This window comes from Helicobacter sp. 13S00482-2, from assembly GCF_002272795.1.
Taxonomy (GTDB): domain Bacteria; phylum Campylobacterota; class Campylobacteria; order Campylobacterales; family Helicobacteraceae; genus Helicobacter_J.
In genome coordinates this window covers 1-164,499 of record NZ_MLAT01000002.1, presented here as the reverse complement: position 1 = coordinate 164,499, position 164,499 = coordinate 1, and the positions used below count along the sequence as shown (strand labels likewise).

General features: G+C 33.5%; 165 protein-coding genes, 7 tRNA genes, 3 pseudogenes and 1 CRISPR repeat array. Of the genes and pseudogenes, 116 read left to right on the top strand and 59 right to left on the bottom strand.

What is annotated here, in order from left to right; all coding sequences use genetic code 11:
• Positions 1-163 precede the first annotated feature (163 nt).
• The 4 genes and pseudogenes from BKH42_RS02160 (at position 164) to BKH42_RS09295 (ending at position 2,962) form a co-directional block, all read left to right on the top strand.
• Positions 164-499, top strand: coding sequence for a DNA cytosine methyltransferase (locus BKH42_RS02160; RefSeq protein WP_095294402.1), 336 nt, complete (start codon positions 164-166; stop codon positions 497-499).
• Positions 500-1,024: 525 nt separating this feature from the next.
• Positions 1,025-1,855 carry a hypothetical protein gene (locus BKH42_RS02155; protein ID WP_095294401.1) on the top strand — a complete coding sequence of 277 codons (831 nt, stop codon included), beginning with the start codon at positions 1,025-1,027 and terminating at the stop codon, positions 1,853-1,855.
• Between the two features lie 17 nt (positions 1,856-1,872).
• Positions 1,873-2,214, top strand: a pseudogene (locus tag BKH42_RS02150) (DUF805 domain-containing protein); the annotation flags it as partial.
• A 274-nt stretch (positions 2,215-2,488) separates the two neighbouring features.
• Positions 2,489-2,962, top strand: coding sequence for a hypothetical protein (locus tag BKH42_RS09295; protein ID WP_219349823.1), 474 nt, complete (start codon positions 2,489-2,491; stop codon positions 2,960-2,962).
• Here the strand turns inward: BKH42_RS09295 and BKH42_RS02145 are convergent.
• Both BKH42_RS02145 and BKH42_RS02140 read right to left on the bottom strand, forming a co-directional pair.
• Positions 2,843-3,787, bottom strand: coding sequence for a hypothetical protein (locus tag BKH42_RS02145; RefSeq protein ID WP_095294399.1), 945 nt, complete (start codon positions 3,785-3,787; stop codon positions 2,843-2,845). The genes BKH42_RS09295 and BKH42_RS02145 overlap by 120 nt on opposite strands.
• Positions 3,788-3,986: 199 nt before the next feature.
• Positions 3,987-4,155: a CRISPR direct-repeat array (repeat unit 36 nt; unit sequence ATTTTAGCATAAGAAGATTTAAGAACTGCCTAAAAC).
• Between the two features lie 12 nt (positions 4,156-4,167).
• On the bottom strand, positions 4,168-4,668 hold the full coding sequence (locus BKH42_RS02140) for a restriction endonuclease subunit S (protein ID WP_095294398.1): 501 nt from the start codon (positions 4,666-4,668) through the stop codon (positions 4,168-4,170).
• A gap of 383 nt (positions 4,669-5,051) precedes the next feature.
• Here BKH42_RS02140 and BKH42_RS02135 point away from each other — a divergent pair, with 383 nt between their 5' ends.
• The 4 genes from BKH42_RS02135 to BKH42_RS02120 all read left to right on the top strand — a co-directional run bounded on the left by BKH42_RS02135 (position 5,052) and on the right by BKH42_RS02120 (position 11,210).
• The gene (locus BKH42_RS02135) at positions 5,052-5,450 is read left to right on the top strand and encodes a DUF805 domain-containing protein (protein ID WP_095294397.1); all 399 of its coding nucleotides are present in this window, start codon (positions 5,052-5,054) and stop codon (positions 5,448-5,450) included.
• Between the two features lie 396 nt (positions 5,451-5,846).
• Complete coding sequence (locus tag BKH42_RS02130) at positions 5,847-8,648, top strand: autotransporter outer membrane beta-barrel domain-containing protein (protein ID WP_095294396.1); 2,802 nt, start codon at positions 5,847-5,849, stop codon at positions 8,646-8,648.
• Positions 8,649-8,899: 251 nt separating this feature from the next.
• Complete coding sequence (locus tag BKH42_RS02125; protein ID WP_095294417.1) at positions 8,900-10,249, top strand: amino acid permease; 1,350 nt, start codon at positions 8,900-8,902, stop codon at positions 10,247-10,249.
• A gap of 22 nt (positions 10,250-10,271) precedes the next feature.
• Positions 10,272-11,210, top strand: coding sequence for an arginase family protein (locus BKH42_RS02120; protein ID WP_095294395.1), 939 nt, complete (start codon positions 10,272-10,274; stop codon positions 11,208-11,210).
• A 2-nt stretch (positions 11,211-11,212) separates the two neighbouring features.
• On the opposite strand, the gene BKH42_RS02115 is transcribed toward BKH42_RS02120, so the two are convergent.
• Positions 11,213-14,722 (bottom strand): acyl-[ACP]--phospholipid O-acyltransferase, encoded by a 3,510-nt coding sequence (locus BKH42_RS02115; protein ID WP_095294394.1) that lies wholly within the window; start codon positions 14,720-14,722, stop codon positions 11,213-11,215.
• 183 nt (positions 14,723-14,905) lie between these two features.
• On the opposite strand from BKH42_RS02115, the gene fumC reads away from it, so the two are divergent.
• Both fumC and BKH42_RS02105 read left to right on the top strand, forming a co-directional pair.
• Positions 14,906-16,297 carry a class II fumarate hydratase gene (gene fumC, locus BKH42_RS02110; protein WP_095294393.1) on the top strand — a complete coding sequence of 464 codons (1,392 nt, stop codon included), beginning with the start codon at positions 14,906-14,908 and terminating at the stop codon, positions 16,295-16,297.
• Positions 16,298-16,309: 12 nt separating this feature from the next.
• Entirely contained in the window at positions 16,310-16,906 is a 597-nt protein-coding gene (locus tag BKH42_RS02105) for a ribonuclease HII (RefSeq protein ID WP_095294392.1), read from the top strand.
• Positions 16,907-16,911: 5 nt separating this feature from the next.
• On the opposite strand, the gene BKH42_RS02100 is transcribed toward BKH42_RS02105, so the two are convergent.
• Positions 16,912-17,952 (bottom strand): ATP-binding protein, encoded by a 1,041-nt coding sequence (locus BKH42_RS02100; protein WP_095294390.1) that lies wholly within the window; start codon positions 17,950-17,952, stop codon positions 16,912-16,914.
• 195 nt (positions 17,953-18,147) lie between these two features.
• On the opposite strand from BKH42_RS02100, the gene rpsJ reads away from it, so the two are divergent.
• From rpsJ to dxs, 48 genes are all read left to right on the top strand, one after another.
• A complete protein-coding gene (gene rpsJ, locus BKH42_RS02095; protein WP_095294389.1) occupies positions 18,148-18,459 on the top strand; it encodes a 30S ribosomal protein S10 in 312 nt (103 codons plus the stop codon).
• Between the two features lie 22 nt (positions 18,460-18,481).
• A complete protein-coding gene (gene rplC / locus BKH42_RS02090; RefSeq protein ID WP_095294387.1) occupies positions 18,482-19,060 on the top strand; it encodes a 50S ribosomal protein L3 in 579 nt (192 codons plus the stop codon).
• 13 nt (positions 19,061-19,073) lie between these two features.
• Positions 19,074-19,694 carry a 50S ribosomal protein L4 gene (rplD, locus tag BKH42_RS02085; protein ID WP_095294386.1) on the top strand — a complete coding sequence of 207 codons (621 nt, stop codon included), beginning with the start codon at positions 19,074-19,076 and terminating at the stop codon, positions 19,692-19,694.
• Positions 19,695-19,704: 10 nt separating this feature from the next.
• On the top strand, positions 19,705-19,986 hold the full coding sequence (locus tag BKH42_RS02080; RefSeq protein ID WP_095294384.1) for a 50S ribosomal protein L23: 282 nt from the start codon (positions 19,705-19,707) through the stop codon (positions 19,984-19,986).
• Positions 19,987-19,997: 11 nt separating this feature from the next.
• Entirely contained in the window at positions 19,998-20,825 is an 828-nt protein-coding gene (gene rplB, locus BKH42_RS02075) for a 50S ribosomal protein L2 (protein WP_095294382.1), read from the top strand.
• 10 nt (positions 20,826-20,835) lie between these two features.
• Positions 20,836-21,117 (top strand): 30S ribosomal protein S19, encoded by a 282-nt coding sequence (rpsS, locus tag BKH42_RS02070; RefSeq protein WP_095294380.1) that lies wholly within the window; start codon positions 20,836-20,838, stop codon positions 21,115-21,117.
• Between the two features lie 9 nt (positions 21,118-21,126).
• Positions 21,127-21,591: a 50S ribosomal protein L22 gene (gene rplV / locus BKH42_RS02065; RefSeq protein ID WP_095294378.1), complete on the top strand. Its 465-nt coding sequence runs from the start codon at positions 21,127-21,129 to the stop codon at positions 21,589-21,591.
• 2 nt (positions 21,592-21,593) lie between these two features.
• Complete coding sequence (gene rpsC, locus BKH42_RS02060; RefSeq protein ID WP_095294376.1) at positions 21,594-22,301, top strand: 30S ribosomal protein S3; 708 nt, start codon at positions 21,594-21,596, stop codon at positions 22,299-22,301.
• A 2-nt stretch (positions 22,302-22,303) separates the two neighbouring features.
• Positions 22,304-22,729: a 50S ribosomal protein L16 gene (gene rplP / locus BKH42_RS02055; RefSeq protein ID WP_095294374.1), complete on the top strand. Its 426-nt coding sequence runs from the start codon at positions 22,304-22,306 to the stop codon at positions 22,727-22,729.
• A complete protein-coding gene (gene rpmC, locus BKH42_RS02050; RefSeq protein ID WP_095294372.1) occupies positions 22,716-22,904 on the top strand; it encodes a 50S ribosomal protein L29 in 189 nt (62 codons plus the stop codon). Before rplP ends, rpmC begins: the two co-directional genes overlap by 14 nt.
• A gap of 2 nt (positions 22,905-22,906) precedes the next feature.
• Positions 22,907-23,167: a 30S ribosomal protein S17 gene (gene rpsQ, locus BKH42_RS02045; RefSeq protein ID WP_095294370.1), complete on the top strand. Its 261-nt coding sequence runs from the start codon at positions 22,907-22,909 to the stop codon at positions 23,165-23,167.
• A 1-nt stretch (position 23,168) separates the two neighbouring features.
• Positions 23,169-23,537, top strand: a complete 369-nt coding sequence (gene rplN, locus BKH42_RS02040) for a 50S ribosomal protein L14 (protein ID WP_095294368.1) — start codon at positions 23,169-23,171, stop codon at positions 23,535-23,537.
• Positions 23,537-23,770: a 50S ribosomal protein L24 gene (gene rplX, locus BKH42_RS02035; RefSeq protein ID WP_095294366.1), complete on the top strand. Its 234-nt coding sequence runs from the start codon at positions 23,537-23,539 to the stop codon at positions 23,768-23,770. The genes rplN and rplX overlap by 1 nt, the downstream gene beginning before the upstream one ends.
• 2 nt (positions 23,771-23,772) lie before the next feature.
• On the top strand, positions 23,773-24,318 hold the full coding sequence (rplE, locus tag BKH42_RS02030; RefSeq protein ID WP_095294364.1) for a 50S ribosomal protein L5: 546 nt from the start codon (positions 23,773-23,775) through the stop codon (positions 24,316-24,318).
• A gap of 1 nt (position 24,319) precedes the next feature.
• Complete coding sequence (locus BKH42_RS02025) at positions 24,320-24,505, top strand: type Z 30S ribosomal protein S14 (protein ID WP_095294362.1); 186 nt, start codon at positions 24,320-24,322, stop codon at positions 24,503-24,505.
• Positions 24,506-24,514: 9 nt separating this feature from the next.
• The gene (gene rpsH / locus BKH42_RS02020; RefSeq protein WP_095294360.1) at positions 24,515-24,910 is read left to right on the top strand and encodes a 30S ribosomal protein S8; all 396 of its coding nucleotides are present in this window, start codon (positions 24,515-24,517) and stop codon (positions 24,908-24,910) included.
• 9 nt (positions 24,911-24,919) lie between these two features.
• Positions 24,920-25,456, top strand: coding sequence for a 50S ribosomal protein L6 (rplF, locus tag BKH42_RS02015; protein WP_095294358.1), 537 nt, complete (start codon positions 24,920-24,922; stop codon positions 25,454-25,456).
• Between the two features lie 13 nt (positions 25,457-25,469).
• The gene (gene rplR / locus BKH42_RS02010) at positions 25,470-25,826 is read left to right on the top strand and encodes a 50S ribosomal protein L18 (RefSeq protein WP_095294356.1); all 357 of its coding nucleotides are present in this window, start codon (positions 25,470-25,472) and stop codon (positions 25,824-25,826) included.
• A gap of 10 nt (positions 25,827-25,836) precedes the next feature.
• A complete protein-coding gene (gene rpsE, locus BKH42_RS02005) occupies positions 25,837-26,277 on the top strand; it encodes a 30S ribosomal protein S5 (RefSeq protein WP_095294354.1) in 441 nt (146 codons plus the stop codon).
• Positions 26,278-26,286: 9 nt separating this feature from the next.
• Entirely contained in the window at positions 26,287-26,688 is a 402-nt protein-coding gene (rplO, locus tag BKH42_RS02000) for a 50S ribosomal protein L15 (protein WP_095294351.1), read from the top strand.
• Positions 26,688-27,947, top strand: a complete 1,260-nt coding sequence (gene secY, locus BKH42_RS01995) for a preprotein translocase subunit SecY (protein WP_095294348.1) — start codon at positions 26,688-26,690, stop codon at positions 27,945-27,947. The genes rplO and secY overlap by 1 nt, the downstream gene beginning before the upstream one ends.
• Positions 27,947-28,705, top strand: a complete 759-nt coding sequence (map, locus tag BKH42_RS01990) for a type I methionyl aminopeptidase (protein ID WP_095294345.1) — start codon at positions 27,947-27,949, stop codon at positions 28,703-28,705. Before secY ends, map begins: the two co-directional genes overlap by 1 nt.
• Before the next feature lie 2 nt (positions 28,706-28,707).
• On the top strand, positions 28,708-28,926 hold the full coding sequence (gene infA, locus BKH42_RS01985) for a translation initiation factor IF-1 (RefSeq protein ID WP_095294343.1): 219 nt from the start codon (positions 28,708-28,710) through the stop codon (positions 28,924-28,926).
• Between the two features lie 122 nt (positions 28,927-29,048).
• Positions 29,049-29,162: a 50S ribosomal protein L36 gene (gene rpmJ, locus BKH42_RS01980; protein ID WP_002956266.1), complete on the top strand. Its 114-nt coding sequence runs from the start codon at positions 29,049-29,051 to the stop codon at positions 29,160-29,162.
• 3 nt (positions 29,163-29,165) lie between these two features.
• Complete coding sequence (gene rpsM / locus BKH42_RS01975) at positions 29,166-29,528, top strand: 30S ribosomal protein S13 (protein WP_095294340.1); 363 nt, start codon at positions 29,166-29,168, stop codon at positions 29,526-29,528.
• Positions 29,529-29,540: 12 nt separating this feature from the next.
• Positions 29,541-29,936 (top strand): 30S ribosomal protein S11, encoded by a 396-nt coding sequence (gene rpsK / locus BKH42_RS01970; RefSeq protein ID WP_095294337.1) that lies wholly within the window; start codon positions 29,541-29,543, stop codon positions 29,934-29,936.
• 11 nt (positions 29,937-29,947) lie between these two features.
• Positions 29,948-30,574, top strand: a complete 627-nt coding sequence (gene rpsD / locus BKH42_RS01965) for a 30S ribosomal protein S4 (protein WP_095294334.1) — start codon at positions 29,948-29,950, stop codon at positions 30,572-30,574.
• 15 nt (positions 30,575-30,589) lie between these two features.
• A complete protein-coding gene (locus BKH42_RS01960; RefSeq protein WP_180673895.1) occupies positions 30,590-31,594 on the top strand; it encodes a DNA-directed RNA polymerase subunit alpha in 1,005 nt (334 codons plus the stop codon).
• A gap of 9 nt (positions 31,595-31,603) precedes the next feature.
• Positions 31,604-31,954 carry a 50S ribosomal protein L17 gene (rplQ, locus tag BKH42_RS09400; protein ID WP_180673893.1) on the top strand — a complete coding sequence of 117 codons (351 nt, stop codon included), beginning with the start codon at positions 31,604-31,606 and terminating at the stop codon, positions 31,952-31,954.
• Positions 31,955-32,074: 120 nt separating this feature from the next.
• On the top strand, positions 32,075-32,434 hold the full coding sequence (locus tag BKH42_RS01955; protein WP_095294331.1) for a methionine-R-sulfoxide reductase: 360 nt from the start codon (positions 32,075-32,077) through the stop codon (positions 32,432-32,434).
• Positions 32,435-32,443: 9 nt separating this feature from the next.
• Complete coding sequence (locus BKH42_RS01950) at positions 32,444-33,826, top strand: NAD(P)H-hydrate dehydratase (protein WP_095294328.1); 1,383 nt, start codon at positions 32,444-32,446, stop codon at positions 33,824-33,826.
• A 72-nt stretch (positions 33,827-33,898) separates the two neighbouring features.
• On the top strand, positions 33,899-35,365 hold the full coding sequence (locus BKH42_RS01945) for a replicative DNA helicase (RefSeq protein ID WP_095294325.1): 1,467 nt from the start codon (positions 33,899-33,901) through the stop codon (positions 35,363-35,365).
• A gap of 2 nt (positions 35,366-35,367) precedes the next feature.
• The gene (locus BKH42_RS01940) at positions 35,368-36,729 is read left to right on the top strand and encodes a ComEC/Rec2 family competence protein (protein ID WP_095294322.1); all 1,362 of its coding nucleotides are present in this window, start codon (positions 35,368-35,370) and stop codon (positions 36,727-36,729) included.
• Between the two features lie 43 nt (positions 36,730-36,772).
• Positions 36,773-37,315, top strand: a complete 543-nt coding sequence (locus BKH42_RS01935) for a DUF502 domain-containing protein (protein ID WP_095294320.1) — start codon at positions 36,773-36,775, stop codon at positions 37,313-37,315.
• Positions 37,316-37,332: 17 nt separating this feature from the next.
• A complete protein-coding gene (mqnP, locus tag BKH42_RS01930) occupies positions 37,333-38,214 on the top strand; it encodes a menaquinone biosynthesis prenyltransferase MqnP (protein WP_095294318.1) in 882 nt (293 codons plus the stop codon).
• Positions 38,204-38,758 (top strand): hypothetical protein, encoded by a 555-nt coding sequence (locus BKH42_RS01925; RefSeq protein WP_095294315.1) that lies wholly within the window; start codon positions 38,204-38,206, stop codon positions 38,756-38,758. Before mqnP ends, BKH42_RS01925 begins: the two co-directional genes overlap by 11 nt.
• Positions 38,758-39,276: a helix-turn-helix domain-containing protein gene (locus BKH42_RS01920; RefSeq protein WP_257874227.1), complete on the top strand. Its 519-nt coding sequence runs from the start codon at positions 38,758-38,760 to the stop codon at positions 39,274-39,276. Before BKH42_RS01925 ends, BKH42_RS01920 begins: the two co-directional genes overlap by 1 nt.
• A 15-nt stretch (positions 39,277-39,291) precedes the next feature.
• A complete protein-coding gene (locus tag BKH42_RS01915) occupies positions 39,292-40,035 on the top strand; it encodes an arginyltransferase (protein WP_095294310.1) in 744 nt (247 codons plus the stop codon).
• Positions 40,019-40,816: a phosphatidylserine decarboxylase gene (locus BKH42_RS01910; RefSeq protein ID WP_180673899.1), complete on the top strand. Its 798-nt coding sequence runs from the start codon at positions 40,019-40,021 to the stop codon at positions 40,814-40,816. Before BKH42_RS01915 ends, BKH42_RS01910 begins: the two co-directional genes overlap by 17 nt.
• Positions 40,817-40,850: 34 nt before the next feature.
• Positions 40,851-41,861, top strand: a complete 1,011-nt coding sequence (gene nadA / locus BKH42_RS01905; RefSeq protein ID WP_095294304.1) for a quinolinate synthase NadA — start codon at positions 40,851-40,853, stop codon at positions 41,859-41,861.
• Complete coding sequence (gene nadC, locus BKH42_RS01900) at positions 41,861-42,694, top strand: carboxylating nicotinate-nucleotide diphosphorylase (RefSeq protein ID WP_095294302.1); 834 nt, start codon at positions 41,861-41,863, stop codon at positions 42,692-42,694. The genes nadA and nadC overlap by 1 nt, the downstream gene beginning before the upstream one ends.
• Complete coding sequence (locus BKH42_RS01895) at positions 42,695-43,582, top strand: thiamine-phosphate kinase (protein ID WP_095294299.1); 888 nt, start codon at positions 42,695-42,697, stop codon at positions 43,580-43,582. It begins immediately after the preceding gene.
• A 100-nt stretch (positions 43,583-43,682) separates the two neighbouring features.
• Positions 43,683-45,230, top strand: a complete 1,548-nt coding sequence (guaA, locus tag BKH42_RS01890) for a glutamine-hydrolyzing GMP synthase (RefSeq protein ID WP_095294296.1) — start codon at positions 43,683-43,685, stop codon at positions 45,228-45,230.
• 324 nt (positions 45,231-45,554) lie between these two features.
• Positions 45,555-46,658: a histidinol-phosphate transaminase gene (hisC, locus tag BKH42_RS01885; RefSeq protein ID WP_095294293.1), complete on the top strand. Its 1,104-nt coding sequence runs from the start codon at positions 45,555-45,557 to the stop codon at positions 46,656-46,658.
• A gap of 30 nt (positions 46,659-46,688) precedes the next feature.
• Complete coding sequence (gene fliF / locus BKH42_RS01880) at positions 46,689-48,386, top strand: flagellar basal-body MS-ring/collar protein FliF (protein WP_095294290.1); 1,698 nt, start codon at positions 46,689-46,691, stop codon at positions 48,384-48,386.
• Between the two features lie 11 nt (positions 48,387-48,397).
• Positions 48,398-49,429, top strand: coding sequence for a flagellar motor switch protein FliG (gene fliG, locus BKH42_RS01875; RefSeq protein WP_095294288.1), 1,032 nt, complete (start codon positions 48,398-48,400; stop codon positions 49,427-49,429).
• Complete coding sequence (fliH, locus tag BKH42_RS01870) at positions 49,416-50,234, top strand: flagellar assembly protein FliH (protein WP_180673891.1); 819 nt, start codon at positions 49,416-49,418, stop codon at positions 50,232-50,234. The genes fliG and fliH overlap by 14 nt, the downstream gene beginning before the upstream one ends.
• A gap of 1 nt (position 50,235) precedes the next feature.
• Positions 50,236-52,110 carry a 1-deoxy-D-xylulose-5-phosphate synthase gene (gene dxs, locus BKH42_RS01865; RefSeq protein WP_095294286.1) on the top strand — a complete coding sequence of 625 codons (1,875 nt, stop codon included), beginning with the start codon at positions 50,236-50,238 and terminating at the stop codon, positions 52,108-52,110.
• Between the two features lie 4 nt (positions 52,111-52,114).
• On the opposite strand, the gene purU is transcribed toward dxs, so the two are convergent.
• The 6 genes from purU to abc-f form a co-directional block, all read right to left on the bottom strand.
• Positions 52,115-52,945, bottom strand: a complete 831-nt coding sequence (gene purU / locus BKH42_RS01860) for a formyltetrahydrofolate deformylase (RefSeq protein ID WP_095294283.1) — start codon at positions 52,943-52,945, stop codon at positions 52,115-52,117.
• An 8-nt stretch (positions 52,946-52,953) separates the two neighbouring features.
• A complete protein-coding gene (gene sppA / locus BKH42_RS01855; protein WP_095294280.1) occupies positions 52,954-53,820 on the bottom strand; it encodes a signal peptide peptidase SppA in 867 nt (288 codons plus the stop codon).
• 90 nt (positions 53,821-53,910) lie between these two features.
• Positions 53,911-55,281, bottom strand: coding sequence for a hypothetical protein (locus tag BKH42_RS01850; protein WP_095294278.1), 1,371 nt, complete (start codon positions 55,279-55,281; stop codon positions 53,911-53,913).
• An 8-nt stretch (positions 55,282-55,289) separates the two neighbouring features.
• Complete coding sequence (locus BKH42_RS01845; RefSeq protein WP_095294275.1) at positions 55,290-55,955, bottom strand: Crp/Fnr family transcriptional regulator; 666 nt, start codon at positions 55,953-55,955, stop codon at positions 55,290-55,292.
• 112 nt (positions 55,956-56,067) lie between these two features.
• Positions 56,068-58,629, bottom strand: coding sequence for a bifunctional aconitate hydratase 2/2-methylisocitrate dehydratase (gene acnB / locus BKH42_RS01840; RefSeq protein WP_095294274.1), 2,562 nt, complete (start codon positions 58,627-58,629; stop codon positions 56,068-56,070).
• Positions 58,630-58,731: 102 nt separating this feature from the next.
• Positions 58,732-60,660 (bottom strand): ribosomal protection-like ABC-F family protein, encoded by a 1,929-nt coding sequence (gene abc-f / locus BKH42_RS01835; protein WP_095294271.1) that lies wholly within the window; start codon positions 60,658-60,660, stop codon positions 58,732-58,734.
• Positions 60,661-60,784: 124 nt separating this feature from the next.
• Here abc-f and BKH42_RS01830 point away from each other — a divergent pair, with 124 nt between their 5' ends.
• Both BKH42_RS01830 and BKH42_RS01825 read left to right on the top strand, forming a co-directional pair.
• Positions 60,785-61,531, top strand: coding sequence for an amino acid ABC transporter ATP-binding protein (locus BKH42_RS01830; RefSeq protein WP_095294229.1), 747 nt, complete (start codon positions 60,785-60,787; stop codon positions 61,529-61,531).
• A gap of 46 nt (positions 61,532-61,577) precedes the next feature.
• Positions 61,578-62,423, top strand: coding sequence for a cysteine ABC transporter substrate-binding protein (locus BKH42_RS01825; protein WP_180673889.1), 846 nt, complete (start codon positions 61,578-61,580; stop codon positions 62,421-62,423).
• Here the strand turns inward: BKH42_RS01825 and prfA are convergent, their stop codons facing one another.
• Both prfA and rpsT read right to left on the bottom strand, forming a co-directional pair.
• On the bottom strand, positions 62,424-63,485 hold the full coding sequence (prfA, locus tag BKH42_RS01820) for a peptide chain release factor 1 (protein ID WP_095294225.1): 1,062 nt from the start codon (positions 63,483-63,485) through the stop codon (positions 62,424-62,426).
• A gap of 58 nt (positions 63,486-63,543) precedes the next feature.
• Positions 63,544-63,819: a 30S ribosomal protein S20 gene (rpsT, locus tag BKH42_RS01815; protein WP_095294224.1), complete on the bottom strand. Its 276-nt coding sequence runs from the start codon at positions 63,817-63,819 to the stop codon at positions 63,544-63,546.
• 112 nt (positions 63,820-63,931) lie between these two features.
• Here rpsT and glmM point away from each other — a divergent pair, with 112 nt between their 5' ends.
• From glmM to BKH42_RS01780, 7 genes are all read left to right on the top strand, one after another.
• On the top strand, positions 63,932-65,269 hold the full coding sequence (glmM, locus tag BKH42_RS01810) for a phosphoglucosamine mutase (RefSeq protein WP_095294221.1): 1,338 nt from the start codon (positions 63,932-63,934) through the stop codon (positions 65,267-65,269).
• A 7-nt stretch (positions 65,270-65,276) separates the two neighbouring features.
• Positions 65,277-65,726, top strand: a complete 450-nt coding sequence (lspA, locus tag BKH42_RS01805; protein ID WP_095294219.1) for a signal peptidase II — start codon at positions 65,277-65,279, stop codon at positions 65,724-65,726.
• Between the two features lie 29 nt (positions 65,727-65,755).
• Positions 65,756-65,831, top strand: a tRNA-Val gene (locus tag BKH42_RS01800).
• Positions 65,832-66,114: 283 nt separating this feature from the next.
• Positions 66,115-66,315, top strand: a complete 201-nt coding sequence (locus BKH42_RS01795) for an Arm DNA-binding domain-containing protein (RefSeq protein ID WP_095294216.1) — start codon at positions 66,115-66,117, stop codon at positions 66,313-66,315.
• A gap of 59 nt (positions 66,316-66,374) precedes the next feature.
• Positions 66,375-66,617: a hypothetical protein gene (locus BKH42_RS01790; protein ID WP_095294213.1), complete on the top strand. Its 243-nt coding sequence runs from the start codon at positions 66,375-66,377 to the stop codon at positions 66,615-66,617.
• A gap of 152 nt (positions 66,618-66,769) precedes the next feature.
• On the top strand, positions 66,770-68,110 hold the full coding sequence (locus tag BKH42_RS01785; RefSeq protein WP_095294211.1) for a sodium-dependent transporter: 1,341 nt from the start codon (positions 66,770-66,772) through the stop codon (positions 68,108-68,110).
• 9 nt (positions 68,111-68,119) lie between these two features.
• The gene (locus BKH42_RS01780) at positions 68,120-69,454 is read left to right on the top strand and encodes a sodium-dependent transporter (protein WP_095294208.1); all 1,335 of its coding nucleotides are present in this window, start codon (positions 68,120-68,122) and stop codon (positions 69,452-69,454) included.
• Here the strand turns inward: BKH42_RS01780 and BKH42_RS01775 are convergent.
• Positions 69,451-70,212: an SDR family oxidoreductase gene (locus BKH42_RS01775; protein ID WP_095294205.1), complete on the bottom strand. Its 762-nt coding sequence runs from the start codon at positions 70,210-70,212 to the stop codon at positions 69,451-69,453. The genes BKH42_RS01780 and BKH42_RS01775 overlap by 4 nt on opposite strands.
• Positions 70,213-70,273: 61 nt before the next feature.
• On the opposite strand from BKH42_RS01775, the gene BKH42_RS01770 reads away from it, so the two are divergent.
• Positions 70,274-71,617: an FAD-dependent oxidoreductase gene (locus tag BKH42_RS01770; protein ID WP_095294204.1), complete on the top strand. Its 1,344-nt coding sequence runs from the start codon at positions 70,274-70,276 to the stop codon at positions 71,615-71,617.
• Positions 71,618-71,619: 2 nt separating this feature from the next.
• Here the strand turns inward: BKH42_RS01770 and BKH42_RS01765 are convergent, their stop codons facing one another.
• Entirely contained in the window at positions 71,620-72,453 is an 834-nt protein-coding gene (locus tag BKH42_RS01765) for a S1-like domain-containing RNA-binding protein (protein ID WP_257874226.1), read from the bottom strand.
• A gap of 93 nt (positions 72,454-72,546) precedes the next feature.
• Between BKH42_RS01765 and BKH42_RS01760 the strand changes: the two genes are divergently transcribed.
• From BKH42_RS01760 to BKH42_RS01725, 8 genes are all read left to right on the top strand, one after another.
• Positions 72,547-73,746 (top strand): EpsG family protein, encoded by a 1,200-nt coding sequence (locus BKH42_RS01760; protein WP_095294201.1) that lies wholly within the window; start codon positions 72,547-72,549, stop codon positions 73,744-73,746.
• A 10-nt stretch (positions 73,747-73,756) separates the two neighbouring features.
• On the top strand, positions 73,757-74,512 hold the full coding sequence (locus BKH42_RS01755; protein WP_095294198.1) for a hypothetical protein: 756 nt from the start codon (positions 73,757-73,759) through the stop codon (positions 74,510-74,512).
• A gap of 74 nt (positions 74,513-74,586) precedes the next feature.
• Entirely contained in the window at positions 74,587-76,533 is a 1,947-nt protein-coding gene (locus tag BKH42_RS01750) for a 6-hydroxymethylpterin diphosphokinase MptE-like protein (protein ID WP_095294195.1), read from the top strand.
• Between the two features lie 83 nt (positions 76,534-76,616).
• A tRNA-Pro gene (locus tag BKH42_RS01745) sits at positions 76,617-76,694 on the top strand.
• Between the two features lie 21 nt (positions 76,695-76,715).
• A tRNA-His gene (locus BKH42_RS01740) sits at positions 76,716-76,792 on the top strand.
• Between the two features lie 39 nt (positions 76,793-76,831).
• Positions 76,832-76,908, top strand: a tRNA-Arg gene (locus BKH42_RS01735).
• Positions 76,909-76,920: 12 nt separating this feature from the next.
• Positions 76,921-76,997 (top strand) — tRNA-Arg (locus BKH42_RS01730).
• A gap of 667 nt (positions 76,998-77,664) precedes the next feature.
• Positions 77,665-78,054, top strand: a complete 390-nt coding sequence (locus BKH42_RS01725; protein ID WP_095294192.1) for a hypothetical protein — start codon at positions 77,665-77,667, stop codon at positions 78,052-78,054.
• A 10-nt stretch (positions 78,055-78,064) separates the two neighbouring features.
• Here the strand turns inward: BKH42_RS01725 and BKH42_RS01720 are convergent, their stop codons facing one another.
• Together BKH42_RS01720 and icd are read right to left on the bottom strand one after the other, a co-directional pair.
• Positions 78,065-78,937, bottom strand: coding sequence for a DMT family transporter (locus BKH42_RS01720; RefSeq protein WP_095294189.1), 873 nt, complete (start codon positions 78,935-78,937; stop codon positions 78,065-78,067).
• A gap of 99 nt (positions 78,938-79,036) precedes the next feature.
• Positions 79,037-80,329 (bottom strand): isocitrate dehydrogenase (NADP(+)), encoded by a 1,293-nt coding sequence (icd, locus tag BKH42_RS01715; RefSeq protein ID WP_095294187.1) that lies wholly within the window; start codon positions 80,327-80,329, stop codon positions 79,037-79,039.
• Between the two features lie 672 nt (positions 80,330-81,001).
• Here icd and BKH42_RS01710 point away from each other — a divergent pair.
• Positions 81,002-82,285, top strand: coding sequence for a citrate synthase (locus tag BKH42_RS01710; RefSeq protein WP_095294184.1), 1,284 nt, complete (start codon positions 81,002-81,004; stop codon positions 82,283-82,285).
• A 69-nt stretch (positions 82,286-82,354) separates the two neighbouring features.
• Complete coding sequence (locus BKH42_RS01705) at positions 82,355-83,290, top strand: bile acid:sodium symporter family protein (protein WP_095294182.1); 936 nt, start codon at positions 82,355-82,357, stop codon at positions 83,288-83,290.
• A 524-nt stretch (positions 83,291-83,814) separates the two neighbouring features.
• Here BKH42_RS01705 and BKH42_RS01700 read toward each other — a convergent pair.
• From BKH42_RS01700 to BKH42_RS01690, 3 genes are all read right to left on the bottom strand, one after another.
• Positions 83,815-85,704, bottom strand: coding sequence for a DUF1561 family protein (locus BKH42_RS01700; protein ID WP_095294179.1), 1,890 nt, complete (start codon positions 85,702-85,704; stop codon positions 83,815-83,817).
• A 262-nt stretch (positions 85,705-85,966) separates the two neighbouring features.
• The gene (locus BKH42_RS01695; protein ID WP_095294177.1) at positions 85,967-86,656 is read right to left on the bottom strand and encodes a di-trans,poly-cis-decaprenylcistransferase; all 690 of its coding nucleotides are present in this window, start codon (positions 86,654-86,656) and stop codon (positions 85,967-85,969) included.
• The gene (locus BKH42_RS01690) at positions 86,653-89,487 is read right to left on the bottom strand and encodes an FAD-binding and (Fe-S)-binding domain-containing protein (RefSeq protein WP_095294174.1); all 2,835 of its coding nucleotides are present in this window, start codon (positions 89,485-89,487) and stop codon (positions 86,653-86,655) included. The genes BKH42_RS01695 and BKH42_RS01690 overlap by 4 nt, the downstream gene beginning before the upstream one ends.
• A 115-nt stretch (positions 89,488-89,602) precedes the next feature.
• Here BKH42_RS01690 and BKH42_RS01685 point away from each other — a divergent pair, with 115 nt between their 5' ends.
• From BKH42_RS01685 to BKH42_RS01655, 7 genes are all read left to right on the top strand, one after another.
• Positions 89,603-89,956 (top strand): rhodanese-like domain-containing protein, encoded by a 354-nt coding sequence (locus tag BKH42_RS01685; RefSeq protein ID WP_095294171.1) that lies wholly within the window; start codon positions 89,603-89,605, stop codon positions 89,954-89,956.
• A gap of 86 nt (positions 89,957-90,042) precedes the next feature.
• Positions 90,043-91,470, top strand: coding sequence for a TolC family protein (locus tag BKH42_RS01680; RefSeq protein WP_095294168.1), 1,428 nt, complete (start codon positions 90,043-90,045; stop codon positions 91,468-91,470).
• Positions 91,471-91,480: 10 nt separating this feature from the next.
• The gene (locus BKH42_RS01675) at positions 91,481-92,470 is read left to right on the top strand and encodes an efflux RND transporter periplasmic adaptor subunit (protein WP_095294409.1); all 990 of its coding nucleotides are present in this window, start codon (positions 91,481-91,483) and stop codon (positions 92,468-92,470) included.
• Between the two features lie 41 nt (positions 92,471-92,511).
• Complete coding sequence (locus BKH42_RS01670; RefSeq protein WP_257874224.1) at positions 92,512-93,552, top strand: ABC transporter permease; 1,041 nt, start codon at positions 92,512-92,514, stop codon at positions 93,550-93,552.
• Complete coding sequence (locus BKH42_RS01665; protein ID WP_095294163.1) at positions 93,549-94,691, top strand: ABC transporter permease; 1,143 nt, start codon at positions 93,549-93,551, stop codon at positions 94,689-94,691. Before BKH42_RS01670 ends, BKH42_RS01665 begins: the two co-directional genes overlap by 4 nt.
• The gene (locus tag BKH42_RS01660) at positions 94,682-95,377 is read left to right on the top strand and encodes an AzlC family ABC transporter permease (RefSeq protein ID WP_095294160.1); all 696 of its coding nucleotides are present in this window, start codon (positions 94,682-94,684) and stop codon (positions 95,375-95,377) included. Before BKH42_RS01665 ends, BKH42_RS01660 begins: the two co-directional genes overlap by 10 nt.
• Positions 95,377-95,718, top strand: a complete 342-nt coding sequence (locus BKH42_RS01655; protein ID WP_095294157.1) for an AzlD domain-containing protein — start codon at positions 95,377-95,379, stop codon at positions 95,716-95,718. The genes BKH42_RS01660 and BKH42_RS01655 overlap by 1 nt, the downstream gene beginning before the upstream one ends.
• Here BKH42_RS01655 and acpS read toward each other — a convergent pair.
• The 6 genes from acpS to BKH42_RS01625 form a co-directional block, all read right to left on the bottom strand.
• The gene (gene acpS / locus BKH42_RS01650; protein WP_095294155.1) at positions 95,696-96,076 is read right to left on the bottom strand and encodes a holo-ACP synthase; all 381 of its coding nucleotides are present in this window, start codon (positions 96,074-96,076) and stop codon (positions 95,696-95,698) included. The genes BKH42_RS01655 and acpS overlap by 23 nt on opposite strands.
• A complete protein-coding gene (gene fliL, locus BKH42_RS01645) occupies positions 96,073-96,612 on the bottom strand; it encodes a flagellar basal body-associated protein FliL (protein ID WP_095294152.1) in 540 nt (179 codons plus the stop codon). Before fliL ends, acpS begins: the two co-directional genes overlap by 4 nt.
• 23 nt (positions 96,613-96,635) lie before the next feature.
• Positions 96,636-97,226 (bottom strand): 16S rRNA (guanine(966)-N(2))-methyltransferase RsmD, encoded by a 591-nt coding sequence (gene rsmD / locus BKH42_RS01640; protein ID WP_095294150.1) that lies wholly within the window; start codon positions 97,224-97,226, stop codon positions 96,636-96,638.
• The gene (locus tag BKH42_RS01635) at positions 97,219-97,587 is read right to left on the bottom strand and encodes a hypothetical protein (protein WP_095294147.1); all 369 of its coding nucleotides are present in this window, start codon (positions 97,585-97,587) and stop codon (positions 97,219-97,221) included. Before BKH42_RS01635 ends, rsmD begins: the two co-directional genes overlap by 8 nt.
• 76 nt (positions 97,588-97,663) lie before the next feature.
• The gene (locus BKH42_RS01630; protein ID WP_095294146.1) at positions 97,664-98,977 is read right to left on the bottom strand and encodes a hemolysin family protein; all 1,314 of its coding nucleotides are present in this window, start codon (positions 98,975-98,977) and stop codon (positions 97,664-97,666) included.
• 95 nt (positions 98,978-99,072) lie between these two features.
• Positions 99,073-100,653, bottom strand: coding sequence for an inorganic phosphate transporter (locus BKH42_RS01625; protein ID WP_095294142.1), 1,581 nt, complete (start codon positions 100,651-100,653; stop codon positions 99,073-99,075).
• 324 nt (positions 100,654-100,977) lie between these two features.
• On the opposite strand from BKH42_RS01625, the gene BKH42_RS09395 reads away from it, so the two are divergent.
• The 7 genes from BKH42_RS09395 (at position 100,978) to cmoA (ending at position 106,313) form a co-directional block, all read left to right on the top strand.
• Entirely contained in the window at positions 100,978-101,631 is a 654-nt protein-coding gene (locus tag BKH42_RS09395) for a trimeric intracellular cation channel family protein (protein ID WP_257874223.1), read from the top strand.
• Between the two features lie 3 nt (positions 101,632-101,634).
• A complete protein-coding gene (locus BKH42_RS09390) occupies positions 101,635-102,462 on the top strand; it encodes a 3'-5' exonuclease (protein ID WP_180673885.1) in 828 nt (275 codons plus the stop codon).
• The gene (locus BKH42_RS01615; protein ID WP_180673883.1) at positions 102,455-102,700 is read left to right on the top strand and encodes a hypothetical protein; all 246 of its coding nucleotides are present in this window, start codon (positions 102,455-102,457) and stop codon (positions 102,698-102,700) included. Before BKH42_RS09390 ends, BKH42_RS01615 begins: the two co-directional genes overlap by 8 nt.
• 96 nt (positions 102,701-102,796) lie before the next feature.
• On the top strand, positions 102,797-103,435 hold the full coding sequence (locus BKH42_RS01610) for a superoxide dismutase (RefSeq protein WP_095294139.1): 639 nt from the start codon (positions 102,797-102,799) through the stop codon (positions 103,433-103,435).
• A gap of 102 nt (positions 103,436-103,537) precedes the next feature.
• Complete coding sequence (locus BKH42_RS01605; protein ID WP_095294137.1) at positions 103,538-104,731, top strand: MFS transporter; 1,194 nt, start codon at positions 103,538-103,540, stop codon at positions 104,729-104,731.
• A gap of 70 nt (positions 104,732-104,801) precedes the next feature.
• Entirely contained in the window at positions 104,802-105,584 is a 783-nt protein-coding gene (locus BKH42_RS01600; protein ID WP_095294134.1) for a thiazole synthase, read from the top strand.
• Positions 105,585-106,313, top strand: a complete 729-nt coding sequence (gene cmoA / locus BKH42_RS01595; protein WP_095294132.1) for a carboxy-S-adenosyl-L-methionine synthase CmoA — start codon at positions 105,585-105,587, stop codon at positions 106,311-106,313.
• Here the strand turns inward: cmoA and BKH42_RS01590 are convergent.
• Positions 106,310-107,335, bottom strand: coding sequence for a bifunctional 3,4-dihydroxy-2-butanone 4-phosphate synthase/GTP cyclohydrolase II (locus BKH42_RS01590; protein WP_095294130.1), 1,026 nt, complete (start codon positions 107,333-107,335; stop codon positions 106,310-106,312). The two genes, cmoA and BKH42_RS01590, sit on opposite strands and share 4 nt — an antisense overlap.
• A gap of 114 nt (positions 107,336-107,449) precedes the next feature.
• Between BKH42_RS01590 and BKH42_RS01585 the strand changes: the two genes are divergently transcribed.
• Positions 107,450-107,524: transfer RNA gene (locus BKH42_RS01585), tRNA-Gln, on the top strand.
• Positions 107,525-107,559: 35 nt separating this feature from the next.
• Positions 107,560-107,636, top strand: a tRNA-Met gene (locus tag BKH42_RS01580).
• Between the two features lie 1,150 nt (positions 107,637-108,786).
• Here BKH42_RS01580 and msrA read toward each other — a convergent pair.
• Positions 108,787-109,278, bottom strand: a complete 492-nt coding sequence (gene msrA / locus BKH42_RS01575) for a peptide-methionine (S)-S-oxide reductase MsrA (protein WP_095294127.1) — start codon at positions 109,276-109,278, stop codon at positions 108,787-108,789.
• 64 nt (positions 109,279-109,342) lie between these two features.
• On the opposite strand from msrA, the gene BKH42_RS01570 reads away from it, so the two are divergent.
• On the top strand, positions 109,343-110,203 hold the full coding sequence (locus tag BKH42_RS01570; protein ID WP_095294125.1) for an MqnA/MqnD/SBP family protein: 861 nt from the start codon (positions 109,343-109,345) through the stop codon (positions 110,201-110,203).
• A 2-nt stretch (positions 110,204-110,205) separates the two neighbouring features.
• Here BKH42_RS01570 and BKH42_RS01565 read toward each other — a convergent pair whose 3' ends face one another.
• From BKH42_RS01565 to secG, 7 genes and pseudogenes are all read right to left on the bottom strand, one after another.
• Complete coding sequence (locus BKH42_RS01565) at positions 110,206-110,724, bottom strand: NAD(P)H-dependent oxidoreductase (protein ID WP_095294123.1); 519 nt, start codon at positions 110,722-110,724, stop codon at positions 110,206-110,208.
• Positions 110,725-110,751: 27 nt separating this feature from the next.
• Positions 110,752-111,363 carry a thiamine phosphate synthase gene (locus BKH42_RS01560; protein WP_095294121.1) on the bottom strand — a complete coding sequence of 204 codons (612 nt, stop codon included), beginning with the start codon at positions 111,361-111,363 and terminating at the stop codon, positions 110,752-110,754.
• Between the two features lie 209 nt (positions 111,364-111,572).
• A complete protein-coding gene (locus BKH42_RS01550) occupies positions 111,573-112,259 on the bottom strand; it encodes a F0F1 ATP synthase subunit A (protein WP_095294116.1) in 687 nt (228 codons plus the stop codon).
• Between the two features lie 87 nt (positions 112,260-112,346).
• A complete protein-coding gene (locus tag BKH42_RS01545; protein ID WP_257874222.1) occupies positions 112,347-112,850 on the bottom strand; it encodes an RDD family protein in 504 nt (167 codons plus the stop codon).
• An 8-nt stretch (positions 112,851-112,858) separates the two neighbouring features.
• Positions 112,859-113,473 carry an orotate phosphoribosyltransferase gene (pyrE, locus tag BKH42_RS01540; RefSeq protein WP_095294113.1) on the bottom strand — a complete coding sequence of 205 codons (615 nt, stop codon included), beginning with the start codon at positions 113,471-113,473 and terminating at the stop codon, positions 112,859-112,861.
• A 48-nt stretch (positions 113,474-113,521) separates the two neighbouring features.
• Positions 113,522-114,079 (bottom strand): ribosome recycling factor, encoded by a 558-nt coding sequence (frr, locus tag BKH42_RS01535; RefSeq protein ID WP_095294110.1) that lies wholly within the window; start codon positions 114,077-114,079, stop codon positions 113,522-113,524.
• A 23-nt stretch (positions 114,080-114,102) separates the two neighbouring features.
• Positions 114,103-114,444 (bottom strand): annotated as a pseudogene (secG, locus tag BKH42_RS01530) (preprotein translocase subunit SecG); the annotation flags it as partial.
• Positions 114,445-114,516: 72 nt separating this feature from the next.
• On the opposite strand from secG, the gene BKH42_RS01525 reads away from it, so the two are divergent.
• On the top strand, positions 114,517-115,239 hold the full coding sequence (locus BKH42_RS01525; RefSeq protein ID WP_095294105.1) for a class I SAM-dependent methyltransferase: 723 nt from the start codon (positions 114,517-114,519) through the stop codon (positions 115,237-115,239).
• Positions 115,240-115,256: 17 nt separating this feature from the next.
• Here BKH42_RS01525 and BKH42_RS01520 read toward each other — a convergent pair whose 3' ends face one another.
• Positions 115,257-115,796 (bottom strand): LPP20 family lipoprotein, encoded by a 540-nt coding sequence (locus BKH42_RS01520; RefSeq protein ID WP_095294103.1) that lies wholly within the window; start codon positions 115,794-115,796, stop codon positions 115,257-115,259.
• 192 nt (positions 115,797-115,988) lie between these two features.
• Between BKH42_RS01520 and trpS the strand changes: the two genes are divergently transcribed.
• Positions 115,989-116,975 carry a tryptophan--tRNA ligase gene (trpS, locus tag BKH42_RS01515; protein WP_095294101.1) on the top strand — a complete coding sequence of 329 codons (987 nt, stop codon included), beginning with the start codon at positions 115,989-115,991 and terminating at the stop codon, positions 116,973-116,975.
• A gap of 1 nt (position 116,976) precedes the next feature.
• On the opposite strand, the gene BKH42_RS01510 is transcribed toward trpS, so the two are convergent.
• Positions 116,977-117,204: a sulfurtransferase TusA family protein gene (locus BKH42_RS01510; RefSeq protein ID WP_095294098.1), complete on the bottom strand. Its 228-nt coding sequence runs from the start codon at positions 117,202-117,204 to the stop codon at positions 116,977-116,979.
• Positions 117,205-117,224: 20 nt separating this feature from the next.
• Positions 117,225-118,256, bottom strand: a complete 1,032-nt coding sequence (locus tag BKH42_RS01505) for a YeeE/YedE family protein (protein ID WP_095294095.1) — start codon at positions 118,254-118,256, stop codon at positions 117,225-117,227.
• Between the two features lie 197 nt (positions 118,257-118,453).
• On the opposite strand from BKH42_RS01505, the gene BKH42_RS01500 reads away from it, so the two are divergent.
• Both BKH42_RS01500 and yejB read left to right on the top strand, forming a co-directional pair.
• Positions 118,454-120,253 carry an extracellular solute-binding protein gene (locus BKH42_RS01500; protein WP_095294093.1) on the top strand — a complete coding sequence of 600 codons (1,800 nt, stop codon included), beginning with the start codon at positions 118,454-118,456 and terminating at the stop codon, positions 120,251-120,253.
• Entirely contained in the window at positions 120,253-121,302 is a 1,050-nt protein-coding gene (yejB, locus tag BKH42_RS01495) for a microcin C ABC transporter permease YejB (protein WP_095294091.1), read from the top strand. The genes BKH42_RS01500 and yejB overlap by 1 nt, the downstream gene beginning before the upstream one ends.
• A gap of 544 nt (positions 121,303-121,846) precedes the next feature.
• On the opposite strand, the gene BKH42_RS01490 is transcribed toward yejB, so the two are convergent.
• Positions 121,847-122,668, bottom strand: a complete 822-nt coding sequence (locus tag BKH42_RS01490) for a CPBP family intramembrane glutamic endopeptidase (RefSeq protein WP_095294088.1) — start codon at positions 122,666-122,668, stop codon at positions 121,847-121,849.
• 218 nt (positions 122,669-122,886) lie between these two features.
• Here BKH42_RS01490 and BKH42_RS01485 point away from each other — a divergent pair, with 218 nt between their 5' ends.
• The 9 genes from BKH42_RS01485 to BKH42_RS01445 all read left to right on the top strand — a co-directional run bounded on the left by BKH42_RS01485 (position 122,887) and on the right by BKH42_RS01445 (position 132,699).
• On the top strand, positions 122,887-125,154 hold the full coding sequence (locus BKH42_RS01485) for a TonB-dependent receptor (RefSeq protein ID WP_095294086.1): 2,268 nt from the start codon (positions 122,887-122,889) through the stop codon (positions 125,152-125,154).
• A gap of 90 nt (positions 125,155-125,244) precedes the next feature.
• A complete protein-coding gene (locus tag BKH42_RS01480; RefSeq protein ID WP_095294084.1) occupies positions 125,245-126,276 on the top strand; it encodes an ABC transporter permease in 1,032 nt (343 codons plus the stop codon).
• On the top strand, positions 126,251-127,825 hold the full coding sequence (locus tag BKH42_RS01475; RefSeq protein ID WP_095294082.1) for a dipeptide ABC transporter ATP-binding protein: 1,575 nt from the start codon (positions 126,251-126,253) through the stop codon (positions 127,823-127,825). The genes BKH42_RS01480 and BKH42_RS01475 overlap by 26 nt, the downstream gene beginning before the upstream one ends.
• A gap of 75 nt (positions 127,826-127,900) precedes the next feature.
• A complete protein-coding gene (gene rpmE / locus BKH42_RS01470; protein WP_095294080.1) occupies positions 127,901-128,104 on the top strand; it encodes a 50S ribosomal protein L31 in 204 nt (67 codons plus the stop codon).
• Between the two features lie 4 nt (positions 128,105-128,108).
• On the top strand, positions 128,109-128,969 hold the full coding sequence (gene rsmI, locus BKH42_RS01465; RefSeq protein WP_095294078.1) for a 16S rRNA (cytidine(1402)-2'-O)-methyltransferase: 861 nt from the start codon (positions 128,109-128,111) through the stop codon (positions 128,967-128,969).
• Complete coding sequence (gene rlmB / locus BKH42_RS01460; protein ID WP_095294076.1) at positions 128,966-129,643, top strand: 23S rRNA (guanosine(2251)-2'-O)-methyltransferase RlmB; 678 nt, start codon at positions 128,966-128,968, stop codon at positions 129,641-129,643. Before rsmI ends, rlmB begins: the two co-directional genes overlap by 4 nt.
• Position 129,644: 1 nt before the next feature.
• Positions 129,645-130,658 carry a hypothetical protein gene (locus tag BKH42_RS01455; protein WP_095294074.1) on the top strand — a complete coding sequence of 338 codons (1,014 nt, stop codon included), beginning with the start codon at positions 129,645-129,647 and terminating at the stop codon, positions 130,656-130,658.
• Positions 130,659-130,711: 53 nt separating this feature from the next.
• Positions 130,712-131,482 carry a hypothetical protein gene (locus BKH42_RS01450; protein WP_095294072.1) on the top strand — a complete coding sequence of 257 codons (771 nt, stop codon included), beginning with the start codon at positions 130,712-130,714 and terminating at the stop codon, positions 131,480-131,482.
• An 8-nt stretch (positions 131,483-131,490) separates the two neighbouring features.
• Positions 131,491-132,699, top strand: a complete 1,209-nt coding sequence (locus BKH42_RS01445; protein WP_095294070.1) for an LL-diaminopimelate aminotransferase — start codon at positions 131,491-131,493, stop codon at positions 132,697-132,699.
• Positions 132,700-132,714: 15 nt separating this feature from the next.
• Here the strand turns inward: BKH42_RS01445 and BKH42_RS01440 are convergent, their stop codons facing one another.
• From BKH42_RS01440 to BKH42_RS01425, 4 genes are all read right to left on the bottom strand, one after another.
• Positions 132,715-134,280: an amidohydrolase gene (locus BKH42_RS01440; RefSeq protein WP_095294068.1), complete on the bottom strand. Its 1,566-nt coding sequence runs from the start codon at positions 134,278-134,280 to the stop codon at positions 132,715-132,717.
• Positions 134,281-134,411: 131 nt separating this feature from the next.
• A complete protein-coding gene (trpA, locus tag BKH42_RS01435) occupies positions 134,412-135,164 on the bottom strand; it encodes a tryptophan synthase subunit alpha (RefSeq protein ID WP_095294066.1) in 753 nt (250 codons plus the stop codon).
• Positions 135,161-136,426, bottom strand: coding sequence for a tryptophan synthase subunit beta (gene trpB, locus BKH42_RS01430; protein WP_095294064.1), 1,266 nt, complete (start codon positions 136,424-136,426; stop codon positions 135,161-135,163). The genes trpA and trpB overlap by 4 nt, the downstream gene beginning before the upstream one ends.
• Positions 136,427-136,434: 8 nt before the next feature.
• Complete coding sequence (locus tag BKH42_RS01425; protein ID WP_095294062.1) at positions 136,435-137,919, bottom strand: bifunctional indole-3-glycerol phosphate synthase/phosphoribosylanthranilate isomerase; 1,485 nt, start codon at positions 137,917-137,919, stop codon at positions 136,435-136,437.
• Positions 137,920-138,047: 128 nt separating this feature from the next.
• Here BKH42_RS01425 and fliQ point away from each other — a divergent pair, with 128 nt between their 5' ends.
• From fliQ to BKH42_RS01405, 4 genes are read left to right on the top strand one after another with little or no spacing between them, the layout of a single operon-like run.
• Entirely contained in the window at positions 138,048-138,314 is a 267-nt protein-coding gene (gene fliQ / locus BKH42_RS01420) for a flagellar biosynthesis protein FliQ (RefSeq protein WP_095294060.1), read from the top strand.
• Positions 138,311-139,084, top strand: a complete 774-nt coding sequence (locus BKH42_RS01415; RefSeq protein WP_095294058.1) for a UDP-N-acetylmuramate dehydrogenase — start codon at positions 138,311-138,313, stop codon at positions 139,082-139,084. The genes fliQ and BKH42_RS01415 overlap by 4 nt, the downstream gene beginning before the upstream one ends.
• Before the next feature lie 11 nt (positions 139,085-139,095).
• Positions 139,096-140,784, top strand: a complete 1,689-nt coding sequence (traF, locus tag BKH42_RS01410; protein WP_095294056.1) for a conjugal transfer protein TraF — start codon at positions 139,096-139,098, stop codon at positions 140,782-140,784.
• 9 nt (positions 140,785-140,793) lie between these two features.
• Positions 140,794-141,000, top strand: a complete 207-nt coding sequence (locus BKH42_RS01405; protein WP_095294054.1) for a 4-oxalocrotonate tautomerase family protein — start codon at positions 140,794-140,796, stop codon at positions 140,998-141,000.
• Positions 141,001-141,235: 235 nt separating this feature from the next.
• Here the strand turns inward: BKH42_RS01405 and BKH42_RS01395 are convergent.
• The 8 genes and pseudogenes from BKH42_RS01395 to BKH42_RS01360 all read right to left on the bottom strand — a co-directional run.
• Positions 141,236-141,622, bottom strand: a pseudogene (locus tag BKH42_RS01395) (type I restriction-modification system subunit M N-terminal domain-containing protein); the annotation flags it as partial.
• A gap of 98 nt (positions 141,623-141,720) precedes the next feature.
• On the bottom strand, positions 141,721-142,482 hold the full coding sequence (dapB, locus tag BKH42_RS01390) for a 4-hydroxy-tetrahydrodipicolinate reductase (RefSeq protein ID WP_095294405.1): 762 nt from the start codon (positions 142,480-142,482) through the stop codon (positions 141,721-141,723).
• A 10-nt stretch (positions 142,483-142,492) separates the two neighbouring features.
• Positions 142,493-143,431, bottom strand: coding sequence for a thioredoxin-disulfide reductase (gene trxB, locus BKH42_RS01385; protein WP_095294048.1), 939 nt, complete (start codon positions 143,429-143,431; stop codon positions 142,493-142,495).
• Between the two features lie 97 nt (positions 143,432-143,528).
• Positions 143,529-143,846: a thioredoxin gene (gene trxA / locus BKH42_RS01380; RefSeq protein ID WP_095294046.1), complete on the bottom strand. Its 318-nt coding sequence runs from the start codon at positions 143,844-143,846 to the stop codon at positions 143,529-143,531.
• 76 nt (positions 143,847-143,922) lie between these two features.
• On the bottom strand, positions 143,923-144,249 hold the full coding sequence (locus tag BKH42_RS01375) for a YraN family protein (RefSeq protein ID WP_095294044.1): 327 nt from the start codon (positions 144,247-144,249) through the stop codon (positions 143,923-143,925).
• Positions 144,242-145,516 (bottom strand): homoserine dehydrogenase, encoded by a 1,275-nt coding sequence (locus BKH42_RS01370; RefSeq protein WP_095294042.1) that lies wholly within the window; start codon positions 145,514-145,516, stop codon positions 144,242-144,244. The genes BKH42_RS01375 and BKH42_RS01370 overlap by 8 nt, the downstream gene beginning before the upstream one ends.
• Positions 145,517-145,568: 52 nt before the next feature.
• A complete protein-coding gene (uvrC, locus tag BKH42_RS01365) occupies positions 145,569-147,371 on the bottom strand; it encodes an excinuclease ABC subunit UvrC (RefSeq protein ID WP_257874221.1) in 1,803 nt (600 codons plus the stop codon).
• Complete coding sequence (locus BKH42_RS01360; protein ID WP_143428546.1) at positions 147,368-147,820, bottom strand: hypothetical protein; 453 nt, start codon at positions 147,818-147,820, stop codon at positions 147,368-147,370. Before BKH42_RS01360 ends, uvrC begins: the two co-directional genes overlap by 4 nt.
• A gap of 180 nt (positions 147,821-148,000) precedes the next feature.
• Between BKH42_RS01360 and BKH42_RS01350 the strand changes: the two genes are divergently transcribed.
• Together BKH42_RS01350 and BKH42_RS01345 are read left to right on the top strand one after the other, a co-directional pair.
• Positions 148,001-150,025, top strand: a complete 2,025-nt coding sequence (locus BKH42_RS01350) for an FUSC family protein (RefSeq protein WP_095294037.1) — start codon at positions 148,001-148,003, stop codon at positions 150,023-150,025.
• Positions 150,026-150,052: 27 nt separating this feature from the next.
• Positions 150,053-150,775, top strand: coding sequence for an NYN domain-containing protein (locus tag BKH42_RS01345; protein WP_095294035.1), 723 nt, complete (start codon positions 150,053-150,055; stop codon positions 150,773-150,775).
• A gap of 199 nt (positions 150,776-150,974) precedes the next feature.
• On the opposite strand, the gene BKH42_RS09385 is transcribed toward BKH42_RS01345, so the two are convergent.
• The 8 genes from BKH42_RS09385 to pheS all read right to left on the bottom strand — a co-directional run bounded on the left by BKH42_RS09385 (position 150,975) and on the right by pheS (position 160,853).
• The gene (locus BKH42_RS09385; RefSeq protein WP_180673879.1) at positions 150,975-151,139 is read right to left on the bottom strand and encodes a hypothetical protein; all 165 of its coding nucleotides are present in this window, start codon (positions 151,137-151,139) and stop codon (positions 150,975-150,977) included.
• Between the two features lie 335 nt (positions 151,140-151,474).
• Positions 151,475-153,055 carry a phosphoglycerate dehydrogenase gene (serA, locus tag BKH42_RS01340; RefSeq protein ID WP_180673897.1) on the bottom strand — a complete coding sequence of 527 codons (1,581 nt, stop codon included), beginning with the start codon at positions 153,053-153,055 and terminating at the stop codon, positions 151,475-151,477.
• Between the two features lie 26 nt (positions 153,056-153,081).
• The gene (locus BKH42_RS01335) at positions 153,082-153,492 is read right to left on the bottom strand and encodes a hypothetical protein (RefSeq protein WP_219349822.1); all 411 of its coding nucleotides are present in this window, start codon (positions 153,490-153,492) and stop codon (positions 153,082-153,084) included.
• 70 nt (positions 153,493-153,562) lie between these two features.
• Complete coding sequence (locus BKH42_RS01330; protein WP_095294028.1) at positions 153,563-155,221, bottom strand: 30S ribosomal protein S1; 1,659 nt, start codon at positions 155,219-155,221, stop codon at positions 153,563-153,565.
• Positions 155,222-155,308: 87 nt separating this feature from the next.
• Positions 155,309-156,133 (bottom strand): 4-hydroxy-3-methylbut-2-enyl diphosphate reductase, encoded by an 825-nt coding sequence (locus tag BKH42_RS01325; RefSeq protein ID WP_095294026.1) that lies wholly within the window; start codon positions 156,131-156,133, stop codon positions 155,309-155,311.
• A gap of 3 nt (positions 156,134-156,136) precedes the next feature.
• Positions 156,137-157,432: a 3-phosphoshikimate 1-carboxyvinyltransferase gene (gene aroA / locus BKH42_RS01320; RefSeq protein ID WP_095294024.1), complete on the bottom strand. Its 1,296-nt coding sequence runs from the start codon at positions 157,430-157,432 to the stop codon at positions 156,137-156,139.
• A 68-nt stretch (positions 157,433-157,500) separates the two neighbouring features.
• Positions 157,501-159,864: a phenylalanine--tRNA ligase subunit beta gene (pheT, locus tag BKH42_RS01315; RefSeq protein ID WP_095294022.1), complete on the bottom strand. Its 2,364-nt coding sequence runs from the start codon at positions 159,862-159,864 to the stop codon at positions 157,501-157,503.
• Positions 159,864-160,853 carry a phenylalanine--tRNA ligase subunit alpha gene (gene pheS, locus BKH42_RS01310; RefSeq protein ID WP_095294020.1) on the bottom strand — a complete coding sequence of 330 codons (990 nt, stop codon included), beginning with the start codon at positions 160,851-160,853 and terminating at the stop codon, positions 159,864-159,866. The genes pheT and pheS overlap by 1 nt, the downstream gene beginning before the upstream one ends.
• 115 nt (positions 160,854-160,968) lie before the next feature.
• On the opposite strand from pheS, the gene BKH42_RS01305 reads away from it, so the two are divergent.
• Together BKH42_RS01305 and BKH42_RS01300 are read left to right on the top strand one after the other, a co-directional pair.
• Entirely contained in the window at positions 160,969-161,301 is a 333-nt protein-coding gene (locus tag BKH42_RS01305) for a histidine triad nucleotide-binding protein (RefSeq protein ID WP_095294018.1), read from the top strand.
• Between the two features lie 10 nt (positions 161,302-161,311).
• Positions 161,312-162,649, top strand: a complete 1,338-nt coding sequence (locus BKH42_RS01300; protein ID WP_095294016.1) for an aminotransferase class V-fold PLP-dependent enzyme — start codon at positions 161,312-161,314, stop codon at positions 162,647-162,649.
• Positions 162,650-162,651: 2 nt separating this feature from the next.
• On the opposite strand, the gene BKH42_RS01295 is transcribed toward BKH42_RS01300, so the two are convergent.
• A complete protein-coding gene (locus tag BKH42_RS01295) occupies positions 162,652-164,400 on the bottom strand; it encodes a ShlB/FhaC/HecB family hemolysin secretion/activation protein (protein WP_095294014.1) in 1,749 nt (582 codons plus the stop codon).
• Between the last annotated feature and the right edge of the window lie 99 nt (positions 164,401-164,499).

Sequence of the window (164,499 nt, the reverse complement as noted above, 5' to 3'; positions counted from 1 at the left end):
TAGGCCTATAGATTAGAATTTTGATATGTTCTTTGTTATTATTAAGTTTTAAAAAAGACCTCTTAAATTCGCATCTTAAAAAACATAAAAAAATACTTAGTTTTTTAAATATTTATGATTTTGCTTTTATTATAATGCACGCAACATAAATCAAGGATAGTAGATGAAAACGAGGTTTAACAATCCACTTCAAGACTCCAAAGTCATTGATCTTTTTTGTGGAATTGGCGGACTTACGCACGGTTTGATTCAAGAAGGATTTAAAGTGGTAGCTGGTTTTAATATTGATTCTTCTTGTAAATTCGCTTATGAAATAAACAATGGTTCAACATTTTATAATAAAGATGTAGAATTGATTCAAAAAGAAGAAATCAATAATCTTTTTGGCAATGCTAAAACTAAAATATTAGTTGGTTGTGCTCCTTGTCAGCCTTTTTCAAGATACACCTTAAAACAAAAAAGAGATGAAAGATGGGGTTTGATTTATAGCCTTAAATGACATTAAACTATATCGTATTTTGCTAGAGAGTATAGCTCTTTAGCAAACTTTAAATTATTTCTAAATTTCTGATTCCTCTAAAGTTTCTTAAGTTATATGATTTTATTTTGAATATTCAAAATATCCATCTTTATCTATGACAAGATAAAAATGTTACTTTTCTCTACTTACTTTATTTTTTAAAAATATGAATAAAATCTTCATTATTCCTTCGTTGAATATCCCAGTTCTTCGGATTTAAACAGGAAGCAAACAACCATTTAATCTAAAAAAAATTTATTTTCATAAAAAATACCATTTTAAATATTGACTACCCCCCCCCCATTAATATATAATCACACTTTTGGTTCCGTAATAGTTTATTTTGATAGCTATTTTTAACTATATAAAAATAAACAGAAAATAAGGAGGGAAGATGAGTATCTTTAAATTTATACTAGTATCTTAATGATTTATATAGTCAGTAATTGATGGTTTGATAAATGTATTTAAGGATTAGAAAACGATAAAAAACAAGGAGAAGAAATGAAAAAAATAATAGTATCTATTATAGCACTAGGAGTGTTAGAAAATATAGCCTTAGGAAATGAAGCCAATGAGCGTACTCAAAGATTAGAGAAAGAAAACAGAATTTTGGAGATCGATAAAAAGAATCAGGAATTTCAGGTGAGTGATAAAAATAATCTTGACAACGATAATGGTTTAGTTTCAAAAGTCAAAGAAACCGAAAAAAGAAGTAAAGATGGATATTTTGGAGGTATTGAAGGTGTTTTAGGGATATCAGAGGTTAAAGTTTCTACGGGTGATCCATATCCCTTTAAAGGCTCAACTACGATTTTTGACTTAGGTTTTGCCGGAGGAGGACAATATTATTTTGGTATTTCACAACGACATGGGTTTAAATGGTCTGTTCATGGCGATTATAGTTTTGGAAACAGCTATAATCTTGCCAGTGATGATGGCTATAAAACAACTATGTCTTATGATGCTTTTAAGATTGGTTTTGATTTGAAATATCTATGGGATTTTTTAGAAATAGATAAGCATACCTTAGGACTTAATGTCGGAGTAGGGTATGAGATCGGTTTGTATTTAAATGGCAAATCACCAAAAGATTATCCTTCAACAAATTTGAGCTCTTTTTCAACAGAAAATGTATACCCTGTGATAGGGCTACATTACTATCATGAAAATCATCAATTTGAATTGATGTATCGATTTATGTATAAGGTTAATGGAATATTTAATGGAGGAATACGTGAAGAAAAAAACGGAGTTGCTATTAATAGTGAAGCTAAGAATATAATTCTTACCAATCGGTCGTATCTAACGGTGAGCTATACATATAAAATTTAATATAATATGTAAATTTTGAAGGTTGTGCTAGTAGAGCAGAATATTGGTGGGTTGTGCTTTGTAATGTGATTGTTTATTTAGTTTGTTTGTTTGTAGGAGCGATGATGTTTTCCTCTGAAAATTATTTTTCAATCGGTATTGGTGCTTCATTGATGTGGCTTTATAGTTTAGCGACTTTTATTCCTAACATTTCACTTACTGTTCGCAGACTTCATGATATTAATTTGTCAGGTTGGTTGTGCCTACTTCTTTTGATTCCTCATATAGGAGGTTTGATACTGTTTATAACGACTTTGATTAAAGGCACAGAAGGGGAAAATATGGAGAGCCTTCTACTTTTGATGCAGAATCAAATATAGCAAACTAGAGGCTAGATACTCTTTAATCTGAGAGGGTTTGCAATCCTCTCAGATGGTTTTATCTTAATTTAACCTAGTCATTAGTAAAACTAATGCTATAATTACAATCAAGATATATCGGAATATCTTTTTCATAATCTACCTCCTTTTATAGACGTAGATTACTCCAAGTAGGTTGCCACCTCTTGGAGCAACCTCAATAAAATTATAACACACTCGCTAATTACTTTCTAGAAACCATTTTAATTATAAAATCGTGGTAGGTATCAATGCAATGATCAATGGCAGAAGAACAGCTAAATCAATGAGTGCATTTGGAGGAGGATTTGAAGGAGGAACCCATAAAGGCGAACATTACTCTATCAATACAAGAACATCACTCACAGGTGGTTATACTGCTGATATGGGTGAAGCCTATACAGCAATGATAGCCACAGCTGGAGAAAGTCTAGGAGGACTTGATGGACAAGAGAGTGCAATGAAGGGCTGGGGAACAACCAAGACCGTATATAATGGTGTGATGGATACAATTGATGTGGTTAGTGAATTTACACCCATAGGAAAAGCTGCTAAGACATATAAGGGGATAAAGGGAATGAAAAACCGTACCATTTCAGGAGAGAGTGCTTCAGGAGGAGAAGCTGGGGGTGCCCTTGCTTTTACCTGCAGGGGCACCCCACATCATCACTTCATACTTATTGTAGATATCTACGCAAATTGGCACAAAAGAAGCATAACGAGTCAGTAAATTTTTAAAATCTTCTGGCCTAATCATTTCTTCGTTCAGATGATCAAAGAGTACAAATCTATCTTCACCATTTTGAGCGATCCATTCTTTAACATAAAAATCAATCTGGATTTTAGCTCGATCCCTATCGTATTTGTCTTTTTTCCAATTGCTAAAACGTTGCCCCCCTAATCTAGCATCTGCAAGTTTATCTTCATAGTCTTTATCCATCTTATCTTCCATTTTAAGTCCAAAATACCTATCAGTAATAGAAAAGGTGTAACATTTCTCAGTGTAATTCTTCTCTGTCCCATCAAAACAAAGATTGATCCGCTTTAGGTACTCTGCATCTGCATTCAGTTCAAAAAATATCTTGGCTTTAGCATATTCAACTGCTTGTGTGCTGAGGGCATATTCTTCTTTGATGAATTTTTGTCTTAAAACGTCTTTCCCTTTAACTTCATCTCCATTTCCTAGCATGATGATGAATTCTTTATACATCGGGTGCAATCTATCAAGCAGGAGTTTTTGATAGAGATGATCATCTCTTAATCCTAAAAGCTTGTTGCCTTCTGTGGTTAGATAGGTATTGGGTTGTTCTAAGAATTCTATATTGCCTTTTTCATCTCTAATGGCGTTTAAATTTTCATCTCTTTTAAGACCAAAAAAGATTCTATCTCTATAAAGTTGTCTCCTACAATTAAAAAGCCAATGCCATAAAGCAAATTGATATTTTATGTTCGCCTCTAAAATATCTTTAGCCATATTTCGCTCAAAACCTTGAGTAAGAGTTCGTGACATATCCTTTTCTGCAAAATTTCCAAATATTGATGACGCAGATCTCATTTTTTACTCCTTTATTAAAATTATTGATTATATTAACAAAAGAGATGTGAAAAATCAACGAGAACGAAGGAAAAATGAATCAGAACAATGGGGTTTTTCTAATCAAAAAACGAGGTATAACAGGAAAATAATCATTTTGGGGTTTTTAAGGGATTGTAACCCTGCATGGAACCCAATAACCGTTTATTCTAGACAGTCTATTTTAGCATAAGAAGATTTAAGAACTGCCTAAAACATTAGAAGCGGCTAAAAAAATCTTGAGTGAATTTTAGCATAAGAAGATTTAAGAACTGCCTAAAACCGTTTGACTAAAAAAGATTACATTATTGAATTTTAGCATAAGAAGATTTAAGAACTGCCTAAAACATGCTGAATGGCTTCTAGGAATCAAAAACTTCAAAAGACTCGAGCTCTTTTTTTGCATCAATAAATCGTTTATATTTATTACGGGCATTGTGGCATATCCTATTTTGCTCACTTAAAGGAATTTTTGGAATAGTTATTTTTGTTAAGTCTTCAAATCTTAGTATTTGCCTAACAGCCCCAAAAGATCTTGTTCTGATTTCTTCAATACCTTCAGAACTTTTTAAAAACAAATATACGTATTCAGGTAAATATTCAGGATTGTAAATCTCAAAAGTGATATACATTTTACTAACAGAGTAGGAATTATTAGTCACATTAATCCCAATAGATCCTACATTGGCTCGAGATGGATTATAAGCGATTTGGTTTTTACTTATGATTTTATAATCAAAATTATTTTCAGAAGTGACAGAATCAAAATTAACCCCCCAGTACTCACTCCCTAAAACAATGCCATAAAACTCCTTATTTGATATTGTGATGGTAGAAACACCCTCATTATTCTTAACATTCACTTCTCTTATGATATTTGATAATAGCTCCCTGTTATTAGGGACAAAAGTATCATACTTAAAAAAATAACAAAGAATAGTTGAGGTCTGTTTTTATATCTTCATAAGATATCTTTTGTAATTCATTGCGATTATTAAAAAAATTGTCCAAATCATTCAAGCCATTTCTTTTCCTACGTCTTGAGGTTAGAGTGTATCCATCATTGAGTATTTTATAGAAAAAACAATGGCTTTTTTTCGGACCATTAAACCCTTGTAAAATTAAAATATAGGTGCTTATATCAGTATGGGATACAAATACTAGGTTAAAGTTTTGCGTTTTAGGAAAATTTATAAAAAACACACTTATAGAATTTGTGGTAAATAAAAATATAAAAGGAGTTTTTATGATAGAGGCTTATAAAAGATTTTTTAGGAATTATGTAAATTTTGAAGGTCGTGCTAGTAGAGCAGAATATTGGTGGGTTGTGCTTTGTAATGTGATTATTTGTTTAGTTTGTTTGTTTGTAGGATTAATGATGGTTGGTTTTCAGGGTGATGAAATAACTTTCAATAAAATTATGGCATTTTCGATGGGTATTGGTATTCCATTGGTATTGGTTTATGATATCGCAATTTTTATTCCTAACATTTCACTTACTGTTCGCAGACTTCATGATATTAATTTGTCAGGCTGGTTGTGCCTACTTTTTTTGATTCCTTATATAGGAAGTTTGATACTGTTTATAATGACTTTGATTAAAGGCACAGAAGGGGAAAATAAATATGGAGAGCCTTCTTTTTAGATAAGGTTATACATTGTTTTTAGCGATCAATTTATTCTTGGTGTTTTTATATTGGTAACACTAGGTCTGTTTTTTATATCAATAAGATTCATTTTTTATTGAATTAGTTAAATACCTACTCAAAATAGGGCTTTCTTCTTTGATAAAAAAATATAATTTATTTTTTTAATATTTTTAATACTATTAGATAAATTTAGTCATTATATCAGGGATTTTTTATTAATATATTTAAAAATTATTTAATTATTTAGTCATTTATGCTTGATACGCCATACGAGATCTCAAGAGACCATGAAGTATAAAATTAAAAATATTATTTAAGTTTTTATCATCAAGCTTATTTTTTTGAGAATACGATAGAATTTCGCTCCAAAATTTAGATATTAGAGAGTTATGATGATCAATTGTAGTAGGAATTTTGTTTTTTTACGGTTTTTATTTGTTAATGTGGCTATTTTTTCCACTCTTGTGTTTGGTGCAGAAGATGTAAGTGGCAGATCTGAGAACAAAGATACAGAAACTTCTCAAGGTGCTAAAATTTTGTATCAAATAATTGATACACAGAAGACAAATTTTCATGAATTTTCTTTTCAAAATGGATTTGGAATCAATTCCAATGGAAATGTTTTATTCTCAGATGGTGAAAAAATGTTTCTAGATGATGACAGTAATTCTGTGCAAAATTTTTCAGATTATATGATTCCTAAAATTTATTTTCAAGATGGTAGTTTGGAAGATATTGCAAAGCTTCGTAATAAGTATTTTTTTCTAGGAAATCTTGAAATAACTCCTGTTGTCAATGAAATAATTAAAGATGTTGTCGGGGAATGTAAAAATTCTACGTGTATATCACCTTTTGACAAAATTGAGAAAAAACATATGATAGGGATCGGAGGAAGTGGGCAAGAAGAAGTAGGCTTGATGATTGTTTCAGAGGTTGTAGGGTTGAATGGTGCTTTGCGCCCGATATTTAAATATAAAATTTTTAATGCGGATACAATTACCGCTATTGGCGGACTAGGAGAATATGCAGCAGGAGTTAGATCATCAGGAGTTGTGAATGCAAATAGGTTGATTGCAATTGGAGGCAACCAAAATGGAGCAGATGGTTTTTTAAATGAATATATTTTGAATGTAGGAAATTTGATTGCTATTGGTGGAGGAAAACTAGGAGTAAGTGGTCTTAGTAATTCCAATGGTCCTGATTATTCCATCATAAAAGCCAATAGCATTGTAGCTATTGGCGGAACTGAGGCATACGCACATGGACTTTATAATTCAGGAAAAATACGAACAAATTTTTTGACTACCATTGGAGGAAAAGATGTGAATGCTGTTGGGTTTTATAATAAGAAAGATATACAAGCAGACGTAGTTATTGCTTTGGCAACCCAAAATAGTGGTGTTGCAATTTTAAATGAAGGAACGATTGATGTTGAAACACTCATAATTTTAGGTAAGGATAAAGGATATCATTCCTTAGCAAATTATGGCGGTAAGATTAATGCTAAAAATATTTATTTGAGTGGGAATAATACAATTGATAATAGAGATGAGGGTTCTATATTGACAAATAATTTATTTGTCAATGGCTTTTCAAGTATTCAAGGAGACATTGGATTTGATGCGTCCAAAGATTCTTTATTGTCTTTTAATCTTACTAGGCCAAGTTCGGGTAATGTTTTACCTTATTTTGGGATAAAAAATGGCAATTTAATACTTAATCCAAATACAAAAATTGAAGTTAAATTCTCCAATGAGTGGGTATTGGGAAATAATTTATCCTATGATACGATCTATGATATTCTGTCTATAACAGGAAAGGGACAGCTTATTGATAATCGAGCCCAGAAAAATATAAACTTTTTAGGTCTAGCTATGATCCCTAATGTAAAAATTGATAAAACCAAAATTATGATTGCTTTTGTTAAGGAGAATAGCCCAGATCCTTTTGCACCTTCTAAACCACAAGTAAATGCAATTAAAGATAAGGTTTCTTCTTTGGGTATAAGTTCTTCTGAAGAAAAAATCATTGAAAAGTTAAGATCCATATCCGACCAAGCACCGCAAATTTTGAATTCTATTATCGAAAGCAATAATAATGGAAACAAATTTCAAGAAGTTGCAATTGATGAAGGATTGAAAAATTTTGATTCTAATCCAAAATTGCTTATTGATTTGATACAAAAAACTGATGAAACATTTAAAGACAACGCAATTGGTGTAGGTAACTCCTCTCAAAAAGCCATTCAATACATTAATCAAAAGGTAACAGATAGAATCAATACTGTCATGTTTAATAGAGGCTTTGAGACTCTGACCTTTTCAGAAATAATTCGTAAATGGGCTTTAGCTAGCAATGATGATGCAATTTATATACCAAAGTTTAGTCCTAAAAATTCTGCTTGGGTAAATATCGGAGGTTCTTATTATCAAAATGCTCCAACTTCTTCAAATTTCTTTTCTGTTACTTCTGTAAATTCAAGTTTAGGCTATGATGGCACTATTGACATCAGTAAAGATGTTGATTTTGTGTTGGGAGGCTTATTTAATTATAGCAAAAGTTTTTACTATCAAAACAATAAGCGACGCGATTTTGATATTTTTACACTCGGGATTTATTCTAATACAATTGTAAATAAACATGAGATTCAGCTCACTGTTTCTGGTACAGAGCTTTTAGGGGATGCTAAAATTCACAATGAAGAAATTGGAATTTCTGAAGAAAAATATACTGATAATAATTTTGCCTTCAATATAGAGGGGTTTTATAAATATAAATTTACACTTGCAGATAAACATTTCATTAAGCCTTTAGCTTTGGCGAATTATAGTTTTTTGTATACCCCATCAATTGGTTCAAAAACATTTTTCCTAAAAAGCAAAAAAGATCAAATTTTAGCATTGGGCGTTGGAGGAGAATACCATTTTCAAAACTCTTTTATGAAGCATATTGTTCAGCTTACAGGCAGATACCATATCAAAGATATAGCTAAGAGTAGGTCAGTTTCATTTAAAGGAGCACAGACATTTATAAATTATGATTTAAATCCATCTAGGATATGGATGAAGCTTTCGTATGGCACAAAATTTTCTCTTCCTCGCAGTTTTGATTTGGATATTTCTGTAAGCACAGATGTTAGCACTTCGGGTGATTTTTTAGGAATGGGAAATCTTGGAATGAGTTATATTTGGTAATATGAAATTAATTTTTTAGATAGTGTATCCTCTAGTTTGAGTTCAAATAATCTACCCAAAAGGATTCATAATCAAAACATGATTGTTGCAGATAAAAAAAATATCAGATTAAATTGATTATAATGCGACTATAAAATTGAAAAAGTGATATATTTTGGTTAGTCTTGAATTATATTAAGATTGAAAGGGGGTAATATATTTTGGATAACGATAAAAAATCCCTTGTTAGGGATATTAAATTAAGACATCTTATGATGATTGCTTTTGGGGGTGCTATAGGAACGGGGCTTTTTGTAGGAACGGGTGGCAATATTCATCAGGCTGGCCCCCTTGGTACTCTTATTGCATATGCCATAGGAGGGGTTATTATTTATAGTATTATGCTTTCTTTAGGCGAACTTGCAAGTTATTTTCCCCATACGGGTAGTTTTGGAGATTATGCTTACCGTTTTATTGGACCTGCGACTGGTTATACTATCTTTTGGCTTTATTGGATAGGTTGGGTCATCAGTGTGGGTGTAGAATATATTGCTATAGGTCTTTTGATGCAGTATTGGTTTCCTGGTGTGCCTGTTTATTGGTGGGTTATTGTTTGTGCTGGAATTGTTTTTTTACTCAATTGTTTTTCTGTGAAGGTTTTTGCAGAGGGAGAGTTTATTTTAAGTCTGATTAAAACCATCGCCGTTATTATGTTTTTAATAATAGGCCTTGTGGGTATTTGCTATCATTTTTATTTGAATGGATTGATGGCAGTTTTTCAGAATTTTTATTTTCAAGAGGGAGGATTTTTTCCAAATGGCATTGGAGCGGTTTTTGGCACCATATTGGTGGTTATTTTTGCTTTTGCAGGAACAGAAATCATAGGCGTAGCTGTAGGTGAAACAAAAAACCCTGCAGAGGTTATGCCTAAAGCTATCAAGGCAACATTAGTGAGGCTTATTACATTTTTTCTTGGTTCGGTATTTGTGATTTCTGTTTTTCTGCCTATGAATGATTCTACAATCTCTCAAAGCCCCTTTGTAAGCGTTCTAGAAAGAATCCAACTTCCATTTTTACACAATGGAATTCCTTATGCAAGTTCAATAATGAATTTTATCATTATAACCGCTTTGATATCCACAGCAAATTCGGGGCTTTATGGAGCCTCTAGAATGATTTATGGATTAGCAGAAAAGAAGATGTATTTTCCAGTATTTTCAAAACTTAATAAAAGAGGTACTCCGATTTATGCACTCTATCTTTCAATGATTTTCTCTTTGGTTGCTCTTTTTACCAGTGTATTTGCACCAGAGTCGGTTATTGAGGCATTGATATCTATTATTAGTTTTACACTTATTATCGTTTGGATGAGCGTATCGGTTTCACAGTATATTTTTCGTAGAAAATATCTTGCACAGGGAAATTCACTTAAGGATTTGCCCTATAAAACGCCTTTTACCCCCATTACCCAAATTATTGGCATTTTAGGATGTTGCATAGGAGCCATTGGGGCACTTTTTGATTCGCATCAACAGCTTGGAATTTTAGCAAGTATTATTTATATTATATTATGTTATTTGCTTTATTTTTTAACAAAAGATAAATTTAATCATTCAAAATGAACTTAATAAAGGGTGAATTTCTATGTTCTTGCAGGTAGTGGGAATATATTCTGATATTGGAGCTTCCAAAAAAGGTGCTGCAAAAGGTGTTGATGTATTGATAGGATTGCTTAAGGAAAACTATAGCGATATAACTCAAAAAGAAATTAAAATTATCAATAATTATTTTTCGCTTCCATGTGATCAAAGCCATGCAAAAAATATTCATCAGATTTATGAATTTTTTAAATGTGATCTTATTCCCAAAATGATAGATATATTTAAGACACAGAGTTTGCCTTTGATCTTTAGTGGAGATCATTTTAATGCTTTAGGTATTATTCAGGCTTTTAAAAAATCTTATCCTTCAAAATCTGTGGCAATTATTTGGATAGATGCACATTCAGATCTTCATACGCCCTATGATAGTTATTCTGGCAATATGCATGGAATGCCTTTAGGTGGGGTTGTGAATGTCATAAAATCTGGGGAAAATAATCTTGATAAAGCAACTCAAAATCAATGGGAACAATTGTGTCAATTAGGTGGAGAAAAAGCAATAAAACCACAGAATATTACCTATATTGGCACTAGGAGTATGGAAAAATCAGAAAGAGATATTATAAAAAAATTCAAAATTCCCTTATATGAGGTTTCACAAATTAGAAAAGATACAGATAATGCTATAGCATCTATTGTGACTTCTCTTAAGAATATTGATGCTGTATATTTGAGTGTAGATGTAGATGTCTTAGATGGGAAAATTTTTACCTCTACTGGTGTGAGAGAGAATAATGGTCTTTATCCAGAGGAGCTTGATAAATGTCTCAGGCTGATAATAGAGGGCTTGAATAAAAAACTCATTACGGTTGAATTCACTGAATTTAATCCTATACTGCAAGACTCTGATGAAAAAGATGATAGAGTATTGCTAAAAATTATTTCAAATACAATCGATAGTATCAGGAAACTATTTCCCTAAGATTATCTTTGCATTAATTCTTTTGCAAGATCTTTTGATCCCTTTAGATCTATTTTTCCCGATCCAAGTGTGGGGATTTTATCCACAGTTAAAAATCTACTTGGTTTAAACAAAGGAGGGATATTTGAAGCTTTTATAGCATCAATAAAATCTTCTAGGTTAGATTTTTCATTTTCGATCAATAAAACAGTGATTTCACCCTTTTTTTCATCCTCCAAGGAGGTTGCAACAAAAAGAACATTCTCAATCCCCATATTTTTCATTATTTTTGTTATCTCTAGTTCAATTGCTCCAAGACTTATCATCTCCCCACCAATTTTTGCGAATCTTGAATATCTATCTGTAATAAATAAAAACCCATCACTATTTAAATGTCCTTTATCGCCACTCTTATACCATTTTATACCATCAAGCTCTGCTATCACTTGAGTGGTTTTTTCAATATCCTTGAGATAACCCCTCATTATCTGATGTCCACCAATAAGAATCAGTCCATCTTCTCCTGTGGGCAGTTCTTTTAGCGTATCAGGATCAACAATCCTTATAGCTGTTCCAGGTAAGGGCATTCCAACACTTCCTGCTTCTGAAGCTTTGTGAATTTCCCAATTAATAGCATCAAATTCATTAGGTAAATTCACACTTATTACAGGAGTGGTTTCTGTAGCTCCATATCCTTCATAGATTGGTTTATTGAATTTTAATAAAAACGATTCGGCAATATCTTGCTTGAGTTTTTCTGCACCTGCAACAATAAATCTTAGGCTATCAAACATTATTTTGTCCAATTTAGGATTTCGTGTATAGATCCCAAACAGTGTGGATGTGGCACACATTATGGTAATGTTATTTTGTGCTATGGTTTTTGCAATTCCTAGTGCATCTGTGGGGTCTGGATGTGTCACACAGAGCATATTTTCCAATAATGGCATAAAGGTTGTTACCGTTAGTCCAAATGAGTGAAATGGTGGTAAAGAAGATAAAATACAATCATCATCTTTTGCATGAATAACATCAGTGATTTGAGAGATATTGCTTTTGATATTGATATGAGTTAGCATCACTCCTTTTGGCTTACTCTCGCTTCCGCTACTAAATATAATAGCTGCAATATTGTCAGTGTTATTGTGTGGGCAAAATAGAGCTTTTAAAACAAAAGATGGCAGGAATTTTGCTATCAAAATATAGCCTATAATAATATGTTTTTTACTCTTGAAATATTCTAAAATATCCTCCATATAAAATACTTGTATGTTATTAAAATCAAAGCTAATGTTTTTATTTTTTAATTTTTCCAAAAATTTTCTAGAAGTGTAAATTTGATTGACTTCTGCCATTTCAATAGCATTTAAGACAGCTTGTTCGCCAGCACTAAAGTTTAAATTCACAACCACTCTGTTTGCAACCATACATGCTAGATTGCACATTGAACTTGCAATTGAAGCTGGAAGCATGATTCCTATGCAGGGATTTTCAGGAGCAAAATCTTGCGAAGGTTTGTTTGTGATAGGAGTATTTTTTGCCATTATTTTTGAGAGCATCAATGTGAATGCGAGCATTTTGGTATAACTCATACTTCCGCTTAATGTGTCTATGATTGCAATATCACTCCCTCCTTTTTTTGCGCTATTAATCCAAGCTCTTCCGATGCATTCCATCTTTTTGCATTGATTTTCCCAAGCCTTGAATGACATTTCAAAAATTTTTTTCTTTAACGCATCTCTAGTGGTATGAATATCCAGACTTTTTCCAAATGCAATAGAAATATTCCGTCTAGAAAAACTATGATGGCGTTCCCTGAACTGTTCATTGCTGCGAGAAAAAATACTCCCCCAAAGTCCAGAGATGTAAAACGGCAAAATCACTGCTTGAGTACGATCAAGATGTTTGGTAGCAATTTCAAAACCACGCTTAAATTCGTTTAATTGTCCATGTCTTGAAATAGATCCTTCTGGAAATAAGCACACCACCTCCCCAGATCTTAAACGCGATGATATGGCTTCAAGAGCACTTTTGCTTTGAATATTTGAAACTGGTATCACCCCAAAGAAATCAATAAATAAGCGAATATACCATCGAGAATAAACGCTTCTTTCCATCACGAAGTGAATTTTTCTTGGCATAGCCATTTGCACAATTGCCCAGTCAATAAAGGAAATATGATTTCCTAATAGCAATACACCGCCACTTTGAGGAATGTTATCAAAACCTTCAACATCAAGCTTGTATCTTTGGAGTAAGGCCATGCTCGCGAGTAAGCGCACTAAAGAAAATGGCATCAGCATGATGATATACGCTGCCACACAAACACTTGTGATGATTGCAATCAAAAATAACCATTCCGCATCAAATTTAAAATATCCAAAAACGGTTGCTATAGCCAAAAATGTAAACATCCCGAGATTTTGAATAAAATTATTTCCTGCTAGAACACTCCCTAATTCCTCTTTTTTGGAATAGAATTGAATGAGTGTATTGAGTGGAATAATAAAAAGAGCTCCACCTAATCCAAAAATAAAAAAGGCTAGTCCGTATGAGATTAAAGAAGATAGGAATGGAGTGAAAATCAGCGGAATGGATAACAATAATGCACCTAGTGGTATTAATCCAGTTTCAATGTAGTTTTTTGAATAGCGTCCTGCAATGATTGAGCCAACGATGATACCTATTCCAGAGAGCGCAATACAAGCTTGAATAGAAAAGGTGTTATCAAGCCCTAATAGATTTTTGATATGTACGGGAAATGCCGCTAACATTAGTTGAGAAATAGACCAAAACATTGTGATTCCAAGAACAGACATCAAAATAATTTTATCTTGCTTGATGGTTTTTATATTTGCTCTTAGTAGGCCAAATTTGAGATATTTTAAAGTGGGGAATTTTATATTTAAAGTTTTTTTAAGACATGGGAGACGCCAAGTCAAGAATGCTTCAAGTAAAGACAAAACAATGAGCACTATTGAAAGTGGAGCGAGTGCCTGAAGAATTCCTTCAGGAGTTTTTATTGTTGCATTTGGATAGAGATATTCAAAAAATAACGAAAAAGTACCCATTCCAGCCAAAATAGCCACGATTGCACAAGCCTGAATAATACCATTTCCCCAAGCCAAAAATTCATTTCCCACTAGATCTTTAATGTATCCATATTTTGAAGGCGAATAAAAGGCAGCTTGAATTCCTAGAGCAAAAGTCGTCCAAAAAGCAACCCAATACCATCCTAAATAATAAAATACGCTCAATAGGGAAATTAAAATAACATTTGTTAATGTAGCAATTTTCATAACCTTATCTCTAGGAAATTTATCACTTAAAAATCCAGAAGGTGAGAAAACTAAAATAAATGGTAAAATCACAAGAGCATTGATAATACTTGAATAGATAAGTTCCTCTGATCCACTATAGACTTTTAAAATTGTATTTTGCATCAATATTTTATGACCAAGATCTAAAAAAGCATTTATGAATGTTGCAAGTATGAAAGGGGTGAATCCATAAATTTTCCATATTTTTTGCATTCCAGGTTCCCTTTCGCATTGGATTTTTTCTTATTGGAGCCTATTATATCAAATAGTTTTCGTATCGTTCTTGAATAGCAGATAAGAAACAGGTGCAGAACGAATTAAAGTGATGAAAAAGAATTTTAACAAATTGATTTTGTGGTAGAATGCAAGAAAATTTTCAATAAAAAAGGATCAAAAATGGCTTTTAGAATTGAACACGACACAATGGGTGATATCAAAGTAGAAGATTCAAAATACTGGGGTGCACAAACTCAAAGAAGTCTTGAGAATTTTAAGATCGGCATTGAAAAAATGCCTAAACAGCTCATTGAGGCTTTTGTAATACTCAAGCGTTCTTTGGCGGTAGTGAACCATTCTCTTGGTAAGCTTGATGATCAAAAAAATAAGGCAATCATCACTGCTTGCGATGAGATTTTGGAAGGTAAATTTGATGGGATGTTTCCTCTTGCTGTTTGGCAGACAGGGAGTGGAACTCAAACAAATATGAACCTCAATGAAGTGATAGCAAATCGTGCTACGGAGATCTTAGGTGGAGATTTCAGGAAAGAAAAGTTAGTTCATCCAAACGATCACGTTAATATGTCCCAAAGCTCTAATGATACTTTTCCTACAGCGATGCATATTGTATCTGTTTTGGAAATAACAAAAAGACTACTTCCCTCCCTTGAGAGGCTTCATGAAACCCTAAAGCAAAAGAGTGATGATTTTAAATCTATCATTAAGATAGGTAGAACTCATCTTCAAGATGCCACTCCTTTAACCTTGGGGCAAGAGTTTAGTGGATATGTGAGTATGCTAGAACATTCAAAAGTTCAAATTCAGGAATCATTAGAACATATTAGAGAGCTAGCAATTGGTGGAACAGCTGTTGGTACAGGTATCAATGCTCATCCAAAGTTGAGCGAAAAGGTAAGTGAAGAATTAACTCGTTTTACTGGATTGAAATTTGTTTCTTCACCCAATAAATTTCATGCACTCACAAGTCATGATGCACTTGTATTTGCACATGGAGCACTAAAAGGCTTAGCTGGGAATTTAATGAAAATAGGAAATGATATTAGATGGCTTGCTTCTGGACCAAGATGCGGTCTAGGAGAACTTAATATTCCTGAAAATGAGCCTGGTAGTTCCATAATGCCTGGTAAAGTCAATCCAACACAATCTGAAGCCCTGACAATGGTAGCAGTACAGGTTATGGGAAATGATGCAACTATAGGGATAGCAGCAAGTCAAGGGAATTTTGAGTTAAACGTGTTTAAGCCAGTGATTATTTATAATTTTTTACAGAGCGTGACTTTATTAACTGATGTAATGGATTCTTTTGATATTCATTGTGCTAAAGGAATTACTCCAAATTTAGAAAAAATTGATTATAACCTTCATCATTCTTTGATGCTTGTGACTGCATTAAATCCGCATATTGGATATGAGAATGCTGCAAAGGTTGCCAAAAATGCACATAAAAAAGGCATCAGTTTAAAAGAATCTTGCAGTGAATTAAAACTTTTAAGTCCCGAAGATTTTGATAAATTTGTTGTGCCTGAAAATATGATAAAGCCAAAAGAATAGTGAGAGAATCATTTGATTTGTGGTATTGATGAAGCGGGTAGGGGGTGTTTATGTGGAAGCATGTTTGTTGCAGGAGTTGTATGTGATGATATGACCTCTGAGTGGTTAAAGGTGATTGGGGTTAAAGATAGCAAGAAAATTTCTAGAAAAAAGAGATTTGAATTGGCGGGATTGGTTTTAGAAAAAAAAGAGATAAAAAGGCATCTTGTAAAAAAGACAGCTCAAGAGATCGATAACAAAGGTTTAAGTTTTTGCTTAAAGGAATCAATACAAGAGATTATTGCAAATCTACTTCCATTTGCGAAGAGATTTTATATGGATGGAAATACTTTGTTTGGAGTTTCTAGAGATCAAAAATACACCTTAGAAGCTATTGTTAAAGGAGATGATAAGATGTTGCAAATATCTGCAGCATCGATTTTGGCAAAGGTATCAAAAGATGCTGAAATGATAGAGCTTGATAAAAAATATCCCGAATATGGATTTAAAAGCAATTCTGGTTATGGTACCTTGAAGCACTTGCAGGCCATAGACAAATTTGGAGAAACCCCCTTTCATAGAAAAAGCTTTGTGATAAAAAAATTTCTTAATTCAAGACTAATTTTATAGTTGTATTAAAATCCCCCTAGTGCGAAGTTCATAAAACTTATAGCTTCCCATTTTATGCCATTTGTTCTACCCTCAAAATCATAATTAATGGTAATAATGTTGATTTTTGGATATTTTATTTTTGATTTGATTATTTTTTCTTCGATCAATTTGGCATTTGGAAAAGGAATGCAGAAGAATATCTGATTTTTTTCAGTAATAAAATCATAATTTTCACTGTAATGAATTGTTTTATGCTTAGATAGAAGTTCTAAGAAAACCATATTATCAAAGATTGCTTGAAAGGATTTATCGTTACAAAAAGCATAAGGAATGGAAAAATCATAAAAATAGATTTTTTTAGGTTTTTTACAATCCTCTATATGCGGTAGAAGATAAATCATTCCACTAGATTGAAACTCATTTATTAGATGGTAGATTTTATCTTTTGAGATTTTAAGTTGTTTTTTGATTTGCGTATAAAGTTGATTGGTTGTGATTTTGCGGGATTGATAAGGGATAAGATTTTTAAAGAGTTCAATATTATCCTTAAATGCTAAATAGTTGATTTCTTGTTTTCTGGAGATTTTTTGGTGTTCATTTAGATATTGAATTTCTGGGAGATTCCCATCTTTGAGAAAATGATTGAATAAAGTGTTAATGGATAGATTTTTTTTATCAAAACTAACATATTCTTCAAAGGTTAAAGGATAAATCTGTTTGTGTAAAAAATCTTCAGGAATGAAAATATCTCTTGAATGGGTTATTAAAATAATATTTTCTAGCTTAGGGAGGGCGAAATCTGAAATAAAATTATCTACGATTAAAATATCGATTTTTTTTTCCAAGTAATACTTGAGCAGCATGGATTTAACATTATCAATATCCAATCTAGGATCTTTGCAATCAATATAAATAGGATTTTTGAATTTTTTTGCAAAGTCCAGAGCAATAGATGTTTTACCGCATTTTAAGCATCCAAAGAGGTGGGTTTTGCCATTTTTAAGACCAAATCTACGAGGCAAAATAATAAAATTTTGTATTTTTTCTAAAAAATATTCTTCCAAGATCATGCTCCTTATTTCATAGATTGACATCATAGCACAGTAATTTCCTTTTTAAAAGGAAACTCTTTTATAACAAAATTACGAAATATAGGCTATTTTCTTGACTATTGAGTTATTTTTTCTTATAATCGCACTTCCAATATTTTGGTAATTACATCTTCAAAGCGATGAGTTCTTTGCAAAGGAAATGAATTTATGGAAAAAATTAGACTTAAGCTTAAGGCATACGATCATAGAGTTTTGGATAGATCTGTGGCTTCCATTGTAGAAGCAGTAAAAAGAACAGGTTCAGACATTAAAGGTCCAATTCCACTTCCTACTAGGAATAGACGATATACGGTTCTACGTTCCCCTCATATCAATAAGGATTCTAGGGAGCAGTTTGAAATTAGAGTTCATAGTAGGATTATAGACATAATGTCTGCTACTCCTGAGACCGTTGATAGCCTAATGAAGCTTGATTTGGCACCTGAGGTGGATGTTGAAGTCACTTCAATGGAAAAATAATTAGGACGCAAAGGAGATAGGAATGGAATTTTTAGTAGAAAAGATTGGTATGAGCAGAACAGTTGGAGCTCCAAGTGTGCCTGTAACTTTGCTGAAAATAGTTGGAGCTAAAGTTTGCCAAGTATTTGAAGATGGAAAAGCTTTGGTTGCATATTCCAAGGGTAAGCAATTCAACAAGGCGATAGAGGGACAGCAAAAAAAATATAATCTCAGCAAAGAATTTAATCATTTTGCTACGCTATTGGTCGCAAACAAAGAAGCTGGGGATATTGATTTGAGTGTATTGGAGGGTGCTAAAAAACTAAAAGTTACCTTTAATACCAAAGGTCGAGGCTTTACGGGTGCTATGAAGCGATGGAATTTTCAAGGTGGGCCAGCAGCACACGGAAGTAGATTTCATAGAAGATTGGGTTCAATTGGTAATAGAGAGTGGCCAGGAAGAGTTCAGCCAGGTAAAAAAATGGCAGGACACTATGGAAATGAAAAAGTTACAGGACAAAACGAGATACTCTCTTTTGATAAAGAGAGTGGAATTTTGGTTTTGAAGGGTTCTGTAGCGGGATTTTCTGGTGCCTATGGCAAGATATCAATTACAAAGTAATAAGGGTTGAATAATGAGTAAGGCAGTTGTATTAGATAACAAATTAAAAAAAGCTAGCGAGATTGAATTGCCACAAAGATATGACGAAATAAACGAACACAATTTGTATCTTTATGTGAAATCTTATCTTGCTTCTATCAGGGCAAATAGTGCTAACCCTAAAAATCGTGGTGAAGTCAGTGGGGGTGGAAAAAAACCATGGAGCCAAAAAGGTGGCGGTAGAGCAAGAGCAGGAAGTATTACTTCCCCTATATTTGTTGGAGGTGGTGTTTCTCATGGTCCTACCAATAATAAAAACTATAATCTCAAAATTAACAAAAAACAAAAAAGACTTGCCCTTGAGTACGCACTCAAGCAAAAAGCAGATGATGGTAAGCTTTATGTAGTCGATTCTGTTGCTGTTTCAAGTGGAAAAACGAAAGATGCCTACAATATGTTCAGAACTCTAAATGAAAGAACTGTTTTGTTTGTTTCTCAAATGAGCGATGAACCAACTTTTTTAGCTTTTAGAAATTTAAATGATTGTTATTTGGCGGATGCAAATGAGCTTAATGCTTATTTGGTTGCAGCTTTTCGTTCTGTAGTTATAGAGAAGGCTGTTTTTGATGAAATAATTCAGTCAAAGAACAAATAGGAAGGTCAAAATGGCAGATATAACTGATATTAAAACAATGCTTTATACGGAAAAATCCTTGTCACTTCAAGAAAGTGGCGTTATGGTTGTTCAAACCTCAAGCAAGGTAACCAAAAATCAATTAAAACAAGTTTTTAAAGATTATTTTGGTTTTACTCCCTTGAGAGTGAATTCATTAAAGCAAGATGGAAAAGTTAAAAAGTTCAAAAATAGAGTAGGACAAAGGAATTCTTTCAAGAAATTTTATGTAAAGATTCCAGAGGGTGCGAAAATTGATTCGCTTTCTGTGTAAGGAGTTAGAAAATGGCAGTAAAAACTTATAAACCATATACACCTAGCAGAAGGTTTATGTCTGGACTGAGTTCATCAGATATTACTTCAAAGCCTAGTGTAAAGAAATTGCTTATTAAGCTTCCTGTAACTGCAGGTAGAAATAATAATGGTAGAATCACAAGTAGACATAAAGAAGGCGGAGCTAAAAAGCTTTATAGAATCATTGATTTTAAAAGAAATAAATATAATATTGAAGGTAGGGTTGCAACCATAGAATATGATCCTTATAGAAATTGCAGGATTGCTCTAGTTGTTTATCCCGATGGAGATAAAAGATACATTTTACAACCAAGTGGTTTAAAAGTAGGCGATATTATCGTTTCTGCTGAGGTTGGACTTGATATTAAAACTGGTTTTGCTATGAAACTTAAGGGTATCCCCGTAGGAACTATTATCCACAATATTGAAATGCATCCAGGTGCTGGCGGTCAGTTAGCCAGGAGTGCTGGTACTAGTGCTCAGATTATGGGTAGAGAAGGAAAATATACAATCATTAGAATGCCTAGTGGCGAAATGAGGTATATTCTTGAAGAGTGCATGGCTACAATTGGTGTTGTGGGGAATGAAGATTTTATCAATACATCAATTGGAAAAGCTGGTAGAAGTCGACATCTTGGTATTCGTCCTCAAACAAGAGGTAGTGCAATGAACCCTGTTGATCACCCTCACGGTGGTGGTGAAGGAAAAACTGGTTCTAGTGGTCATCCTGTTTCTCCTTGGGGAACTCCTGCTAAGGGCTATAAAACTAGACGCAAAAAAGCTAGCGATCGACTGATTATCTCTAGAAAGAAAAAATAAGGATATATAAATGGCAAGATCAATTAAAAAAGGTCCCTTCATTGATGATTATTTGATGAAAAAGACGATAAAAGCTAAAGAGACTAAAGATAACAAGCCTATAAAGACTTGGTCAAGACGAAGCACAATTTCTCCTGAAATGATAGGGATTACTTATAATGTCCATAATGGTAGAGTTTTTGTTCCTGTGTATGTTACAGAAAATCACGTGGGCTATAAATTGGGTGAATTTGCTCCTACTAGAACTTTTAAGGGACACAAGGGCAGTGTCCAGAAAAAAATAGGTAAATAAGGAGAGCTGATGAGCAAGGCATTGTTGAGATATATAAGACTTTCTCCTACAAAAGCTAGATTGATAGCTAGAGAAATTCAAGGAATGAATGCGGAGTTAGCGATTGCGAGTTTGGAGTTTACACCCAATAAGGCTGCTAGAGTTATTTCTAAGGTAATTGCTTCAGCGGTTGCCAATGGTAGCTATGAAGCACAAAGTGTTTCTATTCTTTCTTGCAGGGTTGATGCAGGTCCTGTTTTGAGAAGATTTAGACCTAGGGCAAAAGGTAGGGCAACCCCTATTAGAAAACCTACTTCACATATTTTAGTAGAAGTTGGCACTCAAAAAATAGCAAAGCAGGATAAAACATCAAAAGAGGCGAAGATTTCTAAAAAGGATGATGTATCTTCAAAGGAATCTGTTAAAAAGACTGTGAAAACAACTCAAAAGAAAACTACCCAAACAAGCAAAAAAACAAAAGGTGAGGACAAGTAATTATGGGACAAAAAGTTAATCCAATAGGTTTAAGGTTAGGTATTAACAGAAATTGGACATCAAGATGGTTTCCGAGTACTCAGAACACGCCATTGAATATTGCTGAAGACTATAAGATTAGGAAGTTTTTAAAAAAAGAGCTTTATTATGCTGGAGTGAGTGAGATTATTATTGAGAGAGCTGCCAAAAAACTTCGTGTAACGGTTGTGGCCGCTCGACCTGGTTTAATTATAGGTAAAAAAGGTGCTGATATTGAGAAAGTGAAACAATCTTTGAGAAGCATTGTGCAAAAAGATATTTCTATCAATATTAAGGAAGTCAAGAGACCTCAAGCTAATGCACAGTTGGCAGCTGAAAATGTGGCTACACAGCTTGAAAAAAGAGTTGCTTTTAGAAGAGCCATGAAAAAAGTAATGCAAGCTGCTATTAAATCTGGTGCAAAGGGTATCAAAGTTAAAGTTTCTGGAAGATTAGCTGGTGCAGAGATGGCACGGACGGAGTGGTATATGGAAGGCAGGGTTCCTCTTCATACGCTCAGAGCCAAAATTGATTATGGGTTCGCAGAAGCAATGACGACTTATGGGATCATTGGTGTGAAAGTTTGGATTTTTAAAGGTGAGGTTTTACAAAAAGGTATTCAGCCTGAAAGAAAAGAAGAGCCTAGAGAGAATCGTGAGCCTAGACCTAAAACTAGAAGAGGGAGACAGTAACTATGTTGATGCCAAAACGAACAAAATATAGAAAGCAAATGAAAGGCAGAAATAGAGGAAAATCTTTTAGAGGATCTTCTTTAGCATTTGGAGATATTGCTATCAAAGCATTAGAGCACGGTAGAATCGATTCTAGACAGATTGAATCTGCGAGGATTGCTATGACTAGGCATATTAAAAGAGCTGGTAAGGTTTGGATAAGAGTATTTCCAGATAAGCCACTAACTGCAAAGCCATTAGAAACAAGGATGGGTAAAGGTAAAGGTTCTGTGGAAAAATGGGTAATGAATATTAAGCCTGGTAGAATCATCTATGAAATTACAGGTATAGATGAAGTTACTGCTAGAGAAGCTTTGGCTTTGGCACAAAGTAAATTGCCATTCAAGACAAAAATCATAACTAGCGAGAGTGAAAATGAAATTTATTGATCTAAAAGACAAAGAAATAAGTGAATTGAAAAAAATGTTAGTAGAAAAAAAGTCTGAGCTTTTTGAATTAAAATTAAAGCTCAAAACAATGCAATTGAACAATCCAAGTCAGATTGCAGTGATAAGGAAGGATATTGCTAGATTAAATACCGCAATATCTGCCAAGAAGGATTAAATATGAGTGAAAAACAACCCCATAAAAGAGTAATTCAGGGTAAAGTCGTGAGTATGGCTGGCGATAAAAGTGTTGTTATCTTGGTAGAGAGAAAAGTCGTGCATCCTAAGTATAGAAAAATCGTAAAAAGATTTAAAAAATATACAATACACGATGAAAAAAACGCTACCAAAGTCGGAGATGTTATTACTGCTATTGAGTGCAAACCAATTTCTAAATCCAAAGCGTTCAATCTGAAAGATATCGTTTTGGTGGGAGTGTGATATGATACAAAGTTTTACAAGGTTAAGTGTTGCTGATAATAGTGGTGCAAAAGAGATTATGTGTATAAAAGTCTTAGGTGGTAGCCATAGGCGATATGCTAGTGTTGGTGATGTGATTGTGGCTTCTGTTAAAAAAGCGATTCCAAATGGGAAAGTCAAAAAAGGTCAGGTCATTAAAGCAGTTGTTGTTAGAACGAAAAAAGAAATTCATAGAGAAAATGGATCGTTGATTCGTTTTGATGATAACGCGGCTGTTATTTTGGATGCAAAAAAAGAACCAATGGGAACGAGAATTTTTGGTCCTGTTAGTAGAGAAGTGCGATATGCAAATTTTATGAAGATAGTATCGTTAGCTCCGGAGGTATTGTAGTGACAAAGTTTAAGATAAAAAAAGGTGATATGATAAAGGTTATAGCAGGTGATGATAAAGGCAAGACTGGAAAAGTTATTGCCGTGTTGCCAAAAACTTCACAAGTCATTGTAGAAGGCTGTAAAATTGCGAAGAAGACTCTCAAGCCTACAGAAAATGAACCTAAAGGTGGCTTTATTAGCAAGGAGATGCCAATGAGTATCTCTAATGTCAAAAAAGCAGAGGAGAAATAACTATGTTCGGTTTGAAAAAGATTTATAAAGAAGAAGTAAAAGCAAAGCTTTCCCAAGAGCTTGGTATCAAAAATCCTATGTTGTTGCCAAAACTAGAAAAAATTGTCATCAGTGTGGGTGCTGGCGATCATGCAAAAGATACCAAAATAATGCAAAATATTGCAGATACCATTTCTTTGATAGCAGGTCAAAAAGCTATTATCACATTGGCAAAAAAATCCGTCGCTGGATTTAAGATGAGAGAAGGCATGCCAATGGGCGTTAAAGTCACTTTGCGCGGGAATCAGATGTATAACTTTTTGGAAAAGCTCATAGTTATTTCACTACCTAGAGTTAAAGACTTTAGAGGAGTTTCAAGAAGTGGTTTTGATGGCAGAGGAAATTATAGCTTTGGACTCAATGAGCAGCTTATGTTTCCTGAGGTCGTGTATGATGATATTATGGTTACACATGGTATGAACATAACTATAGTTACTTCTACCAATAATGATAAGGAGGCATTCAAGTTATTAGAACTGCTTGGTATGCCATTTGCAAAAGGAAAATAAAATGGCAAAAAAATCTATGATAGCTAAGACAAAAAGAAAAGCTAAATTCAGTGCTAGAGCATACAGCAGATGCCAGGTTTGTGGTAGACCACATTCTGTTTATAGAGACTTTGGACTTTGTAGAGTGTGTTTGAGGAAAATGGGTAATGAGGGTCTTATACCCGGACTTAGAAAAGCTAGTTGGTAAGGAAAGAATATGGTAAATGATATAATAGCAGATTCATTGACTCGACTTAGAAATGCTTCAATGAGACGATTAGAGGTGACAACACTTTATTATGCGAAGATTGTTGTATCCGTTCTTGAGGTATTTAAGGCAAAAGGTTTTGTAAAAGATTACAATGTTAATAATAAAGATGGCAAACAGTCTATTTCTGTTCAGTTGGCTTATGATGATAGAGGATTCCCTCTTATTAATGAGATTAAACGAATCAGTAAACCTGGAAGAAGGGTTTATAAAGGCAGAAATGAATTAAAAAAGTTTAAAAATGGTTACGGTACAATTGTAGTTAGCACAAGCAAGGGTGTGATCGCTAATGAAGAAGCTTACATAAAAAATGTAGGTGGCGAAGCACTTTGCAGCATATGGTAGGAGAAAAATATGTCAAGAGTTGGAAAAAGACCTATTAGCATTCCAAACACGGTTGAGACTAGTGTGCAAGGAAGCAAAATTGTGTTTAAAAGTGGTAAAAATATTAAAGAGCTTGAAACATACGGAAGAGTTCATATTGAATTCAATCAAAATGAGCTTATCTTTAAATCCGTAGATAACGAGCCTCAATCTCGTGCATATTGGGGAACTTATCGTTCTTTGGCAAATAATATAGTTTTGGGTATGACAACTGGCTTTACGAAAATTTTAGAGATCAATGGGGTTGGTTATAAGGCTGCTGTTGTAGGTAAAACATTAGAATTGGCATTGGGTTTTAGTCATCCTGTTAAATATCCTATTCCAGAGGGTGTTGAAATGAATGTTGAAAAAAATACTATTACCATTAAGGGTAGTGATAAACAACAGATTGGACAGATTGCTGCTGAAATTAGAGAATTCAGACCTCCTGAACCATATAAAGGCAAGGGTATCAAGTATAGCGATGAAGTCATTATTCGCAAAGCTGGTAAAACTGCTAAGAAATAATTAAGGGTAAAATATGACAAGCAGAACGTTAGAAAGAAAAAAAAGATTAAGAAACAAGAGAAAGCTTAGGGTTAGAGGTGTTTTGTTTGGAACACAGATGAGACCAAGGGTGAGCATTTTTAGATCCAATAAATATCTATATGCTCAAGCTATTGACGATGAAGTGCATAAAACTCTTGCCTGTGTAGATGGCAAGAAGATGTCATTAGGCAATAATAAAGAAGATGCAAAAAATATTGCAAAAGTTTTTGCAGATAGCTTGAAGCAATTGGGAATTAAAGAAGTCGTTTATGACAGAAATGGCTACTTGTATCACGGAGTCATCGCAGCCTTTGCAGAATCTTTGAGAGAAAATGGCATAGCCCTTTAAAAGGAAGAATATGGAAATAAATAGAGAAGAATTTAATGAAGTTGTTGTAAATATTGGAAGAGTTACAAAGGTTGTCAAAGGCGGTAGGAGATTTAGGTTCAATGCACTTGTTGTTGTTGGAAACAAAAATGGTCTTGTAGGCTTTGGATTGGGTAAGGCAAAAGAAGTCCCTGATGCTATTAAAAAGGCAGTTGATGATGCTTTTAAAAATATCATTCAGGTTAGCATTAAAGGTACGACCATTGCACATGATATTGAGCATAAATACAATGCGAGTAAGATATTATTAAAACCTGCAAGTGAGGGAACTGGTGTTATTGCTGGAGGATCTGCTAGACCGGTTATTGAATTAGCTGGAATTAAAGATATTTTGACTAAATCTTTAGGTTCAAATAACCCTTACAATGTTGTTAGAGCGACTATTGACGCACTTGCTAGAATTAAGGCATAAGGAGTTTTTATGGCATTGGAAAAAATAAAACCAGCTCACGGTAGCGTAAAAGATATAAAAAGAGTGGGAAGAGGACAAGGAAGCGGTATGGGAAAAACTTCCACTAGAGGTGGAAAGGGTCAAACTGCTAGAAGTGGTTATAAGGCAAAAAGAGGTTTTGAAGGCGGACAGCAGCCTCTTCAGAGAAGACTACCAAAGGTCGGATTTAGAACAAAAATTCAAAAGCCTTATGTTATTAATATAGATAAATTCAAAAGCATTGCCGAGTTATCCGAAATTACTTTTGACAGTATTAGAGAAATTCATAAATTTCCTAGCTATATCGAAAAAATAAAAATTATTGGAACTGATGCAAACAAATTAGCCACTAAAATTAAAGATGAGAAGATCAAGACTAGTGGGCAGAAATAATGAGCAAAGCAATTGTTGGTAAAATTTTAATCACTCTTGGATTCTTGTTTTTATATAGAATCTTGGCGTACATTCCGATACCTGGAGTTGATTTGGCTCAAATAAAAGCTTTTTTTGACAGCAATTCTGGCAATGCACTTGGTTTGTTTAATATGTTTAGTGGTAATGCTGTGTCTAGGTTAAGTATTATTTCTTTAGGAATAATGCCCTATATAACCGCTTCTATAGTTATGGAGCTTTTGGCAGCTACATTTCCAAATTTGGCGAAGATGAAAAAAGAACGTGATGGTATGCAAAAATATATGCAGATTGTTCGTTACGCTACTATTTTTATTACTGTTATTCAAGCCGTGAGTGTTTCTTTTGGTCTTAGAAGCATAGGTGCTGGTCCAAATGGTGCGATCATGATAGATATGCAAACCTTTTTAATTATTGCTGTGTTTTCTATGTTGACAGGAACGATGCTTTTAATGTGGATAGGCGAACAAATCACTCAAAGAGGTGTTGGCAATGGTATTAGTTTGATTATTTTTGCTGGTATTGTTTCGGGTATACCCGCTGCTATTGGGGGAACTTTCAATCTTGCCAACACTGGAGAGATCAACTTTTTGGTTCTGATTGCTATATTTGCAATTATTTTGGCCACCGTATTTGTCATTATTTATGTGGAACTTGCCGAAAGAAGAGTCCCAGTATCTTATGCAAGAAAAGTTGTTATGCAAAACCAAAATAAGCGGATTATGAACTACATCCCGATCAAATTGAATTTAAGTGGAGTCATTCCTCCAATATTTGCTTCAGCTCTTTTGGTTTTCCCTTCCACTATTTTACAAGCATCTTCAAATCCAACTATTCAGGCTATAGCTGATTTTTTGAGCCCTAATGGTTATGCTTATAATATATTGATGTTTTTGCTAGTGATATTTTTTGCATATTTTTATTCTTCAATTGTTTTCAATTCAAAGGATATAGCAGATAACTTGAAACGTCAAGGTGGCTTTATACCTGGAATGAGACCAGGCGAAGGGACTTCTTCTTTTCTAAATTCAGTTGCTGGAAATTTGACGTTTTGGGGGTCTTTGTACTTAGCTATCATATCTACGCTACCTTGGATTCTTGTCAAGGGGATGGGTGTTCCTTTTTATTTTGGGGGAACCGCTGTTCTTATTGTTGTCCAAGTTGCGATTGATACGATGAGAAAAATAGAAGCTCAGGTATATATGAATAAGTATAAAACATTAAGTGCAGTAGGTTTTTAGTGTCTATCGGTATCAGAAATAAAAAAGAAATTGATTCTCTACGAAAACCTAACCAAATTGTCGCTCAAACATTAGAGCTTTTGAAAAATAACGCTCAGGAGGGCGTGACTCTTTTAGAACTTGATAAAATGGCCGAAGACTTCATTAGATCCTTTAGTGCTAGACCTGCATTTAAGGGTCTATATGGCTTTCCGAATGCAGTTTGTATTTCCGTTAATGACGTGATTATTCACGGAATTCCAACTGATTATTCACTCAAGGATGGCGATATTGTGGGTTTTGATGTAGGTGTGGAATTTGATGGTTGGTATGGTGATGCTGCAATTAGTGTGGGTGTTGGAAAGATTTCTTCAAAAGATTTCGAATTAATCGCGTGTGCAAAAGATAGCTTGTATCAGGCCATTGATAATATCAAGATTGGTTTAAGATTCAAGGAACTCAGCAAAATAATTGAAGAGTCTATATTGAAAAAAGGTTTTGTTCCATTGCGAGGTTTTTGTGGTCATGGGATTGGTAGAAGACCTCACGAAGAGCCACAGATTCCAAATTATTTAGAAAGCACAATGACTATTTCAGGACCAAAAATAAAAGAAGGTATGGTGTTTTGTCTTGAACCTATGATTTGTCAGAAAGATGGAGAACCTAAAATTTTAGATGATAAGTGGTCTGTGGTTTCTGTTGATGGTCTAAATGGTTCGCACTATGAACACACTATCGCTATTGTTGATGGAAAAGCTGAAATACTTACGGAGATATAAAGATGGCAAAAGATGATGTTATAGAGATTGATGGCAAGGTAATTGAAGCATTACCTAATGCAACCTTTAAGGTTGAACTTGACAATAAACACGTTGTATTGTGTCATATTGCTGGAAAGATGAGAATGCATTATATTAAAATATTGCCTGGAGATAAAGTCAAACTTGAACTCACTCCTTATAGTTTGGATAAAGGACGTATCACGTTCAGATACAAATAGTTATTTTGCTCTAGCTAAGAAGCTTTTAAACTTATTTTAGTTAGAATGACAGCTTTTAGTCTTTCGATAATTAGAATAGGCTTTGAAATAAAGTGCTTTTGTGATTAATTTAAGGAGATACAATGAAAGTTCGACCTTCGGTCAAGAAAATGTGTGATAAATGTAAAGTTATCAAGAGAAAAGGTGTAGTTCGAGTGATATGCTCAACTCCAAAACATAAACAAAGACAAGGATAAAATATGGCTAGGATTGCTGGTGTAGATTTGCCAAAAAAGAAAAGAGTTGAATATGCTCTGACATATATTTATGGAGTTGGACTCAAGAGTTCAAGAGACATTTTGAATGCTGTAAATATTTCTTTTGATAAGCGAGTTAATGATCTCAGCGAAGATGAAGTCTCTGCAATTGCTAAGAAGATTCAAGAGAGTTACATAGTCGAGGGTGATTTAAGAAAAAAAGTTCAAATGGATATTAAGGCACTGATGGATTTAGGTAATTATCGTGGTCTTCGACATCGAAAAGGCTTACCAGTACGAGGTCAGACAACTAAAAATAATGCTCGTACAAGAAAAGGTAAGAAAAAAACAGTAGGTAGCAAATAAGGAGACTGAATTATGGCTAAAAGAAGTACGTCAACTAAAAAGAGAATTGTCAAAAAAAATATAGCTAGAGGCGTTGTTTGTATAGCTGCTTCATTTAATAATACTAATGTTACCGTTACTGATGAAATGGGTAATGTTATATGTTGGGCCACAGCTGGGGGATTGGGATTTAAAGGATCGAAAAAATCTACTCCTTATGCCGCACAACAAGCAGTTGAGAGTGCAATAGCAAAAGCAAAAGAGCACGGCATTAAAGAAGTCGGTATTAAGGTTCAAGGGCCTGGTAGCGGTAGAGAGACGGCTGTAAAAAGTGTTGGAGCGATAGAAGGCATTAAAGTGCTTTGGATAAAGGATGTAACCCCATTGCCCCACAATGGTTGCAGACCTCCTAAAAGAAGAAGAGTGTAAGGGAGATAATAATGGCTAGATATAGAGGACCAGTTGAAAAATTAGAAAGAAGATTCGGTGTTTCTTTAGCTCTAAAGGGCGAGAGAAGATTGGCAGGTAAGAGTGCTTTAGATAAAAGACCATATGGACCAGGTCAACACGGACAAAGAAGAGGTAAAATTTCTGAATACGGCTTACAGCTTCGAGAAAAGCAAAAAGCTAAGGCTATGTATGGTATCTCAGAAAAGCAGTTTAGATCTATCTTTGTAGAGGCTAATAGACTTGATGGAAATACAGGTGAAAATCTCATACGTTTGATAGAAAGAAGACTTGATAATGTTGTTTATAGAATGGGGTTTGCCACTACAAGAAGATTTGCACGCCAATTGGTTACGCACGGACATATTTTAGTGGATGGAAAAAAGGTTGATATTCCTTCTTATTTTGTAAAATCAGGTCAAAAGATTGAAGTGATGGAGAGAACAAAGAATAATGCTCAGGTAGTTCGAGCGATAGAGCTAACGTCCCAGACAGGCATATCTCCTTGGGTAGATGTGGATAAAGATAAGAAATTTGGTATTTTTACACGTTATCCTGAACGAGAAGAAGTTGTGATTCCTATAGAGGAAAGGCTCATTGTCGAGTTGTATTCTAAATAATTAGGCGGTGAAAGAATGAAAACTATTAAAACAGCTCCCTATATTCCTACAGATATTAATATAGAAGAGATCGGTAAAAACAGAGTAAAAATATCAGTATATCCTTTTGAGTCTGGTTATGCAATTACATTGGCACATCCTATTAGGAGATTGTTGCTATCAAGCTCTGTAGGCTGTGCTCCCATAGCATTAAAAATTGAGGGTGTGGCTCACGAATTTGATTCTGTGAGGGGCATTTCTGAAGATGTTTCGCCTTTTATTGTGAATTTAAAAAATATTCGATTCCTTAGTAAGGTTTCAGGAAGTGATGATCAAATTGTTGTTGATTACTCTTTTAAAGGACCTATGAGTTTGACTGGAGCAGATCTTGAAAATGGTATTTTAGATATCACAAATAAAGACTCTTATTTGGCCACAATCAATGAAGATGCAGTTCTTAATTTTTCTATTATTGTTCAAAAAGGTATTGGATATGTTCCAAGTGAGGATATTAGAGGAATTATTCCCGAGAATTATATTCCGCTAGATGCATATTTTACTCCTGTCAAAAGAGCGGTTTATGAGATTGAAAATGTATTGGTTGAGGATAATCCAACTTATGAAAAAATTGTTTTTGATATTGAAACAGATGGTCAGGTTGAGCCTTATGTCGCCTTTAAAGAAGCTATTACTATTATGCATTCTCAAATGAGCATATTTGGTGCTGATATGACTTCAGTTCCCCTAACATCAAAGAACTCTTTAGAAGAAGTACTTGAGCTCAAGGATTTAATGGTGAAAATTGATACACTTAATTTAAGTGCTAGATGTTTTAACTGCTTAGATAGGACTGGTATTAGATATATTGGAGAGTTAGTTTTAATGACCGAGAATGAACTTAAAAATGTTAAAAATATGGGTAAAAAATCTTATGATGAGATCGCTGAAAAACTTCAAGATTTAGGTTATCCTGTTGGAAGTGAACTTTCTGAGGAAGTGAGATCATCTTTAAGTAAGAAAATTATAAAAATCAAAGGCTAAGGAGAAATAATGAGACATAATCACGGGTATAGAAAACTTGGTAGAACTTCTTCTCATAGAAAAGCTTTGTTAAAGAATTTGGCTATAGCACTTATTGAAAATAACAAAATAGAGACAGGAATTTTTAAAGCAAAGGAACTTCAATCTTATGTAGAAAAATTGGTTAGTGTTGCCAGAGTTGGTGATTTTAACTCTCATCGCTTTGTGTTTGCGTATTTGCAGCATAAAGTAGCAACTAAAAAGCTCATCACTGAAATTGCACCTAAATATGTAGATAGAAAAGGTGGCTATACTAGAATTCAACGAACTCGTATTAGAAGAGGTGATGCTTCAACAATGGCAATTATAGAATTTGTTTGATTCAGGGCTTCCTGAATCTTTTTTGTGTTTATTTGATTTCTTCTCTTTTTTTCATTTTTATCAATTTGATTTGGTTTTTGTTTTTATGGTATATTTATCCAAAACCAAAAGGCAATAGTGATGAATAAATTAACTCCCCAAGAATATTCTATTATAGTTCAGAAAGCTACTGAAGCTCCATTTACTGGAGAATACAATGATTTTTATAAAGAGGGAGTTTATGTTTGTAAGCAGTGCAATGCAGAGCTCTATACTTCAGAAGCAAAATTTAAATCAGGATGTGGTTGGCCAAGTTTTGATGATGAAATTCCCAATGCTGTCACACGACATGCTGATGCGGATGGACACAGAACAGAAATTGTGTGTTCAAAATGTGGAGGTCATTTAGGCCACGTTTTCATAGGAGAGGGTTATACAAATAAGAATACTAGACATTGTGTGAATTCTCTTTCTATTTCTTTTGTTCCAAAAAAACAATAAGTCCAAACGATGAAGAATGTTTATAAAAACTTAGAAGTTTTAGATAAAAGGATTATTGACAAATATATTTTGAATGAAGAAATATTGATAGAGAATGCAGCCAATGTGCTCTGTGAATTTATTTCAAAAATAACACACAAAATGAGTGTTGTTACGATTATTTGTGGTGGTGGGAACAATGGTGCAGATGGCTATGCTCTTGCTAGGAAACTTGTGGGCAATTATTTTGTCAGAGTATATATCGCCAAAGAACCAAAGACGGCTATGTGTCAGATTCAATACGATAGGGCAATGGAAGCAGGAGTTGAGAAAGTCAAAAAAATATTGCCCTGTGATATTTTGGTGGATTGTTTATTTGGAAGCGGTTTTGCAGGAGATATATCTATAGAGATACAAAAGTTAATTTCTGAAATGAACAAGAATGCTCAAACGAGGATTGCTTGTGATATTCCAAGTGGCATTGATGCACAAGGAAATATAAATCATGTCGCTTTTATGGCTGATTATACTGTTAGCATGGGTGCTTTAAAGAGTTGTTTTTTTAGCGATAGTGCAAAAGAATATATTGGAGAAATTCTAGTAGCTGACTTGGGGGTGAGTAGAAAATTATACGAGATTGATTCTCATATTCAATTATTAGAAAAAAGTGATATGGATCTTCCTCATCGTGAAAAAAGGAATGTTCATAAGGGAGATTTTGGTCATTTGTGCGTGTATGTAGGTGATAAAAGCGGTGCGGGGCTTTTGAGTGCCTTAGCAGGGTTTGCTTTTGGTGCGGGACTTGTGAGCGTGATGGGGAAGGGGTTTGAAAAACCTATTGAGCTAATGAGTGTCACAGAGATACCAGAGAACGCAAAGGCATTTGTTATAGGAATGGGAATGGGAACATTACCATCAGATCTTAATAAAATATTACATAAAGTTCCCTGTGTTTTTGATGCTGATATGTTTTATCAAGAATGCATAGTCGATATTTTAAAAAATCATGAGAATTTAGTTTTAACTCCCCATCCAAAAGAATTTGTTTCCTTATTAAAGATCTGCAAAATCGCTGATATTACCGTAGAAGAATTATCCAAAAACAAAATGGAAATTCTCACAGAATTTGCTTCAAGATTTCCAAAAGTTGTAATTTTACTCAAAGGCACTAATACTTTGATTGTGGAAGGTGATAAAATTTATATCAATACTTTTGGGATCCCTGCTTTGGCTAAGGGTGGGACTGGAGATGTCCTTAGCGGAATGGTTGGCGCACTAATCGCACAAGGTTATGATAGATTAAAAGCAGCTATAGTTGCTAGTTTGGCACATTCTTTTGGTGCTAGAAAAGAAAAAAGCACTTATGGTCTTACACCCTTAAAACTCATCGAAAATATTAAAGATTTCACGTAGCTTTTGTTGGATTTAATCTTTTTTTGATTGAAAATGCAATAGAATTCTATAAAAGTCTCAAACAGGTGAAAAATGGCAGAAATACCAAATAGTCCTAGTATTAATATTGAGAGAGTTGTTATATCTTCGATTATTTTTGATCCTAGTAGATTTGATGAAATCAAGGATTTGCTTGAGCCAAAAGATTTTTTTCATAAGCCACACAGAAATATTTTTGAGGCTTGTTTAGAACTTTTTGAACAAGATCTTCCATTAGATGAGGATTTGATACGATCTAAACTTTTTGATGGAAAAAAAATAAGCGATGAAGAGTTTTTGTATATCATTGCTACAAATCCAATTGCCAATATTGAGGCTTATATCAGAGAGCTCAAAAATGCCTCTATTAAAAGAGAAGTTCATTCGTTGGCAAACTTTTTACGAGAAAAATCTCTTGATATTAGCTCTAATAGTGAAGAGATTTTAGATGATGTAGAGAGGCAAATTTATAATATCTCAACAAAAAATATACAGAGTGATTTTAGAGAAAGTGAAGAAATTGTTAAAAGCACTGTTGGGATGATTGAAATGCTGAAGGCTAGGGGAAATAATCTTTTAAGAGGCCTAGATACAGGTTTTAGGGAACTCAATCGTCTAACCACTGGTTTTAATAAAGGTGAACTCATTATTATTGGTGCTAGGCCATCTATGGGGAAGACGGCCTTATTTTTAAGTATCGCTGAGGCGATTTTGCTCAAACAAGGAAAAGGAGTAGCGGCTTTTAGCTTAGAAATGCCCGCTGAGCAATTAATGCTTAGATTACTTTCCTCAATGGGATCTATTCCTCTTCAGGATCTCAAAGTTGGTAATTTAAGCGATTCTCAATGGAGTGAATTAACTCGTTGCTCTGAATTAATGAGTTCAAAAGATTTTTATATTGATGATGGAAGCTCTCTTACGGTCAATCAACTTCGTTCCAAACTTCGCAAACTTAAGAGTAAGAATCAAAATGTAGAGATAGCCATCATAGATTATTTGCAATTGATGCGGGGGAGTAGTAGCAGAAATGAAATCCCAAGACACGAGGAAATATCTGATATCAGCCGTGGGCTCAAAACTTTGGCTAGAGAGTTAGATATTCCTATAATAGCACTCTCTCAGTTAAATCGATCTCTTGAGTCTCGAGATGATAAAAGACCTATGCTCTCAGATCTAAGAGAATCTGGCTCAATAGAACAAGATGCAGATGTGATTTTGTTTTTATATCGTGATGGAGTCTATAGAAGAAAAGATGAAGAGCACAGACTTGCGAAGCTAAAAAGAGAAGGAGATGATAAGAAATATCAAGATGAACTTCAAAAGATTAGAAGAATAAGAGAAGAAGAAAACAAAAATAATGGCTTTGGCGAACCCGCAGAGTTAATATTAGCAAAGAATAGAAATGGAGAAGTTAGGAGCATAAAAATTCAATATCGTGGCATTTATACTCGTTTTGAAGACATCGCACAAGAAAGCGAGAGTTCTTATACTCCTACTAAAATTGATATTAGCCATATTTAAGTGTGAAAAAGTCCAAAATATCGCCTTATGCTATTGAGCTTATTGATGGTAAAAAAGAATGGTTTTATGCTATTAGTATTTTGATATTTATTTTTATATTTAATTTAGGTATTAAATATTACCATTTTTTACAGCTTAATTTTACTTCCCCACAAGAATTTTTTGGTCAAATCACTCTTCAGTATCCAAAAACAAAAGAAAAAGAACTCAAAGATGGTTCTAAAAAAATCACTCATTATTTTGTGCTTAAAATATCTGATTTTGATGGAAATACATTTTACACCACCACAAGAGAAGATATCAAAAATATTACAAATCGCTATGCTCGATTTTATGGACAATTGAGCCAATGTGATTTTATTAAATTTCTTAAAAGTTGCTATTTGAATGTCTATAGCATATCGCTTTTGTATCAAAGAGATTATAGGGATAAGATAAGAGATTTTATTGACTCACAACACCCCATTGAATCTAAAGATTTTTCTGATAGTGTAGGACAAAAACATCAAGTTAATTTAGTTGGCAACCTTTATCGTGCGTTGTTTATCGCAGATCCTTTACATAAAGATTGGCGTGATCTTTCAAATACCTTAGGTCTTTCGCATATTATTGCTATTAGTGGGTTTCATTTAGGGATTTTGAGTGCATTTTTATATGCTCTTTTTTGTCCATTTTATAGATACTTTCAAAGACGATATTTTTCTTATCGAAATGAGGCCTACGATCTTGGAATGATTGTATTGAGTTTTATGTTTGCTTATTTGGTGCTCTTAGATTATCAGCCATCTTTTTTTCGATCTTTTGTGATGGCCACAGTTGGTTTTTTGGTTTATTTTAGTGGATTAAGATTGGTGAGTTTCCCACTTTTATTTTTTGTTTGCTTATTTTGCCTCGCATTTTTTCCCAATCTTATTTTTAACATAGGTTTCATTCTTTCTGTTGCAGGAGTTTTTTATATTTTTTTATTTATGCGACATTTTCCCAAGATTTCAAAAATCCCTTATTGGATATGTTTTAATTTTACTATATTTTGGAATATTGATCCTATTGTGCATTACTTTTTTCCTTATTTTTCGCCTTATCAACTTATCTGTATTCCTGTAGGAATTATTTTTATCGTATTTTTTCCCTTGAGTTTAGTATTGCATTTTTTTCATTATGGTTCTTTTTTGGATGCTTTTTTCTGGAGTATTTTGCCCATAAAACCACCTTTTATTGAGTTTTATGCACCTTGGTGGCTAAGTCTTAGCTATATTGGACTGTCTCTTTGGTCAATAAAATCTCAAAAAGCATACTGGATTTTAAATCTATCAAGTATGGCTTTTTTTGCATTCTTAGTCTTAAAATATTTATATTTTTTGTAGTTAAAAGATTGTACAATAACACCATCAAAGATTAAGGAAACAAATGAATATAATTTTCAGGTTATTAGGCAAGGGCGTCATAATGTTATTGCCCATTATTATTCTATTGTGGTTTTTATCTTTTATTTTTGGTTTTATAAAAGGTTTCGTAGAGATACTTTTTGATACAACTGCAAATAGCGTGGGTGCTACGATTGGAATTCTTTTAGCGATGATACTTTTGCTTATTTATGCAGGATATTTATTTGAGAAAAATAGAGAATTTTTACTAGTGAGGGTCTCTGAATTTTTTATAAGCAAGATCCCTGGTATTGCTACGATTTATATGGTACTAAAAGATATTGTAAAGATGTTTTCTGGAAAAGGTGGAGATAATTACTTAGGGGTTGCCTATGTTGATTTAGCTGGTAATAGCGTGATAGGATTCATCACTAAAGAGGAAGATGGGTTTTATTGGATTTTTGTCCCCACTACTCCAAATCCCACTTCAGGTATTTTGCTTCGTGCAGAATATTCAAAGGTGCAAAAAATAGATATGAGTGTCTCAGAGGGTTTGAAAAAAGTCGTTTCATTGGGGATAAAGTGATTTCAAGGAAGTTTGAAGTGTTGAAAAAACTTAAAAATTTTAGCGAATTAGTTGCTTTTGAGCACACTGTATTTTCAGGTGCATTTATTTTGATTGCGATGGTTGTGGCATCTATGGAGATTAATAAAAGCGTTTGGTTTGGCTTTGATACTTTATTTTTATGTGCTTTAGCATTGGTGAGTGCTAGGAATTTTGCAATGGGATTTAACCGATATTGCGATCGCGATATTGATATTAAAAATTCTCGCACAAACACAAGACCAAGTGTAGATGGAAGGATTTCGCCAACATCGGTTTTATTGTTTTGTATTTTGAATGCAGTGATTTTTGTTTTAACAAGTTATTTTATCAATCAACTCGCTTTTTATCTTTCCCTTCCATTTTTGATGGTCCTTGGGGGATATTCTTATATGAAGAGATTTAGCTATTTGGCACATTTAATTTTAGGCATTTCCTTGGGACTTGCTCCTATTGCTGGAGTGATAGCAGTTCAAGGGGAGATTCCTTTATGGGGGTTATTTTTATCTATTGGAGTTGTTTTTTGGGTTGCTGGGTTTGATTTATTATATTCACTCCAAGATATTGATTTTGATAAAAAGGAGGGCTTGTACTCGATTCCTTCTATTTTTGGAGAACAAAAAACCTTACTTATCTCTCGTTTTTTTCATCTCTTTGCAGTGATTTTTTGGGGCTTTTTTGTTTATTTTTCACAAGGGTGGTTTTTTGCTTATGCTGGGCTTTTGGTTTCCATATGTATGCTCATTTATGAACAATATTTGGTGAGTTTGGATTTTAAAAATATCCCAAAGGCTTTTTTTGTGACTAATGGATATTTGGGCTTTGTATTTTTTATTTTTATATTACTTGATAGCAGTGTTAGGATGTTTTATGAAATCTGATTTTATGGAGATTTGTAAAGCTAATGGTATTTTTACACGCATTATTGCTTGTGGCTTTGAGCTTTTTTATGATAAGGCTTCAGATATCTATGAAAAAGAATATATGAAAATTGCAGATATGAATGCGGATGATTTTGAAAATTGGATTGAACGTTTAAAATCTAAAAATAAATTTGACAGAGACAATGAAGTAATGCTAGAGGTTTTGACTCAAATCTATTATAAACTCATCTCCATAGAAAATTTTATTAATAAACGTGAAGCCAATTTACATATATTAGGAAAAAAATCCAGTGTTTGTGCTTTAGGGCACGGGATAATCTGTATAGATTCCGCAGAGCTTGAAGTTGGAGCAGATTATTATATGCGTTTTGAATTACCCATTTTTCCAAAGCGAATCATTGCTAGTTTTGGACAAGCTATTTCTGAGCAGGTCATTAAGATTACAAAAATGCATCAAAAAGACACAGAGGATTTTGATATGTATATCGCAAATAAAGAAATGGAAAATCTCAGATTAAAACATAATACAAAGGATAAATAATGGTTTTTGACTCAGAGTTTTTGTTGATGGTATCTGGAGCATTGTTATTGATATTGATGTTTTTGATTTTATATATTTATATCAAAGATAAAGATGTCACAAAAAAGACTCAACGTTTGGAGAAAGTCATTGAGGCTTTAACAAAGGAGATTTATAAAACAAAAAAATGGATTCAAGAAAACGAAACTCAGACTGAGTTTGCTAATTCTACATTGGGCGTGAATATTAAAAATGAAGTCAAAAGCAATCTGAATTCAGGCCTTAAAAATCTTTCTTCTCAAATTCAAGAAATTCAGGAAGTTCTAACAAAAGATAGGGATTATTTTGAAGAAAAAATGATCGCACTTGAAAACAAAATCAGAGAGTTTGGGTATTTTTCTCCTAGTAGCACTGATGTTGATGAAAATCGTATCATTAAAATGTTTCAAGATGGTTGGAGTATTGATTCTATTGCCAAAGACCTCAGGGTAGGTAGAGGCGAAGTGGAATTTATTTTAAAACTTGCTGATATTAAGTAACAAGATTCTTGATATATGCGTATTGTTGAGTTTTACCCAGATCAAAAAATTTGCAGTTATATACAAACCAAGAAAAGCAAATTCAGGTATATGTATATTGAACAATGTCGTTCTCATTTTTATAAAGGACTTCTTCAAAGAGGTTGGAGGAGGTTTGGAAAGTATTTTTTTGTTCCAATGTGTGAAGTTTGCAGGGATTGCATTTCTATTCGCCAACTTGTGGGCGAGTTTAAATTCAGCAAAAACCATAAACGCATTTTAAAAAAAAATGAATTTTTAAAAATTATATTTTCACGCCCAAGTGTTGATTTGCAGCGACTCGCTTTATATGACAAATATCATAAAAAGATGGTAGAAAAAAAAGGTTGGGACTATAAAGGGATTGATCTAGATAGTTATGCAGATATGTTCACAGAAGGCGAAATGGATTTTGGTTTTGAGCTTTCCTATTATTTTGATGAAAAACTTATAGGCTTAGGATTGGTGGATGTGCTTTCAGATAGTATGTCGGCAATTTATTTTTTTTATGATCACGATTTTGCAGACTTAAGTCTTGGAACATTGAATATTTTAACTCAAATCAAAATAGCTCAACACAAAGGACTAAAATATTTTTATCCAGGCTATTGGATTAAAGACCACTATTGTATGGGGTATAAGGAACGTTTTAAGCCCTTTGAGATTTTAGAAAATACACCAGATTTATTTGATCAGCCTATTTGGCAAATTTATCAAAAGGAGAATAATGAAAATCAGTAATAAAGTTTCAAGACTGTTTGGGAAGTTTGCTAATTTTAGATTTCCTAGCGGGATTCAAAGATTTATTAATTGGGTGTATGTCAGGATTTTTGATATTAATATGAGTGAGTTTGGAGATATTTCATCTTATCCTAGCTTAAATGCACTCTTTACTCGTTCTTTACTTCAGCATAGAGATTTTGATGCTTCAATAGATGCTTTGATTTCTCCTTGTGATGCACTTATCACAGAATGTGGAAAAATTCAAAATAACACGGCATTGCAAATTAAAGGAATGTCCTATCAGGTAAATGAATTATTGGGAGAAAAAGATGGCCTAGATCAGGAATATTCTTATATAAATTTTTATCTCTCTCCAAAAGATTATCACAGGTATCATGCACCTTGCGAAATGGAGGTGTTTGAAGTGCGTTATTTTGCTGGGGAACTTTTACCTGTTAATAAACCTTCACTCAAAAAAAATACTGATTTATTCATAAAAAATGAGCGTCTTGTGGTGGTATGCAAAGATGTTAAAGGAAAAATAATGTATTTTGTTGCAGTAGGGGCACTTAATGTAGGGCAAATGGTGCTTCATTTTGAAAATAGGGTGCAGACCAATACTATAGCAAATCAAAATGCTATTTATACCTATGAGGTTCCAAAAATAATCAAAAAAGGAGATGAGTTGGGGATGTTTAAGATGGGATCAACGGTTGTGATATTTATTAAAGATGTAAAAAACCTTCCTTTGATTGACAATAAGGTCAAATTTGGGGATGTTATAGGTCAATTTGTTTGAATTAATATGCCAAAATCCCAAACAAGGATTAAAGATGCAAGAAATTAAAAAAAATATTAAACAGCTTTTAGATGAATTAGATGGATTATTGGTTGCTCATTTTTATCAAAAAGATGATATTGTGCAGATAGCTGATATCACTGGGGATAGTTTGGAATTAGCCAAAAAAGCAAGTCAGAGTGAAAAAAAATTGGTTGTCTTTTGTGGGGTTGGGTTTATGGGGCAGAGTGTTAAGATTTTGGCACCACAAAAAGATGTGATTATGCCTAAGCTTGCTTGTTGTTCTATGGCGAGAATGGTGAGCAGTGAATATTATGATAAAAGTATAGAGCTTTTTGAGAGCTATGGTATTAAAAAAGAAGATCTTTTACCAATTACTTACATCAATTCAAATGCTGAAGTAAAATCAAAGGTCGGCAAGATGGATGGACTCGTTTGCACAAGTAGTAATGCAGGTAAGATTTTTGATTTTGCTAGGACAAAAGGCAAAAAAATATTCTTTTTACCTGATAAATGTTTGGGTGAAAATCTTGCCAGAACAAATGGGCTTGAGTCAGCTATTTTGGGCATTGATGATAAAGAAAAAATATTGAGTGCAGATATTGTTTGTTATAATGGATTTTGTTCTGTTCATCAGCTTTTTACGCCTTCTGATGTGGATTTTTTTAGAGAAAAATATCCAGATATACTTATTGTTGTGCATCCTGAATGTGCTTCAGATGTTGTGCAAAAAGCTGATTTTGTGGGTTCTACAAGTCAGATTATCAATTATGTGAACTCCTTGCCAGTAGAACAAAAAGTCGCCGTTGGCACAGAATTTAACCTAGTCAATCGTCTTCGTCCTCCTATCAATGGTAAAAAAAATACTTTTGTCCTCTCTAGTACTATTCCTGAATGCCCTACGATGAATGAGACAACCTTGAAAGATGTTTTAGATGTTTTACAAGCATATAAAAATCATTCTCCCTATAATGAAATTTCTATTGATCCTGAAGTTTCTAAATTTGCAAAAAAAGCCTTAGATAAAATGTTGGAGCTATCATAATGATTGGAAATATTGAGAATTTTGTAAAAGATGTCTTGCTTGAAGATTTAGGCAGAGGGGATTTATTTGAACGCTTATTGGAAGAGAATTTTTTAGCTAGGGGTAAAATCATTGCCAAAGGAAATGGAATTCTTTCAGGAGAGATTTATATTCGTGAAATATGTAAAATCTATAATATTAATGCTACTTGGAATGTTGTAGATAAAGGAGAGTTTTATTCAGGACAGGTTTTATTAGAGCTTGAAGGTTATTACAAAACATTACTGAAACTTGAACGCACCATCTTAAATATATTACAGCATTCTAGTGGCATCGCTAGTAATACTTTTGAATATATCAAAAAGCTTGATGGGATTGATATAGCGATTTTAGATACAAGAAAAACACGCCCACTTTTACGGGAATTTGAAAAATATTCTGTGCGAAATGGTGGGGCAAAAAATCATCGAATGGGATTAGATGATACATTGATGCTAAAGGACACGCATTTGAAATACATCAAAGATGGAGATCTCAAGTCCTTTATAGAAAATGCGAGGAAACAAATCCCCTGGACAGCAAAAATTGAAATAGAGAGTGAAGATATAGAATTTGCTGAAATCGCTATGCAATCAGGGGTGGATATTGTGATGTGTGATAATATGCAACCTGAAGAAATCAAACAAGTTGTGAATTATAGAAATGCTCATTATCCTTATGTCTTGCTTGAAGGAAGTGGAAGGATTACAAAAGATACTATTGTTGAATATGCAAAAACAGGAGTAGATGCTATTAGTATCGGTTCTCTTATCCATCAAGCAGTTTGGATTGATATGAGTATGAAAATGGCATAAATGGATAAAGAATCTTATTTTATTAGAAAATTAGTTGAATCTAAAATCACACAAGGCATCGGAGATGATGCGGTGGTATTTTCAAATCGTCCATTGAATTTACATAGAGGCAAGGGATTTTGTCTCCCTAGTGATATTTCATCGCCTGTTTATGCTATGGATATGTTTTGGGAAGGAGTGCATTTTAAAAAGGGTTGGTTCTCTAATTATGAAATCTCAAAAAAAGCATTTTTGATAAACATATCAGATATTTTAGCAATGAATGCAATTCCTAAATACGCCCTTTTGGGAATATCAATTCCAAAAGATGCCTCTAAAACACTCCTAGATGATCTCCTTGCTGGAATCAAAAAAGTTTGCACAGAGTTCAATATCAAGATTATCGGTGGGGACACCATCTGTGGAAAAGAACTTGGAATGGCCATAAGTATGATTGGCGAAGCCCGGTTAAGACCTCTTTTTAGGATAGGAGCAAAGATAGGAGATCTGATCATTCATACTGGTAAGGTTGGAGGGAGTCACGCCGAACTCAAGACATTGCTAAAAACAGGCATGAAAATAAATAAAAAATCCCGATTTTATGAACCAATTTTAAGGACAAATTTTATTTATGCTATCAGTAGATTTGCACATTTAGGAATAGACATTTCAGATGGCATCAATGCCGAACTCAACAGACTTTCTAAAATACATCAACTTTATTTTAAGCTAAAAAATTCCTATGATAAAAATTTTCAAAGCGGAGAAGAATACGAAATGCTTTTTTGTATCTCCCCAAAAGATTATTTGCGTGTTAAAAAATTAGCATCTATTCATAGAGTAAATGTGAGTTGCATCGGAAAAGTGAGTAGGGGAAAGAATGCTTATCGATGTATGTGTTGGCATTGATTTTTTTAAACCTTATAAAAAACACTTTTTTACTTTGGAGTTAATTTCTCCTTCACAACAAAAACTATATAATCACATAATTTTTCTTAAGGAGTGAGATTTGAGCACTGTAGATATTTTGGTTTTAGATTTTGGGAGTCAATTCACCCAACTCATTGCAAGGAGATTGCGAGAATTTGGTATTTATGCAGAGATTGTCCCTTATTTTGAAACATTGCAAGAGATCAGGGCAAAAGCACCAAAGGGGATTATTTTAAGCGGTGGTCCTGCGAGTGTGTATGAAAAAGATGCCTATAAGCCTGATGCTGAAATCTTTAATCTTGGTTTGCCAATACTTGGAATTTGCTATGGGATGCAGTATATAATGGATTATTTTGGAGGAAAGGTACAAAAGGCATCTGCACATGAATATGGCAAGGCTAATTTAGATCTTGTCAATGAATGTCAATTATTTCAAGACTGCACAAATGGTGAAATTGTATGGATGAGCCACGGTGATAGGGTTGAGGTGCTCGGCAAAGAGTTTGAAGTGATTGCAAAAAGCTCTAATTCTCCTTATGCCGCCGTTCAAAATGAAAAGAAAAAAATTTATGCAGTGCAGTTTCATCCAGAAGTAGCCCATTCTAAAGAAGGTGGAAAATATCTATTTAATTTTGCACATAAAATCTGTGGTGCCAAAGCAGAATGGAATATGAAAAACTTTGCTCAAAATGAAATTCATAAACTCACACAAAAAATTCAAGGTGGCAAGGTACTTTGTGGTGTGAGTGGGGGCGTGGATTCAAGTGTGGTTGCTACACTTCTTTATCGTGCTATTAAAGAAAGGCTTGTTCCTGTGTTTGTAGATCACGGACTTTTAAGAGCGGGGGAGCGTGAAAGTGTGGAGCGTATGTTTTCAGAAAATTTAAGCGTACCTCTTGTGGTAGTTGATGCGAGTGAAATATTTTTAAATAGACTAGCAGGGGTTTGTGATCCTGAGAAAAAACGTAAGATTATTGGTGAGACTTTTATTGAAGTTTTTGAACAAGAAGCCAAAAAACACAACACAAATGGCGAGATAAAATACCTTGCACAAGGCACCTTATATCCCGATGTGATTGAATCTGTGAGCGTGAAAGGACCTAGCAAAACCATCAAATCTCATCATAATGTAGGAGGGTTGCCCGAGTGGATGAAGTTTGAACTCATTGAGCCTTTGAGAGAGCTTTTTAAAGATGAGGTGAGGGCGTTAGGAAAAGAACTAGGGATGCCCGAAGAAATGTTAATGAGACACCCCTTTCCTGGTCCAGGTCTTGCGATACGAATAATGGGAGAAGTCAATAAATCAGATTTGGAACTTTTGCGTAAGGCGGATATGATTTTTCTAGATGAGTTGCACAAGAGTGGCTATTATGATAAGGTTTGGCAAGCTTTTTGTGTCTTGCTCAATGTCAGATCTGTTGGCGTGATGGGGGATAATCGAACTTATGATAATACCATCTGTGTCAGAGCTGTGGAGGCTATCGATGGAATGAGTGCGACCTTTGCACATTTGCCACATAGTTTGTTAGAAAATATATCCAATCGCATCATCAATGAAGTTGAGGGAATCAATCGCGTCGTCTATGACATCACTAGCAAACCACCTGGTACGATTGAGTGGGAATAAGATTAAGAAGCTATTATTATGTATAAAACAATAGAATTATTTGCTAATTTTTTTTGCAAGTTAGATGAATTTTCATTTCATTATTATTTTTGTTGTTTAGATTTAAATAATTCAATAAAAAATACTATTTTTAAAATTTATATTATATAATTTTTGCAAGTGAGTCAAGAGGAGAGGGATTATAGAAAAGCTATCAGAGATAAATTAGGTACGCCAACTAGATTTGATGATAATTTAGCCTTTTATTTATTGCCTTTAAATATTCTAATTTTTATGTTATTTTTAGATACAATCCACAAATAACAATCCATCAAGAAGGTCTAAATGAAATTTAACAAAGAGTTAGATGATATTGTGCTCTATGAGCCTGGAAAGCCTGTTGAGTTGCTTATAAGGGAGTTTGATATCAAGCTTGAAGACATTATCAAATTAGGTAGCAATGAAAATCCATTTGGCTCTTCTTCTAAGGTTAGTTCTATTATTGAGATGGGATCAAAAAAAGCTAGTTTGTATCCTGATGATTCAATGTTTGAACTCAAGGATTCTATAGCTTGTAAATACAATATCAAGCCAAACAATATCATTATTGGTGCAGGAAGTGATCAGATCATAGAATTTTGTATTCGTGCTAAGTGTAATATCAATACAAAAGTCTTGATGGCAAGAATTACTTTTGCGATGTATGAGGTTTATACCAAGCAAGTAGGTGCAAAAATCATCAAAACATCTAGCATTCATCATGATATTAATGAGTTTAAAGCCCTTTATGATGAGCATAAACCTGGTGTAGTGTTTTTGTGCGTACCAAATAATCCACTTGGAGAGTGTTTGGATAAGGATGCTGTATTTGATTTTATTTCACATACATCTCCTGAAACTTTAGTGGTCATAGATGGTGCATATCAAGAGTTTGCTAGATATAAAGATAAGCGTAAGGGAATTGAACCCAAAGAGCTTCTAGAAAGATTTGAAAATGTTATTTATTTAGGAACATTTTCAAAGGCCTATGGTTTAGCTGGTATGCGTGTGGGATATGGATTAGCACATAACAATATTATTAATGCTCTGTGCAAACTCCGCCCACCTTTTAATGTCAGTATTTTGAGTTTAGATTGTGCAAAAGAGGCGCTTAAAGATGAAGAATTTGTTCAATCCACTATTGTATCGACATTTAAAGAGATGTCTAGATATGAGACTTTTGCAAATGAAAATGGAATAAAATTTATTCCTTCTTGGGGAAATTTCATCACTTTTGTTTTGGAAGAAAAGCATTCTAGCTCAGAGATTTGCGATTGGCTTTTGAAAAAAGGAATTATCATTAGAGGTCTGAAATCTTATGGTATGAATGCCATCAGGATAACCATTGGAACAGCCCATCAAAATGATAGAGTGCTTGAATCATTAAGAGAATTCTTTTCATCAAAATAGAAATAAATTAAAAACATCAGAGGATAGAATTTGGATATTAAAGCTTTATTTCAACAGATAACTAAATTTTTTACTAAACTCAATAAAAAACAAAAGATAGTCATTCTAGCTACTGTTGTTTTGATTGTTGCATTTTTGGTATTTTTACTCATTTTTCCTATTGGAGAGAAAAGAAAAGATGGGGGTTATTCTGTTTTATTTGAGGGCATGAATCCTAGCGATAATGCTTTGATCTTGCAGTATTTGCAACAAAATCAGATCCCATATAAAATCCCAAAAGAAGATACTATTCTTGTTCCTAGGGATAAGGTTTATGAAGAAAGAATAGCTTTGGCCACACAAGGCATTCCTAAGAGTAGCAAAGTTGGATTTGAAATTTTTGATGTCAAGGATTTTGGTGCCACGGATTTTGACCAGAAAATCAAGTTTGTACGTGCTACTGAGGGGGAACTTTCTCGCACTATAGAGAGTCTTAATCCAATACAAAAAGCCAATGTTCATATTGCTATTCCTAAAGACTCGGTTTTTGTAAGCAAGGAAGTCCCTCCAACTGCCTCAGTGATGTTAAAATTAAAACCCAATATGCGTTTAACCATACCCCAGATTATGGGAATTAAAAATCTTGTAGCCGCTTCAGTTGCAAAATTGATGCCAGAAAATGTAAAACTTGTAGATGAAGATGGTGAACCCTTAGGTGAAGGTGATGATTTTTCCACTTCCAAAGAACTTGCAGCCACACAGTTAAAATATAAACAAAATTTTGAAAATATTTTGGAAAATAAAATCCTCAATATCCTTTCTCCTGTAGTAGGAGGAAAAGATAAGGTTGTTGCTAGAGTGAATGCTGATTTTGATTTTAGTCAGAAAAAGAGCACAAAAGAAACTTATGATCCCAATAACGTGGTGCGTAGCGAACAGAACTTGGAGGAAAAAAGAGAAGGAACAGAACCAAAACAAATAGGAGGAGTTCCAGGAGCTGTAAGCAATATAGGACCTGTTCAAGGGCTTGAGGATACTAATACTAAAGAAAAGTATGAAAAATCCCAAAATACTACCAACTACGAAGTGGGTAAGACTATCAGTGAGATCAAGGGTGAATTTGGAGTTTTATCACGACTGAGTGCTGCGGTGGTGGTCGATGGTAGATACAAAAAAGTTACCAAAGATGGGGTGGAGAGCATAGAATATGTGCCTTTAAGTGCAGAGGAAATGCAAAAAATTGACTCTTTGGTTAAACAGGCCATTGGCTATTCTCAGCAACGTGGAGATGATGTAGCGGTAAGTAATTTTGAGTTTGATGCAAAAACAGAAAATTATATCCCCCTCACTGGTTTTGAAAAATTCTCTGCAGATGTTGAAAAATATCTTGGCCCATTTATGCCACTTCTTAAATACGTTCTTGTAGCAGTGGTAATATTTATTTTCTACAAAAAGATTATTTCTCCATTTGCTGAAAGAATGCTAGAAGTTCAAGAAAATGAAGAGGACAAAATTGAATCTTTATTTGAAATCAATGATGAAGATGATGGGGATATTAATAAGTTCAGCGAGATGAGAAAAAGGGTTGAAGATCAGCTTGGACTGAGTGGTGATTTTAGCGAGGATGAAGTAAAATATGACGTTTTACTTGAAAAAATCAAAAGTAGCATTGAAGAAAAACCCGAGGAAATTGCCGCCTTGTTCAGGACGTTGATAAAAGATGAAATCAACCCTGAAAACAGGTCATAGGAGTAAATAAAATGGCTTCAAAACTGAGTCCCAAACAAAGAGCACAATATGATGAGCTTTCAATGGCTGAAAAAATTGCTATTTTGCTTATTCAGGTTGGTGAAGATGCCACCAGTGAGGTTTTTAGGCATTTAGACATTGATAGTATCACAGAAATTAGTAAGCAGATTATGCAACTTAACGGAACTGATAAGAGTATCGGTGGGGCAGTTTTAGAAGAGTTTTATGCTATATTTCAATCCAATCAATATATCAATAGTGGTGGATTGGATTATGCTAGGGAGCTTTTAAATAAAACACTCGGACCAGAAGAAGCGAAAAAAGTCTTAGATAAACTCGCTAAAAGTATGCAATCTACTAAGAATTTTTCTTATCTTATGAAAGTCAGACCACAACAGCTTGCAGATTTTATTGTCAATGAACACCCTCAGACTATTGCCCTTATTCTTGCACATATGGATTCTTCAAGTGCAGCTGAGACTTTGGGTTATTTTCAAGATGATATGCGGGCGGAGATTTCTATCAGAATGGCAAATTTAGGGGATATTTCCCCCAATGTCGTTAAAAGGGTTTCCACAGTGCTAGAAAACAAACTCGAATCCCTCACTAGCTATAAGGTCGAAGTTGGAGGTCCTAGGGCTGTTGCAGAGATGTTTAATAGACTCGGTCAAAAGGCAGCAAAAGCCACAATTTCTTATATTGAACAAATTGATGAGCAGCTTGCTAGCGAGATAAAAGAAATGATGTTTACCTTTGAAGATATTTCTAAACTTGATAAGAATGCTATCAGAGAGATTCTTAAAATTGCAGATAAAAAAGATTTGATTTTAGCACTGAAGTCTTCACCTGATGAGCTTAAACAGAAATTTTTGGATAATATGAGTACACGTGCAAGTGAGCAATTTGTAGAAGAAATGCAATTCTTAGGTGCTGTGAAAGTAAAAGATGTGGAAGTCGCACAGCGTAAAATTGTAGAAGTTGTGCAGACTTTGTCTGAACAAGGACTTATTCAGATAGGAGAGGAAGAAGATGTTGTTGAGTAATTTTGAGGAAGAGAACCTGATCGCTAAAAATGAATTGACAAAGCATAATATTCAAAGATATGAATTTAAGTCTATTGTCAAAAATGCAAACGATGAAACTCAAGAAGAAATAAAATTTTTTGAACCTTCTCGTCCAGAAACAGTCTCTAATAATTCTCAAGATATACAAGAAGTCAAGAAAAATTTACCATCATTAGAAAAAGATCTGATTGAAAGACTTTTGCAGAAAACTGATGAGCTCTCTGGATCTCTTGCTAAGCTTCAAATTCAGTTTGAAAAACAACAGCTTGAAATTGAAGAAAGGGTTGTTGGTGCTCGTAGCGATGGCTATAAAGATGGGCTTAAAGAAGGAGAAGAGAAAGCAAAAAAAGAAATGCTAGATGCTATTGAGAAAGAAAAGACTACTCTGATTCATTCTGCCATTACGCTAGATAAGGAAATGAAAAAATCTCAAGCTCATCTTGAAGAATTGGAAAAAGAACTCAGTGCTATTGCTGTAGATATTGCCAAAGAAGTCATCATTAAAGAGGTTGATTCAAGCAGTCAAAAAGTAGCTCTAGCATTAGCAAGAGAACTTTTATCTAGCATTGTAGATGCTACTGATATACATATCAAGGTCAATACAAATGATTACCCCTATCTAAATGAGAATCTCAAAGATTCTGAGAAAATAAAACTTGAACCTAGTGATGCTATCTCAAAAGGTGGAGTTGTTATCACTTGTAGTAATGGCAATATTGATGGCAATATCATGACTCGTTATAAGACACTTAAACAGAGCGTATTGGACAATCTAAAGGCATGAGATGAATCCTGTACTTGCACAAGATATTTTAGATCTTTCGGTAATGGATATTGTGTCGTTATCAGATCTTTGTCAGAAAATTCGCCATAGAATTTTAGAGGTTGTAAGCACTAATGGGGGACATTTGAGTTCCACTTTGGGTGCTGTAGAGCTTATTGTAGCTATGCATAAAGTTTTTGATTGCAAAGAGAATCCTTTTATTTATGATGTGAGTCATCAAGCTTATGCACATAAACTACTTACAAATAGATGGAAAAGTTTTGATACTCTTAGGCAATTTGAAGGAATGAGTGGATTTATAAAGCCTTCAGAATCAGAGTTTGATTATTTTGTTGCTGGACACAGTTCGACTTCTATATCCATTGGCGTGGGGGTTGCCAAAGCTTTTGCATTGCAGGGGAAAAGTGGTATTCCTATAGCACTCATAGGAGATGGAAGCATGAGTGCGGGTTTGGTTTATGAAGCTCTTAATGAACTTGGTGATAGAAAATACCCAATGATTATTATTTTAAATGATAATGAGATGAGTATCGCTAAACCTATTGGAGCTATTAGCAAGTATCTTTCGCATTTAATAGCTGGACCTATGTATCAGTCTGTAAAAGATAGAATCAAAAAACTTTTGGACAAGATGCCAGATAGCGCTACTTACATCGCCAAACGCTTTGAAGAGTCTTTTAAGCTTATCACACCAGGTATTTTGTTTGAGGAGATGGGTATTAATTATATCGGACCTATCAATGGGCATCATTTAGAAGAGATTATTCACGCATTGAATTTGGCAAAAGATATGAGATGTCCTGTGATTATTCACGCTCAAACAATAAAAGGCAAAGGCTATGAGATAGCAGAGGGAAAATATGAAAAATGGCATGGAGTAGGGCCGTTTCATATTGACACGGGAAAATCTAAAAAATTTGCTAGTACTCAAAGTCCAACAGATATTTATTCTCAAACACTCCTTGAGTTAGCCGATGAGGATGAAAAAATCGTGGGTGTCACTGCTGCAATGCCTGGTGGAACGGGATTGGGTGTGTTGATTGATAAATATCCAAATCGTTTCTGGGATGTGGCTATTGCCGAACAACACGCTGTGACTTCTATGGCCGCATTAGCAAAAGAGGGGTTCAAGCCATTTGTGAGTATTTATTCGACATTTTTACAACGTGCTTATGATCAGATCGTGCACGATGTAGGGATTATGTCCTTACCTGTGAAATTTGCAATTGATAGAGCTGGTATTGTGGGAGAAGATGGTGAAACCCATCAAGGCCTGTTGGATATTTCTTTTCTCCGATCTATTCCCAATATGGTTCTTTTTGCTCCTTATGATAATCCTTCTTTAAAAAAAGCAATTCTTTTTGCTTCAAATTATTCTTCTTCTCCTTGTGCTTTTAGGTATCCACGTGGAAAATTTGTAATGAATGATGGGATCTTTGAAGATAAAGATTTTATTATTGGAAAATCAGAGCTTTTGATAAAAGATGGAAGTATCTTGCTTATAGGCTATGGAAATGGAGTTGGAAGAGCATATGAGGTTTATTTATTACTCAAGGAAAAGGGCATAAAGGCTAGTTTATTGGATCTTAGATTCCTTAAACCTTTAGATAAGGATTTGAAAAATATTATGAGTTCTTACAGTCATGGGTTTGTTTTTAGTGATAGTTATAGAATGGGCGGAGTGGGCTCGGCACTACTTGAATATATTGCAGAAAATGACATGCAGATAAAATTACACAGTTTTGAAGTGATGGACTCTTATATTCCACAGGGCAACACCCCTATAGTTGAAAAATCCATAGGATTAGACTCTCAGGGTTGTGCCATTAGGATTATGAAAATGTTTGATGAGTGTTGTAAAAATTCTCAATCATAGCGATTTAAAAAACCACCGTTTTATTTCCGTGTATAAAAACCCTATCACTTAATACAAGCTCAATCGCTCTAGCAAAAACGACTTTCTCTACATCTCTACCAGCTTTTTGCATATCCTGCCAACTGTAGGTATGATCAATTTTGGTAATATCTTGGGTGATGATAGGTCCTTCATCAAGATGATCATTCACAAAATGAGCTGTAGCCCCAATAATCTTAACTCCTCGTTCATATGCCTGTTTGTATGGATTTGCACCAATAAATGCAGGTAAAAAACTATGATGGATATTGATGATTTTATTTTTATATTTTTCTACAAAATTTGGAGATAATATTCTCATATATTTAGCTAGTGCCAAAAAATCCACTTCAAATTCATTGCATTTATTTAGTACAAGTTTCTCGTGCTCTTCGCGAGAAATATTTTCAGAGCTTATGTGAAAAAAATCAATCCCAAATCTTTTCACAAGTTCTTCAAGATTGGAATGATTACTGATGATGGCCTTAATATTGACATTAAGTTCTCCGCTATCATAACGCAGTAATAGATCACCCAAGCAATGATTTTCCTTTGTGCATAAAATAATAATGGATTTTTTCTTTTCTTCCACTACATTGATTTGTGCTTCAGGAGGCAAAAAGGCGTGAATATCTTTTTTGAGATTTTTGGCATCTGTATGACCATTCACCACAGTTCGCATAAAAAATTGATTGCTGAGCTTATCTACAAATTCATCATTGCGTTCAATGTTTAAACCGTGCTTGAGCAACACTGAAGAGATGTTAAAAACGAGTCCTTGTCTATCTGGACAAGTTATCAGTACAATATGCCTCATTGAATTCCTTATTTAAGAGTGTAGGCAAAAGTATTTATCATTATTTGCGTACTTGTTTTGATGATCTTATCTAGATATGCTTCAAACTTATCTTTTTTTAACCAAACAGGATTTTGCACTTCAGAGAGATTTTTAAGCATTTCTATTGCTTGATTTTGGGTGCCAATAGTATCAATAAGTCCTAGTTTGAGAGCTTTTTTTGCACTAAATACCTTCCCTTGTGCGTATTCTTTGGATGATTTAATGTCAAGCCCTCTAGTATCGGCTACATCAGATACAAACATATTGTATTCTTCTTGAATAAGATCTTCAATAAAACCCCTTTCTTGAGGAGTCCATTTTCTCATAAAAGTACCGACTTGTTTGTATTCTCCAGCGGCTATGACTTGTTCTTGAATACCTAATTTTTTAGCAAGTTCTGAAATATTTACTCCATTAAAGATTACTCCGATTGAACCTATCAAAGCCCCTCTGTTTGCATAGATTTTATCTGCATACATTCCTGCATAGTAACTCCCACTTGCCATAACCCCCTCTACATATGCTATAACAGGCATTTTTTGCTTGAGTTCTGCTATCATATCACCAATTTCTACACTCGCACTCACACCACCACCAGGTGAATTGATGATAAGTAGAACTCCTTTGATGCTAGGAGTATCTAAAATTTTATTAATCTGAGTTCTAATTCCTTCACTATCAATGATGGGGCCTTGTAAATAAATTTTCGCAAGATTTGGGGTATTGATACTTGAAGAACTTGGAGTTACCGATATTATCAAAATAATAACGATAAGTAAAAATACCATTGCTTTAAAATATTTTGTAATAAAATCTAATGGCATCACGATGAAACTAAGAAGTTTTTTTATCATTGTTGTTCCTATGTTTTTGGGGTGTTCAAATGCGGGATTATATTAGAAAATCCCTTGGATTTTGCTTTTTATAGAGTTTAAAATGATTTCTTATTTATTTTTTTCTTTGCATGTAAGGCAATTTGTGTAAATATCTATGGATTTATCGATGGAATCACTTAATTTTTCAAGTTTCTTGGTGATGTTGATAAGTTCATCACTAGACTCAATGGCGATATACTCGCTCATACCCATTTCTTTTTGGATTTTTTCTTTATCTTCTTTACTAAAGCTTTTTTCATCTAGGTGCTCTTTAATGTCTGAATTGATCTCCATTATTTCATTGTGAATTTGTTCGCCAATTTTTTTTGCTAGGATTGAGTTTTGTTTGGTTTTTTGAATGCGTTTGATAAAATCATTAATATTTCTACTTGCTTGAGCGAGTTCGGTATCTTCTTGGAGCTGAATATTTGATAGATTATTTTCATTAAGATCTTTTGAATATTTCAGGAAATTTGCAATTTGTTTTTTTGTCCAAATTGTTGTAAATATCAAACCAAAAATAACAACCAAAACGATTGCTATAGCAATGTATTGGAAAATATTAAAGACATATTCGGTTTGCTTAGCTGCTCTATCGTAAATTTCATAAAGTTTTTTTAGGTTTTGTGCTAGTAGGCTACCATTGTGGTTTATTCCACTTAGAGAATCAGACAATATCTCTTGATTGGCTATAATTTCGTGAATATTAAAAGCATATTTTTGCCAAAAATTATAGTTCATTTTGATAGTTTCATAAAGTTCCTTATTGCTTTTATAAGTAGAGTTGGTATAAAAACTCAAAATGGTTGAGTTGTATTCTTCAAAAGCGTTCAAAAATTCATCATAAGCACTTTTTTCTTTTTTTATTGTGTATAGAGTCAGCTGATAAGATATTTTTTGGGTGAGCATTCTTTGTTTCCCTGCTTGGTTTATCTCTTCTTGAGTTACTTTTCTCTGGAGCATTTTTTTAACAATTTCATCACTCATATCTAGTAGTTTTTGATTGTTTAAATATAAGAAATTTCTATTTTTATATAGGTTCTTTCTTGAAATTTCGTAAGATCTGATGTTGTCGTTGAATATTTTTAACTCATCTTGCATTTGGGTGAGTAGTTTTTTGATATAGACTCTATCTAGCCAAAAAATTTTATAAGTTTTATCTTGATAAAAAAGTGTGTCAAATTTTTTCAGCAAACTGCTAGATTTTTCGTTGAGGATTTCAAAATCATTAGTATTGCGATAGTTGTCTAAAAAAACTTCCTTGATGATTGACTGAGATAAATTTACTTGAATATTCAGATTATTCAGCACTCTTGTGAGTGAAATATTGGCTCTATTGAGATAAATATTAAATATCATCACAAAAAACACCACAACAAAAGTGATCCCAACAATCGTAGATAACCTTGAAGAGATGGGATTTTTAAAAGCAAATTTCATTTATATTCCTATATTTTATAAATTTCTTGTAAGCTATTTTTATTTACTATTTTAATTTCGCCACTTTCGGTAGGCTCTATAATACCATCTTGTTTTAATTTTTTTAGAATTCTTGAGAGTGTTTCGGGTTGAATATTGAGTCTATAGGCAATTTCTTGGCGTTGCATAAGGTTAAAACGATATAGATCTTTATCTAATGTGTATGCTAGTTTGGCAATAGCATCAAAAACAATATCACGATTGATTGTTTCATATAGTTTTTGATTTTTTAGAATCATCTGTTTAGAGAGATTTGAAAATAAATTTATATTTTGTTGTACAAGTTGGAATAATTTTTTGGAATCAATACTTAAAATTTCACTTTTTTCCCAAACACAGGCATTGCCAAAAGTCTTGATTTGATTGAAATTAATATCATTGATAAGTAAAAGATTATCTTCATCTTCTTGCATAGAGTCAATAGCATAGAGATATTTTTTATTTCCAAATCGATCGAATTTGTGAATATCTATAGAGCCACTGAGCAAAAACAAAACACTCTCAATGATTTGTCCCTCATAAAACAAGATAAAATCTTTTTCATAAGATCTTATCTTACTAAAATCACAAATTTTTGTAAGTGTGTTTTCATCTATGCCATTAAAGAAAGATAGGGATCTTAGTTTTTCAATCAAATTTTTCCCTTCATTTTCAGAACTTGTATTGCTTGCAAGTAAGGAATTTTAGTAAAATCATACTTGCTAAAAAGAGTATTCTGTGTAGCTTTTATACTCAAAACTACACAGATTATAGACTAAAATTTTCCATTAAATTAAAATTCAAATATTTATAAATACTATCTTTTTTATTATCAAGTTTTTCAGGTACCAATTTGATATACTCTTCTTTAGTAGGGAGTCTTCCTATTAGGGCACATACAGCACCAAGTTCTGCACTTCCTAAATACACTTGAGCACCCTTACCCATACGATTATCAAAATTTCTTGTGGAGGTAGAGAAGACCACAGCATTATCTTTTACTCTTGCTTGATTCCCCATACATAAACTACATCCCGGTATTTCTATCCTGGCTCCTGCAGCTCCAAATACAGAAAGATAACCTTCTTTGGCGAGTTGTTTTTCATCCATCTTTGTAGGAGGTGCCATCCAAACTCGTGTTGGAGATTGTCCTGCACCTTTTATGATCTCCCCAAAGGCTCTGAAATGACCGATATTGGTCATACAGCTACCGATAAAGACCTCATCAATATGATGAGGTCTTTTGGAATCACTTAAAATTTCACTTAGTGTGGCCACATCATCAGGATCATTTGGACAAGCCAATATAGGTTCTTTTATATCATTCAGATTGATTTCAATAATGGCTGCATATTCAGCATCCTTATCAGGTTGAAGTAAAACGGGATTTTTTATCCATTCACGCATTTTATTAGCACGACGTTTTAAAGTAGTCGCATTTTCATATCCATTTTGAATCATTTTTTCAATCAATTCAATATTGGATTGAAGATACTCAATGATAGGCTCTTTGTTGAGCAAAATACTACAAGCAGCCGCACTTCTTTCAGCACTCGCATCACTAAGTTCAAAAGCTTGTTCGACCTTGATATTTTCTAAACCTTCAATTTCAAGTATCCTGCCATTGAAAATATTTTTTTTACCTTTTTTCTCTACTGTCATTAAGCCTTGTTTGATAGCATAATAAGGGATTGCATTGACTAAATCTCTAAGAGTAATACCTGGATTTAGTTCTCCTTTGAAGCGCACCAATACGGATTCTGGCATATTCAATGGCATAGATCCTGTTACAGCTGCGAATGCGACCAATCCACTTCCTGCTGGAAAACTAATGCCTATAGGAAACCTTGTATGACTATCGCCTCCTGTGCCCAATGTATCAGGTAGGCACATGCGATTAAGCCAAGAGTGTATAACACCATCTTTGGGGCGCAACGCTACTCCACCTCTAGTGGTCATAAAATCAGGTAAGGTTGCTTGTAAGCTAATATCAGCAGGTTTTGGATAAGCAGCTGTATGGCAAAAGCTTTGAAGTACAAAATCAGCACTAAAGTTCAGACTTGCTAATTCTTTGACTTCATCTCGAGTCATAGCACCTGTAGTATCTTGACTTCCTACAGTTGTTGCGATTGGTTCACAATAAGTTCCCGCTCTAATGCCATTAACTCCACAAGCTAATCCGACAATTTTTTGAGCTAATGTAAAGCCTTTTCCAGTATCTTTTGGAATTTCAGGTTTTGCAAAAATATCAGATTCGCTAAGTCCTAGAAATTTTCGGGCTTTATTGGTTAAACCTCTTCCAATAATAAGGGAAATTCGCCCACCAGCTCTAATTTCATCTACAATTGTATTTGGAGTGAGTGTAAATTTACTTATAGGGGCACCATTTTTCTCTATTACTCCCTTATAGGGATGGATTTTTATGATATCGCCTTCTTTTATATCTTTTACATCTGCTATTATAGGTAGAGAGCCGCTATCCTCGCAAGTATTAAAAAATATTGGGGCGATAACTCCACCTATAACGATTCCTCCAGTTTTTTTATTTGGCACATAGGGGATTTCATTCCCAAAATGCCACATAATAGAGTTGCAAGCTGATTTTCTTGAGCTTCCTGTTCCAACCACATCTCCAACATACGCAACAGGCAGACCTTTGGATTTGATGTCTGTAAGACGTTTTTCATAGTTATCAACTCGATTTTTTAACATCGCTTTAGCGTGTAAGGGAATGTCGCTTCTAGTGAATGCATCACTTGCTGGACTTAAATCATCAGTGTTTGTTTCGCCATCAATTTTTAATACACACATTTCTATTACTTCGTTCAATGCGGGTTTGCTTAAAAACCACTCTGCATTTGCCCAAGATTGAATAACTTCTTTTGCTAGGATATTGTTTTGACTTAATTTTGCTATTTCATCAAAACTATCATACACAAGCAATGTGTGTTTGAGTGCATTTGCAGATTCTTGAGCAATGTCCTTATTTGTATGAGAAATACCCTCTATTAGATATTTGACATTATAACCACCTAACATTGTGCCTAAGTATCTAATAGCTTCAAGGCTTGAAAACTCATCACATACAAGTTCGCCATTTGAAATTTTTCCCAAAAACTCTGCTTTTACTTTTGCACCCTCATCTACACCTGGACTCACTCTATGAATCAATAATTCCTTAGCAAAAAGCTTTTCTTCTTTAGTTGAGGCTGTGCTTGTGAGGATTTCAATCGCCTCTTGTACTTCTTTTGCATTCAAAGGAAGCGGAGGAATTCCATCTTGTTCTCTCTTTTGTTGTGCTTGTCTGTAATCGCCGATAAATTTTTGCATTTTGTCTCCTTTAAAAATGATTTTTCAACCTGATTGAGATATCATAATGAATTTTACCTTAACAACAAAACAAACATAATAAACATTTATGATTTTGTTTTTTTATGAGTTATTCTGAGTTAGGTTATGATGCTTTTCTTCTAAAAAAAAATATCTTTGTAATTTGTTTTCTAAATCCTCTTTGGCATCTTGTATTTCTCTAGCAATGTTCGCAATACCTTTTTGTTGATAGATTCTTTCATCGCTTAATTCTAGCTCTAAAGACTTAATAATATTCTCTAGTTTTTCTATTTGATTTGGCAAAAGATCTAATTCCATTGCGTCTTTGTAGCTTAGTTTGTTATTTTTCTTGATTTTTTCATCTTTTTGATTGTCTTTTAGATCTGATTCTAAGACATCATATTCTGCAAGTTCTTTTTGGATATCTAGATATTCTGTATAGCTCATATAACTTTCTTCACATATTCCATCGCCTTTAAATACTAAAAGCTTATGGGCTATTTTATCCACAAAATATCTGTCGTGACTTACAAAAATGAGTGCTCCATCAAAATTCTGTAAATATTCCTCAAGGATATTGATAGTCGCAATATCTAAATCATTGGTGGGTTCATCTAAAATCAGGCAATCATATTTTCTTGCAAACAATAATGCAAGTGCAACTCGATTTTTCTCCCCTCCGCTCAAATATGATATTTTTTTGTCCAAAAACTCCTTAGGAAATAAGAAGTTTTTTAGATAGCCAAAAACATGCATATTTTTGCCTTTGATTTCGATATGATCTCCACCATTAGGACAAAAAGTCTCTAACAAATTTTTATCTTCATCTAGCATTTTTCTTTGTTGATCAAAATAGCCAATGCTAATATCTCCTCGCTTGATAATGCCACTATCTTGGGGAATTTGATTTAAAAAAATTTTTAAAAGTGTTGATTTTCCGCTTCCATTTTTTCCTACAATAGCGATTTTATCTTTCTGCAAGATTCTTAGACTTAGATTAGAAATAAGAACCTTCTCTTCAATTTTTTTACTGATTTTTTCACATTCAAAAAGCATTTTTTTGGCATTTTTGCTTTCATCTCGGTTGAAATGCTTTTGTTCTCTTTGGAGTTCTAGACGCATTTTTTTGATAATAGAGGGATTTGCTTTGGCATTTTTTCTCATTTCCAATACCCTTGCCTTACGACCTTCATTGCGTTTTCTTCTGCCTTGAACTCCTTTATTTAGCCATTCTTCTTCTGATTTTAAGAGTTTAAGCAAATGTTCGTGTTCTTTTGAGAGATTCTTTAATATCTCCTCTTTTTTTTGCAAATAATTACTATAACCTCCTTCAAAGCTTAAAAGTTTTCCTTCGTCAATTTCTACCACCCTATGAGCTAGGCTTTCTATAAAGTATCTATCATGGCTTATGAACACTACAGAACAACTAAGAGAAGAAATCATTTCTTCAAGGAATTCAACCATTTGGACATCAAGATGATTGGTGGGTTCATCTAAAATCAAAATATCTGCTTTTTTTAAAAGCATTACAGATAAAGCAAGGCGTTTTTGTTCTCCTCCACTCAAAGTATTTGCCAATCTGTTTGCTATATTTTCCAAATCAAATCTTTGTAAAATTTCATCCACTTTGCTATTTATATCCCATCCGCGATGTTCTTCTATAAAACTTATAAGCATTCCTTGCTCTTGTAGCCCTTCTTCTGTGCTATCTTGAGTATTTAGAAATTCAAGACGCTTGTGCGCATCTCTAAGTTCTGCTAGACTGTCTTCGCAAACATCCCTGACACTCATTAGTGGTTCAAAGATTGGATTTTGTGGCAAACTCAGGATTTTTAAGTTATTTTGAAAGATACATTCACCTTCATCAGTTTCAATTTCTTTAGTGATGATTTTTAAAAGTGTTGATTTCCCACTCCCGTTTTTTCCTACGATAGCGATCTTTTCTCCCTTTGGGATGGAAAAATTTATATCCTTTAAAATCACTTTATAATCGTATTGTTTGCAAACTCCTAATAAACTTACTAACGCCATTGGTACCCCTATTTAAAAGATATAAAATGATACCAAAGTTTTAACGATGGATTTTTGAATTATTGTATCAAGGTGGTTTATTATTTTAAAAGACTAAAAACAAATTTAAAGCCAAAGGAATTTAATGGAGGCATTGTTGCAAACCAAAAACCTTGTGAAATTTTATGATAATCATCAAATTTTAAAAGGCATTGATTTTAGCATACAAAAAAGTCAAGTGGTTGTTATTTTAGGGCCTAGTGGATGCGGAAAAAGCACTTTTTTGAGATGTCTGAATGGACTAGAAGAGATACAGGCAGGTCAAATAATTTTAGATGGTAAAATCATCAACACTCCTAAGACCAATTGGAATCTTATCAGGCAAAAAATTGGTATGGTTTTTCAAAGCTATGAATTATTCCCCCATATGAGTGTGCTTCAAAATATTCTTTTAGGCCCCTTAAAAGCTCAGAATCGAAAAAAAGAAGAAGTCAGTTCTCAGGCTTTAAAATTACTCAAAAGAGTTGGACTTGAAAATAAACAGAATGCTTACCCCAAAGAACTTTCAGGAGGTCAAAAGCAACGGGTGGCTATTGTTAGGGCACTGTGTATGAATCCCGAAATAATGCTTTTTGATGAGGTAACAGCTTCTTTGGATCCTGAAATGGTTAAAGAAGTCTTAGATGTTATTTTAGAACTTGCAAAAGAAGGAATGAGTATGATTATTGTAACTCATGAAATAAAATTTGCTCAAGCAGTTGCAGATAAAATTGTATTTTTTGATGAAGGGATTATTCTGGAAGAGGGCAATCCAAAGGATTTTTTTACTTCTCCAAAAACAGAACGTGCAAAGAAATTTCTTGATATGTTTAATTTTTTGGGTAGTTTTTAACCTGCTTGTGTTAATGTATCAGATGCAAAAAAATCAAAGGAATCAAATGATAAACTTAAAAATAAAAAAAATGTTCAGAATACTTTTTATGGTATCTATAGGTGCTTTTCTTGTGGCTTGTTCAAATGGTGGTGACAAAAATCAAGATAGTATTTCTTCCATTAAACAAAGAGATATTTTAAAAGTGGGAGTTTTTAGTGATAAGCCACCATTTGGTTTTATCAACCCACAAGGCCAATATGATGGTTTTGATGTATATATTGCTAAAAAAATTGCAAAAGATTTATTAGGCGATGAATCAAAAATTGAATTTGTGCCAGTTGAAGCACTCTCTAGGGTTGAATTTCTTAAATCTGGGAAGGTCGATATTATTATGGCAAATTTTACAAAAACCAAAGAAAGACAGGAGGTTGTCGATTTTGCTTTGCCTTATATGAAGGTCGCACTTGGAGTTGTTTCTAAAAATGGAGAAATAAAAAGCATTGATAATCTCAGGGATAAGCCTTTGATAGTCAATAAAGGAACCACAGCAGATTTTTACTTCAGCAAAAACTATCCTGACATAAAACTACTCAAATACGATCAAAATACTGAGGCGTTTCAAGCTCTAAAAGATGATAGAGCAGATGCTTTGGCACACGATAATACTTTGTTGTTTGCCTGGGTTAAAGAAAATCCTGGTTTTGTCGTTAGTATCTCTTCTTTGGGAGATGAGCAGAGTATTGCTCCAGCTGTTAAAAAAGGAGACAAAGAGCTTTTAGAGTGGCTAAATAATGAAATCAAAATTCTAACTCAAGATGGTTTTATTAAACAGGCCTATGAAGCTACACTTGCACCAATCTATGGGAATGATGTGGATCCAATTTCTGTAATTTTTGAACCTAAGAATTGATTATTCTCCGCCCATTGCTTCGCTTTGGGCGCTTGCAGTGAGTGGATCAATGATTGTATCAAGGTTTCCAGATAACATGACTTCTTCAAGGCTGTATAGCGTTAGACCTATTCTATGATCGGTGAGACGGTTTTGAGGATAGTTATAAGTTCTGATTCGTTCACTCCTATCTCCACTCCCAACTTGAGATTTTCTAGCTTCTGAATTTTGTATTTTTTGCTCATCAATTTGTGCTTCATAGATACGAGCTTTTAGAATTTTCATTGCCTTGTCTTTATTCTTGTGTTGAGATTTTTCATCTTGCATAGATACACTGATTCCAGTAGGGATGTGAGTGATTCTCACGGCTGAATCAGTGGTATTTACAGATTGACCTCCGTGTCCTCCTGCACGGAATACATCCACTTTTAGATCATTTGGATTGATATTCACTTCTACATCATCAACTTCAGGCATAATCGCTACAGTGATAGCTGAGGTATGAATTCTTCCTTGAGATTCGGTTTCAGGAACTCTTTGAACTCTATGTGTGCCAGCTTCGTATTTAAGCCTAGAGTACGCTCCTTTTCCCTTTATAAGTGCGATGATCTCTTTATATCCACCAAAATTATTTTCACTAGAGCTAATGATTTCAACTTTCCATTTTTTTATATCTGCATATCGACAATACGCACGAAAAAGATCTCCAACAAAAATACCTGCTTCATCTCCTCCTGTTCCAGCTCGTAATTCTAAATAAATATTTTTATTGTCGTTTGGATCTTTGGGTGTGAGAAGAGTTTTTATCTCCGACTCTAAGATGATTTTTTTACTCTCTAAAGCTTTGAGTTCTTCTTTGGCAAGTTCTCCCAACTCTTTATCTTCTAGTAAAATTCTATTTTCTTTGATAGATTCTAAAACTTGGATATATTCTTTAGCACTCTGGGTTATTTCCTCAATATCGCTTTGTTCTTTACTTAAGGAAGTGAGTTTTTTTACATCCCCAATGACATCTGAATTAGCCAATAATGAAGAAATTTCATCATAGCGTTGAATAATTGGGAGAAGTTTTTGCACAAGCATATTAAGGTTCCTAAGGTTGAGAAAGTCAAGAGGAAGGATTTACAAAGCTACCAAAAAGTTAGGCAGCTTTGGTAGCAATTTTTTTAACAGAAGCGTTTAACCTAGAAACTCTCCTAGAAGCTGTATTTTTCTTAATAATACCTTTACTGACAAATTTATGCAATTCCTTATTTGCTATTTTTAAACTTTCTTGGGCTTTTGAAACATCGTTTGCACTGACTGCTTCACGAACTGCCTTGATAATATTCTTGATTCTAGTTCTGTAGTACCTATTTCTCTCAGTTCTCTTTTCAGTCTGTCTAATTCTCTTTTCTGCAGATTTATGATTCGCCATCTTTTTGGTTAATCCTTTTGTAATTTTTTCTAAGGCACAATTATGCCCTAGATTTGATTAAAAATAGTTTAAAATTGCACTTTGAAATTCACCCTATTTTTGGAGATTAATAATGAGAATTTTTGGAACTGATGGCGTTAGGGGAAAAGCGGGTATAGATATCACTCCTATTCTTGCGATAAAATTAGGAATTGTGGCTGGATTGTATTTTCGTAAGCATTCTATCACTAATAAAATTTTGGTAGGTAAAGATACTCGAAAAAGTGGTTATATGATAGAGAATGCACTTGTAAGTGCCCTGACTTCTGTTGGGTATGATGTAATACAAGTAGGCCCTATGCCTACTCCAGCGATTGCTTTTTTGACTGAAGATATGCGATGTGATGCAGGGATTATGATCAGTGCATCACACAATCCTTATGAGGATAACGGAATAAAGTTTTTCAATCGTTTTGGTTATAAAATAGATGAAAAAGCTGAAGCTGAGATCGAAAAACTGTTTGATGATCAAGATCTTATTGAGAGTAGCTATAAAACAGGCTTAGAAATAGGGAATTCTAAACGGATTGATGATGTAATAGGACGTTATATCGTGCATATAAAAAACTCTTTCCCAAAAAATCTTACCTTGCAGGGGATTCGTGTGGTTGTGGATACAGCAAATGGTGCTGGTTATAAAGTAGCTCCCACTATATTTAGCGAGTTAGGTGCAGATGTGGTGGTTATCAACAACAAACCAAACGGTCAGAATATTAATGAACAATGTGGTGCGATGCATCCTTTATCGCTTAGCAATGAAGTTAGGCGTTATCGTGCTGATATTGGATTTGCACTTGATGGAGATGCTGATAGATTGGTGGTAGTTGATAATAAAGGGAATGTGGTAGATGGAGATAAGCTTATTGGCGTATTAGGGGTATATCAAAAAAAAATAGGAAGTCTCAAAAATAATAAACTTGTAAGTACTGTTATGAGTAATCTAGCTCTTGAGGAATATCTTCAAACTAATGACATTGAACTGATTAGAACCAATGTTGGAGATAAGTATGTGTGTGATGAAATGCAAAAAAACGGTGCAAGTTTAGGTGGAGAACAAAGTGGGCATATTATTTTTGGTGATTATGCAAAAACTGGAGATGGTCTTGTGAGTGCCCTTCAAGTGATGGCAGCTTTAAATGAGAGTGGAAAAAAAAGCTCAGATTTATTCAATGCATTTGAACTGTATCCCCAAAAGCTTATCAATTTGAATGTTGAACAAAAAATTCCATTAGAATCAATTGTTGGTTATGCTGAAAAGATTCAAGAAGTTTCTTCATTGGGTATGCGTCATCTTATAAGATATTCAGGCACAGAGAATAAGTTACGCATTCTTTTGGAGGGAAAAAATAAGTCTGTGCTTGAATCGAGCATTAAAGATTTAAGCGAATTTTTAAAAAATAAACTTTCTTGAGGTTCAAATGAAAAAAAGTTTTTTGATTTTTTTGGTTATTTTTTTGGTTGTTTTTGCATTAGATCAATTCATCAAACACCTTATAGTTCATGGTTTTGATTATGAAAGTGAGGCTGTTTCCATTGCACTTATTTATAATAAGGGCGTTGCTTTTTCTATGTTTAGTTTTTTGGGCTCTACTTTGAAATATATCCAGATAGTGCTTGTATTTGTTGTACTAACTGCACTAGTGCGTCAAAAAGAATTTTTTATTCACAATCATTATGTTTTTGGGATTATTTTTGGGGCAGGTTGTTCTAATATACTAGATAGATTTACTTATGTTGGGGTCGTGGATTATATTCATTGGCATTATGTTATTGATTTTCCTGCGGTGTTTAATTTTGCTGATGTGATGATTGATATTGGAGTTGGAATTTTGATTATGAAGATGTTGTTTTTAAGTAAAACTAAATAATGCTTTGTATATAATGTCCCGCTAGTTTTGATCGCGTAGCTCAGTTGGTAGAGCACTACCTTGACATGGTAGTGGTCGTTGGTTCAAGTCCAATCGTGATCACCATCGCAACTTTCCTTTTCTATTCAATCATAGTGTATTATCTCCTATTAATTACCCCAAATCTCATAAACAACAACCCTGATTAACTATTTTCTAATATTTTCATTGCATTTCATAGTATATTGCAACCCATTCATAGTATATTGTAGTCAATAAAAAATGGTTACAAAAACGGAGACAAAAATGGCTATAATTTTATAACCTCTTGTTTTGTAACCACTTTATTACATCTAGTTCAAACTAAAGCCATTTGTGAGTTGTCTTGATTTTATAAAAAAGGCTATCAATGACAGAACTTGAAATTAAAAATGCTAAACCAAAAGAAAAAGACTATTTCTTATCAGATATAAAAGGATTGCGATTATTGGTTCATCATTTAGGTTATAAGTATTGGCAATACAGATACACCCATCAAAAACGAAGAAAATTAATCAATCTGGGTTCTTATCCTCAAATTTCATTGTTACAAGCAAGAAAAAAGCTTTAGAATATCAAGAACTTGTTTTTAACAATCAAGACCCACAATTTATCAAAAAACAAGAAGAAATGCTTTTAACATTTGATACACAAGCTCAAATTCATAGAATTTATGAGGAATGGTTTTTAAGGAAAAATGAAAAACTACAAAAAGGTGCAATACAAAGAATTAAAAGATTCTTTGAGGGGCATTTCCTTCCTTATTTTTCAAAATATGATAAAGATAGAAGCATTATTTCTTCTTTGAATATCAATGATGTTACTCATCGAGATGTCATTGATATTGTTATTAAATTTGAAAAAACGAGTTAGCAAACTTAGCAAATTTCTCTATAGTATTTTGATTTCTTTAAATGTGTCGTTTTTAAAGAACCTGATTTTTTACCCTAAAATAATGCGAAATTAAAAGAAATTTGAGTATATTTTTGTCTTTCATATCTATCAATTTTATTAAGGGCACAAGAATGGGCAATTTTTCAAAACTTGGGTTTATTTTAGCGACTTTAGGGAGTTCAATCGGATTAGGTCATATATGGAGATTTCCTTATATGGCAGGAGTGAGTGGAGGAGGCGGGTTTGTTCTTTTGTTTTTGTTCTTGTCCTTAAGCATAGGAATTTCTATGTTGGTAGCTGAAATGCTTATTGGCCATACTACAAACAAGAATACCACAGAAGCTTTCAAGGAACTTGATCCAACCCCCAAAAAAAAGTGGGGATATGCTGGTATTACTCTTGTTGGTGGTCCTTTTATCTTAACTTTTTATTCTATTGTACTTGGATGGGTGGCATATTATCTATTCGTTGTGAGTTTTGATCTTCCTGTAGATGTAGTAGCTTCAGAAGCAGAATTTAAAAACTTACTTACCAATTCGATTTTGCCCCAAATTTTAGGCTTTACTGCAGTATTGGGTATAACTGGATGGGTAGTTTCTAGAGGCATCAAAAATGGTATCGAAAAGTTAAATTTTGTCTTGATGCCCCTTTTGTTCATTATTTTTATTGGTCTTTTGATCTATGCAATGACTATGCCATCTTTTTCCGAAGCATTTAAGTTTATGTTTGCCTTCAAGTTTGAGGAAATCACTCCAAATGTTCTTGTTGCATCACTTGGCCAAGTTTTTTTCTCACTTAGTTTGGGTGTGGGTATCATCATTACCTATTCAGCTTCCACTAATGAGAAACAAAATCTTCTTAAGAGTGCATTTTGGGTTGTGATACCTGGAATATTGATTTCTTTAATTGCAGGATTGATGATATTCACTTTTGTTTTTGAATATGGTGCAAAGGTTTCTGAGGGTCCAGGACTTGTTTTTGTTTCTTTGCCTTTGATTTTTGGTCAAATGGGCTTAGCTGGTAATATCATCTCTGTTTTATTTTTAGTCGCTCTTGGATTTGCTGGTATTACTTCTACCATATCACTCTTAGAACCATCAGTGAAATACATTATAGATAGATTTGCCCTAAATCGATTTGTTTCAACTTGGCTTATTGCTTTAGGAATCTATGTAGTGGGTATTGTGATGATATTTTCTTTGAATGTGGATTATAAAAATGACCTGACATTTTTTGATAAAAGCCTTTTTGATTGGGCGGATTTTTCTTCTTCAGCTATCGTGATGCCTCTAGGGGGATTTTTATCAGTTATCTTTGTAGGTTGGGTTGTTGGCAAGGAGAGAGTTTATGAGTTCAGTAAGCATTTTTTATCCAGGAAAATATTTGAAGTATGGTTTTTTATATTGCGTTACATTGCTCCATTGGTCGTTATTGTGATATGGATAGCCAAATTTGTAGAATTATTTTCATAAGGATTAACTTTGGCTAATTTTTCAAAATTTGGATTTATCTTAGCGACTTTAGGAAGCTCTATTGGGTTAGGTCACATATGGAGATTTCCATACATGACAGGCAACAATGGAGGGAGTGCTTTTGTTGTGCTTTATTTGTTTTTGACTCTTACGATTGGTATCTCTATGTTGCTATCTGATATGATCATAGGCAACAGAGGCAGGAAAAATATTGTTTCTTGTTTTGGAGATTTATATAAAAATAATTTTATCACAAAGCTTAGTGGTATATTTCTTTTGGGTGGTCCTATCATTTTATCTTTTTATTCAGTAGTTCTTGGTTGGGTGCTGTACTATCTATTTGTAGTGAGCTTTCAACTTCCTACCACTCTTTTGGAGTCTCAGCAAATATTTACAGAACTAAAGGACTATAGTATTTATTGGCAGATTGTGGGCTTTAGTTTTTGTTTGATTTTGACTTCTTGGATTGTTTGCTTTGGCATCAAAAAAGGTATTGAAAAGTTAAATTTTGTCTTAATGCCACTTTTATTCATCATTTTTATTGGTCTTTTGGTCTATGCGATGACAATTCCATCTTTTATGGAGGCATTTAAATTTATGTTTGACTTTGCTCCTGAGAAAATCACTTTAAAGGTAATTGTAGAATCTTTAGGTCAAGTGTTTTTTTCGCTTAGTCTAGGGGTAGGCACCATCATTACTTATGCAGCCTTTACTCATAAAAATGAAAATTTACTCAAGAGCTCTCTTTGGGTAGTATTGCCTGGAATTTTAATTTCACTAGTTGCTGGATTGATGATATTCACTTTTATTTTTGAATACGGCGGGAGTCCGCAGCAAGGGGATGGTTTGGTATTTATTTCCCTTCCTTTAGTGTTTGGACAAATGGGTATTACTGGAGAGATTATTTCAATTTTGTTTTTGGTGGCATTGATGTTTGCTGGAGTCACTTCAACTGTATCGCTTTTAGAACCTTCTGTGGTTTATTTGATTGAAAAATTTAAAATCAAACGCTCTTTTGCTACTTTGATTGTAAGTGGTTGCGTTTTTATCGTTGGAATTTTAATCATCTTTTCATTGAATGTGGATTACGCAAAGACACTCACCTTTTTAAATAAAAACATGTTTGCGTGGGCAGATTTTCTCACTTCCTCAATTCTTATGCCCTTAGGAGGATTATTTTCAACCGTATTTGTCGGTTATGTCATAGGTAGAAAGAAAGCCCATGAATATACTGAACATTTCCTGTCTGTGAGATTGTTTAAAATATGGTATTTCTTGATACGTTATATCATACCAGTTGTTATCATTGTGATTTTGATCTCACAAATTTTGCATTCTTTTTAGTCTTCTTTGTGATTTGATTTTGCAACATTTAGGGCTGCAGGTGCTTGAGTGGTTGGCATTAACTCAATACGATTTATATTTATATGTTCAGGAAGGTTTGCACACCAAAATATTGTTTCAGCTATATCATCAGGCAATAGGGGTTTGGTATTTTCATAAACTTGACTTGCTTTTAGCTTATCTCCGCTAAATCGCACTATTGAAAATTCACTTCCCCCAGAGAGTCCAGGTTCTATATTGCTGATACGGATATTTTTATCATATAGATCTGCACGAAGATTAAGGCTGAATTGTTTTACAAATGCTTTTGTTGCCCCATATACATTTGCACCAGGATAAGGATAACTTCCAGCGATTGAACCCAGATTGATAATGTGACCTTTTTTGTGTTTTACCATTTCTGGTAATAATAGGTGAGTCAATTTTACAAGTGCCATAATGTTTGTATTTATCATCACTTCCCAATCTTCTAGCTTTGTTTTATCCGCACTTTCTAGCCCAAGTGCTAAACCAGCATTATTTACTAATACATCAATATTTTCAAAATTTTTAGGGAGATTTTTTAAGCCATTTTTGATCGTTTGTATATCGTTCACATCAGAAACAATAAATTGAAAATTTTCTCCCAATTCTTTTTGGAGTTTTTGAAGTTTTTCCTCTCTTCTTGCTAGTGCGATGACCTTGTGTCCTTCCTTAATGAATCTTTTGCAAATAGCTTCTCCAAATCCCGCAGAAGCACCTGTAACAAAAATTATCATTACATTATCCTTTAAATGGTTTTATTGTTTTAGTATATAACAAAATTTAAAGGAATCACAAATGCAAGAATTTGATATTGTCATCATCGGATTTGGAAAAGCGGGCAAAACTTTAGCACTCAAAAGTGCTGCAAAAGGTAAAAAAGTTGCTTTGATAGAAAAGTCAAAAAAAATGTACGGTGGTACTTGCATTAATATTGGGTGTATTCCTACAAAAAAACTTGTTTATCAATCCCATCTCTCAAAGATGACCCCCACTTATTCTTATGCTCAAAGTATTGAAAATAAGAATAAATTGATTCTCGCACTTAGAGAAAAAAATTATCAAAATTTAATACAGCAACCAAATATCACGATTTTTGATGGCAAGGCTTCATTTTTAGATTCCAAAACTATTTGTATTGAGGGGGAGGAAAAATTACAGATAAAGGGTGAAAAGATTTTTATCAATACAGGTTCAAAGAGCTTCATCCCTGATATGCCTATAAAATCTAAAAAAGTTTACACTAGCACAGAACTATTAGATTTGGATGTTTTACCTACTAAACTTTTGATTATTGGAGGGGGTTATATTGGGCTTGAGTTTGCTAGCATGTATGCAAATTTTGGATCAAAAGTGAGTGTTTTAATCCGTAAAAATCAACTAATGCCCAAAGAAGACGAAGATATTGCGGCCTCTGTTGAGGCTTGTCTTGAAAAAATGGGCATTGAAATTATCTACGAGGCTGTGCCAATATCCATTGAAGATGAGGATGAAAAAGTAAAAATTTCATTTGATAAAGAAGGTAGAACCAATCATATTTTAGGTGATGCCGTATTGTTTGCTACAGGGAGAAAAGCGTATACGGAAGGTTTGAATCTACAAAAAGCAGGGGTTGCTATAAACAATCAAGGAGAAATTATTACAAATGAATTTTTGCGTACCAATATTGAAAATATTTATGCCTTGGGTGATGTGAAGGGCGGACCACTTTTTACTTATATTTCTTTAGATGATTTCAGGATTGTTTTTGATTTGATTTTTGGCAATGGCAAGCGAAGTGTAAAAAATCGTCCTGCTGTTCCTGAAGTGATATTTTTAGATACGCCGCTTGCTTGTGTGGGGCTAAAGGAAAAAGAGGCCTTGGCAAAAGGTTATGAAATCAAGATAGCAAAGCTATCTGCTGAGGCTATTCCTGCAGCTAGGGTTTTAAATAATACGCAAGGAATGTTAAAAGTTATCATAGATGCAAAAACAGATTTGATATTAGGTGCATCATTGCATTGCCAAAATTCTCCTGAAATAATAAATATTTTTTCATTGGCAATCAATGCGAAGCAAAGCTATGTTGTGTTAAAAGATATGATATTCACACATCCTAGTATGTCTGAGGCGATAAATGATTTATTTGGAAATATTAAATAGATCTATTGCATAAAATGGATGGCTTTTTTGCCATCGCGTTTCAAACTATCTATGATTTTGATTTTTGATTCCTTCACTAATGTGCTAATGAGTGTTTTAAAGCTTTTTTTGCTCATTTGGCATATTTCTTGTATCTCCTCAGGAGATGAATCAAAATCAAGCTCTAAAACTTTATATTTCCTAATAATTTCTAGTAAATATTTTTTATCTTCACTTCTGTCTCCAATGGGTTTTAAACAGAGATCTAGTTTTCCATCAGGACGTATTTTTGAAATATAGGCAGTACTTTTTTCCCCGATTCGTATGGGTGAAAATATTTGATTTTTATACAAAAGTCCATAATACTGACTATTTACAACACATCCTATGCCAAGGGGAGTTTTTTCAAAAGGCAAGATTTCAACTTTTACATAAGGAGTATTGAATAAATAGGGTTTTAGATACTCTTTGATACCAAGTCTTGCGATCAGCCTTCCTTGTTTATCAAGCGTGATTCTAACAGCTACAAAATCACCCACCTTAAAACGTTTTGGAGCTTTTGTGGGCATAAAAATATCTTTATCAATACCGATATCCAAAAAACAACCCTTCTCTTCTATAGAAACAATCTTTAAGGCGAGGATTTCATCAACCACTCCATATGGTTTTTGCGTTGTAGCCACAGGTCTATCTAGCGAATCAGTATACAGAAAGACCTCAATAAAATCTCCAACTTTAAATTCTTCTAAGACAAATTTATTAGGGAGCAATACCTCTTCTTCAAAAGAGTCTTTGAGATAAGCTCCATTTTCACTAAAACGAGATATTTGAAGTTTTTGAATTTTGCCAGGATGCATCGGATTCCTTGTGAAGTTTAAAGTGCTATTGTAGCAGACATACGTGGATTTAAGTTTATAAATATAGATTAAAATTACTCTTTTGGAGAATAAATGAAAAGTGTTCAAACTTATGACCATATGAGAGATACAAATAAAAGCGTACTCTATATTATTGCTTTTTTACCTTTTTTTATCTTGCCGTTCTCTCCGCTTTTATCTTATTTTTTTGGTATGTTTTTATTACTGATTTTTACACGTTTTAATGATTATGTTATCTTGTCTCTCTTGAGTCTTGATATTGTCATTTCAGGGAGCCTAATATGGGCATCAAGGGTTTATTTTGATAACAATGGGGATGATTTTTTACGTTATTATGATACCTATAAAGATATTTTCGTGGGACATTACAGTGCATTATTTTCTTATGGCGGGGGTTTTGAAGTTGGATTTCCCTTGTTTTATTTGCTCTTGGATATTATTTTTGGTCATTTAAATATCAATGAAATTTTATTTTTCAGTATTCTTGTTCCAAGTCTTTTAATGGCAATATGGGCACTTAAATATGGCATTTCTTCTTTAGGTATTTCACAAAGAGCGTTGTGTTTATTTTTTATTTTTTTATTTTTTAGTTTTTATGCTCCTAGTGAATGGAGCAGACAGAGTTTTGCGTGTATTTTCATACTATTTGCATTTTCTCAGCAGAAATATATTTGGAAATTTATTTTCTTGCTTACTGCTTGTCTTTTTCATCTTACCTCTCTTCCTGTATTTTTTATTTTAGAATTTTTAAAGTATCGTCCCAAATTAACTTTGAGTCTTGTTGCTATAGGTTCATTGAGTTTTGTTTTTTCCTTTGAATTTATTTTGATGGCATATAAAAGTGGTATTATCCCTCATATTAGCATACTTGATAAACTTAATTTTTATAGCATTTATCAAGAAAGAGGGATTTTTATGAATCTTGATCTTTCTTTTATGTTCTTACTATTATGCATGGGTTTATTGTTTTGCATTGGACTTAGGAGTGATAATCTTAAAAAATATTGGATATATTTTTATCTCGTTTTTTTATGGTGTTATGTTGTATTTCTTCCATTTTCCTATGCCTCCAATAGATTAACGTTGATATTTAATTCATTCTTGTTAGGGTATATGTTTTTTGTCTCTGTTAGGAACTTATCAATTCTAACCTACATCGTGGGATTTTTGTTACTTTTGGGAAAATTTGCTTATTGGATTTTTGATCCTGCTTCAAAGCTATGGTTTTCTTACCCTTCTTGGGGAAATTTTTTGTATTATTTTAGTTTTTGAAAGGAATTACATGAAATATAATGATGAATCTAGAGAAATACTCCATTTATTTATGAGAAATTATAAGACAATACTAGTAGTTTTTATTGTCGTGATGGGTTTAGGCACCGCTTTTATCAAGTATGAGGATATTCAAAATACAAAAAAATCTAATTTCAAGCAAACTAGCGATCATTATTTGTTTTCTATTGAATCTAAAAATCTTACTAATCCTATGAGCGATACCAAAGCATTGCTATCTAATCGTGCTATCACACAAAATTTAAATCTACTCAAACAAAATATTCAATCCACGAATTTAGATCTTAACGCCATCGAGTCTATTCAAAATATGGATGTTACTATACCTCCATCTCCGCAAAGTCCTGATATTTTTTGGATAAATATTCAAGCACCCAATAAGGCTACAGCTCAGAAATATGCAGATATGATTGTGTGGTATGTTCAAAATTCTCCACAGGCGCTTAGTGTAAAAAACTATCTTAAAGAGATATATGATAGTTATTCTAAAAACAATGCTAGAGCAAATAATTTTGGATTTTTACAATCACAGATTCAAGAAATCTTGAAAAATGGTGTTATTATTTCTAGTGAATTGAGTAAAAAGAATAATGGCGATATTGAAGATATGGTCGTATGGACAAATGTTTCTTCTCAATTTACGCAGACCAAAATATGGGTTTTTCTAGTTGTCTCAGCATTAATGATTTCAATATTTAGTGCCTTTATAGCAGACTTTTTTAGAAATTTTCGATATAAAAAGTAATTCATTTTGAGATATTTTGATTGCTCTGATGATGATAATAAAATAGCTAGAATATAAAATATAAGGGGAATAGAATGTCATTTTTAGGGCTTTTAAAAAGTGGAAATAGAGAGAAAATAGAACAAGAAATCTCACAAAGATTCATCAATAATATGGAATATTTTCGTCAAACTTCCCCTGATCTTTTTGATGTATTAAAGGCCGAACCTATCGAATATAACCTTCTTTTTGATGAAAAGGGTCTGAATATCATTAATCTAAAAACCGGAGAACTTTCTTATCCCACAGCCCAGCAAGGGCATCAAATGGTGAATATTTCTGAGGAACTTTCAAACTCACCTATTGCAAATGCTAAGTGGAAAATTTATACCAATCATATTTATTTGGACAAAATGGATACATCAAAACTCCCAATCACAGGCAGGGTTTGCAATGAATTCATTGATTTGTTGCACAAACACGGAGGCATTAAAGAATATTATTTGAGTCGATCGTTTTTGCCTTCGACAAACATTTTTGGATTATTGGGTGGAATGTTTTTAGAGTTTATTAGGGAGCGAGGTGTGTTTTTTCATTCTCTACTTATTTTTGAAGAAAATGTAGATATGTTTCGAGTGAGTTGTTATTTTGTGGATTATGAAAAATTATTTGATAACGTTTCTCCAAAGAGCTGTTATTTATTTGTCAAAGATTTGATTGATAAGTTTTTTGTGCGTAGTTTTTTCTCTCAAAAAAAGATCACTAATAATTTTTTAAGACTCGAGCTTAAACTTTATTCAAGTCCAAAGTTAGATGCTTCCAAGCAAGTTATTGATGAAGAATATGCGAGTAATTCAAGAGGGTGGGGGAGTTTTGAAGATGAGATGATTGGAGTGCAAAATACTCTAAAAAATATCTCTTTTGGTTCAAATGCTTATCCTATTTTGAATCTTCCTAAAAGGGTAAATGCTCCTATTTGTGTGGTAGGAAACGGTGCAAGTTTGGATGGACTACTTCCTTTTATTAAAGAAAATCAAGACAAGATGATTATTTTTAGTTGCGGAACAGCCCTAAAACCATTGAAGGCTTATGGTATAAAACCTGATTTTCAAATCGAAATAGAGCGTATTGATTATCTCAAGGATGTTTTAAAACAAGCACCATTAGGAGATACTCCATTGCTATGTGCAAATATGACTAATCCAGAGGTTTTAGATTTAGCCAAGGAAAGCTATATTTTTATGCGTGGGGGAAGTAGTAGTGGATATTTATATGGCTCTAAAAGTGTCATAGAATTTTCTGCTCCTTTTGTTGGCAATGCGGGATTTGCTTTGGCTTGTCAGCTTGGTTCTGAGGTATTGTTGTGTGGTTTGGATTGCGGCTATATAGAAGGTGCTTCTAAACATGCTTCAGATTCTTATTATGGGGAGGAAAGTTTTGCTCTGCCTGTTGATGCTTTTAGAGTAAGAGGAAATTTTGATAAAGTTGTTTATAGCGATTCAATATTTTTGCTTTCTGCTCAAAACATCACTCAGGCTATCAGGAATTTCAATCCCAAAATGGCACTCAATTTGGGTGAAGGGGCTTATATAGATGGAGCTAGATCTACACATCCAAATGAATTGAATTTCGCAAAAATCAAAAAAAAGAAACTTATAGCTCAGATAAAATCTTATTTTACTTCCAAAACAAAAACTGCATTTAATGATATTCGTACAGATTTCTATATCCAAGAAATCTCAGATTTTAGAGATGAACTCAAGGCTATTTTAACAACCAATGTCAAAAATAAACGCGAGCTTTTTGCTCTTATTGATATTATAAATGCTACCTCTGCAAAAAAAAGTTTTTCATCTCCTTTTGTGGGAATAATGTTTGAAGGAAGCTTAGCTCATATGTCTCAGAGTTTGATGATTGCTTCTTTGCATTTAGATAAAGACGAGATAGAAGCTTTTTATATAGACGCAAAAGAGATAATCAATGAGGCACTAGATAGGATGGTGTTTAAATATCGTTTGAGCATTCCATTGGTCGAAAAATAATCCTAAAACGCCTAAAACGTTCCTTCTTTCCTTGACAAAACCTCTTGAGTTGAGTATAATTCGGCCTTCTATAAGATGTTTTTCGGGGCGTAGCGCAGTCTGGTTAGCGCACTTGGTTTGGGACCAAGGGGTCGAAGGTTCGAATCCTTTCGCCCCGACCACGCATTTTTAGATTTTTTATGGTGGGTGTAGCTCAGTTGGTTAGAGCATCAGGTTGTGGCTCTGAGGGTCGTGGGTTCGATCCCCATCTCCCACCCCATATTTGTATATTTAAATGATTAATAAAATCTTGTTTCCTGCGTTCGTAGCTCAATTGGATAGAGCACCAGACTTCGGATCTGGGGGTTATGGGTTCGACTCCCTTCGAGCGTACCACCCAGATTTTATGCGCTCGTAGCTCAGTTGGATAGAGCAACAGCCTTCTAAGCCGTAGGTCGCAGGTTCGAATCCTGCCGGGCGTACCACTTTTATATCCTATCTATTCAATCCTTCCTCTACAAATAAGATAACTTAAATCGCCGTATTTATTGCTGATAAATTGATTATAAAATAGTTAAAAGAATCAAAAATATTTCAATAAAGGACAGTGGTTGAAAAATCGCAAAGTGTTTGGATTAAAAATCTTTATGTGACACATGGAATTTTATAATTAGAATCACTAGAAAAGACTCTTAAGTAGATGCCCAAGTTAATTACTCGGATTGCTCACTTTATATCAGAAATTAAGGCTGAAGCCATAGATTTAAAACCATTATTATGAAATGATTAAAAGTATTATGAGTTTCTATTTAATTATGCAAGTAATTGAATAGGGGACAAGAGACTTTTTATTGTCTTGTATTTAGTATTTTTAAAAAGAGTAATTATCTTGCTGAAGAGGATTTGTGCTTATTGGATGGAGATATTATGATTATTGGGCGGAGTAAATAAATTATAAATATTCTATTTTTTAAATTATGATTCTTTGATTCCCTATCTTCTTATTGAAATTTATGATTTTTGTTTTTAGTCTGTTTGGATTCTAAAAATTATTTTTATAAATATATAAATATTTAATTCATTAATTACAAATAAAGTTATATAATATTACTATCAAAAGATTTAAAATAATCTATTCATAAGGATATTAGTATGAAAAAAACTGCATTATCAAAAATTGATATATTAGAGCAGGTAACTATCAATTCAAAACCATCAACTGATGTTTTATTAGAGTTACCAAAAATCATTGAAGAATGCGAGAATGCATTACAATCCAAAAATGTAGAACTTGCACAAGAACTCAAAACAAGGATATTTTTAAATTATGAGAAATATTACTACAGAGCCATGAAGGAGAATCTAGGAAAAGATTTTATTTGTGAATATGATATTTATGGACAATATAGTCCTGAGATGTTGAATATTCATCGATCTTATCGTTTAAATCATAGCAAGTTATTTGAAAATCTATCTATATTGAAAACAAAACTCTTGTCTTTAAAAAAAGTATTCGATAAAAAACCAAGTATTTTTGTGTAGCAAATTTTTATTATGTTTTTTGAGATAAAAATAAGCCACACAACACTAAAATACTCCCTATGATAATATTGTATGTGATGGACTCGCCTAGTGCGATAGAGGCTATGATAATTGAGATGACAGGAATGGTATATAGATAAGCACTTGCTTTAAGTGTTCCTAAAAGTTTCATAGAAATACCCCAAGATAAATAGCATAACGCAGAAGCAAAAACACCCAAAAATAAAAGATTTAAAATATTTTGTAGATTCAAAAAAACATCAATACTAAGATTGACTCCTTCAATCAATAAGGTTATAGAGCTAAATATAATCCCATAAAAAAATATTTTTTTAGTAATAGCTAGTGTATGAATGTTGTGATACGTTTTAAAAAGCTTTTCAAGGAATATTGTATAAAAAGACCAGCATAACCCTGCTAAGATACATAAAATATCTCCTAAAGGGTTTATTTGAATTGAATCATCGCCCTGATGGACAATACAAATTACTCCGATGAATGAAAATAAAAATCCTATGACGAAAAAGCTATTCAATGGTTTTTTGAAAAATATAAATCTCAAAATAGCTGTATAGATAGGGCTTATGCACACCAATATTCCAGCATTTGAAGCAAAAGTATATTCAAGGGCAATATTTTCTAGCAAAAAGTACAAACATACCCCGCTAAGACCGCAGAGACCAAATAGTGTTTCTTCTTTAAATGAGGTTGGTTTTAGTATTTTTGGATAAAAGATAAATAAACATATGTATGCGATAATAAAGCGAAAAATCAAAATTTCATAAGCGGTAAAAGATTCTAGCAATACCTTTGTAGAGCTAAATGTGCTACCCCAAACAAAAATGGTAAAAATAGCAAAGAGATGACCTCTTGAATTTTTCATAAATTTTTTGTACTCTCATAAATTATAGAGTGATTTATGATAGCAAAAATGCCATATTTAAATTTAATAAATTTAAATATGAGGTTTTTGCTAAAACAGTTACATGCACGAAATCATTACATCTGCGAATTCAGAGCATTTTACTTCTTTTGCACCATCCATAAGTCTTGCAAAATCGTAAGTGACCTTTTTGGATTGGATAGCTTTTTTCATAGAATCCACAACAAGATCAGCTGCTTCTAGCCATCCCATATGACGAAGCATCATTTCTGCGCTTAAGATGATTGATCCAGGATTAACCTTGTCTTGACCAGCGTATTTTGGAGCTGTTCCGTGTGTGGCTTCAAACATTGCAACGCTATCATTCATATTCGCACCAGGTGCTATTCCGATTCCTCCAACCATTGCAGCGAGTGCATCTGAAATATAATCCCCATTAAGATTCATCGTGGCAATCACATCGTATTCTGCAGGACGTAAAAGAATTTGTTGTAAGAAAGCATCGGCAATAACATCTTTGATAATAATCTCTTTTCCTGTTTCTGGATTTTTGAATTTACACCAAGGGCCATTGTCAATAGGTGTTGCTCCAAATTCTTTTTGAGCTAGTTCATAACCCCATTTCATAAATGCACCTTCGGTAAATTTCATAATATTGCCTTTATGCACAAGTGTGACTGACTCCCTATCATTATCTATTGCATATTGGATAGCTTTTCTTACAAGACGATCTGTGCCTTCTTTGCTAGCAGGTTTGATACCTATACCACTGCTTTGAGGAAATCGAATTTTAGTAACCTTCATTTCATTCATCAAGAAATCAATAATTTTTTTTACCTCAGGAGTTCCTTGTGCAAATTCAATCCCCGCATAAATATCTTCGCTATTTTCTCGGAATATGACCATATCCACTTTATTAGGTTCTTTTACTGGACTTGGACTGCCATACCATCTAACAGGGCGTAAGCAAATATATAAATCCATCATTTGACGCAAGGCCACATTAAGTGATCTGAATCCTTCTCCTACAGGAGTTGTCAAGGGTCCCTTGATAGAGACTTTGAAATAATTAATTGCATCAATGGTGTCGGGCAATAACCACTGCTGCATTGGAGTGAGAGAGCTTTCATTTTTAAATTTATTGAAACATTTTTCACCTGTATAAACTTCATACCAAGAGATTTTTCTCTCTCCTTTGTAGGCTTTTTTTATAGCTGCATCAATCACCTTTTGCATCGCAGGAGTGATATCTATCCCAATACCGTCTCCTTGAATATAAGGTATGACTGGATTATTGGGAACTTTTAAATTTCCACTTGAATCTAAAGTGATTGCTTCGCCTTCTTTTGGAAGTTGTAAGAATTTTGGATTATAGCCATTGAACTTTGACATTTTATTTCTCCTTTAAGATTGTAAAAATAATATCGCTAGTTTAGCACTAAAAAACAAAATATTGAAATCAATCGTTATTTCTAGTTTCAATCAATGAAGTTTTTAATTTTTATGTGTGAATTATTTTTAAATTTTTACCAAGAGCTGAAGCATTAGAGTAGAGATAAAAATCTTAGAATCCCTTCGAGCAACTATAGTTAAGATAGCACCTATATAAAATATTCCATAGCCAAGTTCCTTTCTTGCATGATATCGATTTATAAAGTGATAGGAATATTTTTCACTCTCAAATTTGATATTGATAAATCTCTATATCTTAAATTTTTTATGCTAAAAATAGCACAAAGCAGGAAGAAAGGTTGTAGAAAAAACGCTTGAAATTGAAGATAGCATTGCTTATTGAATATTGAGTCATATTTAGTAAATAATCACAACAATAGATAAAAGTGTCATGCCGAATGATTTTAGACATTGTGTTTTTATGAGCGAATTATTCAAACATAATGCCCTCTATATAGGTAAAAATATTCCCCACTAACATAATTCCATACAATCTTCCGTCTATTAAATTCTCTCTATAATCCTTTGAATCACACTATTAGTTATTTATAAGTAAAATGATAATACGATACTGATTGGTCGAATCTAAAAATTTAAAAAGGATTTCAAGAAATGGGAACAGTGACCTTAACTAATAATGAAACAAATGAAAAGTTTGATTTCAACCTTATTGATTGTACTAGAGGCCCAAAAGCGGTAGATTTTTCTAAACTATTTGAAACGGCAGGAATTTTTTCATATGATCCTGGGTATGGATCTACTGCAGGATGTGAATCTACCATCAGCTATATTGATGGAAAAAAAGGAGAGTTGCTTTATAAGGGACATAGAGTTGAAGATTTGGTAGCTAAGTATAAATTCACTGATGTCTGCAAACTTCTTATCAATCAAGAGTTACCAAAAGATGAAAAAGAATCTAAAGAGTTTGATTTAGAGCTAAGGCATAGAAGTTTTTTACATGAAGGCTTGATGAATCTTTTTTCTGCCTTTCCTGATGGAGCACATCCTATGGCGACTTTATCTTCAGGTGTCTCAGTCCTCTCTACTTTGTATTTTGATCACAAGGATATGGAAGATGAAGATGATTATCAAACAATGGCTCGAAGAATTATCGCAAAAATACCTACAATGGTTGCATTTTGCTATAGAAATTCCGTAGGAGCTCCCTTTATTTATCCTGATATTGAACGATCTTATGTTGAAAATTTTCTTTATATGTTGCGTGCATATCCTCATGGAAAACTTAAACAAACCATAAAGGGGGTGGAAGAAATCACCCCTTTAGAAATTGAAGCACTAGATAAAATTTTTACTCTTCATGCAGATCATGGACAGAATGCTTCTACAACTACAGTTAGAAATGTTGCTTCAACTGGTGTGCATCCATATGCAGCCATCAGTGCTGGTATTTCAGCCCTTTGGGGACCAGCACATGGAGGAGCAAATGAGAAAGTTCTTAAACAACTCAACGAAATAGGTGATGTAAAAAATGTTGATAAATTCATCGCTAAGGCTAAGGATAAAAATGATCCTTTTCGATTGATGGGGTTTGGTCATAGGGTGTATAAAAACTATGATCCTCGTGCTAGAGTACTAAAAAATTTCAAAGATGATTTAGATAAAAAAGGCATTCGTATGGATGCACATTTGAGTGAAATAGCTCAAAAGGTTGAAGAGGTTGCATTGCATGACGAGTATTTTATAGAAAGAAATCTATATCCAAATGTAGATTTTTATTCAGGCATTATTTTAACGGCATTGAAAATTCCCACACAACTTTTTACTCCAATTTTTGTTATTGGTAGAATGCCAGGTTGGTGTGCTCAGTTACTTGAGCATATCAAAAATCCTCATGCTAGAATTACACGTCCTAGACAAGTGTATCTTGGTAAATAATTTTATTATTAGGCTTGTATGAGCCTAATTTTTAACTGAAGTTTTGTATCTTTAAATTAGGATTCTTGAATGAGTTTTCTTAGAGTCATAAGTCAATTTAGTGCTAAAAATTTAGCCCTTATTGTAGTTATTTTTAGCGGTTTGGCTTTATTTTTTCCTACTTACTTTTTATTTATAAAACCTATTTTGATTAATCCTTTGCTCGGTTTGATTATGTTTGGAATGGGACTTAGCATAAAGATGCAGGATTTTAAATTACTACTCAAAAAGCCAAAAGAGGTTATTATAGGAGTGATTGCTCAGTTTGTGGTAATGCCTTTTTTGGCTTTTGTACTTGTGAAGGTTTTTGTATTGCCTGTGGAAATTGCGATTGGAGTGATACTTGTTGGATCAAGTCCAGGTGGAACAAGTTCAAATGTTATTACTTATCTTTCCAAGGGCGATGTTGCATTGTCTGTTGCTATCACTAGTTGTACAACTTTTCTAGCTCCTATTATGACACCATTACTTATATATATTTTGGCTGGAGAGAGCATACAAATAGATATGTTTGGAATGTTTTATAGTATTGTTCAGGTGGTGATTGTCCCAATAGCTTTAGGGGCTATTGTGCATAAATTTTTTCCGAATTTTGCAGATTTGATGCAAGGAGTATTGCCTTTAATTTCAACTATAGGCATCGTTGCTATCATTGTTTCAATTGTGAGCAGAAATTCTGCAAGTCTTCTTTCAAGCAGTTTTATTATTGTTTTGATTGTGGCTTTACATAATCTTTTTGGTTATTTGTTAGGTTTTATCATAGGTAAAGTGACTAAACAGCCATTGGCAAAGATAAAGGCAATTTCAATAGAAGTTGGTATGCAAAACTCAGGATTGGCTGCTTCTTTAGCTGTTACACATTTTGCAATATATCCTCTTGCGAGTCTCCCAGCTGCAATTTTTAGCGTATGGCATAATATTTCAGGAGGGATTTTGGCAAGTATTTATTCAAAAATGAAAGATTGATGATGGTTTTTGAAAAATAAATCTTAAATTTAAAGGGTTTTATAGTGTATTTATCTCTATTCTTATAACTTGAACTTATCGGTCATATTATTTCTAAATATTCTTGCCTTTATAAATAACTCATAAATCGTTTTAATCACCTCGAAAAATCTATAAATACAGATGTGTGAAATTAATAAATTATTAAATTACTAGTAAGGGCTGAATTTTGTAGATACTTTATTTAAATCTTATAGGTGGATTTGGTTTTATTCTTAGATTTATTTCTAGAAAGATACTCTTTGATTTGTTGTCCAAAACACATTTTGATGGAAAATATTCTAGTAGGAAGATATAAACATTGCATTTTATTTTGATAATTTTTAAAACGGATAATATTAAGAGGTTTATTTTATTTGAGTGTATTGATGATTGTATGAATAAATGTGAAGAATACATCTTAGAGATGGTATGGAAAAACCAAAAAAGTCTATCATGAAAGACTTGAACGAGATATTATCAAAGGCCAAAAAGCCTTTGATAATTTAAAAGGAGCATCTACCACTAGCACATTGATTTACCAAAGCACTGCTAGGGGTTCTGGCACTTCCTCGTCTGTCATCTCCCTCTCCAGTACAATTGTTCTCAGAGAATGTCACGCTAACTGGATTTGATGCAGCTCCTGTAAGTTCTAGCAGACCAACGGATGTTATATTGGCAGTTCCGCGATTACTCAAACGAAGATAAACAAGATTTGGGTCAGTTGTATCTGAAACAAAGTCTGTAAAATCAAAAAAACTCATTGAGGTATTTGTTGGGATTAGCTTTAATCCAGCAGCAGATCTTATTATTGGTAAAGCGTGTCTACCAATAGATCCATCAGGTAAGGTGTGTGTAATGAGTGCTATCCATATTGTGCCAGGACGACCTTCTATCATATTTCTAATCAAACTCATTATCTCCAATCTATTTGTAGCCAAATTTGAAAGACTCCAATTAAAACCTGGTAATACCGATTGAGTAGTAGAGAATGCAACTCTAGCAGCAATGCTATCACTAGTATCTGAAGGCGTAAGAGCTACTCCATACCAAGTGGGAGCATTTTCCATCACACCATATACGGAAGGAAATCTTTGTTGGAGTGATACGAAAGGATCAGCACTAGGAGCTGTATTGAAAAAATATCCTCCACTAGAAAGGGGTGCTCGTGGGTAGTACTCTTGTAGTTCTGCTATAATTTGATAAGTATGTAAAAGACAAGTTCCACATACACCAGCTTTAGTAGTAGTGCTGTCTGTAGAGGTAGCTATATTGTAAAGTCTTTTTCTCCATTCTTCATTTAGTTTAAAATCTGGTGGTAATGAACGTTTAACCCTAGTATTTTGTGAGGATTTTTTCCCTGGGGCAGGGCAGTATTGAAGTGTTTCTGAAAGATTTGCATTGACATAGCGAACCCAATTTTCTATATCATGAGAAAAAGAAAATTTTGACAAAGGTTTATTTGTTGTGTCGCTTTTGATATAGCTAGGCTTTACAGTATATGGAACTCCCCAGTTGGTTCCATATTGCGTGAGTCTTAAAATATTTTTTTTGTAGTCTCTAATGCCTCCTTCGTTTTGAACCATAAATGAGATATCCCAATACATATTGTCCTTATTTTTTGGGATACTATCTGAACAATAATTCCAACTCACCCAGTTCCAATCCTGTTCGTCCGTTGTGTTTGAAGTCATGCAATATAGGCTTCCAGTATTTGGATAATATTGGGCAATATGACCATTCTCAGGGTTGTAATACAGGCTAGTAGCCCGATCAGCTGCCGAACGATTATTTTCTATGTAGTAAATACCCCATTCAGAAGAATTAAAAAATATCCAAGAAAGGAGAGTTTGTGAACTTATGTTGCCTGGAGTGGCTACGGTGTTTATCCAGGTATTCATAGAAGAATCTAAGGTATGATCATAGTAATCTGAAGGATTTTTTGAAATATAAGCATACCAACCATAATCTTTGAGTCTGAATCTTTCATCAGCAGTCCAAAAAGCATTATTTTTGACAATCCATCTTTGATTAGGATCATTGATGACACAAGGCCTTAGAACTACATAATCCCAATTTGTGCTGCTGAGACTTTCTGTCACAGATGCTGGAGCGGTTATGCATAGCCAGGTATCGTTGATTTTATAAGAAATTCTTTGAAATACATCATATCTCGCAAATTTGACATTTGAAGAAGAGCAATTATCTATATAAATATAACCTTCTCCACCCGTAAATACTGGAGCATAACAATAATTTCCCTTATCGTGTGTTTTGATTCTAATGGCCTTATCTATGGGTTTATCGGTAAGTTTCTGTGAAACATCTAGATTATTTGCATATACAGGGCTTAAAAAAAGAATCCCTAGAAAAATTTTTAAAAATATGGAGTTCATTTTGATCCTTATAATGATAATTTTTATCAATAATCACTCATTTTGCAATTTATTGATAAAGTGTATTATATAATATAAAATATTATTTTTGTACCAAAAGATGCATCAAATCTATGAAGAAATTTTCATAAAATCTTGTTCCACAACTAACTATTTCTTGCTATTTTTCTTAAATTAATAAAACTATATAGATTTGCTAAGTATTTCAATATAGAAGGAAAATATTAATAATCTAAAAAATTCTATTTAATGATCTTAGATCTCATAATGAACCAAATCTTCTTATGCGAGTTTGGTAAGATTGTATGATTTCACGAAGTTCATTGGTATTAAAATCAGGCCAAAGAGTGGGGGTGAAGAATAATTCTGCATAACTTATTTGCCAGAGTAAAAAATTTGATAATCGCATTTCTCCGCCTGTGCGAATAAGTAAGTCCACATCTGGAATTTCTGAAGTGTCTAGATTTGACTCTATGAGTTTTTGAATATCTGATTCTTTTTCATAAGTTTTTTCCAATAAAATTTTTTCAAAAGCTCTTTTAATCTCATCTTTTGATCCATAATTTAGAGCCAAAATTTGAGTGAGTGCGGTGTTTGAAGAGGTGCTTTGTTCCAGATCTTTTATGAGTGTTTTTAATGGATTGCTAAAGGTTTCAATATTTCCAATTGCCTTAAATCGTATATTGTTTTGATGGTAGGTGTGGGTTTCTTGTAATAAATATTTTTCCAAACTTTTCATCAGAAAATCAACCTCAGTTTTTGGGCGATTCCAGTTTTCTGTTGAGAAGGCATACAAGCTCAGGTAAGAAATATCATTTTTTGCACACCATTTTGTTATTTCTCTGACAGTCTGAATACCTTTTTTATGGCCTTGAGTTCGTATCTTTCCTTTTTGTTTTGCCCATCTTCCATTTCCATCCATAATGATGGCTAGATGTTTTAATTGATTCAAATTTCACCCCTTGAACATTCATCTACTAAATATGCTATATGTTGCCAACCAAAACCAGTTTTATCGCTCAATCCAATCTCGCAAGTACTTGAACTTCCAAAACCTCTTTTGATTTTTTTGTCTTTATAATATTTGCTAAAACCTTCTAATGCACTTTGATTTAGTTCGGGAGTAAAAAATCCTTTATCCCCTGCAAAACCACAACAACCAGTGTTTTTATGAATATAAATTTTTCCTTTCGTGCATTTTTTTGCCAAAGTGTGCATTTTATCTTCCTGAGACATTTTTTTCCCAGCACACATTGTATAAAGTCCTATGTTTTCGTTGATGGGAGTTATTTTTAATACTGGAAGCAAGAACTCATAAATATAAACATTTAGATCATAGATGATTAAATTTTTAGATTTTAGGTTTTCTATTAAATGGTTGCTGCAGGCGGTATGATCCATAACTATGGGTATTTTTCCACTCTTGGAGAGTTTATCTAGATAGAGATAATTTTTGTTAATATTTTCTTCAGATAGTTTTTTATAATCCATAAATGCCTTTCCACAACACATAGAATCGATTTTTTCAGGATAGATGATATTTGTTTTTGTTTTAGCGCATAAAGATTCAAAGACTTCTTGAATGCTTCTTTGGTCAGGCATATTTTTTGATGGTGCAAAAGTTCGATTGATGCAGGTAGTGAAATAGATCACATCGGTATTCCCAAAGAATTTATTTTTTAATTTGTATGTATTTTGTGTAGGTAGATTTTTGCTGATTTTAGGAATCATTGTGGAAAAATTTCTGATTGAAGAATTTAGCTTTATAAGGTTATTTTCTCCTAAAATATTGGAAGTAAATTCGCTTCCTTTAAGTCCAAATCCAAGTATAGAAGTGCTGACTTTCATATGATGAAGGATTTTGTGGGCGATTTTTTCTTTCATTCCTTCTGATTTTTTAGCCCTATTTTCTAGAGCAATTTTTTCTGTAGGTATTTCTATAGGGCATAGACTTGAACACATTTTACAGGCCGCACAGGTTTTATCAACAAAATAATCAAAATCTTTTTTAAGTTCTTTTAAAATAGGAATATCTTTAGTATTGCCTGATTGAACACTCAGTTCAAGTCTTTTTATTTCCCTATAAACACCAATACGTCCTCTTGGTGTTAGGGTAAGATTTTTACTTGGACAGATTTTTTCACAAAAACCACATTCCATACAAGCATCTAAATATTCTTCAATTTCTGTGCTAGGTTTGAGATTTTTGAGGTGGATATTGGGGTTGTTTGAAATAATCACATCGGGATTAATGAGATTATTTGGATCAAAAATGTGCTTGATTTTTTTATTTATCTCATAGGCCTTTTTTCCCCACTCTAATTCCACAAAAGGAGCAATCATTCTTCCTGTACCGTGTTCTGCTTTGATGCTTCCTTTAAGATCTACAATATTTTGACTCATTTCTTTGATGAGACTTTCAAAATTTTCAAACTCATCTTTATTGCTTAATATGGGTGTTATAATAAAATGAATATTTCCACTTAGGGCGTGTCCAAAAATAATACCATTATCTTTAAAGCCATATTTTTCAAACAGCTTCTCTATCATTTTTATACCTGTTCCTAGAAGATTAATCTGAAAGCAAATGTCCTCTGTAATAACACAACTTCCCTTTCTTCTAGAACTTGCAGCGATTGGCAAAAGAGCTTTTCTTGTCTTCCACCAACTAGAATAGATTTTCTCATCATCGCTAATTAAAGGGGGTAAAACAGTGGGAATATATGAGATTGCTTTAGAGATGCTATCAAGATTATTTTGTAAAATTTGTTTGTCACTAGCTTGTGTTTGAATCAAGATACAAGCATTGTGATTTTGTATTTGATGAATAATATCAGGAATCCCCTTGAAATTTTGAACACTTTTAAGTGAGGCATAGTCCATTATTTCTGCTGATTGAATGAGTGATTGTAGATCAGCGAAGATATTGACAGCCTTAGCAGCTATCTGTATATTTTCGTAAAATAATAATGCACAAGCTTTATAAGGATAATCCTCAACGCATTCATATTCACATCCACTGATAAAGCCTAATGTGCCTTCACTGCCTATAAATAGATGTTTAATAATCTCAATGACATCAGAAAAATCTACCAAAGAATTAATGCTATAACCAGTTGTATTTTTTATTTTATACTTTTTTAAAATTATTGCTTTTAATTCTTCATCTGCTAAAATTTCTTTTCTTAATTCTAGAATTTCTTCAATCATTTTTTGATGAGTTTGTTTGAAATTTTCTACACTTTTAGCATCTGAAGTATCTAGCAATGTCCCATCTGCTAGAATCACTCGAATAGATCTGATAGTGTTATAGCTATTTTGTTTTACCCCACAGCACATACCACTTGAATTATTTGATAGAATACCTCCTATCATAGCACTAGAGATGGTTGCAGGATCTGGACCTATCTTCTTACCATAAGGCTTGAGTGCTTCATTTGCCTGTGAGCCAATTACTCCGCAGGAGAGTTTGATAAGATTTCCATCTTCTTTTACTTCGATATTTTCCCAATTATGTGTGGTAATCACTAGCACTTCATTGCTACAAGCTTGACCTGATAAACTTGTTCCTGCGGCTCTAAAAGTGATGGGGATAGTATATTTTTGTGAAAGGGCATAGATTTTTATGATCTCATCTTCATTGTAAGCTTTGATGACGAGTTTAGGAATATAGCGATAACAAGATGCGTCAATTCCATAGGCAAATCTTCTTAGGTAGTCTTCATAGACCCTTGATTTTAGATTTTTTTTGATCTCTTGTTTGAATGATTCATAATCTTGCATTGCTTATCCCTTTTTTATCCTAAAGAAAACTTCTAATTCTAGCCAATCTATTAGGAACTTTATTATTAAAAACTTATTAAAATGTCGTGATAATTTAGAATATGAGGTTATTAGAATGCAAGAAGAAAATCTCAGGAATAAAAAGCTCTTGGGCAAACATAATAAAAGCTATGCAAATCCAGTATATTTAGAAGGTTTTGATCCTCAGGATTATATGGTCATAGATATTCGTCATCCTTATGATTTTAAAGAAGGACACATACAAGGAGCAATGAACATGACAGATTTGCGTTCTATTGCTAGTATAGCTCAAAACAATAAGGATAAAAAAATCCTTCTGCAGTGCTATAGTGGTCATACTGCTTCAGTTTATGGAAGCGAACTTATAATGGTGGGGTTTGAGAATATTTATTATTTGGATGAAAATATTGCCGATTTTGAAGAATATGGGATTTTATTGCAACCTTGATTCTGAGGTGTGTAAAAGCTTCATTTTTTTAAAAGTCTGCTATAATTGACCCCCTCTAATTTTTGAAATTAATCAGGTGTATCCATATGAAGAGAGTTTTTCTTATCTTGTTTGTTTTCTTCTTGGGGTTTGTTTTCGCACAAGATGATTTGTTGGAGGCTCCAACTAAGATCATTATGCCCTCTAGTAATATTGAAAAAATTGATATTAAAAAAGCTTGGGAAAGAGCTTTGAATAATCACTCAGGAATAAGATCTTTAGAGTTTGGTGTTCAGCGTGCATCAAAGCTTAGCACCGCTACAAAACTGTCTTTTTTGCCAAGCATTGATATCAATGCATTTTATTTACATCTAGATAAACCCATCAGTATGGATATTATCAAAGATAAAACTACCCTCAATCAAATTTCATCAATCTTACCTCCAGCTTTAAGTGGATTGTTTAACACCATAGGATCCCCTATAGATCTGACCAAGCAAGATGTTATATTGGGAGCATTAAATATTGTCTATCCACTTTATGTTGGAGGTGCTAGGCTTTATGCTAGTAAAATTGCTTCTTTGGAGGCAAAAGATGCTTCAGAAGCTTATAGGCTAAAAAAATTATCTACTTTTGAGGAATTGGTCAAAATTTATTATGGCGTTGTTTTGAATGAAGAGATTGTCGAAGTACTTAAAAGTATTGAAGAAGGGCATCATACCCACTATCAAAATGCTATCAAAATGCAAAATGCAGGACAAATTGCACGAATTGAGGTTTTGAGTGCACAGGTCGCATACGATCGAGCCAAAACCAAGACTCAACAAGCTGAGGATTCTTTGCAAATCGCACAGTTGTCTTTTGATACCATTTTGGGCGTGAAAGAAGAAGAAAAATTGTTACCATCTTCAACTCTAGATATTCACACACAGAAAATATTGTTAAATTCTAATTTTTTTGTGAATCAAGCACTTGCATCTTATCCTGCACTCAAAACTTTAACAAATAAAATTCAGATCACAAAAGAATATAAAAAAATACAAATGAGCAAATTCCTTCCTCAAGTGGGACTTTTTGGTTCCTATATCATGAAAGACAATGACTCGTTACTCAATAATATGATACCTAATTGGTATATTGGGATTGGGGCAAGAATGCCTCTTATAACACCAAATGGAAGAATTCATAAGTATGAGGCTGCAAGACTTGCAGAACTTCAGGTGAATGCACTGAATACTCAAGCTATTAAAGATATGAAGTTATTAACTGAAAAAACTTACCAAGAAACAATCTCTGCTCTAAATGAATATAAAAGTTTAGATTCTAGTATTGAACTTGCAAAAGAAAATCTTAAGCTTCAGGAAGAGGCATTTAAGCAAGGGATTGCTACAAGTGCTCAAGTAATAGATGCCAGAAATGCCCTCTCAAGTGTTTTGATTGAGCAAAAGGTCGCTAGTTATCGATATGTTACTTTTTTGGCAAGTTTGATGGCTTTGAGTGGTAATTTGGAAATGTTTTATGAATATCAAAATTAAGGATATAAAAATGAATAAAAAAGTTGAATTATCTTTGATAGGAGGTCTTCTTGCACTGATTGTAATTTGGCTTTGTGTTACATTTTATAAAGCATACAGTCCTAAACCTCAAATACTTCAAGGCCAAATCAGTGCCAAAGAGTATAGTGTGAGTTCAAAACTTGCTGGAAGGATTGATGAGGTTTTTGTTAAAAAAGGCGAAAAGGTTAAGAAGGGTGATTTAATATACACCATTAAAAGTCCTGAATTGCACGCAAAACTCACACAGGCACAGGCAGGTTATGAAGCAGCTAAGGCACTTAGCAATGAAACCCACAAGGGATCTAGGGAAGAAACTATTATTTCTGCAAAAGATATTTGGCAGAGTGCTAAAGCGATGGCAAGTTTGGCAGAAAAAACCTACAAGAGGATACAGAGTCTTTATGATAATGGAGTGGTGAGTTTGCAAAAAAGGGATGAGGCTTACACTGCTTATGAAAGTGCAAAATACAATGAGAATACAGCATATCAGCAATATAAAATCGCATTAGATGGGGCAAGTTCGGAAATTAAAAAGGCGGCTTTTGAAAAAGAGCGTGTTGCAAAAGGACAGGTGAGTGAAGTTCAAGCTTATATTAAAGATATTCAAGCTTATGCACCTGTTGATGGAGAAGTGAGTAATATTCTTTTACATAGCGGAGAACTCAGTCCTAGTGGGTTTCCTGTTGCCTTGATTGTTAATATGAAACAAGCCTGGCTCAAAATCGCTGTGCCTGAAAAATATCTCAAAAAATTTGAAGTAGGTCAAAACTTTGAGGCTTATATCCCCGCACTTGATAAAAAAGCAACTTTTAAAGTTGATTATGTTTCTGTTATGGGTGAATTTGCAACTTGGAAGGCAACTTCAGCTACCAAGGGTTATGATATGAAGAGCTTTGAAATAGAAGCAAAGCCCATAGAACAGATTGAGGGTTTGCGTGTGGGAATGAGCGTTCTTGTGAGATTAGAACCAAGCAAATGATTCATTGTAAAGGAGTATTTGAATATTTTCTTAAGAATAAAATGTTATTTGTGGTTTGTTTTGTTCTTCCCATACCTATAGCATTGCTTATTTATAGTGCATTTTATGTTCGATTGCCAACAGATCTCCCAATTGGTGTTATTGATGGGGATAAAAGTAGCATTTCAAGAGAGATTGAATTTGATCTTGATTCAACTTCAACATTGAGAGTCGTGAAAGAATATAATTCTATTCTTGAAGCAAAGGATGATCTTAATGATGGAAATATTTATGGGCTTGTGATTATTCCTGATGGATTACAAAAAAACATTAAGTTGGGCGTAGAGAGTAAAATTGGTTTTTATTATAATGCACAATTTGTGCTGATTGGAAAAGCACTTGATAGTTCTTTTTTAAAGGTTATCTCCACGGTTAATGCAAAAACTGATACCATCAGAAAACTGATTAAAAGCTCTAATTTTGGTGTTGCTTTTTCAAGTGCAATGCCTATTGTCTCAAAGATCCAAGCTCTATATAATCCTAGCAATGATTATGCACAATTTTTAATGACTTTGATTTTGCCCTGTACGTGGCAGATATTGACTGCACTAGGAATGTTAAACAGCATAGGGAGAATTTCTGGTGCAAAAAACTATCTACAAGCTTTTGGTGTGAATATAATCATTTTTACTTTTTGGGGAATGGCCATGATGGTTTTTTTTCAAACTATCGGGTATCCTATGAATGGAAGCTATCTGGTTTTGTTTTTAGGTATTGTGATGATGAGTTCTTCAATCAGTGCTATTGTAATTTTTTTTCAGGCACTCTTGCGTGATATGACTAAAACTGTGAGCGTCATTGCTGCTTATACAGCTCCTGGATTGGCGTTTGCTGGTATTACTTATCCACAAAACGCTATGGATGGATTCGCACTTTTTTGGAGTCATATCTTGCCTATTTCTTATTTTATGGAGATTTATTTACAACAAGCAAATTATGGACTTGCTTGGAACGATACTCTGAAAATTATTATTCAAATGTTCCCATTTTTGCTTTTTTTGCCATTAGGGGTTTTAATTGAAGACTTTAGGAGGGGGAAATGAGCTTTGGATGTGTGATTCTTCAAGAGTTTCGTGCGATTTTTAAAAATGTTCCAGTAATATTTACAGTGATAATAGGTTCGTTTCTTTATGCTTTTTTATATCCAGCTCCTTATAAAAACAATACCGTACAATCCCAAAAAATTATTGTTGTGGATAATGACAATACAACGCTTTCAAAAGAGTTGATTTTTTTAGCGGATTCGACAGCTCAGGTTGATGTGGATTTTGTCACCTCCTCAATGAAAAAAGCCCAGGAACTTTTAAATCAAGGTAAAATTTACGGCATTTTGGAAATTCCTAACGGCTTTGAAGCGGGTGTTTATAGACATACTCCAGTTGAGGTTTTTTATTTAGCGAATGCTTCTTATTTTTTGATATATGGAGCCGTTATAGATGGCATACATAAAGCAGTTGAAGAAATTTCTACTAATATCAAAATCAAACGTTTATTTTTTGAAGGAAAATCTCAGGACACAGATCTTATTGTACGTGATTCTATCCCCCTGTATAATCCCACTATGGGATATATTAATTATGCACTAGCAGCTATTCTTGTTTTTATTTTGCATCAAACTTTGATAATTGGAGCAGGAATTTTAGGTGCTTCTCAAAATGAGCAAAATCTAAATGGTATTGAGGGGTATTGGAATAAGACAGGGGCATTGAAGTTAGTTTTAGCTAGAATGTTTGCTTTTTTTTGTATCTATGTGGTTTTATTTTTGTTGTATTTTGGGTTTTTGTTTGAAATATATGGAGTTAATATTGGAGCAGACATCACATCATTTTGGTGTTTTGGTGCGATGTTTATTTTATGCTGTGCGAGTTTAGGGACTCTTTTAGGACTTTTGGTAAAAAATTCTGTTTTGCCAACTCAAATTATTCTTATTTCTTCGTTGCCTTTAATCTTTATGATGGGATTTATTTGGCCCATAGAGCTTTTACCAAAGCCCATTGTGTGGGCTATGCATTTTGTCCCCGCATTTCAAGGTATCAATGCTCTTGTTCGCATGAATCAAATGGGAGCAGATTTGAGTTTAGTGATGAGCGAGTTTTTCTGGCTTTTGGGGATTTGTATTGCTTGTGTTCTTGTAAGTGCGTTTATCATAAGATCCAAATCAAGGAAATATAAATGGCTTTGAAGCAAAATGAAATCTTTATCGCATTAAAGGATGCTTTTCCTCATACTATTCCAATTATGATGGGGTATTTATTGATGGGTTTTGCCTTTGGAGTACTCTTAGATAAAAGCGGATATGATTTTGTCTGGGCGTTTTTTATGTCAGTATTTATTTATGCTGGGGCAATGCAATTTGTGGCCATAGGGTTATTAGCTGGTGGAGTTAGTATCTGGGGTGCTGTTGTGTTATCTGCTATTGTGAATGCTAGGCAGATTTTCTATAGCATTAGTATGCTTGAAAAATTTTCAAAAATGGGTAAAAAACTTCTTTATATGATACATTCACTTACAGATGAAACCTTTGCTCTTTTTAATGTAAAAAAACCTAAGGAAGGTATAAATGAATCTTATTTTATGTTTTTTATTGCCTTGTTTAATCACATTTACTGGATTATTGGTTCTGTTAGTGGGGCTTTAATTGGTTCTAAATTTAATTTTGATTCTAGGGGTGTTGAATTTGTGATGACTGCCATTTTTGTGGTTATTTTTATGGAACAATGGAAACATACCTCAAATCATATTCCTGCTATTGTAGGTATCTGTACTAGTTTGATTTGCCTACTTTTATGCGGAGAGAATTTTTTATTGCCTTCGCTTATTTTTATGACTTTTATATTGATGTTATTTAGAAAAAAATTGGAGGAGTAATGCTAGATTCAGTCATCATTGTTTTGATAATTATTGTTATCACATTTCTCAGTCGTGCTCTACCTTTTATAATATTTAATTCCAAGAGACATACGCCTGTTTTTTTACACTATCTTGGAAAGGTTTTGCCCAATGCGATTATTGGAATGCTTATTGTATATTGTCTTAAAGGCACAGAAATGAGTGCGGCACCTTTTGGCTTGAATGAAATCTTAGCACTTATGTGCGTGGTAGTATGTCAAACCATATTAAAAATATATGTGGTTAGCATCTTGGCAGGAACAATTTTATATATGTATTTGATTCAAAGCGGTATTCTCAGTCACTTCTTTGGTTCTTAAGATTTACCATCACTGCAGCGATAGCAAATCCCCCATCGTGTGTGATGCTAAGAGATATAGAGTCTATGTTAAAAAAACTCATTTTATCTTTTTTCAGTGTTATAAATGGAGCATTTTTATTATTTTTGGATAACTCCATATCAAGAAACCCCAATTGCTCAGATATTCCCACTCCGAGTGCTTTTGAGCAAGCCTCTTTGGCTGCCCAAAATCCAGCTATCGTTGTGATTTTATAGCCCAAAGAGTTTGTTGCTAAAAGAATTTCTTCTTGAGAGAGAAATTTTTTTAAAAAAACTTCACCATATTTCGTAATATTTTTTTCAATACGAGAAATAGCGACGATATCAATTCCTATCATTGAATCACAAACTCAGTAAAAAAGACATTCTTAATATAACCATCAATCAAAAAATTATTGATTCTATTGACAATCTCATCTTTAAGGCGATCTTTGCCTTTTGTTGTCGCTATTTCTTCGATGGATTTTGAGGATAGAATTTCAATGATACTGTCTTGAATGATGGTTGATTTTGCTTCAACTTCTTTTTGTAACTTTTCATTGCTAAGTTCTAAGGTTATTGAAGTTTTGAGATAACGCCGACCGCTTTGAGTGACTAGGTTCACAATAAAAGGCTCAGGCATTTGATATAATGGTCCAACATTAAGGTAATTAGAAGCCCTAGTGTCACCACTAGGCTTTTTTTGCACTTGGATATTCATAGGACTTTCCAAACTTTTTGCCTCATCACTACCCTTGTTTCCACTTAAAAGCCAAAATCCAGCCACAACACCAATCATTAATAAAAGCACAATCACACCGATAATAACAAAAATTAAGGTTTTATTTTGTTTTGGAGTTTGTTGTTCTTCTGTTGTTTCTTTTTCTTCAGCCATTTGTTTCCTTTATATTATTGAGATTAGATTCTATTATAGTATGCTAACGAACTTTTACCGAATTTTCTTTGCTTTATTATACTAAAACACGCAATATTTTGAGGCATTTGGTATTCGCTCATATGCTCAAAAATGACCAAAAAAATACTCGGATTTAAAATCCTCTGGAGTAATTTAATGCATTTTTCATATACATCGGCATAATTCTCTCTTATATTAAATGGTGGATCAAAATAAATAATTTTTTTTATATTGTTCTTGTTGATTTGATGATGTAAAAGTTCAAATGTATCACCATAAAAAATAAAAGCATTTATATCAGGATCTTTTTTTTTCAAAAGCATTATGTTGGAATTTAAAACCCCAAAAGAACTTTTGTTATTTTCAAAAAACCAAACCTCTTTTGCTCTATGACTTAATGCTTCTAGTCCAATAGATCCAGTTCCTGCAAAAGCCTCAATAAAACAACTCCCGATTATATCTGAAGAAATAGTATTAAATAAAGATTCTTTTAAAATCGATTTGCTAGATCTTGTGAGAGTTGTTTTTGGCATTTGCAAGGAAGTGCCCTTAAACTTTCCACTGATAATTTTGATTGTAGATTTATTAGCCATTATTCTTTAGAGTTTGGTAGATTTTACTTGAGAATTCTGCTAGTATTGAGTCAATCTGCATTTTTAGTTCTGGATTTTTGATGTTTAAGAAATTTTCCGGAATGATGTTAGCACTAATTTTTGTAGATTTAAGTTTATGATGATAAAAATTTTGTAAATTTTCAAATAAGCTTATTTGTGTGAAAGGTTTTTTGATATCTGAATGAGATGAAGATCCGATAGTGCAAATAGGTTTGGAGATTTGCAATGGTCTATCAGAAATAACAAATTCACAATCTTCAAATTCTACCAGCATATCTTTGAGATAGTAAGTCAATGCATCTTGAAGAAGCAGTGACTCGCACATAACTGATATTTTCATTCAAACTCCATTTTTTGATTACTTTAATTATATAATTTTCTCTCTTAGCTCTACATAATAATTTTTTTAGTACGGGTTATGTTTCTTTTACTTCAGGGATTTGTTCTTTGAATATTTTTTTAACTTTCAATCTTTTTATTCTAGCACCATCCATGCTAGAAATCTCAAATTCACAATTCTCATCGCTTACACAATCTCCAACCACAGGCAGTCTTCCAAGCATCCCAAAGACATAACCCCCGATAGTTACTTGTTCGCATTCATCATCAAATTCTACATCCATAATTTCTTCGACGCTTTCTAAATCCATCATTCCATCAAATTCATAAGTGTTTTCATCAATCTGATGCATATCTTCTGTTTTCAGATCGTGTTCATCAGAAATATCACCCATAATCTCTTCAATGATGTCTTCCATTGTGAGAAGTCCTGCTGTTCCGCCATATTCATCAATAACAAGGGCTGTATGGATTTGTTCTTTATTCATCTTGATGAGTATTTGCGAAACTGAAGCACTCTCAGGAACGATTATGATTTCTCTCACTAAACTTTTGAGCTCTCTATTATGTGCTTCAAACACTGAACTTGTAAGCAAATCTCGAATATGAATCATTCCTACCACATTGTCTTTACTACCTTCGCAGTATGGATATCTAGTATGACGACTTTCCATTACTATTTGTATATTTTCCTCATATGTTTTCTCTGCATTTAGACAAATCATATCTTTTCTAGGAGTCATGATTTCTTTAGCGATAGTATCAGAGAAATCAACTGCATTTTTAATGATTTCCCCCTCAATTGAATCGATAAATCCACCCTTTAGACTCTCTCCAACGATAATCTTAAGTTCCTCTTCCGAATGTATATTGTCTTGTTCTTTGGCTGGTTGGATACCCAATCTCTTCAGAAAAAAAGCAGCCAAAATGTCAAAAAGTCTGATTACAGGATAAAATACGATCCAAAAAGAATACAAGGGTCTAGCCACAAATAAAGCAGCACTTTCAGATCTAGCAATGGCTATTGATTTTGGGACGATTTCTCCTAACACTACGTGCAAAAGTGTAATAAATGTAAAAGCTATAATAAAGCTAATGGTATGCATCAAAATGGAAGAAGCATCAAAAAAATTTCCAAGCAAGATACTCAGAAGTCTTGCAACTGCAGGTTCGCCTATCCAACCAAGCGCTAGGGAAGAGAGCGTGATTCCAAGTTGTGTTGCACTCAGATAAGTGTCAAGCTGATTGGAGATTTTTAAGGCCAACTTTGCGTTGAGTTTTTTGGATTTGCAAAGCTCTTCAAGTCGAGACTTTCTAACTTTTACTATAGCGAATTCAGAGAGGACAAAAAAGGCATTCAAAAGAACTAAAAAAATTGCAAAAATAAACATCAAAACCGACTGATACGGGTCCAAGCAATACTCCTTGATTTTAGGACAGTTCCTATAGTTGTCAAATATTTTATCATAAAAATGTATCTGAATTATTAAAGGTTTATACCTATAAAGTCAATCATAAAATAAGCAATAGCTCCCAATACTGCAGAAATAGGAACAGTGATAATCCAAGAAGCGATAATTTTATTAATAGCACTACGTTTCACCAATTCATTTTTATAAGCTTTTTTGAGTGATTTTTTTTCTTTTTTATTTAGGTTTGGGAGAGGTGATTTTTTACTCATTTTTTTCAAGCTCTCAAGCATTGCACCTTTTCTTTTTATGCTTGCTTTATGAAATCTTTCTAAAAAATTTGCGATGATGATTGAGTCTTTTCCTTTGTGGGCTTGAATGATTTTTTCTTCCATTTCATGGTATCTTTTTTTTAGATATTCCCTCAAAAATCCTACTCCAAAAACTGCTCCGATAGCAATGTGAGTAGAACTTACAGGTAATCCAAGTCCAGAAGCCACTAAAACTGTGAGGGCAGCTGATAGGGCAATACAAAATGCTCTTATTTTATTTAGTTCTGTGATTTCACTCCCTACTGTCTTGATGAGTTTAGGACCATATAGAGCAAGTCCTAGAGAGATTCCAAGCCCTCCAACAACCATAATCCACAAAGGTACATTAGCACTTTTGCCTACACTCTGAAGACTTCCAAGTGCTTGATTGATGGCTGCAAGTGGGCCAATAGCATTGGCAACATCGTTTGCCCCGTGTGCAAAACTTAAAAGTGCAGCGGAAAAAATGAGTGGGATGCTAAAGAGGGCATTGATTTCTTCTTTTGTGTTTTCAATGGAATCTGCCTTTTTATATACTAGTGGCTTGGTGATAAAATACACAATTAACGCAATTAAAAAGCTCAAAACTAATGCGAGTGGAAAATCAATGGGGATGATTTTCTTTAGACCTTTTATAATGAGATAGAGCACAAATGTCCAAGTCATTAAAAATATCAAAATAGGGACCACTTTTTTCGCGGCGAGTTTTTTGTTTTGTTTGTAAGTGATGGTTTTTTTGATAAACATTAAGAGTATCATTGCAAAAAACGCACCCATTACAGGTGAAATAATCCAGCTTCCAACAATACCTCCCAAAACCCCCCAATGTGCTACTCCTATTCCTCCTGCTGCTATTCCAGCTCCTAGTATCCCACCAACTATTGAGTGGGTTGTGGAAACAGGAGCACCCAAAACGGTTGCTAGATGCACCCATATTGCCCCAGAAACTAGAGCAGCCATCATAACACTTACAAAGATCTTGGGATCGGCAATACTTAAAGGATCAATAATGCCAGATTTGATAGTATCTACAACATCTCCACCAGCTATTATAGCTCCACCTGCTTCACAGATAGCGGCAATAGCTATTGCACCTGCTAAAGTGATTGCTTTAGATCCTACAGCAGGTCCTACATTGTTTGCAACATCATTTGCTCCAATGCTCATTGCCATATAGCCACCCACAATCGTAGCAAAAACCAAGAGTAAAGCATTTGAAGTATTTCCAAAAATAATAGCGATGACACTAATTGATATCGCAAACAACATAACAAGACCGATTTTTAGACTTTGTTTCTGAAATTTTTTATTTGCTTTTTGAAACTGAGCTAGATCTTTGAATTCCACGTTTGTAACCTCCTATGGATTATGGCTCAGGGACATCATACCAAAAAAAATTCTAAAGGAAACTTATAGACTTGGAGGTAAATTCATTTTGACTTATTTATGTTATTTTTTATTTTGATTGACTTACGGGTTTGTTTATTTTACAGTGGAGATAAATATTTAGAAAATCAAAATATCAAATAAACTTAAGATGATTTCAATGATAAAATATTTGATTTTAAAAGAAATCAAATCATTCACTTAATAATTTATATTTTTTTATGTTTGTATCAAAAGTTTGTTTTGAATTTAAATTTGTTTTGGATATATTACGGGCAATTTTTATTGGAAATTAGGGTTGTGATGTTATTGAGCATGCTTTATATTGTCGGGATTACAGCTGAAGGGATGAGCGGGGCACTTGCTGCAGGTCGTCATAAAATGGATCTTTTTGGTGTCATATTTATCGCTCTTGTGAGTGCTATTGGTGGTGGTTCAATTCGAGATGTTCTTTTTGGACATTACCCTCTTGCTTGGGTTCAAAATCCTTACTATATTGTTATTATCTGCATTGGAGCTATTTTGACCACTAGAATTCCATCAGTTATGGTGAAATTTGAAGCGTTATTTTTATTTCTAGATGCTTTGGGTTTGGTGTTTTTTAGCATCATTGGAGCAGAGATAGCTAGGAGTATGGGGTATGGATTTGTTATTATTGTCACTAGTGCTGTTATTACGGGGGTTTTTGGAGGAGTTTTGAGAGATATTTTTTGTAATCGCATTCCATTGGTATTGCAAAAAGAGCTTTATGCTGGAGTGGCCATGATTGTTGCAACACTGTATTATGTACTCATTGAATATCTGAGTATTCAAATCTATATTGCGACTTTTATTGCCTTAATTTGTGGAGTGATTTTGAGACTTTTGGCAATTTATTATAAAATGGGTTTGCCTGTTTTTGATTATGAAGATAAACGAAAAAAACAAGATAAAGGATGAGTAATGATTTGTGTATTTGATATTGAAACTGTTCCAGATATTGAAATGATTCAAAAAAATTTTCCAAACTCTCAGGAGATCTCTGAAATAGAAATTTGTGAAATGGCGATGGAGGAACAAAGAGAGAAAAGCGGGAGTGATTTTTTGCCAATTTATTCGCATAAAATTATTTCAATAGCTAGTGTGATTACAGATGAATATGGTCATTTCATAAAAGTTGGGAACTTTGGGAAAACGAACAACCCACTATCTAATGACACAGAAAAATCGATTATTGAAGATTTTTTGAAATTTATCAATAAATCTCAACCAAAGCTTGTGAGTTTTAATGGCAGGGGATTTGATTTACCAACGATAATGCTAAGAGCTATGAAATATAATTTATCCGCACATGGATATTACGAGCAAGATAATACTGCCTTCAATAAAACGAAATGGGAAAATTATCGCCAAAGATTTTCTGAACGTTTTCATACTGATTTGCTTGATAGTTTGGGTCATTTTGGAGTCATAAGAAATCTCAAGCTTGATAATGTTTGTTCAATGCTTAATATACCTGGAAAATACGATATGAGTGGAGATCAAGTATATAAAATTTTTTATGATAAGGAGATGGAAATATCTCAAAGAGTCGCCAAAATTGATGAATATTGTCAGAGTGATGTCTTGAATACCTATTGGTTATATTTAAAATATGAACTCTTGAAAGGAGAAATGATTTTAGGTGATTATTTTAGTATTTTAGATGAGTTCAGACGAAAGATGCCTCAAGGTAGGGGATATACAGATGTATTTGTAAAAGCTATAGAAAAAGAGCTTGAAAATGCTTGAAAGTCACATAAATAAGAATGGCGAAGTGATCAATAAGGAAGAGTTAATTGCAGAAATACAATCATTTTTAAATAGACTTGAGAGTTCTTTTACTCAAACCACTTTAGACGTCCATATGATGAAGTCTTTGGATATAGATTCGCTGACCTCTATTAGGGATAATCTTTTGCAAAAATGTGGCAACGAGATTGAATCAAATTTGCAATGGCTTCATTCGCTCAAAGAGATAAAGGATTGATAGGATAAATTTTATTCTCATTTATTGAGTATAAAGCTAAAATGATTATAATTCCAGGGCATTAAAACTAACCAACCACAATTAAAGGAGACAATTATGTTTGAATTAAGAAAATTACCTTATACTAAAGACAGCATGGGAGATTTTTTGAGTCCAGTTACGTTTGATTTTCATTACGGAAAACATCACCAGACTTATATAACTAATCTTAATAATCTTATTGAGGGCACAGAGTTTTCCAATAGCGAATTATTTGATATTGTAACTAAATCAAAAGCTGGGCTATTCAATAATGCCGCACAAGTATATAATCACGATTTTTATTGGGATTGTATTGCTCCAAAACAAACACAAATGAGCCTAGATTTTGAAGAAGCCATAAAGAGGGATTTTGGATCTCTAGAGAGCTTTAAAGAAATTTATTTAAAAACTGCTACAACATTATTTGGTTCTGGTTGGTGTTGGCTTGTTTATGACAAGGTTTCAGGTAAGCTTGAAATTGTTCAAACAAGCAATGCGGCCACTCCCATTACAGAAGGGAAAATACCTGTATTAGTGGTAGATGTTTGGGAACATGCTTATTATGTAGATCATAAAAATGCTAGAGCCACTTATTTGGAGAAGTTTTATAATCATATCAATTGGGATTTTGTTTCAAAAGCTTATGAATGGGCACAAAAAGAAGGTATCAATTCAGTAAGATTTTATATGAACGATCTTCACAAGAAATCTTAACTTCTAAATCTTTATTAACCCGCATTATTCATTGCGGGTTTTTTTATGTACTTAAAAAATGATTGCATATGCAACGATAATTATTCTATGAGGGACAAAATTATGCAAACACAAAATTTGCCATCAAATAAAAGAAATGTAGATACCTTTATTTTCAAGACAGCACTTTTTTCAATCGCAGCCACTACCGTTCTTGGAAGTACGCTTATAGCTCCTTCTTTGCCAGCTTTGGAAAAACATTTTTCCCATGTTGATAATATTGATTTTTTATCCAAACTTATTTTAACTTTACCTGCTCTTTTTATCATGATTTTTTCACCTATATCAGGTTTTATGTTAGAGAGATTTGGAAGACTGAAATTGATATATCCTGCATTAATCCTTTGGAGTGTGATGGGAACGAGCGGATTCTTTTTAGATAATATTTATTTATTACTTATTTCTAGGGCTATTTTTGGTATTTCTACAGCATTTTTAATGACAGGGGTGAGTGTTTTGCTCAGTGATTATTATGTGGGGATAAAAAGAGAAAAAGCATTGAGTTTGCAAGGTTTTTTTATGGCATTTGGAGGAGCGGTATTTTTAATTCTTGGAGGGTATTTGTCTAACCTTGATTGGCGTTATCCATTTTTAGCCTATCTTTTGGGGGTTGTAATATTGATTTTTGCAATTTTTATGTTATTTGAACCGATTCGTGAGGTAAATGCAAAAAAAGATACTGATTTGTTAAATGACTCAGATAGAAAGTTTAATTTTTTAAAGTTTGTTCCAGTTTATTTGCTAGGTATATTTTGTATGGCGATGTTTTATGTCGCCCCTACCCAGCTCCCTAGTTTTATTATCAATACACTTGGAATGGATGGATCTAAAGTGGGTATATCTATGGCCGTAGCTTCTGTATCGATGGCAATTTTTTCTTTATTTTACAATCGTTTGCGTATTTATTTGAGCATCTTTAAAATCCATTTTTTAGGATTGTTTCTAGTAGGTTCATCTTTTATGACGGTGGGAGTTTTTCATAATTATTTTGCCACACTTGTGGCATTTGTTTTGATGGGAGCAGGGCTAGGCTTTATGATGGTTAATAATAGCTCTTGGCTTTTTAGGTTGGCAAAGGATACCGAGAGAGCTAAGGCATATGGATTTTTGGCCGCCTCCCTTTTTATGGGACAATTTATATCCCCGATTATTACTCAACCTGTAGTGTACTATTTTGGACTCATAAAAATGTTTTGCATCTTTGGAGGATTGCTTTATGTTATTGCTTTTCTCTTTTTGATACTAAAATCGAAGTAATTATGGTGTCAAGCAATTTGTATGGTTTTGATATAATCACACAAAAAATCTTAAAAGGTATAGGGAAAAAATGACAACAGATACGTTAAAAATCGCCCATAAAACATTCAATTCAAGACTTATTGTCGGTAGTGGTAAATATACAGATTTTCAAATCACCAAAGAGGCAACTTTGGCCTCTTCTGCAGAGATGATTACAGTTGCTGTTAGAAGAGTAAATATAACAGATAAAAATCAGGAGAATTTATTAGAATATTTTAAAGATACAAATGTACAGTTTCTTCCAAATTCCGCAGGTTGCACAACATCACAGGAGAGTATTACGCTTTTTAGGCTTGTTAGAGAAGCTACAGGAATTGATTTTATTAAGCTTGAGATTATTGGAGATACAAAAAAAACTCTTTATCCTGATGTGATAGAAACGATTAAGGCTTGTGAAATATTGGCAAAAGAAGGTTTTTGTGTGCTTGCATATTCAAATGATGATCCCATTATTGCAAAAAGATTAGAGGATGCAGGGGCTGCTGCTGTGATGCCATTGGCCGCTCCTATTGGAAGTGGATTGGGAATTCAAAATAAGTATAATATTAGCTTTATTAAAGAAGCAGTGAAGGTTCCTGTGATTGTAGATGCTGGAGTGGGTTGTGCTTCAGATGCTGCAATTGCAATGGAGCTCGGGGCTGATGCAGTATTAACCAATAGTGCTATTGCAATGGCTAAAAACCCCGCAATGATGGCAGAAGCAATGAAATATGCAGTTATAGCTGGGAGAAAAAGTTTTTTAGCTGGGAGAATTGAGAAAAAATCCTATGCAGATCCGAGCTCACCTATTTTTGGGATGGCAAACCTTTAAATGAGAGATCAGATATTTTTAAAATCTCCTTTAAAACAATTTGAATTTGATGAAGGGGTGGCAAGTGTTTTTGATGATATGGCTACTCGTTCGATACCTTTTTATACTCAATCTCTTGGTCTTGGCGTAGATTTTGTAAAAAATTCTCTAGAAAAAATCGGAAAAAATAGAGGTGTTGTATATGATCTAGGTTGTTCAACGGGAAATTTTTTACTTGAACTTTCTGATAGATTAAAACAAGATAATCAAAATTCACTTATTGGTATCGATAATTCTAGTGCTATGATAGATAGAGCACAATTAAAGGCAAAGACTTATGGGAAACAAATAGATTTTATTTGTGAGGATTTTTTGAATTTCGATATTAATGGTGCCTGTTCGGTTGTCGCAAATTATACCATACAGTTTGTTCGGCCAATCAATAGGGATTCTCTCATTAAAAAAGTTTTTGATGCCATCATAGAGGGTGGAATTTTTATAATGAGTGAAAAAATGAGTAGCTTTGATAAGATCTTAGATAAAGAAATGATTGAAAGATATTATGCGTACAAAAAAGAACAGGGGTATACGCAAAACGAAATCACCACCAAACGCGAAGCTTTAGAAAATGTTCTTATTCCTTATACCTTAGAAGAAAATATAGAAATGCTCAAAAATGCAGGATTTAAGAGCATAGAAGTACTGTTCAAATGGGTGAATTTTGCTACTCTTATTGCTAGAAAATCTTAAACTTCGATATATTCCAATAATCTCAAATTAAATCCGCTTATGGCATTATATTCTCGGGTGCTGTTTGAACTGATGAGTTTAAAATCGCAAACATTTAGTAGTCTTAAGATCTGTGCTCCTATTCCAAAGCCCTTAATAAGGTCAGATTTATTCATATCATCATTCATAAAAATAATATACCCACCTTCTTGCTTGATTTTGATAATTGATCGCATCAGATATTCATAAGCTTGTGTATCGCTTAGAAGCTCATAATCGGTCGTGATTTTATGAAATCGAATGATAGGGGCGTTGTGCGTATTGATTTTAAATGCATAATGCCGTCTTTTCAGATGATCTTCAAAGGTAATTTTCTCACAAGGAGTCTCTAAAAAATTTACCTTCTCTTTTGAGATAATGTCTATGAGAGTTTCATTTTGAAGTCTGTAACTGATGAGATCTGAGACATAGAGGGTTTTAAGATTGTGTTTTTGAGAAAAATCTATTAAAAATTTATCTCCTCTTTTTGCCATAGTACCATCTTCTTTCATAATTTCACAGATAACACTTACTGGCTTAAGACCTGCAATCTTGCAGATATCAACACTTGCTTCTGTGTGTCCTGTTCTTACTAAAACCCCACCATCCTTTGCAATTAGGGGAAATATGTGACCAGGTTTGACAAAATCATCAGGAGAGGTATTTTCATCACACATTAGTCTAATAGTGAGATCACGTTCAAAGGCTGATATTCCAGTTTTGGCTTCTTTTGCATCAATAGAGACCGTGAAGGCCGTTTCGTGATTAGAGCTATTGTTGCTAACCATTGGTGGTAGATCAAGTTTTTGGGCGATTTTTTTAGTAATAGAAACACAGATAAGTCCCCTAGCTTCTTGTGCCATAAAGTTTATTTTTTCAGGAGTAGAAAAAATACCTGCCATGACCAAATCGCCTTCATTTTCTCTATCTTCATCATCCATAACTATAATCATTTCACCATTTTTGATTGCGTTTATAGCCCCTTTTACTCTCTCTAAAGACATCTTTTTCCTTCAGTGCTTTTTGATTGTCATTATACCTTAAGATTATTTTTATTGACAATATTTAATAAAACCACTATAATTCTGACCTCAATGCATTTCATTGAGTTTATTTGTTGGGGTATCGCCAAGCGGTAAGGCACCTGGTTTTGGTCCAGGCATTCAGAGGTTCGAATCCTTTTACCCCAGCCATTTCTTTAGATCTTCTATTGATAATACAATTTTATCGCGGGGTAGAGCAGTCCGGTAGCTCGTTGGGCTCATAACCCAAAGGTCGTAGGTTCAAATCCTACTCCCGCAACCATCACAACTTTCCTTTTCTATTCAATCATAGTATATTATCTCCTATTGATTACCCCAAATCTCATAAACAACAACCCTGATTAACTATTTTCTAATATTTTCATTGCATTTCATAGTATATTGCAACCCATTCATAGTATATTGTAGTCAATAAAAAATGGTTACAAAAACGGAGACAAAAATGGCTATAATTTTATAACCTCTTGTTTTGTAACCACTTTATTGCATCTAGTTCAAACTAAAGGCATTTGTGAGTTGTCTTGATTTTATAAAAAAGGCTATCAATGACAGAACTTGAAATTAAAAATGCCAAACCAAAAGAAAAAAGATTATTTCTTATCAGACATAAAAGACCATAATCATACCTTACAGTGAGATAAAAGATCGCAATAAAAATCTATCTCACTATCAACATTCAGACAATAAACATTCTAAATAAAATCAAGATTTTACTAGTTAAGGTGAATGGATCTTTATTCTGTAGTAAATTCAAAAACTAATGGTAGTGGATTCACTAAGTAGGGCATTAAGAATAATGGGGTTTGATAATGAAAAAGAACTTGAAATTAAAAATGTCAAACCAAAGGAAGAAAACAATTGCTGCATTCTTTTAGATAAATCTTTAGAAGTCTCGTGGATACCTATCAAAATAAACATAATATCTTTAAATCTTTTTATAGTTATGTTAAAAATAATCTCCTTCACTTAAATAAATCAATAAGGAACTTATGACATCATCTACAGAAAAATCAAAGATCTGTAATCTTGTGGAGGATTTTCCTCCTTAACGCGAAATTTTAATGGTGCTTTTAATCGATTTTAAAGGAGGCTATAACAGAGTCTTTATTAGGAGATGGCAGTTAAATTGAAAAAATGCAAACCCAAAAATAAGCAATAAGTTACAAGATGAATTGAAAATAGTCCATGAATCATTAAGAACCAAGATTAGGGATAAATTGCTATAAAAAATATATTTATTGATTGAAGCATTCTATGATGGTGGAATTTGTCCAAAACCCATTTTCAACTGTATTGTGATACTCAAAAACTTTTAATCAGATTCGCGGTACATTTTTAAGGCAAGATTTTCAAGATTTATACACATATGACTTGCTCACTTATTGGGTTTCAGATCAAAGATTTTCTCTATATCATAAAGGTTTTAATGCTAGAGATAAATCAACATGACAATACCCACGTGGATTTTTTTGTAGATATTTTTGATGGTAATCTTCCGCTAAGTAGTAATTTGTTAATTCTTTTATCTCTGTTTGTATGGGCTTATCATAGCGAGATTGGATTTTTTGTAAAAAATCTCTGCATTTTTCCAATAGATTCAAATCTTTAGCATAAATACCACTTCTATATTGAGTCCCAATATCATTCCCTTGTTTATTGATAGCGGTAGGATCAATAATAGAAAAAAATCGCCCAAGAATTTCTTCTAAGCAAATCTTTTTTTCATCATAAAAAAGTTTTAAAGTTTCAGCAGCACCACTTGTACCAGTGCATACGTCCTCATAGCTAGGGTTTGTAATATTTGAATTTGCATAACCCACACTCGTTTTTTCTACACCAACCAAGAGATCAAAATACCCTTGTATTCCCCAAAAACACCCTCCTGCTAGATAAATATTTTGCAATCTTATGTCCTCCTATTTGTTTTGATTCTGTAATATTTTACCTAAAGACAAATAAGGAAAAGAGATGGTTAGTGTGGCTCATAGTCCTGATGCTGATGATTTGTTTATGTATTATGCGATCGTATTTGGTTGGGTGGATAGTTCTTTAGGGCAAAAGTTTAGTAATGTTGCATTAGATATACAAACACTCAATGAAGCTACAATGAAAGGCACATACGATGTTAGTGCGATCTCATTTGGAGCCTATCCTTTTGTGAGTGATGATTTTGCTTTGTTGAAAACAGGAGTGAGTTTTGGTCAAGGGTATGGGCCTAAGCTGATCAAGAAGAAAACCACTCATTTAAAAAAAGATTTCAAAGTTGCTTTGAGTGGGAGGCATACAACAAATGCAATTATTTTTTCTCTAGAATATCCTCAAGCTAAAATTGTGTATAAAAATTTCTTGGAGATAGAAGCAGCAGTTCTAAGTGGAGAAGTTGATGCAGGAGTATTGATACATGAATCTATTTTGAATTTCAACCCTGAGCTAGAGGTGGAGAGAGAGATTTGGGATGTTTGGTGTGAACAAGCAGGTACCCAAATGCCTCTTCCGCTCGGTGGTATGGCTTTGAGACGTTCTATTCCCCTCAATAAGGCTATTGATGTTGAGACCACTCTCACAAAGGCTGTTCAAGTCGCTGTAAAAAATAAAAAAACGCTTTCAAAAATGTTGATGGAGAGAGGTGTTATTCGGGTGAGTGAAAAGGAGCTTGATACTTATCTGAATCTATATGCAAATAATGATTCTATAAGCTTGAATCAGGATCAAAAAAAAGGGATTGATAAATTGTTTGAACTAGGATTTAAAGCTGGTATTTATGAACGATTGCTTAAGTGTGAGGATTATTTCATCCCCACCGAGTATAAGGAAATTAGAAATTCTTAGAATCAGATATTTGAAATAATTTCTTTATATTGAATTGCTACTTTTGAAAGTAATTCATCTGTTATTCCCATAGCGTCGTATATGCCAAAAGGGCTTTTTGCATTCATACCCATATAGGTAGCAGATAGATTGAAAGGTATAAGAATATCATCAATGCTTTTTTGATTGCGGCCACCAGGAGTGTATCTTTCTTCTGGAGCTCCCATAGAAGTGATGATTTGAAATGTTTTTCCAGATAACATTTTTGGTTCTTTTCCATAGAGTATGGAGCTGAAAACTACATCTAGCCATTCTTTAAGGATACTAGGAGAACTAAACCAATATAAGGGAAATTGAAAAACAATTTTATCATTGGATTTTAGCAGTTCTATTTCTTTTGATGCATCAATTTTGCTATCAGGATATATTTCATAGAGATTATGCAATGTTACATTGGGCATATTTTTTATGGTTTCACAAAGTGTCTTGTTGATTTTGGAGTTTTTTATATTCGGATGAGCCAGTATAATAAGCGTTTTCATCAGTATCCTTTTAAGTTGTTTTGATAATTATTCTAGCACGTTATTGTTAGTCTTTAGTATTTGTGTATCTTGAAAATATCTAATGGAGGCAAAACCTTTCACTCCTGTGGTTTTTATCTGTGTGATTTGATTCTCGCAAATGATTCCTCCAAGTGCAAATAGACGGCTTTTTATCGATGAATCAATCATCTTTAAGTATTGTATTCCTAATGGAATACCTTTGTTTGGAGTGTGAAAAATAGGACTTAAAGTGAGGAAATCCACTCCAATTTTAAGAGCTTCTTGTGCTTGTTTGATGCAATGAGAACTATAAAATATTAATAGTTTCTCATTTTGAGCTTTTTTTGTGTCATAGAGACTATTTTCTTTTATATGAACTCCTTTGGCATCATAGAGTTTTGCGTATTTTATACTTGATTGAGTATTGACAAGATTAATAAAACTTTGGATTTGATTTTTTTCACACCATCTTATGAAGATCTCTATTAAATGATCAGGAATAATGGCTGAATTATCTCTAAAACAAGCTTTATCAATATGATGCATGGAAGAAATATTTTGAAGGTTTTGAGTAAATATAAAAATGGAGTTGTTTGGATAAAGAGCGGGGGAAGTGATGAAATAAGATTGTAAGTTCAAGATTGACTTTTTAAAAGGATGCTTAGGGATTTAGATGCAATAGAAAAAAAGCTAAAAACCCCAAAAACAAGCAAAGCAAAAATAAAACACACTAGAGGATTCATATTTTTAAAAAGAAACAGACACATAGTAGCTCCAAAAAAAGCAATACCTCCAAAAAGTCCTGTAAAAAATTCTAAGACATTAATAAGAGTGAGTTTTTTCATAGATTATAAATGGTCTTGTTCTTCTACAAGTACGGCTCCTGCAAGATAAACATAGGTAAGTATCATAAATACAAATGCTTGAAGTATGCCCATAAATATTAGGATTGCAAAAGGCGCTATAGGAACTATCCAGGGAACTAGCATCAGCATCACTAGCAAAAACATATCATCACCTTTGATATTTCCAAAAAGCCTGAATGATAGCGAAATGATACGAGAGAGATGAGAGATGATTTCAATAGGAAACATTAGAGGTGCGAGCCATTTTACAGGACCCATAAAATGAATAATATAATGAAAAATACCTTGAGCCTTGATGCCTTCATAGTGGTAGTAAAAAAAGACTATCAATGCTAAAACAAGCGTGAAACTCCAGCTAGAAGTAGGAGCTTCAAAACCAGGTATGATGCCTATCATATTGCAAAAAAATACATATATGCCTATCGTTCCTGCAAGGGGAAAATATTTTCTTGCAAGTTTTTCACCAATGACATCTTTTGCCATAAACAACATACCACTAATCACGGTTTCATAAAGGTTTTGAATCCCAGAGGGCACAACTCTCATTCTAGTGGTAGCTAGTTTGGCAGTAGCTATGGTGATGAGAGCACACAAGATTGTATAAAAACCAATAATAAAATCGTGATCAGGATTAATCAAACCCGCAAAAGTGAAAAGTCTGTGTTCCATATGAAACCTCATTTGTTTTGTTTTTTTTAGTCTTGCCATTTTAGCTGATTTATTTTTAAGTATAAATTAATAATATCAGAGATTTGATTATTTGAATGTATGGGGTTTTTCGATGAGAGTCGTACCGCACAAAATATCATGAAGACATTTTTTATCTTTTCTGAAAAAAGGCATTAAAATTCCTATAAAAATCGCTACCCCAAATATCCAAATAAAAAATCTAAATAAAGCTCTAAAAAAACCTATTTTTTCTCCATTGTCTCTTATGATTTGTAACTGCATGTATCTGAGACCTGGAGTTTGAGAGGATATTGTGATAAATATTGCAGAAACAATGCCATATATCAATACGCAGATAAAAATGCTTTTTTGATCGTGCCGAAATTTTTCTGCACTTCCTAGTATAAGATAGGTGACGACATACAGAATAGGTGTATAAATCATAAACATATCTGTGATAAAAGCTTTTATTCTGGAAAATGCTCGAATATCTTTGAGAGTTTGTATTGGCGTTGATTTTTTAATTAAAACGGGTATTTGGCGAGAGGTTTTTTGATTTTTGACTTTTCGCCATCGATATTTTGGATTCAAACTATATCCTAGTTGCCCCTACTACCAGGCTTTATTGCTCTGGTGCCATCTTTACATAAAGGACAATCCTTTGGATCGTACATATTAAAAATAAAATCTTCCAATGCAAATAAAGGAATATTATCAGGAAGTTTGCACTCAGGTTTTTTTTCTAGATTTGAGCCTACCCTTTGACAAAATCCTCTATTTGCAAGTCCTGCATAAGCAATAACTTCTCCTCCTTTTGCCTGAACGCATTTCGCTGCTTCTAGGGCAGAACCACCTGTAGTGATGATGTCTTCACAGATGAGAATTTTTTCATTTTTTTTGACTTCAAATCCCCTTCTTAAGGTCATTATTCCCTCAACACGCTCAGTAAAAATAAATCTCACTTGAAGTGCTTTAGCGAGTTCATATCCCGCTATCACACCTCCAAGTGCAGGAGAACAAACACAATCGACTCTTATTTTTGATTCGCGTATTTGTTTGCTCAATGCTTCTGCTAAAATTTGTGCCGTCTGTGGATTTTCTAAAACTTTTGCTGACTGAAGATAATGATCAGAGTGATTTCCACTACTAAGGAGAAAGTGTCCCTTAAGTAAGGCATCAGCATCAATATAGCATTTTTTAACATCAAGACTCATAGAACGCTCCCTTTGAATTTTATATTTCTGCCTGAATGAAATAAAGTTTTACACCTTCATTACTTCTTCTTCTTTGCGTTTTGTGGTATCTTCTATTTTTTTCACATATTCATCAGTATATTTTTGTATCTCATCTAGACCTTTTTTGCTCTCATCTTCTGTAATTTCTTTATCTTTCTCTAGTTTTTTTATTTGATTATTGCCATCTTGTCTTATGTTTCGCACGGCTATTTTTGCTTTTTCACCCATAGATTTGGCTTCTTTGGCAATTTCTTTTCTTTGCTCTTGGGTCATTGGAGGAAAAAATAATTTAATACAATCCCCATCTGAATTTGGATTCACGCCAATATTTGCTTCTTGTATTGCTCGTTCAATATCCTTTAAGAGACTTTTTTCCCAAGGGTTGATAACAATAGTTGTAGCATCTTGAGCTATTACTGATCCGACTTGATTCAAGGGAGTAGGAGTATCATAATAGCTAACTCTTATATTGTCTAATATATTGATTGATACTTTACCGCTCCTTAGAGTAGCAAAATCCCTATGCAAAGCATCTAAAGTTTTTTCCATATGAGATTTGGTATGTGAATAAATATCTTTTAGCATCTTTTGTCCTTTTATTTTGCTTCTTGTGAGGGCAGGGTAGGGGCTAATGGTGCTATTGGCTTGACTGGTTCAAGTGTATTTAGTGGGACAGCGGGGATTAAAGATTTAGCTCTATTGTCATCTAAGATACTTTTGTTATGGGATTTGTTATAAACATAGCCTAGTGAGATGGTATTGATTAAAAATAAGAGTCCTAAAAACATTGTCACTTTTGCCATAAAACTAGCTGGACCTTTTGCTCCAAAAACAGAATCATTGCTTCCGCTATACACCCCAAGACCAATGCTTGAGCTTTTCTGAAGCAGTACGACAATAACAATTAAGATTGCTAAAATTATTTGAATCACAAGGAGTGCGTTGATCATTAATTTCTCCAAAAATCAGTATTAAGGTGCCATTTTACCAAAACTTTATTGATTACAATATAAAATTTCAAAATGATAATACAATTAGCCAATAAAAATAAGCCAAATTCTTTTGCAAAACAAGCTCATTCATATAAGCGATCTTCTTTGATTCAAGCTGAAATTGTAGATATATTGCTACGTTCGTGTGATTTTAAAAACATTGATAAGGTAATAGACATAGGTTGTGGATGTGGAGCAGTCGCCATTGAATTGGATAGATTGAGAATAAAGATTAGAGAATTTTATGCCTTAGATATTTCAAAAGAAATGATTTTTGAGCATCCAAAAAAGGCTAAACATATCCAGAATATTGAACTTATTTGTGAGGATTTTGAAAAATTTATTTTTCGCACATATGATCTTGTTGTTGCCGCTTCTTCGTTGCAATGGGCACAAGATCTGGATTCAATGATGTATAAACTTGCGAAATCTTCCCATATGGCTAGATTTGCTATTCATACAGATAAAAGTCTGTGTTGTGTTCACCAGTTTTTACAAACTACTTCTCCATTGCGAGATAAAAAAACTTTAGAGGATATTTTGTATAAATACTTTGAAGGAGAACTTTGGATAGAAGAGCTTGAGAGAGATTTTGATAATAGAGAGGATTTTTTAAGACATCTTAAAGAGTCTGGATTGCTAGGTGGAGGAGTGTTAAACTATTCTAGAGCTAAATATTTTAAAAATCATATCCCCTATCAAAAAGTCCAATACGAAGTCTTGATGTTTGCGGGGATATCAAAAGTTAAATAGATGACTAAAACAATCCCTTATTGATCTGATTTTTTACCATCTATGATTTCATCTACAGCCTCAGAAAGTGCTTTTGCAGCGGCTTTATCCACAGATTTACTCTTGGCCAAATTTGCTTGTAAAAGTTTTGTATCAAGTTTTTGTACTTGCACCAATACCCATACTGTACCATCTTTACTTATCCAAGTTTTGACACGTTTTGATCCCGCAAGTGTTGTATCCACACTACTTCTAATTGCTTGAACGATTTCTTGAGAAACATCGTTTTCATCACTAGTAGTAAGCTCTTTGTATTTGCTTTCAATTCGTGTAGCGATCTGACTTGCTATTTCTGCTCTAGCTGTGTTAGTGGCTTGTGAAGTGGCAAATCCGACATTATTATTCTTGATTTTTGCACTCCCAGTAGCACTTAAAAGTTCTTTATCGCTACTTAAAACCCATTGAGGAGCATCTTCTAACCCATACTCAGAAACATTCCCTAATTGTTCGCTTTTTGTACCACAACCTGCAAGGATACCTATGAGTATCAAAGAACCGACAAGATAAGCTTTTTTCATTTTTTTTTCCTTTTTGTGAATTTACTTAACTCAAGATCTGACATCGTTAAAATGATGCAAGAATGTATGACATTATAATTATTTTTTCCTAAAATATCAAAAAAGTATTTTTTTATTTTGCTACTTTTGCATTTGTGTGGTTTGGAGTGTATAATCAATTTTTGGAAATTTAAATTTTTGGAGTTTTATATAATGATAAAAAAAAGAGTGTTTTCAGGAATCCAACCAACAGGACAGATTCATTTGGGAAATTATCTAGGGGCGGTAAAGAATTGGGTAGACTCTCAAGATGAGTATGAAAATATTTTTTGCGTGGTCAATTCACACGCGATCACAACAACCCAAAACCCAAAAGAACTCAGAAAAAATACCTATGAACTCGCCGCTATGCTTTTGGCTTGTGGAATAGATATGAAAAAATCAAATCTTTTTATTCAGAGCGAAATAGATGAACATCCAGCACTTTCTTGGATACTTGATTGTAATGTATCTATGGGGGAAATGAATCGAATGACGCAATTCAAAGATAAATCTGCAAAAAATCCTAAAAATGTAAATGCAGGACTATTTAACTATCCTGTTTTAATGGCCGCAGACATATTGCTTTATCAAGCTGATGGTGTTCCAGTTGGAGAAGATCAAAAACAACATTTAGAGCTAACTAGAAATATAGCCGAGAGGTTTAATCGTGATTTTGGTGAGTGTTTTAAGATTCCTGAGCCTATGATTTTCAAAAGTGGTTCTAGGGTAATGGGTTTAGATGATCCAACAAGTAAGATGAGTAAATCAGCAAAAGGTGCTAATCATGCAATATTCTTGCTAGACACTCCAGATGTTATTAGTAGAAAAATCAAAAAAGCTACCACAGATTCTCAAACCTCTATTGTTTTTGATAAAAATCGAGAAGGGCTCTATAATTTACTTGGTATTTATGAGATTTTTACGCATAAAACAAAGGAGGTCATAGAGCAGGAGTTTGAAGGCAAGGGATATGGAGAATTCAAGAGTGCTCTAGCTGAAGTCATCATAGAATCTCTCAAACCCATTAGAGAAGAGTATGAAAAATTAGTTAGCGAAAAAGGCTATATAGAAAAAATCCTTCAAGCAGGAGCAACTCAAGTGAGGCCAATAGCTAAAAGCACTTACAATAGAGCAAAAGAACTTATTGGTCTAGTTTGAATCATTTACTCTTGAAGACCGATATTTTCCACTGTGCATCGCCAGTTTGGATAAATTCTCCTACTTCATATCCTTCTTGGGCTGCCCATTCAGGAATGCTTTGAGTTGCTTGTGTGCAATCAAAATGAATAATGAGTTCATCTCCAGTGTTTAGCTCTTGCATTGCTTGTTTTGCTTCCACCAAAGGAAATGGACACACAAGTCCATTAGTTTGTAATGTTTTTACCATTTTTTTCCTTGTTTGTAATTTTACTTTAATTTTAGTTTAGAGGGTCTAATAATTGTGATATAGGTTGCTATAAAACTTCCTATCAAAAAGCAAATCATTGATATCCAGCCTTGATAAGAAAAAATCGCCGTTTCTACAAATCCATTCCCTATAGTGCAACCTCCTGCTATAGAAGCTCCAAACCCCATCAAAAGACCCCCAAGAGTGTTTTCTGCTAGTATTTTTTTATCAGGAATTCTGAATTTAAATTCATTCGCTCCTTTTGCAGCAATAAAGCTTCCAATAAAAATACCTAGCACCAAAAATACACCCCAATCAACTAGGTTAGTATCCCCAGTTGTGAGAAATCCTATGATATTTGCAGAAGGAGTGGTGATGCCTAGTCCAAATTCTCTTCCAGTTGCATAACTGAGTGGCCATGCTAAAATAGCAATCAATCCTACTAAGGTTGCTGTTATAAAAGGATGCCAAGATTTTTCAAAAAGCCAATGAGAGATACCTGTTTTTCTAGCAGTCAATCTAGCAATTTTAAGTTTTGGTTTCTTGAACTCTTTATACATCAAGAAAACAACAATAAAGAATAAAACTATGATTAGAACAAGCGGAGAGAGATCTAAGCTTTGATATATCGTCGAATCTGTGATTTGATATTTTTTCAAGCCCTCATCAATAGGCTTAAAAACTCCAAATTTAACCATTGCAGCCCCTAGCATATAAAAAAATAATGCAACATAGCTTCCAATAAGTCCCTCTCCTGCACGATACCAAGTTCCTGTGGCACACCCACCTGCTAAAACCATACCAAACCCAAAAACAAGTCCTCCAAGAATCGTTGAGAGCCAAAAAAATGGCTGGTGATTGATTTTGATAACCCCAGTATTTTCAAGCAAGAAAATACCAATGCTTTGAATCAAAATAGCAATAAAGATAGCTACAAAAACAGTCATTTTTTTACTCAATATAATATCTCTATAAGCTCCCACTATGCAAAAACGACCTCTCTGTAATACAAAACCTAATAAAATTCCACAAATTATTCCTGTTAAAAGCATTTTGGTTTTCTCCCGTTACATTATTATTGTTTGTTTTATATTAAGATCAGAGTCTTAATTTTTATTGTTATTAATGTGAGATTTAGAAGTGCGTAATTGTAGAGAAAAAGAGTAAATGTGCAAGGCGTTTTACTCTTACATAATATATTGATTTCTGTATTTTATAAGACTTATTATCGAATTTTTGGGATATATAGATGTATATTTTTAGATTTTTTTGTGTCATTTTGACTTCTGCTCTGTTTTGTTATGGAGCACCTTACATATCACTAGGTCAAAAGGCGAAATATTTACATCTAAAATACTTTGAGTATGTCAATCCCAAAGCTCCAAAAGGTGGAGTACTAAAAAATTATTCATTAGGCACTTTTGATAGCCTGAACCCTTTTATCATCAAAGGAACTCCCGCAGATGGTCTTGATCTCATCTATGACACGCTTTTAGCACAAAGTTTAGATGAAGATTATGCTCAATACGCTTTGATAGCAGATGATATACAAGTGGCTAAAGATAATTCCTATGTGATTTTTCATATCAATAAAAAAGCTAAATTTAGTGATGGAGTTAGAATTAGTTCAGAGGATGTAAAATTTAGCTTTGATATTTTAAGAGAAAAAGGTTCTCCTATTTTTAAGCAATATTATGCAGACATCAAGAATGCAGAAATCTTGAGCAAACAAGTTATAAAATTTAACTTCAAAACAACAAAAAATAGAGAACTTCCACTGATATTAGGACAACTTCAAATCTTACCTAAGCACTATTATGATAAAAATCCTTTTGGAAAAAATCCACTCCTAATCCCTATAGGTAGCGGTCCTTATAAAATAAAATCATACAAAGTAGGCAAAGAAATCATTTACGAACGTGATAAAAACTACTGGGCAAAAGATATTCCTAGTAGAGTGGGGCAGTTCAATTTTGACACTTCTATTTATGAATACTATAAAGATGATACCGTAGCACTCAGGGCATTTTTAAGCGGGGAATATGATTGGCGTTTAGAAACTAGTGCAAAAGTTTGGGCGAGGGGTTATGTGGGTAAGGCCATTGCCTCAGGTATCATTAAAAAAGTTTCTATTCCTCATTTTCTTCCTAGCGGTATGCAGGGTTTTTTCTTCAATACAAGATCAGATATTTTTAAAGATGTTAGAGTCAGAGAAGCGTTATTTTATGCTTTTGATTTTGAGTGGAGTAATAAAAATTTATTTTTTTCACAATATAAACGCACCAAAAGTTATTTTAATAACTCGGTTTTTGCTTCTTATGGAATTCCAAAAGGCAAGGAACTAAAGATCTTAAAATCTTATAAAACAGAGTTAGAAAAAACCGCCCCAAAAATTTTTGATACACCTTATGTGATACCTAGAACAGATGGAAAAACGATCATTGGAGAAAACAGAAGAGAAAATCTCAAATATGCCCAAAAACTGTTAAAACAAGCAGGATGGATAGTAAAAAATAATCATCTTGTGAATATAAAAACAGGAAAACCTTTTGTCTTTACCTTACTTTTAGATAATCCCGCATTTGAGCGGTTAGCTCTCTCTTATGCTCAAAATTTAAAAGTATTGGGCATTGATATGAATATTCAAAGAGTTGATTTGAGTCAGTACATCAATCGATTGAGAGATTTTAATTATGATATGATTGTAGGACTTATCGGGCAGTCCTTATTTCCTGGAAATGAACAGAGATATTTTTGGGGAAGCCAAAACGCTGATATAAAAGGCTCCAAAAACTATGCAGGTATCAAAGATTCCGTAGTTGATAAATTGATAGACTCCTTATTGAGAGCACAAAATAGAGATGATCAGATTGCTATTACTTCCGCACTTGATAGGGTTTTATTATGGGGTTTTTATGTGGTGCCTCATTATTATTTACCTGATTTTCGCATCGCTTATAATAAAAAGATCGCCATGCCTTCATTGAGTCCAAAATATGGTTTTTCCCAATATCTTTGGTGGGATAGAAATATTCAAAAAGACCAGTAATGTTAAAATATATTCTAAAACGTCTATTACTAATTATTCCCACTCTTTTTGGGATCATCACGATTAATTTTTTCATCATTCAGATAGCACCTGGTGGCCCAGTAGAGCAAATGATGGCAAAAATTGAACATCTAAGCACAACCACAGAAGCCTCTGTTGGAAATCTTAGTAATCTCTATCGTGGTGCAAATGGGATAGATCAGGATTTATTAAAATCTTTGCAAAAATTATACGGCTTTGATGAGCCTCTTTGGAAACGATATTTAATGATGATAAAAAACTATCTAAAATTTGATTTTGGAGAGAGTTTCTATCGTCAAATAAGCGTACTTGATCTAATAAAAGAAAAACTCCCTGTTTCTATTTCTCTAGGGATTTTTAGCACTATTTTGATCTATTTCATCTCTATTCCTTTAGGAATTTTTAAGGCCAAGCGTAATGGTTCTAAAATAGATATTTTTAGCAGTTTGATTATCGTGATAGCCAATGCTATCCCTGCTTTTTTATTTGCTATTTTGTTGATTGTTTTATTTGCGGGGGGTAGCTATTGGGATATCTTCCCATTGCGTTCACTTGTAAGTGACAACTTTGATACCCTGAGTTTGTTTGGAAAAATAAAAGATTATTTATGGCATATCACTTTACCTGTATTTTGTCTATCTATTGGGGGGTTTGCCACACTAACATTGTTAGTTAAAAATTCATTTTTAGATGAAATGAACAAACTCTATGTAACAACCGCTAGAGCAAAAGGAGCATCTGAAGGCAGAATACTATACAGACATATTTTTCGTAATGCGATGTTGCTTGTGATCTCTAGTTTTCCAGTGGCTTTTTTGGGGATGTTTTTTAGCGGGAGCTTGCTTATTGAAATTATTTTCAGTCTTGATGGTTTGGGTCTTTTAGGCTATGATAGTATCGTAAATAGGGATTATCCTGTAGTTTTTGGCACACTTTATATTTTTACTATATTAGGGCTTATCGTCAATCTTATCAGTGATGTTTTATATACTTTTATTGATCCTCGTATTGATTTTGAAAAACATTAAAGATCTAAATCTCATAAAATCCTCACTCAAAAATCTTACCCATTGCTCTAAAATCCCCATATATAAAAGCTTTCACTCTTAAAAAGAAAATTCATACAACCTTTTCCATAGTAAAGATCTATCCCCCACCCCCTGAAGAAAAAAGAAAATAAATAGACTCTTACTCACTCTTGCTCTTTTGTCAAAAATAGGACAATGATCTTGATGAAGCAAGTGCATTGGAGATGGAAAAAGAGATGGTGTATGTGATTGTATTGGAATGAGATTTAGTGCTTTGTTGAAGATTGTTTGATTGGATAAAGAGAGAATGGGATTTCTAGGTTTGATGAGATAGGGGATTTTAACATTGTTTTAATAAAAATGGATTGGTTTGAACAAGAGCGAGGACGTGAATTCTTAGCTTTGAGATTGTTTAGCGTTATTGAAAACTAGTTGAATCTTTTGAGAAACTCTTCATAGGTATTTTTACACAAAACAAACGCATTGCATTCACCACAACCATGTTCCCATTGATGGGTTATGGTTTTCGGTATGGGTTTTATTATCATAAATGTGGATTATAGGCAGGGTAGGTGAAGAAGAGTAGGTGGATTAGGTTTAATCCAAAGTGAAAAAATGCACTCACCCATAATCTTCCACTCCACATCCAAGCTATTCCGTAGATTATTCCTGCAAGTATTGAGAATATGACTAGTAAATATCCTCCCTGATAGTGAATGAGTCCAAACAGTATTGAAGCGATCAAAAGAGCAGGGATGGCCCCTATGAATTTATCCAAACGTTGCTGGATATATCCTCTAAAAAGGGCCTCTTCTGCAAGAGAAACAAAAAATAAATTTGCTAATACAAATTGCCATATCCAAGCTGGAAAATGGTGTTCAATTCTTAGTCCTCCCAACAATAAGGCGATGATAAGTAAAACAGGTACACTCAAAATCAATACACACCACTTTGAGGGGGTTTGATTTTTGGAGGTTTTGGTTAAAAATAATGTAGGTATAGTAAAAAACAAAACAAAGGTAACAAGGGACTTGTCTAGATTAAAATACATTGAAAACAATGTGCTGTGTTCTCCTATTAGAACTTTATCTAGTATTTTTGGATTGTTGAAACCAGGAATGAGATGGAAAAATAATGCCACCACAGTTATGAGTAATAAAATTTCGGTGATGACAAATATGATGCGTTCATTATCATAATACCAATGCAGAAAGGCAATACAAAAAATCACTATCAAAATACCCAATGTCGGAAGTATGATGAAGCCCTGAAAAGTTGCTATGATTAAAACCGCTGTGAGTGCAAAGAGTGAGAAAATTTTTTTCCAAGACAAAAAAATCAAAGATAGAGCCAATAAAATCCACATAAGACAACCCCTTGTTTTATAAGATTTCATATTATTGCATAATTTTTATTTAAATTCAATTAGTTTATATTTTTTACTACTTTTTAATCTATTTGATCAAAACTTCATTGCGTTTTAGTTTTTAGATGGATTTTATTAAATAATATTTCATTTTTATATAAAATTAATAATGATTATAATAATATCTCATTTTTAATATCAACTACAAAGGCTATTGTATGAATAAAAATAGAATTTTATGTTTGGGTTGTGCTATTTTGTCTCCTTTTTTGCTTTTAGCAGATGAAAGCAAAAAAGGAGGAGAGAAGGCTTATGTGCTTGAAAAATCTGTCGTTTCTGCTTCAGGATTTGCACAAGATATAAAAGATGCTCCCGCCTCTATATCTGTGATTGGAGAGAAGAATTTGCAAGAAGTAGATTATCACGATTTAGCTGGAGCGGTGTTTAATGTACCTGGCGTGGATATTGGAACAGGACAAGGTAAAACAGGAGGCTATGAAATTTCTATCAGAGGATTGCCTGCGACTTATACTCTCTATCTTGTAGATGGTTTGCGTCAAGATGTGGGAGGAGATGTGGGTACGGAGAATTATGGTTGGGCACAAGCATTGACAAGCTTTATGCCTACTAGGGTGGCTATTGATCATATTGAAGTCATACGAGGCCCTATGAGCACACTTTATGGAAGTGATGCACTTGGTGGGGTGGTGAATATTATTCTCAAAAAACCTAATATGACCGAATATGAAAGTGCCATAGAGTTTCAAACTACAATCAATGAACGCAAGGAATTTAGCAACTATTACGGTGCAAATTTTTATACTTCAGGCCCAATCATCAAAAATAAACTTGCCTTTCAGTTAAGAGGGAATTATACCTATCGTAATGCCTCAAATGTAGATTTTCAATATAAAGCAATAGATGGAACTACCAAAACATCCACTCCAGGCTATATCGGGAATCCAACTGAAGGAAATATCTACAACATAGGATTGAGATTGGCTTATGCTATGGACGAGAAGAATTATTTTTATTTTGATTTTGCAAATGGCTATCAAAATTATGATAATAGACAAAAGCAGCTCGGTGATTTTACTTCTTCGCCAGAGTTTTATGTGAATTATCGATATAACTATGTTTTGGCACATATAGGGAGTTATGATTGGGGCGAGAGTAAGAGTACTTTGCAATACAATAATACCGTGAATAGGGGGCGTGTTGTTCCTTATCAAAAATCACTCACTGATTCAAGCCACGAAAATAGAGACATTAAAGGCAATGATATGATTTTGCAAACACAGTTTAATGTGCCTGTTTATACTAATAGCTGGTTTGCAGATACTCTCACCTTAGGAGCACAATATTGGTTACAAACTTTTCATGATTCACCATATGGGACTAATCCATATCCTGTGAGTCACGATAGTTCAAAGGCGGGTATGAATACTGATAAGACGCTAACCACTACTAACTATAATCCATATGCAACCCCAAATGGAGTGAATACATTAAAAAATCAGGTTTCTGTGTATCTAGAAAATCAAAGTATTTTTTTAGATAATATTATCCTTACATTAGGTGCTAGATATACCTACGATCAGCAATTTGGCAATAATATTTCTCCTCGTGCGTACTTGACTTATAATCCTATTGAGTGGTTTCAGTTAAGAGGTGGGGTTTCTACGGGGTATAAGCAGCCTTATTTGAGTGAGACCACTACTTCTGCATTTGGTTATGGTGCTCAAGGTGGAGCACCATTTTTGGGCAATAAAGATCTTAAACCTGAAACTTCTGTGAGTTATGAGGGTGGCTTTGCTCTTGATTTTGAATATGTCGATTTTTCTGCTATTTATTTCAGAAATAATTACAAAAACAAGATCAATAGAGACTCTCTAAAGTATGGCGATCCTGGTTGTTTCAATCCCTATGTTGTTGGACACGATAGTGCTAGTATTGGCTGTAGTATTAACTTGAATGTGGATGAGGCATATTCTCAAGGCATAGAAAGTACATTTTCTATCAAACCTATCTATGGCTTTAGAGTTGATTTGAACTATACTTTTATGCAAAGTGAGCAACTCACAGGTAAAAGCAAAGGAAATCCTATTACCAACACTCCAAAACATCAGGTTAATTTAAGTTTAGGTTATGATGTGATGGGGAAAGTAGATGTATATTTGCAAGGTGTATATAAATCTGAAAGATATAGAAATGCAGGGAGCAAAAAAGAGCCAAATATTGCGAAAGTTTGGGGAGATTATCTCGCTAAATGGTATAAGCCATATTATGTTTTAAATCTTGGAGTCAATTACAAAATCAATAAGAATTTTCGCATAAGTCTTGGAATTCAAAATCTTTTAAATACTAATTTTATTGATTATAGATCTTATGAGAAAGGCAAGGGTGCACAGGATAATCTTATTAATCTTTGGAATGCGAGTTATGAAGGAAGGAGATATTTTTTAACCCTTGCAACCGAGTTTTAGGTTTTATTTGGGGATTAAATCCTCAAATAAAATTATTATAAATTTATAATAATTTTGTACAATTCTTAGAAACAAGGGGATTGGTCTAAAATGAGCTTTTTTGGTTTTACGAATTCTCCTATATTTAAACGCAGATGGAATGTATTTTGTAAAAACAAAAGGGCATTTTATTCTTTATGGATTTTTGTTATTTTATTTGTCACCTCCATGGGAGCAGATTTTATTGCAAATCAAAAACCTCTGTTTATCTATCAAGATCACAGGGTTTATTTTCCTATTTTTGTTAGTTATCCTGAAACAACCTTTGGTGGTGATTTTGACACAGAGGCTAATTACAATGACCCTGATGTAAAAAAACTTCTTCAAAATGCTTTTGTTATCTATCCTATCATTCCTTACAGTTATGATACGATTATAATGGATTTGGACTCTCCTGCCCCCAATTCCCCTAGCTTAAAACACTGGTTAGGCACTGATGATCAAGCTAGAGATGTGAGTGCAAGACTTCTTTATGGGTATAGAATTTCGATTATTTTTGCTCTTGTTTTGAGTTTTTTTAGTGTTGTGATTGGTGTTAGTGTGGGTGCTTTGCAAGGATATTATGGGGGCGTATTAGATTTATTTGGGCAACGCTTTGTAGAAATTTGGAGTGGCATACCGATGCTATTTTTAGTGATTATTATTTCTAGTTTTGTTGCACCAAATTTTTGGTGGATTTTGGCTTTAGTTCTTATTTTTAGCTGGATGAGCCTAGTTGGGGTTGTTCGTGCTGAATTTTTAAGAGGCAGGAATATGGATTATGTAAAGGCCTCTAAAGCACTAGGAACAAGTGATTTTAGGATTATTTTCTATCATATTTTGCCCAATGCGCTTGTGGCGACCATCACTTATGTTCCTTTTATTATGGCAGGAAGTATCGCCACGCTTACTAGTCTTGACTTTTTGGGTTTTGGTATGCCTGTTGGAAGTGCTTCTTTAGGAGAACTTCTCTCGCAAGGCAAAAACAATCTCACTTCTCCTCATATTGGCATTGTAGGTTTTATGGCAGTGGCCATTTTACTTTCTATTTTGGTTTTTATAGGGGAGGGGGTTAGAGATGCCTTTGATTCAAATGTCAAATAAATCCCCATTACTAAGTATTAAGTCTTTGAATTGTGGCTTTTTAAATGGTTTTGGGCTTAAAGATATTGATTTAGATATTTCTCTAGCACAGAGGGTGGGGCTTGTTGGTGAATCTGGAAGCGGGAAAAGTTTTCTCTCTAATATGATATTAAGACTTTATTCAGATATTTTTATTAGGAGCGGAAATATTGAATTTGATGGCAAGGACTTACTGAAATTAAAAACAAGCTCAATACAATTTCTTCGAGGCAAGGAAATTGGATACATTGCTCAAGAGCCTCTAGGTAGTTTGAATCCACTTCAGAAGGTTGGTAAGCAAGTTTTGGAATCTCTTTTTTTGCATCAGCGGCATCTAGGTTCAAAGATTATGAATAAGAAGGTAGATGAGGTTTTTGAACAAGTTGGATTAGATGTAGTTCTAAAAAATCGCTACCCTTATGAACTTAGTGGTGGCCAGAGACAAAGAGTGGCTATTGCTATGGCAATAGTGAATCATCCTAAACTTTTGATATGCGATGAACCAACTACAGCCCTAGATATGGGTATTCAAAAACAGATTTTAGATTTACTCTATCGGTTAAGCGAAATAAATAAAATAGCTATTTTATTTATCAGTCACGATTTAGGTATCGTAAAAAATTTTGCCCACAGAGTCTATGTGATGAGTGAGGGTAAAATTTGCGAAAGTGGGAGTACGCAGGAGGTTTTTTCTTCTCCTAAACATGCTTATACTAAAAAACTTTTAGATGCTTTAATATTGCCTCAAAAAACACTCTCAGCAGGAGATAAAAAAGTGCTTGAGATTAAAGATTTTGCGGTGAGCTATCCAAAATCAAAGTTCTTTTTTGATAAAAGTGAAAATACAATCATAAGCGGAATATTTTTAAGTCTTTATAGCGGACAAACAATAGGTATAGTGGGGGAATCTGGAAGTGGAAAAAGTACTTTAGCAATGGGGATTTTAAAATTAGTAGAAAGTGTGGGAGAAGAATGGATTTTAGGTGATGAAGTGCATAAGATGAACCAAAAAAAATTCAAACCTTATCGAAAAAATATCCAAATCGTTTTTCAAGATCCTTACGCTTCTTTAAATCCTAGAATGAGGGTGGGTGATATTATTTTTGAAGCTTTGAGATTAGGCAATCAAAAAAACCATAAAGGAATTAGTAAAATTCTCGAATCTGTAGGTCTTGATGCTAGTTTTATGGAGTTCTATCCTCATCAATTAAGTGGAGGACAGAGACAAAGAGTGGCTATTGCTAGGGCAATTGCTTTAAAGCCTAAAATTATTATTTTAGATGAGCCTACATCCGCACTTGATAAGAGTATGCAGAAAATTGTACTTGAGCTGCTTTTAAAACTTCAAAAAGAATATGAATTGAGTTATTTATTTATCAGTCATGACTTAGATGTGATTGAGTCTGTATGTGATGATGTCATAGTTCTTTATAAAGGTAAAATGATGGAGTATGGGAATGTTAAAGAAGTATTCAGCAACCCAAAGAATACCTATACGCAAAGATTGTTATCTTTGAGGTTGCCAACTTAAGGAATGCTTTTAATAAATTCTAAGCATATTTAGGCTAGAATTGCACAGTGATGTAAAAATTTTTAAGGAATATTTATGAAAAAAGGCATTCATCCAGAATACGTCCCTTGTAAGGTTACTTGTGTTACAAGTGGGAAAGAAATTGAGGTATTGAGCACAAAAAGTGAACTCAGGATTGATATATCAAGTTTTTGTCATCCCTTTTATACAGGCAGCGATAAAATAGCCGATGCAGCTGGTAGGGTTGAAAAATTCAAGCAAAAATACAGTCTAAAATAATTTTGTGCTAACCCTTTTGCCCACGCCTATAGGCAATTTGGCTGATATTACTCTTCGTGCTTTGAAGGTTTTAGCAGATTCAGATGTACTGATGTGTGAGGATATTAGGGTTAGCAAGAAACTTATTTCTCTTCTTGAAAAAAATCCCCTTGTTCAGGATAATTTTCCTACAATTTTTGATACCAAACAGTTTATTTCGTTTCACTCCCATAATGAAAAAGAATTTTTAGCCTCTGTTGATAAAAGTTTTTTTGAAAAAAATGTTGTTTTTATGAGTGATGCGGGAATGCCTTGTGTGAGTGATCCTGGGGTGAGTCTGGTTGCATATGCAATCAATAATAATATTCCCTATGATGTTTTGCCTGGAGCTAGTGCAGGCGTGAATGCTTATTGTTTCTCTGGCATACATTCTGATGGGTTTTTATTCACGGGTTTTTTGCCACACAAACAAAAAGACAGAAAAGATCATATCAGTAACATTATAAAAGGTATTTCTACTCTAGATCAAGATATTGTGATTGTTATGTATGAGAGCCCACATCGGATTTTGAAGTCTTTGGAGGATATTGCTTCTTTGTACCCAGATGCTGATTTATTTGCTATTAAGGAAATGACCAAAGTGCATCAAAAATTTTTCCATGGAAAGACAATAGATGTGCTAGAACAAATAAAAAAATCTAATATAAGTGGTGAGTGGGCTTTAGTGATGAGTGTAGAAAAAGTGTTAGAGCCTTCATTGAGTTTGACCCAAGTAGTACAAATGGATATGCCACCTAAGATAAAAGCTAAAATTCTTGCTAAGCTTGAAAATAAAGATATTAAAACTATTTATGAAGAAATCTGCAAAGAAGGACAATCTAAATGATCGTTTATGGAAAACAGGTTATTATGTATCTATTAGAGCATCATCGTGAAAAAATTCAAGAGATCTATCTTTCTAAAGACATTGAACCCAAGCTTTTTTCTATGATAGCTAGAAACAATCAGGTGATCTTGCGTTTGGATAATAAAAAAGCACAATCCCTAGCAAAGGGAGGGAATCATCAGGGATTTTTGGCAAAGATTATTCCTCCCGCACAAACCCCTTTAAAAGATATCAAAAAATTTGATAAACTTTTAGTGCTTTGTGGTATTACTGATGTTGGAAATATAGGTGCTATTTTTAGAAGTGCCTATTGTCTTGGGGTAGATGGAATTATTTTAGGAGTTTCAGAAAGCATTTCTTATGAAGGCGTTTTGCGTTCAAGTGTGGGTGCGATGCTGGATATTCCATTTTGTATATCCAAAAATATTTTAGATATTATTAATGAGTTAAAAAATGAAGATTTTTTTTGCTATGGAGCAGATATGAGGGGTGAGAATATTCAAGAAGTGAATGTTAAAAGCAAGTGGGCTTTATTTTTGGGTAATGAAGGCGATGGATTGAATAGGAAAATTTTATCAAAACTTGATAAAATAGTGTCAGTCAAAATAAAAAGTGGTTTCAATTCACTTAATGTAAGCGTAGCAGCTGGAATTTTAATCAATAGGATGTCTTGAAATGGATGAAGCAATAGATATACTCAAGAAAATTGGTGTGAGAGAAATCAATAAAACAACAAAGATTTCTATGAACAAGATAGAAGATATACTAGAAAAAAGATTTTCTAATGTTCAAAGGGTGCGTGTAGTTGGATTTTTAAAAATACTTGAACGTGAATATAAGGTTGATTTGAGTCCTTGGCTTAAAGAATATGACGAGCGATTTTTTATAGATTTTGATAACCAAGATGATGGAAGAAGTTTAAGTGTTGAGAATTCCACAAGTAATCTTTATTTGGATACTCAAAAGGAAAAAGACGACTTGATAGAAGAAAGAAAAAAACAACTCACTTCAAAAAAGCGATTTTATATTTTAATTGGTTTGATAGTTGTTGTTTTGGCTGGATATTTTGTTTATAAAAGTCTTTTTCATTATTCTGATTCGCAGATCATAGATAGACCCATTCAAAATACTAGTATTGAAGAAGAAAATATAGACAAATATAATCAACCCCTTGAATTTGACAATAAAGATCAAAATCAGATTTTCTCAGATAATAAAGCTACTGCAAATTCTAAAAATAATCCAATTTCTCATATGAATGAAATTAAACCCCAAATGGATTCCAAATCTATGAATAGGGTTGATAATTTAGTTCCTGCTCCTTCTGATGAGGAAGTTGTTTCTCCTAGGGAAGTTAATGCTATTGAAGAAGTCAAACAAAGCAATCTTGGTTCTCGTGAGATTTTAGTAACTCCAAAAAAAAGCCTCTGGTTAGAGGTGATAGATCTAAACACTAAAGAAAAAAAACAAACCATTATTCAAGATGATTATTTGATAAAAGCTGGAGATGACAGTTTGCTGATATCTTTTGGCCACGGGGAGCTTAGCATAGAATCTAATGCTGAAAGAGTGGATTATGACAAGGCCTATCCCTTGAGATTTTTATACACTCCAAAAGATGGGCTCAAACAGATTAAATATTCAAAATATTTGGAATTGAGTGCTCAAGAGCCTACTCAAGAACAATAATGAGAAAGTTTTTCTTCTGCTTTTTTCTGTTTTTATTTACCTTGTGGGGAGATATGCTTGATGAAAAAGTTCAGAATCTTATAGGAATCCAATCTTATAATGTGAATAAAAATTTTATTAATAGGATTTTTGAAAATAGAGACAGTTTTTATTTAGATGGAAGACTTGATATTAAAAAAGTTGTGACCACACTCAAGGATAATGGGTTATTGATATTAAAATTCAATCAACCTGGCGATTTAAATATAACATTTGCTTCACAGACGACACCAATTTTTTTAGCTAGAAGTATTAATAGTGCACTTTCTTCCATGGGTTATTCGTATTTTGCAGTATCACAAGCACAATATAAAAAAGGCATGTCAAAGATAGTTTTTAGTTTTTCGACTGAACATGCATTGGATCCTTCTATCATCATCAACGAATTAGCCAAACGAGGATATATTTTTTTGGATATTAAGAGAAATTCTATTTCAGATTGGGAGTATGATGTTGAACTTATAGATCCTAAACTTGCCAATACCAAAGAAATACAAGCTCCTCAAACTCTTGAAGTAACTGAAGTGAGTGGCGAATACTGGTTTAGTGTAAAGGGAAAAGGAAATATCACTATTATTTCAAATAACAATTCTTGGAGACCAAGAATTGTCCTTTATGATAAAAATTTACAAATTATTAATCTCATAACTCAAAGTGCTACAGCCAAAGAAATAACCTTAACGATATTGGAAGGAGTCGGCTTTATTATGGTGACAGATGCCCAAAATCCCGCTATCATAAAAAATGGAATCAAAGTGGATTTTCAGAATTTTGATAAAGAATAGGAAAAAATATGTTTGATGAGATAGAATTTGAAAAAATAAAGCGATTACCAAAGTATGTGTTTGCTGCTATCAATGAAATCAAGCTTGATATGCGACAACACAATGAAGATGTGATTGATTTCAGTATGGGAAATCCTGATGGACCTACTCCAGAGCATATTATACAAAAATTATGCGAAGCCATTTCTAAGCCAAAAAATCAAGGTTATTCTGCAAGTAAGGGTATCTATAAATTACGCTTAGGAATATGCAACTGGTATAAACGTAAATATAATGTAGATCTTGATCCTAACAATGAAGTTTGTGTGAGTATGGGAAGCAAAGAAGGTTATGTGCATTTGATACAGGCAATTACAAATCCCGGTGATAATGCAATTGTTGCTGAACCTGCTTATCCTATCCATTATTATGCTTTCATACTTAATGGTGCAAATGTTGCTAGGTTTGGTATCAAGTGGAATGAAAAAATGGAGCTTGATGAAGATCATTTTTTTGATAATGTATCAAGATTACTCAAAGAGGCAATGCCTAAACCAAAGTTTGTAGTTGTGAATTTTCCTCATAATCCTACCACGGTTGTGGCTTATAAGAGTTTTTATGAACGTTTAGTTGCTTTGGCAAAGCAAGAGCGTTTTTATATCATCAGCGATATTGCTTATGCTGATTTATGCTATGATGGGTATGAAACCCCTAGCATTATGCAGGTGCAGGGAGCAAAAGATGTTGCTGTTGAGACCTATACACTCAGTAAAAGCTACAATATGGCTGGGTGGCGAATTGGTTTTGTAGTGGGAAGTACTAAAATGATCACAGCATTGCAAAAAATCAAAAGCTGGATTGATTATGGTATCTACACTCCTATGCAAATAGCAGCCACCATTGCATTAGATGGTAATCAAGATTGCGTAGAAGAAATCAAGAAAAAATATGAAAAGCGAATGGAAGTTCTTATAAAAAGCTTCAAGGATGCTGGATGGGAAATAAATAAACCAAAAGCAAGTATGTTTATTTGGGCAAAAATCCCCCCTTGTGTTGAGCATTTAGGCAGTCTTGAATTTTCTAAAAGACTATTAAAAGAAGCAAAGATCGCACTTAGTCCTGGGGTTGGATTTGGCGAACACGGAGAAGGCTACGTGAGAATCGCACTCATAGAGAATGAAAATCGTATCAGACAAGCCTCTAGGAACCTCAGAGCTTTTTTGAAAAACTTCAATTAGCTTAAAAATTTTTTATCAAAAGACTTTTTCTCCTTTGATATACACTTCTTTTGGGAGAATGTTTGCTAGATCCTGAGTGGGGATATTGAAGATATCTCTATCAAGGATTTGAAAACTTGCTTCATATCCAACCTCTAGTTTCCCTGTGTCTTTTAAACCCATTATTTTCGCTCCATTGATTGAAAGCATATCAATAGCTTTTGAAACACTAATGGCTTCTTTTTTATTCATATCTTCGCCAGTAGAGCTGATACGATTCACACTTGCACTTAATGTTGTGTAGAGATTTTCAGGATCTACCCAAAGTGTAGCAGGCGCGTCGCTAGAAAGTGTGGTGAGAATATATTCATCATCTGTTTTCATTCCATATGCCATCGTTAATAAATCATTGGATAAGTTATTTTTATAAGCCATATATTCAGAAAAAAGAAATATAGGTTGTGGAGCTATACCAAAAGACATTTTGGCTTCTTTCATTGTTTTTAGTATAGAAATAGACATAATTGAAGCGTGTTCAAGTCTTATATTAGGTGTGTCTTTGAGCCAGGGCTCTATATCTTTGCAGATATTAACAATAAACTCAATAGAGGCATCTCCCATCACGTGAATGGAAACTTGAAGGTGATTTTCTCTAGCATAACTAATCGCATCAAGCAATTCATCTTTATCCATCATTTTCATCCCTACATCATCGCAGTTAGGGTAAGGTTTTTTCATAAAGGCAGTTCTTCCTGCAATGCTTCCATCCATAAAAAGTTTGATACCACCAATAAAAATATCCCCCACTTCTCTTTTTAAAGGCTTCTTGCCTAGCTTTTTAATCGCACCCCACTCATAATAAAGCACAACCTTTTGATTGAACCCTCTTTTTTTGGCTTCTTGATAGATATCAATCCTATCATAAGGGTGAAAAAGACAAAGCATATCAGCCACACCGCTTATTCCCAATGAATCGTATTTTTTCCCTAACTTTAGGACTTGGTTTATGATATCTTCAAAGCTATCAGGTTTTTGTTTATTTGCAATAAGGTTAATAGCTTCCATTTCATAAAAAATCCCATTAGGTTCGCCATTATCAAATCTGCCTATTTTGCCCTTCTGTGTATCTTTAGTATTTCTATTGACACCAGCTATTTCTATAGCCTTTGAATTGCAGACAATTAAATGATAAGATGAATGATAAACAATAATAGGTTGAGTGGTAGAAATTTTATCAAGATCTTTGCAGGTAGGGAGTCTGTTTTCACTAAAAACATTTTCATCCCAGCCATATCCCTCCAACCAGTCGTCTTCATTCCCAGTGTTTTGAGGAGATTTTTTGAGTGCTTCTAGCATTTCGGCTATGGAATTAACAAGTGGTGGTAGGCAGGGAACCCTATCAATATTTTTTGCAACCATACTAGGATGGGTGTGTGAATCAATAAAAGTAGGAATAACCAAGTTGTTTTCTAAATCAAAAGCATTTTTATCTTTTATATCCTCATTTTTTCCTAACCAAGCAATTTTCCCATTCTCTATAGCCATTGCCTCGAAAAATTCTCCCTCTGCTTGAAATATTTTAGCATTTTTAAAGTATTGCATTTTTTTCCTTTGAAATTTCACACGATCTTAATTAAAATATAACACCAAATAGTGAATATATAGATAAAAAAATTTTCACAACCTCCATAAGTGATACCTATTGTTACTTACAGTTAGATGCAACTAATAAATCAAAAAGACAATAGATTTGATGTGTATTTTTGGAGTGAAATCTGTGTATTTTGTGTATTTGAGGTTATTTTTTCTACAAAATAACTTCCTACCACTACAATATCAACCTTTCCTTCAAGTGCTTTAATTTGAGAGCTAGAATTAATACCAAAGCCTAGTGCTATTTTTTTGCGAGCATGAGCTTTTACAAACTCTATCCATTCAAATAAATCTTGATTGATTTGAGTTTTTTTCCCAGTGGTTCCTGTTCTTGCTACCACATACACAAAAGGATCTGAAGTTCTTGAAAGTTTTTTTATTCTCTTAGGACTCATTCCAGGTGCTATGAGTTCAATCACTTTAAAATCTTCATTGCTAGCAATTTTTCTTAAATCTTCATCTTCTTCAAATGGGAGATCGGGCACAATAAGGCCTTCTGCTCCACACTGTTTTGCTTTTTTGACAAATTTTTCGATTCCGTAGGCGTAAATAGTGTTTGCATAGGCTACGATTAATATTTTGCTAGAAGTATTTACCCTAAGATTTTTGATAATCTCAAATCCATCTTGAATATTAAAACCATTGACTAATGCCTGATGGGAAGCATTTTCAATGATTGGCCCATCAGCATTTGAATCAGAGAAAGGGAACTGAACTTCTAAGTATTTTGCCCCACCTTTACATATCCCAATTCCTGCTTGAATGCTGATTTCTTTAGTTGGATAACCTGCGATAATATGACCCATCAATATATTTGTTTTTTTATATTTCATTTTGAATCAATCCTTAATTCTTGCATTCTCGCAATCTCTTCTTTTAGGAATTTTACCCAATCTTTAGGGTTGATAGTTTTTGCTGTGATAAATATATCTTTATCTCCTCTCCCAGAGATGTTAGCGATGATTTTTTTGTTTTTTACTTTTTGGGAAATGTTTATCACTTCTGCTAGAGCGTGAGATGATTCTAAAGCAGGAATAATGCCTTCGTGTTTGGCAAAAAATTTCAATGCTTCAATAACCTTGCTATCAAGTGCTGAGGTAAATTCAATTCTGCCAATTGTTCCTAGATAGGCTAATTGAGGGCCAATTCCTGCATAATCAAGTCCTGCACTGATAGAATGAGTAGGGGAGAGATTGCCTTGGTTATCTTGTAAAAAAATACTTTTATAACCCTGTGCTATGCCTTTTTTGCTATTTTTGCTCATTCGGGTGGCATTTTCACCTACCTGATTCCCAATGCCTCCAGCCTCCACGCCAACAAGACGAACACTTTTATCATTTACAAACTCGCTAAAAAACCCTATTGAATTACTTCCTCCTCCAACACACGCTATCATAATATCAGGAAGAGTTTCAAAATAATCTTTGCATTGTTTTTTAACTTCTTTTCCAATGATGCTTTGGAGATCTCTTACAATGTCGGGGTACGGATAAGGGCCCAATGCACTTCCTAATACATAAAACGTCTCTGAACTTTCTTTGCTCCATACTCTCAAGGTTTCATTGACGGCATCTTTGAGTGTTTTTGTACCTGAAGTTACGCTAATAACCCTTGCTCCAAAAAGTTCCATATTAAAAACATTGGGTCTTTGTCTTGCAATATCAATTTCTCCCATATATACTTCACAGCTAAGACCTAGCTTTGCAGCCGCTGCAGCAGTAGCAAGTCCGTGTTGTCCAGCTCCTGTTTCAGCGATGACTTTTTTTTTCCCCATCTTTTTTGCTAACAAAACTTGTCCGACAGCGTTATTTATTTTGTGTGCACCTGTGTTGGCAAGTCCTTCAAACTTTAGAAAAATTTCATTTCCTAAAATTTTTGAAGCATTTTTTGCATATATTAGAGGGGTAGGACGTCCCACAAAATGTTTTAATAAATCTTTGAGTTCTCTTTGATAGGTTTTGCTTGGAAATATTTTTTTATACGCATTTTCAAGATCAAGAAGTGCAGGACGCAATATCTCAGGGATGTATTGTCCGCCAAAATTTTTTGCTTGACCAAAAAACTTATGATGAGATTTTAAGGGTATTTTTTCCATTGTTTTTCCTATTTAGAAGCTAATTTGATGGTGTTGATGATGTTTTTTAGTTTATTAATATCTTTTTTCCCTATACTGGATTCTATTTTTGAGTTGATATCAAGCATTTTTGGTTTTAAAGCTAGAATGTCATGAATATTGTCTTCCCCAATACCTCCAGCAATAAATAAATTTTTGATTGTATTTTTTAATTTTTGAAGTTCAGTTAGTGAAATACTCTTACCGCTACCGCCTCCAAGCGTGGTTTTGGAATCAAGCAAAACAAAAGGTGAAATAGTTTCTTCTGGATAATCTGAAATATTTTCAAAATTCACGCAGACATAGAAATTAAAATCAGCTTCTTTGAGATTAAAGCCACCAAATTCATTACTAGAAGAATCATAGCTATGAAGTTGTAAGCCATCTAAAATTCCTTCTTTAAAGAGCTCTTTTGCACGGATAAGGGAATCTTTTTTATTCATAATAACACCTACTTTTAAAATCTGAGGATAGAGTCTGCTAAGAGCTTTTGATATTTCTTTGATAGATTTTTGATCTTGATATCTTGGGCTTTGATCCGCCATAATAAATCCAATCAAATCTGCTCCAGCCTCTGCACAAGCAATAGCATCATCAATGTTTGTAATACCGCAAATTTTAATGAGAGGATAGGGGGTGCCATAAAGACTTTTAAAAATTTGTGGGAAAAAGGAACTTTTTTGTTTCTTGCCTTTTTGATAAGCCTTGATGAGGTTTGGAAGATTTTTACCTTCATTTTTTACTAAGTAACTCCCACAAAGCATTCCATCAAATCCAAAACTCCCAACAAGATACCCATCAAAACTTGAATCTATACCAGATTCAAAAATAGTTTTGATATGGCCTGGAATGAATGTTTTGAGATTCAATGCTTTATTTTTATCAATATCAAAAGTGTTCAAATTTCTAGAATTAATGCCCAAAATAGATGGATTTAACTTGAGAGCAAAATCACATTCTTCTTGATTATGTATTTCAAAAAGTGGCGTTAGGGAATAGCTTTTGCATTCAGATAAAATTTTTTGAAGTTCTTCTTCTTTTGTTTTTTCACCCATAAACATCGCAATGATGATGAGTATCATATCGGCTCCAGCTAGATATGATATTTTTATTTCCTCAGCATATTGAATGAAATCCTTTCTTAAGATAGTGGCATTTTTGAAGGTATTTTTGACCGATATAAGATCTGCTAGAGTTCCGTTAAAGTAATCTTCTTCAGTCAGAATAGAAATAACTTTTGCACCGTTATTTAGGTATGTTTGTGCCAACTTGATAGGGTTTGTGATTTCTCCAATTTGTCCTGCTGAAGGCGAACATCGTTTTATTTCTGCAATCATTAGAGGCATATTTGGATCAAAATTTGGAGGACATAGTGGAACTTCTCTTTTTTCAGGGATATTCTGACCAAAGCCAAAGCCCAAATTAGAAATCTTGAGATCCCTTTTTTGGGTTATTTTTTTTAAAACCTCTACCATTGCGATTTTATCCTTTTAAAGATGAAATTTAGTATCCAAATAATACACATAAAAAGCTAAAATAAAGTCTCTTTGCACAAATAATTGGGTATAATCGCAGAGATTTGTATGAAAAATAGGAGTAGAACTTGGAATCGCAATTGATGGGATTAGCGATTGAAACTTATAAAATCACTTTGATTATTTCTCTGCCTATTCTTTTGGCAGGATTGATTGTGGGATTGTTAGTGAGTATTTTTCAAGCGACAACCCAAATAAATGAAATGACACTTTCTTTTGTCCCTAAGATTTTAGCAGTTATTGGCGTGATTATTTTAACGATGCCTTGGATGCTTAATATGCTTTTGGATTACACAAGGACATTGATAAATCTTATACCGAAGTTTGTTTTATGATAAAGATGATTGATTTTTCAAAATATTCTAGTATAAAAATCGGCTCTTCTTTGCCTGTAAAAGTTATACAAAATCTTCAGGATATAAACGAAGATCTTCAAATAATTGGCTATGGAAACAATCTATTAGTTTCTCATGAGGCAAAAAATATTGCCATATTGGGGGAAGATTACGACTATCTTTTGGATAAAAATGATTTTATTGAAGTGGGTGGTGCAACGAGTAGTGCAAAGATTTATCGACATTTTAAGGATTTAAATCTCGCAGGATTAGAATTTTTGCGTACCTTACCTGGAAGTCTTGGCGGACTTGTTAAGATGAATGCAGGAATGAAAGAATATGAAATTAAAAATGTTTTGGATTGTGTGTGTATTGATGGGAAATGGGTTGATGTGAATAGTCTTTCTATGGGTTATCGCAGTAGTGATATAAAGGGTGTGATACTAGCAGCAAGATTCAAAAAAATATCTGGTTTCAGAACTGAATTGGTCAAAACATTTGAAACGATGCGTTCTTCACATCCAAAAAAACCAAGCTGTGGAAGTTGCTTTAAAAATCCTGAAGGAAATTTTGCAGGAAAATTATTGGAATCTGTAGGTTTAAAAGGATATAATATAGGGGATGTTGGTTTCTCAAAAGAACACGCAAATTTTTTAATCAATCTTGGAAAGGGTAGTTTTGAAGATGCTATAAATTTGATTGATTTAGGCAAAAAAAGAGTTTTTGATGAATATGGTGTCAAGCTTCAAGAAGAAGTTATAATAATATAAAAGGAGGATTCATGAGACAAATTTCTAAAATGATTCTAGCAGGTTCTTTGTTTGGTATTGCCTTAGATGCTCTTGAGTTTGGATCTATGGGAAATATTTCTTCAAGTATGGGGGGAGCAGGGGTTGCCCTTAGAAATTCACAGTGGGCACTTTATTATAATCCTGCATTGCTTGGGATGGATAGAAAATCAAGATTTGCCTATAGTTTTGGCACTAATGTTAGAGAAACCAATTTGCTGAATTTGGCAAATGTAAAGGTAGATGATATAAAGAATATCTCTATTGAGGGGAATTCAAGTTCTTCGGTTGGAGGTGCTATTCTTGCCGGAGCTAGTGGTGTCTCTGGTGGAGCTGATGATGTATTTTCTCAGCTTGGCGATATTAAAACTTTGTTAGGAAATGCTATTGGCGGAGCAGAGGGCGATAAAATCAAAAATGCTGCAAGCATAGATGATGCAATAGCGCAATTTAAAGCTGCCACAACTCTCTCAGATGGCTCCTTGAATGCTAGTGGTTATAATGCTTTTAATTATCTTCAAGGTCAGATACTTGATGCGATTGACAAAAGTGGCGATAACACAGGTATTTTAAAAAATATTATCCAAAATTTAACTCCTGAACAAGTCAATGGAATCGCTGATTTAGCCAATAAAGGTCAAAATGGAAATATTAATGTGAATGATATTTTAAATACACTAGGAACTGTAAAACTGACTTCTAGTCCCGATACTGAAAATCTTATCAAAAGCCTAGATATCATAAAAAAAGCATTGGATAAAAATGATTTGAGTTTTAATACTCAAAATGGACTAATAGGGCAGATAGGAGGGAATGGAGTTGATGGAAGAGGTGCTATTGCTTTTGGTATATTTGGAAGTGCTTTTTTCTCTGCTAATGCAAGTTTTGATCCTACCCATAATCAAATTATCACTTCTTCAGATGGCAACTATGTGAGAATAGATGTGAATAATAATGATATTACCTTAAGTAATTCTAATAAATCAGATTATGATAATTATTCAATCCTAAGTGATGATGCAGAGCATCACATACAAGCTACAGATTTACTTTTGGGAGAAATACCAATTGGTTATGGACAAGCCTTTTATACACCTTTTGGAAATCTTAGTATAGGCTTTGCGGCTAAATATATCTTTGCATTTGGTCAGAGCGTGAATCAAAAGGGATCTTTTAATACCATTTCTGATGGTATAAATGTAGGTAGTGTTCCAGCTCCTCAAAATACATTTGGTATAGATATTGGGGGTTTATATAATTATAAAGATTTAACCGTAGGTATTGTGGCAAAAAATATCAATGCTCCCGTCATTTCGCTTGGCAATAATCAAAAAATCATTCTTGAATCGCAAGTTCGTGCGGGAATTTCTTATGAATGGCATTTTTTATCTCTAGCTATGGATATAGATCTCAAGCCTAATAATACTCTTTCATATCTTTCCCCAAAAAATCAAATGATTGGTGGGGGAATTATGTTTGATTTTAAATATGTTGATTTCCGTTTTGGAAGTATGTATGATTTTCAAAGTCAAGCAGGGGAGGGCGTGATACTCACTGGGGGAATTAATATTTTAGGTTTTTTAGATCTAGCACTTCAATCAAATCTTAAATTAACAGATATTTCAGGATCTCGTGTTCCAAGTTATATTAGCTTGAAACTTGGTGGCGGGTTTAGTTGGTGAGGAGAAAAAATGCCCTATGTTGATATAAAAGTCGGTGGAAAGCTTAGTGCCGAGCAAAAACGAGAGATTGCTAGAGATGTTTCTGAGTCTTTGCAGAGAGTGGCACGAAAGCCAAAAGAGAGTGTGTATATTAGTTTCACAGAATTTGATAGGGATAGTTTTGCTAAGGGTGAGAAGCTTTTGACTGATTTAGATGCACAACAGAAAAAAGTCTAGATAGAAAAATCACAAACTTGGTTTTTGAGATTTAAATCTCGCTTTAATCGGTTATATTTCACTAGCTATTATTTCGGCTTGTTTTACCACTGTTTCTGTTGCTAGAACCTGCATATTCGGAGGATAACCAAACTCTCTCAAAGTTCTTTTGATGGTGGTTCTTAATTTTGCTTGAACACTTTCTTTAATAGTCCAATCAATACGCCATCAGCACTCCTAGCTTGGCATCTCCTAAGGAAATATTTCCTATGAGATCTATGAGTTCCCCTAAGGCTTTTGGATCTAGGTTTTTTGGGAGGACATCTTTTAAGGATGGATTTTCCTTTTCGATCTGATCCATCGCATCATCGAGTATTTTTCCGATATTTGATAATTTTGCACTGTTTTGGAGATGATCCCACCTAGCACTAGGAGGGACGAAGAAGACATTTTCGGCTTTGTATTCGTCTTTATCCTCTTCATCCCCCCCCCCCACAGCATCTTTTTGATCTAATAGGGAATTGTAAAGTTCAAGGAAACTATCAGAGATATATTTTAGAAATACAAGACCTAGCACGATGTGCTTATACTCAGCAGCATCGATATTTTTTCGGAGTTTATCAGCACTTTTCCAAAGGGTTATTTAGAGCGATTCGGGTTGATTTTTTTGTTTTGCCACAGTAATTTCCAATGATTTTTTTGCGTTGATTATATCTCAAAATTTAATTTTTTAAAATACTTTTAAAAAATATCATTGATGTCATAAAGACCATTTTTTTGATTGATAAGCCATTTGGCAGCTTTTAAGGCTCCTTTTGCAAAGGTTAGGCGGGAAGTTGCATTGTGGGTGATCTCTATGTATTCCCCATCCATATAAAATCCAATAGTGTGCCTCCCTGCTACATCCCCGCCTCTTAGACTCATCAGTGCGATTTCATCGTTGCTTCTTTGGCCTATATTGCCATCTCTGCCAGATATGCGAATTTTGTCAAAATCAAGCCCTCTTGCTTTTGCGCATTTTTGCCCGAGCGTGAGTGCTGTACCGCTGGGGGCGTCTTTTTTGTATCGATGATGAATCTCGCAAATCTCTATATCAGCTTCTTTAAGCGTTCTAGAGAGCATAGTGGCCACTTCTCCTAACATTGCAATTCCTTGAGACATATTAGTAGCATAGAGTATGGGCATACTCTTGGAGAGTTTATCTATGGTTTTTAGTTCCGAATCTCCTAGCCCTGTTGTTCCACATACGATGGGTTTTGGATGGGAAGAGAGAGTGGATAAAAGTGTTTTGGTCGCTTCTGGAAGTGAAAAATCAATAATGATATCAGAATTTTGAACGAAGGTTTTTAGATCGTTTGTGACCAAAATATCTTTTGAGAGGGAAATATTTAATTCCTTGCGAATAAAAATACTGCCTAACTCTAATGACTTATCTTCTTTGATTTCTTCTAGGAGTAGTTTTCCTACTCTTCCAGTTGCACCAAATACACCTATTTTCATTATATTTCCTAAATTATTTGTGAGAATCAAGGTATGCTATAGCTTCAAGTCCTGCGGTTGCTCCATCTCCAGCTGCACAAATGACCTGTTTTGAGGCCTTTGTCCGAATATCTCCCGCACCAAATAAGCCTTCAATATTTGTTCTCATATTCAAATCCACAATCATTGATCCATATTGATCGCATTCACATAGCATCGTGCCATTACTTTGCTTGAGAATATTGTTATTAACCTCATAGCCTACAAATATGAATATGCCAGGTACATCAAGTTGGGTTGTTTGGTTTGTTTGAATGTTCTTGATAGTTATAGAATTCACACCGCCATTATCGCCTTTGATTTCTTCTACAGTCGCAGGAGTAATGAATTGGATTTTTTCATTTTTTTTGGCATGTTCTACTGTGATAGGCGCTGCTCTAAATTCTGATCTTCTGTGGATAACATAGACTTTTTTACACATTTTTGTCAGATAGATAGCTTCTTCAAGTGCTGTATCACCACCACCTAGCACGGCAACCTCTTTATTTTTGTAAAAAAATCCATCGCAAGTAGCACAGGTGCTAACTCCTTTCCCCCAAAATTCATCTTCGCCTTTGATACCTGTTCTTTTAGGTCTTCCTCCGGTTGTAACAATAACGCTTCTAGCCTCAACTACTTTGCCATCGTTTTGGAAGATTTTGAATATTTTGCCTTCTTTTGTTATGGTAGAAACCTCTACCATTTCGTGCTTGAGTCCAAAACGAAAGCACTGTTCTTGCCAGGGCTCCATAAAATCTAGACCACTGAGGACTTCTTTTACTCCTGGGTAGTTTTCTATCTCACTGCTTCCAGTGATTTGACCCCCAGGCATTCCTTTTTCAAACAATACAACATCTTTGATACCTCCTCTTGTGGCATAAAGTCCAGCAGATAATCCAGCAGGACCTCCACCAATAATTGCTAAATCAATCATAAAAAGCCTCCGATAAAAATTTTTATTTGATAAATATGTTAGTATTGAATCATAAATGATGAGTATATAAAAGCCCGTGATCTAGATCACGGAAAAATTAGGATATAGAATCGATTTTATCTTTTAGAACTTGTTTGGATACAGCACCTGTGATTTGATCTACAACCTCTCCATTTTTCATAAAAATAATAGAAGGGATGCTTCTGATCCCATATTTTGCAGAAAGTTCATCTTGTTCATCTGTATTGACCTTGCAAATAGCAACTTTACCTTCATATTCTTGTGCTAATTCATCAATCACAGGAGCTAACATCCTGCAAGGACCACACCAAGGAGCCCAAAAATCAACTAGAGCCACGCCATTTTTTGTTATAGTATCAAAGTTTTCTTTTGTTAATTCTATGTATTTACTCATTTTCTTCTCCATTATTTAAATATGGCGTTGATTATACATAAAAAAATATAAATTTTAAATATCATATGAATAATTTTTATAAAGTGATATTTTCTATCAAATTAATGTCTTCGTCTTTGATGATAAGTGCATCAATGCAGTAGGTTGTTTGGGGATCATATTGGAGTAGATAATATTGGATTGTCTTTATAATTTTAGACATTTTCTTAGGTGTGATTGCGTATATGGGCTCAAAATTCTTGCCACTTTTGACTTCAATGAAATGAATGATTTTGCTTTTTAGTGCAATGATGTCTATTTCACCATATTTAGATGAAAAATTCCTCTGTATGATTTCATAGCCATTTTTTTGTAGATATTCACAAGCCAAACTTTCTGCGTAAAGACCCTTTTTCCTACTCATCTTCAATTCTTATGATGTAGGGTTCTTGAAGAATAGAATCTAATTTTTTGATTTCAGTAATCGTATTTTTAATAGCATATTCAGTTGTGACATGAGTGGCAAAGAGTATTTTTGCACTATTTTTTTGTTTGGATTCTTTTTGCAAAAATGCACTGATAGAAATATTATTTTTACTCATTATAGAAGCAATTTGTGCGAGAACACCAGGCTTATCAATAGCTAGTAGTCTTATATAATAATGACTTTTGATAGAGTCTTTGGATTTTAAACTAAGAGGTGTGTGAGGAGAGTTTTCAAATCCTAACATCAATGAACTTTTCCCCCTAATGATTTCTATAATATCGCTAATAACAGCACTTGCCGTTGCATCACCTCCCGCTCCCGCTCCATAATATAGAGTTTCACCAACCCTATCGCCTATAACACTGATTCCATTCATCACACCTTCAACTTTTGCAATCATCTGATTTTTATTGATCATCGTTGGATGAACTCTAAGCTCAACTTCATTCCCCTCTTTTTTGGCAATTCCTAAAAGTTTGATGGAATAACCAAATTCGTTTGCAAATTCAATATCATCAGAGTTGATAGATTCAATACCTTCTATGATGATGTCCTGAGGTTTGGCATCAATTCCATAAGCTAGTGAAGCTAAAATTAATAATTTATGACCAGCATCTATGCCATTAATATCTAAACTAGGATCAGCTTCGGCATAACCTAACTTTTGAGCTTGAGAAAGAGCGTCATTAAAATCTTGATTTTCTTGTATCATTTGAGTGAGTATGTAGTTGCTTGTACCATTTAGAATTCCTTTGAGTGCTAAGATATGATTAGCTCCTAAGCCATCTTTTAGTGCTTTGATGATGGGTATTCCCCCACACACGCTTGCTTCAAAACCAATGGGAATATCCTTGGCAATTTTTTGTAAATCATATCGATGATAAGCCAACATAGCTTTATTTGCCGTGATAAGTGCTTTTTTATTTTGAAGTGCTTTTTTTGCTATCTCATAAGCTTCTTCCACTCCTCCCATTAATTCAATAACAATGTCAATTTCATCATCTTTAAAAATCTCATCAATATTATCACTCAAAGGAATATTCACATCTCTTGCTTTTGATAGATTTCTGATGACCCCTTTTTTGACTACTACATTCGCACCTGCTCTTGCAGAAATAATTTCCTTATTTTCTTGTAGGATCTTTATCACGCTAGTTCCTACAACGCCCACGCCAATAACACCAATATTGATATTTTTCATCATTTTAAACCTTGATTATGAATAATTATTTTGTAATTTTAGCCAAACTCTTAAGCTAGTATTTGAGCTTTTTGCTTAAAACTTCTTTGATTTCATCAGGAGTTGCATTTTCTATTGCCTCAAATGAACCAAAAAAATCTAATAATTTCTTTACGCTTGTTTTACCAATACCTTTTTTCTCCAAAAGAGATATTTTGTGCATATCTTTTTGTTTTTGTTGGCGGTGAAAAGTGATGGCATATCGATGAACTTCATCACGGAGTTTTTGTAAAAACTGAAGTCTTTTGTCTGAAGGTTTTAGATGAAAAGTTCTCTCAAGAGTATATATAGTGTCTTTAGCACTTCCTTTTGCACGGTGGGCTTTGGAGTCAATTTTTTCTTTGGCGATACCTATAATGTCAATATCCACTCCAACACTTTGAAGGATATCTCTAGCTAGATTGATTTGAGCTTTTCCTCCATCTATAATCCAGAGATTAGGCGGTGCTTTTTTGGAGAAATCTTTGGCACGTCTAATCAACATCTCTTTGATTTGGGAGTATTCATCTTTTCCTTCCAAAATATAACGCCTGTAGCTATCTTTGATAAAATTCATATTTTCATACACAACCATACCTCCTACGATATGACTACCAGAGTGATGGCTTGTGTCAAATACTTCTATCACAAAAGGAATCTCATTGAGGTTTAATAATTCTTTTAACTCCAGCAATAAAGTGTCTTCAAGATAACTTCTAGAGCTTTGAAGTCTTAAAATTTCATTGGCATTTTTGAAAGCAAGTTCAATGAGATTTTTTTTGTCTCCTTTTTGAGGAATCAGGATTTGGATTTTTCTTTTACAGTGATTTTGAAGAAACTCTTCTAATTCGTTAATATCTTCTTGTGAACTGATAGAAGGTATGAGTATTTGATCTGGAGGGAGTGGAATTTCTTCTTTGTAGTGGTTGATTATAGCTTGTTGATAGATAGAATTTTCATCAAAAGCATACTCAGATTTGATGTGTTCAAAGTTTGAAGATACAATTTTTCCATCACGCATAAAAAGCTTTGATAAAATAGCATTTTTTCCCTCATAAGAGAGGGCAAAAATATCCAGATTATAGAGTTTTGCTAAATCTATATTTGAAAAATTCTCAATACTTTGTAGTTTTTTGATTCTATCTCGATAAATCATCGCTTCTTCAAATCGCATTTTATCTGAGAGGGAGATCATTTTTGATTCCAATTCACCTAGGAGTTTGTTTTTATTTTGAATTAAGTTGATAGCTTGAGTGATGATTTGATGATATTCAGATGCACTAATCTTTCCTTCACAAGGGGCAGGACAGCGTTTTATCTGATAAAATAGACAAGCTTTTTTTCCATTCAAACAAGCTCTTTTTTGCACAAGAGGTAATATCTCATACAAACTATCTAGGATTTCTCTTGATCCTGATGTGTATGGTCCAAAATATTTGACATTTTTATTTTTGATGATTTTTCTAGTGATTGAAGGTGTTGGGAATTCCTCAGACATATCAATATAAATATAAGGATAAGTTTTATCATCTCGCAATAAAATGTTGTATTTTGGCTTGAGTTGTTTTATCAGAGAATTTTCTAAAATAAGTGCATCTTGTTCGTTTTGTACTAGCAGGGTTTGAAGATAGGCTATCTGAGAGACCATCATTTGGATACGATGGCCATTGGATGGATTGGGAAAAATTTTATCATTTTCTATTCTGAAATAACTTTTAATGCGATTTTTGAGATTTTTTGCTTTACCAATATATAAAAGCTTGTTATGTTTATCATAGTATTGATACACACCGCTAGTGGTGGGAAGATTTTTGATTCGTTCTATTAAAGAGGCATTCAAGCATCATCTCTTAAATTTTTTAAAATCAATGCACGGATAGACTCAAAAATTTCATACAATTGTGGGTTTTTTGTTAGATTTAAAAATTCTCCATTAGAGTTTTCGTTATAAGGTTCTGATCTATCTACATTTTCTTGTGTTGATGATAGAAAATTATGCTGCACAAAGCCTAAAATTTCAGGACTTGATGAAATAAAACTAAAAAAATCTGGATAGTTTTTTAAACTCTCTTTTATATCATTACGAATATAATTGTTGAACTCAGCACAAAATCCCTGATGGTTGAATGCAAAAAGTAGGCGATTGTTTTTGTATGAGATATATAGGAGTGATTTTCGCATTTCAAGCGGCAAAAAGAGCTTGATTTTATCTAGCTGTGAGCACTCTTGCAACTTCTTGAAAGGTGCTTGATTTTTGATATTGGAGATGATACTTTGAGAACTTTTCATATCTTGATTTTAACATATTTATTATTTGTTTTTTATGGTTGTGGCTACAAGGCTGATCCATTTTATAAGACCTCGTTTTTAAATGGTGAGATTTTTAGAAATATTACTGCTTTGGGTGGTTGTTTTGAATTTAAATTTTCTTGATTTGATTTCATTTTGTAGAAATAATTAGGATAAACAGTGTTGTCTTATGAAGGATTTTTTAAAAAATATTTTTTGAGATATATTTATGTTTATGATCCAGGTTATTTTAGTCTGATTTATTCTTTGAAGACCCTCATAGCTGTATTTTTGAGTATGATTGTTAATTATTTTTTATTTGATTCAGGCGTCTTGGTATGGGCAGCCCTCTCGCCTATATATATTTATTTTTTAAATACCCTTATTGGAGATAAAAATAAAATCGGTTATTTGGTTTTATTTATTTTATTGACTTCATTGTCAGTTTTTGTCTTTAGTGTCTTTTCTAGATTTGGATTTTGGCTTTTTTTACCTGTAATGTTCACTGCTTTTATCGCAGGAATTTCTAGCGTTTATAACATCGATTTACAGAAAGTATTGAATATGGTGCTCATAAATGGCTTGGTGGCTTGTATTTATGTGAATTCAAATATTCCTATAGCGCTTAAAGATGAGATTTTGACTATTGTCATTGGTGGATTTATAGGCATTGGAATGTTGTTTTTTATCTCCAATGGAAAATATGGCAAATTTACCAAGAAAAATTTTTCTTCCTTGTTGTTTGATCTTGAGTTGATGATCGGTAATATTTCTAATCCTAGGGATTATTTTAAAATTAGAAATCAAACCCTGATGCAGATTGAATCTATAAAGCATATCCTGAATTCTCGTGCTGGAAAGATAAAGGATCCGCATATCATTAAAAACACAAAACGAACTTTATTTTATCTTTATCGTATTGAAGAAATTTATCATTCAATAAATTCCATTCACTATTATTTTAATTCAAATAAGATTGATGAGTCATTTTATGAGGTAAAGAATGAAATTGTGGCGAACTTAAGAGAGTTATCCAAAATGTTTTATGGGTCTCGTCCTGTTTTAACTAAAGAAATATTGCAAAAGGTTTTGGATTCAGATTGTAATAAAGTATTTGCAAGCTCGGTTAAAATTATTTATAATAAAATGGAGTCTTTTCGTAGGGGAGGGGAGGAAGAAGCTTATCTTACTCAAGTAATGCCTTCAAAAAATTTCAATAATATCCTAGATAGTATCATCCATCTTGATCCTGTATGTAGGTATTCAATTAAATATTCTCTCACCTTGGGGATTACTATTTTTATAGCTCAGTACTTAAAAATAGATCATGGCATATGGATTGCAATAGGTGCAATGGCTATTATGAGACCTAACTTAGGATCTATAAAAGATATTACTAAGGATTATTTTTTAGGTACTTTTCTGGGATTGGTTTGTGGAATTATTTTTGTAAGTTTATTTGGTAAAACATTTGTTTTTTATCCACTTTTTATGATTGTGCTATTTTTGTTCATTTACCTGCGGGTATATCCATATGCTATTTGGTCTGGTGTTATGATGATTGCTTTTGTGATGATGTTTGCAATGTTAAGAGAGGATTTTTTGGAATTGATTTTTGGACGACTTTTAGATATCTTGATAGCATTTTGTGTGGTTTTTGGAGCATTTTGGTTTATATGGCCAAAATATAGTGGAGATGATGTTTTGCCCAATATTAGGCAAAACATCTCCTTTCTGGAGAAAATACTTTCCTTTATTTATAAAAATCTAGACAATTTAAGCCTCAAAAAGAGAGAATTTTTGAGTTTGGAGAGTGAATTTTTTAATCAATATAATTTATTAGCTACTTCAATCAGTGATGCAAAAGAAGAAAAAAATACGTATTCAAAAACAGATATTAAAAATGCCCAAACAGCTTTGGAAATGATTGATTTACTCAATCAAAGCACTAATAAACTTTATGATTATCTTTGTGTTTTTGAAGATATGGCTGAGAATAAAGAGATTTTTAATAATGATATCAGGCTTATTTTGACTAGATATGAAATGCTTGTTAAGCTTATAGATCGGTTGCCTTATTATTTCAAAGAAGAAAAAGATGGAAGATTTTTGGCTCTAGATGATAAATTTAACATGATGGTTGAAGATGTTTTTATGTTGCAAAATCAATTGTATTTGGCTATCTTATCAAATATAAAATACTGATCAAATATATAAAGTAGGAGTACTTTGATGGAATTGAATTCAAAAGAGAGGAAAAAGGTAGCTCTTTTTATAGATTGTGAAAATATCAGTCATAAATTGATTGATGATATTATGGAAAGACTCAGTGATGTCGGGGAAGTGTGTGTAAAAAAAGCTTATGGGGATTGGAGAAATAATGGTATTAAAAATTGGGAAGAGGGACTTATTAAATATTCCATAGAACCTATTCATATTATTACAGGAAATCGAAATGGAGATGGGGGTAGTGCTGGAAAAAACTCTTCTGATATTAAAATCACCATTGATGTTATCAATACGCTGCATTCTGGGACTATGGAATGCATTGCTTTGGCAACTAGCGATAGTGATTTTGCACCTCTTGCACAAGAAATTAGAGCCAAGGGGATTCCTGCGATTGGATTTGGAGAAAAAAAGACTAGAGAAGATTTTCGTAAGGCTTTTACAAATTTTGAAGAGATTGGGGTTGCAGATAAGCCTAATTCTCAACTTTATAAAGATAAAAATTTAATTAAATTATTAAGAAATGCGGTTGAATCAACTTCTGGAGATGATGGAAAATCACTCGTTTCAAGAGTGGGGTTGTGGATCAAAAATAATTATCTTAAAGCCGCCTCTTCTTGTGGTCAGGATAGTTGGGGCGATGTTTTTAAGGCTTTGCCTGATTATTTTGAAATAAGCTATAGTGGCGTGAATAATAGCGTTATGAGTGTTCAATACAGAAAAAAATAACCATCTATAAATCTTTTAGATGGTTAAGGGTTCTTATGCCCAAAGAAAAGAGACTTTCTCGTAAAGTTTTCTGGTTTTTAGATGGTCACCGTTGTTGTATTTTAAATAAATTAAACTGATTGATTAAGCTTAAGTTTCTGGTTTTTTAGATGCTTATTGTTGTTGTATTTTAAATATCTTAAACTCTCTAAAAAACTCATCACCTTTTGGATACTTGTTGTTTGCGTTCAAAAAAGCTCCGTATTTGAATACCATCAGAGATATTGAGCTTTAGGTGGTTATTTTTCTCGCCAAACACCCCCCCCCCATTTTTCCATTTTTTAAAAGTTTCTAGATGGTTGTGGTTTTTATGTTCAAACCACATTGTCGGTTAAGGCTTTTTATTCCACTTCTATGGGGAGGCTATATGTTCAACTCGTTTTTGTAGCAAAATAACGATCTGAATTCTTTTTAGAAGATATTCTTTCAGCGTTACAATTTTGGCTAATACATTTTCAAGTGCTTTTAGATAGATAGGGTTTAGGTAATTAAACAAATTTTAACGAAATTGATATGATTGGCCATCTTTTTTTGGATAGTTGGAGTTCATGGATCTAAATAAGTGTCCATTTATTGTATTCATATAAAAGCGATTTAAATACTTAGGGTTTGTGTATGCTTAAATAAGTTTTGTAAAAAAAACTCATCAAACACCAAACCCTAGATAGTCACAGTTCGTATGCTCAAACAAGCGGGAATATTTTTGAGTTCTTCAATCGCCTTTTGAGGGATTTGTTCATCAATAATAATAAGTGCTAGAGCTTCTTTGTTTGAATTCCTACCGAGTCTAAAATCAGAGATATTGATATGATGTTTGGCCAAAGTATTTCCAACGCTTCCTATGACGCCTGGTACATCGGTATTTTTGAATAATATCATTTTGCCTTTAGGTTCTATGTCTATGTTAAACCCATTGATATTTGTGAGCTTTATAATATTATCTTCAAATACTGTTCCACTCACGCTTAAAGATTCACTAGAGGTGGTGAGAGTTATAGTGATGAGATTTTTATAAGAATTTGACATTTCTTTTGTCTTGACATGTATCTCAATACCTCTTTCTTTTGCCAAAAATTGTGCATTAACATAATTGATATTTTCTCCCAATGATGGCTTGAGTATTCCAACAAGTGCGAAAGTGATCAAGGAATTGCTGTATTGGCTTATCTCTCCATCAATATTGAGGTGAATGGAAGTGATGGCGTCCTTGTTTGCTTGAGCACAAAAAAAGCCTAGCTTTTGTGTGAGCTCTAGGTATGCTTTAACATTTTCGTGAATTTCATTCTCTTTTACAGGCAGATTTAGTGCATTGGGATAGCTTGCACCTCTAGCGGCTTCAAGAGCTGCTTGTGCGGCTTGTAAGGCGATTTGTTCTTGAGATTCTAGTGTATTGGCTCCAATATGAGGAGTTACATAAACATTATCCAGATCAAGCAGTGGATTATTGAAGCCAGGTTCTTTTGTAAAAACATCTATTCCAGCCCATCTGATTTTTTTGCTTTTAAGTGCATTGAAAATATCTTCCTCGTTGTACAGACCCCCTCTCGCACAGTTAATGAGGATAACCCCATCTTTCATTTTTGAGATCTCATTAGAAGTGATGATATTTTTCGTCTCTTCGTTTTTGGGAGTATGGATAGTGATAATATCGCATTTGAGGATATCTTCAAAATTCTTAGTATAGCTTATTCCCATATCTGTAGCTTTTGAAGGTTGAATATAAGGATCGTAGGCAAGTATATCCATTTCAAATGCTTTAGCTCTAATTCCAACCCTAGAACCAATATTGCCAAATCCAATGATGCCTAGTTTTTTCCCTTTTAATTCTGTACCATACCAATCTTCACGTTTCCATTTTCGTTCAATCCTGAGTTGATAATCAGCACCAGGGAAATTTCTGACAGCATTGATGATATGAGCCATCGTGAGTTCTACGGCGGCGATAGTATTAGCCGTAGGTACATTCATCACTACAACACCTTTTCGGGAACAATTTTCTATATCTACATTATCTACCCCCACCCCAGCTCTTACAATAGCTTTGAGTTTTCCAATGGAATTTAAAAATTTCTCATCTACCGCTGTAGAACTTCTAGTGATGACAACATCAGCGTCTTTAATTAGGGTTAGAAGTTGATCTTTAGGCAAATCTGCTAGATTTTGCATTTGGATATCATTTTGATTTTCTAGAAGATCCAATCCTCTTTGATGTATATGATCACAAACGATTATTTTAGATATATTGCTCATAAACTAACTCCTTAAAGCTATTGAAGCTTATATTGTATCTCATAATATTTAAGATCTTGCATTATTTGATTTCTTCTTTTATCAGATGGTAAAAAAATCACTATATTGGTGGAGTTTTTTGCCTGATAGTAGGCGAATTCAAGTTTTTTTTCTTTTAAAATTTCGTTCAGACAAAAAAACTTATATTCATCAAGGTTATCAATAACTAATTTTGTAGGGATTGACTTATCATCAGGAGATTTAAAGTCCATATGGATTTTAATTTCTGTGGCAGGGTAAGTATAGGGCTTAAAGTTTTTCAAAGAATCTTTGAGCCAGGATTTATCATGCTCTATGAGAGTTTCGTTTTGATTTGGAACGTGGATATTAGAAGATGGATAGTCTATTTTTATACTCACTTTATGATGAGTATAAAAAAGTCTAAGCACATAAATTGATAAAGCAAAAATAACTATTAAAAAAAATCCTAATAGTAGCTTTATCTTCATATTATATGAATCAGATTCTATCTTTTATGAGATCGCCTAAAGTCATTTTATCCTCGTTTGAATTGAAGGCTTTTAATTCATCTTTTTCTTTTTTACGTTCCAATCTTTTTATAGATACACGAACTTTATTGGCAACTTTGTCTATAAAAGCCACCACTCCCTCGATGTCATCATCAATTTTTATATCTTCTTTTTTTAGAGGGAATAAATCTTCATTTTTAATGAGAGCATCCATATCGCCTATTTTAATGAATATGCCAAAATCTCTAATATCAATGACTTTGCCATTGACCACATCATCAATGTTGTATTTTTGAGCAAATTCCTCTGTAGGAGATGGTTTTAGTGCCTTCATGCTTAGAGAGATTTTTTCTCTTTCTTTGTCGATTTTAGTTAGCTTGACTTCAACTTCTTCGCCTATTTTGAAAATATCTTTACATTTTTGACCTCTATCCCAAAAAGTATCATCATTGTGTAGCAAACCATCTAATCCACCAAAATTCACAAAAGCTCCAAAATCAGTTAGTGTAGCGATTTTTCCTTTAATAACATCACCTATGTGATGCTTTTTTATAAAATCATTAAAGGGTTTGTCAAGTAGTTTTTTCAAAGAAACCCGAAGTCGTCTATTTTCAGAATCAATTTCGATAACTTCTACATCAATTTCTTGACCAACTTTGAGATATTCATCAGGGTGTTTAATATCTTTACTCCAGGAGATTTCAGAGATATGCAAAAAGCCCTCAATGTCATTTCCAATATCTACAAATGCTCCATAGGGCTCAATATTGCTAACCACAACCTTGATAGCATATCCAGTCTTGAGTTCTTTTTGAATTTCTTTCCAAGGATCCTCCCCAATAGCTCTAATTGAGAACGAAAGACGTCTTTTTGCTTCATCATAAGAGATAGCCTTAACTTCGACTTTGTCTCCTTCTTTGTAATACTTAGCTGGATTTACAGGTCCTTTGTGGCTTATTTCGGTGTAATGCACCAGCCCCTCAATTCCTTCTACTTCCACAAACATACCAAATGCAGTGATACTTTTTATAAGGGCTGTATAAACTTTTCCAGATTCAACGAGTTTTTTAGCACCTTCAGATTGATTTTTATCATCTATTTCAAAAAATCTTTTTCGCGAGATGACTATAGAATCATCATCAGGACGAATATTAACCACACAAGCTTTAATTCTTTTGTCAATATTCTTGGCATCATCTTTCAGAGATGAATTGAATTTAGGCATAAAATATTCAATTCCATCAGATTCAACTATATATCCACCCTTATTTTTTCTTATAATTTTCCCCTCAATAACTTTATCTTTATAATCTTCACCAAATTCTTTTATTTTTTCTTTTATTTTTTTACTGCGAATTGCTTTTTTGTAAGAAACATTAGGTCTTTCTCCCCTTCCTTGAGAGACATATACCTCTATTTTATCCCCTTCTTTGAATAAAATATTTTCCTGTGAGTCTTTTATTTCTGAAAGACTCAATCTACCCTCAATCTTTTCTCCCACATCTATCATAGCAAATTCGTCGTTTATAGATACGATAACTCCATCTTTGATTGTCCCGTTATCATAAGATTTTTCGCTCTCTTGTAGAAGTTTTGCGAAATCTTCATTTTCCTCAAAATCTTCCAAGTTCTCTAAAACCACTCTCATCTGTTCCCTTTAATTATTTGATTTTTTAGGCATTTTAGCTATAGTTTCCTTTTAAAGCTATAAAAATCTTTTAGATTTTTGAAATTTCTATAAAGATTGGATTTTTTCCTTTACTTTATCAATAATCCAATCAGGAGTTGAGGCTCCAGCTGTTATCCCGCACACGTTTTTATCCTTGAACCATTCCTTGCAAAGATCATTCTCATCTTCTACTAGATAGCTATCAGGACAGTTTTGAAGTGCAATATTGAGAAGTTGTTTTGTATTTGAGGAGGTTTTTCCTCCTACAACAATCATCACATCAACTTCTTTGCTAAGCTCTCTAGCAGATTCTTGATTGTCTGAAGTTGCATTACAAATAGTATTGAATATTCTTGCTTCATAGCAGTGAGTTATAAGATAAGAAGCTATTTTAAGTAAATTTTCAGCTTGTTTTGTAGTTTGGGATACCAAGGCTATTTTTTTCTTGATTTTTGCTTCTTTTAATTCTTCTAATGAGCTCACAACTATTGGATCAGTGATTGAATAACTCATCACTCCTTTAACTTCAGGATGAGTTTTATCTCCAAAGATGATGATTTGATAGCCTTCTTCACTCATAGATTCCACAATCTCTTGAGGTTTAGTGACATACGGGCAGGTTGCATCAGTGATTTGGACATCTTTTGTCTTGAGATATTTTAAATCATCTTTTGGAATACCATGTGTTCTTATGATGACATTTTGACCGTTTTTAATAGTTTGGGTATTTTCTTCTACTTTTACACCAAATTTCATTTGCAATCTAGATATTTCTTTTGGATTATGAATGAGTGGTCCTAAGGTGATGCTATTTTTTGTTTTTTCTGCGATTTGTATCGCACGTTTGACCCCAAAACAAAATCCATATTTTTTAGCTAATTTTATTTCCATATTTTAACTTCCTTGATTTTGTACTTTTGTGATTTTTTGGAGGATATCTAAAAAATTTGGAAAAGACACATCAATACATTCAGAATCTTTTATTTTAGATCCACTTATTAGCCCAGCAATCGCAAAACTCATAGCTATCCTATGATCCCCAAAACTTTCTAAAACATTAAATTTTAATTCTCCACCTTCTATAGAATAGCCATCTTCAAATTCTTCGCACCTTATACCCATTTTTTCTAAATTTGTAACCACAGCTTTGATTCTGTCAGTTTCTTTCACGCGAAGCTCATGGGCATTTTTGATGGTGCTTTTTCCTTTGGCAACTGCCATAGCGATACTTAAGGCAGGAATTTCATCAATAAGCCAAGAAATATTTTCTTTAATATCAACTCCGTGCAAGGATTTTTGCTCTACATAAATGTCTCCAATATCTTCATAATCTTTATTTGTGCTAGAGTATTGTATTTTTGCCCCCATTTTTTCGAGTACTTTAAACGCTTCTATTCGGGTTTTATTGAGTAGTACATTTTTTAATAATATCTTTGAGTTAGGCACAATTGCTGCAGCTATTGCGAAAAAAAATGCACTAGAAGGATCTGAAGGAATATTTATATTCATAGCTTCTAAAGGATGCTCTAGCGGTGAAATTTCGATAACATCAGCATTGCTGTTTATTTTTGCTCCCATGCCCTTAAGCATATTTTCGGTGTGGTCTCGGCTCAAATGCGGTTCGCTAAATTTTGAAATTTGGGTTGAATTTAAGGCCGCTAATATCATCGCACTTTTAACTTGTGCAGACGAAATAGGGCTTTTGTAATCAAAACCCTGAAGTTCTTGTCCTATGACTGTTATTGGTGCGAAAGAATTTTGTTTTCTAGCATAGATTTTGGCTCCTATATTTTTAAGGGGTTCAATAATCCTTTTCATAGGACGCACCCTTAGATATTCATCTCCTGTGAGAGTAAAATACCCCTTTTGGGCACAAAGTAATCCTGTATAGAGCCTGATAGCTGTCCCTGCATTTCCGCAATCAAGGATATTATCAGGTTCTTGGATTCCTTGTTTTGGAGGGATGAATTTCATTTGATTTTTGTTTATTTCCTGTACTTGCAAACCTAGCTGTTTAGCTATTTTTAATGTGTTTAGGGTGTCTTCTCCTAAAAGATAATTACGAATTAAAGAAGGCTTATTGCTAAGCAAACTAAAAATGGCACATCGATGTGAAATGGATTTATCAGAAGCGATGCTATCAACTTCTAATTCAAACTTTTTTGTTGCCTTAACTTCAGTGATTCTCATCTGTTCTCCACAAATTATAATTTTTGTGATTATGAGATTTGATTGGGTTGTTAATAGAAATTTGCATTTTATTCCTTGAGTTTAGCATCAAAGTTGATTCTTATGATCTCAAGTACTTCTTGTGTGATATTTGTAAAATCATTTTCTGTTAAAGTCTCCTCCATTGATTGAATGTCCATACGAATGCTAAGAGCAATATGTCTATCTGTGATGGATTCCTCATAGATATCTAGTGGGTAGATATCTTTTAGATTGGGAATTTTAGCTTTTTTTATTTTGGTAGCGATTTCTTCAAAAGAAATTTTTCTATCAATAAGAATAGTGATGTCTTTTTGGGTTGAAGGATATTTAGAAAATTCTTTTGCAACAATATGTTTAGGAATAATATTTTCAAAATCAACTTCACAGAAGAATCCCTCATAAATTCCCAATTCTTTCGCAAGGATGGGATTTAGTTTGCTTATAATTCCAGCTTGTTTTCCATCAATAAATATATTTGCACTTTGATAGGGATGAATGGTTTTATTGACTTGTTCTTCATTCAAGGGTTTGAGTTCAAAATCTCCGATAATGCAAGAAATGCTCTTACAAAAATCATAAAAATCCCAAGCAATACCCTTTGGATAAGGGTATGTTTCTGGAATCTTTAATCCGTTCACCATAAATGCAATGCTTGTTTTTTCTTCTCTATTTTGATTGTAGATGCTTCCTATTTCAAATATTTTGATACTTTTGTAATCTAGATTTTTATTTCTAAGTATTGAATCAAGCATCGCTGGAATAAGAGAAGTTCGCAAAGTGTTTAGTTCTGAAGTGATGGGATTTTGTAAATCTAGTTCTTCTTTAAGTGTAGGAAACCCTAGATCCTGCAATTTTTCTTTTTGATAAAATAAATAGTGAATGGTTTCAATAAAGCCCATTGCTAAAGCTTTTGTAGCTATGTTTCGTTGATTTTTATAGAAAATATACCCTTCATTGCGGTAGGGTTTTTCAATCGTATTGTGGGGGCTTGATGGAATATTTCTAATACCATAGATACGCAAAAATTCTTCTGCGGCATCTTGTTTGGTTTTAATATCGTGTCGATAACTTGGTGGAATGATGCTGAAAAAATTATCATCAGAGGTGGCTTTTATTCTAAAATTCAAGCTTTTTAGAATTCTTGCGATTTCTTCTTTATCAATACTTTTGCCAATTATGTTGCAAATAGTGTTAAAAGTTGTATTGATAATCGTGTCTTCATATTCTTGTTTTACCTCTTGAACGCCAGAATATATGAGGCATTTTGTAAAATCTGAAAAACTTTTGCACAAATAATTCATTCCTGTTTCTAGTTGAGGGTTTGATCCTCTAGTGGATCGATAAATGAGTGATTTATTTTGTTTAGGTTTGTTTTTAAAGAGCATTTTTGAAATAAAGATCGGATCAATATAGCTTGCTTCTATGATGATAGTCTTAGGTAGGGTATCTAGGTCTTGATCAATTTGATTTCCTACGCCTATGATGGATAGCTTTTTATCCAAGAAAACCGCCTCAAAGCCACTTTCATCTTTTTTGATACTCAAAGAAACTTCAGGACCCTTGTTTGATTCAATCACTTCTGGATTTTTTATTGCATAAGCATTTAAGATGACCCCACTCATATAAGTGCTGTATTCAATGATATTTTGAATAGGACTTTTTTGTAATGTATTATTCAGAGCTAAAGATAGCTCAACTTCTAATGGAGTGTTGATTTGTTTTACTTCAATTACCTTATATAAAAGTGAGGATTGGATTTTTCCCTCAGTGAATACTTGCAAGACTCTACCCACCCCTAATGCGATGTCCGAATCAGTTTCATTGTAAGTGTTGATAGGGAGATCAAAAATAGAGCTTATCTCTCTAGCCACACCAAGCACACATAAACAATCTCCTCTATTTGGAGTGAGTGAAATGTCGATGATATGATTATTAAACAAAGAGTATTCTTTTAGTTCTTTTCCTAGCTCTATCTTGCCGATACTCTCATCTAAAATCATAATGCCATCATTCATATGAGGTAATCCAAGTTCTGTGCTAGAGCAAATCATGCCATGGCTATCTATCCCTCTAAGGGTTGCTTGTTGTATTTTTAATCCACCATTTTTTGCTTCTGGCAAGAAAGCTCCGATTAAAGCTACAGGCACATATTGGCCTTTGGCGACATTTTTTGCACCACAGATAATTTGAAGTGTTTCCTCTCCTATACAAACCTGACATATATTGAGTTTATCCGCATCTGGATGAGGGGTTTTTTCAACTATTTTTCCTACGACTATTTTATGAGGCAACTCAATCTTTTTACAAGACTCTACCTCTAGTCCAATTTCACTCAGAGTGTCACAGAGTTTGCTAGTATCAATGCCTGATATGTTGATGAATTTAGATAATAAATGGGTGGTTATAATCATTAAAATTGCTCCAATACTCTTAAATCTGTTTCAAAAAAGCTTCTCAAATCGCTAACTCCACAAGTGAGCATAGCTAACCTTTCTATACCCATTCCAAAAGCGTATCCACTCACATTTTTATATCCCACTGCTTGAAATACATATTCATCTACTACGCCACAGCCTAATATTTCGAGCCAACCTGTTTGAGAACAGACTCTACAGCCACAACCATCACAAAAAACACAGCTGATATCAACTTCAGCACTTGGTTCTGTAAAGGGGAAAAAACTAGAACGAAATCTAACCTTAACATCACCGAACATATATCTTAAAAAATCTTCCAATGTGTATTTGAGATTTGAAAAACTAGCTTTATCTCCATTATCCACCACAAGACCTTCAACCTGGTGAAACATTGGCGTATGCGTGAGATCATAATCACGTCTGAAAGTTGGGCCTGGACAAATCATTTTTATAGGGGGTACTTGAGTTTGCATCGTGCGGATTTGAACAGGTGAAGTGTGCGTACGCAAGAGCATTGAATCCTTGAAATAAAAAGTATCTTGCATATCTCGAGCAGGATGATATTCAGGGAGATTAAGTGCGGCAAAATTATGAAAATCATCTTCAATTAAAGGTCCTATACAGAGCTCATATCCAAGATAGGTAAAATAATCAATGATTCTATCTTTTGTGTAACTGATAGGGTGCCCTAAAGTTTTGTGTGGATTGGATACAAATAAACTCACATCAATTTTTTCTTGCTCTAAAGCAGCCTTTAGTTCAAGGGTTTGAAGCTGTGTTTTTTTCTCTTGATGAATGGATTCAAAACTCATTTTGAGATTATTTAAGGTTTTTGCTAGTTCTTTTTTGGCCTCGCCTTCTAGAGATTTTAGTTCAGAGAATTTTTGGGTGATAGAGCCTTTTTTCCCCAAGGCTTCCACGCGGATAGTTTCTAACTCTTGTGAGGTTTTAGCATTTTTGAGTCTTTGTAATAGTGTGTCCAAGATGATTATCCTAAAAGTTTATTTCCGTATTTTACAACAAAACATTGCAGAGATTTTAGTCAAAATAACTTTATAAATAGATATAATTTGGAAATTTAAACAAGGAGATTGCAGTTTGAATATATTTGAGAAAATTATCGCTGGAGAGATTCCTTCTAAAAAAATCTTAGAGAACTCTAAATTTTTAGCTTTTTATGACATTGCACCTAAGGCTCCTATACACGCTCTAGTGATACCAAAAAAGTCTATCAAAGATTTTAATGAAATAACTCCTGATTTAATGGCGGAGATGAGTGATTTTATCTTGGAGGTTGTGCAAGAGCTTGGGATTAAAGATAGTGGATATCGTTTGATTACAAATATTGGCAATGATGGCGGACAAGAAGTTCCTCATCTTCATTTTCACATTCTTGGAGGGGTAAAATTGAAGTGGCCTGAGCTTGTTTAAAAGATGAATTATGTCCGAAAATAAATTACTCAGCGAGTTTTTTGCACCGCTACTAGATGAAAGAAATGATAGATTAAAACAAATTCGAGATGGTGTCATACTAAAAAAAGATACTAAATATTTTGATTGGACAGGCTCTGGACTTGCCCATGTATTGGTAGAAAAACGTATTAAAAAGCTCTTGCCTTATTACGCCAATATTCATTCAGAGGCTTCCACGCATTCCAAAATAATGAGCGAAGTTTATCTTAAAAGTAAAGATATATTGAGAGAAAGCTTGGAACTTGATGAGGATTTTGCTATTCTTTCCACGGGCTTTGGTGCTAGTGGGGCTATCAAGAAGTTTCAAGAAATTTTAGGGGTGTATATTCCTCCTAAAACTAGGGCTATCTTAGATTTAGATATAAAAAAAATATCCATTCCAAAAGTACTCATAGGGCCTTATGAACATCACTCTAATGAGATTAGCTGGAGAGAAGGTATATGCGAGGTTAAGCGAGTTAATCTAAATACAGAAGGAGTATTTGATTTAAAAGCTTTAGAGGATATTTTAAAATCTGATAGAAATATCAGAATCACTTCTTTTAATTTAGCCTCAAATGTCACAGGAATAATTGCTCCTTATGAGAAGATTTCAACTTTGGTTAGAAAACATAAGGCCTTATTAGCATTTGATATGGCGAGTTCTTCCTCGCATATGAATATCCCTGCTAGTTCATTTGATGCTTGTTTTCTTTCTCCTCATAAATTGCTAGGAGGAGTGGGCTCAAGTGGTCTTTTGTGCTTACAAAAAAAAATCATAGACACAGATATTTCTCCGACTTTTAGTGGGGGAGGGGTTGTGAAATATGTCAGTAGAAAAACACAAGAATATTTTGAAGATATAGAAATTCGTGAGGAGGCAGGGACTCCTGGATTGCTTCAGATGTACCGATCCGCTTTGGCTTATAAGCTAAGAGATGAATATGGTTTGGAAAATATCATTCGCAGAGAAAAGATACTCACACAAATGATTCTTCATGAACTCTCTAATATTCCTGCTATTAAGATTTATGGAAATCTTGAAGTTCCTAGAATAGGGATTATCTCTTTGAATGTAGGAGGGATCTCTCCTTATGATTTAGCCTTTGTTTTAAGTAATGTTTATCATATTCAAACTCGTGCGGGTTGTAGTTGTGCAGGTCCTTATGGACATGATTTGCTTGATATGGAAGATGGAAGTTTTGACACACTCAAGATAAGGCCTGGCTGGTTGCGTATCAGCGTACATTATACACATTCATTTGAGGATATAGAATATCTTATTAATAGCCTAAAGAAGGCTATTAAAACATTGCGTGGAGGTTGAGATTATTCCCAATTAAAACCCAAGTTAGCATAAAAATATCTTCCTTTTAGTGCTTGTGGATTGTAGATAGGGTGGTATCCCCAAATTTCTGCATTAAAATATTTTCCCCAATAAAGCTTTAATCCCACGCCTCCACCTATGAGAAATCCATTATCAGATTCATGATTGATGCTTTTATAAATATCTGTGGTGTATCCCATATCTAAGCCTATTGTTGGGGCTAGTGTGATTTTGAAAAAAGCAGGTAGATAGTAGGTAAAATCATTTCGATTTAATATCCCCATTTCTCCATTTAAAACCAAACTATCGAAACCTCTGACACTATAAATTCCTCCCAATCCAAATTTCTCACTCGCATAAAGTCTTTTTCTTGAAACTTGCGTCTTAATCAAGCTTGTATAGGTAAAACTTTGATTTAAAATTTTAAAAGGTGTATAAATATATGCATCAATAGTTGGGATAGTGTAAAAAAAATCTGGTTCTTGTTCTGAATCTGTAAAATTATCCATAGAGCCTAAGAATTTTATTCCTTGCTTAATACCCAAGCTTAGATTTATAGAAGCCCTATAAATGGATCTAATGTAATTTATATTTGCATATATGTTGGTTAAATTTCTTCTCTGAGGAAGAAGCTCGATATTTTCTATATAATTCTTTGCCCATCTTTTCCCTAATCCAAAATTAAAGCTGACCTGATTGAGATTGTCCAAATAAATCAAAAAATTACCATTAATATCCATGTTTGCGGAATAACCATTGTAACTAAAGGTATTTTTACTTATTAATAAAGATTGAGCATATTGAGAATATGAACCACTGAAGGAAAATAAAAACCTCCTAAAAGGAATACTGAAATCACTTGAAAAATACAGATTGTGAGAATTTTTCCAAGCAGGTGTGATTAGTCCATAAATACGAAATATTTCAGCTAGAGAAAGAATATTTTCCAATCCAAATTGAAGTGAAGTCTGATAGATTCCTGTTGATATTGAACCAGCGTTATTGGCACTCAAAGAGGCGTAAATAGGCAATGTTTTGCTTTGGTGATTGAGTGTGATTTTAGATTCGGGAATAGCATTACTTTTTTCTGTAGATGAAATTTCTATGATTGGATTGAGGGTTTTTAATCGTTTAAAATTATAAAGTCCTCTATCAATAGGCCTGATGGTAAAAATATCTCCAGGCTTTATAGAATAATCTTTTCTCCAAAACCGAGCTATCGTTTTTTTGTCTTTATATTGTATTTCTTTGAGAATAGTGGTTTTTAGAGTGATGATTAGTTTTTTGTTGTTTAGATCTTGAGTCTTTACTCCAAAATCTGTTGTGATGTAACCTTTTTTCAGAGATTTTAATTTTAGTTTATTTAAAAGTTCGGTAATCTTGTCTGTATTTAGACATTGATGAGTATAAGATTTCAGTATAGGAGTTAAAAATTTAAATTCTTTTTCTATTTGAGCTTGGAGTGATGGAATACTTGACTCAAGATAAATTTTGTGAATATCAAAACATACCAAAGAAGTATTTTTTGGCAGAGGTTTCGTGCTTTTTTGAGCGGGTTGCTCTGGAATATGATTTTTAAATGGTTGAAAATTTTGATAATTTAAAAAATCTTTTCTTTGGTTATTGAGTTGCTCATTCATATCATTAGGATTATATGAGAAATCTTTTGATTCTGTTGTTGCATAAAGAGTTTTTATCCCTATGAACATAGCTAAGATTATGAATAACAACTTCAAATATCTTCTCACCATTGACTCAATTCTCCTTTATAGTCGAATTTTATCTTCCTAATTATTAATATTTATTTAAGTTTTTATTTTTTATAATCCTAAAGGATAACATTTTATTTT

Coding starts and splice junctions, on each gene's coding strand:
- BKH42_RS02160 (WP_095294402.1), top strand. CDS start 164: ATGAAAACGAGGTTTAACAATCCACTTCAAGACTCCAAAGTCATTGAT.
- BKH42_RS02155 (WP_095294401.1), top strand. CDS start 1,025: ATGAAAAAAATAATAGTATCTATTATAGCACTAGGAGTGTTAGAAAAT.
- BKH42_RS09295 (WP_219349823.1), top strand. CDS start 2,489: ATGATCAATGGCAGAAGAACAGCTAAATCAATGAGTGCATTTGGAGGA.
- BKH42_RS02145 (WP_095294399.1), bottom strand. CDS start 3,787: ATGAGATCTGCGTCATCAATATTTGGAAATTTTGCAGAAAAGGATATG.
- BKH42_RS02135 (WP_095294397.1), top strand. CDS start 5,052: ATGATAGAGGCTTATAAAAGATTTTTTAGGAATTATGTAAATTTTGAA.
- BKH42_RS02130 (WP_095294396.1), top strand. CDS start 5,847: ATGATCAATTGTAGTAGGAATTTTGTTTTTTTACGGTTTTTATTTGTT.
- BKH42_RS02125 (WP_095294417.1), top strand. CDS start 8,900: ATGATGATTGCTTTTGGGGGTGCTATAGGAACGGGGCTTTTTGTAGGA.
- BKH42_RS02120 (WP_095294395.1), top strand. CDS start 10,272: ATGTTCTTGCAGGTAGTGGGAATATATTCTGATATTGGAGCTTCCAAA.
- BKH42_RS02115 (WP_095294394.1), bottom strand. CDS start 14,722: ATGCAAAAAATATGGAAAATTTATGGATTCACCCCTTTCATACTTGCA.
- fumC (WP_095294393.1), top strand. CDS start 14,906: ATGGCTTTTAGAATTGAACACGACACAATGGGTGATATCAAAGTAGAA.
- rpsJ (WP_095294389.1), top strand. CDS start 18,148: ATGGAAAAAATTAGACTTAAGCTTAAGGCATACGATCATAGAGTTTTG.
- rplC (WP_095294387.1), top strand. CDS start 18,482: ATGGAATTTTTAGTAGAAAAGATTGGTATGAGCAGAACAGTTGGAGCT.
- rplD (WP_095294386.1), top strand. CDS start 19,074: ATGAGTAAGGCAGTTGTATTAGATAACAAATTAAAAAAAGCTAGCGAG.
- BKH42_RS02080 (WP_095294384.1), top strand. CDS start 19,705: ATGGCAGATATAACTGATATTAAAACAATGCTTTATACGGAAAAATCC.
- rplB (WP_095294382.1), top strand. CDS start 19,998: ATGGCAGTAAAAACTTATAAACCATATACACCTAGCAGAAGGTTTATG.
- rpsS (WP_095294380.1), top strand. CDS start 20,836: ATGGCAAGATCAATTAAAAAAGGTCCCTTCATTGATGATTATTTGATG.
- rplV (WP_095294378.1), top strand. CDS start 21,127: ATGAGCAAGGCATTGTTGAGATATATAAGACTTTCTCCTACAAAAGCT.
- rpsC (WP_095294376.1), top strand. CDS start 21,594: ATGGGACAAAAAGTTAATCCAATAGGTTTAAGGTTAGGTATTAACAGA.
- rplP (WP_095294374.1), top strand. CDS start 22,304: ATGTTGATGCCAAAACGAACAAAATATAGAAAGCAAATGAAAGGCAGA.
- rpmC (WP_095294372.1), top strand. CDS start 22,716: ATGAAATTTATTGATCTAAAAGACAAAGAAATAAGTGAATTGAAAAAA.
- rpsQ (WP_095294370.1), top strand. CDS start 22,907: ATGAGTGAAAAACAACCCCATAAAAGAGTAATTCAGGGTAAAGTCGTG.
- rplN (WP_095294368.1), top strand. CDS start 23,169: ATGATACAAAGTTTTACAAGGTTAAGTGTTGCTGATAATAGTGGTGCA.
- rplE (WP_095294364.1), top strand. CDS start 23,773: ATGTTCGGTTTGAAAAAGATTTATAAAGAAGAAGTAAAAGCAAAGCTT.
- BKH42_RS02025 (WP_095294362.1), top strand. CDS start 24,320: ATGGCAAAAAAATCTATGATAGCTAAGACAAAAAGAAAAGCTAAATTC.
- rpsH (WP_095294360.1), top strand. CDS start 24,515: ATGGTAAATGATATAATAGCAGATTCATTGACTCGACTTAGAAATGCT.
- rplF (WP_095294358.1), top strand. CDS start 24,920: ATGTCAAGAGTTGGAAAAAGACCTATTAGCATTCCAAACACGGTTGAG.
- rplR (WP_095294356.1), top strand. CDS start 25,470: ATGACAAGCAGAACGTTAGAAAGAAAAAAAAGATTAAGAAACAAGAGA.
- rpsE (WP_095294354.1), top strand. CDS start 25,837: ATGGAAATAAATAGAGAAGAATTTAATGAAGTTGTTGTAAATATTGGA.
- rplO (WP_095294351.1), top strand. CDS start 26,287: ATGGCATTGGAAAAAATAAAACCAGCTCACGGTAGCGTAAAAGATATA.
- secY (WP_095294348.1), top strand. CDS start 26,688: ATGAGCAAAGCAATTGTTGGTAAAATTTTAATCACTCTTGGATTCTTG.
- infA (WP_095294343.1), top strand. CDS start 28,708: ATGGCAAAAGATGATGTTATAGAGATTGATGGCAAGGTAATTGAAGCA.
- rpmJ (WP_002956266.1), top strand. CDS start 29,049: ATGAAAGTTCGACCTTCGGTCAAGAAAATGTGTGATAAATGTAAAGTT.
- rpsM (WP_095294340.1), top strand. CDS start 29,166: ATGGCTAGGATTGCTGGTGTAGATTTGCCAAAAAAGAAAAGAGTTGAA.
- rpsK (WP_095294337.1), top strand. CDS start 29,541: ATGGCTAAAAGAAGTACGTCAACTAAAAAGAGAATTGTCAAAAAAAAT.
- rpsD (WP_095294334.1), top strand. CDS start 29,948: ATGGCTAGATATAGAGGACCAGTTGAAAAATTAGAAAGAAGATTCGGT.
- BKH42_RS01960 (WP_180673895.1), top strand. CDS start 30,590: ATGAAAACTATTAAAACAGCTCCCTATATTCCTACAGATATTAATATA.
- rplQ (WP_180673893.1), top strand. CDS start 31,604: ATGAGACATAATCACGGGTATAGAAAACTTGGTAGAACTTCTTCTCAT.
- BKH42_RS01955 (WP_095294331.1), top strand. CDS start 32,075: ATGAATAAATTAACTCCCCAAGAATATTCTATTATAGTTCAGAAAGCT.
- BKH42_RS01950 (WP_095294328.1), top strand. CDS start 32,444: ATGAAGAATGTTTATAAAAACTTAGAAGTTTTAGATAAAAGGATTATT.
- BKH42_RS01945 (WP_095294325.1), top strand. CDS start 33,899: ATGGCAGAAATACCAAATAGTCCTAGTATTAATATTGAGAGAGTTGTT.
- BKH42_RS01935 (WP_095294320.1), top strand. CDS start 36,773: ATGAATATAATTTTCAGGTTATTAGGCAAGGGCGTCATAATGTTATTG.
- BKH42_RS01925 (WP_095294315.1), top strand. CDS start 38,204: ATGAAATCTGATTTTATGGAGATTTGTAAAGCTAATGGTATTTTTACA.
- BKH42_RS01920 (WP_257874227.1), top strand. CDS start 38,758: ATGGTTTTTGACTCAGAGTTTTTGTTGATGGTATCTGGAGCATTGTTA.
- BKH42_RS01915 (WP_095294310.1), top strand. CDS start 39,292: ATGCGTATTGTTGAGTTTTACCCAGATCAAAAAATTTGCAGTTATATA.
- nadA (WP_095294304.1), top strand. CDS start 40,851: ATGCAAGAAATTAAAAAAAATATTAAACAGCTTTTAGATGAATTAGAT.
- nadC (WP_095294302.1), top strand. CDS start 41,861: ATGATTGGAAATATTGAGAATTTTGTAAAAGATGTCTTGCTTGAAGAT.
- BKH42_RS01895 (WP_095294299.1), top strand. CDS start 42,695: ATGGATAAAGAATCTTATTTTATTAGAAAATTAGTTGAATCTAAAATC.
- hisC (WP_095294293.1), top strand. CDS start 45,555: ATGAAATTTAACAAAGAGTTAGATGATATTGTGCTCTATGAGCCTGGA.
- fliG (WP_095294288.1), top strand. CDS start 48,398: ATGGCTTCAAAACTGAGTCCCAAACAAAGAGCACAATATGATGAGCTT.
- fliH (WP_180673891.1), top strand. CDS start 49,416: ATGTTGTTGAGTAATTTTGAGGAAGAGAACCTGATCGCTAAAAATGAA.
- dxs (WP_095294286.1), top strand. CDS start 50,236: ATGAATCCTGTACTTGCACAAGATATTTTAGATCTTTCGGTAATGGAT.
- purU (WP_095294283.1), bottom strand. CDS start 52,945: ATGAGGCATATTGTACTGATAACTTGTCCAGATAGACAAGGACTCGTT.
- sppA (WP_095294280.1), bottom strand. CDS start 53,820: ATGATAAAAAAACTTCTTAGTTTCATCGTGATGCCATTAGATTTTATT.
- BKH42_RS01850 (WP_095294278.1), bottom strand. CDS start 55,281: ATGAAATTTGCTTTTAAAAATCCCATCTCTTCAAGGTTATCTACGATT.
- acnB (WP_095294274.1), bottom strand. CDS start 58,629: ATGCAAAAATTTATCGGCGATTACAGACAAGCACAACAAAAGAGAGAA.
- abc-f (WP_095294271.1), bottom strand. CDS start 60,660: ATGGCGTTAGTAAGTTTATTAGGAGTTTGCAAACAATACGATTATAAA.
- BKH42_RS01830 (WP_095294229.1), top strand. CDS start 60,785: ATGGAGGCATTGTTGCAAACCAAAAACCTTGTGAAATTTTATGATAAT.
- BKH42_RS01825 (WP_180673889.1), top strand. CDS start 61,578: ATGATAAACTTAAAAATAAAAAAAATGTTCAGAATACTTTTTATGGTA.
- prfA (WP_095294225.1), bottom strand. CDS start 63,485: ATGCTTGTGCAAAAACTTCTCCCAATTATTCAACGCTATGATGAAATT.
- rpsT (WP_095294224.1), bottom strand. CDS start 63,819: ATGGCGAATCATAAATCTGCAGAAAAGAGAATTAGACAGACTGAAAAG.
- glmM (WP_095294221.1), top strand. CDS start 63,932: ATGAGAATTTTTGGAACTGATGGCGTTAGGGGAAAAGCGGGTATAGAT.
- lspA (WP_095294219.1), top strand. CDS start 65,277: ATGAAAAAAAGTTTTTTGATTTTTTTGGTTATTTTTTTGGTTGTTTTT.
- BKH42_RS01795 (WP_095294216.1), top strand. CDS start 66,115: ATGACAGAACTTGAAATTAAAAATGCTAAACCAAAAGAAAAAGACTAT.
- BKH42_RS01790 (WP_095294213.1), top strand. CDS start 66,375: ATGCTTTTAACATTTGATACACAAGCTCAAATTCATAGAATTTATGAG.
- BKH42_RS01785 (WP_095294211.1), top strand. CDS start 66,770: ATGGGCAATTTTTCAAAACTTGGGTTTATTTTAGCGACTTTAGGGAGT.
- BKH42_RS01775 (WP_095294205.1), bottom strand. CDS start 70,212: ATGATAATTTTTGTTACAGGTGCTTCTGCGGGATTTGGAGAAGCTATT.
- BKH42_RS01770 (WP_095294204.1), top strand. CDS start 70,274: ATGCAAGAATTTGATATTGTCATCATCGGATTTGGAAAAGCGGGCAAA.
- BKH42_RS01765 (WP_257874226.1), bottom strand. CDS start 72,453: ATGCATCCTGGCAAAATTCAAAAACTTCAAATATCTCGTTTTAGTGAA.
- BKH42_RS01760 (WP_095294201.1), top strand. CDS start 72,547: ATGAAAAGTGTTCAAACTTATGACCATATGAGAGATACAAATAAAAGC.
- BKH42_RS01755 (WP_095294198.1), top strand. CDS start 73,757: ATGAAATATAATGATGAATCTAGAGAAATACTCCATTTATTTATGAGA.
- BKH42_RS01750 (WP_095294195.1), top strand. CDS start 74,587: ATGTCATTTTTAGGGCTTTTAAAAAGTGGAAATAGAGAGAAAATAGAA.
- BKH42_RS01725 (WP_095294192.1), top strand. CDS start 77,665: ATGAAAAAAACTGCATTATCAAAAATTGATATATTAGAGCAGGTAACT.
- BKH42_RS01720 (WP_095294189.1), bottom strand. CDS start 78,937: ATGAAAAATTCAAGAGGTCATCTCTTTGCTATTTTTACCATTTTTGTT.
- icd (WP_095294187.1), bottom strand. CDS start 80,329: ATGTCAAAGTTCAATGGCTATAATCCAAAATTCTTACAACTTCCAAAA.
- BKH42_RS01710 (WP_095294184.1), top strand. CDS start 81,002: ATGGGAACAGTGACCTTAACTAATAATGAAACAAATGAAAAGTTTGAT.
- BKH42_RS01705 (WP_095294182.1), top strand. CDS start 82,355: ATGAGTTTTCTTAGAGTCATAAGTCAATTTAGTGCTAAAAATTTAGCC.
- BKH42_RS01700 (WP_095294179.1), bottom strand. CDS start 85,704: ATGAACTCCATATTTTTAAAAATTTTTCTAGGGATTCTTTTTTTAAGC.
- BKH42_RS01690 (WP_095294174.1), bottom strand. CDS start 89,487: ATGCAAGATTATGAATCATTCAAACAAGAGATCAAAAAAAATCTAAAA.
- BKH42_RS01685 (WP_095294171.1), top strand. CDS start 89,603: ATGCAAGAAGAAAATCTCAGGAATAAAAAGCTCTTGGGCAAACATAAT.
- BKH42_RS01680 (WP_095294168.1), top strand. CDS start 90,043: ATGAAGAGAGTTTTTCTTATCTTGTTTGTTTTCTTCTTGGGGTTTGTT.
- BKH42_RS01675 (WP_095294409.1), top strand. CDS start 91,481: ATGAATAAAAAAGTTGAATTATCTTTGATAGGAGGTCTTCTTGCACTG.
- BKH42_RS01670 (WP_257874224.1), top strand. CDS start 92,512: ATGTTATTTGTGGTTTGTTTTGTTCTTCCCATACCTATAGCATTGCTT.
- BKH42_RS01665 (WP_095294163.1), top strand. CDS start 93,549: ATGAGCTTTGGATGTGTGATTCTTCAAGAGTTTCGTGCGATTTTTAAA.
- BKH42_RS01660 (WP_095294160.1), top strand. CDS start 94,682: ATGGCTTTGAAGCAAAATGAAATCTTTATCGCATTAAAGGATGCTTTT.
- BKH42_RS01655 (WP_095294157.1), top strand. CDS start 95,377: ATGCTAGATTCAGTCATCATTGTTTTGATAATTATTGTTATCACATTT.
- acpS (WP_095294155.1), bottom strand. CDS start 96,076: ATGATAGGAATTGATATCGTCGCTATTTCTCGTATTGAAAAAAATATT.
- fliL (WP_095294152.1), bottom strand. CDS start 96,612: ATGGCTGAAGAAAAAGAAACAACAGAAGAACAACAAACTCCAAAACAA.
- rsmD (WP_095294150.1), bottom strand. CDS start 97,226: ATGGCTAATAAATCTACAATCAAAATTATCAGTGGAAAGTTTAAGGGC.
- BKH42_RS01635 (WP_095294147.1), bottom strand. CDS start 97,587: ATGAAAATATCAGTTATGTGCGAGTCACTGCTTCTTCAAGATGCATTG.
- BKH42_RS01630 (WP_095294146.1), bottom strand. CDS start 98,977: ATGTTTATTTTTGCAATTTTTTTAGTTCTTTTGAATGCCTTTTTTGTC.
- BKH42_RS09390 (WP_180673885.1), top strand. CDS start 101,635: ATGATTTGTGTATTTGATATTGAAACTGTTCCAGATATTGAAATGATT.
- BKH42_RS01615 (WP_180673883.1), top strand. CDS start 102,455: ATGCTTGAAAGTCACATAAATAAGAATGGCGAAGTGATCAATAAGGAA.
- BKH42_RS01610 (WP_095294139.1), top strand. CDS start 102,797: ATGTTTGAATTAAGAAAATTACCTTATACTAAAGACAGCATGGGAGAT.
- BKH42_RS01605 (WP_095294137.1), top strand. CDS start 103,538: ATGCAAACACAAAATTTGCCATCAAATAAAAGAAATGTAGATACCTTT.
- BKH42_RS01600 (WP_095294134.1), top strand. CDS start 104,802: ATGACAACAGATACGTTAAAAATCGCCCATAAAACATTCAATTCAAGA.
- cmoA (WP_095294132.1), top strand. CDS start 105,585: ATGAGAGATCAGATATTTTTAAAATCTCCTTTAAAACAATTTGAATTT.
- BKH42_RS01590 (WP_095294130.1), bottom strand. CDS start 107,335: ATGTCTTTAGAGAGAGTAAAAGGGGCTATAAACGCAATCAAAAATGGT.
- BKH42_RS01570 (WP_095294125.1), top strand. CDS start 109,343: ATGGTTAGTGTGGCTCATAGTCCTGATGCTGATGATTTGTTTATGTAT.
- BKH42_RS01565 (WP_095294123.1), bottom strand. CDS start 110,724: ATGAAAACGCTTATTATACTGGCTCATCCGAATATAAAAAACTCCAAA.
- BKH42_RS01550 (WP_095294116.1), bottom strand. CDS start 112,259: ATGGAACACAGACTTTTCACTTTTGCGGGTTTGATTAATCCTGATCAC.
- pyrE (WP_095294113.1), bottom strand. CDS start 113,473: ATGAGTCTTGATGTTAAAAAATGCTATATTGATGCTGATGCCTTACTT.
- frr (WP_095294110.1), bottom strand. CDS start 114,079: ATGCTAAAAGATATTTATTCACATACCAAATCTCATATGGAAAAAACT.
- BKH42_RS01525 (WP_095294105.1), top strand. CDS start 114,517: ATGATAATACAATTAGCCAATAAAAATAAGCCAAATTCTTTTGCAAAA.
- BKH42_RS01520 (WP_095294103.1), bottom strand. CDS start 115,796: ATGAAAAAAGCTTATCTTGTCGGTTCTTTGATACTCATAGGTATCCTT.
- trpS (WP_095294101.1), top strand. CDS start 115,989: ATGATAAAAAAAAGAGTGTTTTCAGGAATCCAACCAACAGGACAGATT.
- BKH42_RS01510 (WP_095294098.1), bottom strand. CDS start 117,204: ATGGTAAAAACATTACAAACTAATGGACTTGTGTGTCCATTTCCTTTG.
- BKH42_RS01505 (WP_095294095.1), bottom strand. CDS start 118,256: ATGCTTTTAACAGGAATAATTTGTGGAATTTTATTAGGTTTTGTATTA.
- BKH42_RS01500 (WP_095294093.1), top strand. CDS start 118,454: ATGTATATTTTTAGATTTTTTTGTGTCATTTTGACTTCTGCTCTGTTT.
- yejB (WP_095294091.1), top strand. CDS start 120,253: ATGTTAAAATATATTCTAAAACGTCTATTACTAATTATTCCCACTCTT.
- BKH42_RS01490 (WP_095294088.1), bottom strand. CDS start 122,668: ATGTGGATTTTATTGGCTCTATCTTTGATTTTTTTGTCTTGGAAAAAA.
- BKH42_RS01485 (WP_095294086.1), top strand. CDS start 122,887: ATGAATAAAAATAGAATTTTATGTTTGGGTTGTGCTATTTTGTCTCCT.
- BKH42_RS01480 (WP_095294084.1), top strand. CDS start 125,245: ATGAGCTTTTTTGGTTTTACGAATTCTCCTATATTTAAACGCAGATGG.
- BKH42_RS01475 (WP_095294082.1), top strand. CDS start 126,251: ATGCCTTTGATTCAAATGTCAAATAAATCCCCATTACTAAGTATTAAG.
- rpmE (WP_095294080.1), top strand. CDS start 127,901: ATGAAAAAAGGCATTCATCCAGAATACGTCCCTTGTAAGGTTACTTGT.
- rlmB (WP_095294076.1), top strand. CDS start 128,966: ATGATCGTTTATGGAAAACAGGTTATTATGTATCTATTAGAGCATCAT.
- BKH42_RS01455 (WP_095294074.1), top strand. CDS start 129,645: ATGGATGAAGCAATAGATATACTCAAGAAAATTGGTGTGAGAGAAATC.
- BKH42_RS01450 (WP_095294072.1), top strand. CDS start 130,712: ATGCTTGATGAAAAAGTTCAGAATCTTATAGGAATCCAATCTTATAAT.
- BKH42_RS01445 (WP_095294070.1), top strand. CDS start 131,491: ATGTTTGATGAGATAGAATTTGAAAAAATAAAGCGATTACCAAAGTAT.
- BKH42_RS01440 (WP_095294068.1), bottom strand. CDS start 134,280: ATGCAATACTTTAAAAATGCTAAAATATTTCAAGCAGAGGGAGAATTT.
- trpA (WP_095294066.1), bottom strand. CDS start 135,164: ATGAAATATAAAAAAACAAATATATTGATGGGTCATATTATCGCAGGT.
- trpB (WP_095294064.1), bottom strand. CDS start 136,426: ATGGAAAAAATACCCTTAAAATCTCATCATAAGTTTTTTGGTCAAGCA.
- BKH42_RS01425 (WP_095294062.1), bottom strand. CDS start 137,919: ATGGTAGAGGTTTTAAAAAAAATAACCCAAAAAAGGGATCTCAAGATT.
- BKH42_RS01415 (WP_095294058.1), top strand. CDS start 138,311: ATGATAAAGATGATTGATTTTTCAAAATATTCTAGTATAAAAATCGGC.
- traF (WP_095294056.1), top strand. CDS start 139,096: ATGAGACAAATTTCTAAAATGATTCTAGCAGGTTCTTTGTTTGGTATT.
- BKH42_RS01405 (WP_095294054.1), top strand. CDS start 140,794: ATGCCCTATGTTGATATAAAAGTCGGTGGAAAGCTTAGTGCCGAGCAA.
- trxB (WP_095294048.1), bottom strand. CDS start 143,431: ATGATTGATTTAGCAATTATTGGTGGAGGTCCTGCTGGATTATCTGCT.
- trxA (WP_095294046.1), bottom strand. CDS start 143,846: ATGAGTAAATACATAGAATTAACAAAAGAAAACTTTGATACTATAACA.
- BKH42_RS01375 (WP_095294044.1), bottom strand. CDS start 144,249: ATGAGTAGGAAAAAGGGTCTTTACGCAGAAAGTTTGGCTTGTGAATAT.
- BKH42_RS01370 (WP_095294042.1), bottom strand. CDS start 145,516: ATGATGAAAAATATCAATATTGGTGTTATTGGCGTGGGCGTTGTAGGA.
- BKH42_RS01360 (WP_143428546.1), bottom strand. CDS start 147,820: ATGAAAAGTTCTCAAAGTATCATCTCCAATATCAAAAATCAAGCACCT.
- BKH42_RS01345 (WP_095294035.1), top strand. CDS start 150,053: ATGGAATTGAATTCAAAAGAGAGGAAAAAGGTAGCTCTTTTTATAGAT.
- BKH42_RS09385 (WP_180673879.1), bottom strand. CDS start 151,139: ATGTGGTTTGAACATAAAAACCACAACCATCTAGAAACTTTTAAAAAA.
- BKH42_RS01330 (WP_095294028.1), bottom strand. CDS start 155,221: ATGAGAGTGGTTTTAGAGAACTTGGAAGATTTTGAGGAAAATGAAGAT.
- BKH42_RS01325 (WP_095294026.1), bottom strand. CDS start 156,133: ATGGAAATAAAATTAGCTAAAAAATATGGATTTTGTTTTGGGGTCAAA.
- aroA (WP_095294024.1), bottom strand. CDS start 157,432: ATGAGAATCACTGAAGTTAAGGCAACAAAAAAGTTTGAATTAGAAGTT.
- pheT (WP_095294022.1), bottom strand. CDS start 159,864: ATGATTATAACCACCCATTTATTATCTAAATTCATCAACATATCAGGC.
- BKH42_RS01300 (WP_095294016.1), top strand. CDS start 161,312: ATGTCCGAAAATAAATTACTCAGCGAGTTTTTTGCACCGCTACTAGAT.
- BKH42_RS01295 (WP_095294014.1), bottom strand. CDS start 164,400: ATGGTGAGAAGATATTTGAAGTTGTTATTCATAATCTTAGCTATGTTC.